Below are 223,716 nucleotides of genomic sequence, written 5' to 3'. Positions count from 1 at the left end.
TCGAGTGCCAGCACTGCCACAAGCGCTTCCGCGAGGACCACCTCATCGAGGCCTTCGAGCACAAGAAGGGTCGCGCGCCCGAGAACGGCATGGCCGACATCGTGTGCCCGAACTGCGGCACGCGCGGCCAGTGGACCGAGCCGCGCGAGTTCTCCGGCCTGCTGAAGACCTTCCTCGGCCCGGTCGACGACGCCGCGGGCCTGCACTACCTGCGCCCCGAGACCGCGCAGGGCATCTTCGTGAACTTCGGCAACGTGCTGCAGGCCGCGCGCATGAAGCCGCCGTTCGGCATCGGCCAGATCGGCAAGTCGTTCCGCAACGAGATCACGCCCGGCAACTTCATCTTCCGCACGCGCGAGTTCGAGCAGATGGAGATGGAGTACTTCGTCGAGCCCGGCACCGACGAGGACTGGCACCAGTACTGGATCGACGCCCGCTACCAGTGGTACGTCGACCTCGGCATCGACCCCGAGAACCTGCGCCTGTACGAGCACCCGAAGGACAAGCTCAGCCACTACTCCAAGCGCACCGTCGACATCGAGTACCGCTTCGGCTTCGCCGGCGGCGACTGGGGCGAGCTCGAGGGCGTCGCGAACCGCACCGACTTCGACCTCTCGACGCACGCGCAGCACTCCGGCAAGGAGCTGTCGTACTTCGACCAGCAGAAGAACGAGCGCTGGACGCCGTACGTCATCGAGCCCGCGGCGGGCCTCACCCGCTCGCTCATGGCGTTCCTCGTCGACGCGTACCACGTCGAGGAGGTGCCGAACGCGAAGGGCGGCACCGACACCCGCACGGTGCTGAAGCTCGACCCGCGGCTCGCGCCCGTCAAGGTCGCCGTGCTGCCGCTCTCGCGCAACGAGAAGCTCTCGCCGCTCGCGCGCGAGGTGGCTGCGAACCTCCGCCGGCACTGGAACGTCGACTTCGACGACGCTGGCGCCATCGGCCGCCGCTACCGCCGCCAGGACGAGATCGGCACTCCGTTCTGCGTGACCGTCGACTTCGACTCGCTCGACGACGACGCCGTGACGGTGCGCGACCGCGACAGCATGGGCCAGGAGCGCGTGCCACTCGCGGAGCTCGAGGGCTACCTCGCGGGGCGCCTCGTCGGCGCCTGAGCCGCGCGTTCCGCTCTCCCTGCGCCCGCGCTCGCCGCGCCCGTGGCCGCGGGAGCGCAGGCCTGCATGAGATTCCGCCGCACGACCCCCCTCGGGGCGCCGTTCGCCGGAATCTCATGCGTTTGTCCGAGGCCCCCCGCCCGCTACGTCACGCGAGTGTCCGACGGATGTCGCCTGCTGCTCCTCGAGGCCGCCGTTTCCGGACACTCGCGGGCCGACGGGCGACGCGGGAAAGGAGGCGCGGGCGCGGGCCGGGCGTCAGCATTCCGTAACCCGGGGGACCGGCGCCGTCGCCGCGCCCGGATTAGCGTGGAAGGCGAGCGGGCGGCCGTCGCCCGCGCACGAGACGAGGACGCCACGATGCCCGCACGACCCGCACGTTCCACCGGCGCCGCCGCGCTGCTCGTCGCCGCGCTCGCCCTGACCGGGTGCGCCGCGACCGGCACCGCGGAGGTCGACGAGACGTCGCCGGCGGCCGGCGCCGCGAGCCAGGACCCCGCGCCGACGGCCTCGACCGACGACGACGCCACGACCGATGACGCCGATGCGGATGCCGCGGCCGCGCCCGCCGAGGGGGCCTACGTCGACTACCAGGACGGCATCATCGAGGCCACGCCCGGCGACAAGGTGCTCTTCTTCCACGCCACCTGGTGCCCCAACTGCCGCGCGCTCGACGAGCAGCTGCGCGCCGAGGGTGCGCCCGACGGGCTCACGGTCTTCAAGGTCGACTACGACTCCCGCACCGACCTGCGCCAGAAGTACGGCGTGACGATGCAGACGACCGTCGTGTTCGTCGACGACGCCGGCGAGAAGCTCGCGAGCTCCGTGCTGTACCAGGATCCCTCGATCGAGGCGCTGCTCGCGGCCCAGCCGTGACCGCCTCGCTGACCCTCGCGCTCGCCGCCGGCGTGCTGACCGTCGCGGCGCCGTGCGTGCTGCCGCTGCTGCCCGTCGTCGTCGGCGGGTCGATCGTGCAGGCCGGCGACGAGCGCCGCGCGCGGTGGCGCCCGTACGTGATCGCGGCGTCGCTCGCGGCATCCGTCGTCGTCTTCACGCTGCTGCTGAAGGCGACGACCGCACTGCTCGGCATCCCGCCGCAGGTGTGGCAGGTCATCGCGGGCGGCATCGTCATCCTGCTCGGCATCGACCTGCTCTTCCCCCGGCTGTGGGACCGGCTGTCGACCGCGCTCGGCTGGCAGGCCCGCAGCGGCGAGCTGCTCGACCGGTCGGTGCGTCGCCAGAGCGTGGCCGGCGACGTCCTCACGGGCGCCGCGCTCGGGCCCGTGTTCTCCAGCTGCAGCCCGACGTACGCGCTCATCGTCGCCGCGGTCCTGCCCGTCTCGTTCGGCGAGGGCGTGCTCTACGTCGTCGCGTACGCGGTCGGCCTGGCCGCGATGCTGCTGCTCATCGCACTGCTCGGCCGAGGGCTCGTGCGCCGCCTCGGGTGGCTCGCCGACCCCGACGGCTGGTTCCGGCGCGTGATCGGCGCGATCTTCGTGCTCGTCGGGCTCGCGGTCGTGACGGGCTTCGACAAGACGCTGCAGACGTGGATCCTCGACGCGGGGCTGTACGATCCGATCGCACGCCTCGAGGAGGTGATCGGTGGCTGACCAGGCCGACCTGCTGCTCGACGGGCGACTCGTGCTGCTCGTCGACGACGACCCGACCGTGCTCGAGGTGTGCCGTGCGTACCTCGAGTCGGCGGGCTTCCGCGTGCGGGAGGCCGCCGATGCGTTCGTCGCACTCGACCGCATCGCCGCCGACCGGCCCGACCTCGTCGTGCTCGACCGCATGCTGCCCGGCATCGACGGCATCGAGGTGTGCCGCCGCATCCGCGCGAGCTCGCAGGTGCCCGTCATCATGCTCACCGCCCTCGGCAGCGAGGACGACCGCATCGCCGGGCTCGAGGCCGGCGTCGACGACTACCTCGCCAAGCCGTTCTCGCCGCGCGAGCTGACGCTGCGCGTGCAGACCGTGCTGCGCAGGGCGCTCGCCGTCGAGGCCGCCGGGCTCGCCCCCGCCGGCTCCGAGGCGGCGGTCGTGGTGCGCGGTCCGCTGCGCATCGACACGGCGGCCCACACGGTCGACCTCGACGGGCGGCGGCTGGCGCTCACGCAGCGCGAGTTCGAGCTCCTCGCGTTCCTCGCGCGCCGGCCCGGCACCGTGTTCTCCCGGGAGGACCTCCTCTCGGGCGTCTGGGGCTGGTCGCACGGCGACCTCTCCACGGTGACGGTCCACGTGCGCCGCCTGCGGGAGAAGATCGAGGCGGATGCCGCGCACCCGCGCATGCTCGTCACCGTCTGGGGCTACGGCTACCGGTTCGACGACCCCGCGAGCACCGCGTCGGCCCCGGCCGGCGCCGACGGATCGGACGCGGGCACGTGAGCGGCACCGACCTGCTCCTCGTCGTCGCGGTGTCGGCGGCGATCGCCGCCGCGGTCGGGTTCGTCGCCTGGCTGCTGCTGCGCCGGTTCGCGTGGGCGCCGATCGTGGTGCACCTCGTGACCGTGGTGGTCGCGGCCGTGGCATCCGTCGTGGGCGGCGTGCTGGTGGCGACGCAGGCGATGTACCTCTCCGACCACGACGCGCAGATCGCGCTCGTGATCGCCGTGACGAGCGGGGTCGTCGCGATCCTGACCGCGTCGATCCTCGGCGCCGAGATCGCCAGGGCGGCGCGCGTGCTGCGGGCCGCGGCCGAGGACCTCGGCCGCGGCGTGCCCGTCGAGTCCCGACCGCTGCCGATCGGGGAGTTCCGCGCGGTGCTCGACGAGCTCGCGGCATCCGACGCCCGCATCCGCGCTGCGCGCGAGGAGGTCGAGCGCCAGGAGCAGGCGCGCCGCGAGCTCGTGACGCGCGTCGCGCACGACCTGCGCGTGCCGCTGGCCGGCATCCGCGCACAGGCCGAGGCCCTGCAGGACGGGCTGGCGCCCGATCCCGACCGCTACCTCGCGCGCATCGGGTCGCAGGTCGACCGCCTCGACGCGCTCGTCGCCGACCTCTTCGCGGTGTCGCAGATCGACGCCGGGTCGCTGCGGCTGCGGACCGACCGGCTGTCGCTGGCGGATGTCGCGAGCGACGCCGTCGCCGAGCTGCGCGGGCTCGCCGACGGGGCCGGCGTGGCCCTCGAGTTCGCCGCCTCGGGTGCGGCGACGGTCGACGGCGACGCCGTCCAGCTCGGCCGGGCGGTGACGAACCTGCTCGCGAACGCCCTGCAGCACACCCCGAGCGGCGGCCGGATCGCGGTCGCCGTGGACGAGCTCGACGGCCACGTGCGGCTGACGGTCGCCGACGGCGGCCCGGGCTTCGCGCGCGACGACCTCGAGCACGCGTTCGAGGCCGGCTGGCGCGGCTCCGACGCCCGCTCGCCGCACCGCCTCGACGTGAGCGGCGGCGCCGGCCTCGGGCTCGCGATCGTGCGCGGGATCGCCCGCGCGCACGGCGGCGACGCGGCCGCCGCGAATGCGCCCGACGGCGGTGCCGTGCTCACCGTCACCCTGCCGCGCGCCGCCTGACGGCCCGCCGAACGGGGTCGTTGCCGCGCGCCGGGGCGGGTGCCATCATGGCGCGGGAGTGACGTCCGCGCGATCCCATGGGGGGAAGCATGTCGAACGCAGCCGGAACGAACCCGCCCGACGACCGCACCGAGGTGCTCGATCCGAACGGGCCCGAACCCGGTCCCGGCGGTCGCAACGGGCTCGGCATCGCCGCGCTCGTCGTGGGCATCGTGGCGGCGATCCTCGCGGTCATCCCGGTGGCCTGGATCGCCGGCGCGGTGCTCGCCGTCATCGGGCTGGTGCTCGGCATCATCGGGCTGACGAGGGCGGACCGGTCCAAGGGCGTCGCGACCGCGGGCACGGTCGTGTCGGCGGCGGCGCTGGTGCTCGCCGTCATCTTCGGCGTCCTGTACGGCACCGGGGTGCTCGGCGGCGGCACGACGCCGACCGCGTCGCCCAGCCCGTCGGCGTCGCCGACCGCCTCGCCGACCGAGACGCCCACGCCGACCCCGACGCCCACCCCGACCCCGACGGTCCAGGAGTGGGCCGACGAGACCTGGGGAACGTTCTCCGCGGTCGACCAGAGCGGGTCGGGCGACGCCGTCGTCGCGATCCCCGACGGAGCGACGGGCGGCGTCGTGACCGCCACGTTCGAGGGCGGCGACAGCTTCACGCTCACCCTGCTCGACTCGTCGCAGTCCCCCTCCGGGCAGCCGCTCGTCGAGGCGACCGGGGACTACGACGGCACCACCGCCTGGGGCGTCGCCGACGCATCGACCGCCGCGAGCCTGCAGGTCACCGCGAACGGCTCGTGGACGGTCACGATCGCGCCCATGTCGTCGGCGCCCGAGCTCCCGGGCTCGGTCGGCCGGGACTCGGACGCCGTGTTCCTCTACGGGGGCGACGCCGCGACGCTCGCCGCGACGCATTCGGGCGACGACGCCGAGGACCCGTTCGTGGTGGCCGAGCAGACGTCGGAGGCCTTCGGAGGGGCGCCGCTCATCGACGTGACCGGCGCCTACGACGACAGCGTGCCGCTCGGCGCCGGGCCGTCGGTGCTGACCGTGCGGTCGACCGAGGACTGGACCCTCTCGGTCGGCTAGGGCCGGGCTAGGCGGGGCGCCCCGACCGCAGCGTCCGCCACTCGCGGCGGAGCATGCCGTACGACGCCGTGTCCTGCCACTCGCCGTCGTTGAACTCGTCGTCGAGCAGCAGCGCCTCGCGGCGCATGCCGAGGCGCTCGCAGAGGTTCGCGGAGGCGGTGTTGCGGGCGTCGAGGTGCGCCACCACGCGGTGCGCGGCGAGCCGGCCGAAGGCGACGTCGAGCGCGGCGTCGGCGGCCTCGGTCGCGAGCCCTCGGCCGTGGAAGGCGGGGTTCGCGACCCAGCCGATCTCGAGGCACGCGTGCATGACGTTCGAGACCCGCAGCATGACGTCGCCGATCACGCGCCCCTCGAACACCATCGCGAGGAAGATCGCGTCGCCGTCCGCGACGAGCCGGCGCATGCCGGCCCGGGTCGTCGTGTGCTCGATCGCCTCGTCGTGCTCGCGCTCGGGCCATGGGATGAAGCGCAGCACCTCGGGCAGGCGCTGGTACTCCCAGACGTCGTCGGCGTCGGAGGAGGCGAGCGGGCGGAGCGTCATGCGCGCCGTGGAGAGGGGGCGGTGGTCGATCTCGGCGACGTCGAACGGCAGTCGGAGGGCGGGCGGGCCGGCGTCGGCGGCCTCGTCGGGCAGCGCGTGGAGGATGGTGGACATCGAACGGCAGCGTACTCCGACCGGCGGCGATCATCGCACGAAGGTGATCGCGAGGGGAGCCGGGACGGGCGTCGCAGGCTCGGCGCCCGCGCTGGGCACGGGCGGATGCGCCGGTCAGCCCGCTTCGGGAGTGACCCTCGCATCCTGGGCGGGAACCACGACGCGACGCAGGATGATCAGGACCGACGCCGTCACCGGGATCGCGACGAGCGCCCCGAGCAGGCCGAACAGGGTCGCGCCCACCATGGCCCCGATGATCACGAGCACGGCGGGGACCGCCACCGCCCGCCCCATGATCCGAGGCGTGAGCCAGTAGGACTCGAACTGGATGTAGAGCAGGTAGCCGACGCCGAAGACGATGGCAGCGGCCGGGCCGATGAACAGGGACGCGATCGTGCCGATGACGAGGAAGAGCACGGACCCGATCAGCGGGACGAGCGTGATGAAGAACGCGGCGATCGCCAGCAGCGCCGCCACGGGCGAGCCGACGACGAGCTGGAGGAGGAACACCACGGCCGCGTTGACGGCGGCGAGGGTGATCCCGCCGGAGACCACCCCTCCGACGGAGGCGGTGATCTCATCCGTCAGCGTCAGGAACCCCGGACGGCGATAGGCGGGCAGGAGTTCGGCGGCAGCCGTCTTCATCGCCGGCAGCGCGGCCACGAAGTAGAGCGTGAGGACCACGACGATGATGCCGTTGGAGATCGCGCCGACGACCCCGGCCCCGGCCTCCGCCACGCCCCCCGCGATGACGACGAACGACGAGAAGCTCGTGAGCGACGCCCAGGCGGCGTCCACCGAACGGGTGAGGTCGACCACCGTGCGGTCGTCCAGCGATCGGAACCACTCGCTCTGCTGGATGGCGGCGATGGTCGCCGGAGCGGATTCGACGAGCTCGACGACCTGCTCGACGACCGCGGGGATGACGATCGCGGCGGTGGCGGCGACGAGCACGAGGAAGCCGAGCGCGACGATCGCGATCCCCCAGGCCCGGGCCACGCCACGGCGAGCCAGTGCGCGGACGGCCGGGTCCATTCCGAGCGCCAGGAACAGCGCCAGCGTGATCGACATCAGGACCGTGGACATCGATGCGAAGGCCATCGTGAGGCCGGCCGCGAACACGACGCCGATCGTCACCGCGAAGCCCGTGCGGACCGGAGTGCTCGGAACGGTGCCCACGGCGATGGACCGGCGTCGGCGCCGATCGGCTCGCAGAGGGGCACCGGGCTCGCTCGCGTCGTGGGGGACCTGCTCGGGTGAATCGGTCATCGTCGCGCGTCTCCAGTGCCCGTGTGCCACCAATGGTGGCGAGGCCCGGCGACGAGCGCAACCGGACGCGCGAGATCAGCCCGCGTCGGCGTCGCGGCGCTCCACGGCCGGCACGGCTTCCTCCGCGGCGGCGTCGGGCTCGGCGCGGATGCCGAACATGGCCTCGAGCCCGTCGAGCCACGCCTGCTGCTCGCCCGAGCGCGCGTACTCGCGCGAGCGCACCATCGGGGTGTGCAGCAGCACGCCCGCCATGTGCCGCAGCGCGGCCTCGGTGCTGCCGTCCTCGTCGCCGCGCGCGCGGGCGCGCTCGATCTCGGCGTCGAGCACGTCGAACACGTGTCGGCGCAGCGCGACGACGGCCGGGGCGAGGTCGAGCTCCTCGCCGACGCTGCCGAAGTTGCGGGCGGCGCGGTCCACGATCTCGCGGGCGGCGTCGGTGGCGCCGAACTCCTCGAGCGGCGCGTGGATCTTGATCGTCTCGAGGTCGAGCAGCTCGACGCCGGCCACCTCGACGACGTCGGGGTCGACGTTGCGCGGCAGGCCGAGGTCGATCACGAGCTGTCGCGGCGCGTCGGGCGCGGCATCCGTCGCTTCCGCACGGTCGGCGGCGATCGCACCGGGAAGCAGGGCCAGGGGCGCGGCGGCGTCGGTCACGGCGAGCTCGGTGCGGCCGAGGTCCAGCAGGGCGCGGTCGACGACGTGGCGCTCCGAGGTCGTGCACGTGACGATCACGTCGGCCGCCGCGGCGGCGGCCGCGTACTCCGCTGCACCGACCGCGGTGATGCCGTGGTTCGCCGCGAAGCGGGTCGCGCGGCCCGACGGCGAGTGCACGGCGACGTCGACGGCGCCGCGATCGCGCAGCGCCGCGAGCGAGGCGCCGGCGTAGCGGCCCGTGCCGACGAGCAGCACGCGGGCGGCCGCCCAGTCGGTGACGCGGCTCTCGGCGAGGTCGAGGGCCAGGCGCACGAGCGAGCGACCCTCGGCGCCGATGCCGGTGCGGTTCTTCACCCGGCGGGAGGTCTGGGAGGCGCGCTGGAACAGGCGCTCGAGCTCGGGCGTCGTGGTGCCCTCCGATCGCGCGCGCTCGAGCGAGCGGCGCACCTGGCCCGCGATCTCGCCCTCGCCGACGACGACCGACTCGAGGCCCGCGGCGACCGAGAAGAGGTGTCCGGCCACCGCGTTGCCGTGCACGAAGCCGAAGGTGCTGCGCAGCTCGTCCGGCGCGAGCCCGGCGACGTCGCCGACGGCGCGGATCGCCTCGTGCACCGGTCCGACGGGCGAGTCGCCCTCGGGGGTGTCGAGGTCGAGGTAGGCCTCGAAGCGGTTGCAGGTCGCGACGACGACCGCGCCGCGCACCCCGTCGTGCCCGTCCGCGAGCCGCGGACCGGCATGCTCAGCCGACGCCGAGAGACGTTCGAGCATGTCGAAGCCGGCGTTCTTGTGGCTCGCGGTGAGACAGATGAGCACCGGTCGATTCTACCCGCGGTCGAAACCGGCTCCGACCGGCGGCGTCATGCGCCGCTCAGGCGGCGGAGCGATCGGCCCGGATGATCGGGATCGCACCGGTCAGCGGCGGCAGCTCGAGCCCCTCCGCCGCGAGGGCGGCACGGTGGCGCGCCTTCCACGCGCGCACCGTCGCGAAGAACGGCGCGTCGGTCAGCGCGTACCGGCCGGGTCGCGGATCGCTCAGCATCATGGGGAGCTCGATGCTCGACCCGTCGCGGCGGATGCGCACGACGGCGACGGGAACGCTGGCGCTGCCGGCGACCGTCGAGTCGGCCCGGATGTTGCGGACCTCACGCCACGGGAACACGGCGGCGCGCCGGGGCCGGCGCCCGCCGCCCCAGAACGAGATCCCGGTGTCGTCGGCCACGATCGAGAACCGGGCGGGCAGCCGCGGCGTGCGCCCGCCGGGCCGCGTGAGCTCGTCGAGGCGGCGGACGAGCTCGCCGTTGCGGATGCCGCTGGCGACGCCGCCCGCGTGCACCGCCTCGAGCGATCGGCGGCGCGCCCGGGCGCGGGCGGCGGCGATCGCGCGCGCCAGGGCCGACCAGAGCAGCACGAGGCCGGCGACGGCCGCGAGGGCGAGCGCGACGGGGGCGCCCTGCACGTCGGGCAGGGTCGCGACGAAGACGTCGATCCGGCGGCCGGCGACGACGAGGGAGGCGATGAGCAGGACGGCGGCGAGCGCGACCAGGGTGATCAGTCCGGTGCGATGCCGCGTTGCGATGCTGGACACAGTGTTGGGTCTCCGTGGGTGGCGGAGGCGCGCGTCGCGGGGGTCGCGCGAGGCGCGTCTGTCGCGTCGGGGGGCACGACGCGACCGACCTTAGCGTCGGGTGGCGGATGCCGCCAGCCCCAGTTCTCCGCATGGCCAATCGCCCGCGGGCGGCGGGACCGCGCCCGTGCGCGCCGCCGGATCAGGCCGGATCCAGCCCGATGGGGGAGGATGTCACGGTGATCCTCTCCCCGCAGCATCCGCTCGCCGCCGGCCTCACGCACGACTCGCGACTCGTCCGCGCGTACCGCGGTCTTCGCAGCGACACGCTGCCGGTGTGGTTCATGCGGCAGGCCGGCCGCTCGCTCCCCGAGTACCGCGAGCTGCGGGTCGGCACCCGGATGCTCGACGCGTGCCTCGACCCCGAGATGGCGTCCGAGATCACGCTGCAGCCGGTGCGCCGCCACGGCGTCGACGCGGGCATCTTCTTCAGCGACATCGTCGTGCCTCTGAAGCTCGTCGGCGTCGACGTCGAGATCCAGCCCGGCCGCGGGCCGGTGTTCGGTCGCGCGTTCGCCGACGCGGCCGCCGTCGCAGAGCTCACCGCGATCGACCCGGCGCGGCTCGACGAGTCCGCCGGCCCGATCACCGAGGCGGTCACCCGCACGGTCGCCGAACTGTCGACGATCACCGCGCCCGGCGCGTCCACGACGACGCCGCTGATCGGCTTCGCCGGCGCGCCGTTCACGCTCGCGGCGTACCTGACCGAGGGCGGGCCGTCGAAGGACCACCTCGCCGCTCGGACGCTGATGCACGCCGATCCCGGCGCCTGGCGCGCGCTCATGGACTGGACGGCCGAGCTCACGGGTCGCTTCCTCCGGGTCCAGGTGCTCGCCGGCGCGTCGGCGGCGCAGCTGTTCGACTCCTGGGCGGGCGCCCTCTCGCTGGCCGACTACGAGGCGCACGTCGCCCCGGCCTCGGCGGCCGCGCTCGCGCACGTGCACGACCTCACCTACCAGGCGGCGGATGCCTCCGGCACGGCCGGCGACCATGCGGTGCCCGTCGTGCACTTCGGCGTCGGCACGGGCGAGCTGCTCGGCGCCATGAAGGCCGTCGGCGTCGACGTCGTGGGCGTCGACTACCGGATCCCGCTCGACGTGGCGGCGGAGCGCGTGGGCGCGGGCGTGCCGCTGCAGGGCAACCTCGATCCCGCCCTGCTCTCGGCCCCGTGGCCCGTGCTGGAGCGCGCGGTGCGCGACGTGGTCGCCCGCGGCCGCACGGCGCCGTCGCACGTGTTCAACCTCGGCCACGGCGTGCCGCCGGAGACGGACCCGGCCGTGCTGACCAGGGTCGTCGAGCTCGTCCACGAGGCCGGGCGATGAGCGCCGAGCCGGCCGGCGCCCCCGAGTCCGCCGGCCCGGACGGGCCGGAGCCCGAGCACCACGCGACCGACGTCGTGGTGGTCGGCGGCGGCGTCGCCGGACTCGTGGCCGCGCTGGAGTGCGCACGTCTCGGTCTCGGGGTGGTCGTGCTCGAGCAGGCCGGGCGACCCGGCGGGTGCGTGGGCCGGCTCGAGGTCGACGGGCTCGCGCTCGACGCCGGAGCCGAGTCGTTCGCCACGCGCAACGACTCGGTCCCGGCGCTCGTCGAGCGGCTCGGGCTCGCCGACGAGGTCGTGTCGCCGAACCCCGCAGGGGCCTGGCTCGCGTGGGGCGATCGCAGCGGCGTGCGCGCGGCGCCGTTGCCGCGCACGGGCGTGCTCGGCATCCCGGCGAACCCGCTCGGCGAGGACGTGCGGGCGATCATCGGCTGGGGCGGGGCCTGGCGCGCCTGGCGCGACCGGATCACCCCGATCCTCAAGATCGGGCGTGCGGAACGCCTCGGCCCGCTCGTGCGCCAGCGCATGGGCGACGCCGTGCTCGACCGGCTCGTGACCCCGATCTCCGCGGGCGTGTACTCCACCGACCCGGACGACCTCGACGTCGACGTCGTCGCCCCCGGGCTCAACGAGGCCATGACCCGCGCCGGCTCGCTCTCGGGCGGCGTCGCCCAGCTCGTGCAGGCGCGCCGTGCGGGCAGCGCCGTGCTCGGCCTGCGCGGCGGCATGCACACGCTCGTCGACGCGCTCGTCGCCGAGCTCGCCCGCTTCGGCGCCGTCGTGCGCACCGGCGCGCGGGCCACCGGCCTCGAGCGGGTGCCGGCCGGCGAGGTCGACGGCCCGCCCGTGCCGTCGTCGTGGCGGGTCACCGCGGCCGACGTCGGCGGCGACGCCTCCGCCGCGGCGGCGTCCTCGGGCGACGCGGGCGATCCCCGGCCCCCGGTGGTCGTGGACGCCCGGTTCGCGATCGTCGCCACGCCGGCCCACGCGTCGCGCGCGCTGCTCGCCGGAGTCGTCCCGACCGAGGCGCTCGCCGATGCGTGGCCCGACGCCGCGTCGGTCGAACTCGTGACGCTCGTGCTCGACGCGCCCGAGCTCGATGCCGCGCCGAGGGGCACGGGCGTGCTCGTCGCGGCCGGCACGCCCGGCGTCGCCGCGAAGGCGCTCACCCACTCGAGCGCGAAGTGGCCCTGGCTGGCCGAGGCGGCGCCCGGCCGCCATGTCGTGCGGCTCTCGTACGGGCGCGCCGGAGCGTCGAGCCCGCTCGAGGGCCTCGACGACGAGGCGGTGGCCGAGCGCGCGCTCGCCGACGCGTCCACGCTGCTGGGGGTCGACCTCGACCGCGCGCGGTTGCGCGCCTCCGGACGCTCCGCCTGGCGCGACGCGCTGTCGCAGGCGGCCGTCGGCCAGCGCGACCGCGTGCGCGCGCTCGAGGCCGCGGTCGAGGCCGACGCCGGCCTCGCGCTGACCGGGTCCTGGGTGGCCGGCACCGGCCTCGCCTCGGTCGTGCCGCACGCCGTCGAGGCCGCGGAGCGCATCCGCCGCCTGGCCCTGCGGATCGCCGGGGAAGCATAGCCGGATCGGAATACGATCGGCCGGATCGCCCGACAACCCCCTTGCGCGGCGAAGTGCTGGGTCTACGCTGGAGTGACGCTGTCTGCAGAACCGCAGCGGGGGATGGGGTGCACATGAAGGGCAAGTTCCTCTTCGTCGTCGGTCTCGGCGTGGGCTATGTGCTCGGCACGAGAGCGGGACGGGAACGCTACGAACAGATCCGCACGGCCGCCGAACGCGTGTGGAACCAGCCGACCGTCCAGGAGGGCGTCCAGACCGCGAAGGACTTCGCGATGGCGCGCGCCGGCGACGTCGGCGAGACCGTGCTCGACGGCGCGAAGAAGCTCGTCCGGCAGGTCACCGGCGGCGAGGGCGGTTCGGGTTCGACGTCCTCCGGGTCGACGGCGTCGAAGTCCTCGGCGTCGAAGTCCTCGGCGTCGAAGTCCTCGGCGTCGAAGTCGTCGGCGTCGAAGGGATCGTCGTCGGGCGCGAAGTCATCGTCGACCGCGAAGTCCGGCTCCTCCCGCTCGTCCGGCTCGAAGTCCGGCTCGTCCGGCTCCTCGGGTTCGTCCTCGTCCTCGTCCTGATCGATCCGCGGAGGTGACCTCCCGATGGCTGCACCACTGAACGACGACCGGTCCCTGTTCACGCTGGTCGGCGAGCTGCCCGACCAGATCTCCACGCTCGTCCGCGCCGAGATCGACCAGGTCAAGGCCGAGCTGAGCTACAAGGCCAAGCACTTCGGCATCGGCGCGGGGCTGGTGATCGCCGCGGCGTTCGTCGGCATCTTCCTGCTCGGCACGCTCATCGCGACCGGCATCCTGGCGCTCTCGCTGGTCATGCCCGGATGGGCGGCGGCGCTGATCGTCTCCGGCATCCTCCTGCTCATCATCGCGATCCTCGTCGGCGTCGCGCTCGCCAGCTTCCGACGGGGCAGCGAGCCGCTGGAGTCGATCGAGAGCGTCCGCAAGGACATCGACGCGATCACCGGAAGGGGCGAGTATGGCGGCCGCAACTGACGCCCGGCTCGACAAGAAGCAGCAGCGCAACCTGACGCGGATCCAGGCGCACGACAACGCCAGGTTCGCGCGCGACCAGCTCGCCGGCACGCTGAGCGCCCTCGAGGAGAAGCTCAACGTGCCCAAGCGCGTGGCGCGCGCCACCGGCCGGGCCAAGCGGCGGGTGCAGCGCTTCGCCGACGAGCAGCCGGGCGCCGCGATCGTCGTCGCGGTCGGCGTCGTCGCCGCCGTGGGCGTCGGGGTCTGGCTCGTGGTGCGTGCGACCCTCGACGACTGAACGGGTCCGGCCGGGCGCCGCGTCGGCGTCGACCGCGGTCGAGCGCGTCACGGGCCTCGTGCGCGACGAGATCCTGAACGGCGAGCTCGAACCGGGCACGCCCCTGCGCGAGGAATCCGCCGCCGCACGCTACGGCGTCTCGCGCCACACCGTGCGTGCCGCGTTCCAGCGGCTCGTCGCGGAGCGACTCGCGACCGCCGAGCCCTACCGGGGCGTGCGCGTCACGAGCTTCGACGCCCCGCAGATCATCGCCCTCCAGCAGCTGCGCGCGGCGCTCGAGATCGAGGCGCTCCGCATCGCGTTCGCACGGTTCGGCGGCACCCTGCCCGAGTCGGTGCTCGGCCCGGCCCGTGCGGCGGCCGACGCGATGGAGGGGGCCGCCGACGGCGGTCCCGGTGGGGCGACGGATGCCGCGTGGCGCGAGGTCGAACGCCACCACGCCGAGTTCCATGCCGCGCTCGTCGCGGCATCCGACAGCCCCCGCATCATCGAGGCCCACGCGGCCATCGGCGGCGAACTCCTGCTGTTCGTCGCCCACATCCGGCGGCACGCCACGGTCGCCGATCTCGTCGAGGAGCACCGACGCCTGCTCAGCGAGCTCCTCGAGCGCGGGCCGGAGGCCATGCGCGACCACCTCGAGCACTCCACCCGGCTGCTCATCGACTGAGCGGCACCCGCGAGGGAGGCGACATGTCCACCGACGACCTTCGACCCGACTCCGATTCCGCACCGGGCGATCCGGTCGACGCCTTCGCCGATCGCGTCTTCGCCGCGGGACTGGGCGCCCTCGAGACGCTCGCCCTGCACGTCGGCGACCGGCTCGGCTGGTACCGCATCCTCGCCGGGCGCGGTCCCACGAGCCCGGCGGAGCTCGCCGAGGCGGCCGGCACCGGCGAGCGGTACACGCGCGAATGGCTCGAGCACCAGGCGGTGAGCGGCATCGTCGCGGTCGACGACGCCGACGCCGAACCGGGCGAGCGCAGGTACACCCTCCCGGCCGCGCAGGCGGAGGTGCTCACCGACGAGTCCTCCCTCGCGTACCTGGCGCCGCTGGCCCGCATGATCGCCGGCTCGGCCGTGCAGATGCCGGCCCTCCTGGAGGCCGCCCGCACCGGCGGCGGAGTCCCGTGGGAGCGATTCGGCGAGGACGCGCGCGACGCGCAGGGCGACATCAACCGGCCGTGGTTCGACCGCCGCCTCGCCGGGGCGCTGGCCGCGGTGCCGGAGCTCGACGCCGTGCTCCGCCGGCCGGGCGCGCGGATCGTCGACGTCGGGTGCGGGCACGGGTGGTCGACGATCGCGCTCGCCCGCGCGTACCCGGACGCGCACGTCGAGGGGGTCGACGTCGACGCCGCGTCGGTGGAGGCCGCGCGGGCCCACGCCCGCGACGCCGGGCTCGCCGACCGCGTCGCGTTCCGGCTCGCGGGCGGAGAGGCGCTCGCCGAGGACGACGCCTACGACGCGGGCTTCATCTTCGAGGCGCTGCACGACATGCCCCGCCCCGTCGAGGTGCTCGCCGCGCTGCGGCGGGCGGTCCGCGACGACGGGGCCGTCGTGATCATGGACGAGGCGGTGGCCGAGCGCTTCGCGCCCGACGGCGACGAGGTCGAGCGCATCATGTACGGGTACAGCCTGTTCGTGTGCCTGCCCGACAGCCTCTCGACCCCGGGCTCCGTCGCGACCGGCACGGTCATGCGGCCCGCCGTGCTCGACGGCTACGCCCGCGGGGCGGGCTTCAGCTCCACCGAGGTGCTGCCCATCGAGGACTTCGCCTTCTTCCGGTTCACCCGCCTGCACCACTGAGATGATGGCGCCATGGAACAGGCCGAGCTCCGTGCGCTGCAGGCGCCGCTGAAGGACCGCTACCGGAACGACCCGGATGCCGCGATCGCGACGGTCCGGGCGCAGGCCACGTTCGCCGACCCCGGGATCACGGCCACCGTCGAGGGGTGGGGCGGTCGTCCGGTGCGCACCGGACTGCACCCGAGCACCGGCGGCGACGGCTCGGACGCCTGCTCGGCCGACCTGCTCCTCCAGGCGCTGGTCGGGTGCGCCGGGGTGACGCTGCGGTCCGTGGCCACGGCGATGGGGCTCGAGATCCGCTCGGCGGAGATCCGCGCCGAGGGCGTGTTCGACGCCCGCGGCACGCTCGGCATCAGCCGCGACGTCCCCGTCGGCGTGCTCGACGTCGTGGTGACGGCCGTCGTCGACACCGACGCCGACGACGCCGCGCTCGCGCGCCTGGCCTCGGGCACGGAGCGGTTCTGCGTGGTCGCGCAGTCCCTCGCCGAGACGCCGGAGTTCGTGGTCGTGCGCGCGGCGCGCTGAGCGCGGCATCCGGCGACGCCCTTTTTGTCCTTTCAGGTTGCGGGGGGAGGATAGTGCCATGTCATCCCCAGCTGCCGAAGGGGCAGCCGACGCGCGTCCGACCGACTCCGACTCCGCACCCTCGCCCGAGGGCTACACGCTGTTCGCCGTGCTCCGCAAGGACCCGGCACGCCCCGACGACCTCGACGGCCACGATGTGCCCCGCTTCGTCGACGAGCTCGACGGCGTGATCCGCCTGGTCGAGGACGAGGGCGTCGTGGTGCGCGGCATCTACGACGTCTCGGGCCTCCGCGCCGACGCCGACGTCATGCTGTGGCTGCACGGCCCGACCGCCGACGGCCTGCAGTGGGCGCTGCGCGAGCTGCGCCGCGCGCGCCTCTTCCGCGCCCTGCTGCCGACGTGGAACGCGATGGGGGTGCACCGCGACGCCGAGTTCAACAAGGCGCACGTCCCCGGCTTCCTGCGCGGAGTCGAGCCGAAGGGCTGGCTCACGGTCTACCCGTTCGTGCGCAGCTACGAGTGGTACCTGCTGCCGCCCGAGGAGCGCGGCCGCATGCTCGCCGAGCACGGCCGCAAGGGCGCCGCGTTCCGCGGGGTCGTCGCGAACACGGTGTCGGCCTTCGCGCTCGGCGACTACGAGTGGCTCCTGCCCATGGAGTCCGATGAGCTCAACGACCTCGTCGACATGATGCGCGACCTGCGCGCGACCGACGCGCGACGCCACGTGCGCGACGAGCTGCCGTTCTACACCGGACGCCGCATCACGACCGCCGAGCTCGTGGAGGTGCTGCAGTAATGGCCGCGACGAACCTCGGCGGTGCCGGCGCCGACGCGCCCGAGCGCGTGCAGGCCGCGGCTGCGGGCCATCCGCTGCGCGGCGTGAAGCCGCCCGCCGCGACGTCCGCGCCCCTCGCGCCCGGTGCGGTGGTGCCCGGTGCGACCGAGCCGGCGCAGTCCGGCCCCGAGCACGTCGAGGCGCCCGTCGCCTACGACGCGATCCTGCTCGCCGGCTTCGGCGGGCCCGAGGGCCAGGACGACGTGATCCCGTTCCTCCGGAACGTCACGCGCGGCCGCGGCATCCCCGACGAGCGCCTCGAGGAGGTCGCGCACCACTACCGCCACTTCGGCGGGGTGAGCCCGATCAACGAGCACAACCGCGAGCTGAAGGCCGCGCTCGAGGCGGAGCTCGCCGGGCGCGGGATCGACCTGCCGGTCATCTGGGGCAACCGCAACTGGGACCCGTACATGAACGACGCACTCCGCGAGGCGAACGAGCGCGGCTTCACGAAGCTCATCGCGGTCGCGACGAGCGCGTACTCGTCGTACTCGAGCTGCCGCCAGTACCGCGAGGACTTCGCCGACGCGCTGGAGGACACCGGCCTGGGCGGTGTCGTGCAGATCGACAAGGTGCGCCAGTTCTTCGACCACCCCGGCTTCGTCGCGCCGTTCGTCGAGGGCGTGCGCGAGGCGATCGCGAAGCTCGAGGCCGACCACGAGTCGTTCGACCCCACGACCGACGTCGAGGTGCTGTTCGCCACGCACTCGATCCCGACGACGGATGCCGCGAAGTCGGGCCCCGCGGATCGCGGCTTCGGCGAGGGCGGCGCGTACGCCGCGCAGCACCTGGCCGTGGCCGAGGTCGTCATGCGCGAGGCGGGCGCCGGCGACGTGCCCTGGAAGCTCGTCTACCAGTCGCGCTCGGGCCCCCCGACGCAGCCGTGGCTCGAGCCCGACGTCAACGACGCCATCGCCGAGCTGCCCGCCGCGGGTCGCAAGGCGGTCGTGATCGTGCCGCTCGGGTTCGTCAGCGACCACATGGAGGTCATGTGGGACCTCGACGAGGAGGCCATGGAGACGGCCGAGGAGCACGGCCTGGCCGCGGTGCGGGTGCCGACGCCCGGCGTGCACCCCGCCTACGTCGCGGGCCTCGTCGACCTCGTGCTGGAGCGCGTGCACGGCACGCCGGCGGCCGAGCGTCCGCACGCGACCGACCTCGGCCCGTGGTACGACGTCTGCCGTCCCGGCTGCTGCGAGAACGTGCGCCTCGGGTTCAAGCCGGCCCTCTCCGGGATCGCACCGTGAGCCCCGCCCGCGAGGTGATCCGCGTCGGCACGCGCGGCAGCGCCCTCGCGCTGGCGCAGACCCGCCAGATCGCCGAGCGCCTCGGGAAGGCGGCGGACGCCGACATCGAGATCGTCACCGTCACCACGCAGGGCGACACCTCTCGGGCATCGCTGCAGTCGATCGGCGGCACCGGCGTCTTCGCGGCGGCGCTGCGCGAGTCCCTCGTCGCGGGCGACTGCGACGTCATCGTGCACTCGCTGAAGGACCTCCCCACCGCCCAGCACCCCGAGCTCCGGCTCGCCGCGGTGCCCAGGCGCGCCGACGCGCGCGACGCCCTCTGCGCGCGCGACGGGCTCGCGCTCGCGGACCTGCCGGAGGGGGCGCGGATCGGCACCGGCTCCCCGCGGCGCATCGCGCAGCTCGCCGCCGCGCGGCCCGACGTGGTCGCCGTCGACGTGCGCGGCAACATCGACACCCGGCTCGGGTTCGTCGAGCAGGGCGAGCTCGATGCGGTCCTGCTCGCCGCCGCCGGGCTCGGCCGGCTCGACCGGGCGGATTCCGCGACGGAGCGCTTCGCGCTGTCGGACTGGCCGACCGCCCCCGGGCAGGGCGCGCTCGCGCTCGAGGTCCGGGACGAGCGCGGATCGCGGGCGCTGGAGCGCGGCCTCGCGGCCGTCGACCACGTCACGACGCGCGGCACGGTGCTCGCCGAGCGACTCGTGCTGGCCGGCCTCGAGGCGGGCTGCGCGGCCCCGGTCGGGGCGACCGCGTTCGTGGAGGACGAACTTCTGTTCCTCACGGCGACGGTGTACAGTGCCGACGGGACGCGGCAGGTGACCAGCTCGCACGCCGCCACCCCCGACAGCCGCTCGGCCGCCGACCTGGCGGACGCGGCACGCGACGTCGCCTCACGTGTCGTCGCGGAACTCCTCGGCAACGGCGCCGCCGACCTCGCACCTGCCTTGGAGTCGCCGTGACCGAATTCGAACCGATGACCGGCCCGATCAACCTGTCCGGAGCCGACGGGTCCAAGCCGCTCGCCGGCTGGCGCGTCCTCGTGCCGAGGGGCGGGCCGTGGGGCGACTCGGTCGCGGCGTCGCTGCGGGCGCGGGGGGCGTCGCCGGTCATCGCGCCGATGATCAACTTCGCACCGACCGACGACCAGCCGGCGCTCGAGTCGGCGCTCGCGAAGCTCGCCGCGGGCGGCTTCGACTGGGTCACCGTCACGAGCGCCACCACCGTCGACGTGCTCTCCTCGTACGGCGTGGTCGTCCCGGATTCGACGAAGGTCGCCGCGGTGGGGGAGACCACCGCGGCCGCCCTCGTCGCGGCCGGGTACCGCGCCGACATCGTGCCGAGCGAGGACAACTCCGCACGAGGGCTCCTCGAGGAGTGGGAGGCCGCCACCGACGGCGTCGTGCCGCTGCGCGTGCTGGCGCTGCGCTCGGCGATCGCCAAGCAGGTGCTGTCGGTCGGCCTCGAGCGCATCGGCCACCACGTCGAGGCGGTCGTCGCGTACCGCACGGTCGGCGTGCCCGTCGCGCAGAAGGTCGTCGACGACGTGCGCGCCGGCAAGGTCGACGCGATCCTCGTCACCTCGGGCAGCGTCGCCGAGCAGGTGCAGGCGCAGCTCGGTCCCGTGCCCGAGACCACGCTCGTCGCGGCCATCGGCCCGCAGACCCAGCAGGATGCCGCGGCCATCGGGCTGCGCGTCGACGTCGTCGCCGTGGAGCGCAGCGCCGAGTCGCTCATCGACGCGGTTGTGAACTCGGCGCTCGCGCGCGCCTGAGCCGCCTGCGGCATCCGCCCGCTCGCCCGCCGCGCTCCCGCATTCGAGTGCCGTTTCTGCGGTCGAGTGCGGATCCATTCCGGCCTCCACCGCAGAAATCGCACTCCTCCGCGCGGCGCGCCCGCGGTGCGCCCGCGATCACCGGGCGCCCAGCCGGGCGCGCGTAGGCTTGGCTGGTGACTTCCGCGCCCCGCGTGCGGCCCCGGCGACTCCGTGAGACGCCGGCACTGCGCCGCCTCGTGTCCGAGACCCGCCTCGACCCCGCCGAGCTCGTCCTCCCGGTCTTCGTCCGCGAGGGCGTGACCGAGCCGATGCCCATCGCGTCGATGCCGGGCGTCGTGCAGCACTCGCTCGACTCCGTCAAGCAGGCGGTGACGGATGCCGCGGCCGCCGGCGTCGGCGGCGTGATGCTCTTCGGCGTGCCCGAGACGCGCGACGCGACCGGATCGTGCGGTGTCGACCCGGACGGCATCCTCAACGTCGCGACGCGCGTCGTCGCCGACGAGGTGGGCGACGCGCTCGTCGTGCAGACCGACCTGTGCCTCGACGAGTTCACCGACCACGGCCACTGCGGCGTGCTCGACGCGCAGGGCCGGGTCGACAACGACGCCACGCTCGAGCGGTACCGCGAGATGGCGCTCGTTCAGGCGGCATCCGGCTCGCAGCTGCTCGGGCTGTCGGGCATGATGGACGGCCAGGTCGCCGCCGTGCGCGAGGCGCTCGACGACGCCGGGTTCACGCACACCGCGATCCTCGCCTACTCGGCGAAGTACGCCTCGGCCTACTACGGCCCGTTCCGCGACGCGGTGGAGTCGACGCTCGAGGGCGACCGCCGCACGTACCAGCTCGACCCCGGCAACCGTCGCGAGGGCCTCCGGGAGGCGATGATCGACATCGACGAGGGCGCCGACGTCGTGATGGTCAAGCCCGCGGGCTCCTACCTCGACGTGCTGGCCGACGTGGCCGCGGCGAGCGAGGTGCCGGTCTGGGCTTACCAGGTGTCGGGCGAGTACTCGATGATCGAGGCCGCGGCGATGCACGGCTGGATCGACCGCCGCCGCGCCGTGGTCGAGTCGGTCCGGGGCATCCGCCGTGCCGGCGCCGACGCCGTGCTGACGTACTGGGCGACCGAGCTCGCCGGATGGCTCCGGGAGGGGACCGAATGACCACCGCAACCACGGCGACGAACGCCGACCTCTTCGCCCGCGCGCAGGCCGCCATCCCGGGCGGGGTGAACTCGCCCGTCCGGGCGTTCCGCTCGGTCGGCGGCACGCCGCGCTTCCTCGTCTCAGCGCGCGGCCCGTACGTGACCGACGCCGAGGGCCGTGAGTACGTCGACCTCGTCGCCGGCTGGGGTCCCGCCATCCTCGGCCACGCCCACCCCGGAGTCATCGCCGCCGTGCAGGACGCCGCGGCCCGCGGCCTCTCGTTCGGCGCCTCCACGCCGGTCGAGACCGAGCTCGCGGAGCTCATCGAGCAGCGCGTCGCCCCGGTCGAGAAGCTCCGGCTCGTGTCGACGGGCACCGAGGCGACCATGAGCGCCATCCGCCTCGCCCGCGGGTTCACCGGCCGCGACCTGCTCGTGAAGTTCGCCGGGCACTACCACGGCCACTCCGACGGCCTGCTCGCGGAGGCCGGTTCCGGGCTCGCGACGTTCGCCCTGCCGGGCTCGGCGGGCGTCCCGGCCGACGTCGCCGCGCTCACCCTCGTGGTGCCCTACAACGACCTCGACGCGCTGCGCGCGGTGTTCGCCGAGCACGGCGACCGCATCGCGGCCGTGATCACCGAGGCGGCCGCCGCCAACATGGGCGTCGTGCCGCCGCTGCCCGGCTTCAACCGCGCAATCGTCGAGCTCGCGCACGCGCACGGCGCGCTCGTCATCAGCGACGAGGTGCTCACCGGCTTCCGCGTCTCGAAGGCCGGCTGGTGGGGCGTCGAGGCCGACACGGATGCCGCGTACACGCCCGACCTCGTCACCTTCGGCAAGGTCGTGGGCGGCGGCATGCCGGTCGCTGCCCTCGGCGGTCGCGCCGACGTGATGGAGCGGCTCGCGCCGCTCGGCCCGGTGTACCAGGCGGGCACGCTCTCCGGGAACCCGGTCGCCGTGACCGCGGGCGTCACGACGCTGCGCCTCGCCGACGATGCCGTCTACGCGACGCTCGACGAGGTGAGCGCGCTGCTGCAGCGCGAGGTCTCAGCTGCCCTGTCGGCAGAGGGCGTCGCCCACGGCGTACAGGTCGCAGGCAACCTCTTCAGCTTCCTGTTCGGCGAGTCCGTCGCGGGCGGCGCGCACGACTACGCGGGCGTGCTCGCGCAGGAGTCGTGGCGCTACGCGCCGTTCTTCCACGCGATGCTCGACGCCGGCGTCTCGCTGCCGCCGAGCGTGTTCGAGGCGTGGTTCGTGACGGCCGCGCACGACGAGTCCGCGATCACGCGCATCCTCGACGCCCTCCCGGCGGCGGCCCGCGCCGCGGCATCCGCCCGCCCGCCCGCCTGACCCGTCACTCACCTTTCTCAGGAGTTATCCGGCGGGTCGCGGGCCGGCGCGGCGTGTCCTCCTGAGAAACGTTCGGATGGGGCGCCTCGCTCCTGAGAAAAGCGCGGGGGGTGTGAGGGTTCGTGCATCGGCGGCTTCATCCCTTGTGGAGCGTCGACGACCTGACGACGACCGGTCTCGTGCAGGATGGGACGTATGGCGAACCTGCGCGTGCACAACGACCGGCTCGAGGTCCACCTCACGCCGGCCGAGAAGTCGCTCGCGTTCCGCGGCGCCGACGTGATCGTGCAGCGCGACGACATCCGCTCCGCCACGATCACGGACGACCCGTGGATCTGGGTGCGCGGCATCCGCCGTCGCGGCACCGAGGTGCCCCTCGTGATCGCCGTGGGCGCGTGGAAGACGCACAGCGGCAGCGACTTCGTGCTGGTCAAGGGCAAGCGGCAGGCCGTCGTGCTCGAGCTCTCGGGCGGCGAGTTCGACCGCCTGGTGCTCAGCACCTCGCGCGCGGCCGAGCTCATCGACCGGCTCAAGGTCGGCGGCGCCGAGGACGACGCCGCGACCGACGCGGCCGTCGAGGAGGCCACCGGCGACTGAGCGGGATCGCCGCCCGGTCAGGCGAACAGCAGCAGCACGAAGCCGATCAGCGGAAGGGTCCCCTGCACGATCGCCGCACGCAGGTATCCCGACCCCGTCGTGAGCAGCACCGCGGCCGCGGCCGCCATGCACGCCGAGGCGAAGAGCGCCAGCGTCCGACCGCCGGGCGCATCGGACCAGAGCAGCACGAGCCCGGCGATCGCGCCGAGGGCGAGGAACAGGTTGTAGAACCCCTGGTTGTACGCCATCGGCCGCAGGGTCTCGGCCTGCTCGTGGTCGCGGATGCCGAACACGCGCCACGTCGAGGGCTGCATCCAGCGCACGCTCTCGAGGACGAAGATGTAGACGTGCACGAGCGCCGCGAGGGCGACGGCGACGGAACCGAGGATCAGGGCGACGGTCATGGTCGGATGCTACGCCGGGACGCGGTCCCGCGCGGGGCGACGCGGCGCCGGGCGCCGGGTCAGGACACGTCGCGGCGCCACGTCGTGAGCCCGCCGATGATGGTCGTCACGAGCGCGATGCCGAACAGCACGAGGCCGCCCTGCCACCACTCGAGCGCCTCCGACGCGCCCGGCGACGCGATGCCGTAGAACGACGCGCCGACCAGGGCGTCGCTCGCCGCACCCGGGAGGAAGCGCCCGATGCTCGCCGTGACGTCGTTCAGCGAGGCCGCGATCCGCAGGATCGGCTCGACGAACTGGGTGAACGCGATGACGATGACGATGGCCGCGACCTGGTTCGGCACGAGGGCGCCGAGTCCGACGCCGATCGCGCCCCAGAGCGCCATGGCGAGGATGCCGCGGCCCACCAGCGCCCACGTGTCGGTCGCCCCGAGCCCGGTCTCGAGGTCGAACGCGGCGAGGGCCGCGGCGCCCGTGCCGACCGAGGTGGCGAAGCCGATGACGCCGAAGGCGGCGCCGACGACGAGCTGCGAGGCGAACTTGCCCGAGAGCACGGTGCCGCGGTGCGGCTGGGCGAGGAAGGTCGTCGTGAGCGTGCGGTGCCGGAACTCGCTCGTGACGGCGAGGGCCCCGAGCAGCACCGGGAAGACGTACCCGATCGAGCTGGCGAAGCTGTAGAGGAGCGGTGCGAGGTCGATTCCGGGCGGCAGGGTCGTGTTGCCGCCGGCTGCGGCCGCGGCGTCCGGGTTCTCGACGGTCCAGCCGAGGAACGCGCCGAACCCGCCCGACAGCAGGGCGACGTACCCGACGAGCACGATCGCGAGCAGCCACCACATGCGCGTGGTGAGCACCTTCTGGAACTCCGCTCCGATGGACCGCACCATCGACCTCACTCCCCACCCTCGCCGACGAGCGCGAGGAAGGAATCCTCGAGCCCCGATTTCAACGGATGCAGCGAACTCAGCTCGACGCCGCCGAGGAACGCCGCATGGCCGACGACGCCCGTGTCAGGCTCGGCCACGATGAACCCGCCCCGGCCGTCGGTGTACTCCAGGCCCGCCTGGTCGAGCGCGGCCGCGAGACGTGGCCGGTCGGGCCCGTCGACGACCGTGCGCGGCGACGCGTCGAGCTCGAGGCTCGACAGGCTGCCGCTGCGGACCAGTCGCCCGCGCGAGATGATGACGACCTCGTCGACGGACTGCTGCACCTCGCTCAGCAGGTGCGAGCTGACCAGCACCGTGCGGCCCTCCCGGGCGAGCGACTGCAGGAACCCGCGGATCCAGCGGATGCCCTCGGGGTCCAGCCCGTTGATGGGCTCGTCGAGGACGAGCACGCGGGGGTCGCCGAGGAGGGTCGTCGCGAGCGCGAGCCGCTGGCGCATGCCCAGCGAGAACCCGCCCACGCGCCGGGAGGCGAACTCGGACATGCCGACCTGCTCCAGCACCTCGCCGACCCGCGACGCCCGGATGCCCGCGGCGGTCGCGACCACGCGGAGGTGGTTGCGCGCCGTGCGCCCGGGGTGGAACGCCGCGTCCAGCGCGGCGCCGACGGTCTCGAGCGGGCGCGGCAGGTCCCGGTAGACCGCGCCGCCGAACGTCGCCGTGCCCGCGGTCGGCCGCTCGAGTCCGAGGAGCACGCGCAGGGTCGTGGTCTTGCCCGCACCGTTCGGTCCGAGGAAGCCGGTCACGCGTCCGGGCTCGACCGTGAAGCTGAGGTCCTCCACCGCGGTCACGGCGCCGAAGCGCTTGGTCAGGCCGGTGATCTCGATGGGGATGCCGTCGCTCATGCGCTCCTCGGTCCGGGTCGGGGTCGTCGGGTGCCGCTCAGTTCAGCCTACGGATGCCGGGCGGCAGGACACCGCCGCCGTACAGCATGGCGGCGAGATCCTGCAGCGAGGCGAGCGCGATGCGCTGCGTGTAGGGGCCGTAGGAGACCCGCGCCACGCCGAGCGCGGCGAGCCGGTCGGGCGGCGGCACGGAGGGCAGGCCGATGACGCTCACGCGGCGCCATCCGATGCCCGCGACGAGTTCGGCGATCTCGTCGTCGCGCAGGTCGCCCGGCACGAAGACGCAGGTGGCCCCGGCGTCCAGGTACGCCCGCCCGCGCTCGATCGCGTCGGCCATCCAGACCTCGCGCGGCCGATCGTGTCCGCGGAGCCAGGCGTCGGTACGGGCGTTGAGGGCGAACGGCACGCCCTCCGCGTCGGCGGCGGCGACCGCGGCCTCGACGGCGGCGACCGACTCGGGCAGCGGCCGCAGCCGGTCCTCGAGGTTCGCGCCGACGACGCCGAGTCCGATCGCGCGGCGGATGGTTGCGCCCGGGTCGCCGTAGCCGGCTTCGAGGTCGGCGGTGACCGGGAGCTCGACGGCCCCCGCGATGCGTCCGACCATGTCGAACATCAGGTCGGCCGGGATGTGCTCGCCGTCCGGGTAGCCGTAGGCGGCCGCGATGGAGTGGGATGCCGTGGCGATCGCGGTCGTCTCCGGCAGCGCGGCGATGGTGGTCGCGCTCACCACGTCCCACACGTTGACGACCTGCAGGAGGTCGTCGTCGAGGTGCAGGCGCCGGAGTTCGGCGCCCGCGTCTGCGGGGGTCATGCGCTCAGGATATGGCCGTGGGCGCCCGAGGTGGGGGAATGCCCTCCGGATCCACCCCTTCCGGCGCCCGGACGCCCCCCGGACTGGGGGCGCGGTGCGCTCGTCAGGCCGCGGCGGCCCCGACGGCGCGGCGCAGGCCCGCCAGCAGCCGCTCCACGTCCTGGTCGTCGGTGTACGGCGCGAGTCCGACGCGCAGCCCGCCGGCGTCGCCGAGCCCGAGGTGCCGCGACGCCTCCAGCGCGTAGAAGTTCCCGCTCGGCGCGAGCACGCGATCCTCCGCGAGCACGGAGGAGACCGCGGCCGCGTCGTGGCCGGCGAACGTCGCGAGGAGGGTCGGCGTCCGCCGTGCGGCGCGCGAGTGGACGCGCACGCCGGGGAGCTCGCCGAGTCCTGCCTCGAGCCGGGCGAGCAGCCGCGACTCGTGGTCGTGCAGGGCGGCGTACGACGCGGCGAGGCGCTCGCGGCGCGTGGCCGGCGCGGGTTCGCCCGCACGGCCGTCCGCCACGCCGTCGTACAGCGACGCGAGCACCTCCACCGCCGCCGTGACGCCCGCGAGCAGCTCGTAGGGGAGCGTGCCGTACTCGAAGCGCTCGGGCACGACCTCGGTCGCGGGGAGCAGCTTGTCGGAGTCGACGGACTCGAGCCACGTCGGATCGGCGACGAGCACCCCGCAGTGCGGGCCGAGGAACTTGTAGGGCGAGCAGAGCAGCAGGTCGGCGCCGAGCGCGTCGAGGTCGGGGAGCGCGTGCGCGGCGAGGTGCACGGCGTCGACGGCAACCAGGGCGCCCGCGGCGTGCGCCGCCGCGGCGATCGCGGGCACGTCGGGCATGGTGCCGATGAGGTTGGACGCGGCGGTCACCGCGACGAGGCGCGTGCGCTCGCCCAGCACGGATGCCACGGACTCGACGGGCAGCTCGCCCGTGGCCGCGTCGAACGAGGCCCAGCGCACCTTCGCCCCAGCACGCTCGGCCGCCTGCACCCAGGGCCGCACGTTGGCGTCGTGGTCGAGCCGGGTCACGACGACCTCGTCGCCGGGCCCCCAGGTGCGCGCGAGGGTCCGCGACACGTCGTACGCGAGCTGCGTCGCGCTGCGCCCGTGGACGACCCCGCGCGGATCCGCGCCCGTGAGGTCCGCGATCGCGGCGCGGTAGGCGGCCACCGCGTCATCCGCCCGCTGAGCCGACTCGCCGAGCCCGCCCCGGTTCGACAGGGGCCCGGTCAGCGTCGACGCGACGGCCTCGCCGACCCGACGCGGCGTCTGCGTGCCGCCCGGGCCGTCGAACAGCGCCCAGCCGTGCTCGAGCGCGGGGAACCAGGAGCGGATGCGGGCGACGTCGTAGGCCATGGTCGGGAGCCTAACCGGCGGTCGCGCCAGGTCGCCGGGCAGCGTGTTCGGCGCGCGTCCAGCGGGCGCGCGTAGCATCCGCCGCATGGCCGCGCCGCGCGTGGCGCGCCCGCCGCGCATCGCGTCCGTCGCCGTCGCGCTCGCCGTGTCGATGGCGATGGGCGGATGCGTCTCCGGGCCGCCGTACGACCAGCTCCTCACCGGCGACGAGGAGCTGCTGGCCATCGCGCGCGAGGGCGCCACCGACGCGCGCGACCGGGTCGCCCTGGCCCTGATCGACGGCGACGAGGTGCGCACGGCGTTCGTGACGGCGGATGCCCGCACGCCCTTCGGGCTCGGCGGGGCGACCCGAGGGCTCACCGGCCTGCTGCTGGCCGACGCGATCGACCGCGGGGAGGTCGCCGTCGACGATCGGGTGGGCGCGTACCTCGACCTCGGCGACGCTCCAGCGGCCGAGCTGACCCTCGGCGAGCTCGCGACGAACCGGTCGGGGCTCCCGCAGGACCCGCTCGGAGTCCCCGCGGATGCGCCCGCCGCCGAGGGCGGCGTGGTCGCCGATCGCGGCGGGCTCGACGAGCTGCTCGCGCAGGCCGGAGCGGTCGACCTCGTGCCGGAGCTCGAGTACAACCCGAGCGACCTCGCGGCGGCGCTCGTCGGGCAGGCGGTCGCTGCGGCGACCGGCGAGCGGTTCGCCGACCTGCTCGCCGAGCGCGTGCTCGCGCCGGCGGGGATGACCGGTGCCGTCGTGCTGGAATCCGGGGAGCTGGTCCCCGACGGCCTCGCGCAGGGGCACGACCGACGCGGTGCGCGGGTCGCGGCCCGCGGGAGCGGCGCCTACGCCCCCGCGGTCGGGGTCGTCGCCACGCTCGACGACGCGGTCGCCCTCGGACGGGCCATCGTCGACGGGCCGTTCGCCGGCAGTGCCGCGTTGCGGGCGATCGACGGCACGCGGTGGCCGCAGATCTCGGTGGGCCTCTTCTGGGAGCGGATCGCGACCGACGGCGACGACGCCGTCTACATCGTGGGATCCGCGGAGGGCTTCACGGCGGCCATCCTCGCCGACCGGGCCGCCGGACGTGCGGTCGTCCTGCTCTCGAACGCGGAGGTGGCCTGGCCGTGGTCGCGGCTGCGACCGCTCGTGGACCTGCTGGCCGGCTGATCGGTCCGTCAGCGAGGGGTCGCGGCGAGCCGCCGGTCGGCGACGAGCTCGCCCACGAGCGAGTCCGTGAGCGCCGCGACCGAGGCGTCGTCGTCGCCCGGGTAGCGCAGTGCGAGCTCGGCGCCGTCGAGCGGGCCGCCGACCGCGGCGAAGCGGGAACCGCGCCCGTGCATCCAGTCGAGCGCCGGCGCGTCCCACGCCGAGCCCGCGTAGACGAGTGCGCGATAGTCCTGGGTCTTCGTGAGGTAGACGTCGACGTGGGACCAGTCGCCGGTCTCCGATGCGAACGCGCCGAGCCGGGGCACCTCTCGCAGCATGAGCGCGGACTGCTGCGCGCTCGAGAGCCGCTCGGCGGGCGCGAGGAACCAGGTGCCGTCGGGGCCGGTGAGCAGGTCGGCCAGCGGGTCGAGCCAGTCGGCGGCGGACTCGAGCAGCGCCGTGTTCGCCTCGGCGCCGCGGCGGAGGGCGGCGGCGTCGAACCGCGCGGCCGGGGCGGTCCCGAGCAGTTCCGCGAGCACCTCGTCGAGCACGGCGAACGTCGCGCGGAACGTGCGGCACGCCACGCCGGAGGCCTCGACGCCGGCGTGCAGCGGCACGACCACGTCCGCCGCCTCGGCGAGCGGCGACGCGGCGCGGTTCGTGATCGCGACCAGCCGCCCGGTGCCGCGATAGCGTTCGACGGCGCGGAGCACCTCGACGCTCCCGCCGGTGGCGGACACCGCGACGACCACGAGATCCGGGGCCGCCGGGGGCAGCAGCTCGACGCTGGCGAGCTCGACGAGCACGCTCGCGCCGACGGCGCGGAAGCGGCGGGCGACGACCTCGGCCGCGTAGCGGCTCGAGCCCATGCCCACGACGAGCACCCGCGAGGCGCCGAGCAGCGCGAGGCGGTCGAGGCCCGCCAGTCCCGCGTCGACGGCGTCGGCGAGCCGGCCGAGGGTCTCGGGGATCAGGTCGAGGTCGGTTCGAAAGGCGGCGGTGTCCACGGGTCCTCCGGAAGCTCGTCGGTCGAGGGGTAGCGGTGGGTGATCGCCGCGTCGGGAGCGTACCGCCAGCGCGGCAGGTAGCGGTCGGCGTAGGTGAGCTCGGCGGCCAGCTGCTCCGCCTCGAGCCCCGGCACGAGCGCGGGGTCGAACAGGTCGCCCCGCACGAGCGTCGCGCGGTACGACGCGAGCAGTGCGACGCGCGCGCGATCGGCCCACGCGAACGCCGCCGGCTCGGCGCGGCCGAGCCGCTTCTGCGCGACGGCCGCGACGAGGTCGAGCGACACGAGCAGGTGCGCGACGTCGCGCGCCGCGGCATCCGGCCGGTTCCGCTCGGACGCACCCTGCTGCGGATCGCCGTCGAAGTCGATGACGGTGTACCGCGGCGTGACCCCGGGGGAGCGCAGCACCTGCCCGACGTGCAGGTCGCCGTGCAGGTCGAACGCGAGGCCGGCCCCGGTCGCCCCGAGCGAACGCACGTCGCGCCGCAACGCCTCGGCGCGGTTCGCGAGTCGCGCGGCCGTCGGGCCGCCCGAGCGGTCGACGGCCTCGAACGCCGCGTCGAGCGCCGCGAGCGCGCGGCGCCCACGAGCCGCGGGCGCGTCGTCGGGGGCGGCCCGGGCGCCGGCGCCGAGCACGTCGTGCAGTCGCGCGACGGTCGCGCCGAGCACCGCGGGGAAGCCGGGCTCCGATCCGTCGCCGGCGAGGAGCGCCACGACGTCGTCGACCGCCCAGTCCCAGCCGTCCTGCGCGCCCGGCAGGTACTCGGTGACGATCGCGAGGGTCGACGTTCCGAGCGACGGATGCCGCCAGTCGACCCGGCCGGCGTAGCCGGCGACCTGCGTCGACCCCGCGTGGGCGAGGCGCTCGAGGAGGTGCGCCGCGCGGTCGGCCGCCGCCCAGGCGCCCACGACCTTCACGACGAGCCGCCCGTCGACGATGACCGACGTATTCGTCTGGTCGACGGCGATCGCCCGCTCCGCGGCATCCGTCGGCACGCCGGGATCGACCAGCCGGGCGAGTTCGCGGGCGATGCCGTCACCCGCGGCGGGCCGGGCGCCGTCGAAGCCGACCTCGCCGGAGGGCGCGACCGAGAGCGCGCGGCCGGCGATCTCGGGCCGCTCGCCCATCAGCACGGAGTTCATTGAATCCGGATTGTAACAACTGTGCAAAACAGGCTCCAGAGCGTCCGGAAAACCATTGCGGTTTCTTGATGCTCGGTGCAACAATTCCTCAACCTTTCCGACGTCCCCAGGAGGTACCTCATGCCCACCATGCGTCGCATCTCCATCGCAGCGGCCGGCACCGCTGCATTCGCACTCGCCCTCACGTCCTGTGCCGGCGGCGACGGCGGCGACGGGTCCGACATCGACCGCACCGCCGACATCTCGGAGCAGACGCTCACCGTCTCGATCTGGGCCGACTACTACCCCGAGGACCTCGCCGAGCAGTTCGAGGCGGCGACCGGGGTGAAGACCACCATCGTGAACCACACCACGAACGAGGACGTCGTCGCGAAGCTCACGGCGAGCTCCGACCCGGGCATCGACGTGGCCTTCGTCTCCGGTCAGTACGCGCAGGCGCTCGCCGAGCAGGGGCTGCTCCAGGAGCTCGACAAGGAGCTCGTGCCCAACGAGTCCAACCTCTACCCCGAGGCGCTCGAGCTCGACTACGACCCGGGCAACGTCTACTCCGAGCCGTACGCGTGGGGCACGACCGGCCTCTGCTACCGGCCCGACCTCACCGGCTACGACCCGACGTCGTGGAACGACCTGCTGAACCCGAAGCCCGAGCTCGAGGGCAAGACCACGATGCTCTCGACCGACCGGTGGCTGTCGATGCCCGCACTGAAGGCCGAGGGCCACTCGCTCAACACGACCGACGACGCCGAGCTCGACGAGGCCAAGGCGCAACTGCTCGAGACCAAGCCCACGCTGCTCGCCTACGACGACACGACCTTCTACTCGAAGCTCGTCTCGGGCGAGGCCGCACTCGTCGAGGCGTGGGACGGCTGGTGCAACTACGGCATCGCCGAGAACCCCGACATCACCTTCGTCGTCCCGGAGGAGGGCGCCGACCTCTGGGTCGACACGATGACCGTGCTGAAGGGCTCGGAGAACAAGGAGGCCGCCATGGCCTTCATCAACTACATCCTCGACCCCGAGGTGCAGACCTGGGTCGCCGAGAACATCCTCTACAAGGTGCCGAACCAGGTCGCGATGGAGGCGCTCGACCCGTCGCTCATCGAGGCCTACCCGACGCTCGGCATCACGGTCGACGAGCTCTTCGAGCAGGAGGTGATCGTCGACCTCGGCGAGGACTCGCTCAAGTACGTCGACCTCAACGCGGAAGTCCTCGCGACCAACTGACCCGGAGCGCCGTGACCACGACGACCCAGCAGGCGACCCCCGCCGCGCGCGCCCCGCGCGCGCGGCGGGGGCTCGCCGCCGCCCCGTTCCTCGCGCCGGGCATGCTCTTCCTCATCGTCTTCATGGCGATCCCGGTCGGGCTGCTCGCGTTCTACACCTTCTTCAAGCGCGGCCGCTTCGGCGGCCTCGTGTTCGAGTTCACCCTCGACAACTGGGCGAAGCTCGCCGAGCCCCTCTACGTCGGCGTCATCCTGCAGTCGATCGGGCTCGCGCTCGCGGTCACGCTGCTGGCGCTGCTCATCGGCTACCCGATGGCGTACGCGATCGCCGGGCTCTCCCCGAAGTGGCGGACCGTCGCCCTCGTCGCCGTCGTGCTGCCGTTCTGGACGAACTTCCTGATCCGCACGTATGCGTGGATCCTGCTCCTGAACAACGCCGGGTTCGTGAACCAGTGGCTGCAGGCGGTAGGGCTCACGGACGAGCCGATCTCGATGCTCTACACGCCCCAGGCGATCGTCGTCGGGCTCCTGTACATGTACCTGCCGCTCATGGTGCTCCCGCTCTACGCGTCGCTGCAGCAGCTCGACCCGTCGCTGCGGGAGGCCGCCACCAACCTCGGCGCCTCGCCGTGGCGCGCCTTCCGGACCGTCACGCTCCCGCTCTCGCTGCCCGGTGCACTGACCGGCTGCATCTTCGTGTTCGTGCCCGCGATGTCGAACTTCGTGATCCCCGAGCTCATCGGCGGCGGCAAGACGATCATGGTCGGCAACCTCGTGCGCGACCAGTTCTTCGAGGCGCGCGACTGGCCGTTCGGCGCGACGCTCGCGCTCGTGCTCACCCTGCTGCTGGTCGTCGTCATCGTCATCCAGGCCGCGGTCTCGCGCCGCCTCACGGAAGGACCGCGCCGTGGCTGAGGCGACCGCGACCGTCACCGCCGCGACGACGACGGATGCCGCGCCGGCGCCGGCCCCCGCCCGCCGGCGCCGGCGCCGCGGCATCCTCGTGCCCCTCTGGCTCGGGTACGTGTTCCTGTACCTGCCGATCGTCATCGTCGTCGTGATGAGCTTCAACGACTCGCGGAACCTGTTCGTCTGGAACGGGTTCTCGCTGCGCTGGTACCCGGAGCTCTTCCGCGACGGCGCGATGATGCAGGGCCTCGCGAACACGCTCGTCGTCGCCTCGGGCGCCACGCTCATCGCGACCGTGCTCGGCACCCTCCTCGCCTACGGCATCCACCACTACACGCGGGGCGGCCTGATCCGGGCATTCGCGATCGCGCCGGCGATCCTCCCCGACCTGCTGCTCGGCATCGGGCTGCTCACGTTCTTCTCCCTGCTGAGCGTGACCCTCGGCCTGCACTCGGTGATCCTCGCGCACGCGGTGTTCGCCACCGCCTTCGTCACCGCGATCGTGCTCGCCCGCATGGCGAACCTCGACCCGAGCCTCGAGGAGGCCTCGCGCGACCTCGGCATGGGCCCGGCCCGCACGTTCCTGCGGATCACGCTGCCGCAGCTCGCCCCGGGCATCGTCGCGGGGGCCCTGCTCGCGTTCACGCTCTCGCTCGACGAGTTCGTGATCGCGTTCTTCACGACCGCGCCGACGCAGCCCACGCTGCCGATCGTCATCTACTCGATGGTGCGCTTCGGCGTCACGCCCGAGGTGAACGCCCTCGCCACCCTCCTGCTGCTCGTGAGCATCGTCGCGGTGATCTCGGCGCAGCGCCTCACCCGACTGACAGGACCAGAACGATGACCGCCGAACCCCTGCTCCGCGTCGACGGCGTCCGCGCCGTGTACGGCGACACCGTCGCCCTGCACGACGTCTCGCTCGACATCGCGCACAACGAGTTCTTCGCGCTGCTCGGACCGTCGGGCTGCGGCAAGACCACCCTGCTCCGCTCGATCGCCGGCTTCGAGACGCCCGCCGCGGGCCGCATCACGGTCGACGGGATCGACCTGCTCTCGCTGCCCGCGCACCGCCGCCCGGTGAACATGATGTTCCAGAGCTACGCGCTGTTCCCGCACCTCTCCGTCGAGCGCAACATCGGCTACGGGCTCGAGGCGGAGGGGCTCGGCCGCGCCGAGATCCGCACGCGCGTCGGCGAGGTCATGGAGGTCGTGCGCCTCGGGCACCTCGCGAAGCGCCGGCCGGCGCAGCTCTCGGGCGGCCAGCGGCAGCGGGTCGCGCTCGCCCGTGCGATCGTGAAGCGGCCCAAGCTGCTCCTCCTCGACGAGCCGCTCTCCGCGCTCGACCGGCAGGTCCGCGCGTCGATGCAGCTCGAGCTCAAGCGGCTGCAGCACGAGGTCGGCCTCACGTTCGTGGTGGTCACCCACGACCAGGAGGAGGCGATGTCGATGGCCGACCGCATCGCCGTGCTGAACGAGGGCCGCCTCGAGCAGCTCGCCTCGCCGCAGGAGCTGTACGCCGACCCCGGGTCGCGGTTCGTCGCCGCCTTCATCGGCACGGCGAACCTGCTCGACGGCGAGGCCACGGCCGACGGCGTCGCCGTGCCGGGCCTGGGCGAGGTCCGGGCCGGGCACGCGCTCGCGGCCGGCTCGCCGGCGACCGCGGTGATCCGCCCGGAGGACGTGGTCGCGGGCGACGACGTCTCCGGCGGGCTGCGCGGCACCGTCGTCGACACCTACTTCCTCGGCGGGGCGTCGACGATCTCGATCGACGTGCCCGGCCTGCCCGCGCCGGTGCTCGCGAGCGTGCACGGGGCGACCCGACTCGTCCGCGGCGCCGAGGTGGGGGTCGCGTTCGGTCGCGCGACCGCGGTGCCGCGCGACCCGTCCGAGCCCCCGTCGTTCGGCACCACGGTCCCGACGACGGCGATCCCGGTGGACGAGGTTCAGGACGTGAGCGCGTGACCTGTCGCCAGGCGCGCGTACTGGCGCAGCAGCTCGGCCGCGGCGTCGTGGCCGAGCGTGGGGTGCTTGGCGACGATGCGGTAGCCGTACGCGTCCTCGAGCGCGACGAGGTTGCGGGCGATCACGAGCGAGGGCTGCGCGAGCGCGAAGAGCCCGCGCGCGGCGCCCTGCTCGAGCACGACCTGGTACATGCCGACCTGGCGGTCGTAGAGCGTGGTGAGCAGCGAGGCCATGAGCGGGTTGCGGCCGGCCGAGCCGCCGAGCTCGCAGAGCAGCCGGACCTCGGTGTCGTCGGGACCGCTCGGCAGGCCGGAGTCGATGAGCGCGAGGAGCCGTGCGACGGGGTCGTCGGGGAGGTCCTCGAGCATCCGCACGCGGCCCTCGTAGAAGCGCTCCATGCCGGCGCGGTTGGCCTCGAACATCAGCTCGTCGATGTCGGGGTAGTAGTACAGCACGGCGCCGGAGGTGAGGCCGGCCTCCTCGGCCACGCGGTTCAGGCGGGCGCCGTCGGGGCCGTGCGTCGCGATCGCGCGCTGCGCGGCGGCGACGAGCTGGCTGCGGCGTTCCTCCTGGCGCTTCGGCCGTGCCATGGTGCTCCCTCCAGCGCGGACAGATTGTCTGCACCGCTCCGCAATGTTAGCCCGAAACGTCCGATGAGGACAGGGTTCCCTCGGTACTGAATTCTCTATAACCTGCTGCAAAGAATCGATGAACGGAGTCGCCATGTCCGACGCTCGCCGCACCTTCCTCTTCATGCCCGAGAGCGCCTACGGCCCGACGAACAACTGCATCGGCATCGCCAACGAACTCGTCAAGCAGGGCCACCGCGTCGTGTTCGCCGCGGAGCGCTCGTGGCAGGGCAAGCTCACCGCGCTCGGCTTCGAGGAGGACCTCGTCGACCTCGCGCCGGTCGAGGAGCCCGCCGACGGGGAGGAGGTCGAACAGGACGCCGGCCAGTTCTGGAAGGACTACATCAAGGAGGTCGCGCCCGAGTTCCGCAAGACGACCGCCGAGCAGCTCGAGACGGTGACGCTTCCCATCTGGGAGGAGCTCGTCACGGGCGCGAAGTTCTGCGAACCGCAGCTGCAGGACATCATCGCGCGCGTCCGCCCCGACGTGATCATCGAGGACAACGTGCTCACCTTCCCGGCGCTCGTCACCGCCGGCGTCCCCTTCGTCCGGATCGTCAGCTGCAACCCGCTCGAGATCCCCGGCGAGGAGATCGCGCCCGTGTTCTCCGGCCTCGGGAAGGACGACCGTGCGGGGTGGGCGGCCTTCCGCGCCGAGTACGAGCGCACGCACCGCCCGCTCTGGGAGTCGTTCGACGCCTGGGTGCAGGAGCAGGGCGCCCCGCCGCTGCCCGACCTCGAGTTCATCCACCGCGGCGACGCGAACCTCTACGTGTTCCCCGAGGAACTCGACTACACCGACCGGCGCCCGCTCGACGAGACCTGGCACCGGCTCGACTCCTCGGTCCGCGAGACCGAGGCGGCGCCCGAGGACCTCCCCGCGGCCTTCACCGACGGCAGCCGTCCGCTCGTGTACTTCAGCCTCGGTTCGCTCGGATCGGCCGACGTCGACCTGATGAAGCGCGTCATCGCGGCGCTCGCGGAGCTGCCCGTCAACGTCATCGTCTCGAAGGGTCCGCTCCACGACGAGTTCGAGCTCGCCGACAACATGTGGGGCGCCGAGTTCCTCCCGCAGACCAGGCTCCTGCCGCTCGCCGACCTCGTGATCACGCACGGCGGGAACAACACGACGACCGAGGCCATGCACTTCGGCAAGCCGATGATCCTGCTCCCGCTGTTCTGGGACCAGTACGACAACGCCCAGCGCGTAGACGAGCAGGGCTACGGGCGCCGGCTCGACACGTACGGCTTCACCGCCGGGGAGCTCGGCGCCGCGGTGCAGGGCATCCTGGCCGACGACGGGCTGCGGTCGCGGTGCGCGGCCGCGGGCGAGGCGATCCGCGCCCGCCACGGCGTCGCGACGGCCGCCCGGATCATCGCCGAGGTCGGCGTGCCCGTCGGCGTGGGCGCCGGCGCGGCGGCCGCGGAGGGCGAGTGAGCGACACCCTCGCGGATGCCGCGGGCGCGGCGCTCGCGGACGCCGCACCGCGGCCCTACTGGACCGACCGTCCGGAGGCGCCGGCCACGCGCCCGGCCCTGGACGGGCGGCACGAGGCCGACCTCGTCGTGGTCGGGGCGGGGTTCACCGGGCTGTGGACGGCGTGGCGGGCGCTCGAGCGCGGCGACGCGGCATCCGTCGTCGTCCTCGAGGCCGAGCGCGTCGGGTACGGCGCGAGCGGCCGCAACGGCGGGTTCGTCGCGTCGTCGCTGACGCACGGGCTCGCGCACGGCACCATGGTCTGGCCGGACCAGGTCGCCGCGCTCCACGAGGAGGGCGAGCGCAACCTGGCCGACCTCGTGACGACGATCGGGTCGGCCGGGATCGAGGCCGACCTCCTCCGGGTCGGGAAGACCACGCTGGCCGTCGAGCCGTGGCAGGTCGAGGGGCTGCGCGAGGCGGCCGAACTCGGTGCACGCCACGGCGTCGACCTCGAGCTGCAGGCGCGCGACGAGGTGCAGGCCGACGTGCACTCGCCGACGTACCTGGCCGGGCTGCGCGACCGCACCGGAACCGTGCTCGTCGACCCGGCGCGGCTCGCGTGGGGCATGGCGGCCGAGCTCGAACGGCGCGGCGCGCGGATCCACGACGCCTCGCGCGTGACCGGCATCGACCGCGAGGGCGCGGGGGTGCGCGTCCGCGCCGACGGCGGCGAGGTGCTCGCGCGGGCGGCCGTCGTCGCGACCGCGGCGTACCCCGCACCGCTGCGCCGCCTGGCGTCGTACCTCATGCCGCTCTACGACCACGTGCTCATGACCGAGCCGCTCACGCCCGCGCAGCGCGCGTCCATCGGCTGGGCCGAGGGCCAGGGCCTGACCGATGCGGGCAACCAGTTCCACTACTACCGGCCCACGGCCGACGGGCGGATCCTGTTCGGCGGGTGGGACGCGGTCTACCACCGCGGCGGTCGGGTCGACCCGGCCTACGAGCAGCAGGGCGGCTCGCATGCGCTGCTGGCGCGGCACTTCGCCGAGACGTTCCCGCAGCTCGAGGGCCTGCGCTTCACCCACCGGTGGGCCGGCCCGATCGACTCGACGACGCGCTTCACCGCGGCGTACGGCACCGCACGCGGCGGCCGGGTCGCGTATGCGGTCGGGCACACGGGCCTCGGCGTCGGCGCCTCGCGGTTCAGCGCCGACGTCGCGCTCGACCTGCTCTCGGGCGAGCCCACCTCGCGGCTGCGCTTCGACATCGTGCGCCGCCGCCCGTTCCCCATCCCGCCGGAGCCGTTCCGGAACCCGATCATCCAGTACACGCGGCGCAGCATCCTCGCCGCCGACGCGAACGAGGGGCGGCGCAACCTCTGGCTGCGCACGCTCGACCGCCTCGGCCTCGGCTTCAACTCCTGACGCACCGGGCGCCGACGACCGGCGCCGGCCGCCCGATCCACCCCGAAAGGCACCCCATGACCACCACCGGCACGTTCATCGGCGAGTACCGCCCCGGCACGGGCGACGACGCCGTCATCACGAACCCGGCCACCGAGACGGAGGTCGCGACGTACCGCGAGTCGGGCCTCGCCGACGTCGACGAGGCCGCCGAGGCGGCCCGCGCCGCGCAGCCGGACTGGGCGGCGAAGACACCGGGCGAGCGGTCGCTCGCGCTGCTCCGGCTCGCCGACGCGATCGAGGCCGACGCGGAGGGGCTCGCGCGGCTCGAGGTCGAGGACTCCGGCAAGCCGTGGACGACGGCGTTCGACGGCGAGCTGCCGTTCGCGATCGACAACCTGCGCTTCTTCGCCGGAGCGGCGCGCTCGCTCGACGGCACGGGTGCCGGGTCGCTGTCGAACGGGTACACGTCGATCCTCACGCGACGCCCCGTCGGCGTCGTCGCCGGCATCACGCCGTGGAACTTCCCGCTCATCATGGCGATCTGGAAGGCAGGTCCGGCGCTCGCCGCGGGCAACGCGGTCATCGTGAAGCCCGCGCCCGCCACCCCGCGGACGACCCTCCGCCTCGCGGAGCTCGCGGTCGGCTCCGGGCTGCCCGCCGGGCTCCTGAACGTCGTGACCGGCGACGCGGAGGTCGGGCAGGCGCTCGTCGCCCACCGCGAGGTCGACATGGTGAGCGTGACCGGGTCGACCCGGACCGGCAAGGCGGTCATGCGCGGCGCCGTCGAGGGCGTCAAGCGCGTGCACCTCGAGCTCGGCGGCAAGGCGCCCGTGATCGTGTTCGGCGACGCCGACCTCGGTGCCATGGCGCAGGCCGTCGCACTCGGCGCCACGTACAACACCGGCCAGGACTGCACGGCCGCCACGCGCGTGTACCTCGAGCGGTCGGTGTTCGACGACGGCGTCGCCGCGCTGCGGCAGGCGCTCGCGGAGATCGTCACCGGCGACCCCATGAGCGCCGACACCCACATCGGGCCGCTCATCTCCCGAGCCCACCGCGACCGGGTCGACGGCTTCGTGACGCGGGCCGTCGCCGAGGGCGCGGAGGCGCTCGTCGGCGGGCACGCGCTGGACGGCACCGGCGCGTACTACGCTCCGACCCTGCTCGTCGGCGCGCCGCAGTCGTCGGAGATCGTGCAGGGCGAGGTGTTCGGGCCCGTGCTCGTCGCGCTTCCGTTCGACGGCGAGGCCGACGGCATCCGCCTCGCCAACGACAGCGCCTACGGCCTCGCCTCCTCGGTGTGGACCTCGGACGTCGCGCGCGCGATGCGCGTCAGCCAGTCGCTCGACGTGGGCGTGACGTGGGTGAACGACCACCTGCCGATCGCCTCCGAGGCGCCGCACGGCGGGGTCAAGGGCTCGGGGTTCGGCAAGGACATGTCGATCGAGCCGCTCCTGGACTACTCGGTCACGCGCCACCTGATGATCCGCCACGCGCCCCCGCCCGAGACGTCGGGGTTCCGCCCGGCCTGACCGGCCGCACCTCCTGCGCGGGCCGCCCGGCCCGACCGGCCGCACCTCCTGCGCGGCGCAGCGAGGCACGCGCGTGCCCGGTGAGGGTCCGGGTTAGCATGCAGGCATGCGGGAGCGCGGCTCGGCCGACGACCGGCGCGCGACGCGTCGGACGGACGGCGACCCCGCCGCGGCGCCGCATCCGGGCGACGTCGCTGCGACGACGGCGACGCCCGTCGACGACCGCCCGCCGCCCCCGCTGCCGCCGCGGCTGTCGTTCACGCGCATGCTCGACGGCTTCTTCTTCGTCTACGCGGGCGTCGCGGCGGTCTGGCTCGCGTGGCTGTTGCTGAACCAGTCCTTCGGCTTCGGCTGGGCGGGCATCGGCTTCTTCCTCGTCTTCTGGCTCGTGCTCGCCTACCTCGTGCTGCCGCGCCTGCACCGCATCCTCACGACCATCTACGTGCCCGACTACTTCATCGGGCGCACCCGTACGAGCGACGGCCTGCTCGGCGACCCGGTGAACCTCGCGTTCGACGGCCCCGAGCAGGCGCTGCACGAGGCCATGCAGGCGGCCGGCTGGACCCGGGCGGACGACGTCACGCTCGCGTCGAGCTGGCGCATCATCGCCTCGACGATCACGCGCCGCAGCTACGACGAGGCGCCGGTGAGCCCGCTCTTCCTCTTCGGCCGCATGCAGGACTTCGCCTACCAGCAGGAGGTCGCGGGCAACCCGGCGAAGCGCCACCACGTCCGGTTCTGGCGGACGCCCGAGGGCTGGCTGCTGCCGGGCGGCCGCCGCGTCGACTGGCTCGCCGCCGGCACCTTCGACCGGGCGGTCGGCTTCTCGCTGTTCACGCTGCAGGTCACGCACAAGATCGACGCCGACATCGACATCGAGCGCGACCACATCGTGGCGACGGTCCGCGAGGCGGTGCCCGACGCGCGGCTCGAGGTGCTCCGGGACTTCTCGACCGGGTACCACTCCCGCAACGGCGGGGGCGACACCATCCGGACCGACGGCGACCTGCCCGTGGTCGTCGTCGGCGTGCCGGCCGACCGGCCGGGTGACGGGCGATCGACGGAGGCCGTTCCGGCGGCCGTTCCGGCGACTGCGGCGCCGTCCGCCGCCCGCAGCGTCGAGAAGCGCATCGCCTTCGAGCCGCCGCTGCGGCTGGCCGAGGCGCAACCCGTGCCGACCCGGATGCCGCGGCCCGGCGCGACGGCGTTCGGCGCGGGCGTCGTGGTGCTCAGGGTCCTCGCCGGCATCGTGTGGCTCGCGGCCCTCGCGATCCAGTGGGACCAGGTGCTCCAGGCGGACTTCGACGTCGACGCCGACGCGAGCCTGCAGTCCGAGCAGGTGTCGCAGCTCGCGCTCGTGGTCGTGCTGGTCGTGATGGGCGTGATCCTCGCCGTGCAGGCCGTGCTCGCGGTGCGCATCTGGTTCGGCGGCAACCTCTCGCGCATCGTCGTCATGCTGCTCTCGACGATCAACATCACGTTCGCCGCCACCGAGTCGTTCACGGGCGACGTCGAGGTGACGGTGCGCACGACGCTCGTCACCGTCGCGCTCGACATCATCGTGCTGCTCGCGCTCTCGAGTCGCGCCGCGCGCGCGTACGCCCGTCAGCCGAGATCGGGACGTCCGGTCCGGTGACGCGGGCCCCGAGCGGGCGTAGCCTGCGAGCATGGGCGTGCAGCTCGCCGTTCGGCTGCGGCGCACCGCCCTCGTCGCGGTGCTCGCCATGGGCACCCTCGCGCTCACGGGCTGCATCGAGTTCTACGAGGACGAGCTCGATCCCGGCCTGATCCGCCAGCTCGAGAGCCACTTCGACGACGATCGCGACCGTGCGGCCGCGGCGATCGTGGAGGGGGACCGCCTGCACACCGGATACGTCGGCGCCGACGAGGACACGGTCTTCGAGGTGGGCTCGATCACCAAGCTCCTCACCGGCCTGCTGCTGCCGATCGCGGTCGATCGCGGCGAGGTCGCGCTCGACGACCCGGTCGGCCGGTACCTCCCGCTCGGCGATGCCCCCGTGGCGGCGCGCACGCTGGAGGAGCTCGCGACCCACCGCGCCGGCCTTCCGCCGATCACGAGCGACGAGGCGCTGCTGATCTCGATCCGCGACGCCGTGTCGAGAGGGCGGGCACTCCCGCTGCTCTCCGTCGACGACCTGCTCGCGCTCGCCGCCCGGGAACCGGCCGAGCCGACCGGGCGCGCCGTGTACAGCTCGCTCGGCGCGGCGCTGCTGGGCCACGCGCTCGCCGCGGCCGCGGGTACCGACTACGCGACGCTCGTGCGCGAGCGCGTGCTCGACCCGCTCGGCATGGACGGGGCCGAGGTGCCCGCCGACCCGGCCGCCGTCTCGACGGCGTATGCGGGCGGCTTCACCCCGCTGGGGGAGCCGGCGCAGGCGTGGACCGGTGCCGGCTGGGGCCCGACGTTCGGGCTCCACGCCACCCTGCCCGACCTCATCGCCCTCGCCCGGGCGGTCCTGGACGGGCCGTTCACGGACAGCCCGGCGCTCGAGTCGATGGCCGACGGCCCGAACTCGCAGCAGCACATGGGCTACCTCTGGTTCCTCGCCCGCGACGGCGATCGGACCCTGACCGGGACCCGGGCGATCACGAGCGGCTTCGCCGCCGCCTTCTTCGTCGACCGGGATGCCGGGCAGGCCGTGATCGCCCTCTCCAACGAGGCGCGCCACGTGGACCGCTTCGCGGTGTCGCTGCTCGACGGCGTCTCGGGCGCGGGCGGATGGCGCGCAGGCGACCCCTGACCCGCGTCGCCCGCACGCGGCTCAGCCGAGCCCGACCGCACGGCCCGCCACCTCGAGCCCGAGCCAGGCGGCCAGCGAGTCGAGTTCGCCGAAGACGGCCTCGACGACCTCCCGGGTGAAGGGCTCGTCCTCGTGGATGGCGTCGACCCGCAGCGCGCCCGCCTCGCGGTCGGCGGTCGCGTCCACCTTGCCGACGAGGCGATCGCCGTGGAGGATCGGCATCGCCCAGTACCCCCACCGACGCTGGTCGCGCGGCTTGTACATCTCGAGCACGTACTCGACGCCCCACAGCTCGCCGAGGCGCCGCCGGTCGAAGACGAGCCGGTCGAGCGGCGACAGCAGGGCGGTGCGGGGTGCGAGCGGCTCGTCGACGCGTGCGAGCGCCTCGGGATCGACCCGCCAGGTGCCGCGCAGGCCCTCGACCTGCACCGGCTCGCCGATGCCGCGGGTGTCGATCGGCTCCCCGGGCGAGCTCGAGCCGCGACCCTCGCGGAGGATGCCGAGCGACGCGAGGCGCCGTTCGTTGCGGCGCCGGTACGCGGCGTCGTCGTCGAGGTCGTCGTCCGTGAGGGCCGCCGGGGCCGCGGGGTAGACGCGCTCCGCGAGGTCCCACAGCCGCGCCCCGTCGCGCCGGCCGGCGACCGCGAGCTCGCCGCGATCGCCGAGGAGTTCGAGCATGCGCTGCACGTTCCGGTCGTTCGTCCACCCCGTCGACGACCACGGCACGGCGGAGGTGTCCGGGATCTCCGTCGCGGGCAGCGGCCCCTCGGCACTGAGCCGGACCAGGACGTCGCCGCGGAACGTCGCGTTCGCCGCCAGCCAGTCCCGCGTCCGCTCGTATGCGGGCGCGGCCCGCATGATGGGCCGGAACAGGGGGAGGTCCTCCATCGGCCGGATCATGAGGTCGAGCTCGAAGAGCGTGCGGTCGACCTCGAGGGCCCGGGTCAGGTCCGCTGGGTCGTACGCCTCGCCGAGCCGGCTCCACAGCACGACGTCGGCGCTCGGTGCCACGGCCGACACCGGGTCGACCTTGATGAACGTGAGCCGCCGCACGACGTCGAGCACGTCGGCCGGCCGCTCCGCCTCCAGGGCCTGGGCGCGCACCGCGATCCGGCGCGCCTGCGACCTCGAGAGCGTCGGGACCATGCGCACACGCTACGCCCGATCGCCGACGCGTCGTCGGCCGGCCCGGTCAGGCGGCGGACGCCGCGTGCTCGGCGCACTGCGCAGGCGTGCACGACTCGCAGCGCACGAGCTGCGTCCGGCAGGCGGCATCCGTGCAGTTCACGGTCCGCTTCGTCGCGGTGCCGCACGCGCCGCACGCGCCGACGACGGCCGCGTGGTCGCTGAAGTCGACCGACCCGCGGCCGTCGAAGACGTAGAGCGAGCCCTCCCACAGTCCGTCGTCGCCGAAGCGCTCGCCGTAGCGGACGATGCCGCCCTCGAGCTGGTAGACCTCGCCGAAGCCGCGGCTCGCCATGAGGCTCGAGAGCACCTCGCAGCGGATGCCGCCGGTGCAGTAGGTCACGACGGGCCGACCCTTGAGGTGGTCGTAGGCGCCGGCGTCGAGCAGCCCGACGAAGTCGCGCGTGGTCTCGGTCGGCGGCACGATCGCGTCGCGGAACCGCCCGATCGCGGCTTCGACGGCGTTGCGGCCGTCGAAGAAGACGACCTCGTCGCCGCGGTCCTCGACGAGCTCGTGCAGCGCGTCCGGGGAGAGCCGCGTGCCGCCCCCGACGACGCCGTCGGCGTCGACGCGCAGCTCGCCGGGCGCGCCGAACGACACGATCTCGTCGCGCACCTTGACGCTGAGCCGTGGAAAGTCGACGCTCCGGCCGCCCTCGTCGAACCCGGTGCCCTCGCTCCACTTCACGTCGAGGCCATGGAAGCCCGGGTAGTCCCGGGTCTTGCGGACGTAGCGCTTGAGCGCGCCCATCTCGCCGCCGAGCGTGCCGTTGAGGCCGTCCTTCGAGACCAGCACGCGACCGCGCAGCCCGAGGGACTCGGCGAGGTCGCGCTGCCAGAGCCGGATCGCCTCGGGGTCGGCGAGCGGGGTGAACACGTAGAACAGCAGGATCTTGGGCAGCGGCACCCCGAGATCCTAGGGGCGCAGGCTGGGCGGATGCCGCGACGCGGCGTGTGCGCGGAGGGCGGCATCCGGTCGGACGTACCCTGACCCCGACCGCCGACCGGGCCGTCCGCCCGGACGTCGCCGACCAGGAGGTTCGAGATGCTCGACGTGGATCCCTACGACGCGTTGCAGGAGCTCCGCCCGGTGGAGTCGTTCACGGTCGCGAGCACCGACTTCGCCGACGGCGGGCCGCTCGCGCGTCCGCAGTGGGCGCACGCGGCCGGCGGCGTGGACCGTTCGCCGCAGCTGTCGTGGAACGGCTTCCCGGAGCGCACGCGCGGGTTCGCCGTGACCTGCCTCGATCCCGACGCGCCGAGCGGATCGGGATGGTGGCACTGGGCGGTCCTCAACCTCCCCCTCGAGACCACGAGCCTCGACGCGGGCGTCGGCGCACCGGGCGGTCCTCCGCTGCCCGAGGGCGCGATGGTCCTGCGCAACGAGGACGGGGTCCGCGGCTTCGGCGGCGCCGCGCCGCCGCGCGGCACCGGCGTCCACCGCTACGTGTTCGTCGTGCACGCGCTCGACGTGCCCAGCCTCGACCTGGACCCGGACGCGACGCCCGCGGTGCTCGGCATCCGCTGCTTCGGCCACGCGCTCGCGCGGGGCATCCTGGTCGGCACCGTGAACCGCGACTGAGCGGCTCCGGCGCGACCGGCGGGCCTGCCGCGGCGTCAGTCGACCCGGCGCCCGAACACGAAGTACGCGATCGGGCCGACGTAGTTGACGGCGATCGCGATCGCCCAGACCCACTTCCTGCCGTTCACGTCCTCCGCCGGACGGCGCGCGAGGTCGCTCCACGCCGCCGAGGCGAGCGCGAGCTGGATGACGGCGCCGACGATGCCCCTGACCTGCTGACCCCGGCTGAGGTCGCTCCACTGCCGTGCCTTCGCCATGGTTCCTCCGATCCTCGGTGCGGACCCTCTCAGTGCTTGCTCCCCGACAGCGCGAGCACGCCGCCGAGTCCGATCATCATGACGCCGCCCGTGGCCGCGAGGTGCGATGCGCGCTTCGGCGACCGCCCGAACCAGTCGCGGGCCCAGCCGGCCGCGAGCGCCCACACCGAGTCGCACGCGAGCGCGAGGACGACGAACGCCGTGCCGAGCATCGCCATCTGCGTCGGGATGGCGCCGGCGCGGAAGTCGACGAACTGCGGCAGGACGGCGACGAAGAAGGCGATGGTCTTCGGGTTGGTCACCCCGACGACGAATCCCTCGCCGAGCAGCCGCCACGGTGATCGTGCGGCGACCTGGCGGGTGACGGCGTCGGCCGCGTCGCCGCGGTGCCGGATCGCCTGGACGCCGAGGTACACGAGGTAGAGCGCCCCGGCGAACTTGATCGCGGTGAAGAGCACGATCGACTGCGCGACGACCGTGCCGACGCCGAGTGCGACGGCGGCGACGAGCGGCAGCATGCCGGCCGCGTTGCCGACGACGCTGAGCAGTCCGCCCGTCCGGCCGAGGGCGAGCGAACGGCCGATGACGAACAGCACGCTCGGCCCCGGGATGAGGATGAGCACCACCGAGGCCAGCACGAATGCCCAGAGGTTCGACGCGGGGACCACGGGGCGATCCTACGCTCGCGCGGTTGCGATTCCATATGCCGATATATAACCTGTTATCGAACTGAGGAGGACGGCATGGTCGACGACCTCGTCGCAGAACTCGGGCATCTCACGCTCGGATCGCGACTGAAGCGGCTCGGCGAGCGGATGCAGGCCGAGACGTCGCAGTTCATCCGCGCCCAGGGCGCCGGGTTCCCGGCGAGCCGGTTCCCCGTGCTGGCGGCGCTCGAGCAGGGCGCGGCGACCGTCGGCGAGCTGGCCGAGGCGCTCGGGGTCGCCCAGCCCGGGGTCACCCGCACCGTGACGAGCCTCGCCGACCTCGGCCTCGTCGAGGTGACGACCGAGCCGGGCGACCGGCGCCGCCGCGCGGTCGCCCTCACCCCCGCCGGCACGGAGCTCGTCGAGCGCGCCCGACGCGACCTGTGGCCACGCATCGACGCCGCCGTCGCCGAGGCCTGCGCCGGACTCGAGGGGTCGTTCCTCGAGCAGGTCGGCGGGCTCGAGCGCCGGCTGGACGACCGCCCGCTCGACCGGCGCGCCGCTGAAGCGCGGCCCGGCGCCGAAGGGTCGGCGCCGTGACGCGGCATCCGCTCGACCGGCCCGCCTGGGGCGCCCTCGCCGGGCGGCAGCGGGGATTCGCGATCGGCGACGGGCTCGCGCGGCGCTACGACCCTGAGGTCGGGCCCTTCGCCGCCGTCGGGAGCGACGAACCCGACCACCTCGCCGCGCTCGGCCGCCTGGTGCGGGCACACGGTCGCGCGGTGCTGCTGCAGGCGCCGCCCGCGCCCGTGCCGCCCGGCACCGCGGAGCGCCTGCGGGCGCCGGGCGTGCAGCTCGTGCTCGACCGACTCGTCGCGCCGCGGGATCCGTCCCCGCCCGACGTGCTCGAGCTGGGCGCGGCCGACGCCGCCGAGATGCTCGCGCTCGCGCGGCTGACCGAGCCCGGTCCGTTCGAGCCGCGCACGCACGAGCTCGGCGGCTTCCTGGGCGTCCGCGACCCCGGGACGGGAGCGCTGGTCGCGATGGCGGGCGAGCGTATGCGACCCGACGGGCACACCGAGCTCAGCGGCGTCTGCACGCACCCCGACCATCGCGGCCGAGGCCTCGCCGCGGCGCTCAGCGTCGCCGTCGCGCGGCGCATCCTCGCCCGCGACGAGACGCCGTTCCTCCACGCGTTCGCCCGCAACCGGTCCGCCATCGCGCTGTACGAGCGGCTCGGCTTCGTGCACCGCGCCGATGTGGAGGTCGTCGTCCTGGAGGCGGACCCGCGCGACTGAGTCGGCGGCAGCGCCGCGGGGCGCCCGCGCGCTACTCCTCGTCGGGCTGCGGCGCGATCGGCTGGCCGAGCCGCACCCGCGTGCCGAACGGGTCGGAGACCAGCGCCACGCGCTCGCCCCACTCGCTGTCCGAGGGCTCCTCCAGGACGAGGTACCCGGCGTCGGACAACGCCCGCGTCGTCGCGTCGACGTCGTCGACGTAGAACCACAGCAGCATGCCGGCGCCCTCGCCGGCCGTCGCCCCCTCGGCGAGGCCGAGCCCGAGCTGCGCCGACCCGGCCTGCAGGGTCGCGAACAGCGGCTCGCCGTCGGGCGGGAAGCGGTACACCACCGTCGCGCCGAGCGCGTCACGGTAGAACCGCAGGGCGGCCTCCATGTCGGGCACCTCGACGATGGGGAATGCGGACTCGATCATGACCCCTCCTGCGCCCGACGCTACGCCGGGGGAGGGGATGCCGCTAGCGTGTCACCGTGAGCGACCACATCTCCGCGAGCGTCGCCGACGGGGTCGGCCACCTGACGCTCGAGCGCCCGCAGGCGCTCAACGCCCTGAGCTACGAGATGATCCGCGAGCTCACCGCCGTCTTCGACGCATGGCGCCACGACCCCGAGGTCTCCCTGGTCGTGCTCGACGGCGCGGGCGAGCGGGGCTTCTGCGCCGGCGGCGACATCCGCGAGCTCTACTCGTACGCGACCGGCGGCCACGTGGCCGAGGCGCTCCGCTTCTTCCGGACCGAGTACCGGCTGAACGCCGCGATCGCGCGCTACCCGAAGCCGGTCGTCGCGATCATGGACGGCATCACGATGGGCGGCGGCATCGGCCTGGCCGGCCACGCCTCGATCCGCATCGTCACCGAGCGCTCGCGCGTCGCGATGCCGGAGACGCGCATCGGCTTCACGCCCGACGTCGGCGGCACGTGGCTGCTCGGCCGAGCTCCGGGCGAGCTCGGCGTCCACCTCGCGCTGAACTCGCGGACCATGGACGCCGCCGACGCCATGCACGCCGACTTCGCCGACGCCTTCGTGCCGAGCGATCGCATCCCGCACCTGCTCCAGGCCCTCGCCGAGCGCGCGGACCCCGGCACGCCGTCCGAGATCGTCATGCTCTTCGACGAGACCCCGGGGCCCTCCGCGCTCGCGGCCGCTCGACCATGGGTCGACGAGTGCTACTCGGCGCCGACCGTGCAGGGCGTGATCGATCGGCTCCGCGCGTTCGCGGATGGCCGAGCCGACGACGACCGGACCGCGGGTGGGGCGGATGCCGCGGGGCGCGGTCCCGGCGACGGCGCCGGCTCGGGCCATCCGTCGGACCAGCCCGCGCACGCCTACGCCGCGGCGGCCGCCGACGAGCTCGAGACGCTCTCGCCGACCGCGCTGACGATCACGCTCGAAGCCGTGCGCCGGGCGCGCACCCTGCCCCGTCTCGAGGACGCGCTCGAGCAGGAGTTCCGCGCCGTGTCGTGGTTCATCGGGCAGCACGACCTGCACGAGGGCATCCGGGCGCAGGTCATCGACAAGGACCGCTCACCGCAGTGGGACCCGCCGGCGCTCGCCGACGTGCCCGCCGGCCTCGCGGCGCGCGTGCTCGAGGAGCAGCTGCACGACCCGGTCTGGCCCGACGCCGGCTGACGAGCCCGCGTTCCTCCTCGACCGCCGTCCGCGTCACCCGGTCGGGGGTTGCCGCGCACGCCGCGACCTCGGATAATAAACCACATGGTTTACTCGGGATCGGATGCCGCGACACGGGCCGACGCCGCCGACGCCGACCGGCTCGACGCGGTCTTCGCAGCGCTCGCGCACCGGTCGCGCCGCGACCTCGTGCTCTACCTCGCCGCGCGCTCGGACGCCCCGCGGATGTCGCAGGTGGCGGCCGACCGCGGCGTCTCGCCGCAGCTGCTCAACAAGCACACGGCCGCACTCGAGAAGGCCGGGCTCGTGCGGCGCGAGGGCGGCGGTCGCGAACGCCGGCTCGTGCTCGACGCCGTCGCGCTCACCGAGGCGCAGCAGTGGATCGCCCGCGCCCGCGAGTACTGGACCGCCCGACTCGATGCGCTCGACGCGTACGTCGCGACCCTCGGTGGCGACCGCGATGCCTGAGACCGTCTTCGACATCGAGCGCACCTTCGCGATCGATCGCGTCACGATGTGGTCGCTGTGGACCGACGCGGCCCACGCCGCACGCTGGATGCGGCCCTCGGTGACCGACTACGGCCCGACCGATGCGACCATCGACGCACGGCCCGGCGGCGCGTACCGCTTCGAGATGCACGGACCGGACGCGACCTACGCCACGTCCGGCACCTACGTCGACGTCGACCCGATGGACCGGCTCAGCTTCACCTGGCGCTGGGACGGCTCCGACGAGGAGACCCTCGTCGAGGTCCGCTTCGCGGACGACGCCGATGGCACGCGCGTCCGCATCACGCACACGCGCTTCGCATCCGCGGAGTCCGCCGAACGCCACGGCGACGGCTGGCGCGGATGCCTCGACTCGATCGCCGCCGTCTTCGAGCCCTCACCCGGCTGACCACCATCGCGTGCCGGCGACGGTGCCGGCATCCGGACTCCCGCCGGGGTCCGCAGATCCGAGAGGAACACTCCCATGGCACGGTTCGTCTTCATCTACCACGCCCCCATGCCGCCCGCTGACGCCACCCCGCCCACCGACGACGAGACCGCCGCCGTCATGGGGCAGTGGATGGACTGGGCGGCGAAGGTCGGCGACGACATGGTCGACTTCGGGACGCCGCTCGCCGACGGCGTGCGCGTCACGCCGGGCGGCGCGACCGCACCCAGCACCCGCGAGGTCACCGGCTACACCATCATCGAGGCGGACGACATGGACGCGGCGCTCGAACTCGCGAGGGCGCACCCGCATCTCAACATGGCCGGCGGGTGCGAGATCGAGGTCCACGCCGCGCAGCCCGTGCCCGGGATGTAGTCGGAGCGCCCGACGGGAGCGGCGCGGTCAGCGCGCCGTGCCGACCGCCGCCTCCAGTGCGACCCAGGAGAGCATCGCGCACTTGATGCGCATGACGTACTTCGAGACGCCGTGGAAGGCGATCGCGTCGCCCAGCACGTCCTCGTCCGGCTCGCCCGCGCCCTTCGAGCGCAGCATCGAGCGGAACTCCTCGGCGAGGCCGAGCGCCTCGTCGACCGGACGGCCCGCAACGAGATCGGTCAGGACCGACGCCGACGCCATCGAGATGCTGCACCCGTCGCCCTGCCAGGCCACCGCCTCGATGCGCTCGTGCGCGTCGTCGAGCTTCACGCGCAGCGTGATCTCGTCGCCGCACGTCGGGTTGTACTCGTGGTGCTCGCCGTCGGCGCCCTCCAGCGGGCCGTCGCCGTGCCGCGCCTTCGCGTGCTCGAGGATGATCTGCTGGTAGAGGCCGTCGAGTGCGCTCATCAGGCGGCTCCCGTTCCGAGTCCGAAGAACCCGCGGACCTCGCCGAGCGCGGTGACGAACCGGTCGGCCTCCTCCACGGTCGTGTACACGTGCGCGCTCGCGCGCGTCGTCGCCGTCAGGCCCAGCGCGCGGTGCAGCGGTTGCGCGCAGTGGTGGCCGACTCGGACGACGAGGCCGGCGTCGTCGAGGAACTGCCCGACGTCGTGCGCGTGCACGCCGTCGACGGCCACGCTCACGAGGCCGCCGCGCGGCTCGCCGCGCTGCGGGCCGACGATCCGGACGCCGGGGATCGCCGCCACGCCCTCCACGACGCGCGCCGCGAAGGCGGCCTCGTGCGCCGCGACGGCGTCCATGCCGAGGTCCTCGAGGTACCGGACGGCGGCGGCCAGGCCGATCGCCTGCGACACCGCCTGCGTGCCCGCCTCGAATCGCTGCGGCGCCGGCAGGAACTCCGCGGAGTCGAACGTCACGCGCGTGATCGTCGAGCCCCCCGTGCGAGCCGGCGGCAGCACGTCGAGCAGTTCCGCGCGCCCGTACAGCACGCCGATGCCGTTGGGGCCGAGCATCTTGTGGCCCGAGAACGCCGCGAAGTCGACGCCGTACCCGGCGAGGTCGACCGGGCGATGCGGCACCGACTGGCACGCGTCGAGCACGACCAGCGCCTGCGGCGCCCGCTCGCGCACGACCGCGACGACGTCGGAGACCGGCACGATGAGGCCGGTCACGTTGGAGATCTCGGCGAACGCCACCACCCGGGTGCGGGGCGTGAGCACCGCCGCGAGGTCGTCGATGCCCCAGCAGCCGTGCTCGTCGACCCGCACGGGCACCAGGCGCGCCCCGGTGCGCTGGGCGACGCGCTGCCACGGCAGCAGGTTCGCGTGGTGCTCGGCCTCGGGCAGCACGATCTCGTCGCCGGGCTGCAGCGCGAACCGATCCGCACGTGCCCCGCCGATGCCGGCGCTCGCGTCGGCGATGCCGAGCGCGACCATGTTCAGCGCGTCGGTGGCGTTCTGCGCCCACACGACCTCGCGCTCGTCCGCCGCGCCCACGAAGCGGGCGACGTCGGCGCGCGCCTCCTCGAACCGCGTCGTCGACCGCCCGGTCGCGGCGCTCGCGCCGCGGTGCACGGCGGCGACGTCGTGCTCGAGGTAGTCGCGTTCGGCGTCGAGCACGACGGCCGGGCGTTGCGCGGTGGCCGCCGAGTCGAGGTAGGCGGTCGGTCGGGCGTCGCCGGGGTCCGCGAGTGCGGGGAAGTCGCGTCGGATGTCGCGAACCGCCCGGGCGCCCACGCTCTCGGTGTCGGTGTGGATCATCCCCTCCATCGTCCCATGCCCCAGCCGGGCGGTCGCCGTCAAGATCGGGCGGCGCACGCCGCCGTTCGGTAGCGTGAACGGCGTGAAGATCCACCACCTGCGCACCCACCGGAGCGACGAGGGCCTCGCACGCGAGGGCCAGCTCGCCTGGCAGCTCGCCGGCGTCGCCGTCGACCCCGTCGAGGTCGACGACGAGGTCGTCGAGATGGTCGTGAACCGCGTCATCGACAACGCGGCCGTCGCCGCGGCATCCCTCGCACGCGGCCCCGTGGTCGCGGCCCGCAGCCAAGCGCTCGCGCACCCCGTCTCGATCGGCGGCGACGGCGCGACCGTGTTCGGCGCCGACGCCGGCCGTCGCACCTCGCCGGAGTGGGCCGCGTGGGCCAATGGCGTCGCCGTGCGCGAGCTCGACTTCCACGACACGTTCCTCGCCGCGGACTACTCGCACCCGGGCGACAACATCCCGCCGATCGTCGCCGTCGCGCAGCACTGCGCCGCGTCGCGCGGACTGACCGGGCGCGACGTCGTCCGCGGCATCGCCACCGGGTACGAGCTGCAGGTCGACCTCGTGAAGGCGATCACCCTGCACGCCCACAAGATCGACCACGTCGCCCACCTGGGACCGTCGGCCGCGGCCGGCATCGGCACGCTCCTCGGCCTCGACCAGGAGACGATCTTCCAGGCCATCGGGCAGGCGCTGCACACCACGACCGCGACGCGGCAGTCGCGCAAGGGCGAGATCTCGACCTGGAAGGCGTACGCGCCGGCGTTCGCGGGCAAGATGGCCGTCGAGTCCGTCGACCGCGCCATGCGCGGCCAGACCAGCCCTGTGCCGATCTACGAGGGCGAGGACGGCGTCATCGCGTGGCTCCTCGGCGGACCCGAGGCCACCTACGAGGTGCCCCTGCCCGAGACGGGCGAGGCCAAGCGCGCCATCCTCGACTCCTATACGAAGGAGCACTCGGCGGAGTACCAGGCGCAGGCGTGGATCGACCTCGCCCGCAAGCTGCACGACGAGTACCCGTTGATCCTCGACGACCCCGACCGCATCGAGTCGATCACCATCCACACGTCGCACCACACGCACTACGTGATCGGCTCGGGCGCCAACGACCCGCAGAAGTACGATCCGGATGCCTCGCGCGAGACGCTCGACCACTCGATCCCGTACATCTTCACGGTCGCCCTGCAGGACGGCGCGTGGCACCACGCGGACTCGTACAGCCCGGAGCGCGCACACCGCGCCGACACCGTGGCGCTGTGGCGAAAGGTGTCGACGGTCGAGGACCCGGACTGGACGCGCCGGTACCACTCGCTCGACATGGACGAGAAGGCGTTCGGCGGCCGCGTCGTCATCCGCCTGGCCGACGGGGGCGAGATCGTCGACGAGATCGCCGTCGCCGACGCCCACCCGCTCGGCGCCCGGCCGTTCGGCCGTGAGCAGTACGTGCAGAAGTTCCGCACGCTCGCCGAGTGGGTGCTCGAGCCCGCTGAGGTCGACCGCTTCCTCGACGTCGCGCAGCGCCTGCCCGAGCTCGGGCCCGACGAGCTCGGCCAGCTGACGATCACCGCCGCGCCCGGCGCCCTGAACGGCGTCGACATCCCCACCGGCCTCTTCTGACGCCCACACCCCGCCGTTTGGACGAAATCCGGCGCCTCAGCGCCGTCTCCGGCGCCGAATTCCGTCCAACGAGCGAGGGGACCCGGTCCAGCCGGCACCGCCGAGCCGTCGTGCGAGGCGTGCGACCATCGCGACGGGATCGGCGAGGTCGTCATCGGTGACCTCGGTCACGTGGTACCCGAGGGACTCCAGCTCGGCCTCACGGGTGCGATCCCGTCGCCACTGCGCCCGATCGGTCCGATGGTGGTCGCCCTGGTACTCGAGAACCTCCCGGTACGCGGCGAACAGGAGGTCGACGCGGGCGACGAACCGCCCGTGCGGGTCGACGACGTCGACGTTCACGTCGGGGGCGGGCAGACCGGCGAGGTGCAGGATCGCCCGGAGTTCCGACTCCTTCGGCGATTCGGCGCGACCGTCGAGGAGGGGCAATGCGGTGCGGATGCCGACCACGCCGCGCCGGTCGAGACGCCGGTCGGCCGCACGCTCGAGCTCCGACGCCGTCGCGAGTCCTCGACGCAGGAGCCAGTCGCCGGCGGCGACGAGCTCGGGCACGTGGAGGAGGACGCCCAGGTCGCACCAGGTGCGGATGGGCGTGGTCACCGACATCCGCCGGACCCGTTCGAGGTCGGGCGCCTCGATGCGGAGCACCCGGCCGATCACGCCCGCCCGTCGGATGGCGCGCCCCGGCGCCGGGACGGCGAGCTCCACGTCCTGCCGGAACGCGAGTCGCGGCGGGAGCGGGATGCCGTGGACGGACGCCGCGGTCGCGCCGCAGACGAACGCCGAGGGCGGCGCGAGCGCGAGCGCGAGGCGGCACCGCCCGTCGAGCCCGAGTCGGACGGCAGCGGGTGCGCGGCCGCCGTGGAAGGGAGCGACGAGGTCGCCGCGCCGCAGCCGATCGGGTCCGACCCCCGCGTCGAGCGCCTCCCGCACCGTGAAGGGCCGAGTCGAGAGCTCGGAGGGGAGCGGGTTCGCGCGCGGCATCCGCCGATCCTGCCGCCGCGGAGCCGCACTCCGGCCGCCCGCGCCCCCTCGCCTCGCCACCCGGCGCCACCTCGCACCTGTGCAGGACAGCACGTTCGGACGCGAATCGGCGGATGCGCGAGCAGCAGACCGCCCGTTCGCGTCCATTCGCGCCCGCGCGGCGCGGGCGGCGGGTCGTAGGCTGGGGGAGCGGTCGCGACGAGGCGACCCGCCCGTCCCAGGAGCCCCACGAGGAGCACGATGAGCGAGCAGACCCCGCAGACCGAGACGCCGAAGATCTACAAGGGCCTCGCCGGCGTCCCCGTGGACTTCACCGCGATCTCGAAGGTGAACCCCGAGACCAACTCGCTGCTCTACCGGGGCTATCCCGTGCAGGAGCTCGCGGCATCCGTGACCTTCGAGGAGGTCGCCTACCTGCTCTGGAACGGCGAGCTGCCGAACGACGAGCAGCTCGCGGCGTTCGAGGAGCTCGAGCGCAGCCATCGCGGCCTCGATCACGAGACCAAGCGCATCGTCGACGAGCTGCCGCTCACCGCGCACCCGATGGACGTCGTCCGCACCGCGGTCAGCGTGATCGGCGGGATCGACCCGAAGACGCCCGACGACTCGCCCGAGGCGAACCTCGAGAAGTCGATCCGACTCTTCGCGAAGCTGCCGTCGATCATCACGTACGACCAGCGGCGCCGCCACGAGCTCGAGTTCGTCGAGCCGAACAACGACCTCGGCTACTCGGCGAACTTCCTGTGGCAGGCGTTCGGCGAGACGCCCGAGCTCGCCGTCGTGAACGCGTTCGACACGTCGATGATCCTCTACGCCGAGCACTCCTTCAACGCGTCGACCTTCACGGCGCGCGTCATCGCCTCGACCCTCTCCGACCTGTACTCGGCGATCACGGGTGCGATCGGCGCGCTCAAGGGCCCGCTGCACGGCGGCGCCAACGAGGCCGTCATGCACGCGTTCGACGAGATCGGCCCCGGCGACGGCGGCGCCGAGCGCGCCGTGGAGTGGCTGGATGCCGCGCTCGCCGAGAAGCGCAAGATCATGGGCTTCGGCCACCGCGTCTACAAGCACGGGGACTCCCGGGTGCCGACGATGCGCGACGCGCTCGAGCGGATGGTCGAGCACTACGACCGCCCGGACCTGCTGGAGCTGTACGTCGCCCTCGAGGAGGCGATGGACGAGCGCAAGGGCATCAAGCCGAACCTCGACTACCCCGCGGGCCCGACCTACCACCTGATGGGCTTCGACACCGAGATCTTCACGCCGCTGTTCGTCGCCAGCCGGGTCACCGGCTGGACCGCGCACGTGATGGAACAGCTCGCCTCCAACGCCCTGATCCGCCCGCTGTCGGTCTACGACGGCCCGGATGAGCGTCACGTGCCCGCGAAGGGGAACGCCGCCGGCGACGGCAGCTGAGCCGCCACGGTTCGCGGCGACCGACAACGCCGCGCCGCAGCATCCGTCGTCGCACTGTGCGCGCCCACCAAGGTGGAGATGTCCACCACGGATCCGCAATATCCTCGTGGACCATGCACATGTTGTTCCGCACCCTGCTGCACGTCCTCTTCCTGTCGCGGCGCAAGCCCGACCTCGGGCACTGGGATGTCGCGCGGACCCGGTTCATCACGCTGCCGACGGATCTCGACGTGAACCGGCACATGAACAACGGCGTCTACTTCTCGATCATGGATGTCGCGCGGTTCGACATGCTGGTGCGCAACGGCGTCTTCGGCATGATGCGCGACCGCGGCTGGTACCCGGTGGTGGCGAGCGAGACGATCACGTTCCGCAGGTCGCTCGAGCTCTGGCAGCGGTTCACGATCGAATCCCGCCTGCTCGGCTACGACGAGCGGGCGGTGTACGTCGAGCACCGATTGGTGCGCCCCGGCGCGGACGGCGAGCCGGAGATCTACGCGCAGGCGTTCATCCGGGCCCGGTTCCTGCGCAAGGAGGGCGGCACGGTGCCGGTGGCGGAACTCATGGAGGCGTTCGGCGCCCCGGCGGCCGACGACGAGCTGCCCGAGTGGATCGTGCGCTGGGGCGGCGACGTCGCACTGCCGTCGACCCGCGCGGCGGCGCCGTCGGTCTGGGGCTGACGCCGGTCGCGACGGCTCGCGGCGGCGGGACCACCGGCCCACCGGCCCGCCGACGGACGCCGTAGCGTGGCCGATCATGCACCTGGTGTTCCGGACGCTGCTCCGCGTGCTCGTCGTGGCACGGCGCGGGCGGACGCTCGGCCTCGCCGACCTGGGTCGCGCTCGATTCGTGACGTTGCCGACCGACCTCGACGTCAACCGGCACATGAACAACGGGGTCTACTTCTCGATCATGGACCTCGCCCGGATGGACCTGTTCGTGCGGACCGGCCTCTTCGACCTGATGCGTGCGAAGCACTGGCTGCCGGTGGCGGTCAGCGAGACCATCGCCTTCCGCAAGCCGCTGAGCCTCTGGCAGCGGTTCACGGTCGAGACGAGGCTGCTGGGGCACGACGGCAGGCTGATGCTCTTCGAGCAGCGCTTCACGCGCCCCGGCCCCGGCGGCGGGCCGGAGATCTACGCGCGCGCGTTCGTCCGCAAGCTCTTCGTGCGGAACAGCGGGGGCTCGGTGCCCGTCGCGGAGGTCCTCGACGAGCTCGGCGCGCCGCCGGTGCCCGACGTCGCACCGGAGTGGCTCGCGGCGTGGGCCGACGACGTGGCGCTGCCGCCGAGTCGTGCCGAGGCGCCGTCCGTCTGGCACTGACCGGTCGCTACGACCTGGCCTTCCAGGGAACGACGACCTCCTTGACGATGAGGAGGATGCCGGCGGCGATCGGGATGGCGACGAGCGCGCCGCCGAGGCCGGCGAGCGTGCCGCCCGCGAGGGCGGCGATCAGCACGATCGAGCCGGGGACCTGCACCGCTCGGCTCATCACGCGCGGCGTGAGGATGTACGCCTCGACCTGCATGTAGACGAGCATCGCGACGAGCACGATGATCGCGGCGGTCGGCGAGACGAACAGTGCGATGACCGTCATGAACGCCGTGGTCAGCACGGTTCCGATGAGCGGGATCAGCGTGATGAAGAACGCCGCGACCGCGATCACGAGCGCGAACGGCACGCCGACGAGGGCCAGCAGGATCAGGCTGTACGTCGCGTTGAAGAAGGCGAGCACGACCATCCCGCTGAGGTAGCGGCCCACGTTCTGCATGATGCGCTCGGCGTAGTCGACGACGCGCTCGCGGTGCGAGGCGGAGATGAGCGTGTAGATCGCGGCCTTCGAGGAGTCGAGCGTCGCCATGAAGTAGATCGTCAGGATGAAGACGAAGAACGCCGTCGAGATGCCGCCGATGATCGCGAAGCCCACATCGAGGGCACCGCCGCCGACGGTCGCCCAGGTGTTCGGGTCGGTGAGCGTGTCGACGAACCACTGGTAGACGTTCGCGAGCAGGCCGTCGGAGTCGCCGGAGAGCTGCTTGAACCAGTCCTGCTGCTGGAGGTTCGAATACAGCTCGGGGAGCGAGCGGATGAATTCCGCCGCCTGCGTGATGACGAGCGGCAGCACGAGCCAGAGCATGCCGCCGATCACGAGCACGAAGATGATGATGACGGTGACGATCGCCCAGCCGCGCTTCATCCCGCGCCGCTGGAACCAGCGCACCAGCGGGTCGAGCCCGAGCGTGACGAACACCGCGGCGAACACCGAGAAGACGACGCCGGCGAGGCTGATGAGCATGCTGGCCAGCGCGAGGGTGACCAGGACCCCGGCGGTGACGACGATGCCCCAGGTGAAGGGGTGGTTCGCCATCATGCCGCCGGGTTCGCGGACGCGCGTGGGGGACTCGGGCTGCCGCGGGGTCTCGGTCGTGCGAGCCCGCCGTTGGATGGCCTTCACGCGCGCCAGCCTAGCCCTGCGGTGCAGGGAGCCGCGAGACTCTCGGCCCGCGCGTCCTCATCGCCGGGACGGGTCGGCCGCCCCCTCCGGTACGTGCAGCGAGCGGTAGGTGGCGACGAGGCCGGGGTCGTAGTCCGACCACTCGGGCATCGCGCTGCCGCCGCGCGCGGCGGCGAACCGGTCGAGGAAGAAGTCCCACCCCGGGCCGACCGAGGTCGCGTCGGCGGGCGTGCGCAGGCGCTGCCCCAGCGTGAGCGTGGTCATGCCGCCGGCCTCGCGCAGGTGGCAGAAGACGCGTACCGAGGTCTCGCCCTCGCCGATGTCGGCGCGGAACCCGTACGGCGCGTCGCACTCGAGGATCGAGGTGTTCTGCCACTCGGCGTCCTCGCCCGACATCCGGAACCGCACCGCGCCCGTGGAGGGCGTCCCCGTGTACGTGCCGATCCACGCCTGCATCGCCGTCGGATTGGTCAGGGTGTACCAGACCTCCTCGATCGGGGAGTGGAACAGCCGGTCGAACTGGAGGTAGAGCCCGTCGTCCTTGCGAACGTAGTGGCCGGTCGCCCGAGTGATGGTCATCGTCGCCCCCTGCGTGTCGTCCTGTCCTCAGGCTAATCCGGCCGCCCGCGGACGGCTAGAGTGGCGCGCATGAGCAGCAGGTCTTCCTCGCGACAGCCGCACGACGAACAGGCGCTCGACATCGGAGCGCGCCACAGTGGGCTCTGGGGGTGGTTCAGCGGCATCATCGTGCTCGCGCTCATCGCCGTGCCGCTCAGCGCCGCGTTCGCGTTCGCGACGAACCCGCGTTCGCAGCAGCTCTTCGGTGGGCGCCTCTCCGAGGCGACGACCGGCGGGTACCAGGCGTTCTGGTGGATCGTGACCCTGCTCCTGCTGGCCCTGCCGGTGCTCGTCGGCTACGGCGTCGCGAAGATGTCGGGCCGCGCGCTCATCATCGTCGGCGCGATCGTCGCGCTGTTCGTGATCGCGATCATGGTGCTCGGCCAGCTGTTCGTCTTCTAGCCGCCGGCGCGGCCGACTCGCCTACTCCGCCTCGAGCACGGCCATGGCCGCGTTGTGCCCGCCGATGCCGCTCACTGCGCCGCCGCGCACCGCGCCGGACCCGCAGAGCAGGACGCGCGGATGGCGCGTCGCGACGCCCCAGCGCTGCGCCGGCGTCGCGAGCTCGTCGCCGGGTTCGGCCCACGGCCACGACAGGGGACCGTGGAAGATGTTGCCGCCGGGCATCTGCAGCGCCTCCTCGAGGTCGCGTGTGGTCTTCACCTCGATGCACGGGCTGCCGTCGGCGTCCGTCGCGATGACGTCGGCGACGGGTTCGGCGAGCACCGAGTCGAGCGAGGCGAGGACGGCGTCGCGGAGCCGCTCGCGGAGCGCGTCGTTGCCGATGACGTCGACGAGCCGGTCGGGCACGTGCAGTCCGAAGACCGTGAGGGTCTGCGCGCCGGAGTCGGCGAGCTCCGGGCCGAGGATGCTGCGGTCGCTCAGCGTGTGGCAGTAGATCTCGCAGGGGAGCGGGTCGGGCAGCTCGCCGGACGCCGCGCGCAAGTGGGCGTCGGCGAGCTGGGTGCCGAGCTCGTTGATGTGGAACGTGCCGGCGAAGGCCTGCTCCGGCGCCACCTCGGCGTCCGCGAGTCGGGGGAGCCGGGTGAGCAGCAGGTTGACCTTGACCTGGGCGCCCTCGGGGAGCCCGGCGCGTGCGAGTCTCCGCGCCTCCGACGGGTCGAGCGCGACCCGGTCGTCGCCGGTCGGCCGCTCGTCGCGCGGGGCCACCGCGGCGGACCCCCCGCCGTGGGCGGCGGACCGCACGCCCGCGAGCGCGGGTTCCCTGGCGTCGACGGATGCCGCGACGAGCCGCTCCAGCACGGCGGGCGCGACGCCGGCGAGCACGGTGCGGGCGCGTGCCGTCCATTCGACGCCGCCCTCGCGCCAGCGCACCTCGCCGGTCTCGCCGTCGATCGCCACGACCTCGGCCTCGGTGCGGAGCACGGCGCCCGCCTCGCGGGCGGCGCGAGCGAGCTCGCCCGATACGGCGCCCATCCCGCCCACCGGCACGTCCCAGTCGCCCGTGCCGCCGCCGATCACGTGGTACAGGAAGCAGCGGTTCGCGTCGAGCGACGGGTCGTCGAGGTCGGTGAACGTGCCGATGAGGCCGTCGGTCGCGACGACGCCGCGAACGAGGTCGTCGCCGAACCGGGCGTCGATCGACTCGCCGAGGGGGCGCTCGACGAGGTCGACCCACACCCGGTCGTCGCCCACGAGGGCCCGGGCCTCGTCGCGGGTCGGCAGCGGTTCCGTGAGCGTCGGGAAGAGCGCCCGGGCGACGCGCTCGGTGTCGGCGTACAGTTCGCGCCACGCGTCGGCGTCGTCGGCCGCGCCGACCCGCGCGAACGCGTCGCGCGCGGCCGCGGCATCCGCCTCGACGTCGACGAGCAGGCCGCGCGACGGGTCGCGCGGGTCGGGCGTGTACGACGAGAAGCGTCGACGGACGAGTCGGATGTCGAGGCCGAGGTCGTCGATGATGCGGCGCGGGAGCAGGCTCACGAGGTACGAGTAGCGGCTGAGGCGCGCGTCGACCCCGGGGAACGCCTCGGCCGAGACGGCGGCCCCGCCGAGGTGGTCGTCGCGCTCGAGGAGGAGCACGCGGCGGCCGGTCCGGGCGAGGTAGGCGGCGGCGGTCAGGCCGTTGTGGCCGCCGCCGACGATGATGAGGTCCTGTTCGGGTGCGCCGGCGGGCAGGGGCGAGCCGGAGGGATGCGCGTCGGTGGGCATCCACCGAGCGTAGACGAGCGGATGTCGCGTGGGCGCCGGGTCGGCTCGATCCGGGACATCCGGACGACTTCCGGCCGGAATCAGGACGAGAATCGAGCCATGGCCGCCACCACCGCCCGCACGCTCGACCTGTTGTCGCTCCTGCAGAGCCACCGGCACTGGACGGCACGCGAGCTCGTCGACCGCCTCGGCGTCAGCGAGCGGACCCTCCGGCGCGACGTCGAACGGCTGCGCGAGCTCGGATACGCGATCGAGTCGACCCGGGGCGTCGCCGGCGGCTACCGGCTCGCGGCCGGCACGGGCCTGCCACCGCTCCTGCTCACCGACGACGAGGGCGTCGCGATCGCGGTCGGCCTGCGGTCGCAGGCCGCTGCCGGGCTGCGGGGCGCCGAGCACACGACGTTGAGCGCGCTCGCGAAGATCGAGCAGGTGCTCCCCTCGCCGCTGCGGCGGCGGATCGCCGCGCTCCAGGCGATCGCCGCACCGATGCGGTCGGCGGCGCCCGGCGGCGAGGGGAACGCACCGGTCGTCGACAGCGACCTGCTCGGGCAGCTCGCCCTGTGCTGCCGGGACGCCGAGCGCGTCCGCATGCGGTACACGGATGCCGCGGGCACGGCGAGCACGCGGTCGATCGAGCCGCACCGCCTGGTCCCGCTGGGCCGGCGCTGGTACCTGCTCGCCTGGGACCGGGATCGCGACGACTGGCGCACGTTCCGCCTCGATCGGATCGGCGACGTGCTCCCCACCCGGGTGCGCTTCGAACCCCGGCCGCTCAGCGACGAGGACGCCCTCGAGCGGGTCCGGCGGTCGGTGCGCCGACTCGACCGTCCGGTCCGGGCGACCGTGCACGTCGACATGCCGTCCGCGGCGTTCCGCGAACGGCTCGGGTGGTGGGCGCGCGACGCCGTCGCCTCGCCGGACGGCGTCGGCACCGTGTGGCCGGTCGAGGACGAGACCGTCGCGGGCGTCGCGGCTGCGCTGCTGTTCGTGCCCGAGGGCGTCGACTGCCGGGTCGACGGGCCGCCCGAGCTCGCCGTGTTCCTCGCCGCGCAGGCGGAGCGGTTCGCCGCCGCAGCGGGGTCGGCCGCGGCGGCGCGGTGAGCCGACGTCGCACGGCCGCGCCGACGGCGCGACGTGTCGGCGGTGCGGTGTCGAATGGGCGCATGGACATCGCCTTCATCGCCGGCTTCGGCCCGATCGGCACGGTCGACTCGGCGTCGCACGACTTCTGGGCGGGAGCCCTCGGCATCCCGTTCCACGAGAACGCGCCGCGGTACTTCCACACCGAGGAGGTCGACGGCGCCCGGGCCTTCGCGATCTGGCCGCTCGACCAGGCCGCCGAGGCGACGTTCGGCACGGCGACGTGGCCCGCCGACCGCCCGGTGCCGCAGGCGTGGATCGAGTTCGACGTCGCCTCGCCCGAGGCCGTGGCGCCCGCCGTCGCGGAGCTGCGCGCGCGAGGGCTCGAGATCCTCGTCGACGCCCACGAGGAGCCGTGGGGGCAGACCACGTCGCGGCTGATGAGCCCCGAGGGACTGCTCGTCGGAGTGAGCTACACGCCGTGGATGCACGACGGCGGCTCCGACGCGGGCGGCGACGCCGACTGAGGCGAAGGCACCGGCGACCCCGTCACGGCACGCCACCGGGGTGCGGGCCGCCCGGGGACCGCACCACTGGTCGGCCGCGTCAGCCGCTGCGCTCGAGGGTTCCGATGGGCGAGCCGTCCGAGCCGAGCACCGTCATGGTGTCGTTCGCGACGTCGGCCGCCGTCATGCCCGAGAGCCAGTCGTCGACGCCCTCGCACGCCATCTGCGTGCTCGCGACGTTCTCGAACTCGACCTGGTCGGCCTCGTTCACCGACCACGTCCCGTTCAACTGGTTGCACCCGTCGCTGCCCGAGAAGTCGCCGCCCTCGGCGAGCGAGAGGTACGGCGACCCCTCGCCGCTCGAGTCGCCCCACGTGCCGACGGCATCCACGGTTCCCCCGGTGTCCTCGCCCTCGGCCCCGCTGCACCCCGTGAACGCGAGCGCGACCGCCAGTACCCCCATACCGATGACGAGCCTGTGCCTGCTGGTCATGCTCGCAGCGTAGCGGGGAGCACCGTCCGCGTCACGCGACGCGCGTCAGCGGTCGTGGGTCGGGGGCGGCTCGCTCCGCGCCGCCGCGCGGGCGAGTGCGTCACGTGCGGCCACCACGGCGGGCCGACGCGAGGCGGCGCGACGCGTCGACGAGAACACCTCGCGCGTGGGCTCGTCGGGCAGCGAGGCGAGCTGCACGCTCGGCGGCTCGCCCGCCCAGACCAGGTCGGGCAGCAGCCCGACGGCGTTGCCCGATCGGATCAGGCGGATGTGCGCCATGAGGTCGGCGGTCTCGAACCGCACGTCGGGCTCGAAGCCGGCGTGGCGGCACAGCTGCTCGGCCCATTCGCGGGAGGCCGTGCCGCGAGGTTCCATGACCCACGGCCGGTCGGCCGCCGCCGCCAGTCCGTCGTCCGCCACGAGCCGCAGCAGCTCGGTCGGCGCCTCGGGCGGCAGCGCCGCCGCGACCGGGTCGGAGCGCCGGAGGCCCCGACGACGGGCCGACGGGTGCGGCGGCAGCGCGAGCCGGATGGCGTCGCGGGCGAGTGGGACCCGATCGAGCTCGGGGTGGAGCGGTCGCGTGTGCCCGGGGTACTGCTCGGCGATGACGAGGTCGAAGTCGCGGGCGGCGACGTCGAAGAGCGCGATCTCGGGCTCCCGCTCGGTCACCTCGACGCGCAGTGAGGGGTGCTCGGCGGCGAGCAGCGTCAGGGCCTGCGGCACGACGGCGTGCGCCGCGGACTGGAAGACGGCGATGCGCACGGTGCCGCTCACCGTGGTCAGGGAGCGCGCGACATCCGCCTCGGCCTCCTCGAGCCGTTCGAGGACGGCCTGCGCGTGGCCGACGAGGAGCTCGGCCTGCGGCGTGAGCTGGACCCGCCGGCCGACCTGCACGAGGAGCGGCACCCCGGCCTCCTTCTCGAGCTGGCTGAGCTGCTGCGAGACCGACGACGGGCTGTACGAGAGCGCCTCGGCGACGGCCGTCAGCGTGCCGCGCTGGCTGAGCTCGACGAGCAGGCGGAGGCGTCGGACGTCGAGCATGCGTGCGGCCTCCTCTCGCGGCATCCGGTGATCGGTCGGCGCGGCGACGGGCGCCGCGAAGAACGTTCGGGAAACATGAACAGTATGCATCGGATTCATTCGCTGTACTGAACAGATGCGGAGGCGCACACTGGAGGTGCCGGGCGCGCACGCGCCGCGCGCGCCCTCCGAGACGCAAAGGACATCGCAGTCGTGACCACTTCGAAGCTGATCGCGGACGTCGTCCCCGACACCGACCACGTCATCGCGCTCGTCGAGCGCTGGCTCGCCGAGAGCGACCGGCACCCGGTGGACCCCGCCGCCGAGCGACTCGCCGGCGTGCTCAAGGACCCGAACGGGCTCGCCTTCACCGTCGGCTTCGTCGACGGCGTCATGCGCCCCGAGGACCTCGGGGTCGCGGCGCGCAATCTCGCCGAGGTCGCGAAGCTGACGCCGAAGTTCCTGCCCGGCTTCCTCAAGGCCGCGATCCGCCTCGGCGGGACCATGGCGCAGGCCTTCCCGTGGCTCGTCATCCCGATCGCCCGCCGCGTGCTGCGCGCCATGGTCGGCCACCTCGTCCTCGACGCGACCCCTGCGAAGCTCGGCCCCGCGATCGCGAAGCTGCGCGAGTCCGGCAACCGGCTGAACCTCAACCTCCTCGGCGAGGCCGTGCTCGGCGAGCACGAGGCCGACCGGCGCCTGAAGGGCACCTACGACTTCCTCGCGCGCGACGACGTCGACTACGTCTCGATCAAGGTCTCGAGCGTCGTGAGCCAGCTCTCGATGTGGTCGTTCGACGAGGCCGTCGAGAAGGTCACCGCCAAGCTCACGCCGCTCTACGAGCTCGCCGCGAAGGGCGCCGCGAAGGGCGAGGCCAAGTTCATCAACCTCGACATGGAGGAGTACCGCGACCTCGACCTCACCATCGCGGTGTTCAAGCGCCTCCTCGACCAGCCGCAGCTGCAGGGGCTCGAGGCGGGCATCGTGCTGCAGACCTACCTGCCCGATGCGCTCGGCGCGATGCAGGACCTCACCGAGTGGGCGCAGGCCCGCCGCGCCGCGGGCGGCGCACCCATCAAGGTCCGCGTCGTCAAGGGCGCGAACCTCGCCATGGAGACCGTCGACGCGCACATCCACGACTGGCCCCTCGCGACGTACTCCACCAAGCAGGACTCCGACACGAACTACAAGCGCGTCCTGCACTGGTCGATGACTCCCGAGCGCATCGACGCCGTGAAGCTCGGCATCGCCGGCCACAACCTCTTCGACGTCGCCCACGCCTTCCTCACCGCGAAGGAGCGCGGCGTCGAGCAGGGCGTCGAGTTCGAGATGCTCCTCGGCATGGCGACCGGCCAGGCCGAGGCCGTGCGCGGCGACGTCGGGCGCCTGCTGCTGTACACGCCGGTCGTGAACCCGTCGGAGTTCGACGTCGCGATCGCGTACCTCATCCGACGCCTCGAGGAGAACGCGAGCCAGGACAACTTCATGTCCGCCGTCTTCGAGCTCTCCACCCACCGCGGCCTGTTCGACCGCGAGCGCGACCGCTACCTCCGCTCGCTCGCCGCGCTCGAGGCCGAGGACGCCGACGCCCCGGCGCCCGCGCCGAACCGCACCCAGAACCGTCGCACCGAGTGGGACGAGAAGGACGCCGCCGAACTCAGCGGCGCCGTGACCGGTGCGCCCGCGCCGGGCGACGAGCACGAGGGCTCGCTCACGAGCGTCGTGCTCGGCATCACCCGCGGCTCGGCCGCGGACGGCGTGCTGACCGATGACGCGGCCGCCGCAGCCGCCGAGCTCACCGGCCCCGGCGTGACTCCCGGCTTCCGCAACGAGCCCGACACCGACCCCGCGCTCGCCGCGAACCGCGACTGGGGCCGCCGCATCCTCGAGCGCGTGCCCGACTCGACGCTCGGCATCGACACGCTCCGCGACCACCGCATCGAGACGGCCGAGGAGCTCGAGCGGCTCATGACCGCCGTGACCGAGCGGGCCGCCGCCTGGGGCGCCCTCCCGGGCGACGAGCGCGCCGCCGTCCTGCACCGCGCCGGCCTCGCGCTCGCCGCGAACCGCGACCGCCTGATCGAGGTCATGGCCGCCGAGACCGGCAAGACCATCGCCGAGGCCGATCCCGAGATCAGCGAGGCCATCGACTTCGCGCACTACTACGCCGAGCGCGCCCGCGAGCTCGACCACGTGCAGGGCGCGCGGTTCGTGCCGTCGACGCTGACCGTCGTCACCCCGCCGTGGAACTTCCCGGTCGCGATCCCCGCGGGCGGCGTGCTCGCCGCACTCGCCGCGGGCTCGGGCGTGATCATCAAGCCCGCCAAGCTCTCGCAGCGCTCGGGCGCGGTCATGGTCGAGGCGCTCTGGGAGGCCGGCATCCCGAAGGACCTGCTGGCGCTCGTCGACCTCGGCTCGCGCGAGCTCGGTACCAAGCTCGTCTCCGACGAGAAGGTCGACCGGGTCATCCTGACCGGCGCATACGAGACGGCCGAGCTGTTCCGGTCGTTCCGCAAGGACCTCCCGCTCCTCGCCGAGACGAGCGGCAAGAACGCGATCATCGTCACGCCGTCGGCCGACCTCGACCTCGCGGCCTCCGACGTCGTCAAGAGCGCGTTCGGCCACGCCGGCCAGAAGTGCTCGGCCGCGTCGCTCGTGATCCTCGTCGGTTCCGTGGCGAAGTCCGAGCGCTTCCGCCGCCAGCTCGTGGATGCCGCGACGAGCCTCCGCGTCGGCTGGCCCGAGCACCCGGCGAGCCAGATGGGGCCGATCGTCGAGCCCGCGAACGGCAAGCTGCTGCACGCCCTCACGACGCTCGGCGCCGACGAGGAGTGGCTGGTGGAGCCGCGGCAGCTCGACGGCACCGGACGGCTGTGGTCGCCCGGCATCCGCGCGAACGTGAAGCCCGGGTCGTACTTCCACCTCACCGAGTTCTTCGGCCCCGTGCTCGGCATCATGCACGCCAAGGACCTCGACGAGGCCATCCGCTTCCAGAACGCGGTCGACTTCGGCCTCACGGCCGGCCTGCACTCGCTCGACTCCGAGGAGCTCGCGACGTGGTTCGACCGGGTCGAGGCGGGCAACCTCTACGTCAACCGCGGCATCACGGGAGCGATCGTGCAGCGCCAGCCGTTCGGCGGCTGGAAGCGCTCCTCGGTCGGCGCGGGCGCCAAGGCCGGCGGACCGAACTACCTGTTCGGCCTCGGCGACTGGGAGCCCGACCACTCCGAGCCGAGCCGGTCGCTGCACCTGCGCGGCCTCGAGCGCCGCGTGAGCCGCCTCATCGAGGCCTCGCAGTCCTCGCTCGACTACGAGGCGTACGAGGTCCTGCGCCGCTCGGCCCTGTCCGACGAGGTCGCGTGGGCCGAGGAGTACGGCACCGTCAAGGACGTCTCGGGCCTCGGCGTCGAGCGCAACGTCTTCCGCTACCTGCCGCTGCCCGTCACGATCCGCGTGAGCGAGGACGCCGCCCTCGCCGACGGCCTGCGTGTCATCGCCGCCGGCCTGCTCGCGAAGTCGCCGCTGTCCGTCTCGACGGCGCACGAGCTGCCGAAGGGCGTGCGCGACCTGCTCGCGGCGCAGGACGTCCGCGTCGTCCGCGAGGGCGACGCCGGCTGGATCGAGCGCGCCGGCCGCGGCGAGGTCACCGGTCGCGTCCGCCTCGTCGGCGGATCGGCGTCGGCGCTCGCCGAGGCCACGGGCGGCACCCCGGACCTCGCGGTCTGGTCGCACCCCGTCACCCCGTCGGGCCGCGTCGAGCTGCTGCCGTTCCTGCACGAGCAGGCGGTGTCGATCACGAACCACCGCTTCGGCAACCCGACGACGATCTCGGACGACGTCATCTAGGCGCCGGCACCGGATGCCGCGAGGGGGCGGTCGCACGTGCGACCGTCCCCTCGTCGTGCGCCCTTGTGCGCCTCAGGGGGCCTGCGCTAGACACGGTGCAGGCGGCGCTGCGGCGCCCCGAACGATCCGCACGGGGGTGGATCGGACCGGCGAGGGGACTCTCATGGCGTCGACCGCGGAGACCAGGGCGAGCTCGAAGCTCAGCCTTCCGGCGCTCACCGCCATGGTCGTCGGCTCGATGGTCGGCGCGGGGGTCTTCCAGCTGCCGGCGCGGTTCGCGAGCCAGACGGGCGTGTACGGCGCGGCGATCGCGTGGGGGATCGCGGGGCTCGGGATGTTCACGCTCGCGCTGGTCTTCCAGACGCTCGCGATGCGCAAGCCCGAGCTCGACAACGGCGTCTACGTCTACGCGCGCGCGGGCTTCGGGGTGTACCCCGGCTTCCTCTCCGCGGTCGGCTACTGGGCGTCGGCGTGCGCGGGCAACGCGTTCTACTGGGTGCTCATCATGACGACGCTCTCGCAGCTCTTCCCCGAGCTGCGGCCGGTGCTCGGGGAGGGCGACACCTGGCCGGCGTTCTTCATCTCGGTCGCCGCGGTCTGGGGCGTCTACCTGCTGATCCGGCGGGGCGTCCGCGAGGCGGCCGCCGTGAACTTCATCGTCACGATCGCGAAGCTGGTCCCGCTCGCCCTGTTCCTGGTGCTCGTCGTCTTCTTCTTCGACTGGGACGTCTTCGTCGGCAACCTCTCGGGCGACGCCGGCCTTGCGGGCGGCGAACCGCTGTTCCTGCAGGTCCAGGGCACGATGCTCATCACGGTGTTCGTGTTCCTCGGCATCGAGGGCGCGAGCGTGTACTCCCGGTACGCGAGGAAGCGGTCCGACGTCGGGCGGGCGACCGTGCTGGGCTTCCTGTCGGTGCTCGCCCTCTTCGCGTCGGTCTCGATCCTGTCGTACGGGATCCTGCCGCAGGCCGAGATCGCGGCGCTGCCGCAGCCGTCGGCGGGCGGCGTGCTCGAGGCGGCCGTCGGCCCGTGGGGCGGGGCGTTCATCCGCGTCGGGCTCATCATCTCGGTGCTCGGCGCGTACCTGGCCTGGCAGCTCCTCGCGGCCGACGTCGTGTTCGCGGCGGCGAAGGACCGTGACCTGCCGCGCTACTTCGCGCGCCTGAACTCGCGCGAGGTGCCCGAGCACGCGGTGCTGTGGACGTCGATCCTCGTCACCGCCATCCTCTTCGCCGTCCAGTTCGTGAACGACGCGCTCGACTTCACGCTCGACCTCACCGCGGCGCTCTCGCTCGCCCCGTACGCGCTCGCGAGCGCGTACGCCGTGAAGATCGCGATCCGGCGCGACGGCTACGCGGATGCCGCCTCGGCGCGCCGCACGCGCGAGCTCGTCATCGCGGCGATCTCGACGGTGTACACGCTGTTCCTCATCTGGGCGGCCGGCTACGTGTTCCTGTTCCTCGCGTGCATCCTGCTCGCCCCCGCCACCGCCCTCTACGTCGTCGCCCGCCGGCAGCAGCAGGCCCGTGTCTTCACGCCGGCCGGGCTCGCCGTCTTCATCGTCATCCTGGCGTTCGCCGTCGTCGGCGTCGTCCTGCTCGCCACCGGCGTCGTCCGGATCTGATCGAACCCGCGCCGCGGCGCAGAAGGGAGCACGCCATGTCGGACCAGTCGTACGGGGTCCACTCCGAGGTCGGGCGACTGCACAAGGTGCTCGTGTGCCGCCCCGGGCTCGGCCACGAGCGGCTGACGCCGAGCAACAGCGACGCCCTGCTGTTCGACGACGTGCTCTGGGTGCAGAACGCCCAGCGCGACCACGCCGACTTCGTGCGCGAGCTCCGCGACCGCGACGTCGACGTCGTCGAGCTGCACGACCTGCTCGCCGAGACGCTCGCGGTGCCCGGCGCGCGCGACTGGCTCCTCGACCGCAAGATCGTGCCGACCGAGGTCGGCACGGGCCTCGTCGCCGACACCCGGGCGTTCCTCGACTCGCTCGACGACGCGACGCTCACCGAGTACCTCATCGGCGGGCTGTCGACCCGCGACCTGCCGTCGGAGTTCCGCTCGCCCGAGCTCGCGCTCGTGCGCGAGTCGGCCGGCGTGACGGAGTACCTCATGCCGCCGCTGCCGAACACGATCTACACCCGCGACACCACGTGCTGGATCTACGGCGGCCTCACGCTCAACCCGCTGTACTGGCCCGCCCGCCACGCCGAGACCATGCTCATGAAGGCGATCTACGACTTCCACCCGGACTACACGGGGAGCACGGTGTGGTGGGGCGACCCCGAGCAGGACTGGGGCCAGGCGACCCTCGAGGGCGGCGACGTCATGCCCGTCGGCAACGGCGTCGTCCTCATCGGGATGAGCGAGCGCACGTCGCGCCAGGCCATCACGGCCGTGTCGTCACGGCTCTTCGAACAGGGCGCCGCGACCCGGGTCGTCGTGGCGGGCATGCCGAAGCTGCGGGCCGCGATGCACCTCGACACCGTCTTCACGTTCGCCGACCGCGACGTCGTGACGTACTACCCCGACATCGTCGACGGCATCCACACGTTCTCGCTGCGGCCAGACGGCGGCGGCGGCATCGACGTCACCGAGGAGCGCGGGTCGTTCATCGACGTCGTGGCCGAGTCGCTCGGCCTTGCGAAGCTGCGGGCGGTCGAGCCGGGCGGCGGATGGTACGCCGGGGAGCGGCAGCAGTGGGACAGCGGCAACAACGCCGTCGCCGTCGAGCCCGGGGTGGTGTTCACCTACGACCGGAACACCTACACGAATGCGCTGCTGCGCGACGCGGGGGTGGAGGTCATCGAGATCGTGGGCGCGGAGCTCGGGCGAGGGCGCGGCGGCGGGCACTGCATGACCTGTCCGATCTCACGCGACGCCGTCGAGTACTGAGGCCGGGCGCAGGACGTGGCCGTGCACGCGCCCATCGTGACGTTGACCATGAATCCCGCGCTCGACGTGTCGAGCACGGCGGACCGCGTCGTGCCCGAGCACAAGCTGCGCTGCGGACCGAGCCGGTTCGACCCGGGCGGCGGCGGCGTGAACGTGAGCCGTGCCATCCGCAACCTCGGCGGCAGCTCGATCGCGGTGTACCCGCTCGGCGGGCCGACCGGGCAGGCGTACCGCGGATTCATCGAGTCGGCCGGCCTCGTCGCCCGCGTGATCACGATCGCGGGCAACACCCGTGAGAGCTTCACGGTCGACGAGCTGTCCACCGGCGACCAGTTCCGGTTCGTGCTGCAGGGCCCCACGATGCGCGAGCCGGAGTGGCGGGCGTGCCTGTCCGTCGTCGCCGACGAACTGCCGGTGGGCGGGTACCTCGTCGCGAGCGGGAGCCTGCCGCCGGGCGTGCCCGACGACTTCTACGCGATGCTCGCCGAGGTCTCGGCCGACCACGACGTCCGCCTGGTGGTGGATGCCTCGGGGCCGGCGCTGCGCCGCGCGCTGGAGGCCGGGGTGTTCCTCATCAAGCCGAGCCGCGACGAGCTCGCGGAACTCGTCGGCGCCGAGGGCGAACTCGACGAGCCCGAGCTGGTCGAGGCCGCCCGCGTGCTCGTCGCGTCGGGTCGCGCCGAGGTCGTCGCGCTCACGCTGGGCGGGCGGGGCGCCGTGCTGGTGACGCCGGAGGAGGTGCTCCGGCTGCCGACGCCGCGGGTCCCGGTGGCCAGCGCCGTCGGGGCGGGCGATGCGTTCCTCGGGGCGCTCGTGCTGCGGCTCGCGCAGGGCCGGCCGCTCGGCGAGGCCTTCCGCAGCGCCGTGGCGGCCGGCAGCGCCACCGCGATGCTGCCGGCGACCGAGCTCTGCCGACCCGAGGACGTCGCCCGGCTGGAGGCCGCACTCGTCGCGGAGCCGTCGACCGGCTGACGCATCGCGAATCGCGCGCGGAGCCGGCCCCGATCCGCCGGAACCGGTCCCGACCGCCCCGCTCCACTAGCATTCGGGGATGACGAACCGGGCTCCGATCGAAGACGTCCCGATCGGCGGCGACGGCATCCGCCTCGGGCAGTTCCTGAAGTTCGCCGGCCTCCTCGACTCCGGCGGAGACGTGAAGGAGGCCGTCGCCGACGGCTCCGTGACCGTGAACGGCGAGGTCGACCGTCGACGCGGACGGCAGCTGGTGGTCGGGGACGTCGTCGGCTTCGAGGGACGTCGGGTGCGCGTCTCGCCGTGATGCCGGAGCCTCGGTGCCCGTACGTCGAGCCCCAGAACGTAACACCAGGACGAGAGGCTGATCGATGACGCTGCATGCGCACCCCACCAGAACGGAGAGGCCGACCGCCAGCGGGCTGCGACGATTCTCCGCCTACGTCCTGCACACGCTGGGAGCCGTCATCGGAGCCTGCGCGGCCATCTTCACGCTTGCGTTCGTACCGGCGTGGATCGCCGGCGCAGCATCCCAAACCGAATACGGCCAAGCCGTCAGTCTGGGTTGGGACGCGTTCTGGCAGGTCATGGTCGTCGTCCCGGCCGCAGCAGTCGGGGTATTGATCGCAATGCTTGCGCTGCTGATCCTCCGCGGCTACCGTCGCAACCCGGTCGCCTATGTCCTGATCGGCGTTGCCGGATTGGGGCTGGTGGTTTCGGTTGCCGGGTTCAACATCATTCAGGCCGAACGCGGCCTTCTCTGATCACGGCGGGTCGGGCGGCTGCCGAGGTCGGCGAACGTCGAGCTATCGGGTCGGTCGATGGCTCGCCGACTCTCCCTCAGCGAGACGTGGGAACGTTTCGCTGAGGGCCGGACAGTTCATAGTGTGAGGGCTGTGGACGAGGAGGACTGGCGGCGTGCGGTGGCTGGCGATGGTGAAGCGTTCGGGCTGATCTTCGACCGACACCGCGTTCGGATCCGTCGTCACGCGCATGCGCTGGTCCCTGTGCCCGCGGACGGCGATGATGTCGTCGCTGCGACGTTTCTCGAGGCGTGGCGGAAGCGGGACCGGGTCCGGTTCGTCGACGGTTCGATCCTGCCGTGGCTGCTGCGCACAGCGACGAACCTGTCGCACAACGTGAGCCGCTCCACGCGGCGTTACCGGGTCCTGCTGGCCCGTCTCCCGGCCGACGTGACCGTGCCGGATCATGCCGAGAACGACTTCGGCGACGGGCCCGCGACCAGGTCGCTGCGAACGTTGTCCATCGAGCACCAGCATGTCGTGGTGCTCTGCGTGCTCGAAGGGCTGCCGGCAGACGAGGCGGCACGTGTGCTCGGCGTTCGGGCCGGCACGGTCCGTTCGCGGCTTTCTCGAGCGAAGTCTCTTATGCGGCAACGCCTGTCGCCGCCGCGGTTCCGCTTGGAAGGAGTGAGTGATGAGCTCTGAGCCCCAGTCGCCCAGCGAACGCGACATCCACCTGCGCCAGGTGTTGGTCGCAACCGCCACCGCCTCAACCACCGACACCCCGCGGCGCGGCCGGACGGTGGTCGGTTCGATCGTGGCGTTCGCCCTGGCCGGAGCGGTCACCGGTGGAGCCATCTCGGCCGCCGCACTGACCCGCACAGCAGAACCCGAGCCCACGAGCATCAGCGTGGTCGAGATGACCGAAGGGATCGTGCGGGACGACACCGAGCTGTTCGGCACCCCGTTCGTCATCAGCAGCTTCGGGGAGACCGAGATCGATCTGGGCCCAGCACCCGCGGGCGCCAGCTCCCTGATACTCGCCCTGCACTGCCTCGACCCCGGGACGTACCAGGAAGTGGTCGACGGCACTCAAATCGGAGCAGTCACCTGCACCGAGCGCGACGCCGACTTCACCAATGGCGGCGGCGTCATCCCCATCACCGTTGAGGACGACTCAGAAGACCACACGCTGCAGATCGTCGCCGACGCGTCCCAGCGATACGTGATCTGGGCGTCTTGGGCCACACCGGCGCTCAAGGCTGAAGCGTCCGAAGCCCAACAGGCGGCACTCGCGGACGGAGTCGTCACCGAGGCGGAATACCGGGACGGATTCGCCCGATACGCCGCATGCATGACCGACGCCGGTCACCCCCTCCTCCGGATCGATGAAAGTGGCACGATCATCGACTACTCAAACACAGCCGAAGCGGTGAACTCCGGCAAGGATCAACGCTGCTACGACAGCGAGTTCGCGAACCTCGACGTCGCCTGGCAACTGGACCAAGAAGCCAACGCCGAATAGAACCGAGACCCGCGCGCCCGCCCGCGACGCATTCGCGATCCCTCAGCGGTGCGGGTGGCGAGTGCGCCCGTCGGGGCCATAGAGAGATCCGCTCACGGGTAGCGCTCTCAATTCGGGCCAGCACCAATTCGCGCATGTGGCCTCATGCACATGGGCCCGATCGTCCGTGATGCTCACCGTCACGACGAACGACCAGGTTGGACGATCGAGTTCTTCGCGTGGGTTCGTCCATTCCTCTCGCGTCCAGTTGGGTGCCCGCGGTGCGTATTGGACGCGCAGTTGCGCGCTCGTCATCATCGTGGCCGAAAGACCAACACGAGCGGTGATCGATCGAAGGAGGTTCCCGTATCTCTCACCCACGTTGGCCGCAACGGCGTTATCGTCGCACCCCATGATCAGGTCCACGACGATGTCGGCGGTGTCAGGAGAGGTCTGGGCGCGCAGTAGCACCCCCGGCAGCCAAGCGCCTTGAAAGTCGTTGTTGCGGCTGCAGAACGACGCTGCAACACCGCTCGCCACGTCCACGAACTGCCGTCGCGTTGCGATAGGTACTCCTCGAAGGTCACATGTGACACGCAGCTTACGATGTTGCATCCCGAGACTACCGACGCTCGGAAGCGGGGTCGCGGGTCACTGCGACTGCCGCCCGTTTGACGGTCCGTCGACGCTCCGACGGTCGGCTACCGGACGCCGCGCCTCCGATCGAGGGGGAAAGGTATCCGCGGAATACCTTTCCCCCTCGATCGAGCGTGGGGATGTCGTCTCCCAGACGGTCGCAATGTGCACACGAGTGCAGACGACTTCGGAAGAATCGTGCAGTCGACTTCGGAAACCGACAGGCCGCGTTTCTCCGGAGGCCGTCGCGTGTCTCGTTCGACCCGCCCGCTGAACTGCCCGGTGAGGGGGCCTCGCACGCGACGCCGGGGCGGCGGACTGCGGGTCAGGCGCGACCGCGGTTGCGGCGGCGGACGGCGCGGGGTGCGCGGCCGCCGACGAACGACCGCCCGGCGTCCACGAGGAAGCCGTTCCGCAGCGCTTCGCGCCCGATCAGCATGCGGAAGCCCATCTCGTCGCGGTTGGTCAGCGTCACCTCGGCGGTGACCTCGCGATCGAGCAGCACGACGTCCATGAGCACGACCAGGCGCTCCTGCGTGTGGCCCGTGGAGCTGCGCACGACGCGACGGTCGTGCACGGGGAGCTCGACGGCGGCGGCGTCCGTGTCGGTGTCCTGCCAGGGGTGGATGCCGAAGCGCACCCAGTCGGCGCCGTCGCGCTCGAACTCCTCGACGTCGAACGCGTGCAGCGCCGACGATCGGGCCCCGGTGTCGAGCTTGGCCTTCAGCCACTCGACGTCGGCCTGCGGCAGGCGCACCCATTCGCGCCATCCTGCGATGGTGTTTGAATGGGTCGACACATTCGTCACCCGATCAATCTTGGCAGGTAGTCCTCCATGAAACTCGCGATCCTGTCGCGCGCCCCCCAGGCCTACTCGACCCAGCGTCTCCGTGCTGCAGCGCAGCAGCGCGGCCACGACGTCAAGGTCCTGAACACCCTCCGCTTCGGCATCGACCTCTCCGGCGCCGAGCCCGACCTGCAGTACCGCGGCCGTCCGCTCTCGGACTACGACGCGATCCTGCCGCGCATCGGCAACTCGATCACCTACTTCGGCACCGCGGTCGTGCGCCAGTTCGAGCAGATGGACGTCTACACCCCGAACACGGCGAACGGCATCACGAACGCCCGCGACAAGCTGCGTGCGAACCAGATCCTCTCGCGCCACAACATCGCGCTGCCCGCCACGACGTTCGTGCGCAACCGCGCCGACCTGCGCCCGGCGATCGAGTCGGTCGGCGGCGCCCCGGTCGTGATCAAGCTGCTCGAGGGCACGCAGGGCATCGGCGTGATCCTCGCCCCGACCGTCAAGGTGGCCGAGGCCATCATCGAGACACTTCATTCGACCAAGCAGAACGTGCTGATCCAGAAGTTCATCGCCGAGAGCCGCGGTCGCGACATCCGCGCCCTCGTCGTCGGCGACCGGGTCGTCGCGGCGATGCGCCGGGTCGCGAGCGGCGACGAGTTCCGTTCCAACGTGCACCGGGGCGGCAGCGTCGAGCCCGTCGAGCTGACGCCCGAGTACGAGCAGGCCGCCGTGCGGTCGGCGCAGATCATGGGCCTGAAGGTGGCGGGCGTCGACATGCTCGAGGGCAACGAGGGCCCTCTCGTCATGGAGGTCAACTCGTCGCCCGGCTTGCAGGGCATCGAGACGGCGACGAAGCTCGACGTCGCGGGCGCGATCATCGACTACATCGGCAACCAGGTCGCGTTCCCCGAGATCGACGTGCGCCAGCGGCTCACGGTCTCGACGGGGTACGGCGTCGCCGAGCTCGTCGTGCACGGCGCGGCCGACCTCGTCGGCAAGACGCTCGGCGAGTCGGGGCTGTGGGAGCGCGACATCACGGTGCTCACGCTCCACCGCGGGGCGAATGTGATCCCGAATCCGCGCAAGGGCGTCGTGCTGGAGGCCGAGGATCGCCTGCTCTGCTTCGGCAAGCTCGAGGAGATGCGCTCGATGATCCCGGAGCGCCGTCGCCGGCGCGCGAAGGTCCGGCGCCTGCCGAAGGAGCCGATCCCCGCGCCGGAGGCCGCCGCGAGCTGAGGCGGCGCCCCGTCGGCCGTGTCAGACGCGGGTGCGCAGCGCGCGTGCGACGGCGGCTTCGGCGGCGTCGCTGGTCACGCCCAGGCGCTGGGCGATGTCGGCGAAGTCGGATGCCGCGGCCTGCAGCGCGCGCTCGACGGGATCGCCGGCCGTGCTGACGAACGTGCCGGCGCGGCCGCGGCCCTCGACGACGCCGTCGGCCTCGAGCTCCTTGTAGGCACGCGCGACGGTGTTCACCGCGAGCCCGAGCTCGTCGGCGAGCGCCCGGACGGTGGGCAGCTTGGCGCCGGCGGCGAGCCGGCCGTCGCGGACCGCGTCGACGACCTGCATCCGCAGCTGCTCGTACGGCGGGGTGCTCGAGCCGGCATCGACGCTGAAGCGCATGACAGCCCCGTCTCAGTCGCGGTTGCGGTTGACCAGTCGCGACAGCACGATCGCGCTGCGCGTGTGGTCGACGTTCGGGGCGATCCGCACGCGCTCGAGCGCCTCCTCGAGCGAGGTGATGTCGCGGGCGCGCATGTGGACGATCGCGTCGGCGCTCCCGGTGACGGTGCCGGCGTAGACGACCTCGGGCACGTTCTGCAGGATGCGCTGGAGCTCGTCGGGTGCCACGGTGCCGCGGCAGAACAGCTCGACGTAGGCCTCGGTGCTCATCCCGTCGACGGCGGGGTCGACCTGGATCGTGAACGACTTGATCACGCCGTCGGCCACGAGCTTGTCGACCCGCCGCTTCACCGCCGAGGCGGACAGTCCGACCGACGAGCCGATGTCGCCGTACCCCGCGCGGGAGTTCTGCCGCAGGAGGTCCAGGATGGCGCGATCGAGGTTGTCCATGCGGCCGAGTGTACGGTGGTCCGTTGCGTGGGAACAGGTGCAGACGCCGCTTTCGTGCGCGGTGTTGCACGTTCGTGATCGAGCGGGGCGCCGGCGCGCCGGCCCGCGCGGCCGCTGCCCCGCGCGACGCGGATCAGTGCGGCAGTGCCGCGTGCTGGGCGCGCAGCCCGTGCATGAGCGCCGCGAGCCCGAGCCGGAAGGCGCGCTCGGCGCCCGACGCATCGGCGTGCTCGGGGTCGAGCGCGGAGCGCAGCGCGACGAGCTCGACCGGGACGCCGGCCTGGGCGAGCAGGTCGCCGGGGGCGACGATGTCGAGCGCCGAGCCGAGCACGTGCGCCTCGACGGTGCGCATCACCGCGACGGCGTCGCGCTCGGGCCACCCGCCGTCGATGATCGAGCCGATGACGGTCTCGTACATCTCGAGCGTGGAGATGTCGCGGATCGGCGTGGTCGCGAGCAGCGGGATGAGGTTCGGGTGCGCGGCGAACGCCGTGAGGTACGAGCGCGCCCAGGCCTCGAGGGCGACGTCCCACGGGTGCACCCCGAAGGCCGACACGTCGATGTCGGCGACGATGCGCGCGCGGACGAGCTCGATCAGCTCGCCGCGGCTCGCGACGTGGTTGTAGAGCGACGAGACCTGCCGGTCGACGCGGGCCGCGAGGGCGCGCATCGTGAGCGCCTCGCCGCCCTCCTCGTCCACGAGGTCCAGGGCGGCGCGCACGAGCTGCTCGCGTCTGAGACGGGCCACGAATTCTCCTCCGGGTCTTCCCTCGCCGTGTTCGGGAGTGTAACGTGCACCGCACGCAAACACGAACATTGTTCGTATACGGATGCCACGGCTGCATCCGGCTCGGATCGAGAGAGGGCACGGTGCGGTGACCACCACGTACTTCCACGGCGGCACGGTGTGGACCGGCGGCGGCACGGACGCGCGCGCGCTGCTCGTCCGCGACGGGCGCATCGCGGCCGTCGGCGCCCCCGCCGAGGCGGCCGCCTCCGACGCCGACCTCGTGATCGACCTCGAGGACGGCTTCCTGATGCCCTCGTTCGGCGACGGCCACGCCCATCCGCTGTTCGGCGGGCTCGAGGCCGAGGGGCCGGACGTGCGCCCATGCCGTTCGGTCGCCGAGATCGTCGACGAGGTGCGCCGGTACGCCGAGGCGCACCCCGAGCTCGACTGGATCACCGGCGCCTCCTACGACGGCAGCCTCGCCGAGGCCGGGCTCTTCGACGCCCGCTGGCTCGACGACGCCGTGCCCGACCGCCCCGTCGTCCTGCGGGCATGGGACTACCACACGGTCTGGGTGAACTCGCGGGCCCTCGAGCTCGCCGGCATCGACGCCGGCACGCCCGCGCCCGAGCTCGGCGAGATCCCCCGCCGCGACGACGGCACGCCGCTCGGCACCCTGCGCGAGTGGGGCGCCGTCGACCTCGTCGCCGCGGTGATGCCGCCCCGCACGACCGACGTGGCGCTGCGCGCCCTGCAGCGCGCCGGCCGGTACTACCTCGAGCGCGGCGTGACCTGGGTGCAGGACGCCTGGGTGGAGCCGGCCGAACTCGAGGCCTACCTCGCCGCCGCCGCGGCCGACGCGCTGCCGATCCGGTTCAACCTCGCCCTCTACGCCGACCCCCGTCGCTTCGCCGCGCAGCTGCCCGACATGGTCGCCGCCCGCGACCGGGTCCGCGCCGCCGCGTCGCCGCGGCTCACCGCCGACACCGTGAAGTTCTTCGCCGACGGCGTCGTCGAGAACGAGACCGGGGCGCTGCTGGAGCCCTACTGCTCGGGCCTCCACGACCACGGCATGTCGGTGTGGGGCGCCGAGCGGCTCGCCGACGCCGTCCGGGCGGTGGATGCCGCGGGCTTCCAGGTCCACATCCACGCCATCGGCGACGCCGCCGTGCGCCAGGCGCTCGACGCGATCGAGGGCGCCATCGCGGCGAACGGCCCCCGCGATCGCCGCCCCGTGATCGCCCACGCCCAGCTCGTCGACGACGCCGACCTCGCCCGGTTCACCGAGCTCGGCGTCATCCCGAACATGCAGCCGCTCTGGGCGCAGCTCGATGCGCTCATGACCGTGCTCACCGTGCCGCGCCTCGGCGCGGAGCGCGCCGACCGGCAGTACCGGATGCACTCGCTCGCCGCGTCCGGCGCCGCCCTCGCGTTCGGCTCCGACTGGCCGGTGTCCTCCGGCGACCCGCGCGACGGGCTCGCGATCGCGGCGACCCGCCGCACCGTCGACGGCGACCCCGCAGGCGGGTGGACCCCGCACGAGATCGTGCCCGTCGAGGCCGCGCTCGGCGCGTACACCGCGGCCGTCGCGCACCAGGCGTTCGCCGACCGCGCCGACGCGGCCTGGGGGCGCATCGAACCCGGCGCGAGCGCCGACCTCGTGCTGCTCGCGCGCGACCCCCGCGCGGCCGACCCGCACGACCTGCCCGGCATCGAGGTGCGCCAGACCTGGCTCGCCGGCACGCCGACCCTCGGCGCCCCGACCTCCGGCGACGGCGACCACGCCGCCGCCGGCCTCGAGCACCCGAACACCCGCCCCGTCAGCGAGCGCACCGCCGCGCTCCCGTCCTGAAAGGCCCCCGATGTCCCACACCACCGTCGACGGATCCGGCGCCGCCGCGGCATCCGCCACCGAAGCGCCACATCTCCGGCGCGTCCTCGGCGTGCCCTCGCTCGTGCTGTTCGGCCTCGTGTACATGGTGCCGCTCACCGTGTTCACGACGTACGGCATCGTCACCCAGCTCACCGGCGGCCGCGTGCCGCTCGCCTACGTCATCACGCTCGTCGCGATGGCGTTCACGGCCCGGTCGTACGCGCGGATGGCGAGCGCCTACCCCTTCGCGGGCTCGGCCTACGTCTACGCGCAGCGGAGCTTCGGGCCGGGTGTCGGGTTCCTCTCGGGCTGGTCGCTCATGCTCGACTACCTGTTCCTGCCGATGATCAACTACCTCGTGATCGGCATATACCTCAACGCCGCCTTCCCGGCGGTGCCGCAGTGGGTCTTCATCGTCGCCGCGATCGCGCTCGTCACGGTCCTGAACGTCGTCGGCATCGTGTCGGTCGCGCGCGCGAACTTCGTGATCATCGCGGTGCAGGCGCTCTTCATCGTCGCGTTCGTCGTGCTGAGCCTGGTCGCGCTCGGCGGCATCGGCAGCGTCGACCTGCTCGCGCCGTTCACGGGCGACGGCACGGTCGAGGGTCCGGGCGTGCTGTTCGCGGGTGCCGCGGTGCTGTGCCTGTCGTTCCTCGGCTTCGACGCCGTCTCGACCCTCTCCGAGGAGGCGAAGGAGCCCACGCGATCGGTGCCGCGCGCGATCATCATCACCACGGTCGCGGCCGGCATCATCTTCATCGGCCTCTCGTACCTCTCGCAGGTCGTGTTCCCGTCGAACGCGTTCGCCGACGTCGACTCGGCCGCCCTCGACGTCATGACCGCGGCCGGTGGGCAGTTCCTGGCGGTGTTCTTCACGGCGGCCTACATCGCCGGCGCCACCGGGTCGGCCCTCACGTCGCAGGCCTCGGTCGCCCGCATCCTCTACGCGATGGGCCGCGACCGCGTGCTGCCGCCGTCGGTGTTCGGGCGGCTCTCGGCGCGGTTCCGCACACCCGTGATCGCGATCCTCATCGTCTCGGCCGTGTCGCTGCTCGCGGTCGTGATCGACCTGGGCCTGCTCGTCGAGATGATCAGCTTCGGCGCGCTCATCGCCTTCTCGGTCGTCAACCTCACGGTGATCAAGCACTACTTCGTCGATCGCCGCGAGCGCACCGGGGCGGCCGTGCTGAACAACCTGGTCCTGCCGCTCGTCGGCTTCGGGCTGACCGTGTGGCTCTGGACGAGCCTCTCGCCCCGCACGTTCGTCGTCGGCCTCACCTGGCTGGCGCTCGGCGTCGTGCTGCTGGCCGTGGTGACGCGCGGCTTCCGCCGGCCGACGCCGATGCTCGACCTCCGCGAGGAGGTTCCGGCCGAGGAGCGCGCGCAGGGGTAGCCGCCCTCCTCGGGCACGGCGCCCGTCCCGGCCGCGGGGAACCGCCCGGGGCGGGCGCCACCACGTTCCCGCGTTCCGCGCCCCCGCGTCCTCGTTCGTGTGGGCGGTTGCTGCGGGTGTGCGGGCCGGTCCACCCGCACGGACGATCGGGACGGCAGGCGTGACGGCCGCGTGCGACGCGCCGAGGCGGCATCCGTTCGCTGCTGGCGCAGGGCGCGGAAACCGCTCGCCCGCGGTCGTATCGTGTCGCCATGACCCTGAACGCTCCCGCGCGCCTCGGCGTGCAGCTGCAGCCGCAGCACGCGACCTACACGCAGATCCGCGACGCCGTGCTCCGCATGGAGGACCTCGGCGTCGACGTCGTCATGAACTGGGACCACTTCTTCCCGCTCTCCGGCGACCCCGACGGCCTCCACTTCGAGTCGTGGACGATGCTCGGCGCCTGGGCGGAGCAGACCGAGCGCGTGGAGTTCGGCTCGCTCGTGAACTGCAACTCGTACCGCAACGCCGACCTGCAGGCCGACATGGCCCGCACGCTCGACCACATCAGCGCCAAGGGCGGCGACACGGGCCGGTTCATCTTCGGCACGGGCTCGGGCTGGTTCCAGCGCGACTACGACGAGTACGGCTACGAGTTCGGGACCGTCGGGTCCCGCCTCGACGACCTGGCCGAGGCGCTGCCGCGGATCACGGCGCGCTGGGCGAAGCTCAACCCGGCGCCGACCCGCGACATCCCGATCATGATCGGCGGCAAGGGCGAGCAGAAGACGCTGCGCCTCGTCGCCGAGTACGCCGACATCTGGCACTCGTTCGTGCGGCCCGACGAGCTCGGCCACAAGCTCGACGTGCTGAAGCGCTGGGGCGACAAGGTCGGTCGGGACGTCTCCGAGATCACCGTCTCGAACGAGCTCTCGCGCCGCGGACTCGACGACGACCACGCCGACGCGCTCTACGACGCCGGGGTGCGCCTCTTCACGCTCGGGATCTCCGGCCCCGACTACGACGACCGCGCGGTGCGGCACTGGCTCGCGTGGCGGGACCGTCGCAACGACGAGGCCGGGGTGCGCGCGGCCTGACCGGTGCGCCGCCGGCGCGGTTCGCCGGGTGCTCGCGCAGGCGCAGGCATGCCGACCTCGGACGGGCTCAGGTCGCGACCGACACCTGGCCCGACGCATCCCACGTCACCGTGATGAAGTCGCCCTCGAGGTCGAAGCCCAGCTGGAGCCCGCCGCCGGGGAAGGCGTCCTCGTTCGTGCATCCGGCCGACGCCGCGACGTCCGCCCGCTCCGCGAGGAGGCAGATCCCGTCGCCGCCGGCGGCACGACCCGCGAACACGCTCGTGCCCTCGGGGAGGGTCGCGAGGAGCCGTGTCGACCCGGCATCGACGCCCATGCTCTCCGGGGACACCTCGAGCGAGAGGACGTCGGAGGGCTCCTGTTCGCGATCGAAGACCGCGGCGGCGCGGGCGTCCTCCAGCGCCACGTCGGGCGGCGGCTCCGAGAGCGGGAACACGAGCGACGAGTCCGGGACCTCGGGCTCGTTCGCGGCGCCGGCGATGCCGAGGCCGGTCGCCCAGCCCGCGGCGAATCCGATCGCGAGGGCCACCGCGGCGGCCAGCGCGGCGACGCGCACGACCATCGAGGTCGGCGTGGTGGCCCCGTCGCGCGTGCCCTCGGCGTCCGCGTCGGCACCTGCGTCGGCGTCGGCGTCGAGGAGCAGGTCGTCGAACACGTCGTCCGTCGTCGGCGAGCCCCCGTCGCCCGAGGGCGTGGCCGCCCGGGCGCTCGGTTCGTCCGCGTGGGCGTCGTGACCGCCGCCCGAGCGGATCCTCGCCAGTTCGGCGGCCGCCGCGGCGCGCCCCTCGTCGTCGGTGCCGGCGCCGTAGGCCTGGCGCTGCAGTTCGGCGATGCGGTTGGCGTCGGGCACGCGGGCCTCCTCGGTCGGCCGGCGTAGGGGCGGCCGGACTCCGGCTCAGGATGCCGCACCCGCGCCATCCTCGGCAACCGCCCTCATCCTCGCCGCCGCCCCTCACCCCGTACCCTCGCGGCGCGTGGGGGCGTGGGCGCGCCGACGCGACGGGCGGGGCCGAGGAGGGGAGGGGCGGTGGAATCGTGCGCCCGGGCGCCGCGCGAGCGCGCGGGAAACCCGCGGCTGGCGCAAACGGTACCGTCGGATCGTTGCGCGATTCGCGAGAACGCGCAGGAATCGTGTGCGAGAAGCCGAGAACCGGCGAGTCGCGAGGATCACACTGGAGGTGGCGTCCTGGCGGCGGTGCCATCCGAACACCGCCGCCGGGGCTCGAGAGAGCGACCTGGTCCGCCGACACCCACCGGCCCGAGCCGGCGGCGCGCCGCCGTGCCCGGGTGACGAGACCCACCGAGGAGTGAGATGTCGACCGTGATCGAGACCCAGACGACGCCCGTCGCCGACCCGACGCCCGTCGCCGAGACGACCCCCGCCGCGCCGGAGCGGACCGCCACCCGCAAGTCCGTGCTGATGTGCCGTCCCGAGCACTTCACCGTCGTCTACCAGATCAACCCGTGGATGGACCCCGCCAAGCCGACCGACACCGCGCTCGCGGTGTCGCAGTGGCAGGCGCTGCACGACACCTACGTCGGGCTGGGCTTCGACGTGCACCTGATCGACCCGGTCGAGGGCCTCCCCGACATGGTCTACGCCGCCAACGGCGGCACCGTGATCGACGGCATCGCGTACGGCGCCAGGTTCACGCACGAGCAGCGGCAGCCGGAGGGGCCGGCCTACATGGACTGGTTCCGCGCGAACGGGTACGACGTGCGCGAGCCCGTCGAGGTGAACGAGGGGGAGGGCGACTTCCTGCTCGTCGGCGACGTGATCCTGGCCGGCACGGGCTTCCGCAGCGACGCCGCCAGCCACTCCGAGCTCGCGCGGATCATGGGGCGCGAGGTCGTCACGCTCACCCTCGTGAACCCGTCGTTCTACCACCTCGACACCGCGATCGCCGTGCTCGACGCCCGACCGGGGCAGGAGCACCTGGCGTACCTGCCGAGCGCGTTCGACGAGGCGTCGCTCGACGTGCTGCGCGAGCGCTTCCCCGACGCGATCCTCGTGTCGGAGGAGGACGCCGCGGTGCTCGGCCTCAACTCCTTCAGCGACGGCCGCAACGTCGTGATCGCCGCCCGGGCGGCCGGCTTCGAGCGCCAGCTCCGCGAGGCGGGCTACCACCCGATCGGGCTCGACCTGTCGGAGCTCCTCCTCGGCGGCGGCGGCGTGAAGTGCTGCACGCTCGAGCTGCGTCGCTGAGCACCCGACGCGCCCGACCTGCGAGGGGCGGATGCCGCGGCCGACGCCCACGGCATCCGCCCCTCGTCGTCGGCCGGAACCTGCCGTGCGCTGCCGCGGTCGGCTACGATTCCGGGGACCACCGCACGCGCACGACCCACCCCCGAGGGATCGACGATGGCACCCGAGAACACCGAACCCACCCCTGCCGACGCACCCGAGCGCGGCTCCACGAAGGCGATCGGCGCCGTCAGGGCCGCCGTCGCGGGCGCGACCCGGCTCGCGAAGCGCGCCGGCGAGGCGACCAACTCGCAACTGCGCCGCCTGCGCCGGAAGGACGAGACGACGGATGCCGCGGCGCCCGCGCCCGCCGCGAGCGCACCCGTCGAGGCGTCGGCCGCGGCGCCCCAGGCCGCGCCGGTCGCGCCGCCCGCGCCCCCCGCACCGGCCGAGCCGGCCGAGCCCTCCGAGCCCGCCGCAGCGAAGCCGGCCGCCGCGAAGTCCGGCGCGACCCGCAAGCCGGCCAGCAGGCCCGGCGCGAAGCCGGCGACCAAGCCGGGCGCGAAGCCCGCGGCCGCGGCCAGGCCCGCCGCGGCGAAGGCGGCGGCACCCGCCGCCGACCTCGCCGCCCGCACCGTGCCCGAGCTGCGCGCCCTGGCGAAGGAGCGCGGCATCACGGGCTACTCCCGCATGACCAAGCCGCAGCTGCTCGAGGCGCTCGCGGGCTGACGGGCCGACCCGGTCGGCGGGGGCGCGCTCGCTCCCTCCGCCGACCGGTCGCCGCGCGCGTCGGCGCCGTTCCTACGACGCCAGGAACGTCAGCAGCACCGCGTTCACCTCGTCGGCGTGCGTCCAGAGCATGCCGTGCGGGGCGCCCTCGATCTCGACGTACTCGGCCGAGGGCAGCAGCGTGCGGAAGCGCCGCGCCGTCGCGTCGATCGGCAGGATCCGGTCGGCCGTGCCGTGCAGGATCAGCGCCGGCACGTCGATCCGCTCGATGTCGCCGCGGAAGTCGGTGAGCCACGAGTCCACGCTCGCCGAGGCGGCGTACCAGCCCGCCTGCGTCGCCGTCGCCCAGCTGCCGCGCACCGCCGCCTCCGAGATGCGCGAACCCAGGTTCTCGTCGAGGTTGTAGAAGTTCTCGAAGAACCCGTCGAACCAGGCGAACCGGTCGCCCTCGGCCTGCGTCCGGAGGCCGTCGAAGTCGGGCGCGGCGCCGTCCGGGTTGTCCTCCGTCTGCCGCAGGTACGGCTCGAGCGACCCGATGAACGCGGCCTTCGAGACCCGGTCGCTGCCGTACGCGCCCAGGTAGCGGCCGACCTCGCCGGTGCCCATCGAGAAGCCCACGAGGGCGACCTCCGTGAGGTCGAGCGCGTCGAGCAGCGCCTTCAGGTCGGCGGCGAACGTGTCGTAGTCGTATCCGGTCGCCGGCTTCGAGGAGCGCCCGAAGCCGCGGCGGTCGTAGGCGATGACGCGGCGGCCGGCGCCGAGGAGCGCTCGCTGCTGCTTCTCCCAGGAGGCGCCGTCGAGCGGATAGCCGTGGATGAGCACCACCGGCCGCCCCTCGCCGTGGTCCTCGTAGTAGAGCTCGATCGGTCCCGAGTTCTCGGTCCCGACGGTGATGTACGGCATGTGCGATTCCCCCTCGCTCGATGTCCCATGGGGAGTCTCGTCCCGGCCGGTGCGCGCGACAAGGCCTTGACCGGTCGCCGCGCACCCCTGACCGCGCGCGCGGAACGGGTGTATCGTGCAGGGCCATGCAGCACGGCGACCGTCCTGCGGGGGAACGCGACGAGTCGGCGGCCGATGTCGGGGCCACGGCGGGCATCACGGCGCCGCCGGACGAGCACGGCCACCGGGACGCCCGGACGGATCGGGGCTTCTTCGGGCAGCCCCGCGCGCTGGCCCACATCTTCGGCGTCGAGATGTGGGAGCGCTTCAGCTTCTACGGCATGCAGTCGATCCTGCTGCTCTACCTGTACTTCTCGGTCTCCGAGGGCGGCCTCGGCATGGAGCAGAGCGCCGCGGCCGGCATCGTCGGCGCCTACGGCGGCGCCGTCTACCTCTCGACGATCCTGGGGGCGTGGATCGCCGACCGCCTGCTCGGCAGCGAGCGGGTGCTCTTCACGTCGGCGATCGTCATCATGTGCGGCCACATCGCGCTCGCACTGCTGCCCGGATTCCTGGGCGTCGGGGTCGGACTCGTGCTCGTCGCCTTCGGCTCCGGCGGCCTGAAGGCGAACGCGACGAGCGTCGTCGGCACGCTCTACACGCGCGAGGACCCGCGGCGCGACGCCGGATTCGCGCTCTTCTACCTCGGCATCAACCTGGGCGCGTTCCTCGGTCCGCTCGTGACCGGCATCCTGCAGTCGACCGTGGGGTTCCACTGGGGCTTCGGTGCGGCGGCGGTCGGGATGGCGATCGGGCTCATCCAGTACTCGTTCGGGCGCAAGGGCCTGCCGCCCGAGGCATCCGTCGTGCCCAACCCGCTGCCGCGGGAGCGGCGCGGGCTCGTCGTCGGCATCGCGATCGCCGCGGTGCTCCTGATCGCGGCGCTCGTGCTGACCCGACTGGTGACGGCCGAGAACCTCGTCACGTGGGTCATCGGCGGCACGGTGGTCGCGGCGGTGGCGTACTTCATCGTGATCCTGTCGAGCCACGCGGTGAGCGCCGTCGAACGCAGCCGCGTGCTGGGCTTCATCCCGCTGTTCATCGCGAGCGTGGCGTTCTGGTCGCTGTACCAGCAGCAGTTCACGGTGCTCACGATCTACTCGGACGAGAAGCTGAACCGCGACCTCTTCGGCTGGGAGATGCCGATCTCGTGGGTGCAGTCGATCAACCCGGTGTTCATCATCCTGCTGTCGGGCGTCTTCGCGGCGCTGTGGACGAAGCTCGGCGACCGCCAGCCGTCGACGCCGGTGAAGTTCGCGCTCGGCACCACCATCATGGGCGTGGCGTTCCTGCTGTTCCTCCCGTTCGCCGGCGGCGGGGCGAACTCGACCCCGCTCCTGGCGATCGTCGGCATCCTGTTCGTGTTCACGGTCGCGGAGCTGCTGCTCTCGCCGGTGGGCCTGTCGGTCGCGACGAAGCTCGCGCCGGAGAAGTTCCACACGCAGATGGTGGCGCTGTTCTTCCTGTCGGTGGCGCTCGGCACCGCGATCGCCGGACAGCTCGCGGAGTTCTACACGTCGGTGCCCGAGGCGGTGTACTTCGGCGTGCTCGGTGCCATCGCGATCGTGCTCGGCGGTGCGCTGGCGCTCGCGACGAAGCCGGTGCTCCGGCTCATGCACGGCGTGCGCTGACCGGCTCGCACGGCGTCTGCGCGGGCCGCGCCCGGTACGATGCCCTCACATGTCCGCGCACGTCGAACCGCCGTCTCCGCAGGGGGCGCTCGTCGTGATCCCCACGTTCGACGAGCGCGAGAACCTCGCGCCGATCGTGGCGCGCGTGCGGGCCGCGGCCCCGGCCGCCTCGGTGCTGGTCGTCGACGACGACTCGCCCGACGGCACGGGCGTGCTCGCCGACGAGCTCGCCGCGGCGGACGCCGCCGTGCACGTGCTGCACCGCACCGGCAAGGAGGGCCTGGGCGCCGCCTACCTCGCGGCGTTCGACTGGGCGCTCGAGCGCGGCTTCGACCCGATCGTGCAGCTCGACGCCGACGGGTCGCACCGGCCGGAGCAGCTGCCCGACCTGTTGGGGGCGCTCGAGCTCGCGGATGCCTCGGGGCGCCGGCCCGACGTCGTGATCGGTTCGCGCTGGGTGCCGGGCGGGTCGATCGTGAACTGGCCGCGCCGCCGCGTCTGGCTCTCGAAGGCGGGCAGCAGCTACGCGCGCTGGATGCTCGGGCTGCCCGTGCGCGACGCGACCGCGGGGTACCGGGCGTTCCGTGCCGACGCGCTCCGGGCCCTCCACCTCGAGGACGTGCACACGCGCGGCTACGGGTTCCAGGTCGACATGACCTGGCACGCCGTGATGGCCGGGCTGTCCGTGGTGGAGGTGCCGATCACGTTCGTCGAGCGGGAGCGCGGCCGGTCGAAGATGAGCGCGGGCATCGTGCTCGAGGCGATGGGCCGGGTCACCGGCTGGGGGATCGCGCGTCGCTTCCGTCGGCCGGGTCAGGCGGCGACGGCGGCCAGCACCGAGCGGAGGCGCTCCCGGGCCTGACGGCGGGCGCCGATGAGCCCGTCGTCGTCCCCGGAGCGTGCGGGGACGAGCCGGGGCAGTCCGTCGAGGGCGCCGGCTCCGATGGCCGGTCGGTTGTCGCGGAACGACGCCTCGATGTCGGCGGCGTGCGGAGCCCACCAGCCGCCGATCACGACGACGTCGGGGTCGATCGTGGGCACGGCCACCTGGAGTGCCCGTCCGATCCAGAGCGCCGCGTCGAGCCACGCCCATCGCGCCCGGTCCTCGGACTCGGCGAGTCGCGTGGCGAGTTCGGTGAGCGCCGCACGGCGGCCGTACGTGCGCTCGACGTCGTCGAGCTCGGCCCGCGCGAGCACGACCTCGGGTGCGGCGACGGTCGCGAGGCAGCCGCGCTGGCCGCAGTCGCAGCGGACGCCGTTCGGCACGATCGGGAGGTGCCCGAACGTCGCGGCGAGCCCGTGGGCGCCCGAGTACGGCACGCCGCGGACGACGATCGCCGCGGAGACCTGCGCGTCCCCCGAGACGTGCAGGAGCACGTCGTCCGGGTAGCCCGTCGACTCGGTCGCGGCCCGCGCCGAGGCCGCCGCGCGGAGGCTCGGCGGGGCGACGAGGTCGGCCTCGATCGCCGCGAGCCGTTCGGAGCGCGCTCGCAGCGCGGCGACGACGTCGAGCGGCTCGAGCCCGAGGGTGGTGTCGCCGAGGGCGAGCTCCGGCGCGCCGACGACCGCGCCCTGCACCAGCAGCGAGACGTCGGCGATCGGGCGCTCGTCGCGGGCCGCCTGGGCGACGGCGCGATCGACCACGACCGCCAGCGCGTCGAGCGGTGCGGCGGAGCGGGGGCGCGGATCGTCGTCGTCGACGGCGACGGGTTCCTCGTACCGCGCCAGCTCGGTGCCGTCGAGCTCGGCGATCGTCGCGACCGCGTCGTCGCCGGCGACGCCGGCCGTCAGGAGCAGTCGGTCGGCGATCGCGAGGTGGAGCCGCCCGTGGCGGCCGTCCGAGCCGGACTCGCCGTCCACGAGCACGCCGGCGTCGAGCAGGCGCGACACGAGTCCGGTGGCGGCCGTCCGGCCGAGGCCCGTGGCGCCCGCGAGCTCCGCGCGAGTGGCGCTGCCGTGCGCGAGCAGGTGGTCGATGAGGGCGGCGGCGTGGTCGAGGCGTCCGGCCGGGCTCGCGACGGCCTCGGCGGAGTCGTGGGCGGCGGTGGCGCCGGGCTGCGTCATGTCGCCCAGCATTCCCGCTCAGGCCCGCGTGCGAGAAGTGCCCCGTTCGGGGGACACCGGCTCGGGGGCCCGGGACGGGGCTCCGTCCCACCGGTCGCCGTCGGGGCTCGATCGCGGCGTACGCTGGGCGTGGCCGGCGGCGGCGAACGGAGGAGGCGCGCGATGGCGGGGCACCGGATCTACGGGATGAGCTTCGGCAGCATCCACCCCCTGTACGTGCAGAAGGTCGAGCGGAAGGACCGCACGCGGGCCGAGGTCGACGAGGTCATCCGCTGGCTCACCGGGTACGACGAGGCCGGGCTCGAGCGCGCGATCGCCGACGGGCGGACCCTCGAGGCCTTCTTCGCGGAGGCGCCGGAGCTGAACCCCAACGCCGCGCTCATCACCGGGGTGATCTGCGGGGTCCGCGTCGAGGAGATCGAGGATCCGCTCATGCAGCGGATCCGCTACATGGACAAGCTGGTCGACGAGGTCGCGCGCGGCAAGCGGATGTCGTCGATCCTCCGCGGATCCTGATTCCGGCGGCGGTCGCCGGCGGACGGATGCCTCGCGGCCGACCTCACACGCCCGCGAGCGGCCGCGCCGAGGCGTACGCGTCGGGCACCGTGGCGACGGCGGTGTCGTAGGCGCGCGCCGGGAACGCCTCGCCGCTCGCGGTCGGCCAGTCCGGCTCGTCGCCGTGCGCGAAGCGGACCAGGTCGCCGTGCAGCCGCTCCGCGAGGGCCTGCGGCGGCCGCGGGCCGGCGACGCCGGTCACCCGGCCGTCGGCCAGCACGTCGAACAGGAACGGCACGTCGGTGCAGTGCACCGCGGCCCGGAACACCGGGGACCGCCAGGCGAACCGGTACGCCCAGGTGCCCGCCGGGGCGGCACCCGCCGTCGCCGCGACCGTGGCGCCGAGCTCGCGCGCGGCGACGGTGCGCACGAGCGGCGCGCGGAAGATCCGGTCGCTGACGTAGCGCCCGAGCACGGCGGCCGTGCCGCGCCGTCCGACCTCGCGGTTCTCGGCCAGCCAGACCGACCTGAGCGGTTCGCCGAGCCCCATGCGCTTCAGCGCCCGCTTCTTCGGAACCCACCGCAGGCCGCCCTCGGCGCGTCGGAACGCCATCGCGAACTCGTCGTCGGTCGCGCCGAGCACGAGCGGCACGTCCGCGCCGACACCGGAGGCGATCGAGTGCGGCGTGGCATCCGGGACGAGGTCGCCGTCGACCACCGGGCCCAGCGGGAGCCCGTGCTCGATGAGCTCGGCGCCGCCGCCGGGCGCCCCGCGCGGCGGGCGCATCGCCTCGCGCTGCAGCTCGAGCAGGTGCTCCTCGGTCAGGGAGCGTAGGCCGTCGAGGTCGGGTCGCACGTACCCGAGCTCGGCCACGCGGCGCGTGAACGCCTGGGCGCGGCGGCGCGGCACGTCGGCGAGTGCCGGCGAGGACGCCCAGACGCGACCGAACAGGCCCTGCGCGCGCGGCATCCCGAGCAGCGTCAGCACCGCCCCGCCACCCGCCGACTGCCCGGCGATCGTGACCCGGGCGGGGTCGCCGCCGAAGGACGAGGCGTTGTCGCGCACCCATTCGAGTGCGAGCAGCCAGTCGAGCACGCCGCGGTTCGGCGGCGCCCCGTCGATCCACGCGAACCCGTCCACGCCGAGCCGGTACGACACGTTGACGGTCACCACGCCGTCGCGGTTGAACGCGCGGCCGTCGTACCACGCGCTCGCCGGGGAGCCCGCCACGTATCCGCCGCCGTGGAACCAGACGAGCACCGGCCGGCCGGTGCCCGGCGCGACCGGCATCGGCGAGGGCGTGAACACGTCGACGTTGAGCGTCGCGTCGCCCGGCACCGACGGCTCGGGGATGAGGGTCGCGCCGGGGTCCCCGCGTTGCGGGGTCGGGCCGTGCGACGTCGCATCGCGCACCCCGTCCCAGGCGGCCACGGGCACGGGCGCCGCGAAGCGGAGCTCGCCGACCGGCGCCTCCGCGAAGGGGATGCCGAGGAAGGCGGCGGAGCCGTCGGGCGTGCCCGGCTCGCCTCGCCACGTTCCGCGCACCGTCCCGGCTCGCGTGTCGACGTCGACGGTGCGTGCGGGCTCGGCCACGGGTCCTCCTCGGGTCAGTCGTCGCTGGGGGATGCGGCCGCGTCGTCCGCGCCGTCCGGTGCCATGAGCTGCAGCAGCAGGCCGATGTGCTCCGCCATGTCGACGGTGGGGTCCATGAGCCACTGGGTCTGGAGCCCGTCCGCGGCGGCGAGCAGGAGCATCGCGGCGCGGTCCGGATCGAGGTCGGCACGTGCACCGCCGTCGGCCTGGGAGCGGCGGATCTCGCCGGCGACGAGTCCGCGGAAGGTGCGGGTGCGCTCCGCGAAGAACGCATGCGCGGGATGGGCCGGGTCCGTCGCCTCCGCGGACAACCGCGTGTAGAGCTGGACGAGTCCGGGCACGTCGGCGTTGCGCTCGATGGTGCGCCGGAACCCCTCGACCATGGAGACCTCGTCGGCGTCGCGCTCGAACCTTGCGCGGTCGACGTCGTCGCGCTTGCGGAGCACCTCGGCGAAGAGCTCCTCCTTCGAGCTGAAGTAGTGCAGCAGCCCGGCCTGACTGAGCCCCACGGCCTCGGCCAGTTCGCGCACCGAGGCACGTCCGTAGCCGTGGCGGGCGATCACCTCGAGCGCGGCGGTGAGGATCTCCTCGCGCTTCGCGACGCCCTTCGCGTACGAGCCCCGACGTGCCATGTCCATGATCCTAGGCGCCGCGATCGGCCGACCCGCGCCCCTCGCCGCGCCGGTCCGTGCGTTGCGTGCCGGCCGCGGAAGGTCAAGGGGTTGGGGCGGGGTTCCGCCCGGCGTACGCTCGCGGAAGGCGGTCGGGCCCGCGACCGCCGGGTCGACACGCGAGGGGGACGCATGCCGAAGTCCGGGACGGACCGCGAGGCCCGACGCGCCGCATCGAAGGCGGTGAAGCAGGCCGAGCGGGCGCAGAAGCAGGCGCGCAAGCTCGCCTCGTCGCTGCCGGAGCCGGCCAGGTCCAAGCTCGGGCGGGCGGCGACCGCGGAGCGGCGCCGCATCGTCATCCTCAAGCGCGACGCCGACCGGATGCCGTTCGCCGTCCGCCGCGCGGCCAAGCGCTCGTCGTCGCGCCTCGAGCGCGTCGCCGTCCGCTACGGCAGCGCCGGCGGCCGGGCGTCGTCGGCCGGCTCGTCGCGCCGGGGAAGCTCCGCGAAGGCGATCGAGCGGCAGCGCACCCAGGTCGAGCAGCCCTCGAAGATGGCGATCCTGAGCGGTGTCCGCACGATCTTCACGACGATCACGACGCCGACCGACCAGGAGCGCGCGCGGAAGACCGCGAAGGAGCGGCTGCGCCGCATGGAGCGGAGGAACTGACATGGCGATCCGGCTCAACGACCCGGCCCTGCGACAGGCCAGGGCGCTGGTGCGGGACGGGAAGGTCGTGCGCGACGAGCGCGACGACTGGAGCGAGCACGCGCCGAGCGCCGACGACGAGAACGCGTTCATCGACCGCGCGGGCTGGACCGAGTACCGGCACTGGCACCTCGGCATCGACGATGACGCCGACCCGGAGACGAAGGCGGCCTACTCGTTCCCCTACGGCGACTTCTCGACGGTGCACCGCGGCGCGGTGATCGCCCTCGAGAGCCGCGCCGGCCAGTACGACCACGACGAGATCCGGGACGCGGCGAAGCGGCTCCTGGAGCTCATCGACGACGGCGGCTGACGGCCGCCCGATCGCGTCACCGGGACGTCGCCCCCGCGTCACCGGATCGTAAGGAACCTCCTCGCCGACGGCGACGGGCAGACGGGCAGGGTTGAGCCATGGAGATGGTGGGGGTCATCGGCGGCACCGGGCTGGCGACGCTGGTCGACGGCGAGTCGCAGGAGCGGTCGACGCCGTACGGGCCGGCGGCCGTGACGACGGGGGAGCTCGGCGGGCGGGCGGTCGCGTTCCTGGCCCGGCACGGCGCCGGCCACACGATCCCGCCGCACCGCATCAACGCGCGCGCGAACCTGTGGGCGCTCGCCGACCTGGGGGTGCGCGCCGTCGTCTCGACGGCCGCGGTCGGCTCGCTGCGGGCCGAGCTGCCGACGCAGTCGTGGGCGATCCCCGACCAGCTGCTCGACCGGACGTGGGCCCGCGCCGACACGTACTACGACGCGGACCTCGTGCGGCACCTGCCGTTCGCCGAGCCGTTCTGCCCGGAGCTGCGGCGCCTCGCGACCGAGGCGATCCCGGATGCCGCACCGCGGGCGACCGTCGCCGTGATCCAGGGGCCGAGGTTCTCCACGCGCGCCGAGGCGGCCGTGCTCCGCGGATCGGGCGCCGACCTCGTGAACATGACGCTCTGCCCCGAGGTCGCCCTCGCCGCCGAGCTCGGCATGGGCACCGTCACGCTGTGCTTGGTGACGGACACCGACACCGGGCACGTCGAGGACGACCCGGACGCGGTGACGGCCGAGCTGGTCTTCCGCCGGCTCGCGGAGGCGCGCCCGCGCGTGCTCGCGTCGCTCGAGCGCATCGTCTCGGCGATCCCCGACGACTACGAACCGCGTCCGCTCATCGACGGCGACGCGATCGCGCACGTCCTGGCCCTCCCGGTGGTGCGATGACGCTGCTCGTGACCGGCGGTGCCGGCTTCATCGGCGGCGAGGTGGTTCGGATCGCGCTCGACCGCGGCGGGGCGGTGCGCGTGCTCGACTCGCTTCGGCCCGACGTGCACGGGGCGCCCGCGCCGCTTCCGGATGGAGTGGAACTCGTGCACGGCGACGTGCGCGATCCCGCGGTCCTCGACCGCGCGCTCGACGGCGTGTCGGTCGTCTCGCACCAGGCGGCGAAGGTCGGCCTCGGGGTCGACCTGCAGGACGCGCCGGACTACGCCGCGTCGAACGTGCTCGGCACGGCCGAGCTCGTTGCGGCGATGTCGCGTGCGGGCGTCGGCCGGCTGGTGCTCGCGTCCTCGATGGTCGTCTACGGCGAGGGCGCCTACCGGGACCGAGCCGGACGCCGTCGCCGGCCTGCCGCGCGCACGTCCGCCGACCTCGACGCGGGGCGCTTCGAGCCGCGCGATCCGGAGACGGGCGAGCCGCTCGCCCCCGACCTCGTCGACGAGGACGACGCCGTCGACCCGCGCAACGTCTACGCGCTCACCAAGCTCGCGCAGGAGCACCTCGCGACGTCGTGGGCGCGGGCGACGGGCGGGCGCGCGGCGCTGCTGCGCTACCACAACGTCTACGGACCCCGGATGCCACGCGACACCCCGTACGCCGGTGTCGCGGCGATCTTCCGGTCGGCCCTCGCCCGCGGCGAGCCGCCGCGGGTCTTCGAGGACGGCGCGCAGCGCCGCGACTTCGTGCACGTGTCGGACGTCGCGTCCGCGAACCTCGCGGCCGGCGACCACCTCACCGACCTGCCGCCCGGCGCGGCCCGCGCGTACAACGTGGGCTCCGGCGTCGTGACGACGGTCGGAGGGCTGGCCGACGGCCTCGCCCGCGCCATGGGCGGGCCGTCGCCGCTGGTCACGGGGGAGTACCGGCTCGGCGACGTGCGGCACATCACCGCGTCGTCCGCCAGGGCCCGCCGCGAGCTCGGCTGGGCTCCGAACGTCGCGCTCGCGGACGGGCTCGCCGAGTTCGCCTCGGCCGAGCCCGCGGAGGCGGAACGATGAGCGCCGCGGGCGGACGCCGCGCCGCCGACGAGCCCGAGGTCGACCTCGTGCTGCCGTGCCTCGACGAGGAGCTCGCCCTGCCGTGGGTGCTGGGGCGCCTGCCCGCGGGCGTGCGGGCGATCGTCGTCGACAACGGGTCCACCGACCGCTCCGCGGAGGTCGCCCGGGCGCACGGCGCGACCGTCGTCGCCGAGCCGCGACGCGGGTTCGGCGCGGCCGCGAACGCCGGCCTCGAGGCGGCGACCGCGCCGTACGTGGCCTTCTGCGACGCCGACGCCTCGCTCGACCCGGCCGAGCTGCCGCGACTGCTCCGCCTCGTCGAACGCGGCGAGGCCGACCTCGTGCTCGGCCGGCGCCGGCCGACGAGCGGCTCCGCATGGCCGGTGCACGCGCGACTCGCCAACCGCGTGCTCGCGGCGCGCATGTCGCGCCGGACCGGAACGAGGCTGCACGACCTCGGGCCGCTTCGCGTCGCCGAGACCCGCCGGCTGCAGGCCCTCGGCATCCGCGACCGGCGCAGCGGCTTCCCGCTCGAGATGGTGCTCCGCGCGGCGGCCGACGGATGGCGCATCCGCGAGCTCGACGTCGCCTACATGCCGCGCGAGGGCCGGTCCAAGGTCACCGGGACCGTGCGCGGCACGCTCACGGCGATCGCGGACATGTCGCGCATCTTCACGGAGGTGCATCCGTGACCGCCCGCGCCGCCGGCGCCGACCCGGCCGACCTCGAGACGGTCGTCGCGGTCGTCGCCAAGGAGTGCCGGCCCGGGCGCGTGAAGACCCGGCTCACGCCCCCGTTCACGCCCGAGCAGGCCGCCGCGCTCGCCGAGGCCGCCCTCCTCGACACGCTCGACGCCGTCGCCGCGCTGCCGGTGCGCCGTCGGGTGCTCTACTTCGACGGCGACGTCGTGCCCGACGCGGCGGCCGGGTTCGAGGTGCTCCCGCAGTCGGCGGGCGAGCTCGACGACCGGCTGGGGCACCTGTTCGACGTGCTCGATGCGCCGACGCTGCTCGTGGGCATGGACACGCCGCAGCTCGCAGCCGGGCACGTCGCCGCGGCGCTCGATCCGGACGCCGAGGTCGACGCATGGCTGGGTCCGGCCACCGACGGAGGGTTCTGGGCGCTCGCCATGCGCGAGCCCGACGGCGACGTGATCCGGGGCGTGCCGATGTCGCGCGACGACACCGGACGGCGGCAGCTCGAGCGACTCCGGGAGTCCGGCCGCACGGTGGGCCTGCTCGGCGAACTCACCGACGTCGACACGGCGGACTCGGCGGCATCCGTCGCCCGCAGCGCGCCCGGCGGACGCTTCGCGCGGCTGCACCGCGAGCTCACCGGGGGAGGCGCACCGTGAGCGCGCCCCCGTTCCGGCCGGCGCCTCCGGCCGGCCCGTCGACCAGGGTTCCGCCGCACCCGGCGTTCGGCGCCGGCAACGGGGAGCCGTACCTGCGGCTGCTCGCCGGCCAGGACCTCATGCCCGGGCTCACGCTCCGCGGCGCCGACGGCGTCGCCCACCGGCTCGACGCGGGCAGCTGGGTGCGCCCGGCCGGCGACGCCGACCTCGACGTGCTCGACCGCGTCGCCGGACCCGTGCTGGACGTGGGCTGCGGGCCGGGACGGATGCTGCACGCCGCCGCCTCCCGGTCGCTGCCCGCGCTCGGGATCGACGTCGCGCCGCACGCCGTCGCCAGGGCGCGCCTCGCCGGCGGCCTCGCGCTGCACCGCTCGGTGTTCGACCGGCTGCCGCTCGAGGGCCGGTGGCAGACCGTGCTGCTCATGGACGGGAACATCGGCATCGGCGGCGACCCGTCGGCGCTGCTGCGCCGGTGCGCCGAGCTCGCCCACGAGCGGGGCTCGGTCGTCATCGAGGCCGACCCCGATCCGGAGCTCGCGATCGTGGGCGAGTGCATCGTCGTCGACGACGAGGGCTGCGAGAGCTCGCCGTTCCCGTGGGCCCGCGTCGGGTGGTCGGCGATCCGCACCGTCGCGGCGGACGCGGGCCTCGCCGTCGCCGAGCACTGGGACGCCTCGGGCCGTCACTTCGTCCGCGTGGCGCGCTCCGCGCGGCGCACGAGGGTGCGCGACGTACGCAGCGCGAGCGCGGCCACCCAGAGCACGACGGTCCACACGATCGCGAGCGCGAGGCCGTAGGAGCCGACGAGGATCGTCGGGTTCGGGTTGCCGAGGGTCGAGGCCACGAGCGCCGGCACCGTGATCGCGGTGAGGATCGCGCCGACGAGGAGCGCGCCCTGGGCGACGGCGACGCCGCGTCGGCCGAAGCGGTCGCGCACGCGCTCGGCTCCGAGCCCGACGGCCACCACGATCGGTGCGAGGACGCCGTCGTGCAGCAGGATGGCCGCGCCCACCCAGACGACGATGCCGAGCCAGCGCGACGGCGCGATCTCGGTGAGCACGAGGAACGCGCCGTAGCCGAGCAGCCCGAGCCCGGCGGCGATGAGCAGCCCGCGTGCGACCCTCACGCCGTCACCTCGATCCGTCGCAGCCACTTCGTCTGCATGACCCCTGGACGCCCCGGGGCGATCACGCGCGCGGGGTACCCGTGGTCGACGTGCAGCGTGCCGCCGTTCAGCTCCAGCGCGACCAGCGTGAGCGGGTCGGTCGCGTACTGCGGCGGCATCTCGGTGCGCGCGAAGGCGCCGCGCTCCTGCAGGCTCTCGATGCGCAGCGGCGCGGTGGGCCCGGCGGCGCCCGCCGCGGCGAGCAGGTCGACCATGCGCACGCCCCGCCAGGTCGCCGACTGGCTCCATCCCTCGACGCACGCGATCGGCAGCACTGCCTCGGCCTGCGGCAGCGCGTGCAGGTCGTCGAGCGTGAAGTCGCGCGACCCGGACGGGGTCGCGACCGTGAGCACCCAGTCGGGTGCGACCGCGGTGTCGGTGACGCCCGCCTGCGCGGCGGTCCGGTTGATCGGCAGGCCCTGCGGCCCGACGCCCATGCGGCGCGGTGCGAGCGCGTTGAACGGCGCGAGCGCCGGCACCGTCTGGCCGGCCGTGAGCAGCACCGCCGAGGCCGCCGCGGCGCCGACCGCGCCGACGAAGCCGCGCCGCGTGAGCGTGCGGCCCGCGGCATCCGGCGGATCGTCCGGCCGTCGCCGCCACACGCGGACGATGACCGGCAGCTTCACCCCGAGGTGGACGGCGAGGGCGCCGATGAGCACCCAGGCGAGGGCGAAGTGCGTCGTCCGGAACGAGAACGGGAAGACGTACCACTGCACGAGGTTGAGCAGCCCGATCGTCACCTCGACGAGCGAGACGCCGACGAGGACCGCGATCGACGCGCGCTCGAGCGCGTGCGCGACCGAGCGGACCGGCGGCCACTCGAACAGCCGCGGGTAGACGGTCCACAGCTTCGCGAGCAGCAGCGGCACCGCGGCCGTCCCCGAGATGACGTGCAGCCCCTGCGTGACCCGGTAGAGCTCGACGGGCCGTGCCGGCATCGGCAGCCACGGCAGCGGATCCTGCAGCAGGTGGCTGTAGAGGCCCGTGGCGAAGCAGGTGAGGAAGGCGATGCCGAGCAGCCGTCCGATGACGACGGTCGTGCGGGCGGACTTCACCGGCGGATCGGATGCCGCGTCGCGGGCGCCGCCCATGAGGGGCTCGAGCCGTTCGGCGATCCGGGCCGAGGCGCGTTCGGTGAAGCCGGCCATGACTCCAGTCGAGCACCGACGGGCTCCGCGCGCGAGGGACGGAGCTTACGGTTCGCGGACATGGCCCGCAGGCCGCACCCACCCCGACGCCCTCCACGCGGGCGCACCGTCGCCGTTCCGTAAGAAGTCCACCCCTGCCGGGGTCGGGGCCGGGTTCGTAGTCTCGGAGGGTGCAGGTGGAAGCGGAGGGCGCGCGGGCGTGGCGCGGGCGCCGTGTGCTCGTCGTCGCGGCGCCCTGGATCGGTCTCGGCATCGCGCTCGCGCTCATCGCGCTCGCGATGATCGTCCCGCCGCTGCTGGGCCAGAGCGTGCACATCCGCTCGTTCCCGCCGCTGCACGCCGAGTGGATGCCGCGGCTCGGGCCGGGCACCGTGCCGGCCGTGCTGCTCGCCGTGCTCGCCGGGGTCTGGGGCGTCGGGCTCGCCCGTCGGCTCCGCTGGGGGCTGCTCCTCGTCGTCGCCTACGCGGCGGGCGTCGCGTGGATGGTGAGCCTCGCGACCGTCGACGGCTGGGACGGCATCGGACAGGTGCTCGAGCACAGGTACGAGTACCTCGGCACGGCACGCGAGGTGACCGACTTCGGGGCGACGCTGCGCGACTACGTCGCGCACATCCCGCTCGACTCCGTCGACAACTGGCCCGTCCACATCGCCGGCCACCCGGCGGGCGCGCTGGCCTTCTTCGTGGTGCTCGTGCGCCTGGGCCTCGGCGGTGGGCTGGCGGCGGGCGTCGTCGTGCTGCTCATCGGGGCCACCGCGCCGATCGCGGTGCTCGTGCTGCTGCGCCGCCTCGGTGCGGAGGATGCGGCGCGGCGCGCGGCGCCCTTCCTCGCGATGGGGCCGGCCGCGATCTGGATCGCGGTGTCGGCGGACGGCATGTTCGCGGCCGTCGCCGCGTGGGGACTGTGCGCGCTCGGTGTCGCGGCGACCGCCCGTCCCGCGTGGCCGAAGGTCGCCTGGAGCGTGCTCGCCGGGCTCCTGCTGGGGTACTGCGTGATGCTCTCGTACGGCCTGCCGATCCTCGGCATCCTCGCCCTCGCCGTCCTCGTGCTGGGGCGCGACTGGCGGCCGCTGCCGATCGCGGCGGTCGCCGCCCTCGCGGTGGTGCTCGCCTTCGCCGCGTTCGGGTTCGCGTGGTGGGAGGCGTTCCCGGTGCTCGTCGAGCGCTACTGGGACGGCGTCGCGAGCCGCCGGCAGTTCACCTACTGGGTGTGGGGCAACCTCGCTGCGCTGTCGATCAGCGCCGGCCCGATGGCGGGCGCCGCAGTCGCGACGGCGGGTGCCCGCGCGACCGCGTGGCGCTCCGAGCCACGGCCCGAGCGCGTCGTCATCGTGCTCGCGCTCGCCGCGGCGGCGACGATCGTCGCCGCCGACCTCTCCCAGATGAGCAAGGCCGAGGTCGAGCGGATCTGGCTGCCGTTCGTGCCCTGGCTGCTGGTCGGCACGGCGCTGCTGACCGATCGGTGGCGGCGCTGGGGCTTCGCCGGCCAGCTCGCGTTCGCGCTCGTGGTGCAGCACCTGCTCGTCACGAGCTGGTGACCGCGCCGGTCAGCGTCGGGTCAGAGCGGGAGGACGCAGGTGGGGGCGCGCAGCTCCAGCACCCGCGTCGCCGCGCCCGTGACCAGGTCGACCTCGACGAGCGCGTCGCCGAGCTGGGCCGCGACGACCACGGTCCGGTCGTCGAGGTGCGCGTGGTGGCGGGGCCAGGCGGCGCCGACGGCGTGCTCGGACGCGAGCCGCGGGCGCGCGGCATCCGTCGCGTCGAAGACGCTCACCGTGTCGCGGCCGCGCACGAGCGCGGTGAGCAGCCGGCCGGACGGCGCGTGGTCGAGGTGGGAGGGCTGCACGACGTCGTCGGGCCCCGCCGCCGCGCGGGCCACGGTGGGCGTCGCGCTCGCCGGCCGGAACGACGTCGCGTCGACCTCGAACGTGTGCAGGTCGCCGTCGAGCTCCCCGACCACGTGCAGCAGGCCGCCGCGCACGACCATGTGGCGGGGGCCGGTCCCCGCGGGGACGTCGAGGGTCCGCACGATGCGGAGGACCGGTGCGCCGTCGGTCCCGTGCTCGACGGCGAACTCGTGGATCGCGTCGCCGCCGAGGTTGCTCACCACGTGGGTGCCCCACGGGGTCGCCACGATCTCGTGCGCGTGCGGCCCGGCCTGGCGGTCGGCGACCGGTCCGCCTCCGGCGGGCAGGGGGAGGGTGGCCGGCGCGCCGAGTCGGCCGGCGTCGTCGACCGGCACGGCGGTGATGGACCCCGACGTGTAGTTCGCGACGAGCACGACGCCGAGGTGCGTCGCCGCGACGACGTGGCACGGGTCGGCCTCGCCGTGCTCGACCACGTCGATCGGGGCGAGGTCGTCGCCGTCGAGGCGGAAGCTCGCCACCGATCCGGACGCGTTCTCGAGGACCGCGAACACCAGGTCGCCCGATCGCGCGACGAACGACGGGTTCGACGCCGTCGCCGATGTCACGATCCGCCACGCGCCGTCGGCCGAGCGCTCCGCGAGGAGCACCGACGGCGCCGGTCCGTCCGGCGTGTACGACCCGAGGAGGACGCGGCGACTGCGGGGCTCCAGGTGCGAGGACATGGCTCAGACCCTAGTCGGCATCCGATCCGCCGCCTGCTCGCCGGCCGCCGCCGCCGGGGCGGCGACCGGGACGAGGCGCGTGAGCTGCGTGACGTGCTTCGGGGTCAGCTCGTCGAGCGTGGCGACCTCGAGCAGCTTCATCGTGCGGACGATCTCGCTGCGCAGGATCTCGATGGTCCGGTCGACGCCGCGTCGGCCGCCGGCCATGAGGCCGTAGAGGTAGGCGCGGCCGACGAGCGTGAACCGGGCGCCGAGCGCGATCGAGGCGACGATGTCGGCGCCCGACATGATGCCGGTGTCGACGTGCACCTCGAGGTCGTTCCCGACCTCGCGGACCACGTGGGGCAGCAGGAGGAACGGCACCGGTGCGCGGTCGAGCTGCCGCCCGCCGTGGTTGGAGAGCACGACGCCGTCGACGCCGGCGTCGGCGAGCAGCTTCGCGTCCTCGACCGTCTGGACGCCCTTCACGACGATCTTCCCGGGCCAGATCCGGCGGATCTCCTCGAGGTCGGCGAACGAGATCGTGGGGTCCATCGCCGAGTCGAGCAGTTCGCCGACGGTGCCGCCAGTGGACGAGAGCGAGGCGAACTCGAGCTTCGGCGTGGTGAGGAAGTTGATCCACCACGCGGGGCGGGGGATGGCGTTGACGATCGTGCCCAGCGTGAGCTGCGGCGGGATCGAGAAGCCGTTGCGCTTGTCGCGGAGGCGGGCTCCTGCGACGGGCGTGTCGACGGTGAAGAACAGCGTGTCGAAGCCGGCGGCCGCCGCGCGCTCGGCGAGACCGTACGAGATCTCGCGCTGCTTCATGACGTAGAGCTGGAACCAGTTGCGGCCGTTCGGGTTGGCCGCCTTCACGCCCTCGATGGACGTCGTGCCGAGCGTCGAGAGCGTGAACGGGATGCCGGCGGCGCCGGCCGCACCGGCGCCGGCCTCCTCGCCCTCGGTCTGCATCATGCGCGTGAAGCCCGTCGGCGCGATGCCGAACGGCAGGGCGCTCGGCCCGCCGAGCACCTCGCGGCTGGTGTCGACCTCGGGCACGTTGCGCAGGATCGACGGGTGGAACTCGATGTCGAGGAACGCCTGGCGGGCGCGGGCGAGCGAGATCTCGGCCTCCGCCGAGCCCTCGGTGTAGTCGAACGGCGCCTTGGGTGTGCGGCGCTTCGCGATGGCGCGCAGGTCGCCGATCGTGAGCGCCTGCTCGAGGCGCCGGTCGGTCGGGTTCAGCGTCGGCGTCTTGAACTTCATGAGCTCGGCGAGCTCGCGGGGCTTGGGGAACTGGCGCTGGACCATGCTCGTCCTCTCTTTCCTACGGGTGGGCGGGCGCCTCCGGGGCGCCGGCGTCGGGGGAGATCTCGGCGTAGTAGCCGGAGATGTGGTCGTGGAGGCGGGTGCGCGCGGCGTCGGCGTCGCCGGCGCGGATCGCGTCGAGCACGCCGCGGTGCTCGGCGCGCAGCCGCGCGGCCGTCGTCGTCCAGTCGGCGATGCGCGCCTGCCCGGCGAGGGCGTAGCCCTCGATGCCGCTGCGGAGGCCGGCCATCGTCGCGGTGACCACCTGGTTGCCGGATGCCTCGGCGAGGGCGAGGTGGAAGGTGGCGTCGAGCGCGAGGAACTCGGCGGGGTCGAGGCCGGGCGCGTCCATCGCGTCGAGCAGTCGTGCCGCCGGGGCGAGGTCGGGGTCGGGTGCCGCGGCGAGGTCGGCCGCGACGTGGGTCTCGAGCAGGAGTCGTGTCGCGACGATGTCGGCGACCGGGAACCCGCTCGCGGCGACCTGCAACCGCATGAGGGCGCTCATGCCGCCGCCGGGCGTGGCGATGATGATGGCGCCCGCCGTCGGCCCGGACCCGGTGTGCGTCCGGATGAGGCCGAGCACCTCGAGCACGCGGAGGGCCTCGCGGACGCTCGATCGGCCGACACCGAGGTCGGCGGCGAGCTGCCGCTCGCCGGGCAGCCGATCGCCCGGGGCGAGCTCGCCGTCGAGGAGCCGGCCTTCGACGTGCTCGAGCACGGCCTGCCAGGCGCGCGGCTCGATGGAGCGCGCGGATGCCGTGTCGCCGCCCATGTCGTCTCCCTCACCGCCGATGTGTGGTCTGACCACAGGGTAGCAGATGTGGTCAGACCACACATCGGGGTCTTTCGTCACTAGCGACGCGCGCCGATGCCGGGGCATCATGCCCGCATGAGCGGATACGCCGACCCCGATCGCCCCCAGGAGCGCCTGAGCGACGCCGAACGCGAGGAGGCCGTGTCGCGACTCGCGGCCGCGCAGGCCGAGGGTCGCATGAGCCCGACCGAACTCGACGAGCGATCGGCGGCGGCGCGGGCTGCGAGCACGCGAGGCGACCTCGCGCCCCTGTTCGCCGACCTGCCGGCGATGGAGCCGGTCCGCGCACGGCCGGAGCCCTCGAGGCTGCCCGAGCCGACGCCCACGTGGGCGCCGCTGCCGCAGGATGCGGAGCCGGGCCCGCGGCGTTCGCGCGCGCTCGGCGGGCGCGCCGGCGAGATCATCATGGGGCTCTCGCCGTTCGTGGCGCTCCTGCTCTTCTTCGGGTTCGGCTTCCTCGTGCCGGGCGGCTTCACCTGGTCGTGGCTGTTCTTCTTCCTGATCCCGATCACCGGCATCATCATCTACGCCGGCGCGGGCGACCGGTCGGGCGCCCCGCGCTGAGCGCGGACCCGGTCAGGCGCCGCCGCCCGGGCCGGGCTGCCGCCACCGCATCGTCACGCGGAAGTTCGCCGACGAGTCGGCGCTCGCGATGAACGCGCCCACCTCGAGGCTGACCTGGATGCCGAACTCGACCTCGAGCTCGTCGGGCGCGTCGTCGTGCTCGCGGAGCTGCCGCAGGAGCGAGCGGACCGCCGGCCGGGCGTGCGCGAGCACGTCGTCGAGGTTCTGCTGCGTGCGCTCGACGAGCCCGCCGGCGCCCCCGCCACGCGTCGTGACGCCGGGCGCGATCGCGTCGTCGGCCACCTCCACGGCCACCTCGTCGCCGTCGGCCGTCGTGTAGATCGCCAGTCGTCGCATCCGTCGTCTCCTCCGTCTCCGGTGTTCGTCGTCACGTCACTGCGCGGGCACGACCGTGACCGTGACCTCGAACGCACCGGTGTTGTCCGCGATCGTCGTGTCGTTCAGGCCGAGCACCAGCGTTCCGCTCACCGGGCACACGTAGTGCGCGTTCGATCCGATCGGGAAGAGCGGGTCGTCCGTGTCCTCGAGCGAGCCGATGAGCGCACCGGTGGGGACGTCGGCGATGATCCGGTCCTCCGGCTGAACGCCCTCCGCCATCCCATCCGGACCGAACGGGGCGCCGCCTGCGCCCGGCTGCGCCTCGCCGGTCGCGGTGATGTCGAGCCGGCTCCCCTCCTCGCACCACGCCTCGGTCCACGTGGAGGTCGCGTCCGCGTCCACCTGCACCACCATCCGCGACGTCCCGCCGATGCCCTCCACGGCGTCCGAGCCGCCCGATCCGTCGGAGCCGCCGTCCGCCGTCTCCCACGGTCGGACGGCGACGAGCACGGCGACGACGATCGCGACGGCCGCGGCGGCGACGCCCGCCCACGGCAGCCAACGGGGCACGGCACGGGTCCGCCCGGACGCGGGCGGGGACCCGCTGACAGAAGAACCCGGCGGGGCGGCCGGGGGCGCGCCGCCGCCCGCCGCACCGGCGGCCGGACTCGCGAAGAGCCGCGTCTCGTCGCCCCGCACGTACAGGATCGGGGTCACCCACTCCAGCGTGCCGCGACCGGTCCCCAGGATGCCGATGCGCCCGCTCCGGACCGCGTCGTCGACCGGCCGGCCCTGTGCGAGCGCCGTGTAGAACCCGCGCGCGAAGGCGAGCGCCGCTCCGTCGCTGATCGAGTACTGCATCGCGACGACCGAGCGGATGCCGCTGTGCGCCAGCGCCGCGGCCGTGCCCGAGAACAGGTCGGACGGGCTCGCGGCACCGGAGTCGCACGAGTTCAGCACGACGAGCGGCGGCGTCGGTTCCGCCTCGTCGAGGAGGTCGGCCAGGGCGTGCGCGGGCACGAGGTCGGCGCGTCCGTCCGGGTCGACGAACGCGAGCACGCCCTCGTCGGCGGCCTCGTCGTAGTCGCCGTGGCCGATGAAGTGGAGCACGTGCCATCCGCCCTCGAGCAGCCGGGCGTGCACGTTCGCCCACGACGCCTCCTCCAGCCAGGCCAGCTCGACGAGACCCGCATCGACCTGGGGCCGCAGCGCGTCCTCCAGCCGCTCGCGCTCGGCCTCGACGTCGAGCTGCGGCAGGCCTCTCGGCGACGCGACCAGGGCGAGGATGCGGAGCGGGCGCTCGATCGCGAGCGGCGCGGTCGAGTGCGGCGACGGGACGTGGCGCACCAGCGGCTCGCGCCGGCACAGGTACGTGCCGTCCGTCGGGTCGAACAGCGTCTCCCACGGCAGCGCGGCCAGCTCGGCGGAGGTCAGTCGGAGCACGAGCTGCAGACGCCCCTCCCGCTCGGCCGCGACGGCGGCGCTGGCCCGGTACGCGGCGCCGACCTCGCCCTGGAACGTCGCCTCGAACAGGGTGCGTCCCACGTCGCGCAGTGCGGCCTCGGTCGCGGGCAGCACCCGCCGCGACGGGACCGCCGACGACAGCACGCTGGCCTCGAGCAGCGGACGCCGGGCGGTCAGCGCGTCGACGTCGAGCCGCACCGAGGCGGACGGCTCCCCGCCACCCTCGGAGCGGAGCACGCGGACCAGGTAGGTGCCGGCCTCGGGGGTCGGCCCGATCTCCAGTTCCAGCACCGCGTCCATCCGGGCTCCCGAACGGCCTCGGACCGGCACGCACCGCGAACGGGCCGTTCCCCGAATCATCCCAGAACGGCCGCGGGAAGGGGAGGGTCAGCCCTTCTTCGGGCGGATCCGGACTCGGTTCTGGCCGGAGTCCTCGTCGAGCTCGACGACGCCGCCCCGCGACTTCAGGAAGTCGGTGAACGACGCGAAGCCGAGCTTGCGCTCCTGGAAGCTCGGATCCATCCGCAGCATCTGGTTCTTCACCGACCCGGACATCTGCCATTCCTCGTCGCTCTTCGCGCGCATGAGCTCGAGCGCCTTGAGCAGCAGCCGGCCGGGGTTGCGGGGTCCGGGCTGCGCCTCGTCGGCCGGCTTGGCGTCGGACGGGGCGGACTCGGTCGCCTTGCCGCCCGACTTGGCGGGCTTCTTCGGCTCGGACTTCGGCTCGGACTTCGCGGAGCCGGAGCCCGCGCCCCCGCCTGCCCGCGCGGACCTCGCCGGGGTCTCGGCGCCCGCCGCCTCGCCGTTCGACGCGCCCTCGGCCTCGTCGTCGCGCACCGCGGCATCCGTCGCCAGCAGCGCGTCGTAGTCCGCGTACTCGTCGCACGCCGCCGTGAGCGCGCGGCTCGTGCCGCCCGCGACGCCGATGCCGACGACGTAGCGGCCGAGCTTCTTGGCCTTCTGCGCGAGTGCGACGTAGTCGGAGTCGCCTGCGACGATCACGAGGTGCGAGAGGTTCTCGATGAGGAAGAGGTCCTCGATGGCGTCGACCGAGAGGCGGATGTCGGCGCCGTTCTTCGTCGCCGAGAGGGGGAACAGCTGCACGAGGTCGACCGCGCGGTCGATGAGCTGCGTGCGGTAGCTCGCGTTCACGGGGGTGGACCAGTCGGCGTAGGCGCGGGCGATCGCGATCGTGCCGTACGTCGCGGCGAAGTCGAGCACGGCGTCGACGTCGACCGTCGCCTCCTGGAGGCGCCGGCCGGCCTGCGTGCCGGGGGAGACGCTCTTCGTCCGGCTGGTGTCCTTGCGGTATGCGCCGTCGCCGTGGAGCTGGTCGTACCGCGAGATGACGATGTTGTCGAAGTCGAAGTACAGGGCGACACGGGGTTCTGCCGATGCGGGCATGGGGACCTTCCGTCGGGATACCCCTCGATCGTAGGCCCGCCGCCCCTCGGCCGCGGCTCACGTCGCCGGGTGGAACCAGACGTCGGCGGTGAATGCGCCGCGGTTGTCGGCGGGGGCGTCGTCGTTGACGCGGAGCCAGAGCGTCCCGGCGTTGGGGCAGCGGTAGGCGGCGGTCTCGGTCACCGCGAACCGCTCATCGGCGGTGTCGAGCCCGCCGATGACGGCCGCGAACGGAAGGCCGGACACGACGCGGGGCCCGCCGGTCGCGGCCCCCTCCGGGCCGACGCCGGACGCGTCGGTGCCGTCCCAGCGCATGCGTCCCGCGGCCTCGACGTGGAACGTGTCGCCCGCCGTGCACGCGAGGCCGGTCGTGACCCACCCGGCGCCGTCCTCGAGCGTCACCTCGGCGTCCGCCGGACCCGCCGCGAGCGCGCCCTCGTCGGGCGCCGCGGCGGAGGCGGCCCCGTCCGCAGGACCACCTCCGGTGCCCTCGTCGGTGTTCGCCGCGGAGCCGGTCGTGCTGCCGGAGCCGGTGGCGCCGCCGTCGATCGCCGAGAACACGATCGGCGCTGCGATGGCGATGGCGGCGGCGACGAGGATCGCGACGACGACCCAGGGGATCCAGGGCGGCGTGCGACGCTTCGGCCGGGGTCCGGGCGACGGGCGTGCCGCCGTCGTCCGGGGCGGTCCGGGCGGGCGGGTCCCGGCGGTGCGTCCGGTCGTCGTGGGCGTGGGGGCGGTCCACCAGGGCGGCCCGTCCGTCAGCGGCGGCGATGGTCGCGGCGGCGGCGTCGTCGGCGGCTGCCGCAGCGGAGGCGGCGGTGGCGGCGGTGGCGGGGGCATCGGGGTCTCGCGGACCGTCGGCGGCCGGGCGGGCACGACGGGCGTCTCGAGCGCCGCACCGGGTGTCGTCGGTTCCGGCTCGGCCGGCGGTGCCGGCTCCGCTTCGGCCGCCGGTTCCGACTCCGGCTGGGGCTCGGGCTCCGGCTCGGGCTCCGGCTCGGGCTCCGGCCGGGCTGCAGGCGGCGCCGCGATCGGCTGCGTCCGCTCCGGTGGGTGGATGTCGAAGAGCCGCGTGTCGTCGCCGCGCAGGTAGAGCACGGGCGTCACCCACTCCAGCGTGCCCCGGCCGGTTCCGAGGATGCCGATGCGGCCGCTGCGCACGGCCTCGTCGACGCCGCGACCGTGGGCGAGCGCCGAGTAGAAGCCGCGCGAGAACTGGATCGCCGCGCTGTCGCTGATCGAGAACTGCATCGCGGCGACCGCGTGGATGCCGCTGTGCGCGAGGGCGGCCGCGGTGCCGGAGAACAGGTCGGCGGTGCCGCCCGCACCGGAGCGGCAGGAGTTCAGGAGCACGAGCCTCGGAGTCGGCTCGGCCTCCTCGAGCAGGTCGGCGAGGCTCGAGGCGGGCACGTAGTCGGCGCGTCCGTGGTCGTCGACGAAGGCGAGCACCCCCTCGTCGGTCTCGGTGTCGTAGGTGCCGTGCCCGATGAAGTGCAGCACGTGCCACTCGCGGTCGAGGAGCCGGTCGTGGACCTCGGGCCAGGTGACCTCGGTGAGCCACTCGATCTCGACGCGTCCCTCGGCGATGTGCGAGCGAAGCGCGGCGTTGAGCAGGTCGCGCTCGCGTTCGGCGTCGAGCGGTGGCAGGCCGCGCGGCGACGACACCATGGCCAGTACGCGCAGCGGTGGCTCGATGCGGAGGGCGGGCGGCGAGAACGAGGCCGGCACGTGCCGCACGAGCGGGTCCTTCCGGCAGAGGTACGCCCCCTCCGCCGGATCGAAGAGCGCCTCCCACGGCAGCGCGGCGAGGCCGGGGGCCCGCAGCCGCAGCGCGATCTGCACCCCCGTGCCGCGCTCGGCCGCGACCGCGACGCTCGTGCGGTACGCCGTCCGGACCTCGCCCGTGAACGCCGCCTCGAAGAGCTTGCGGCCGACCTGCTGCACGGCCGCCTCCGAGTCGGTCATCACCCGTCGCGTGGCGACCGCCGACGCGAGCACGCTCGACTCGATGTCGTCGCGCCGGTCGACCAGGGCGTCGAGGTCGAGCGAGAACGTCTCGCTGGGCTCGCCGCCGCCGATCGAGCGGAGCACGTGGACGACGTAGGAGTCCGGATCGGGCCCCGGCCCGATCTCCAGCTCCAGTACGGCCTCCATGTGCGAATCATCCCGCGGTCGGGCCGGGTGCACCAGCGTGGAGGCCCTGAACCGCGGTTGCGGGCGTGCCCCGACCCCGGGGTCCGCACCGGTCCGGAATACGGTCCGGCGCGATGCGTTGTCGGTCGGAGAGCGTCCGAAGCCGAACCGAGGAGCCGCATGACCGAGACCGCCGCCGCACCCCGCACCCGCATCGCCGACACCGAGCTCGAGGTGTTCCCCCTCAATCTGGGCGGGAACGTCTTCGGCTGGACCGCCGACGAGCCGACGTCCTTCGCGGTGCTCGACGCGTTCGCCGAGGCGGGCGGGAACCTCGTCGACACCGCCGACGGCTACTCGCACTGGGTGTCCGGGCACACGGGCGGCGAGAGCGAGGCGATCATCGGCCGCTGGACGGCGGCGCGCGGCAACCGCGACGACGTCGTCATCGCCACGAAGGTGAGCACGCACCCGTCGTTCCCAGGCCTCTCGGCCGCGAACATCCGTGCCGCGGCGGATGCCTCGCTGCAGCGCCTCGGCACCGACCGCATCGACCTCTACTACGCGCACTTCGACGACCCGTCGGTTCCGCTCGAGGAGACCGTCGGCGCACTGTCGGGCCTCGTCGACGCGGGGAAGGTCCGGGCGATCGCCATCTCGAACTACACGCCGGAGCGCATCGACGAGTGGTTCGCCGTCACCGCGGCGAACGGCTTCCACCGCGCGGTCGCCCTGCAGCCGCACTACAACCTCGTGGAGCGCGGATACGAGCACGGACTGCGCGAGCGCGCGGAGCGCGAGGGCCTGGCGGTGCTGCCGTACTTCTCGCTCGCGAAGGGCTTCCTCGCCGGCACGTACCGCGACGACGCCGACGCGACCCGCGCCGGAGCGAGCCCGCGCGCCGGGGCGGCATCCGCCTACCTCGACGACCGCGGTCGCCGCGTGCTCGCCGCGCTCGACGAGGTCGCGGCCGCGCACGGGGTCGACGTGGCATCGGTGTCGCTCGGCTGGCTGCGGCGGCAGCCGACCGTGCTCGCGCCGATCGCGAGCGCGCGCACGCCCGAGCAGCTGCCGGCGCTCCTGGCCTCGGCGACGCTCGAGCTCGGCGACGACGAGCTCGCCCGGCTCGACGCGGCCTCGGCCTGACCGTGCGCGCGGGCCGTCGCGGCGACGACGGCCCGGGCGCGCCGCGGTTCAGGCCGCCGCGGCCACCGCGTTGTGCAACTCGTCGCCGTCGGCGCCGAGCCGCCCGAACCCACCGCCGATGTTCGTCAGGAGCACGAAGCAGACGCCGAGCGACGGGGTGATCCAGAACTCGGTGCCCGCCCAGCCGCCGTGGCCGAACGTGTCCGACGTGAGCAGGCCGGGCGACGAGTGCCGGAGGTTCCAGGTGAACCCCCAGTCCTGGCCGCGCGAGGCGGGATACGGCTCGAGCTTCTGCAGGCCCGCCGTGAGCGGACGTCGCATGGCCGCCGCCGTCACCGGTGCGACGACCGCGCCGTCGTCGCGCAGCAGCGCGCCGCCGAGCGCGAGCAGGTCGGCCGCACGCCCGAGGAGCCCGGCGCCCGGGTGCCGCAGCGTGGCGAACCGGGCGTAGTCCAGGCCCTGCGCGGCGGCGTCGACCGGCTCGTGCCGGGACGCGTCGGCGTCGAAGGTGAACCCCGGCGCGTCCGCCCGGTCTCCGACGTCCGCGACGGCCCGCTCCCACGGCGAGCCGGACGCGTCCTCGATGAGGGCCGCGATGCCCTCGAAGGCGATGGTCGAGTACCGCGAGACGGTGCCCGCGGCGAAGTCCCTGCCGGGCGCCAGCAGCGACGCCCGGAGGTCGGGCGCGTCGAGGGGAGGCTCGACGATGCCCGACGTGTGGCTCGCGAGGTGGCGGAGCCGGACCAGGTCGTCGCGCCCGGCGCCGAAGCCGGGCAGCGCGCGCTCGAGCGGCGTGTCGGGCGTCAGCCGGCCCTGCTCGACGAGCCGCAGTGCGGCGAGCCCGACGATGGGCTTCGTGATCGAGAACAGCGGGTAGTGGTCGTCGACGGATGCCGCGCCGAACGCGTCGAGCGCGACGACGCCGTCGGCCGTCCCGACGCCGAGCACCGCCGTGGGCAGCACGCCGTCCGCGACGCGCCGGCGGACCCAGTCGAAGGCGTGGTCGAACTGCGGCATGGGGGAGTCCTCTCGGGTCGCGGGTCCTGGATCGGCCCGGGCGGTCAGCTGCGGAGCACGACGTTGCGCGGCTCGTCGCCGCGCAGCATCCGCTCGACCTGGTCGCGGAGCAGCCGCGCCATGCGCGGCATCATCGCCGTCGTCGCGCCGCCGACGTGCGGCGACACCAGCACGTTCGGCAGCGAGAACAGCGGATGCCCGTCGGGCAGCGGCTCGGGGTCGGTGACGTCCAGCGCGAAGCGGAGCCGGCCGCTCGTCGCCTCCGCGAGGATCGCGCGCGTGTCGGCGACGGCCCCGCGCGCGACGTTCACGACGAGCGCGCCGTCCGGCAGTGCGGCGAGGAAGCCGGCGTCGACCATCCCGGCCGTCTCGTCCGAGAGCGGCACGACGACGATGACGACCTCCGCCGCGGGCAGCAGGTCGGGCAGTTCGTCGGCGCCGTGGATGCGTCCGCGCTCGTCGTCACGCGCGTGGCCGGCGACGCGGGTCAGCTCGACCTCGAAGCCCGCCAGGCGCGCCTCGATCGCCCTCCCCACGCCGCCGTAGCCGACGAGCAGCACGCGACGGTCGGCGAGGCTCGCGTGGCGTGCGGGCGCCCACCGGCCCTCGGTCGCGGCGCGCACGAAGTCGGGGATGCCGCGCTGCGCCGCGATCGCGAGGCCGACCGCGAGCTCCGCCGTGGACGTCTCGTGCACGGAGGCCGCGTTGGCGAACAGGTGGCCCGGGGGCAGCGCATCGGCCACGTCGTCGTACCCGATCGACTGCGACTGCACGAGGCCGACGTCGACGCCGCGCAGGGCGCCGAGGCGTGCGGCGGCGCCCATGTAGGGCGGGACGACGATGCCGATGCGACGCCCGTGCGCCTCGGCGGGCGGGGGGCCGGCGAGGTCCCAGAGGACCACGTCGACCCCGTCGGGCACGCCGCCGGGGGTCGCGGCGAGGGCCCGGCGCAGGGTCTCGCCGGGCACGGTCACGAGGAGGCGCTGGTCGGTCATGCCTCGATCCTCGCAGAGGGTGCCGTGCGCATCGCGGCCCGCGGCGAGCGACTGGTACGGTGACGCGCATGGAGGAGCCGGAGCCCGCACCCGCGTCGACGCATCGCACCTCGCGCCGACGCCGTCGTCGCGACGACCTGCCGGTCGAGGAGCGGGCCGAAGCGCTCAAGGAACGCGTGTACGCGACCTTCACCGGGCTCGCGATCGTGCTCGTGCAGCACGAGAACGCCGACCACATCAGCGCCGAACGCGCGACGCTCACCCTGCTCGTGGGCATCGTCGCCATCACGGCGGCGGGCTTCGTGGCCGACGTCATCTCCCACCTCGTCGTCCACGGCGACTTCCCGCGCGGGCCCGAACTCGGCCGGATGGTCCGCGTGGCCGGCTCCGCGCTCGGCTCGGCCAGCGTGCCGCTGATCCTGCTCGTGCTCGCGATCCTCGACGTGTTCGAGCTGCAGGGGGCGCTCACGGCCGCGTCGATCGTCTACATCGTCACGCTCGCGCTGATCGGCTACGTCGCGGTCCGCCGCAGCCGCCTCTCGTGGTGGGAGCAGGTCGTGGGGCTCGGCATGCTCGTGCTGCTCGGCCTCGCCGTCGTCGGCCTGCAGCAGCTCGCGCACGGTCACTGAGGCGCCTCCGGCCGGGCGCAGCGCGCCGACGGCTCGTGGCGGACGGGCTCGAACGCCCGCGCGACCAGCGCGCGCAGCGCCTCGAGGTCGCCGTCGGCGAAGCCCTGCGCCCGCGCCTGCACGAGCACATTGCCGATCGCGGTCGCCTCGACGGGTCCGGCGAGCACGGGGATGCCGGCCCGGTCGGCCGTGCGTCGGCACAGCAGCTCGTTGAGCGCACCGCCGCCGACGACGTGGATGGTCTCGACGTCGACGCCCGAGAGCACGGACGCGGTCCGCACCGCGCCGGCGAACGCCTCGGCGAGGCTCTCGATGATCGAGCGCGCGACCTCGGCGCGGCTCCGCGGTGCGGGCACCTGGTGCTCGGCGCACCACTCGGCGATGCGGCCCGGCAGGTCGCCCGGCGCCAGGAACCGCGGGTCGTTCGCGTCGAACACGGCCACCTCGCCGGTGACGGATGCCGCCGCCGCGAGCAGCTCGGGAAGGTCGATCGCCTCGCCGTCGCGCTCCCACCAGCGCACCGACTCGCTGAGCAGCCACAGGCCCATGACGTTGTGCAGGAACCGGACCCGGCCGTCGACGCCGCCCTCGTTCGTGAAGTTCGCCTCGCGCGCGGCATCCGTCGTCACCGGCCGTTCGAGCTCGACGCCGACGAGGCCCCACGTTCCGCACGAGATGTACGCGGCCGACTCGGCGCGCATCGGCACCGCGACGACCGCGGACGCCGTGTCGTGCGAGCCGACCGCGACCACCTCGAGGCCCTCGGGCGCGCCGAGGTCCGCGGCGACGTCGGCACGCAGTGCGCCGATCGCGGTGCCCGGGTCGACGAGGGGCGCGAAGACGGACGCCGGCAGGCCGAGCCGCGCGATGAGCTCGTCGTCCCACTCGCCCGTCGACACGTCGACGAGGCCGGTCGTGGACGCGTTCGTGCGCTCGGCGACGGCCGCGCCGGTGAGCTGGTACGCGATGAGGTCGGGCACCAGCAGGAGCGAGCCGGCGAGGTCGAGCCATCCGCCCGCCCGCTCGGCGGCGAGCTGGTACAGGGTGTTGAAGGGCAGGAACTGGAGCCCGTTGCGGCGGTACAGCTCGGCGAACGGGACCTGCGCGTGGACGCGTTCGACCGCGGCCTCATTCCGGGCGTCCCGGTAGTGGAACGGCTCGCCGAGGACCCGGTCGCCGCGGAGCAGGCCGTAGTCGACCGCCCACGAGTCCACGCCGATCGAGCGGACGCCGGGCTCGCGTCGGAACGCGTCGGCCAGGCCGTTCGAGAGGTCGCGGTAGAGGCCCGTGAGGTCCCAGTGCAGCCCGGAGGCCATGCGCACCGGGCCGTTCGGGAACCGGGCGACGTGGTCGAGGTCGAGTCGGCCGGCCGCCTGGTCGACGTGGCCGACGATCACCCGCCCGCTCGTCGCCCCGAGGTCGACCGCGGCGACCGCGCCCGCGCGTCCGGTCATCGGAGGAACGCCGCGGCCACGCCGGAGTCGACCGGGACGTGCAGGCCAGTGGTGCGGCTGAGCTCGGGACCCGTGAGCACGTACACCGCGTCGGCCACGTTCTCGGGGACGACCTCGCGCTTGAGGATCGTGCGCTGCGCGTAGAACTTGCCCAGGTCCTTCTCCTCGACGCCGTACGTGGCGGCGCGGTTCGCGCCCCAGCCCGACGAGAAGATGCCCGAGCCGCGCACGACGCCGTCGGGGTTGATGCCGTTCACGCGCACCCCGTGCTCGCCGAGCTCGACCGCGAGCAGGCGCACCTGGTGCGCCTGGTCGGCCTTCGTCGCCGAGTACGCGATGTTGTTCGGTCCCGCGAACACCGAGTTCTTCGAGGAGATGTAGATCACGTCGCCGCCGAGCCCCTGGTCGATGAGGGCCTTCGCGGCGGCCTTCGAGACGAGGAAGGAACCCTTCGCCATGACGTCGTGCTGCAGGTCCCAGTCCTTCTCGGTGGTCTCGAGCAACGGCTTCGACAGCGACAGGCCGGCGTTGTTGACGACGAGGTCGATGCCGCCGAACGCGAGCACCGTGGCGTCGATCGCGGCCTGCACGCCCTCGGCGTCGGCGACGTTCGCGGCGACGCCGATCGCGACATCCGTGCCGCCGAGCTCGGCGGCGACGGCCTGCGCCTTCTCGAGGTCGAGGTCGGCGACGACGACGCACGCGCCCTCGGCCGCGAGGCGCGTCGCGATCGCCTTGCCGATGCCGGAGGCGGCGCCCGTGACGAACGCGATGCGGCCCTGGTGGGTCTTGGGCTTCGGCATCCGCTGCAGCTTCGCCTCTTCCAGCGCCCAGTACTCGATGCGGAACTTCTCGGCGTCGGAGATCGGGGTGTAGGTCGAGAGCGCCTCGGCGCCGCGCATCACGTTGATCGCGTTGACGTAGAACTCGCCGGCCACGCGCGCGGTCTGCTTGTTCGCCCCGTAGCTGAACATGCCGACGCCCGGCACGAGGACGATGAGCGGGTCGGCGCCGCGGATCGCGGGGGACTCGGCCGTCGCGTGCGCGTCGTAGTACGCCCGGTAGTCGGCGCGGTACGCCTCGTGCAGCTCGCGCAGGCGGGCGAGCTGCTCGTCGACGCTCGCCGTGGCCGGAAGGTCGAGGATCATCGGCTTGACCTTGGTGCGGAGGAAGTGGTCGGGGCAGCTCGTGCCGAGCGCGGCCAGCTCGGGCGCGCGCTCGGACGCGAGGAACTCGAGCACGACGTCGGAGTCGGTGTAGTGGCCGACCATCGGCTTGTCGGTCGAGGCGAGCCCGCGGATGGTCGGGGCGAGCGCGGCGGCGCGGGTGTGGCGCTCGGCCTCCGGGAGCGCCTCGAAGCCGGCGCGGACGCCGCCGAACGGGGCCTCGTCGCCGTGCTCGGCGATGTAGGCGGCGGCGGTGTCGATGATCCAGAGCGAGTTGGCCTCGGCCTCCTCGGAGGTGTCGCCCCACGCGGTGATGCCGTGGCCGCCGAGGATCGTGCCGATCGCCTGCGGGTTCGCCGCCTTGATCTCCGCGATGTCGAGGCCGAGCTGGAAGCCGGGGCGGCGCCACGGCACCCAGACCACCCGGTCGCCGAAGACCTTCGCCGTGAGCTCCTCGCCGTCTGCCGCGGTCGCGATCGCGATCCCCGAGTCGGGGTGCAGGTGGTCGACGTGGGCGGCGTCGACGAGGCCGTGCATGGCGGTGTCGATCGACGGCGCCGCACCGCCCTTGCCGTGGAGGCAGTAGTCGAACGCGGCGACCATCTCGTCCTCGCGGTCGACGCCGGGATAGACGTCGACCAGGGCGCGCATCCGGTCGAGGCGGAGCACCGCGAGCCCCTGCTCCGTCAGGGTCCCGAGGTCGCCGCCCGATCCCTTCACCCAGAGCAGCTCGACGGGCTCGCCCGTGACGGGGTCGGTGTCGGTGCCCTTGGCGGACGTGTTGCCGCCGGCGTAGTTGGTGTTCTTCGGGTCGGCGCCGAGGCGGTTCGACCGCGCGATGAGGTCGGCAGCAGCCTGGTTCGTCATGAGGTGATTCCTTCGATGGTGGAGGTGGTCAGGTGCGGTCGTGGGCGCCGGCGTCGGCGCCGGCCGCGGCCGGGACGCTCGTCGGGCGCGGCGGCAGGTCGGCGATCCAGTCGAGGGCGCGCTCCACGGTCGCGGAGGCGGCGGGCTCCTCGGGCCGGTTCAGGTGGCCGTGCTCGGTGCCGGGTTCGGTCACGACGATGACGGGCACGCCGGCGGCCGCCAGCGTCGCCGCGAACGCCTCGCCGGAGACGCGGAGCTCGTCGGCCTCGCCGTTGACCATGAGCACGGGCGGGAAGCCGGCCACGTCGGCGGGCGTCGCACGGCCGGGCACGGCGGGAAGCGGCGCGTCGTCGACGGGGCCGCCGAGGTAGTCCTCGTACATGGCGCGCACGCGCGCCGGCCCGAACCGGTCGGCGGCGGGATTCGCGTCGAGCATCGCGCGGAGCGCGGGGTCCGGCGCCGGCTGCACGGCGAGGAGGGTCGGGTAGGCCAGCAGCACCCCGGCCGGGATCGGCGCGGCGCCGCCGAGCGCGCGGAGCACGGCGCCCGCCGTGAGGTTGCCGCCCGCGCTCGCCCCGCCGGCGATGATGCGCGCCGGGTCGACGCCGAGGTGCCGGGCATGCGCCGACGTCCAGCGCCACGCGGCGAGCACGTCGTCGGACGGCTCGGGGTAGCGGCATCCGCCGCCGGCGAGCCGGTAGTCGATCGAGACGACCGTGACGCCCCGCGCGGCGAACGCACGCGAGACCCAGTCGGCCTCGGGCATGTCGAGGTCGCCTGCGACGAAGCCGCCGCCGTGCGCCCATACCAGGGCGGGCGTCGGGCGCTCGGTCGCGGCATCCGCGGGGTAGACGCGCACGAGTCCGTCGGCGTCGTCGTACGGGGCGGTCATGGGCGCATCGTCCTCTCTCGTCGTGCGGGTGATGCGTCGCGGATGCCGGGGCAGGGGGCGGACACCCGGCACCCGCGACGGGTCTGGATGGTCAGGCGCCCCAGCCGGCCTGCACGCCGCCGACGCGTTCCTCGGCGATGCGCGCGAGGTATCCGGACTCGGCGAACGCGGTCATCGGGTCGGCCGCCAGGCCCCGCGACTCGCGCCACTCGGCCAGGGTGGGGCGCACGTCGGTGTAGAACGCGTCCATGAAGATGCGGTTGGCCTCGAGCACGTCGCCCGACACCTGCGCGGCGCGCAGCGCGTCGGTGTCGACGAGCAGGGCGCGCGCGGTCATCTCCTGCACGTTCAGCACGGAGCGGATCTGGCCGGGGATCTTGTCCTCGACGTTGTGGCACTGGTCGAGCATGAACGCGACGTCGGGGTGGTTGAGCCCGCCGCCGCGCGCGACCTCGTAGATGATGCGGAACAGCTGGTACGGGTCGGCGGCGCCCACGATGAGGTCGTCGTCGGCGTAGAAGCGGCTGTTGAAGTCGAACGAGCCGAGCTTGCCGAGGCGCAGCAGCTGCATGACGATGAACTCGATGTTGGTGCCGGGCGCGTGGTGGCCCGTGTCGAGGCAGACCATCGCCTTCTCGCCGAGCGCGGCGACCTGGGCGTAGCTCGTGCCCCAGTCCGGAACGTCGGTGTGGTAGAACGCGGGCTCGAAGAACTTGTACTCGAGCACGAGGCGCTGCTCGTCGCCGAGGCGGTCGTAGATAGTCTGCAGCGACTCGTGCAGGCGGTCCTGACGGCCGCGCAGGTCGGCCTGGCCCGGATAGTTGGACCCCTCGGCGAGCCAGATCTTGAGGTCGCGCGAACCGGTCGCGTGCATGATGTCGATGCACTCGAAGTGGTGGTCGATCGCCTTCCGCCGGACGGCGGCGTCCTCGTGGGTCAGGGCGCCGAACTTGTAGTCGTCGTCCTGGAAGGTATTCGAGTTGATGGTGCCGAGCGCGACGCCGAGGCCCTCGGCGTGCGCGCGGAGATCGTCGTAGTCGTCGACCTTGTCCCACGGGATGTGCAGCGCCACGGTCGGCGCGAGCCTGGTGTAGGCGTTGACCTGCGCGGCATCCGCGATCTTCTCGTACGGGTCGCGGGGCGTGCCGGGGGTGCCGAACACCTTGAAGCGGGTGCCCGAGTTGCCGAACGCCCAGCTCGGCAGTTCGATCGCCTGGAGCTCCAGCTGGTCGAGGACGGTCTGCGGAATCGTGCTCACTGTTCGCTGCTTTCTGTGCGGAGGGTGACGGATGCCGCGTCGGCGTCGATCGCGGCGAGCTGGTCCTCGAGGTGGAAGACCTCGGGAAGTCGTGGGGCGCCCTGGTCGGGGCGGGCGCCGTCGAGCGCGACGAAGAACCCGGCCATCTCGGCCTCCCACGGCGCGGTGCGCGGGTCGTTCGCGAGGGCCGCCTGGGCGTCGTCGTCGTCGTCGACCTCGTAGTAGCCGATGAGCAGCCCGTCCGGGCGGAGGAACAGCGAGTAGTTGCGCCGGCCGGATGCCTCGATCGCCCGGAGCATGTCGGGCCGGACGGCCGCGTGCCGTTCGCGGTACTCGTCGAGGCGAGCGGGGTCGACCTGCAGCTGGAAGCAGACCCGCTGCGTGGTGCCTGTGCTCATCGTCGAGCTCTCCTTCGTCGTGAATCGTTTCAAACTGTAGACGACGTTGGCGCGAGGCGCAAGGGGAATACGTTTTCCGCCATGATTCCAGCGTACGCCTCGTAGACTCCGACGCGGGAGGGAGTTGGATGGCAGTCAGCGTGCGCGAGGTCGCGGCCGCGGCATCCGTGTCGGTCGGCACCGTCTCGAACGTGCTCAACCGTCCGGAGAAGGTCGCACCCGACACGGTCGCGCGCGTGCTCGCGGCGATCGAGGAGCTCGGCTTCGTCCGCAACGACGCCGCGCGGCAGCTGCGCGCGGGTCGCAGCCGGTCGATCGGCCTCGTGGTGCTCGACGTCCGCAACCCCTTCTTCACCGACGTCGCCCGCGGGGCCGAGGATCGCGCGGCCGAGGACGGCATGACGATCCTGCTCGGCAACAGCGACGACAACCCGGACCGCGAGCGCGCCTACCTCGACCTCTTCGAGGAGCAGCGCGTGCACGGCGTGCTCATCTCGCCGCGGGGGGAGGACCTGCCGCGCCTCGAGCGCGCGCGGTCGCGCGGCGTGCCCGTCGTGCTCGTCGACCGCGAGTCCGAGGACCGGAGCTTCTCGTCGGTCGCCGTCGACGACGTCGTCGGGGGCGAGACGGCCGTGCGCCACCTCATCGACGTCGGTCGGCGCCGCATCGCCTTCGTGGGTGGTCCGGCATCGATGCGCCAGGTCGCCGACCGCCTGGAAGGCGCGCGGCGGGCGGCCTCGGAGGTCCCCGGCGTCACCCTCGAGGTCGTCGAGACGGAGGGCACCACCGTGCTCGAGGGGCGCGCCGCCGGCGAGGCGATCCGCGACCGCGCGCCCGAGCATCGCCCCGACGCCATCTTCTGCGCCAACGACCTGCTCGCGGTCGGCGTGCTGCAGGCCCTCATCATGCTCGGCGACCTCCGCGTCCCGGACGACATCGCCCTGATCGGCTACGACGACATCGACTTCGCGCAGGCCGCCGTCGTGCCGCTGTCGTCGATCCGCCAGCCCGCCTGGCTCATCGGCTACACCGCCGTCGACCTGCTGCTGCGCGAGGCCGGCGACGGGGCCGACGCGACGCACGAGCAGGTGCAGTTCCAGCCCGAGCTCGTCGTCCGCGAGTCGACCGGCCGCTGACCGCGCGCGCCCGCACCCGCCGAGGTCGCGCGAATCGACCGACCCACGGTCCCGGCGGGTCGATATGCGCGACATCACGAAACAGGGCGGGCGCGCGGGCCGCGCGCCCGCCCGCCGAGGTCGCGTGAATCGACCGATCGGCGGCATCCGGTGGTCGATTCGCGCGACATGGACGGAACGGGTGCGGAGCCCGTCGCGGGCGCGGAACGGGACCGGCCCCCCGCGTGGACGCGGAGGGCCGGCCGTGCGATCCGAGGATCAGCGGAACAGGTGGGCGCCCAGGTGGTCGCCGGCCTTCTCCGCCGCCTTGGCCGAGGCCTTCGCCGTGCCGTTCACGGACGACGTCGACATCGCGTACGTGAGGACCGCGTGCGCGATGGCGTCGGCCATGTCGCCGAGGCCCTGCTGGTTGACGTTGCTGATGGTGCCGTCGTACTCCAGCGCACCGCCGTACGCGGCGTTCAGCGCCTCGTAGAGGTCGGCGTCGGCCCCGTCCCCGACCGGGTCGAGGCTGTCGCAGGCCTGGTGGTAGCACGGGTCGTACGACACCGGCTCGCCGTCGAACTCGGCGAGACCGCCGTACAGCGGCACCTGGTCGGCCGTCTTCGCGCCCTCGGCGCCCGTGAACAGGCCGCCCGCCGGGATGCCGGCGGTGATGAACGCGTCGTAGTCGGAACGTCCGTCGAACGCCGTGGGCTCGGACGCGACGCCGATCGACTCGAAGAAGTCCGAGAAGAGGTGCTCGATGTTGTCGCTGCCGCTCGGGCCCTTGATGCCGAACGCGTCGCCGTCGCCGTCGTACACGAAGTTCGCGTAGTTGGGCGAGCCGACCATGTCGAAGTTGAGGTAGAGCTCGATCTTCTTCGACTCCTGCTTCGAGAGCGAGTCGACGTAGAACTGCGAACCGAGCAGGCCCGCCTCCTCGGCGCCCCACCACGCGAAGCGCACGGCGTTGCGCGGCTGGATGCCGAGCTCCGCCATCTGGAGCGCGGTCTCGAGGATCGAGGCCGAGCCGGAGCCGTTGTCGTTGATGCCTGCGCCGCTGGACACCGAGTCGAGGTGGGCGCCGGCCATGATCACGCGGTCGGTGCGCCCGGTGGGCGTCTGCGCGATGAGGTTCTGCGTCGGCACGTCGAGCTCGATGAGCGTGTCGGTCTTCAGGTGCATGACGACCTCGCCGGAGGCGAGGAGCGACGCGAGCTCGTCGCCGATCTCGAACGAGGTGCCCACGACCGGGATCGGGTCGCTGAACGCGTCGCCGAGCGTCGCGTTCAGGGTCTCCTGGCGGCCGTCCTGGCCCTCGTTGAAGATGATGACGCCGCTCGCTCCGGCGTCGTACGCGTTCTCGGCCTTGAGCGAGAAGTTGCACGACCCGCGCTGGACGAGCGCGATGTTGCCCGAGGTGAAGCCGTCGAAGTCGGACGCCTCGCACCCGCTGGTCGAGGTGTTCGCCGAGCTCCCCGGCGGGAGCACGAGGTCGACCGCCTCGAGCGGCGCGGTGACGTCGCCGCTGCCCGAGTACTCCGCGGTGACGAAGTCCTCGAAGAGCACGTACGACGTCGGGTCGGGGGAGACGCGATCCATCTCCGCGTCGCTCAGCTCGGTGAAGGAGTTGAACGTGAAGTCCTGCCTGGTCGTGACGTAGCCGGCCGCGTCGAGCACGCTCTCGATGTAGTCGATGGACGCGCCGTACCCCGGCGTGCCGCTCGCTCGCGTGCCGCCGTTGGCGTCGGCGATGGCCTGCAGCTCCTCGAGGTGCGCCATGATGCCGTCGGAGGTGACGGCGTCCTGCAGCGCGGTCGTGTTCGTCGGTACCGCGGCCTGGGCTCCGGTCGCGGTCAGGGCGATCGCCGCGGTCGCGGCGACCGTGGCGAACGTGGCGTTCCGAGTTCTTCTTCTCACGGTCTCTCCCATGGGGTGGTCAGAACCGGGGGCACGGTGCCGTCCGGGTCATCCGGACACGCCGGCGAGGCGGTGCCGGATCCGACCAACCATCACCCGGGGGGTGAACGAGGTCAAGGGGTGGACACCGAAGTCGCGCGGATGCGACCGGCGTCGGCGCCGACCACGCCTCGAATCGGGCGTCAGCCGCCGGATCGTTGCGTCGCGGCGCGGCCGCGGCGCACGGTCGGGATCGGTGCGCCCGGGGGCGCCGACGCGGTCGAGGCCGCCGCCGGCGTCGGCGCGGACGACGGACGTCGCGCGGTGTGGCGGCCGGGCACGCCGGCCGGCGCCGGCTCGACCACCTCGATCGGCGCCGTCGCCGCGACGAGGTCGATCGGCGCGGTGCTCGTCGTCGGCAGGTCGACGGGCCGCGTGATCGGCACGGCGATCGCGGCGGTCGGCGCCTCGGCGTACGACAGCGCGAAGCGCGGCATCCGCCCGCCCGCGGGGTGCCGGACCACGCGCAGGCCGCGGGAGACCACGAGCCACCCCAGGCCGATCAGGGCGGCCAGGCCGGCGGCGACGGCGGCGACGCCGAGCGCCCATCGCGGCCCCCAGGCGTTGGCGACGGCGCCGACCAGCGGCGCGCCGATGGGGGTGCCGCCGGAGAGGATCGCCATGTAGAGCGCCATCACCCGGCCGCGCAGCAGCGGGTCGGTCGTGGTCTGCACGTACCCGTTCGCCGTCGTGAGCATCGTGACCGCGCCGAACCCGATGAAGATCGTCGATGCGGCGAACAGCCAGTAGCTCGGCATCACGGCGGAGACCGCGGCCGCGGCGCCGAAGAGGGCGGCCGCGACGATGATCACGCGCATGCGCGCCCGGTCGCGTCGGGCGGCAAGCAATGCGCCCGTCAGCGAGCCGATCGCGAGGATCGAGTTGAGCACGCCGTACTCGCCGGCACCGCGGCCGAACTCCACGGCCATGGTGGAGGAGAAGATGGGGAAGTTCATGCCGAACGCGCCGACGAGGAACACGATCGCGAACACCACGACGAGGTCGGGGCGCCCCGCGACGTAGCGGAATCCCGCGACGAACGCGCCGCGTTCGCGCGAGGCGCGCGGCGTGCGGCGCAGCGTCGAGCCACGGAGCTTCGCCAGGGCGACGAGCACCGCCACGAAGGTCACGGCATTGATGACGAACACCCATCCCGTGCCCACCAGCACGATCAGCACGCCCGCGAGCGCGGGCCCGATCATGCGCGCGGCGTTGAACGACGCCGAGTTCAGGGCGACGGCGTTCGACATGTTCGACGACGAGACGAGGTCGGCGACGAAGGTCTGCCGTGCGGGGATGTCGACGGCGTTGACGATGCCGAGGAGGCCGGCGAAGACGAAGAGGTGCCACAGTTCCGCGTGCCCGAAGATCAGCAGGAGCCCGAGCGAGAGCCCGAGCAGCATGAGCGCCGACTGGGTGAACATGAGCACCTTGCGCCGCTCGAAGCGGTCGGCGATGAGGCCGGTCACGGGCACGAGCAGCAGCTGCGGAGCAAACTGCAGGGCCATCGTGATGCCGACCGCGAGCGCGTCGTTGTCGGTGAGTTCGGTGAGCACGACCCAGCTCTGGGCCGTGGCCTGCATCCAGGCGCCGATGTTCGAGACGAGCGCGCCGACGAACCAGATGCGGTAGTCGACGGAGGCGAGGGAACGGAACATGGATCTCACTGGTCGGTGAGCCTCCTGAGGATCTCGGTGGCGGATGCGAGCGTCTCGCGCTCGTCGGGGGAGAGGGCGGCGAACCGCTTGGCCAGCCAGGCGTCGCGGCGGCGGCGGGTCTCGCGGACGATGTCCTCGCCGGCCTCGGTCGCGTGCAGCAGCACCTTGCGGCCGTCGTCGGGCGACCCCTCGCGCACGAGGAGTCCCGACTCGACGAGGCAGTTCACCGTGCGGTTCATCGACGGCGGCGTGACCCGCTCGAGCTCGGCGAGCCGGCCGGGCGTGAGCGGGCCCTCGCTCGCCGTCCATGCGAGCGCCGCGTACTGCGTCGCACTGAGCTCGGTGTCGGCGCGCTCCTGCCGGATGCGACGGGCCAGCCGCATGACTGCGAGGCGGAACTCGGTGCTCTGCTCGCCGAGGGTGGGGCGGCGCCCGCGCACGGGTGCCTGGGCGGTGGTGTCGGTCACGTCGTTAGCATAACAAATTAGCGTGCCTAATGATTCCGGGGCCGACGGATGCCGATTCCGCCCGATTCCGGCCCGACGCGTGTCGGTAACCGGCATGAAACACCGGGCTGGAAGCCTCGGGGGATGGGAAGCCTCTTCGACGGGTACGCGGCGACGCGGTCGCGCAGGAGGAGTCGCGCGAGGCCATGGGACGAGATGTTCCCGGCCGACGCGGTCACCGTGCGCGAGCCCTATCGCGAGCTGTACCCCGCCCTCGCCCGGATGACGCAGGACGAGCTGCGCGGACGCACCGACGCCCTCGCGAGCAGTTACCTGGCCCAGGGCGTCACCTTCGACTTCGCCGGCGAGGAGCGACCGTTCCCGCTCGACGCCGTTCCCCGAGTCATCTCCGCAGCCGAGTGGGCCGGGGTGGAGGCGGGCGTCGCGCAGCGCGTCCGGGCCCTCGAGCGGTTCCTCGGCGACGTCTACGGCCCGCAGGACGCGGTGCGCGACGGGATCATCCCGGCCGCGCTGATCAGCTCCTCCAACCACTTCCACCGGCAGGCCGCGGGCATCGTGAGCGCGAACGGCGTGCGCATCCACGTCGCCGGCATCGACGTGATCCGCGACGAGCGCGGCGATTGGCGCGTGCTCGAGGACAACGTCCGCGTGCCGAGCGGGGTCAGCTACGTCATCTCCAACCGCCGCGTGATGGCGCAGACCCTGCCCGAGCTGTTCACGTCGATGCGGGTGCGCCCCGTCGGCGACTACCCGAACAAGCTCCTGCAGGCCCTGCGGGCGAGCGCGCCCGAAGGCGTCGACGACCCGACCGTCGTGGTCCTGACCCCGGGCGTCTACAACTCCGCGTACTTCGAGCACACGCTGCTCGCGCGCCTCATGGGCGTCGAGCTCGTCGAGGGACGCGACCTCTTCTGCTCGGGCGGTCGCGTCTGGATGCGCACGACGGCCGGGCCCACGCGCGTCGACGTCATCTACCGTCGCGTCGACGACGAGTTCCTCGACCCGCAGCAGTTCCGGCCCGACTCCGTGCTCGGAGCGCCCGGCCTCATGCTCGCCGCGCGGCTCGGCCACGTGACGATCGCCAACGCGGTCGGCAACGGCGTCGCCGACGACAAGCTCGTCTACACGTACGTGCCCGACCTCATCCGCTACTACCTCGGCGAGGAGCCGATCCTGCCGAACGTCGACACGTGGCGGCTCGAGGAGCCGGACGCGCTCGCCGAGGTGCTCGACCGCCTCGACGAGCTCGTGGTCAAGCCGGTGGACGGCTCCGGCGGCAAGGGCCTCGTGGTCGGGCCGGATGCCTCGCGGTCGGAGCTCGCGGACCTGCGCGCCCGGCTGCTCGCCGACCCGCGCGGCTGGATCGCGCAGCCGGTCGTGCAGCTCTCGACCCTCCCGACGCTCGTCGAGGACGGCATGCGGCCGCGCCACGCGGACCTCCGCCCGTTCGCGGTGAACGACGGCGAGGACGTGTGGGTGCTGCCCGGCGGGCTCACCCGGGTGGCGCTGCCCGAGGGGCAGCTCGTCGTGAACTCCAGCCAGGGCGGCGGCTCGAAGGACACCTGGGTGCTCGACGACGCCGTCACGACCGGCCCGATCGCGGGCCTCGTGCCGAGCCCGAAGCCGGGCGGGTCGAGCGTCGGCTCGATCGTCGCGGACCAGGCCACGGCGCCGCCGACGGCGTCGATCCCGGTGATCGGCGAGGCCGTGTCGCCCGGCCCGTCGAGCCCCCACCACCGGCACCGTCCCGAGTCCTCGCCGCAGGACGAGGACGCCCCGGTGCGCCAGCAGCAACAGCAACAGCAACAGCAGCGGGCGGGAGGGTCGCCATGCTGAGCCGCATCGCCGAGAGCCTGTTCTGGATCGGGCGCTACATCGAGCGCAGCGACGGCACCGCGCGCATCCTCGAGGTGCACCTGCAGCTGCTCCTCGAGGACCCGTGGATCGACGAGGACAGCGCGTGCCGCGGCCTCATGGCGGTGATGGGCAGCGAGCCCGAGCCCGACGCGACGCTCGGGCCGCAGGACGTCATCGCCCTGCTCGCCGTCGACCCGCGCAACCCGGCGTCGATCGCCCACTCGGTCACGGCCGCGCGCGAGAACGCACGGCGGGCGCGCGAGATCGTCTCGACCGAGCTCTGGGAGGCGCTGAACTACACGAACTCGCGGATGCCGCGGTACGTCGCCTCCGACAAGACGCACGAGTTCTTCCGGTGGGTCCGCGACCGCGCCGCGCTCGCCGTGGGCGTCGTCGACTCCGCGTCGAGCCGCGACGAGGCCTGGCACTTCTTCAACCTGGGCCGATCCATCGAGCGGGCCGACATGACGGCGCGACTGCTCGCCACGCGATCGCTCACCGAGGCGAGCGGGCCGAGCTGGACGACCATCCTGCGCAGCTGCGGCGGCTACGAGGCGTACCTGCGCAGCTACCGCGGCGTGCCGTCGTCGCTCTCGGCGGCGGAGTTCCTGCTGCTCGACCGGCTCTTCCCGCGCTCGATCATCTCCAGCGTCATCCGCGCCGAGGAGTCGCTCCGCGAGATCGACCCGCGCGCCGGGCGCGTGGGCGTCACCGACCAGGCCCAGCGCCTGCTCGGGCAGATCCGCTCGGAGCTGGAGTACCGGCCGATCGGCGACATCCTGCAGGACCTCGCCGGGAACATGGAACGCGTGCAGGAGGTCGTGTCGGCCGGCAGCGACGCGATCCGTCGCCGGTACTTCCCGACGAGCGTCGTTCCGGTCTGGATCGGGGAGGTCACGTGAGCCGTCTGCGCATCGTCCACCGCACCGGGTTCTCCTACGAGGAGCCGGCGACGGCGTCGTACAACGAGGCGCGCATGCTGCCGCACTCGGTCGGCGAGCAGTTCGTGCTGCACGCCTCGCTCGACATCCGGCCCGGCGCGACCCAGCACGCCTACCTCGACTACTGGGGCACCCGGGTCTCCACCTTCGAGGTGCTCACGCCGCACCGCGAGCTCTCGGTCACGGCGACGAGCGTCGTCGAGGTGCGTCCGCTGCCGGGGCGCGGCGCCGAGCCGTCATGGGACGAGCTCGCCGCGATCCGCACCTCGAGCGTGCCGTTCATCGAGTTCACGACCCAGACGGATGCCACCGAGCCGCCGCCCGAGGTCGCCGCCCTCGCCGCCGAGATCGCGGCCGAGGGCATGCCGGTCGGCGAGACCGCGCTGGAGATCTCCCGCGCCGTCGGCGACGCCGTCGAGTACGTGACCGGCGTGACCGGGGTGAACTCGACGGCGCGCGAGGCGTGGGCGGAGCGGAAGGGCGTGTGCCAGGACATCGCGCACCTCGCCGTCGGCGCGCTGCGCTCGGTCGGCATCCCGGCCCGGTACGCGTCCGGGTACCTGCATCCCGACAGCGACGCACCCGTCGGCGCGACCGTGACGGGGGAGTCGCACGCGTGGGTGGAGTGGTTCGCGGGGTCGTGGCGCGGCTACGACCCGACGAACCTGGCGGAGGTGGGCGAGCTGCACGTGCTGGTGGGCCGCGGGCGCGACTACGGCGACGTGGCGCCGCTGCGCGGGGTGTACGCCGGGCCGAGCTCGTCCGAGCTGTTCGTGTCGGTGGAGATCACGCGGGAGGCCTGAGCGCCCGCGGCCGCGGCCTGCGAGGATGAGCGCATGCCGACGTTCACCGACCCGCAGGGCGTGCACATCCACTACCGGTCGTGGCGGGTCCCGGACCCGGCCGCCGTCGTCCAGCTCGTGCACGGCGTCGGCGAGCACATCGGTCGCTACGGCGCGCTCGTCGAGGCGTTGAACTCCGCGGGCTACTCGGTGTGGGCCGACGACCACCGCGGCCACGGGCAGACCGGGTTCGAGCAGCACGGCGGCGACCTCGACCGGATGGGCCGGCTCGGCCCGGGAGGCCTGCGCGCCGCGATCCACGACGTGCACCTCTTCACGGGCGTCATCCGCGAGACCGAGGGCGACGAGGTCCCGCTCGTGCTGCTCGGGCACTCGTGGGGGTCGCTCATGGCGCAGATCCTGCTCGAGCGGCACCCCGACGAGTGGGACGCCGTGGTGCTCACCGGCACGGCGTACCGCACGCCGATCCACATGAACGCCGGCGACCTGAACCGCCGCCACCGGCACCTCGGCACCACGGGCCTCGAGTGGCTCTCGCGCGACCCGGCGGTGGCCGAGGCGTTCGTCGCCGACCCGTACACGACGGCCGTGCCCCTCCAGGAGCTCTTCGGGCTCGTCGAGGCCGCGCGCCTCCTCGGCCGCCCGAGGCGGAACCTGCCCCCGGAGCTGCCGCTGCTCATCATGATCGGCTCGGAGGATCCGCTCGGCGGCGAGAAGAGCGCGCTGAAGCTCGCGAACGCCTACGCGTCGCGCTCCGGGCTCGCCGACGTCACGCTCGTCGTGTACGACGGCGCCCGCCACGAGATCTTCAACGAGACCAACCAGGACGAGGTCCGCGGCGACCTCGTCCGCTGGCTCGACGACCGCTTCGCCGTCGACTGACCGACCCGCGGTCGTCGGTGTCCGCGTTTCTCAGGAGTTATCCGGCGGGTCGCGGGACAGCGCGGCATGTTCTCCTGAGCAACGTGCGGTTTCGACCGCCGCGTCCTGAGAAACGCGATCGCTGGCCGGGGCCGGAACCCGACGGATGCCGCGTCAGCGGGCCGTGCGCAGGTTGAACCCGATGAGCCGCGGCTGCATCCGCCCCTCGAGCAGTTCGAACCGCACCGGCGTCAGGCCGCAGTTCTCCACCTCGGGGAACAGGTCGCGGTAGCGGTCGGGGTCGATGCCGAGCCAGTCGCAGATCAGCAGCCGCATCAGCGTGCCGTGCATCACCACGAGCACCCGGTCGCCCTGCTGGGAGGCCGCCGAACCGCCGACCGTGCCGGGCCCGATGCCGAACTCGTCGACGAGCTCCTGCAGGGCGGGCCTGGCCCGCGCGATCCCCTCGACCCCCGCCTCGCCGCCGGGCAGCGGCTGGCGGGCCGGGTGCCGTTCGAACGCCGCCCACTCCGCCGGCATCCGCTCGGCGAGCTCGCTCGGTCCGAGGCCCTCGCCCGCGCCGAAGTCGATCTCGACGAGGCGCGGGTCGGTGCGCAGCTCCACCCCCGCAGCGGAGGCCGCCGGCTCGGCGGTGAGGCGCGCGCGGCTGAGCGTCGACGACACCACGGCCGAGAGCCGGGCGCGCGAGGCCCATTCGGCGAGCTCGTCCGCCTGGCTGAGGCCGTGGCCGGTGAGCTCGATGTCGGACGAGCCCGCGTAGCGGTGCTCGCCGTGCCACACGGTCTCGCCGTGGCGGGCCAGGTACAGCGTGGTCATGGCGGCTTCCCCCTCGCCGTCGGGACGGATGCGTCGTGGCCGAGCCTACGCCCCGGGCGCGGCGGCCCGCGGCATCCGTAGGCTGGAGCCATGCACGGTGAGTACAAGGTGCCCGGCGGCAAGCTCGTCGTCGTCGACTTCGACGTCGCCGACGGGGCGATCCGGAACGCGCGCGTCGCTGGCGACTTCTTCCTCGAACCCGATGAGGCCCTCGACGACCTGAACCGGTCGCTCGACGGGCTGCCCGCGGCATCCGATGCGAAGCAGATCGCGGCCGCGATCACGAAGGGGCTGCGTCCGGACGCGGTGATGCTCGGGTTCTCGGCCGAGGCGATCGCGGTCGCCGTACGCCGCGCGATCACGGATGCCACGACCTGGTCGGACTACGAGTGGGAGATCGTGCACGACCCGGCGGTGCCGCCGCGGGTGCACCTCGCGCTCGACGAGGTGCTCGCGACGCGCGTCGGCGAGGGGCGGCGCAAGCCGACCCTGCGGTTCTGGGAGTGGGAGGAGTCGGCCGTCGTGATCGGCTCGTTCCAGTCGGTGCGGAACGAGGTCGACCCGGACGGCGCGGCCAGGTACGGCTTCGACGTCGTGCGCCGCATCTCGGGCGGCGGCGCGATGATGATGGAGAAGGGCAACGTCGTCACGTACTCGCTGTACGTGCCCGCCGAGCTCGTGCAGGGCATGAGCTTCGCCGACTCGTACGCGTTCCTCGACGACTGGGTGCTGCAGGGACTGCGGTCGCTCGGCATCGACGCGACCTACCAGCCGCTCAACGACATCGCGAGCCCCGCGGGCAAGATCGGCGGTGCCGCGCAGAAGCGGCTCGGCTCGGGCGGCGTGCTGCACCACGTGACGATGGCGTACGACCTCGACAACGCGAAGATGCTCGAGGTGCTGCGCATCGGCCGCGAGAAGATCAGCGACAAGGGCATCGCGTCGGCGGCCAAGCGCGTCGACCCGCTGCGGTCGCAGACCGGACTGCCGCGGGCGGAGGTCATCGAGCGGCTGAAGGAGACGTTCGCCGGGCTCTACGGCGCGACGACCGGCACGGTCGCGGCCGACGAGCTCGCCGAGGCGGAGGCCCTGGTCGCCTCGAAGTTCGCCACGGAGGACTGGCTGCAGCGCGTGCCCTGACCCCCACGCGGCCGGCGCGCCGCCCAGCACGTTTCTCAGGAGGTCGCGGCGAAACCGGACGCTTCTCAGGAGGACACGCCGCTCGGCGCAGCGACCCGCCGGATAACTCCTGAGAACGGTGGGCGGGGTGGGCCGAGGGAGGGTGCCTGTGGAAGCCCTGAACGTGAGGACTCGTCGGGCGTCTAGAATCGCCGGGTGGACTTGTGGATGATCCTGCTCATCGCGGGCGCGGCGATCGCGCTCGTGATCGTGGCCGTGCGCTTCGGCTGGATCGACCTGTCCGACAAGACCAAGAAGGGCAAGCCGAGCGGCGCCGCGGTGCTGATGATCGGTGACGAGGTGTTCGCCCCGCGCAAGTACGAGGCGCAGGTCGAGGCCGATCGCCAGTCGCGACTCCCCGCGCCGGCCCCGCTCCCCGGCGACGGCGACAAGGGCATCGCCTTCGCGGCGCCCGCGGCCGACGAGGGCGATCCCGACCGGTTCCGCGGCAGCATCCGCCTCGACGTCGAGCGCTGATCCGGACCGCCCGCACGGGCGACGAGCGGATGCCGCGCCTCGCCCCTACATGTCCGTGAGGGTCGCGCCCCACTCGTGCGCCCGCTCGAGCTCGCCGTCGGCGAGCGGCCCCGTGTAGCCGTGCACCCCGAACGTGTGCGGTGCCTCGACGGGCCGGAACCCCTTCGCGACGAGCGCCCGCATCGCCTTCCTGGCGGCCGAGCCGGGCAGTCGCGGTCGCACGGTGCGCGTGTCGAAGGTCGCGACCGCGACCGCCGACGAGGGCACGGCGAGCCCGTCGATCCACTCCCGGATGCCGCGCGACGGGATGGCGGTGGCGCCCTGCGTGCGCGCGGACTCGCGCGTCGACGCGGTCGACATCGAGAACGCGTGCGTCGGCCCGGCGACCACGAGCAGGTCGACCTCCGGATCGATGGCGGAGGGCGCGTCGGACGCGGCGACGACGTCGACGCGATCGACGCCGGCGCTCCCGCGCAGGCCCTCGGCGACGGCCTGCGCGAGGGCGCCCGTGTTGCCCCAGATGGTCTCGTACACGACCAGTGCGCGCATCGCGGTCGCCCTCCCTCCGCGCGACGGCACGCCCCGCGCCGTCGGCCGTCAGGCTAGCGGCCGGGGGAGCGGCCCGACCGGGACCTTGGGCCGACGGATGCGCGCCGGAACGCGCGGCTGCGCGCGTGGCGTGGCGCCGCGCTCGCAATGGGCCCGCGGTCGGTTCGCGCTGGGCCGGCCGTCAGCCCGACGCGGCCCCGATGTCGGCGGTCGTGGTCGGGCAGCCGAGGTCGCCCGCGACCGCCAGCATCGCGGCCGACGCCGTGCCCACGGTCATGAGCGCGTTGCCGCCGACGATGTGCAGGCCGTACGCGTCCTCGAGCGCGACGAAGGTCATCGCGAGCTGGTCGTCGTCGAGGCGGGGGGTGAACGCCCCGCTCTCGCGGCCGGCCCGGAAGATGCGCCGGTACGTGTCGAGCTGGCGGAGGTAGAGCTTCTGCACGAGTTCGTCGTGCAGCGCCGACTTCCCCGCGAGCACGTCGAACTCGTAGAGCAGGCTCATGAGCGCGTCGTCGGGCCCGCTCGGCAGCCCGCCCTCGATGGCGGCGGAGAGCTGTTCGCGCGGGTCGTCGAGCTCGGCGATGCGCGCGTCGCGCGCGTCGCAGAAGCGCTCGATGCCAGCGGCGTGCGCCTCGACGAGCAGGGCGTCGAGGTCCTCGTAGTAGTAGAGGATCGCGCCTCGGGTGAGCCCCGCCTGAGCGGCGACGTCGGTGAGCGAGAGGGACCGGAGCCCGTGCCGGTGGCCGGCGTCGTACGTCGCCTGGATGAGCGCGTCGCGGCGGGCCCGCTGGTTGCGCGGTCGAGCCATTCCTTGACACTAGCCGATCGCCCTGCCACACTCGTCGAGTTCATTGACGCTAGTGTCAAATAATTGGTCGACCAGCGTCATCGCCCCCGGAACACGACGTGCTCCCGACGAAGAGAGACCGACATGACCACACCGCCCACCCTCGACACCGCCGCCACGACGACGCACGGCGCGAAGCTCTCGCGCTCGCTCGGCGTCGGCGGCAACGTGCTCATCACGCTGTCCGGCATCTCGCCCGCGTCCAGCGTCTTCATCCTCGGCGGCGCCGCCCTGGCCACCTACGGCACGGGCGTGTTCTGGGGCTTCGCGCTCGCCGGCGTGATCAGCCTGCTCATCGCGTACTGCTACGCCGAGCTCGGCTCGCGGCATCCGATCGCGGGCGGCGACTACTCGCTCGTGAGCCGCGTGCTCGGGCCGGCGTCCGGCTCCGCGGTGTTCCTCATCAGCCTCGTGACGCTGCCGCTCATCGTCGCGATCTTCGCGCTCGGCGTCGCCGACTACCTCGGCGTCGCGATCGCCGGCCTCGAGCCGCTGTGGACGGCGATCGTGGTCATCGCGCTCGCCACCGTCACCGCGTGCTTCAACATCCGCGCGAACGCGTGGGTCACCGGCGCCTTCCTCGTCGTCGAGATGGCCGCCCTCGCGCTGCTGGCCGTGCTCGGCCTCGTGCACGTGGAGCGCCCGATCACCGACCTGCTCGACCCGCAGGCGCTGGACGCCGCCACCGGCGGGCTCGCCCCGCTCGGCATCGCCGGCCTCGTGCTGGCGATCACGCAGGGCATCTTCTCGTACAACGGCTACGGCGGGGCCATCTACTTCGCCGAGGAGACGCGCAACGCCCGCCGCTCGATCGCCCGCGCGGTCATCTGGAGCGCCGTCATCACGGTCGTCGCCGAACTCGTGCCGCTCACCGCCATCCTGCTCGGCGCCGACTCGCTCGAGGACCTCTTCGGCGCGGCGCTGCCGGTCGAGACCTTCCTCTCCGCGCGCTCGGGCGACGCGATCACGATCATCGTGCTCGTCGCCGTCGCGCTCGCCATCGTCAACGCCATCATCGCGATCGCGCTGCAGTCGGGCCGGCTGCTCTTCGCCGCCGCCCGCGACCGCGCGCTCCCCGAGCCCGTCGCCCGGCCGCTCGCGACGATCTCGCCGGCCACGCGGATGCCGGTCGCGGCCACCGTCGTCATGGGCGTGCTCGCCCTCGCCGCCTGCTTCATCCCGTTCGACGTGCTCCTGAACGCCACCGGGTCGACGCTCGCCTTCAGCTACGGCTTCATCGCGCTCGCCGCACTGGTCGTGCGTCGCCAGACGGATGCCGCGGCGCGCGCCGGCGAGGACGTGACGGGCACGTTCCGCATGCCGCTGTACCCGCTCGCCCCGGTCGTCTCGCTCATCGCGATCGCCGCGATCTTCATCATCGGCGTGCTCGACCCCGCGCAGTGGGTCAGCCTCGGCATCGCGATCGGCATCGTCGTGGCGGGCTTCGCCTACTACGGGCTGTACCTGCGCCGGAACCCGGGCACCGCGCACCTGCTCGCGGCCGAGGACGACGAGTGGGAGCCCGCGAAGTGAACCTCGACCTCCTGATCACCGGGGCGCGCGTGCGCACGTTCGACGCGCGCGCCCCGTGGGCGGGGGCCGTCGGGGTCGTCGACGGCCGCATCGCCTGGGTGGGCGACGCCGCCGACGCACCCCGCGCGTCCCGCATGATCGATGCGGCCGGTCGGCTCGTCACGCCCGGCGTGATCGACAGCCACAACCACCTGCTGCTCGGGTTCGACGAGGACGCCGTCTCACTCGAGGGTGCGACCACGCTCGCCGAGGTCCGGCGGCGCATCTCGGCGTTCGCCGCCCGACGGCCCGACCTCGGCTGGATCTGCGCCGAGAACGCCGTGTACTCGATCGTCGAGGGCCGCAGGCCGAACGCCGACGACCTCGCGGGGCTCGACCCGCTCGGCCGTCCGATCTTCGTCACGACCTACGACCAGCACTCGGTCTGGCTCGACGCGAACGCGCTCCGCGCCCTCGGCATCGCCGGCGGCGGCGACCTCGCCTGGGGCCGGCCCGAGCGCGACGCCGACGCCACGGCGACCGGCTGGGTGACCGACTTCTACACGAGCGCGATGACGGTCGCCGGCCTCGCCGCGCTGCAGCGCGACATCCCGATGTACTCGCCCGAGCGGCGGTACCGGAAGCTTCGGGGCAGCATGCGGATGGCGACGTCGCTCGGCATCACGACCGTCGTCGAGCCCCAGGTCCCGCTCGCCGAGCTGCCGCTCTTCGAGCGCGCGCTCGCCGAGGGCGTGCTCACCTCGCGCGTGATCGCGGCGCTGTTCCACCCGGTCGGGGCGGATGCCGCGTTCCGCGCCGAGCTCCGGGGCGCCGTCGACCGCGCGCAGGCCGCGCCCGATGCCGACGGCCTCCTGCGGCTCGGACCGCTGAAGCTGTACGCCGACGACGTCATCGAGCCGCACACGGCGCTCATGCTCGAGGACTACGCGAACCGGCCGGGCGTGCGCGGGCGACCGTCCTACCCCGGCGACGCCGGGCGCGAGCTCGTCAGCGTCGTCACCGAGCTCGAACGCCTCGGATTCCAGACCCACACGCACGCCACCGGTGACGGCGGCATCCGCCTCGCGCTCGACGCGATCGAGCAGGCGGCGCGCACGAACGGCACGGTCGACCGCAGGCACGGGATCGTGCACGTCGAGTGCCTGCACCCCGACGACCTGCCGCGGTTCGCCGCGCTCGGCGTCACCGCGGCGATGCAGCCCCGGCACTGCTCGCCCGACCTCGTCGCCGGCACCTGGATGGAGAACGTCGGCGAGGAGCGCTGGAGCCGTGCCTGGCGCTTCCGGAGCCTGATGGACTCCGGCGCGACGGTCGCGTTCTCGAGCGACTGGCAGGTGGGCGAGATGGATCCGCTCGTCGGGCTGTACTCCGCCGCGACGCGCGCGGGGCTCGATGGCGCTGCGGCGTGGACGGCGCCCGAGCGCGTCGGCGTCGACCGGGCCCTCGCGGCGTACACGGTCGACGGCGCCCGCGCCTGGCACCTGGAGTCGTCGCGCGGCCGGCTGGCGCCGGGCATGGACGCCGACCTCGTCGTCTGGTCGGGCGACCTGTACGACCACGCGCACGACCCGGCCGGGCTGCTCGGCGAGCACGCCGAGCTCACGGTGGTCGGCGGGCGCGTCGTGCACTCGGCCGGCGGCGTGGCGGACGCGGCCGGCGGTGTCGCCGGCCACGACCCGGTCGCCGCCGGGGCGCGGGGGACGGACGAGCACGTGCACGTCCACTGAACGGCTCGCCGGGGAGCATCGGCGGACTCGAGCGCTGGCAGACTCGAGCGCTGGCAGACTTGAGCGGTGTCCGACGACGAGCCCGACCGCGTCATCCACGCCGACAACCTCGACGTGCTGCCGACGCTCCCCGACGGCCGGTTCACCCTCGTCTACCTCGACCCGCCCTTCAACACCGGCCGGGCCCAGACGCGCCAGGCGCTCCGCCACGTGCGGCAGGGCGCGACGGATGCCGCGGCGGACGCGGCATCCGTCGACCCCGCACCGATGCGCTCGACCGTCACGGGCTTCGCCGGCCGCCGGTACGAGCGGATCCGCGGCGACCTCATGCGCTACGACGACCGGTTCGACGACTACTGGGCGTTCCTCGAGCCGCGGCTCGCCGAGGCGTGGCGGCTGCTCGCCGACGACGGCACGCTCTACCTGCACCTGGACTACCGTGAGGCGCACTACGCCAAGGTGCTGCTCGACGCGCTGTTCGGCCGCGAGTGCTTCCTCAACGAGCTCATCTGGGCCTACGACTACGGCGCGAAGTCGAAGCGGCGCTGGCCGACCAAGCACGACACGATCCTCGTCTACGTGAAGGACCCCGACGCGTACTGGTTCGACTCGACCTCGGTCGACCGCGAGCCGTACATGGCGCCGGGCCTCGTCACGCCCGAGAAGGCCGCGCGCGGCAAGCTGCCCACCGATGTCTGGTGGCACACCATCGTCTCGCCGACGGGTCGCGAGAAGACCGGCTACCCGACGCAGAAGCCCGAGGGCGTGCTGCGCCGCATCGTGCAGGCGTCCAGCCGACCCGGCGACTGGGTGCTCGACGCGTTCGCGGGGTCGGGCACGACCGGGGCGGTCGCGCGCGAGCTCGGGCGGCGGTTCGTGCTCGTCGACGAGCACGCCGAGGCCGTCGAGGTCATGCGTCGCCGGTTCGGGGACGCCGCAGGCATCCGCTTCGAGCCCTGACGCGCGGCCGCTCCCGGCGCTCGTCTACGCCGATGCGCGGCGCACGAGCCTCGTCGGCATGATGTTGCGGTGCGGCACGTCCTCGCCCGCGAGCAGCCGCAGGAGCAGGTCGGCCATCAGGTAGCCCATCTCCTCCGACGGCTGGTGCACCGTCGTGAGCGGGATCGCCGACGAGGTCGCGGCGGGGCTGTCGTCGTAGCCGACCACGGCGACGTCCTCGGGCACGTGCCGGCCGCGCTCGCGCAGCACCGCGAGCGCGCCCGTCGCCATGAGGTCGCTCGCCACGAAGATCGCGTCGACGTCGGGCTCGCGGTCGAGCAGGCGGCGGGTCGCGGCGACCGCGCCCGCGACCGTGAAGTCGGCGCTCTCGACGGCGTCGGAGGGCAGGCCGGCGGTGGCCATCGAGCGGCGGAAGCCCTCGAGGCGGTCGACCGCGGCGGGCATGTCGAGCGGGCCGGTGATCGTGCCGATGCGCTTGCGCCCGACCGCGATCAGCCGTTCCGTCGCCGTCATGCCGCCCTCGAGGTTGTCGACGTCGACGAAGATGTCGGTCTCGGTGATGTTCGGCGGACGGCCGCCGAACACGATGGGCATCTCGTGCGCCGCCTCGTGGAGCTGGTGGTCGCCCTCGTGGTGCGACACGACGAGGGCGCCGTCGACCACGCCGGAACGCAGGTAGCGCACGGTCTTGCGGTTGGGGTCGCTCGTGGACAGCAGCAGGTTCAGCAGGTACTCGCTGTCGTCGAGACGACGGGTGATGCCCTGCACGATCGCCGCGAAGTACGGGTCGCCGAAGAACATGCGGGTGTCCTCGGGCACGACGAGCGCGATGGCCCCGGACGTCCGGCTCGCGAGGGACCGCGCCGCCCGGTTGGGCACGTAGTTGAGCTTCGCGATCGCCGCGTTGACGACCCGGACGACCTCGGGCGACACCTTGGGCGAGCCGTTGACGACGCGACTGACCGTCGCGCGAGACACGTTGGCCTCGCGCGCCACCATCTCCAGGGTCGGTGCCGACGACCGCGCCCCGGATCCGATCGTGCCCGTCATGCTCGTCAGTCTATTTCCGTGCGGCTCGTGGCGTCGGTTCCGTGGCGGTCCGTCCGACGCTCAGCGGGCGGATGCCGCCGGCAGCCCCCGGTCGCGGATGACCCGCTGGTAGGCGAGCCCGCTGTCCTTGATCGTGCGCTCCTGGGTCTCGTAGTCGACGCGGACGATGCCGAACCGCTTGTCGTAGCCCCAGGCCCACTCGAAGTTGTCGAGGATAGACCAGTAGAAGTAGCCGTGCACCGGCGTGCCCTCCTCGATCGCGTCGAGGATCGCGTCGAGGTGCGCGAGCAGGAAGTCGGTGCGCTCGACGTCGTGCACGGCGCCGTCCTCGGCGACCTCGTCGTCGTACGCGGCGCCGTTCTCGGTGACGAACAGGCGCACGCCGGCGGGGCCGGTGTACTCGCGGTGCACGCGGCCGAGCAGCTCGCGCAGCCCGTCGGGCTGGACCTCCCAGCCCATGCCGGTCTGCGGAAGGTCCTGCGGGTGGAAGTGCACGCCGTCGGCCGCGGGGAACGGCGAGCGCGTCGGGCGATCGGTCGGGGCCTGGCCCTCGAGCGGGTGGTCCGCCGGGCGGTCGCTCACGAACTCGCCGTGGTAGTAGTTCACGCCGAGCGCGTCGATGGGCGCGGAGATGATCTCGAGGTCGCCCGGCTGGATCGCGTCGCGCAGGCCGAGGTGACCGACATCGGCCAGCAGGTCGCCGGCGTAGTGGCCGCGGAAGATCGGGTCGAGGAAGACGCGGTTGAACTGGCCGTCGATGCGGCGCGCGGCGTCGAGGTCGCCCGGGCTCGCCGGATCGACGGGCTTCGCGACCGTCAGGTTCAGCGTGATGCCGAGGTCGAGCGACGCGTCGCGCTCGCGCAGGGCCTGGACCGCGAGGCCGTGGCCGAGCATGAGGTGGTGCGCGGCCTGCAGTCCGGCGGCGACGTCCTGGCGGCCGGGGGCGTGCGCGCCGGCGGTGTAGCTCAGGAACGACGAGCACCACGGCTCGTTGAGCGTGGTCCAGATCTTCACGCGGTCGCCGAGCACGTCGTGCATCGTGAGCGCGTAGTCGCGGAACCGGTAGGCGGTGTCCCGGTTCGCCCAGCCGCCCTGCTCCTCGAGCGCCTGCGGCAGGTCCCAGTGGTAGAGCGTCAGCCACGGCGTGACGCCCTGCTCGAGCAGCTCGTCGACGAGGCGCGAGTAGAAGTCCGCGCCCTTCGGGTTCACGGCGCCGCCGTCGGGGCGCACGCGCGACCACGACGTCGAGAAGCGGTAGGCGTTGAGGCCGAGCTCGCGCATCAGGGCGACGTCGTCGCGGTAGCGGTGGTAGTGGTCGCAGGCCACGTCCCCGTTGTCCGCGGCGACGACGGCACCCGGCACACGGCTGAACGCGTCCCAGATCGAGTCGGTCCGGCCGTCCTCGTGGGCGGCGCCCTCGATCTGGTAGGCGGCCGCGGCCGCGCCCAGGAGGAAGTCGTCGGGGAACCGACGGAGCTCCGTCCGGGCACGGGTGGCGGCGGCATCCGTCGATGCGCCGGTGGTGGGCTGGATGACGGTCATCCCTTGACAGCTCCTTGCATGATTCCGGAGACGAGCTGCTTGCCGGCGACGACGAACAGCACGAGGAGGGGAATGGTCGACAGCAGCACGCCCGCGAGCACGATCGAGTAGTCCACGAAGTGGTTGGACTGCAGGAGCGAGAGCGCCACGGGCAGCGTCGGGTCGCTGCGGTCGAGCACGATGAACGGCCAGAAGAAGTTGTTCCAGGCCGTGACGAAGGTGAAGAGGCCGAGCATCGCTGCGGCCGGGCGGGCGGCGACGACGCCGATCGTCCAGAACGTGCGGATCATGGAGGCGCCGTCGACGCGCGCGGCCTCGATGAGCTCGTCGGGCACGGCCTGCCGCAGGTACTGCGTCATCCAGAAGACGCCGAAGGCGCTCGTGACCGCGGGGATGATGATCGCGCCGATCTGGCCGGTCCAGCCGAGGTCGGCGAAGAGGATGTAGAGCGGGACGACGCCGAGCTGCATCGGAACGGCCATCGTGGCGACGACGAACACGAGGAGCGCCTTGGACCCCGGGAAGCGGAGCTTGGCGAAGGCCCAGCCCGCGAGCGTCGAGGTGAGGACGACGGCGGCCGCGATGAGGGCCGAGCTGTAGATCGAGTTCCACAGTGCGGGCCAGAAGTTCACGGCGGGGTCGCTCACGACCGTCTGCGCGTTGGCGAGGAAGTTCCCGCCCGGCCACCACGAGAAGTCCGGGTCGTTGATGGTCGAGGAGTCGCCCGAACCGATCAGGAACGACCAGTAGAAGGGGAACAGCGAGGCGATCAGCACGACCCCGAGGCCCGCGTAGACCCAGACGCCGGCCCGCTGGCCCTTGATGCGGGTCGTGCGGTTGCGCTTGCGCTGCGGGGTCTCGGGGATGCTGGACTCGACGATGGACAGTGCGGCGGGGGAGTTCAGTGAGCTCATGCGCGCACTCCCTTCTGCTTCTTGCCGGCCTTCGGGGCGCGGGTGCCCTCGTCGCGGACGAGTGCACGGGTCACGGCGAGGTTGATCAGGCCGATGACGAGGATGATGAGGAAGAGGATCCAGGCGAGCGCGGCCGCGCGACCGAAGTTCCACTCGCCCCAGCCGATGTTGTAGAGGAACAGGGTGATCGTGAGCCACTGCTGGGCCGGTCCGCCCTCGCCGGTGTTGTCGAACATCCGGGGCTCGTCGAAGATCTGCAGGCCGCCGATCGTCGAGGTGATGATCACGAAGATGAGGGTCGCCTTGAGCGAGGGCAGCGTGATGTGGAGGAACTGGCGGAAGGCCCCGGCGCCGTCGACCCTGGCCGCCTCGTAGTAGTCGCGCGGGATCGCCTGCATCGCCGCGAGGAGGATCAGGGTGTTGTAGCCCGTCCACCGGAAGTTGACCATCGTGGCGATCGCGACGTGGCTCCAGAACGGGTCCTTGTGCCACGGCACGGCGGGCAGCCCCAGGTCGGTCAGGACGCCGTTCACGAGGCCGTGGTTGTCGCCGAACATGTTGGCGAAGATGAGGGCGACCGCGACGGGGGCCATGACGAACGGCACGAGCACGCTCATGCGCCAGAAGGTCTTGGCCCGGATGTTGCGGTCGAGCATCGCGGCGATGGCGATCGCGGCGATCAGCTGCGGCACGCTCGAGAGCAGGAAGATGCTGAAGGTGTTGCGCAGGGCGGTCCAGAACTGCGGGTTCTGCAGGATCCAGACGTACTGGTCGAAGCCGATGAACTCGCCGCGGTTCCGGACGAGGTCCCAGTCCATGAGCGAGATGACCGCGGTGTAGGCGATGGGGAAGAGTCCCACGATCGCGAACATGATGAAGAACGGCGAGATGTAGAGGTACGGCGAGAGCTTGAGGTCCCACCGGCTGAGGTTCTGGCGGAATCCGAGCACGCGTACCGGGCGGGCTGCGGGCTCGGAAGCGGCCGGCTGCGTCGCCGGCGCCGGCGGGCGCGTTTGCGTCGAGGTCACGATGGCTCCGAATCGGGTGGATGGATGCGTCGGGGTGGCGGGTGGTGCGGGCCGGCCGGGGGGACCGGCCCGCATCACCCTCGGCCGTCAGAAGGCCTCGACCTCGGCGACCCAGGTGTTCCAGGACGACTGCTCGTCCTCCGAGCCGTCGAAGACCCGGTTGACCGCGTTCTGGAGCGCGTCGTGGTACTTGAAGTAGTCGGCGTCCTTGTAGGGGGCGACCGTCACCGACGCGGCGCGGTGCGAGAGGATCTCACCGGTGGGCGCGTCGTTGAAGTACTCGTTGGTGGCACCGGCGAGCTCGTCGCCCTCGAGGGCGTCGACCTGGCTGGGGAAGGTGCCGGCGTTGGCGAACGCCTTCATCTGCGTCTCGGGGCTGGTCAGCCAGTCCGCGAGCTCGAGCGCGGCCTCGACGTTCTCGCCGTCGGCCGGGACGGTCAGGTACGAGCCGCCCCAGTTGCCGCCGCCGTTCGGGAAGACGTCCGCGATGTCCCAGCCGTCGACGTCGGCGGCGCTGCCGGAGATGACGCCGAGCATCCAGCCCGGGCAGAGCATCGTGGCGAACTCGCCGTTGGCCATCGAGGCGAACCAGTCGTCCGACCACTGGCCGGAGTACGCCGAGTTGGGGATGGCGCGCTCGGTGACGAGCTTGTAGGCGTTCTCGACCTCGGGGTTGGTCGTCGCGATGACCGTCCCGTCCGGCTCGGTGTAGGTGTACTCGATCTGGTTCACGATGCCCTGGAGCACCGAGTTGGCCGAGTCGATCATGGGCTTGCCGGTGGCCTCGCGGTACTGGTCCGCGACGTCGAGGAAGTTCTCCCAGTCGCCGTCGAACAGGTCGGCGACGCCCTCGCGGTCGCTGGGGAGGCCCGCGGCCTCGAACAGGTCGGAGCGGTAGCAGATGCCCTGCGGCCCGATGTCGGTTCCGAAGCCGATCAGGCGTCCGTCGGCGTCGGTCGCGGCGGCTTCCTTCCAGTCGAGCCAGCGGCCCTTGACGCTGTCGGGGGCCTCGGCGAGGAGGTCGGAGTACTGCATGGCCTCGGCGAACCAGTCGATCTCGACCGCCTCGACGTCGGCCAGGCCGCCCTTGCCGAGCTTCTGGAAGTAGTTGGCGCGGGCGTCGCCGGACTCGGCGGCGATGTTGTGGACGATGGTCACGTTCGGGTGCTCGTCCATGTACTCCTGGAGGAGCTCGTCGGTGTAGCCGAAGTTGTTGAACGTGGCCACGGTCAGCTCGATGGGGCCGTCGGCCGCCTCCGAGCCCGAGTCGTCGCCCGCGGCGCAGCCGGTGGCGATGAGTGCGAACGATGCGGCGCCTGCGATGGCGGCGATCGCCTTGGTGCGTCGTGAAAGCTTCACGGTCACTCCCTTGTGTGCGTGGAAACGGGTTGCAGGGGCGTCGCGAGCAACGCGCCGACCTGACGGTGAGAGCGCTCTCACGATGCGGTTGTCGATGCTAGGCACTCGCCCGTCGTACTGTCAAGAGAGCGCTCTCACATTCCGACTGGACGGCGCGATCGTGACCGATCCGTGACCATCTCCGTGACCGTCTCCGGGTTCCGTTTCCGGTTCCGTCTCCGCTCCCGGGTCCGCCCGAGCCCGCCGCCGCGGGCCCGTCGCACCGCTCCCGTGCAGCCCGCTCCCGGCTTCCTCGGAGGCGTCGCGTCTAGCGTTGCCGCGTGCCCCGTTCCCTCCCGTTCCGTCGCGGCGCCGTCGTCCTCTTCGCCGGCGCCGCCGCCATGGGTGCGCTGTGCCTGACGGGGTGCGCCGGCATCCCGCCGCTGCCTCCGCAGGTCGCCGTCGCCGACGCCTCGGTGCCGGGCGGTCGTGACGGCGGCGGGGGCGCCGCCGACGACGGCGGGGCGGATGCCGCGGCCGCCGACCTGGTCGCCGACCGCACCGACGATCCCGCGGTGCTGGCGCAACTGGACTACGTGCTCGCATACTGGTCGGATTACAACGTCGAGGAGTGGGGTGTGCTCGAAGGCAACGACTGCGTGAACTTCGCCAGCCAGTCCCTCGTCGCGCGGGGATGGACCGAGACCGACGACTGGTACCACGGGGACGACCCGTACGACTCCAGCGCGTCGTGGCGCAGTTCGAGCGCATTCCACGACTGGCTCGCCGCGCACCCCGAGCTCGCGACACCGCTCGACGACGAGGACCGCGACGAGGTCCGACTCGGCGACATCGTGCAGTTCGACTGGGACGACTCGGGCGACCGCGATCACACGGGCATCGTCACCCGCATCGAGCGCAGCGACGACGGCGACGTCCGCATCCAGTTCGCCGGGCACACGAGGGACAGCGACTACCGCGACGTCGACGCGGCGATCACCGAGGACCACCCCGGCGCCGAGGTCTACTACTGGCGGCTGGCGGACTGATGTCGTACGGGTCCGGCAGCTCGGCGCGGGTCCGCCGCAACCGGCTCATCGCCGGCATCGTCGGCATGGCCGTGATCGCGGGCGCGGCGGTCTGGGCGATCCTCGCGTTCGCGCCGTCGGGCGAGACCGCCGAGCCGGTCGCCTCCGCCGAGCCCACCGAGGAGGCCCCGCGGCCGGCACCGGGGTCGGAGCCGCCGCCCGTCGACGTCGACGTGTTCAACCCCGAGGCCCACTCGATCGACGATCCCGCCAGCATCTGGGTCGTCGTCGACAAGCTGCGGCCGCTGGACCCGATCGACTACGAGCCCGACGACCTCGTGACGGTGCCGGTCGCGCACACCTGGGAGCCGCTCATGCGTGCCGAGGCGTCCGACGCGATCGTCGCCATGTTCCAGGCCGCCGCGGACGAGGCCGACCTGTACCTGGCCTCCAACAGCGCCTACCGGTCGTACTGGACGCAGGACGAGGTCTACGACGGCGACGACACGCTCACGGCGCGGCCGGGATACAGCGAGCACCAGACCGGCCTCACGATGGACATCGGCGCGGAGTCCGGCAACTGCTCGCTCGACGCCTGCTTCGCCGACACGGCCGAGGGGCAGTGGCTCCGCGACAACGCCTACCGGTTCGGCTTCCTGCTGCGCTACCCGGCCGACAAGGTCGAGGTGACGGGCTACCAGTTCGAGCCTTGGCACTTCCGCTACATCGGCACCGACCTCTCGAACGAGATGCACGACCGCGGCATCACGACCCTCGAGGAGTTCTTCGACCTGCCGCCGGCGCCGGACTATGAGTGACGCGGCGGGCGGGCGCGCCGAGGCGCCCGCCGACGACGAGTCGGATTCCACGGGCGTCCGGGGCCGCGCGGGCCTGCAGCTCGCCCTGCTGATCGTCAACCAGCTGCTGGCGGGGATCGGCGTCGCGACGGGCATGGCGCTCGCCGCCATCCTCGTCTCCGACCTCACGGGCGTCACCGCGCTCGGCGGCCTGTCGCAGTCCGCGAGCGTGCTCGGTGCGGCGCTCGCCGCGATCCCGCTCGCACGGATCGCGGTGCGCCGCGGCCGGCACGTCGCACTCGCGGCGGGCTACGCGGCCTCGGCGATCGGCGCGATCCTCATCGTCGTGGCCGCGACGACCGGCATCGTGCCCGTCGTGTTCCTCGGGCTCGCCGCGTTCGGCGCCGGCACGGCCGCAGGCCTCCAGGCGCGGTTCGCCGCGACCGAGGTCGCCTCGCCCGGCTTCGAGGCGCGCTCGATGTCCCTCGTGCTGTGGGCCACGACGATCGGCTCGGTCGCGGGCCCCCTCATGTCGTCGACCGGCGACGAACTCGGTCGCGCCGCCGGCCTGCCCGCGCTGGTCGGGCCGTTCGTGCTGTCCGGCGTCGTGTTCGCCGTGGCGACCCTGATCGCCGCAGCCGTGCTCCGGCTCCCGCGCGCCGGACGCCTCGCCTCCGACCGGTCGGCGGGCGGCTCGAGCGGGCAGGTGGGGTCGTGGACCGCGTTCCGGTCGGCGTTCGCCGACCTGCGCGGCCGGCTCGCGATCCTGTCCATCGTCTGCGCCCACACGGTCATGGTGGGGGTGATGGTCATGACGCCCGTGCACATGGTCGGGCATGGCGTGCCGATCGCCCTGGTCGGCGTCGTGCTCTCGATCCACATCCTCGGCATGTACGGGGCGAGCCCGGTCATGGGCTGGCTCGCCGACCGCATCGGGGCTCCGCGGGTGATCGCCCTGGGCGGCGCGATCCTGCTCACCTCCACCCTCATCGGCGTCTTCGCTCCGGGCGACTCGGTCGTGCTGCTCCCGATCGCCCTCGGGCTGCTGGGCCTCGGCTGGTCCGCCGCGCTCATCGGCGGATCGACGCTCCTCACGACGTCGGTCGACCCCGCGTCCCGCGTCGCGCTCCAAGGCGCCACGGATGCCGCGATGAACGTCGCCGCGGCCGCTTCCGCCGCGCTCTCCGGCGTCGTGCTCGGCCTCGCGGGCTTCCCCGGCGTCAACGTGGTCGCGATCCTCGTGCTCGTGCCGCTCCTGCTGACGGGCATCGCGGTCGCCCGCGACGCGCGCCGGCAGCGCCTCGCGTGAGCGCGCTCTCACGGTCCTCCCAGTGCCCGCGAGGCATCCTCACAAGATGACGTGGTGTGCTGTCGTGTCCCCCCAAATGCCGACACGAAACACCCCCGCCTCGTGCCCAAGAACTTCCTCCCGCCTGCCCTGCGCCGGTCCACGTACCGCGCCCCCGACCCGGCGACCGCCCGCGACTTCGACCTGACGCAGCCCCCCGGCGCCGACCGGTCCGGCGACCCCGCCGAGCGTCGCGCCGCCGCGCTCGCCGCCGTGCGCGCCGACCTCGACCTGCCCGAGCCGGAGGCGACCCGACCCGCCGCGAGCCGGTCGACGTTCACCCCCGCGGCATCCGCCGACGACTCGACCGTGCCCGATCCGGCCGAGCCGTCCGCCGCGAGCGACCCCGCGCCCGTCTCCGACGCGACCCCCCGCGCGGCGGAGGCGTCGGCCGGCCCCGAGGAGGTCGACGTCGTCGACGCCCCGGTGGTCGCCACGGCCGAGGCCGCACCCGGTCCCGACTCGGCCGTGCCCGATCCGGCCGAGCCGGAGGCGCCCCGGGCGACCGACGAGGCGCCGTCGGAGGCCGGTACCGCCGGCCTCCGCACCCTCGGCGGCGGCGGTCGGCTGCCGCGGCACCGGGCCGACCGGCTCGGCAACCGCCGTCCGTCGAGCGGGTCGCACCGTCCGCTGCTCGCCGCGTGCGCCGCGTTCCTGCTCGGCGGTGCCGTCGTCGCGGGCGCCCTCGTCTCGGGCGTGGACGACGCGGCGGTGGCCGACGCCGCAGCGCGCGATGCCGCACTGGCGGACGCCGCGGACTCCGCCGCCGCGGACGACGTCGTGATCCCGCCGATCGTGCAGGACACGCGCCCGGTCGTGACGACCGGGCTCTCGACCGTCGAGGCGCCGTTCACGGGCGGCACCCTCGTGACCGTCCTCGGCCGCAACCTCGACCGGGTCTCGCAGGTCACCGTCGCCGGAAGCCCGGCCGAGCTCGTCGAGAGCGGCCCGACCGAGGTCACCTTCGAGGTGCCGGCGGTCGACGACGCCGTCCGCGGCGACGCCGAGGTGGTCCTGGCCGATGCCGCAGGGTCGCCGGTCGACGTCGAGGTGCCCGTGGCATCCGCCCCGGCCTCGGTGACGACGTCGATCGACGGCATCGTCTCGGCGTCCGAGCCGCTCCCGGCCGACGAGGTCGACACCGCGCCCCTCACGCTCACCTACACCGACGACCCCGGCATCCAGGCGCAGGTCGCCTACGTGCTGGCGCACTGGTCGAACTACAACACGGCCGAGTACGGCGTGCTGAGCGGCGTCGACTGCGCGAACTTCGCCAGCCAGTCGCTCATCGCGCGCGGCTGGTCGATGGACGGCGCGTGGTACTACGACCGCGGCACCGGTCAGATGTCGTCGGCGTGGTCGAGCTCGACCGCGCTGCGCGACTACCTGCGCACGCGCACCGACCGTGCGACCGAGCTGTCGGACGACCAGCGCGAGCAGGTCAAGGTCGGCGACATCGCCCAGTTCGACTGGGACCGCTCGGGCGACCGCGACCACACGGCGGTCGTCACCCGCGTCGAGCACACCGATCAGGGCACGAAGGTCTGGGTCGGCGGCCACACCAAGGACGCGGACTACTGGGACGTCGACGTCGCGCTCGCGAACGGCGGCGGCACGGTCTCGTACTTCTCGCTGCGCTGAGCGCGCTCACGGCGGTCGCCGGGCCGCCCCGTCAGCCCTCGAGCGCGCCGGCGACGCGATCGAACCACGCCTCGGATCCCGCCCGCGCCTGCTCGTGACGCTCCTCCGCCGCGCGTCGTGCGTCGGCGCGCCGATCCCACGCGCGCCCGAGCGCATCGCCGTCCGCACCGCGCGCGACCGCCCCGAGCGGCACGACGCCGTCCTGGCCCCACCAGCCGGTCGCGCCGTGGAGCTTGACCTCGGTGTAGTCGTCGGCCGCGAGTCCGGCGACGGGCACCCCGGCGGGTGCCGCGAAGACCGCCGGGTGGTACCGGCTGGTCACGAGCATCGCGGCACCGCGGGCGAGCCGGGCGGCCGACCACGGATCGCCGGGCTGCAGCAGGTCGGCCGGCGTGCGCATGGCGGCACGCACGGCCGCATGCAGCACCTCGTCGCCCGCCTCGACCGAGGCGTCGAGCGAGCCGAAGTGCGGGTGGAAGCGCACCGGTGCCCCCGTACGCTCCGCAAGCCGGTCGAGCGCCGCGGCGAGACCCGTGATCGTGTCGTCGCGAGGGAGGCCGGCGAGGTGGATCGAGAGGCTCACGAGGAGGTACGGTTCACGGGCATCGTCGCCGGGGCGTGGACCGTCGACGCCGAGGAAGCTCGCGTCGTCGCGATTCGCGGCGAGCCGGTCCGGGGCGACGCCGAGCCGGTCCGCGAGCCGCAGGGAGGCGTGCTCGCGCACCCCGACCACCCGGCCGGACCGCAGCAACCCGGCCACGAGCGCGCGATCCCCTCCCTCCAGCCACGGGCCGATCGTCTGGCCCGAGATGACGACCGCGCGGCCCAGCCGTTCCGCGATCGCACCGAGGGCCGCCCGCTCGAACACGTGCGCGGGCCAGTTCGATGCGAGGTTCCCGCCACCCGCGATCACGACCGCGTCGGCCGCCGCGACCGCCTCGATGACGGCCGTCGCCGGATCGTCGGCGGCCAGCGTCCGTGCACCGCCCGCGGCGGAACGCACCGCGTCGAGTCGCTGCTGCATCGCGCTCCGCGGACCCGACCAGCCGATGCGTCCGATCGCACCGACGCCGTACCTCGCCGCGGTGTCCGCCGGCGCAGCGGAGATCGCGGTGACCTCGTCGACGCCGCGACGACGCAGCGCGTCGACGAGGGCCGCGAACATCGCCTCGTCCCCGATGTGCATCATGCCGTCGACCACGCCGACATCGCCGATCGCCACGACGCGCATGCCGGAACCCCTCTCAGCGCACTGTCAAGCAGGTGACAGGAACCTTCATCCTGTCGAAGTATCATCCGGATCGCATGCGCCGTCGACGTCGGCATCGGAAACGTCGGGCGCCGCGGGCAGGGGGGGCACCATGGGGGTCAGGACCGCAGTCGACGCCGTGCTGGCGGCGCCGTCGGTCGTCGATGCGATGCGCGCGGCGGACGACCTCGCGTTCGAGGCCGCACGCGAACCCGGTGCACGCACGATCCGCATCCTCGAACGGCTCACGGCCGGCGACGACGAGGTGGCAGCCATCGCCGCCACGCACGCGCTCGCCGGGATGCTCGACGAGGAGGCCTCCCGCGTCCTGGTCCGCCTGGTCGGCGACCGACGGGAGTTCCTGCGGGAGCACGCCGCCTGGGCGCTGGGGTCTGGGCTGCCGCGGCACGAAGCCGTGGGGCGCCTGCTCGGCATGGTCGTCCGCGGCGGGTTCGCGGGCATGCTCGCCCAGCGAACGCTCGAGCAGTGGTCCGGCTTCGCGCCGGCGCCGCTGGTGGCGGGGGTCGAGGGCGGACTGCTCGGCATCGGGGAGGCGGCCGCGAGGTCGCGGCTCGTCGAGACCCTCGGCCTCGTCCGCGACCCGCTCGCGACCGCCCCGCTCGTGCGACTCGCCTCGGACGCGAGCGAGGAGGAGTCCGTCCGCGTCGCCGCGATCGCGGCGCTCGGCCAGCGCCACGACGCGGCCGCGGTCGCCTCGACACTCGAGTCGATCGCGGGTGACGACGGGTACCTCGGGGCCGTCGCCCGACTCGGGCTCGTCGACCTGGCCGCGACGGGTCCGATCCGCCGTCGCGACCGCGCGGGCCTGACCGTGGCCCAGCTGTTCCTGCACGCCGACATCGACCCGGGTCTGCGATCGGCGGGCGCCGGCGACAACGGCGGCATCGCGACCCTGCTGGTCCGCCTCGGCGACGCGCTCGTCCGGGACCCCGAGTCGGCGGTGGACCGCGTCGTCACGCTCTCCCGCGGTTCGATCGAGGGCGCCCTCGACGACCTCGTCGAACTCGAGGCCACCGACCGCGGCCACGAGTACGGGCGCATCCCGCTCCTGAGCGACCCCGTGCCGTCCGCGGACGCCTGGCCGTTGCGCGTGACCGCGCGCCGCGGCATCCGTCGCATCCTCCGCGCCGCCGGCGGCGTCGACGTGCTGCACCTCCGGATGGCGGATGTCGGCAGCCTCGCCGCGGCGGATGTCGCACGCGAGCTCGGCACCCCGGCGGTCTTCACGCTCGCCCCCGATCCGCATGCCGTGATCGACTCGCTCGACCGCTCGCATCGGATCTCGCGCGGCGATTTCGGTCGCAACGACGTCGTCGAGCACTTCTGGTTCCGCACGCGGCTCGTCCATCGACTGGCGGCCGGCGCCGCGCACACGGTCCTCTTCCCGAGGCCGCGGCTCGAGGACGACCTGCGACGCCTCGTCGGGATCGATCCGGCCGTGGATCCCGAGCACCGCACGGTCGTGCCGGAGGGCATCGACACGGAGTCGATCGATCGTGCGATCGCCCGGGTGGAGGCCCATCGCCGGGGAGCGGACGCCGGGCCCGCCCTCGACGAGCTGCGCGAGCTCGTGTCGGGGCTCGACCCCGATCGCCGGGGCCGACCGCTCATCCTCAGCGTCGGGCGCCTCCATCGCGTGAAGGGCGTCGCCACGCTCGTCGAGGCGTGGGCGTCGTCGCCGGTCGCATCCGGCACGAACCTCCTCATCGTCGGCGGCGACCTCGCCTCACCGTCGGACGACGAGCGCGAGCAGCTGGATCGAATCGACGCACTCGTCCCCGCAGCGGAGCGGGCCGCCCGCGGGCTCCTCCTGCCGGGCCATCGCCCGAACGGCGTCGTCGCGGAGTGGCTGGCCGCCACCCGACTCGGGATCCCGGGATCGGTGGCGTCGGGCGGCGTGTACGCCTGCGCCAGCCTCAAGGAGGAGTTCGGCATCGCGCTGCTCGAGGCCATGGCGGCAGGGCTCCTCGTCGTCGCTCCGGACGGCGGCGGACCGGCCACCTACATCGACGACGGCCGGACCGGCCTCCTGACCGCGACGTGGGACGTCGGGCGGCTGTCGTCCGCACTGGGCGAGGCGGTGACGGCGGCCCGGGCCGAGCGCGACGACGTCCGTGCCGAGCAGTCCCGCGCGATGGTGCGGGAACGCTTCACCGTGCAGCGGATGGCGCGCGTCCTCGGCGGCGTGTACGGCGCGGTCGCGAAGGACGAGGCGGGCCTGCTCGACCGTGCGGGCGGGCTGCGATGACCCTCCTCGTGATCAGCCCGGACTACGCGTCCCACCTCCTCCCGCTCGCGACGCTGGCGACGGCGTGGCGGGATCGCGGCGAGCGCGTCGTGGTGGCGAGCGGGCCGGCGACCGCCGGCATCGTGGATGTGTTCGGGTTCGAGCGCCGCGACCTCCGGTTGGGCCGCGGGTCCAACCCCGGGGTCATCGCGGCGGGGGAGCAGCCGCCCGACGAGGGCGACTCGCTGCGCGGCTTCTTCCGAGCCACTGCGGAGGGCGCGCTCGCGACGCTCCGCTACCAGGCGCAGGAGCGCCTGACCGACCTCATGTGGGACCCGGTGGGGCGTGCCTCGGCGACCGCGCGCATCGTGGAGGAGCTGGCACCCGACCAGGTCCTCGTCGACCACCTCGCGTTCAGCGCGCGGCTCGGGCTCCTCAGCGCAGGCACCGCCCACGGCGATGTGGTCCTGGGCCACCCGAGCGCGCTGCCCGTCGGGTCGGAGGTGTACGGGGTGCCGCCGGCGTGGCCGTCCGCGTTCGCTCCCGACCCGAGCGGTCTCGAGGCGCTGCAGGAGCTCTGCCGGACGGTCTCGGACCGGTTCACCGACGAGTGGAACCGCGCCGCGGGCGAACTCGACCCGGGCCACCGACCCGTGGCCGACGCGTTCGCCGAGCACGGCCCGCTCGTGCTGTACAACTACCCGTCGGAACTGGTGGGCGACGACCGGCGCCGCCTGCTCCCGCCGCACCGGTTCCTCGGATCGGCGCGTCGGTCCGAGGAGGAGGACCCCGAGGTCGAGGCCTGGCTCTCCCGGGGCCGCCCGTTCGTCTACGTGAGCTTCGGGAGCTTCCTCTCGGTCCGCGGCGACGTCCTCGCGCGGGTGGCCGCCGCCCTGCGGGCGATCGGGGCCACGGCGGCCGTGGCGGTCGGCTCGACGGATGCCGCGGAACTCGGCGACCTGCCCTCCGACTGGCTCGTGCGCGGGTACCTGCCGCAGGTCCGCCTGCTCGCCGCCGCCGCGGGGGCCGTGACCCACGGGGGCAACAACTCGGTGACCGAGGCGATCGGGTCGGGCGTGCCGCTGGTCGTGCTGCCCTTCTCGACCGATCAGTTCGCGGGCGCCGCCGCGGTGGAGGCGGCGGGGTTCGGGACGGTGCTCGACCCGAACGCCGCGAGCGTCGCCGACCTCGCGTCGGCGCTCCGAAGCGTGCTGGATCCGTCGGCCGACGTGCGGGGGCGACTCGACGCGATCGCGGCGGCTCAGGCCGCGAGGCCCGGGCCCGAGGTCGCGTTCGACGCCCTGGCGGACTGAGCCTCCGCCACGAGCGCGGCCATCGCGTCGAGGTCGCCCGCGGCGGCCCGATAGCGCTCCATGAGCGCGGCGTTCCGGTCGTACTGCTCGCCGGCGCGCACCTCGGGCTCGTGGGAGAGCGCGTAGACCGTGCCGTCGTGCCGCTGCGGTCCGGCGCCGAGGAGGGTCTCGTGCGCGAGGCGCCACGCGGAATCCTCGAACCCCCACCCGCGGAACCGCTCATCCTGTCCGCCGTGGGCCGCCCACGTCCGCCCGGTCGTGACGTAGACGCCGGAGCAGGCTCCGTGGACGAGCACGGACGAGCAGTCCGCGGGCGCCACGCCGTCCTCGAGTTCGGCGGTGCCCTCCGGTCCGAGCCAGCGGTAGGTCGCGTACGGCAGGTGCACGCGCCCGCTCGTGCGGGCCGCGGCGACGGCCGCCCGGAGCGGGCCGGGATCGGGGAGCGTGTCCGCGTCGTTGATGACGACGACGTCGTCCGGTTCCGCGAGCCGGGCGACGGCGAGGTTGCGGGTGCGCGCCAGCACGAACACGTCGTCGTCGCTGTCGATCGTCTCGACGCGGAACTCCGGCAGTTCGGCCCGGTACCAGGCGAGGACGCGATCGAACGCGGGGATCCGGGAGGGCGCTGGTCGCCACGGGATCACGACGAGGTTGGTCACGACCACATGCTAGGCACGCGGCACACCTCGCGCCGCCGCTTGACAGCGGCTCCGCAGTCTGGGCTCCTGCGACGCCGCGGCCCGCGCCTACGCCGAGCCGAGCGCCGCGTCCACGATGCGCTTCGCCTCGGCCTGCACCTCGGCGAGGTGCTCCGGGCCCTTGAACGACTCGGCGTAGATCTTGTACACGTCCTCGGTGCCGCTCGGGCGTGCGGCGAACCACGCATCGTCGCTCGCGACCTTCACGCCGCCGATGGCCGCGCCGTTGCCGGGCGCCGACGACAGCTTCGCGACGATCGCGTCGCCCGCGAGCTCCGTCGCGGTGATCGCGTCGCCGTCGAGCTTCGAGAGGGCCGACTTCTGCGCGGGGGAGGCCGCGGCATCCGTGCGCTGGTACGCCGGGTCGCCGAACCGCTCGACGAGCTCCCCGTAGAGCTCGCTCGGCGACCTGCCGGTGACCGCGCGGATCTCCGAGGCGAGCAGGCACAGCAGGATGCCGTCCTTGTCGGTGGTCCAGACCGTGCCGTCCTTGCGCAGGAACGACGCCCCTGCGCTCTCCTCGCCGCCGAACGCGACCGAGCCGTCGATGAGCCCGGGCACGAACCACTTGAAGCCGACGGGGACCTCCCAGAGGCGCCGCCCCATCGACTCGGCGACGCGGTCGATCATCGAGCTCGACACGAGCGTCTTGCCGATCGCGGCATCCTCCCGCCACTCGGGCCGGTGCGTGTACAGGTACTCGATCGCGACCGCGAGGTAGTGGTTGGGGTTCATGAGTCCGCCGTCGGGCGTGACGATGCCGTGCCGGTCGGCGTCGGCGTCGTTGCCGGTGAGGATGTCGTAGCCCTCGCGGTTCGCGAGCACCGACGCCATCGCGTTCGGGCTCGACGGGTCCATCCGGATCTTGCCGTCCCAGTCGAGCGTCATGAACGCCCAGCGCGTGTCGACCTTCTCGTTCACGACGGTGAGGTCGATGCCGTAGCGGTCGCGGATGGCGCCCCAGTAGCCGACCGACGCGCCGCCGAGCGGGTCGGCGCCGATCCTGATGCCGCTCGCCCTGATGGCGTCGAAGTCGATGATCTCCGCGAGGTCCTCGACGTAGCGGCCGCGGAAGTCGTAGGTCTCGACCGCGCTCGGCTCGGCCTGGTTGACGTCGCGGCATCCGTCGGCGATGAGCTCGTTCGCGCGGTTCGCGATCCAGTTCGTGGCGTCCGAGTCGGCCGGGCCGCCGTGCGGCGGGTTGTACTTGAAGCCGCCGTCCTGCGGCGGGTTGTGGCTCGGGGTGATCACGATGCCGTCGGCCTCGCCCTCGGCGCGGCGCTCGGGGTCGTTGTTCCAGCTGAGGATCGCGTGGCTGAGCGCCGGCGTCGGCACGTAGTCGTCGTACTCGTCCGCGAGCACGCGGACGCCGTTCGCGACGAGCACGTCGAGCGCGGTGGTCTGCGCGGGCCCGCTCAGCGCGTGGGTGTCGGCGCCGATGAAGAGTGGGCCGGTGATGCCCTGGCCCGCTCGATACTCGACGATGGCCTGCGTGATGGCGAGGATGTGGTCCTCGTTGAACGCGGTGTTCAGGCTCGAGCCGCGGTGGCCGGAGGTGCCGAAGACGACGCGCTGCTCGGGGATCGAGGCATCCGGATGCAGGTCGTAGTAGGCCCTGAGCAGGGCCTCCACGTCGATCAGGTCGGATTCGGTCGCCGGGGTTCCCGCTCGCTCGTGCATGTGCCAAGTCTGCCGCGCACGCCTGCCGCGCGACACCCCCGCCCCCACCGCCTGATGCTTTTCTCAGGAGGGTTCGCGCCGATCAGGGCGCTTCTCAGGAGGACACGCCGACGGATGCCGCGACCCGCCGGATAACTCCTGAGAAACGCGTGCGGTGCCGGGTCAGGCGAGGGCGCCGATCGCGGTCGCGATCGAGTGGATGGCGAGACCCGCCAGGGCGCCCACGACCGTGCCGTTGATCCGGATGTACTGCAGGTCGCGCCCGACCTGCAGCTCGATCTTCTCGGTCGTCTCGGTCGGGTCCCAGCGCTCGACGGTCTCGGTGATCACGCCCGCGATCTCGTGGCGGTACCTGCCGACGACGTACGCCGCGGCATCCGTCACCCACACGTCGACCTTCGCGGCCAGCTCGGCATCCGTCGCCAGGCGCGAGCCGACCTCGACGAGCGCCGAGCGCACCCCGGCGCGCAGCTCGCTCCCGGGATCCTCGAGCGCCGCGGCGAGCGAGACCTTGACCGAGTCCCACACCTCGCCGGCGAACTCGCGCAGGCGCGGGCTCTCGACGAGGTCGAGCTTCAGCCGCTCGACGCGCTCGATCATCGCGGGGTCGTGCTGGAGGTCGTCGGCGACGTCGGCGAGCCAGCCGTCGATCGCGACGCGAAGCGGATGCCGCGGCTCGTCGCGCACGGCGCGCGCGAAGGCGAGCACCTCGCGGTAGGCCCGGTCGTCGACGAGCCCGCCCACGAACCCGGGGACCCACTTCGGCAGCCGGCTCGAGACCATCGTGCCGAACGCCTCGGGGTGCGCCACGAGCCACGTCTCGACGCGCTCGAGGACGGCGTCGACCGCGGCGCGCTGCTGGTCGGCGGCCACGAGCCGGGCGCCGACCCGCCCGATCGCGGGCCCCCACTCGGGCTCGAGCAGGTGGCGTCGCGCGAGCTGCTCGATGACCTCGGCCACGTCGTCGTCGCCGAGCAGGCCGAGCACGCCCCGGCCGGCGACGGACGCCTCGGCGGTCACGCGCTCGGCGTTCCCGGGCTCGCGCAGCCACTCGCCGAGCCGCCGGGCGACGCCCATCGACCGCAGCTTGCCGCGCACGACGGCGTCGGAGAGGAACTCGTCCTCGACGAAGGCGCCGAGGGTGGCGCCGATCTCGTCCTTGCGCCGCGGGATGATCGCGGTGTGCGGGATCGGCAGCCCGAGCGGATGCCGGAACAGCGCCGTCACCGCGAACCAGTCGGCGATCGCGCCCACCATGGCGCCCTCGGCGGCGGCGCGCACGAAGCCCATCCACGGCACGGTGTCCTGCAGGGGGAACGCGACCGCGAACACGGCCGCGGCGACGAGCAGCAGGCCGAGGGCGAGCCGCTTCATGCGCCGCAGCGCGACGCGCCGCTCGGCGTCGGTCGGCACCGTGCGGCGCTCGGCTGCGGCATCCGTCGTCTGCGTCATCGCCCCACCTCCGCCTTTCTCAGGAGTCTTCGGCGGATCCCGCCCTTTCTCAGGAGAACACGCCGAGCGCGGTCGCGCCACGCCGCCCCCGCTCCTGAGAAACGCAGATCCGCACGGCCGCCGACCCGGCCTTCCCACGTGGTGTCATGCGCGGCGGTCCGTCGACCGTGCGCCGTAGGCTTGCGGCATGACGGATGCCGCCCACGCCCGCGCCGACGAGACGTACTCGTACCTGGGGCCCGCCGGCACGTTCACCGAGGCGGCCCTGAAGCAGGTGCCCGAGGCGGCCGGCAAGCACTGGCACAGCGTCAACAACGTGGGGGAGGCGCTGGCCGACGTCGTCGAGGGCCGCTCGACCGCCGCGATGATCGCCATCGAGAACTCCGTCGACGGCGGCGTCTCGGCGACGCAGGACGCCCTCGCGACCGTCCCCGGGCTGCGCATCGCGGGCGAGTACCTCGTGCCGGTGAACTTCGTGCTCGTCGCCCGCCCGGGGACGCGGCTCGACGAGGTCCGCGTCGTCAACGCGCATCCCGTGGCGTACGCGCAGTCGCGCGGCTGGCTCGAGCGGAACCTGCCCGACCACGCGCACCTCCCGGCGACGAGCAACGTGCAGGCGGCGGCCTCGCTCTTCGAGAACGGGCTGGCGGATGCCGCGGTCGCGCCGCCCGGGATCGTCGACCACCTCGACGTCGACGTGCTCGCCGAGGCCATCGGGGACAACCCCAACGCCATGACCCGGTTCGTGCTCGTGAGCCGCTCGCGGGTCATCCCCGCACGCACGGGCGCCGACAAGACCAGCGTGATCGTCGAACTCCCCGACGACGAGCCCGGCTCCCTGCTGGCGATGCTCGAGCAGTTCTCCACGCGCGGCGTGAACATGTCGCTGCTGCAGTCCCGCCCGATCGGCGACGAGATGGGCCGGTACCGGTTCGTCATCGACCTCGACGGGCACATCGAGGACGAGCGCGTCTACGACGCGATGCTCGGCCTGCGCCGCTTCAGCCCCAAGGTGATCTTCCTGGGCTCCTACCCCCGCGCCGATCGCCGCGAGGTCGAGTACCACTCGAAGTACGACGACGAGATCTTCATCGAGGCGCGCGACTGGCTGCGCGGCATCCTGTCCGGAGAACCGGAGGAGGACTGAGCGGATGACGGAGCCGGCCTCGCACCCGGAGTTCGACCCGCGCTATGACGCCCGGTTCCAGCGCGGGTGGAAGGCCGCATCCGTGGAGTCCACGTCCCCGGCGGCGGACGCCGACCCCGAGACGACGGATGCCGTGGTCGACCCGGAACCGTCGGATGCCCCTCCGGCCGCCCCGGCACCGGTGACGGCCCGCATCGGGGCGACGGCCGATCGGGCCGGGGCCGCCTCCGACCCGGCAGGCGGTCCCGAGCCGGCCGTCGCGCCGCGGGCCGGGTCCGCGTCGGCGGGCGGCGTCCCCGCGGACCCGACGCCGATCCGGGAGACCGACGATCCCGGGGCGCCGCCCGCCGGGCCCGAGCCGGACGCGGTCCTGCGGGTCGCCCTCGGGATCGCCTGGGGCGTCGTGGCCGTCGCGCTCGGCGTCGGGGCGTGGTCGGTGTGGATGATCGTCTCCATCGATCCCTTCGCCGGTCCGACGGGCATCCGCGGCGAGGAGTCCGCGCGGATGTTCGCGTACCTCGTCGGACCGGCGGTGCTCACCGCCGGGGTCCTCGGGGCGATCGTGCTGCTCGTCGTCGAGGGCGTGCGTCGTGCCGCCCGCATCGGCATCGGCGACCGCGGGGTGCTCGATCGCGACGCGGCGGGCGCCGGGAGCCGGCGATGAGGTGGGTCCGGGCGGTGCTCGCCCCCAGCGTGCTGCTGCTCCTCGCCGTCGGCATCGTGGGCGTCGTCGGCGTGCAGATGCTGCTCTCGTGGTCGGTCGAGGCGCAGTTCGGCATCCCGGTCGACGACCCCGAGACCCAGCGCCGCTCCTACCTGATGTCGATCCTGCCGAACGTCCTGGCGCCGACCGCGGCGGTCGCGGTCGTGGGCGCAGCCCTCGGGCTCCCGCTCGTCATCGGTGCGCGACTCGCGGCCCTCGCTCGGCTCGACGCGCGGATGCGCGGCGGCCCGCGGCCGGAAGGTCCGTCGCCGACTGCGCCCTGACGTGCCCGGCCGGCCGGCGGCTACCGGTCGTCGGTGCCCGACCCTGGGGCGGTGCCGGCGTCCTCGGCATCGGCGGTCGCCGGCTCGTCCTCGTCGGGTTCCGAGGGCGTCGCCTCCCTCGCCGCCGCCTCGGCCACCTCCAGCTCGGCCGTGGCGAGCTCGGGGCGCGGCTCCCGGCCCGCGGGTCGCCCGTCGGTCGTCGGCGCGGCGCCCGCACGCTGCTTCGCCCCCGCCGATGCACGCGCGGCGGCCTGCGCAGACACGCGGATCACGAGCGCCTTCGGGTCGATGACGAAGCGGGCCGCGGTGATCAGTCCCATGTCCTCGCCGTCGATCTCGAACTCCTGCGGGGCGCCGTCGATCACGAGGTCGATCGTCGCGCCGCTCGCGTACACGACCTCGCGGCGCTTGTTGCCGCCCGTGAGGTCGATCAGCTGGCGACCCAGGGCGGTCTTGCGCAGCACGCGGTTCTCCCACGCGACCTGACGCCACACCATGAGCCAGCCCCACGCGTTCCGCGGCTGCAGCCGCACGACGTCGAGTCGGCCGTCGTCGATCTCGGCATCGGGGATCAGCTCGATGTTGCCGGGGAGGTACCCGAGGTTCGCGACGAGGATGCTGGAGACGCGCGACCGGTGCGAACGTCCGTCGTCCATGCGGTGCGCCACGCGGAAGGGCTCGGAGTTGGGGAGGGCGCGCAGGCCCGCGTCGACGTACGCGAGCCAGCCGACGCGCTTCTTCAGGTCCGGGTCGGTGTTCGAGATCATCGCCGCGTCGATGCCGATGCCGCTCATCACCAGCGAGACCTCGGTCTCGGTCGTGCCGTCCTCGCGGCGGACCTTGGCGCGGAGCACGTCGACGGCGCGGTCGCGGCCGGTGAGGGCGAGCTTCGCCGCGCCCGGGATGTCGTTGACGGGGATGCCGATGTTCCGGGCGAAGAGGTTGCCGGTGCCGAGCGGCACGATGCCGACCGGGATCTGCTCGCCCTCGAGGCCCTCCGCGATGGCTCGCACCGTGCCGTCGCCGCCCGCGGCGATGATCAGGTCGACGCCCGACTCGCGCGCCCGGCGCGCCTGCCCGGTGCCCGGGTCGTCCTCGGTCGTCTCGATCCACTCGATGTCGGCGACGCCGTGCTCGCCCCGGAGGCGTTCGAGCGCCTTCCCGAGCTGGTCGGCGCCCTCCTTCACCGGGTTGAAGATGACCGCGATGCGCGTGCCCGCGGCATCCGACTGCTGTTCGCCCCCACTCATGCGTCGAATCTAGGGCATCGGGCCCGCGACGAGGCCCGACGGCCCGTGCCGGGTCGCCGCGTCGACGGGCGCCCGAGCGGCGACGGACGCCGCGACTACACTTGCTCGGGTGATCGACCCCGTGCTGCTCCGCGAGAACCCCGACCTGGTCAAGCGCTCGCAGGAGGCGCGTGGCGAGTCTCCCGCCTTCGTCGACGACGCCGTCGCCGCCGACAGCGAACGCCGCTCCGCGATCGCGGCGTTCGAGTCGCTCCGCGCCGAGCAGAACGCGTTCGGCAAGCAGGTGGCGAAGGCGCCGAAGGAGGAGAAGGCCGCGCTGGTCGCGCAGGCGCAGGAGCTCGCGGCGGAGGTCAAGCAGGCGAACGCCGACGCGACGGCCGCGGAGGAGGCGTTCTCGGCCGCCGTCCAGCGCATCGGCAACGTCGTGATCGACGGCGTGCCGGCGGGCGGCGAAGAGGACTTCGAGGTCCTCCGCGAGGTCGGCGAGATCCCGGCGTTCGGCTTCGAGCCGCGCGACCACCTCGAGCTCGGCGAGCTGCTCGACGCGATCGACATGCCGCGCGGCGCGAAGGTGTCGGGCGCCCGCTTCCACTTCCTCAAGGGCGTCGGCGCACGCCTGCAGCTCGCGATCATGAACATGGGCCTCGACCGGGCGATCTCCAACGGCTTCACCCCGCTCATCACGCCGACCCTGGTGCGCCCCGAGATCATGCAGGGAACGGGCTTCCTCGGCGCGCACGCCGAGGAGGTCTACCACCTTCCCGCCGACGACCTCTACCTCACGGGCACGAGCGAGGTCGCGCTCGCCGGGTACCACTCCGACGAGATCATCGACCTCTCCGACGGCCCGATCCGCTACGCGGGCTGGTCGACCTGCTACCGCCGCGAGGCCGGCAGCCACGGCAAGGACACGCGCGGGATCATCCGGGTGCACCAGTTCGACAAGCTCGAGATGTTCAGCTACGTCGACCCGGCCGACGCCGAGGACGAGCACGAGCGGCTCCTCGCGTGGCAGGAGGAGATGCTGCAGGCCCTCGGCCTCGCGTACCGCGTGATCGACGTCGCCGCCGGCGACCTCGGCTCGAGTGCCGCCCGCAAGTACGACGTCGAGGCCTGGATCCCGACGCAGCAGGCGTACCGCGAACTCACGTCCACGTCGAACTGCACGACCTTCCAGGCCCGCCGCCTCGACATCCGCCACCGCACCGAGAGCGGCAAGACGGCGCCGGTCGCGACGCTCAACGGCACGCTCGCGACGACGCGCTGGCTCGTCGCGCTGCTCGAGACGCACCAGCAGGCGGACGGTTCGGTGGTGGTCCCAGACGGATTGCGCGGCTTCGTCGGCGGCCTCGAGGTGCTCCGCCCCGTCGAGCGATGACCCCGCCGTACGACGAGCGCTGGTTCGTCGCCCTCGATGTCGACGGCACCGTCATGCACGAGGACGAGTCGATCGATCCGGCCGTCGTCGAGGCCGTCGACTCGGCCGTGGCGCGCGGCCACGTCGTGACGCTCGCGACGGGTCGCTCCTGGTCGACCACGAGGCCCGTGCTCGAGACCCTCGGGCTCGAGCCTGAGTACGTCGTCACGGCCAACGGGGCGATCACGATGCGGCGAGACCCGTCATCGGTCGACGGATGGGCGCAGGTGCACGTCGAGACGTTCGATCCCACCGACGTCCTCGAGCGCATCCGCGACGTGCTGCCGAGCGGTCGGTTCCTCGTCGAGCTGGCCGACGGGTACCGGCTCTTCACGCGCGGCATGACGGACTGGAACCTGGAGCGCGCGCGCGAGGTCGAGTTCCACGAGCTGCTCGGGCAGCGGGCCACCCGCGTGGTCGCGACGAGCGTCGATCACGACCTCGACGAGTTCTTCCACATCGTCGAACGCATGGGCCTGCACCACGTGAGCTACGCGATCGGCTGGACGGCGTGGCTCGACATCGCACCGGACGGCGTGAACAAGGCCACCGCGCTGGAGCGCGTGCGCGGCTGGCTGGGCGTGCCGCTCAGCCGCGTACTGGCCGTCGGCGACGGGCGCAACGACATCGAGATGTTCCACTGGGCTGGTGCCGCAGGGCGGTCCGTCGCGATGGGGCAGGCGCCCGCCGAGGTCGCGGCGGTCGCCCACGAGCGCGCCGGACGGATCGAGGAGGCGGGGCTCGCCCCCGTGCTCGACTCCCTTCCCTGAGCCGACCTGCCGGCCGGAACGTATCGAAACGGTGTCGTGACCGGCCCTTCCGTCGGGCCCGTGGGTAGTATCGCCCACGGGGGAACGCGTGAGCGAACGGGTCGAGGCACCGCGGGACGACGCGCCGTCGTCTGACGACGGCGCGACCGGGCGCGTGCCGCTGCCGCCGCCGCCCGCCCCGCCGACGTCCCGGCTGCCACCGGTGCTGACCGAGGCGCCCGTGCCGCCGGCCCGCCACGGACGTCTCCACCCCCGCAGTGCGACCCGCGCCGTGCTGCGCGGCGTGGCGAGCGTGGTCGGCATCGCGCTCCTCGCGGTGACCGCGATCAGCGCCTACGCCGTCGCGGACCTCGTCGCGCCCGTGGCGGCGAAGCCGAGCGTGCGCTTCGAGAGCGAGGACGTGCTCGCCGCCGTGCCCGACATCGGGGCGATGGAGGGCGGGCTCAATTTCCTGCTGGTCGGCAGCGACAAGCGGCCGGCCGACGGGTCGTTCGGCGACCCGTACCTCGACTCCGCCACCCTCAACGACGTCACGATGCTCCTGCACATCGCCGAGGACCACTCCCACGTCGAGGTCGTCAGCTTCCCGCGCGACATGCTCGTCGACGTTCCCGCGTGCCAGGACCCGAACGATGCGGCCGGCACGCTCTACGAGCAGTACTCGGTCAAGCTCAACACCGTGCTCGCGTACGGCGGCCTCTCGTGCGTCGGCCGGACCATCGAGCAGCTCGTCGGCATCACGATCCCCGTCGGCGGCATCGTCGAGTTCAAGGGCGTCGCCGCCCTGGCGGAGGCGGTGGGCGGCGTCGAGGTGTGTCTCGTCGACCCGATCGACGACGTGTACTCCGGCCTGAAGCTCGACGCCGGCGTGCACGAGATCACGGGCGCGACCGCCCTCGCATTCCTCCGCACCCGGCACGCCGTCGGAGACGGCAGCGACCTCGGCCGCATCTCGGCCCAGCAGACCTTCCTCGCGTCCCTGGCGCGCACGCTCCAGGCCGACGGCACGCTCGGCGACCCCCTGAAGCTGTACTCCATCGCCCAGGCGGTGCTGAAGAACATGACGCTGTCGTCGGCGCTGCAGGATCCGTTCCGGCTCGTCTCGATCGCGCGCACCCTGCAGGACGTCGACCTGTCGAAGATCGCCTTCATCCAGTACCCGACCGCGTACACGGCCGACTTCTCGGCCGTCGTCCCGAGCACGTCGGCCGGGATCGTCGAGCAGGCGCTGCAGTCGGACCGTCCGGTGAGCTTCGATCCGGATGCCACGGGCAACGCGTCGTTCGGCACGGTCGAGGCCGAGGGCGGCGGCGAGGCCGAGCCCACGACCCCGCCGCCGACGGATGCGACCGCGCCCGCGACGACGCCGCCGGCGACCACGGAGCCCCCGGACCCGGGGGAGGTGCTGCCCTCCGACGTGACCGGCCAGACCGCTGAGGACGTGCGCTGCACGACCGCGAACGCAGGCTGAGGCCTCCGCGCGTCCCACGGCGCGACCACGGGCCGAACCGCGGCCGAGCGGCGCGTCCAGCTTCGGTTCAGGACTCGCACAGGCTCGCCTGAGAGGCTCGCTGAAACATGCGTCGGCTAGAATCGGCGCGTTCGTGCGAGCGGTGTCGCCCCCCAGGCGCCGCCCGGCGGCATGGAGGGCTGTCCGAGCGGCCGATGGAGCTGGTCTTGAAAACCAGTGGGCAGCAATGCCTCGTGGGTTCGAATCCCACGCCCTCCGCCGGCACCACACGACCGACTGAGAGGAGATCACCGGAGTGAGCAGCAACGAGCCGCGCACGACCCGTGCGCGACGCGATGACGCGTCTCCGGCGATCGCCCGTCACGGCCGCCTCCGCCACAACGGCGTCCTCGCGACGATCACGAAGGCCGCGGCATCCGTGCTCGCCATCGTCCTCGCGTCCGGCACCGCCGTGGCCGCGTACGCGGCGTTCGACCTCGCCTCCACCGCGAAGCCGACGGTGTCGCTCGGCAACGAGTCCGTGCTCGAGGGCGTCCCCGACGTCGGCGCGATCGAGGGCGGCGTCAACCTGCTCGTCATCGGCAGCGACAGCCGCGCAGGCCAGGGCGACGGCTTCGGCGACCCCGACGTCGAGACCAGCGTGCTCAACGACGTCAACCTGCTGCTGCACATCTCCGAGGACCACTCCCACGTCGAGGTGGTGAGCTTCCCGCGCGACATGCTCGTCGACATCCCCGCCGGCTGCACCGACCCCGATACGGACGAGGAGCTCTGGGAGCAGTACGACGTCAAGATCAACACGGTGCTCGACTACGGCGGCATGCCGTGCGTCGTGAAGACGGTCGAGGACCTCACCGGAATCTCCATCCCGTTCGCGGGCATCGTGCAGTTCATGGGCGCCGCCGCCATCTCGGAGGCCGTCGGCGGCGTCGAGGTCTGCGTCGCGGAGCCCATCGAGGACCAGCACACCGACCTGTACCTCGACGCGGGCACGCACGAGCTCAAGGGCCTCGAGGCGCTGCAGTTCCTGCGGACCCGCTACGGCGTGGGCGACGGGTCCGACCTCGGCCGCATCTCCAACCAGCAGGTCTTCATGTCGGCCCTGGCCCGCAAGCTGCAGTCCGGCGGCACGCTCGGCGACCCGCTCAAGCTCTACTCGATCGCCAAGGCGGCCCTCGAGAACATGCAGCTCTCGAACACGCTCGTCGAGCCGGCGAAGATGGTCTCCATCGCGATGGCGGCCAAGGACGTCGACCTGTCGAAGATCGCGTTCGTGCAGTACCCGACGGCGTACCTCGACGGCTTCGGCGCGGTGGTTCCGACGGACTCGGCCGAGGCGATCAACCTCGCGCTCCAGCAGGACCTGCCGATGGCGCTCGACCCGACGGCGCTCGAGGACAACTCGTTCGCGTCGGCGGCCGACCCCGATGCCGCGACGCCCGACGAGTCGACCGACGGCTCCACCGACGAGTCGACGGATGCCGGCACCGATGGCTCCACGGACGCGCCCGCCGAGACCGAGGCGCCCCAACCCACCGAGCAGGCGCTGCCGAGCGACGTCACCGGCCAGACCGCCGCGGAGACCCGCTGCTCGGCCGGGCGCACCCTCGCCGACCAGTAGCGCGCCGCTCCGCCTCGGTCGCATCGGCGGCGCCGACCGGCGGCGCGGCCGGTCGAATCGTCTTTCTGCGGGATGCCGGTTATGATGGCAGTCGCGTTCGCCTTCGGGTGTGCGCGAGGAGACGTCGCATAGTCCGGTCGAGTGCACCACCCTGCTAAGGTGGAGTCCCCGTAAGGGGACCGCGGGTTCAAATCCCGCCGTCTCCGCTCGATGAATGCCTGATCAGAGGCTGCTTCGCGTGCCCTGCAGTCCGTTCGATGGACGCACCGGCGATCTCTCGGCAGCTCAGGTGACAAGTGCGCCCGTCTGGGCCATGGCGTGATCCGCGAACGTGCACCCGATCGCGGAAGACCGTGCGCAGCAGCCGCAGTCAGCCGTGTCCGGAAACCGCCGGATTCCCGACGCGCGCGCCGCGATGCTGGAGTCCCCTCCAGGAAGGCGGCCCATGGGAACCCTCACCTCGCTCGACGCGCACGCACGCGGCCCCCGGCACACGGCGATCTCGCCGGCGATCCTCTACTTCGGCAGCCAGGTGTCGCTGCTCTCGACCGTCGATGAGACGGGGCATCCGAACCTCGCGCCGAACTCGTCGGTGTGGTGGCTCGGGCAGACCGCCATGCTCGGGGTCGCGGCGCGCAGCCAGACCGGCCGCAACCTGCTGGCGAACGGCGAGGCGGTCGTCAACCTGCCCTCGGTCGAAGGGGTCGATGCGGTCGACCGGCTCGCCCTCACGACCGGTCGCGACCCGGTCTCCGAGCGCAAGGCCGCCGCGGGCTACCGGCACGTGCGCGACAAGTTCGCCACCGCGGGCGTGCGACCGATCGCGTCGGAGACGGTCGCCCCGCCGCGAGTGGCCGAGTTCCCGGTGCACCTCGAGGGCCGGGTCGTCGCGTTCCATCCGATGGGCGGCGCCGCGACGGCGGCGGACGCGAGCCTCCTCGCGGTCGAGCTCGGCATCACCCGGGTGCACGTCGTCGAGTCGCTCCGCATGGCGGGCCACGCGAACCGCATCGACCCCGACCGCTGGCGGCCGCTCATCATGAACTTCCAGCGCTTCTACGGGCTCGGCGACGAGACGATGCCGTCGCGCCTCGCGAGCATCGACGAGGAGTGGTACCGCGGCTGACGCCGACCTCGCCGGTGCCGGAGCCCTGAGCGGGCACCCGTGCGCCGGCGAGATGCCGTGGGCGCCCTCAGCGAAGAGTGGCGCCGGCAAGCGCGCCGGACACGAGCGCCTGCACGAGCCGCCCTGCGTCGTAGTCGGAATCCGCGGCCGCTCCGATGCAGAGGTTCCCGATGCCCTTCAGCAGGCTGTACCCATTCAGCGGCCGTGGTGCATTCCGGGTTCGTCAGAGGGCGCGGTCGTCGCCAGGCTGGACTCATCCCGGCCACGCGCAGAGGCCGGGCAACGCGTGCGCACCGGCCCGGTGGCCGGTCCTCCTGTGGCTCGTGCAGGATGGGAGTGTGGCGAAGCTCGCCCGCCACCCGCGTCACCTGACCGTGTTCGGGTCATGGGAGGCGGAGGCGATCAAGCCGACGCGCGGCCGCTTCCTCCGCGTGCCGGGAATCCTCCAAGTGGCGGGAACGTGGGCGAATGGCCTTCCACGCGCACGAGATCGGCGAGCACATTCAGATGGCGTGCCTCCATCAGGATCGTCGGAGTCGCCGTCGCCCTCACGGGCAGACGCGAAGCCTGCGTCCGTCGAAGCTGACGATATCGCCGAGCACGAGCTGCCGCCCGCGTCGCCGATCCACTTCACCGTTCACTGCCACGTCGCCGGCGGTGATGGCGTCCTTCACGTCTCCACCGGAGTCGAGGAGCCCGGCGAACTTCAGGAACTGCCCGAGGCGAATGCCGTCGCCGCCTATCGGCGCGTCCTCGATCGGAGCCTCGTTCGTCATCCCCTCACGCTAGTCGACCACATGCCGGCCAGGACGGTCGGCCAGCAGCGCGCGCACGACCCGGCTGGCCCCGGCGAGCCCGCGGCTGCCAGTGGATCATCCCTCAGTGAATGCGTCGCGGGTGCGAGTTTGAGACGGTTCCCCCTGGCCGGACATCCTTCAGTAGGTGATCCGACGGGAGTGGCATAGCTGACGATGCGGAGCTGTTGAGGCGGGCGCGTGAGGGCGACGCCCGCGCGCTGGCGGCGCTGTACGAGCAGTACTGCCGGGTGGTGTTCGCGCGCGCCTTCCTCGAGACGGGTTCGCGTGCCGACGCGGAAGAGCTCATGCAGGACGTGTTCCTGCTGCTGTGGAAGAAGCGCCGGACGATCCAGTTCGCCGGCACCTCGGCGCTGCCCTGGCTGCTGGTGTGCACCCGGCATCTGTCCGCCAATCGCCGCCGACACAATCACCGGCGCACGACCCACCGCCTGCCTACCGACCTGGAGAGCGGGACGGACTCCGAGCCCGAGGCCAAGGCGGTTCGCGCTCAGCTCATGGCGCGCATCGATGCGTCGGTCGCCCGCCTCGAGCCGATCGACCAAGCGATCCTGCGCCTGTGCGCGGTTGACGGCCTCACGTATCGAGAAGCGGCCGATGCGCTCGGCATCAGCCACGGCTCCGTCCGCAATCGGCTCGGCCGGGCCCGGGCACTGCTCCGAGCGGATGCCGCGGCCTACACGGAAGGGGGAAGCTGATGCGATCCATCGAACCGACCGGACAGGAATACGCTGCGCTCGAGCGAATGCTGCTCGCCCGCGCAGCGGCCGAGGATCGGCGACGCACACTGCAGCGGCGGGTGACCATCGTCGGCGCGATCGGGCTGGTGGGTGTCGCCGGCATGGGAGCCGCCTGGGCTGCGCTGGCGAACCCCGTGCTCAGAGACGACGCCGCCTACTGCTACGGCGAACCCGATCCGAACTCCGCGTTCGTCACTGCCGGGGCACCCGCCGCCGAAGCACCCGATGGCACCACCCGACTGCAGGAAGCGGACGCGCTCGACATGTGCGCGGCGGTGTGGCGGATCGGCGCCGTCGGCCCGCACGCCACCCAACCGCCCGTAGACGGGGTCGAGTACGAGATTCCACCGCTCGAGGCTTGCCTGCGCCTGGACGGCGTGACCGCGGTGTTCCCGAACGAGCAGCGCGAAGCTCACGAGCCGTTCTGCCGGCGACTCGGCCTCGCCCCGACCGACTGAACAGGAGCCATGCATCTGCACCGGGAGGCGGCGCGAGTCGCCGATCCGGGACGCGGTGGCCGAACGGACGCGGCGACGCCCGGATCCCCCGATCAGGACGCCGCCGTGGGCGGCTCGCCCGGGGATCGTCGCAACCCCCGCGATGCGGTCCCGCGGACGGCCTCGCGGAACCAGACGCCCTTGTCCAGCCCAGCGATTCCACCCTCTCACCCGCGCCCGATCGCGCAGGAGGGTTGACACGGCTGCGGCGCGAGTCGCGGCAGGACCGTGCGCGCGCGGGTCGTGGATACTCGGAGGGCCGAACCCGCCCTCGACCGAACGGACGTCCGTGCTGCGCACCCTCCTCAAGTCCAAGATCCACCGAGCCACCGTGACCCATGCGGACCTGCACTACGTCGGATCGCTCACGATCGATGCCGACCTGCTCGACGCCGCCGACCTCGTCCCCGGCGAGCAGGTGGCGGTCGTCGACGTGACCAACGGCGCCCGCCTCGAGACGTACGTGATCGAGGGCGAGCGCGGGTCGGGCGTGATCGGGATCAACGGCGCCGCCGCACACCTGGTCGGCGTCGGGGACCTCGTGATCGTGATCTCGTACGCGCTCGTCGGCGCCGATGAGCTCGACGGGTGGTCTCCGCGGATCGTGCACGTCGACGGGGGCAACCGGCCGACGCTCCTCGGCACGGATGCCGCGGCGCCGACCGACGGCACCGTCCGCCCGCCGCTCGCCGTGGAGCCGGGAGGAGGCGCGCGAGCCTAGGAGTCGAGCGCACGCGGGACGCTCGTCGGCCGGGCCTCATCGACCGAGCGTGACCCAGTAGACCATCGCCGCAGGGTCGAGCCCGTCGCTGTTCGCCAGCACGACGACGGTGTCGCCGCTGACCGGATCGATCGCCATCGTCGAGCGGTAGCCGTCGATCCATCCGGTGTTCCCCACGACGGATGTCTCCTGCCCGCCGGCGTGCCCCCATCCGCCGAGGTCGGCGACGAACAGGCCGAGCCCGACGCCCGCGTCCGGGTCGGGGAGCATCTCCGCGAACGCGCCCGGCGAGACCAGCTCGCCGGAGACCAGGGCGTCGAGGAAGGTCGCGAGGTCCTCCGGTGTGCTGATCATGCCGCCCGCGGCCCATGCGACGGAGGCGATCGAGTCGTAGGGCTCCGCCGGGTCGCCGCGGAGCCCCAGGGAACCCGCGCCCGGTGACGTCCACGCGCCGGCGAGGGCGGGGTCGGGGGGATCGTCGGGGGCCGCGAGTCGGGTCGACGCGAGGCCGAGCGGGTCGATGATGCGGTTCGCCAGTGCGGTGGCGAGGTCGGTGCCGTCGATCCCTTCGACGAGCAGTCCGAGCAGGACGTAGTTCGTGTTCGAGTACGCGTAGTTCCCGGGCGGCCTGGACGCCATGCCTGCGGCGAGCGCGAGGATCTCGGCCGGCGTGATCCACCTGGCCCGGTCGCCCCGGGTCAGTGCGACGTAGTCCGGGGACTCGGTGTAGTCGGGGATGCCGCTCCGATGGCCGAGGAGCGTCCGGATGGCGGCATCACCGCCGATGGGAGTACCGGGCAGGTAGCGGGAGAGCGGTGCGTCGAGTTCGAGCCGTCCCTCGTCGACGAGTTGCAGGACGGCCGTCGCGACGAACGTCTTGGTGAGGCTGGCGATCCGGAACCGCGTTTCGGGATCGATCGGATCACCGTCGGAGTTCGCATCACCGGCCGTCCAGATCGACCGCACCCCGTCCCGTCGGGTGACGATCGAGACGCCCCCAGATTGCGTCGAGACCAATTCGTCGATCGCCGAACCGAGGTCCGAGCGGGCGGTGGTCGCGAACCGCTCGTACCCGTCGAGCGACACCGCGAGCAGGTCGACCGCGTCGGGCTCGAGCTGCATGATCCATTCCTGGCCGTACGTGTCGAAGATCGCCTCGAACCGTCCGTTCGGATCGGGCCAGGGCGTCGCGGACGGGAACGCGAGCCAGTGCATGAAGCCCTCGAACTCGCTCGGGGAGATGCTGCCGGGCTCGAACCAGATGTCCGCGTAGGGCAGGCCAACCGCGTCGATCACTCCGCCGTGCGCCTCGACGAGGAGCGAGGTGCGGCGCGGTGCGAGCCCGTCGATCCGGCGGAGCCGCGAGTCGAGCTCGACCGAGCAGGAGACGCGTCCGCCGCCATCGATGGGAGCGCACGCGGTCGACGCGAATCGCAGGTCCAGCAGGTCCTCGGCCGTCAGGGCGAGGAGCACCTCGTCGCGGTCGAGGGTCGGGGCCCAGGCCCCGACGGTCTCGGCGACGGGTTCGTCGTCCCCATGGGGAGCACACGGACGCGGTCCGCGAGGAAGGCTCGCGCAGCATCGATGTCGTGGTCGGTCCGCACGTCGAGGAATCGCTCGGCGAGCTCGGCCGCCGAGGTCGAGGTCATGCCGGGAGGGAACACCCGCGGGTCCGGACCGGATGTCGGCACGCGAGCCCAGAGCGCGATCAGGAGCACCAGCCCGATCGCACCGAGTACGAGCGGGGCTGCGGCGATCCTGCCCTCACGACGTCCGAACATCTCGCGCACCGAATACGCACGACGGCGACGTTCCATCGTCCCACCCTGCGGCGTGCGCGGCAACGACCTCGGTGGGCGCCGCAGCCCGGGCTCCGACGGCCGTCGGCGGGCGGGACTATGCTCCACCTGTTGCACACGAAACAGGGGGAGTTTGCATCATGCGACGTTTCATCATGCCCGCAGCAGTGGTCTTCGCCGGCGCGCTGGCGCTGTCGGGGTGCGCCTCGGGGGGCGGCGACGCGAGCGACAGCGCGGCGCCGGCCGACTGCGCGTCGATCGCGGCACAGGTCCGCGACATCTCGAACGGCGTCCAGAACAACCTCGCGGCGCCGCCGTCGCTCGACGAACTGCAGAGCTACCTCGGCGACGCATCGAGCCGCACCGACGCGCTCATCGAGGACGCCGGTGACGACAGCGCGCTCATCGACTCGCTCGGCGAGTTCCAGACGGCGCTGAACGAGGTGTCGACGTACGCCGACGGGCTCGAGGAGGTTCCGTCCGAGGAGGACCCGTCCGCGATGACCATCGAGCAGGACCCGGATCAGCTCGCCGAGCAGCAGGCCGCGGTCCAGGAGGCCTCGGCGGCGGTCGGCGCCTCCTGCGACGAGTAGGGATCGTCCGGCGAACGGCCGGGACGCGATGAGGTCGCGCCCCGGCCGTTCGCGTTCCGTCGGCGCGCCGGGGAGGGTCGGCGCGGACCCTCCGCCGTCCGGGCGTCAACCGGTCGCGACCCTGAAACATCCGCCCCCTACGATGGCCGGAGGCAGACCATCGGGGGACGAATGCACACCTGGCCCGGCTCCACCTACCCGCTCGGCGCGACGTTCGACGGGAACGGCACGAACTTCGCGCTGTTCAGCGAGGTCGCCGAGAAGGTCGAGCTCTGCCTGTTCGACAACCGGCGCCGCGAGAAGCGCGTCGAGCTCATCGACGTCGACGCGTTCATCTGGCACGCCTACCTCCCGCAGGTGCAGCCCGGGCAGCGGTACGGATACCGCGTGTACGGGCCGAACGACCCGGCCAAGGGGCTGCGGTGCAACCCGAACAAGCTGCTCCTCGACCCGTACGCGAAGGCCGTCGAGGGCGAGCTGAACTGGAACCAGTCGCTGTTCGGCTACCCGTTCGGCCAGCCCGACGGGCGGAACGACCAGAACTCGGCGAAGAGCATGATGCTCGGCGTGGTCACGAACCCGTTCTTCGACTGGACGGGAGACCGGCACCCCCGCACCCCGTACGCCGCGTCCTTCATCTACGAGGCGCACGTGAAGGGCCTCACCGAGAGCCTGCCGGGCGTGCCGGAGGAGATCCGGGGCACCTACGCCGCGGTGGGGCATCCGGTCGTCATCGAGCACCTGCGCAAGCTCGGCGTCACGGCGATCGAGCTCATGCCGGTGCACCAGTTCGTCAACGACGGCACCCTGCAGGAGAAGGGCCTGTCGAACTACTGGGGCTACAACACCATCGCGTTCCTCGCACCGCACAACGCCTACGCCTCGACCGGCCAGCGCGGCGAGCAGGTGCAGGAGTTCAAGGCGATGGTGAAGGCGCTGCACGCCGCGGGCATCGAGGTCATCCTCGACGTCGTCTACAACCACACCGCCGAGGGCAATCACCTCGGCCCGACGCTCTCGATGCGCGGCATCGACAACGCCGCGTACTACCGCCTCGTCGACGACGACCCGCGCTACTACATGGACTACACGGGCACCGGCAACTCGCTCAACGTCGGCCACCCGCACGCGCTGCAGCTCATCATGGACTCGCTGCGCTACTGGGTGCTCGAGATGCACGTCGACGGATTCCGGTTCGACCTCGCCTCGACGCTCGCCCGCGAGTTCTACGAGGTCGACAAGCTGTCGACCTTCTTCGAGCTCGTGCAGCAGGACCCGGTCGTCTCGCAGGTCAAGCTCATCGCCGAGCCGTGGGACGTCGGTCCCGGCGGCTACCAGGTCGGCAACTTCCCGCCCCAGTGGACGGAGTGGAACGGCAAGTACCGCGACACGGTCCGCGACTTCTGGCGCGGCGAGCCGGCGACGCTGGGCGAGTTCGCGTCGCGGTTCACGGGTTCGGCCGACCTGTACGAGCACTCGGGTCGCCGCCCCGTGGCATCCATCAACTTCATCACCGCGCACGACGGGTTCACGCTGCGCGACCTCGTGTCGTACGACGAGAAGCACAACGAGGCGAACGGGGAGGACAACCGCGACGGCGAATCGCACAACCGCTCGTCGAACCTCGGCGTCGAGGGGCCGACGGACGACCCCGACATCCTCACCCTGAGGGCGCGGCAGCAGCGCAACTTCATCGCGACCCTGCTGCTCTCGCAGGGCGTGCCCATGCTCTCGCACGGCGACGAGCTCGGACGGAGCCAGCAGGGCAACAACAACGTGTACGCGCAGGACAGCGAGCTGAGCTGGATCGACTGGGACCATGCCGACCAGCCCCTCGTGGAGTTCACCGCCGCGGTGGCCCGGCTCCGTGCCGAGCACCCGACGTTCCGGCGCAGCCGGTTCTTCGACGGTCGGCCGGTGCGCCAGCCCGAGGGCGGTCCCGTCCCGGACATCGTCTGGCTCCGACCCGACGGCTCGGTGATGGCGCCCGAGGACTGGGATGCCGGCTTCGGCAAGGCGATCGGCGTGTTCCTGAACGGCGAGGGCATCCGGGAGCGCGATCGTCGCGGCGAGCGGATCGTCGACCGGCACTTCATCGTGCTGTTCAACGCGCACGACGACACGGTCGAGTTCACGATCCCCAAGCACGAGTTCTCCCCGGAGTGGGAGGTCCTGATCGACACGGCGGGGCACCGCGCCGACAGCGATCCGATCCAGCCGGGCGGCACGATCCCGCTGGAGCAGCGTTCGCTCGTCGTGCTCCGCCAGCACGATCCGACGCCCGACGAGGTCGACCACTCGGTCGCCGCCTCGCTGTCGGCCATGGTGGCCGCGACCAGCGACGAGAGCATCGCCCCGAACGCGGAGGCGGGCGCATGAGCGGGCCGGCCGCGCGGGAGCCGCGGTCGACGTACCGCCTCCAGGTGCGCGCCGGATTCGACCTGCACGAGGCGGCCGCCGTGGTCGACTACCTCGACGCGCTCGGCGCCGACTGGCTCTACCTGTCGCCCCTGCTGCCGTCGCGCGCGGGCTCCGACCATGGCTACGACGTCGTCGCGCACGACCGGGTCGACGCGGCGCGCGGTGGCTCGGTGGGGCTCGCGGCCGTGGCGGATGCCGCGCACGCGGCCGGTCGCGGCATCCTCGTCGACCTCGTGCCGAACCACGTGGGCGTGGCGGATGCCGCGCAGAACCCGTGGTGGTGGAGCCTGCTCGAGTTCGGCCCCGACTCCCCGCACGCCGAGGCCTTCGACGTCGACTGGGCGCTGGCGGACGGCCGGGTGCGCCTGCCGGTGCTCGGCGGCACGGTCGAGGAGGCCGCGGCCGCCGGCGACCTGCGCGTCGAGCACGGCGAGCTGCGCTACTTCGAGCACCGCTTCCCGCTCGCTCCGGGGTCGGCCGACGACGGGGCGGGCGCGCTCGCGGTGCACGGCCGCCAGCACTACGAGCTCGTGAACTGGCAGCGCGCCGACGACGAGCTCAACTACCGGCGGTTCTTCGCCGTCAACGAGCTCGCGGGCGTGCGCGTCGAAGTGCCGCGGGTCTTCGACGCGACGCACGCCGAGATCGTCCGGTGGGTGCGGGAGGGCCTCGCCGACGGCCTCCGCGTCGATCACCCCGACGGGCTCGCGCGTCCCGGCGCCTACCTCGACCGGCTCGCCGAGGCGACCGGGGGCGCCTACGTCCTGGTCGAGAAGATCCTCGAGGGCGACGAGCCCCTGCCGCCGCACTGGCGCACGGACGGCACGACCGGCTACGACGCGCTCGCCGACGTCGACCGGGTGCTCGTCGACCCGGCGGGCGAGGCGCTGCTCGACGCGCTCGACGTGCGCCTGCGCACCGAGACCGCCCTCGGCGGGCAGGTGGACTGGCACGAGCTGATCCACGGCACCAAGCGCAGCATCGCCGACGGCATCCTGCGCAGCGAGGTGCTGAGGCTGGAACGGATGCTGCCGGAGCCGAGGCCCGCGGACGCCGCCGACGCGCTCGCGGAGCTGCTGGCGTGCTTCCCGGTCTACCGCTCGTACCTTCCCGCGGGGCGGGAGCACCTCGAGGCCGCCGCGCGGCTCGCCGCCGAGCACCGCCCCGACCTGCTCGGGGCGATCGACGCGCTGCTGCCGATGCTCGCCGACCCGGCGTCGCCGGTCGCGGTGCGCTTCCAGCAGACGAGCGGCATGGTGATGGCCAAGGGCGTCGAGGACACGGCGTTCTACCGGTACACGCGGCTCACCTCGCTCACCGAGGTCGGCGGCGACCCGTCGGAGTTCGCGATCGACGTCGCACGGTTCCACGAACGGCAGCTGCGGCGCCAGGCGGCGTGGCCGCACTCGATGACGACGCTCTCGACGCACGACACCAAGCGCGGCGAGGACGTGCGGGCGCGCATCGACGTGCTGAGCGAGGTCCCGCAGCTCTGGGTCGACGAGCTCGAGTGGCTGCGTTCCGACGCGGGCGCGGGCACCACGGGCGACGGGCCGTTCGACGCACTGCTCTGGCAGGCCCTCGTCGGCGCATGGCCCATCGAACGGGAGCGCATGCACGCCTACGTCGAGAAGGCCGCGCGGGAGGCGGGGAACTCGACCCGGTGGACGGCACCGGACGCGACCTTCGAGTCCCGCATGCACGCGGTCGTCGACCGGGCGTACGACGCGCCGGCCGTGCGCGACCGGATCGACCGACTCGTCGCGCGACTCGCCCCGGCGGGCTGGTCGAACGGGCTCTCGGCGAAGGTGCTGCAGCTGACGATGCCCGGCGTGCCCGACGTGTACCAGGGCAGCGAGCTGTGGGAGACGAGCCTCGTCGATCCGGACAACCGGCGGCCCGTCGACTTCGAGCTGCGCCGCCGGCTGCTCGCCGAGGCGGAGGCCGCGACCGCGGCGGGCGAACCGCCTCGCGTCGACGACACCGCCGCCGCGAAGCTGCTCGTGACCGCACGCGCCCTCCGGGCCCGCCGAGACCACCCCGAGTGGTTCACGGCGTACCGCCCCCTCGACGTCGTCGGCGAGGCGGCCGAGCACGCGATCGCCTTCGACCGCGGCGGTGCGGTGACCGTCGCGACCCGGCTGCCCGTCGGGTTGGGCCGTCGCGGTGCGACGGCCGAGGACGCCGCGACGCCGGCCGCGGCATCCGCTCCGCCCGGCGCGTGGGGCGACACCGCCGTGCTCGTGCGCAGCGGACCGGTGGCCGACCTCCTGACCGGCCGGCGATTCGAGCCCGACGCCGCGCTCGGCGGGGCGATCCCGCTCGGCGACCTGCTCGCGACCTACCCGGTCGCGCTGCTCGCGCCGACGGCATCCATCGACGACGCCCCGGACGAGGAGGCGCACCGATGACCGTGGAGCTCTGGGCGCCGATCCCGCAGCGGGTCGCGCTGCGGCGGCCCGGCCACGCCGACCTGCCCATGGAACGCGACGACCGCGACCGCTGGCACGCCGACGTGACGCTCGCGCCGGGCGACGAGTACGGCTTCGTGCTCGACGACGACGACCGGGCGCTGCCCGATCCCCGGTCGCGGCGCCAGCCCCGCGGGGTGCACGACCTCAGCGCGGCCGTCGACCTCGGGGCGCACGACTGGGCCGACTCCGGCTGGACGGGGCGGCAGCTCGCGGGCGGCGTCGTCTACGAGCTCCACGTCGGCACCTGGACGGCCGACGGCACGCTCGACTCGGCGATCGAGCGACTCGACCACCTCGTCGACCTCGGCGTGGACCTCGTCGAGCTGCTGCCCGTGAACGCGTTCAACGGCGTCCACAACTGGGGGTACGACGGCGTGCTCTGGTACGCCGTGCACGAGGCCTACGGCGGCCCGGCCGCCTACCAGCGGTTCGTCGACGCGTGCCACGCCCGCGGGCTCGCGGTGATCCAGGACGTCGTCTACAACCACCTCGGGCCGAGCGGCAACTACCTGCCCCGGTTCGCGCCGTACCTGCGCAGCGGTGAACGCAACACGTGGGGCGACTCGGTGAACCTCGACGAGCCCGAGGTGCGTCGCTACGTCGTCGAGAACGCGATGATGTGGCTGCGCGACCTCCACGTCGACGGGCTGCGGCTCGATGCGGTCCACGCGTTGCGCGACCGGTCGAGCCGGCACATCCTGCGCGAACTCGCCGAGCACGCCGACGCGCTCTCGGCGCACGTCGGCCGGCCGCTCACGCTCATCGCCGAGTCCGACCTCAACGACCCCACGCTCATCCTGCCCCGCGAGGCGGGCGGGTACGGCCTCACGGCGCAGTGGAGCGACGACCACCACCACGCCATGCACGTCGCCCTCACGGGTGAGACGGCGGGCTACTACGCCGACTTCGCGCCGCTCGACGCGCTCGTGAAGACGACGACGCGGGGGTTCTTCCACGACGGCACCTTCTCGTCGTTCCGGGGACGCGACCACGGACGCCCGATCGACCCGGACGTGCCGACGTGGCGGCTCGTGACGTTCACGCAGGACCACGACCAGGTCGGCAACCGCGCCGCGGGCGACCGGCTCTCGCCGGCGCTCGGCGAACGCCGACTCGCGATCGCGGCCGTGCTCAACCTCACGAGCCCGTTCACGCCGATGCTGTTCATGGGGGAGGAGTGGGGCGCGTCGACGCCGTGGGCCTTCTTCACCTCGCATCCGGAGCCCGAGCTCGGGCGCGCGACGGCCGAGGGCCGCATCGCCGAGTTCGCCCGGATGGGCTGGGACGAGTCGGCCGTGCCCGACCCCCAGGACCCGGACACGTTCCGGCGCTCGAAGCTCGACTGGTCGGAACCCGAGGGCGCCGACGGCGCGCACGCGCGCCTGCTCGACCTGCACCGGCGGCTGCTCGCGCTGCGCCGGCAGCGCCCCGAGCTCACCGATCCGGCGTTCGGGCACACGACCGCGTGGGCGGATGACGCGGCGCACCGGTTCCGCATGGACCGCGGTGCCCCCGACGCCGCCGAGCGCGTCGTGGTGCTGGCCAACCTCGGCGAGGCGCCGTGGGCGGTCGAGCTCGACGGGCCGGTGACCGTCCTGCTCGCGACGGACGCCGCGCTCGCCGCGGCCGGGGCGCCGGACCGGACGGTCGAGGTCCCCGCGGCGTCCGCGGCCATCGTCGCCGTGACGCGGGGCTCGTAGGCCGGCCCCGTGACGATCCCCGACGACCGTGCCACCCTCGTCGCTCGCGCCGAGGAGCGCTTCGCCGAACTCGAGCGCGCCCTCGACGGGGTCGGCGACGCCCCGCTCTCGTCGCCCGCCGCGATGCCCGGTGCGGCCGCCCCGGAGCCGCGGGACCGCGACGCGGTGGACGTGGTGAACCACCTGCATGCCTGGCACGGGCTGCTGCTCGGCTGGCTCGCGACCGACGCCGCCGGCGGCACGCCCGACTACCCGGCGGAGGGCTACGGGTGGCGCGACCTCGACCGGCTGAACCGGGACCTGCGCGACACCTACCGCGGCGACGGCGACCTCGCGGCGGCCCGCGAGCGGCTCCGGGCGAGCCATCGCTCGGCGCTCGCGCGGCTCGACACGATGACGGATGCCGCGGTGTTCCGCGACCGGCGTGCCTGGCTGGGCGACGCGACCCTCGCCGAGCCCGTCCACGAGTGCCTCGGCGGGCACTACGCCTGGGCGCTCGGCGCGCTCGGGTTCCCCGTCGAGCCGCACGGCGGCTGACGCGGGTCAGCTCCCGGGGGTCTCGTCCGCGTCGCCGGTGTCGTGCGCCTCGTCCGCGTCGGCGACCTCGTCCGCCGGTTCGCCGCCCGCGGTCTCCCCGTCGACGATGCGCGGCGCGGGCGGAGGGCCGGCCTCGCCGGCCGCGAAGCGGCCCAGGATGTCGTCCTTGTCCGTCATGCCGCCACGCTACGTGGTCGCGACCGCGGCCGCACCGGGTCGCGCCCGCGCGCCGCGGCGTGGTGCCGACCCCGACCCGGGCCCGCGGGTCGCCTCACGAGCCGGGCACCGCGGCGACCGCGTCGATCTCGACCAGGGCGCCCGGCTTCGCCGGCGCGATCGCGAGCACGGTCACCGCCGTGCGGTGCGCGCCCCACGTGGACTGCGTCGCCGCGTAGGCCTCCGTGGGATCGACCGATGGGTCGAGGTGGATCGTCAGCCTGGCGACCTGCTCCGGACCGCTGCCCGCGGCGGCGAGCACGGCGAGCAGGTTGCGCAGCGCCTGCTCGGTCTGCGCGCCGAGGCCGTCGAGCAGCTCGCCCGACGCGTCGACGCCGTTCTGGCCGCCGACGAACAGCAGCGGGCCCGCGGGCACGAGCATGCCCTGGGCGAAGGCCGGACTGCGCGGCAGCTCGGGCGGGTCGATCGGGGTGGGTGCACTGGACACGAGGGCTCCTTCCGGATCGGTCCGAGTCTCGCCCGGACCCCCGACACCGGCCGCCGCACGGCGGCCGCTCACTGCACCGAGGACCCCATCCCCATGCGTGCGAGCACGACGGTCTCCGCGAGCCGGACGAGGTTGTAGAGCAGCAGCGTCACGATCGTGATGAGCGCGACCGACGCCCACAGGTCGTCGAAGCGCGCCGACGCGGTGAACTTCACGATCGAGCCGCCGATGCCCGTCCCGGTCGACAACCACTCGGCGAGCAGCGCGCCCGTGACGGCGCCGGGCACCGAGACCCGGGCCGCCGCGAACAGCGACGGGAGCGCGCCGGGCACGACGACGGTGCGCAGCTGCATCGCGCGGCCCCCGCCGTAGACGTGGACCAGGTCGAGGCTCTCCCGTGACGCGCGGTTCAGGCCGAACAGCACGGACGCCAGGGCGGGGAAGAGCACGACGATGCTTCCGATGACGGCGACGGATGCCACGGTCCCGCGCCCGGTGATGAGGATGATCACGGGCGCGATCGCCACGAGCGGCACCGAGCGCAGCAGCAGTGCGAACGGGAGCACCCCCGCTTCGACGGTGCGCGAGAGCGAGAACACGATCGCGAGCACGACGGCGGTGAGCATGCCGACGACGAAGCCGAGCGCGGCGTCGGCGAGGCTCTGCCCGAGCAGCGGCATGAGTTCGGCGCGGTTCGCCGCGGCATCCGCCGACGACACCAGGAAGTCCCAGACCTCCGCCGGTCCCTTCGCGACGTACGGCGAGATCCCGGTCAGGTTCACCACCGCCCACCACAGGGCCAGCACGATCACGAGGGTGAGCCCGGCGTTCAGGAGCGCCCGGCCCACGGCGCGGGCCGTCGCCGCCCTCATGCGGCCGCCCGTCCGGAGACCCACGGCGTCACGACGCGCGCGAGTGCCCCGACCGCGGCGTAGCCGATGAGGGCGACGACGGCCGTCAGCAGGAAGACCGCCCAGACGCGCGCCGGATCGAGGTCGCCCTGCAGCTTGATCAGGGTGATGCCCACGCCGCGGTCCGTGCCCCCGAGGTACTCGCCGAGGACCGCGCCGAGGAACGCCGAGGGCACCGCGATCTGGAGGGCGTTGAGGATCGCGGGCAGTGCCGCGACCAGGCGGACCTTGCGCAGCGCGGTGAACCGGGATCCGCCGTAGACGTGGACGACGTCGAGGCTCGCGCGGTCGGCGGCCTTGAACCCGAGGAGCGCGCCGACGACGGTCGTGAAGAAGACCGCGAGGGCGGCGAGGAAGACCGCCGTCGCACTCGGGTCGCCGGCACGCTTCGCGCCGCCGAGCACGACGATCGCGATCCCCCCGACCGCGACCACGGGCAGGCAGTAGCTGACCACGGCGACCTGCACGACGACCGGTTCGATGCGGGGCAGGAGAAGGACGGTCGCGGCGAGCAGCAGGGCGACGCCGTTGCCCCACGCGTAGCCGATCGCGGCCTCGGCGATCGTGACCTGGAACACGTTCCAGTACGGCGTCAGCCCGTCCTGCCAGATGGTCTGCAGCACGGTGAACGGCGAGGGCACCGGTGTGAAGGTCGTGCCCGGCGGCGGCTGGAACACCGTCGCGGAGAACGCCCACCAGGCCGCCAGCAGCGCGAGGGCGCCGATCAGGCCGGCAGCCCATCCGGGGATGCGTGCGCGGGCCATCACGCCTCCACGGCGGCGCCGTCGCGCCCGAACAGCAGCTCGGAGGCGCGGTCGTGCAGCGCGTGGAACTCCGGCGTCCGCATGAGGTCCGGCGTCCGCGGCCGGGGCAGGTCGACCTCGATGACCTCCTTGATGCGACCCGGCCTCGGCGACATCACCGCGACGCGGTCCGACAGGAAGATCGCCTCGGAGATGCCGTGGGTGACGAGCAGCGTCGTCGCGGGCTTCTCCGTCCAGATGCGCAGCAGCTCGAGGTTGAGGTTCTGTCGCGTCATGTCGTCGAGCGCGCCGAACGGCTCGTCGAGCAGCAGCACCGACGGCTTCAGCGCCAGAGCCCGGGCGATCGACACGCGCTGGCGCATGCCGCCCGAGAGCTGGGCGGGCTTGGCCTTCTCGAACCCGGTCAGTCCGACGAGCCGGATCAGCTCGGCGATGTAGTCGGCGTCCGGCCGGCGTCCGGCGACCTCGTAGACCAGGCGGATGTTCGACCGGACGCTCCGCCACGGCAGCAGCGCGTGGTCCTGGAAGGCGATGCCGAGCTCGCTGTCGCGGCGGAGTTCGGCAGGGGTGCGGCCGTCGACCGTCACCTCGCCCGTCGTCGGCCGCTCGAGGTCGGCGAGGATGCGCAGGATCGTCGACTTCCCGCACCCCGACGGCCCGAGCAGGGCGAGGAACGAGCCGCGGTCGGTGTGCAGGTGCGTGTCCGCCAGGGCGGTCACGGTCCGGCCGCGGCCGGTGTGGAAGGTCTTGCCCAGGCCGTCGATCCGGATGCCGGAGCCCGTCGCGCGGGCCCCGGCATCCGTCGTGGTGTGCTCGCTCATCGGCCTCAGGGGAGGTAGTCGACCAGCTCGGGCATCTCCGAGTAGATCTCCTCGATGAGCGTCGTGTCGAACAGGTCGTCGACCGAGACGTCCCACCCGGCCGCGGCCAGCGAGTCGACCGTCTGCTGCTTGAGCTCGTCGGAGATCGTGAAGAGGCCGTTCGCCTCGGTCTCGGGGGTGCTGATGAGCAGCTTCTCGGCCTCGAGGCCCTTGCCGGTCTTCACCGGGTCGAGCGCGCCGAAGACGGCTTCGAGGCCGTCCTCCGACTCCTCGGCCGCCTGGTTGTAGTAGCCCTGGATCAGCTCGACCGTGTCATCGGTCGACTCCTGGAACACATCGGTCCAGCCCTTGATCTCGGCGATGAGGAACGCCTTCAGCAGGTCCGGGTTCTCGGCGAGGTACTGCTCGGTCACCGAGTACGTCTCGGCGACGTACGGCACCCCGTTCTCGGCGTAGGCGAGGTTCGTGACCTCGTAGCCGGCCTCCTCGACCGTGATGGCCTCGTTGGTCAGGTAGGCCATGAAGCCGTCGACCTCGCCGTTCATCAGCGGCGTCGGGTCGAAGTCGACCGGCACGACCGTGACGTCGTCCGGCGAGATCCCGTTCGCGTTCAGCAGCGCGGCGAAGACCGAGGCGTTGGAGTCCTGGACGCCGATGCGCTTGCCGACGAGGTCGTCGGGCGTCGCGATGTCGGCGCCGTCGGCGAGCGAGAGGATCGTGAACGGGTTCTTCTGGAACGTGGCGCCGATGATCTTCAGCGGGGCGTCCTGCTCGGCGACCGCGGCGCCGATCGACGCGGCGTCGCTGAGCGCGACCTGCGCCGAGCCCGACAGGAGCTTCGCGACGCCCGTGTCGGGGCCCGAGATGCCGATCACCTCGTCGAAGCCGGCGTCGTCGTAGTAGCCGTTCTCGTAGGCGTAGAACTCGCCGGCGAACTCCTCGTTCTTGATCCACGAGTACTGCACGCTGATCTCGCCGTACGACGCGCCGTCGCCGGGGGAGTCCCCGGAGCCGGACGCGGCGCAGCCGGACAGGACGAGCACGGCCGCGGCGATCGCCGCGGCCGTGGCGCCCGATCGGGCGCGTCGATGAGGGGTGCGGTGGACTGCCATCTGGCGGCTCCTTGGTCGAAGGTCGGACGGTGCGGGACGGGCGTGACGAATGGACGCTAGTGCGCGCACGTTTCGTCGCCGCCGACGCCGTGTTTCCGCGGTGTGACGACCGCTCCGCCGGGGCCGCCGGCCTCGGCCTCAGCCGGCCTTCTCGGCCGCCTTGCGCTTCGCGGGAGCCTTCTTGGACGCGGACGAGGACTTCGCCTTCCCCTTCGTCGAGGCGTCGGATGCCGCGGACGCGGACGCCGCGTCCGACTCGCCCCCGCGCTTGGCCGCGATCGACTGCCGCAGCGCCTCCATCAGGTCGATGACCTCGCCGCCGCCCTCCTCGGGCTGCTCGCCGAACGTCGCCGCGGTGTCGATCGCGTCGCCCTGCTCGAGCTTCGCCTCGATGAGCGTGCGAAGGTCGCGCTGGTACTCGTCGACGTACTGGTCGGGCTCGAAGTCGTTCGCCAGGCTCTCGATCAGCTGCTTCGACAGGTCGAGCTCGGTCTTCGTGATCTTCACCGGCTCGTCGAGCGACGGGAACTCCGCGGCGCGGACCTCGTCGCTCCACAGCAGGGTCTGCACCATGAGCACGTCACCGTGCACGCGCAGCGCGGCGAGGCGCGTCTTCTGCCGCAGCGACATCCGCACGATCGCCGTCCGGTCCGTCGACTCCAGCGCCTCGCGCAGCAGCACGTACGCCTTGTTCGAGGCGGAGTCGGGCTCGAGGTAGTAGCTCCGGTCGAACATGATCGGGTCGACCTGCTCGGTCGGCACGAACTCGACGACCTCGATCTCGCGGCTGCGCTCGGCCGGCAGCGACTTCAGGTCCTGGTCGGTGATGATGACGGTGCGTTCCCCATCGTCGTAGGCCTTGTCGATGTTCTGGTACGGCACCACCTCGCCGTCGATCTCGCACACGCGCTGGTAGCGGATGCGTCCGCCGTCCTTGTCGTGCACCTGGTGCAACGACACGTCGTGGTCCTCGGTGGCGCTGTAGAGCTTGACGGGCACGTTGACGAGGCCGAACGTGACCGCCCCCTTCCACACGGCTCGCATGCCCCCAGTACACACCCGCTCGCGCGGGAGCGATACCCCCGCCGGCATCCGTCACCGCCTGTGCCGGTCACTGCGCGGCGTACGGCACCCGCCCGACCGGTTCCCGGCGCGCGACCGACACCGGATGATCCGGGAGGGGCAGGATGGGGGCATGGCGCAGGGACCCGCGCAGGTGGTCGACGTCGACGGGCGTCGGCTGCGCCTCACGAACCTCGACAAGGTCATGTATCCGGAGACCGGCATGACCAAGGGCGAGATGATCGCCTACTACGCGGAGATCGCGCCCGTCATGCTGCCGCACGTGGCGGGCCGGCCGATCACCCGCAAGCGGTGGGTGAATGGCGTCGGCACCCCGGCGCACCCGGAGCAGGCGTTCTTCGAGAAGCACCTCGAGGAGCATGCGCCCGACTGGATCCGGCGCGGGGTCCAGCACCACTCCGACGGCGACAAGTCCTACCCGGTCGCCGACACCCGGGCGACGCTCGTCTGGCTCGCCCAGATGGGCGCCATCGAGCTGCACGTGCCGCAGTGGCGGTTCGATCCGTCCGGGGCGCCCGCGAACCCCGACCGCATGGTCTTCGACCTCGACCCCGGCGAGGGGGTCGGCCTGCCCGAGTGCGCCGAGGTCGCCCGGCTGGTCCGCGACCTGCTGCGGCCGATCGGCCTCGAACCCGTGCCGGTCACGAGCGGCAGCAAGGGCATCCATCTCTACGCGCCGCTCGACGGCGCCCAGGGGGCCGAGCAGGTCTCGGCCGTGGCGCACGAGCTGGCGCGCGCGCTCGAGGCCGACCATCCCGACCTCGTCGTGTCGAGCATGCGCAAGACGCTGCGCGGCGGCCGCGTGCTCATCGACTGGAGCCAGAACAACGCCAAGAAGACGACGATCGCGCCGTACTCCCTCCGGGGCCGGTTCCGCCCGACGGTCGCCGCGCCGCGGACCTGGGAGGAGCTCGACGATCCGCAGCTCCGCCACCTGGAGGCCGGCGAGGTGCTCGCCATCGTCGCCGAGCGGGGCGACCCGATGCTCGCGGTGACGCAGGCGTCGGCCGACGGCCCGCTGCAGGCCTACCTCTCGATGCGCACCACCGGGGCCACGCCGGAACCCATGCCCGACTCGGCATGGGGCGTGGCGAACGACGGCGACCCGCGGTTCGTGATCCAGGAGCACCATGCCCGCCGACTCCACTTCGACCTGCGACTCGAGCGCGACGGCGTGCTGAAGAGCTGGGCCGTGCCGAAGGGGGTGCCCGACGGGTCCGGCACGAACCACCTCGCGGTGCAGACCGAGGACCACCCGATGGAGTACCTCGACTTCGCGGGCACCATCCCGGAGGGACAGTACGGCGCCGGCTCGATGAGCGTCTGGGACACGGGCACGTACGAGACCGAGAAGTGGCGCGACGACGAGGTCATCTTCACGCTGCACGGCCGCGTCGGCGGGCCGATCGGGCGGGTCCGGCTCGCGCTCATCCGCACCCAGGGCGAGGGCGAGAAGAGCCAGTGGCTCCTGCACCGCATGAAGGAGCAGCGCGCGACGCCCGCCGTCCCGACGACGGATGCCGCGCGAGGGGCGGCGACGGCGGATGCCGCGCCCGGGGCCGCGACGGCGGATGCCGCGCCGGCGCGACCGCGCGACCCCGTGCCGCGCCCGATGCTCGCGGTCGCCGGCGCGCCGGGGCTGGTGACCGGCGACGACTGGGCGATCGAGTGGAAGTGGGACGGCATCCGCGTCGTCGCGCGCGTGGAGGACGGCGGCGTGCGGCTCGTGAGCCGGAACGGGGTCGACCAGACGGCGACCTACCCCGAGCTCGGTGCGCTCGCGTCGGCCCTGCGCGCCGACGCCGTCGTCGACGGCGAGATCGTGGCCCTCGACGAGGCGGGGCGCCCGGACTTCGGCCTGCTCCAGCAGCGGATGAACCTCGGACGGCCGCGCGAGGTCGCGGCGGCCGCGACATCCGTCCCGGTCCGGCTCCACCTGTTCGACGTGCTCGAGGTGGCCGGCGTGCCGACGGTCGACGAGCCGTACGACCTGCGGCGGCGGCGCCTCGAGCGACTCCTCCGACCGGGCGTCGATGCCCCGGTCGACGTGCCGCCCGTGGTCGACCTCGACGCGATCGCGGCGCTCGAGGAGGCCCGGCGCGCCGGCCTCGAGGGCATCGTCGCGAAGCGCCGCGCGTCGACCTACCGGCCCGGCGTCCGCAGCGACGACTGGGTCAAGGTCAAGCTGTCGCGCACGCAGGCGGTCGTCGTCGGGGGCTACCGGGTGGGCACCGGCAGCCGCGCCGGACGCATCCGCTCGCTGCTCGTCGGCATCCCCGGCCCCGGCGGGCTCCGCTATGCCGGTCGGGTCGGGTCGGGACTCCGCGAGCGCGAGACGCAACGACTGCAGGCACGGCTCGACGGGCTCGTCGTCGAGGCGTCGCCGTTCGCGGACGTCCCCGCGGCGGACGCGTCCGACGCCGTGTGGGTGCGGCCCGAGGTCGTCGGCGAGATCGAGTTCGGCGAGTGGACCCGGACGGGCGTCGCTCGGCATCCGAGGTGGCGCGGGCTCCGGCCGGACACGCGCCCCGAGGACGTCCGCGAGGAGTGAACTCGCCGACGGCGGACGCCGTGGGGACAACGCACTATCCGGTATCGGAACTCCTCGGTCACGGCCCCCCTATCGGGGGTACTGTGCTCGCGTGGGTACCCTCTATTACGGCGACTCCGCGACGCCCGTCGACATCGACGACCGGGCGCTCGCGCACCTGAAGATCGCCATCACGACCAAGCTCCGCCGCAACGAGAGCTTCCTGTTGTCCTGGCGCCACGGCATCGGCCAGCCGCGCGGTCGCAGTTCGCTCTGGCTGCACCCCGCCATCCCGCTCCGATTCGTGTTCGAGGCCGTCGAGGCCGGCGAGCTCGACCGCGAGTGGATCGAGGACCTCATGCGCGGCGCGAACTCGGGCGGCGGCATCGTCCTCGACCTCGAGCGCCTCGCGCCGGAGGTCCCGAGGGGGCCGAAGCCGGTCGAAGCCGCCTGACCCTTCGTGGCCGGCCCGGACACCCCCGTTCCGGGTCGGCCCGGCCATGCCCCGGGACGTCAGGCGTCGGCCGCGTCGTCGACGAGCAGCTCGAGCAGGGCCCGCTCGCGTCCGCCCCGGAGACCCACGAGTCGACCGTGCTCGTACGCCTCGACCACGCGCGGGTCCACGTAGCTCGCCCTCGCGATCGCCGGGGTGTTCCCCAGCACGTCGCTCGCCCGCGCGATCGCCTCGCGCACCGCGGCCGTCCGCGCCCGTTGCGTGCCGGCGGTGCCGAGCTCCGCGAGCCGGTCCGCGGCGGCGATCGTGCCGCGCAGCGTGCGGAAGTCCTTGGCCGTGAAGTCGCCGCCGGTCCGCTCCCGGATGTCGTCGTTGACGTCCGCCGGTCCGAGCGGGCGCATCCGACGACCCTCCGGGAACGCGTAGAGGCGCGATGCGGGCGAGCGGTCGGCCATCCCGTCGACGAACGTCGCGAGCGCGGCGTCCTCGAGCAGGAGGTCCTGCGACACCCCGCCCTTGGCTCGGAACCGGAGTCGCACCGCGTCCACGCCCTCGAGCCGGGCGTTGCGCACGAGCAGGGTCGTGAGGCCACGGCTGCGGGCCTGCGCGAGCGACTCCTCGGATCCGATGCGGATGGCACCGAGGTCGAGCGTCCGGAACGCCGCGGCGAGCACGCGCTCGCGCAGCAGCTCGGCGAGCGCGAGGTCGCGTCGCACGCCGCGCCTCGCCGCCGGCAGCGCCGCGGCGAGGTCGGTCATTCGCTCGAACTTCTCCTCGTCCTGCCGCTCGCGCCAGACCGGGTGGTAGAGGTACTGCCGCCGGCCCGCGGCGTCCAGCCCGACCGCGAGGATGTGGGCGTTCGGCGCGTCCGCGATCCAGACGTCGGTCCAGGCCGGCGGGATCGCCAGGTCGGCGATCCGGTTGCGCTCGGCGCGGTCGGCGCGGCTCCCGTCCGGGTGCCGGTACGTGAAGCCGCGCCCGCTGCGATGGCGGGTGAGTCCGGGCGACGCGTACGGCTCGACGCGGCGCAGCCGCGGCATCCGTCGCCCCTCAGCGGTCCCGGAGCCGCTGGATGAGCTGGGCCTTCCGGAGGTCGCTGTAGCCCGTCAGCCCGAGCTCCTTCGCGCGCCGCTTGAGCTCGGGCACGGTCCAGTCCTCGTAGCTGCCGGACTCGCCGCCCTTCCGGCCGACCTCGGTCCGGCCGCGTGCCGCGGCCGCGTTGGAGATGCGCGCGGCCTTCTCCTTCGACGCCCCTTCGTCGCGGAGCTCCTCGTAGAGTTCCGGGTCCTTCAGTGACGACTGCCCTCGTCGGTTGCCGGGCATGTCGGTCCTCCTCTCCTCGTGCTCCGGCGGCGGGCGGGCGGATGCCGCGCCGAGCCGTGTCAGAGCGGCTTCCCCCCGGTGACGGGCAGGATCGCGCCCGTCGTGTACGACGCCGCCTCGGACGCCAGGTAGACGTAGGCGCCGGCGACCTCGGCGGGCTGGCCCGCCCGCCCCAGCGGCGTGTCGCGTCCGAACCCGGGCAGCGTGTCCGGCCACCCGGTCGCCGGGATCAGCGGGGTCCAGATCGGGCCGGGCGCCACGGAGTTGACCCGGATGCCCCTCGGCCCGAGCTCCTCGGCGAGCGCCTTGGTGAACGCCACGAGCGCCGCCTTGGTCATCGCGTAGTCGACGATCCGAGGGGACGGGTCGAAGCCCTGGATCGACGTCGTCGTGATGATCGACGAGCCCGCGTCCATGCGGGGCACGGCGGCGCGGGCGAGGAACACGCTCGCGTACAGGTTCACGCGCATGACGTCGTCGAAGCCGTCGGTGGGCAGGCGGTCGATGCCGTCGCGGTCGCGCTGGTGCGCCGCGTTCAGCACGAGCAGGTCGAGGCCGCCGAGCGCGGCGCACGTGCGATCGACCAGTTCCTCGCAGTGCGCCTCCTCGCGCAGGTCTCCCGCGAGCAGCTCGACCCGGCGGTCGGCGTCGCGGATCCAGTACGCGGTCTCCTCGGCGTCCTCGCGCTCGTCGGGGAGGTGCGCGATCGCGATGTCGGCGCCCTCCCTGGCGAAGGCGATCGCGACGGCGCGGCCGATGCCGGAGTCGCCGCCCGTGATGAGCGCACGACGCCCCTCGAGCCGGCCGGAGCCCCGGTAGCTGTACTCGCCGTGGTCGGGCTGCGGGACCATCCGCGGCGTCAGGCCCGGCGGCGCCTGTTCCTGCCGGGGGAACGGGATGGTGGTGTGCTTCGTCGTCGGATCGACCAGTCGATCGTGCATGGCGACCTCCTCGCCTCGCGTCCGGAACGTCCGCCGACCACGCTACGTTCGACCCCCATGCGCCCGGAGGGGGTTGACGACTCGACGGCGAGGTGCGTGCCGAACGTCCTGCGGCCGACGGCCGTGCCGGAGTAGCCTCGCCGGATGGGCACGCTGTACTACGGGAACGACGGCACGCCGATCGGCATCGACGACCGGGCGCTCGCGCACCTGCAGGTGGCGATCATCACCAAGCTGCGACGGGGCGAGTCGTTCACCGTGTCATGGCGGCATCCGGATGAGGACGAGGTGCCGGGGCGGACGACGCTCTGGTTGCACCCCAACATCCCCCTCCGGTTCACGTTCGAGGACCCGGAGCCGCCGGATCTCAGCCGCACCTACCTCGAGGAGCTCATGCGCAGCGCGAACTCCACGGGCGGCATCCAGCTCGTGCCCGAGCAGCTCGACCCCGAGGCGGACGACGCCATCGAGCCGGCCGACGCGCTCGGCTGAGCACGCCCGACCCGCCGCACGGGCGAGGGCCCGCACGACGCATGCCGTGCGGGCCCTCGCGCTCGTCCGCGGCGCCGGTGCGGGCGCTACGCCCGCAGGTCGGCGTCGGTGCCGCGGATGCCGTCGTCCAGCCCGCCCGAGGCGGCGGCCCCGGGCCCGTGGACCTCGCCGCGCCATCCGCCCTCGACGTCTCCCCGCGCCTCGACGTAGTCCTTGAACCGCGTCAGGTCGCGCTCGACCTGCCGGTCGTCGACGCCGAGCGCCGCGCCGGCCCGCTCGACGAAGCCCTCGGGCTGCCACTCCAGGGTGAGGTCGACGCGGGTCCTCCCGCCCGGAGCGGGGCTGAACGCCACGCGACCACGGTGGTCGGTGTCGGCGGTCGTGCTGTGCCAGGCGACGTGGTCGTCGGGCACCTGGTCCGAGATGTCGGCGTCGAACTCGCGGGTCACGCCGCCCACGGACGTCACCCAGTGCGTGGTGGTGTCGTCGAGCTGGCGCACCGAGTCGACGCCCGACATGAACTCGGGGAAGGACTCGAAGCGCGTCCACTGGTCGTAGGCCACGCGGATCGGGACGTCCACCTCGATGTCGGCGGTCACGGTCGTGCTCATGGGCGATGCCTCCGTTCCCGTGCGCTCTGATGCGCACCGGGGCACCGTAGGCACGTGCCGTCGGGTCGGTCGAGGGGCTTGTCGTCCCGGACCGGGCTTGCTACCCGCGAGCGCGCGTCAGCGGTCGCGTCGGTGCCTGCCCCCGGCGCCTCCGGCTGGGCTCACTCGACCTCGAAGGGCTCGTTCTCGTCGGGCTCGGGCACGTTCTGCAGGCCGCCGGTGCTGTTCGCCGAGAGCAGCATCTGCTCGATCCAGAGCCGGTTCAGCTTGGGCGGGCGGTTGCCGCTGAACACGAACTGCAGCGGGATCGACTCGTGCAGCCAGAGCGTCGTGCGGCCGCTGCCGTGCTCGATGCCGTGCTCCCAGGTCATGGCGAAGCTCTCCGACCTGCGGAGCTTGTTGATGATGGCCACCCGCAGGTGCGCGAGCGTCCGGTCCTCGATCTCGATCTCGCGATTGGAGGAGTTGTAGATGAGCTTGCCCATGTCGGAACTCTAGTGCGCCCGGGGCCCGATGATCGTCCCGGATTCCCGTCCCCGCCGGGGGATCCGGCGCCCCCGACGGGCGCCCGGGCGGCATCCGTCCGGTCGACGCGCCCGGCCGGCCCGCTCGATTGGCGTACGGCCGCGGCGTGGGATAAAGTAACGGGGTTGCCTGATGAGCCGAGAGGTCGCGGGCGACGAGCCATGCGCCCGTAGCTCAATGGATAGAGCATCTGACTACGGATCAGAAGGTTGGGGGTTCGAGTCCCTCCGGGCGCGCAGGCAGGAAGCGGTTCGCACGAGGTGCGGACCGCTTCCGTCGTTCCGGGGCGCGCCCCGCTCGCGCTTGCCCCGTCCCGGTGGGCGTGCCACCCTTCCGAATGGGGAAGGGGTGGCCCATGGCGAAGCGGTACCCGAACATCAGCGACCACGGCGTGATCGGCGACCTCCAGACGGCGGCGCTGGTCTCCACCGACGGGACGATCGACTGGTTCTGCTCTCCGAGGTTCGACGCCCCCAGCATCTTCGGATCGCTGCTCGACGCCGACAAGGGCGGGTACTTCCGCGTGCGGCCGGTCGGCGCCGAGTACGTCACGCGGCAGCTGTACCTGCCGGACACGGCGATCCTCATCACGCGCTTCCTCACCGACGGCGGCGTGGGCGAGGTGATCGACTTCATGCCCGTCGCCGAGGGACCGGCCACCGACCGCCACGCGATCGTGCGCATGGTCCGGGTGGTCCGAGGCGAGATGACGTTCGAGGGCGAGATCCAGCCGCGATTCGACTACGGGCGCGCTCCGCACAAGCTCGAGCCGTCCGGCCCCGGTGCGAAGTTCGTCTCCGGCGACCTGACCCTGACCCTGCACCGCGTCGGAGACCCCATCATCCACGGCGACCAGCGGGCCGGCCGGGTCGAGGTCGTCGACGGCGGCGTCAGGGTCACCATCACGCTGCAGGCCGGCGAGCTGACCGGCGTGATGCTCGAGTCCGGCGACGTCGAGGCGCGGCAGATCTCCGAGGACGAGCTCATCGAGACGTTCCTCGCCACCCGGCGCTACTGGCGGGCGTGGGTGGATCGCTCGACCTACACGGGCCGCTGGCGCGAGATGGTCGCGCGTTCCGCGATCACGTTGAAGCTCATGACCTACGCGCCGACGGGCGCGCTCGTGGCGGCGCCGACGACGGGACTGCCCGAACAGGTGGGCGGCGAGCGCAACTGGGACTACCGCTACACGTGGATCCGGGACGCGTCGTTCTCGGTCTACGCGCTGCTCAGCCTCGGCTACAGCGAGGAGGCCGAGGCGTTCGTCTCCTGGCTCCTCGACCGCATCCACGAGCAGGTCGGCGCGGACGCCGCGCCGTTGCGGATCATGTACCGCGTCGACGGCTCCGCCGACCTCGACGAGACCATCCTCGACGAGCTCTCCGGCTACCGGAAGTCCAAGCCCGTCCGTGTCGGCAACGGGGCGTCCGACCAGCTGCAGCTCGACATCTTCGGCGAGGCGATGGACTCCATCCACCTCGCCGACACGCACGGCGTCGAGCTCTCGCACGCGGGCTGGATGAAGGTCCGCTCGATGCTCGACTGGCTGTGCGACCACTGGGACACCCCGGAGGAGGGCATCTGGGAGACGCGGGGCGGCCCCCAGAAGTTCACCTACGGCCGATTCATGTCGTGGGTCGCGCTCGACCGCGGCATCCGCCTCGCCGAGGCCCACGGCCGGCCCGCGTCGTTCACGCGCTGGATGCACGAGCGGGACCGGATCTACGAGCGCATCATGGAGACGGGGTTCAACCACGTGCGCCAGGCGTTCGTGCAGCACGAGGGCAGCGACGTGCTCGACGCCTCCCTGCTGCGGATGCCCCTGCTCGGGTACGTCACGTCGCGCGACCCGATGTGGATGTCGACGCTCGAGGCGATCGACGAGCAACTCGTCTCGGACAGCCTCGTGTACCGGTACGACCCCTCCGCCGCACCAGACGGCCTGGCCGGATCGGAGGGGACGTTCACGCTCTGCTCGTTCTGGTACGTGGACGCGCTCGCCCGATCTGGCCGCCTCGACGAGGCGCGGCTCGTGTTCGAGAAGATGCTGACCTACGCCAACCACCTCGGGCTCTACGCCGAGGAGATCGGTCTCACCGGCGAGCAGCTCGGCAACTTCCCGCAGGCGTTCAGCCACCTCGCGCTCATCAACGCGGCCGTGAACCTCGACTACCAGCTCGACCACGGCTCGGGCTACGTCGAGCCCGTGCTGCGCCGGGGTCGCCGCATCGACTGAGCGGTCCCGCCCTAGAACCGCGGCGGCGACTCCGCCGCGCGCACGCGGAGCCAGGCGACGTGGCAGGGATCCAGGACCAGCCCGCGCTCGAGCGAGACGCGACGGTCGGAGATGAGCTCGTGCGCCTCGGGCGCGAACCCCGACAGCGTGAGCGCGTCGATCGTCGCGGGCGCGTCGCCGACGTTCGCGAGGCAGAGCACGGTCGTGGTGGCGGATGCCGCGCCGTCGACGCCCGGGACCCCGACGCCGGCCGCTGACTCCGGCCCCGGCCGCTGGTAGCCGAGCACGGTCGGATGCCGCGCGTCGAACGCGACCAGCCGTCCGCCCGCGAACTCGGGCGCCGCCCGCCGGACCGCGATGAGCCGCATGAGCCCTGCGTGCACGGCGCCGGCCGCGGTGGAGCGGTCGTGCCGGGACGCGTACGCCTCGGCGGGGTACGGAGGACGGTTCACCCATCGGGCGTCTCCGGCGAGCGCCGGGTCGTCCCGGTACGACCGGTCGTTGAACTGCGCGACCTCGTCGCCGAGGTATACGAGCGGGATGCCGCCGGTCGACAGCGCGATCGCGTGCGCCAGCAGCACGCGGTCCACGCCGTGCTCGTCGCCCGCCTCGACGCCCGCGAGCGAGGCCGTCGTGCCGGCCACCCTGGCGTCGCCCGTGCGCGGGTTCTCCTGGAACGGCTCCCCTCGCGCGAAGCTGCCCGGGAAGCGCCCCACGTAGAACGCGTTGAGGAACCGGCGGTGGTCGTACCCGTCGATGCCGAGCTCGGCGGCGTCCTCGTCGGCGAAGGTCCAGCCGATGTCGTCGTGCCCGCGCACGTAGTTGACCCACGTGCACCCCTCGGGCAGCGCGTGCCGGCGTTCGAGCGCCTGCTGCAGCATCCGCGGGTCGCGGGTCGCGAGCGCCTCCCAGGTGAGGGCCATCTGGAGCGGGTTGTACGAGAGCTGGCACTCCTCGAGCGAGAGGTACTCGACCACCTCGTCCGGGTGCACGATCGCCTCGGACTTGAACAGCAGGCTGGGCGCGGCGATGCGCAGGACCGCGTTGAACGCGCGCAGCAGCAGGTGCGCCTCGGGCAGGGACTCGCACGGGGTGCCGAGCCGCTTCCAGATGAAGGCGACCGCGTCCATCCGCAGCACCTCGACGCCGAGGTTCGCGAGGAACAGCATCTCGCCCGCCATGGCGCGGAACACGGCCGGGTTCGCGTAGTTGAGGTCCCACTGGAACGAGTGGAACGTCGCCCAGATCCACCGCCCGTCCGGGAGTTGCACGAACGAGCCCGGGTGGTCGTCGGGGAAGATCTCGCGCACCGTCCGCTCGTACGCGTCGGGCATCGTGCGGTCGGGGAAGATCAGGTAGAAGTCCTCGTAGCCGGGCTCGCCCGCGACCGCGCGCCGGGCCCACTCGTGGTCCGACGCGGTGTGGTTGAAGATGAAGTCGAGCACGAGCGAGATGCCGTCCGCGCGGAGCTCGGCGGCGACGGAGCGCAGGTCGTCGATCGTGCCGAGGCGCGGCTGGACCGCCCGGTAGCTCGACACCGCGTAGCCGCCGTCGGAGTTGCCCTCGGGCACTGCGAACAGCGGCATGAGGTGCAGGTACGTGAGGCCGAGTTCCACGAATCCGGGGATGCGGCCACGGAGCCCGTCGAGGTCGCCGGCGTACCGGTCGACGTAGCAGACGCCTCCGAGCATGCGGTTCGACCGGTACCAGTCGGTGTCGGACTCGCGTCGCGCGTCGAGCGCGCGCAGGTCTGCCGGGCGCTCCGACCACGAGGCGGCGGCATCCGCCACGATGCCCGCGAGCGACTCGAACGCGTCGTCGCGATCGCCGTACAGTCGGCGGAACAGTCCGTGGAGGGTCGGGAAGTGCGTCGCGAGGCGGCGGTCGAACTCGGGGTCCGCCGGATCGGGCGCCGCAGTGCCGGCGGCGCGGATCCGGCCGAGGTCGACGTCGGCGTCGAGTCCCAGTCGTGCCATGCGCCCAGCCTGCCCTACGGGCGCCCGAATGTGGAGGGCTCTCGGCCGCGGTGATGGCTTCTCTGTGAATCCGCCATGCATCGCGCGACGGGGCCGCGACCGGGGTTCAGGGGCGCGGGCCGATGCGGCTAGGCTCTGATCCCGCCTGTTCCCGCGATCGAGAGTTCGGCATGAGGGGTGAGCGAGCCGCTGCGACCGGCCCGGCACCGGTCGTCCGTCATGCTGCCCTGATGACGGCGATGCTCGTCATCGCGGTGGCCGTGGCGGTCGCCGTCGCGAACCTGCTGGTCCACACCGTGCACGAGGCGCACCATACGGTCGGGGACGCCGCGCATCCGCTCGTCGACGTGCTGTGCGTCGTGGTCGCCGTGGCGTCCGCCCTGCTCTCGCTCACCGCCCTGACGCTCGCCTCCATCGGCGGCGGACGAGGCGCGGGCGGGCGCTGCCGCGTGTCGTGGGCCTCCCCGGAGCTGGGCGCGCTCGCGAACGCCGCGGTCTGGGCGTCGATCGCCGCGCTCGCCGTCGCCAGCTCGGCCGACGCGTTCGCGCCCCTGCCCGGGGGGCACGTGACCGCGTGCGCCGTCTTCGCGGGTGGCCTCGGCGCCCTGACGGGGTCGGTGCACCGGCGCGCGCACGGGCAGCCGGTGTACCGGTCGTTCAACCTGGTCGCGATGCTCCTGGCAGCGGGGTCGCTCGCCAGCATGAGCCTGACCGACACCGGCGAATGGTGGGCGAGCAACTTCTCGACCCTCGGCACCTCGGATGACGTGGCCGCCGTGTGGTTCAATGCGGCGCTGGTCCTCTCGGGCGGCGCGATGGCGGCGATGTCCCGCCCGCTCGCCCGGGGGCTCGCCCGCCCCGAGTACCGGCCGCGTCGCGGCGCGACGGTCGTCGTCCGCATCCTGATCGCCACCATCGGCCTCGCGCTCGCCGGCGTCGGGCTCGTGCCGATCGACGCGGACGAGGTCATCCACAACGTCTTCGCGAGCACCGCCGGTGCCTCGTTCTTCGCGCTCGCGGCGGGCACGCCCCGGCTCGTTCGACGGATGCCCCGGGCCCTCGTCGCGACCTCGATCGCGTCGCTCTCGGCGGAGGTGCTGACCTGGGTGGTCTACGACCGGCTCGGGTGGGCGTCGCTGACGGTGTTCGAGATGGTGGCGTTCGCGCTGGTGTTCGTCTGGCTGATCACCCTGGTGCTCACGACGCATCCCGAGCGCGGCGACCCCGCCGCGGTGGCGAGCCCCGCCGGGGCGGGCCGGACGGCGAGCCCCGGAGCGGCTGCCGCGCGCGTGATCCCGGCGCCCGTCGGGCCGCGACCGGGAGTCCCGCTCGCCGAGCGCATGCGCACCGGGGCGATCGCTGCGATCGCGCTCGGCGATCCTGCCCGGGGAATGCCGACGCGGCTCGCGCGTTCCACCTGATGAGCGTTCGGGCCGGGAACGGCCCGGGGAAGGGAGAGATCCGTGACCGACGACGACATCGAGGTCGTCCGCGACGACGAGGACCGACGCTACCGACTGCTGCTCGGGGGCGGTGAGGCCGGCTTCGCGGAGTTCCGGTTGAAGCCCGGGCAGATCGTGTTCTTCCACACGGTCATCGATCCGGCCTTCGAGGGTCGCGGGCTCGGGTCGCGACTGGCGCGCTCCGTGGTCGAGGACGCGATCGCGCGCGGGGAGCGGATCGTGCCGCGGTGCCCGTTCATCGCCGCATGGCTGCGGAAGCATCCCGGGTACGAGGATGCGATCGACTGGCCGGCGTCGCAGGCCGCCGTGCGCTGACGGCCCGGCATCCGGAAGCCCGCCTCCGATACGTGGCCCCCGCTCTGGGGCACTGCGGGAGGGCGGGACGGAACGATACGATTCCTCAAAACCCGAGTCGGGGCCCGACCCGACGTTTCGCCGCGCGGCGGATGCGACCCGATGTCCCAGCATGGTCGCTCGGGAGGTGGCTCGCCGAGCTCAGTTCGGGTCGCTCGGCGGGGAGGGCCTCCCTGTGAGGCCGCGGTGGGGCGGGAGGTAGGGTTCCCGCCCCACCGTCATGCCCGGGAGCGATCCGCTGCAGGTGTCCGCGGCGCCACGGTCGGCGCCCGGGTCAGGAGGCGTCGGCCGGAGCAGCATCCGCCTCGGCGTCGCCGCGTCGCCGCGCCGTGACCGGCGCCTGCGCCTCGCGCAGCCGGTCGCACAGCTCGATCAGCTGGTGGAGCTCGTCGTCGTCGAGCGTGCTGCCGACGCGGTCGGTGATCGCCTCCATGTGGTGGAGGGCTGCGCGCCGGAACTCCTGGAAGCCCTTGGCGGTCAGCTCGACGATCGTGCCGCGGCCGTCGAGCGGGTCGTCGAGCTTCTCGACCCACCCGCGCGCGGCCAGGCGGTCGACGAGCCGGCTCACGCTGGGCTGCGAGATGAGCACGTTGCGGTTGAGGTCCTTCAGCCGCAGCCGTCGACCGGGCGCGCGCGTGATGTTGAAGAGCACGTCGTACTCGTTGAGCGACATGACCTCGGTCGGGAACTCCGACGAGAGACCCCGCATGATCGACACCTGCGCGCGGAAGAGCGCCTCCCATGCGGCCACCGCCATCGCGCGATCCGCCACCCGTGCTCCCTCCGTCGGTGCGGCGATCCGGTCGCCGACGTCACCACAATAGGCAACCGCGACGCGCGATCGCACCGGGCGAGGGCGAGGCGGACGAGGGTGCCCCCGCATTGGGGGTGGGAACGGTTGAGGGCCGGTCGTAGAGGCTGACGACCGGCCCTCTCCCTTGCACCAAGAGTGTCCTGCAATCACATTCCGCACCGGCCGCCACAGCAAACAGCCGGTGCGCTACGAATATATAACGGATCGATAACGGGCGCTAGTGGGATGTGCCCCGAATGTGGGACGAGATCCACGCGAGCCGCGTTCCTGAGGCGGTCCGCGTGCGAGGCCGGCGGACGGCGCTCCGGGGCCCGCGTGGTCCCACCCTACGCGGAGAGGCGGACGTGGTCACGCGCCCACGCGGGCACCATCCGTCCGCGGGCCCCGTCCGCGTGGCCCGGGCCGGAGTACCCTCGGCCCCGACCCGCGACGAGGGGGGGCATCATGCTGGTCGAGGTCACGGGAATCGTCGAGCACCCGGTGGCCGAGGTCTGGGACTTCGCCGCCGTGCACCACGAGCAGAACCACCCGAGGTGGGACCACGACATCTCGCTCGAGCGGACCACTCCGGGCCCGGTCGGCGTGGGCACGACCTGGACGCGGCGCAACACCCGGTTCGGCATCGACTCGACGGGCACCACCGAGGTCGTCGAATTCGAGCCCGAGCAGCGGATGACCGTGGAGACGGCCGAACGCGGCATCCGGTTCCGGGGCATCATGAAGGTCGCCCCGCACGGACCGGATCGGACCGATCTCACGCTCGGAGCGGACATCCCCGGGCTCGACGAGGACGGTGCCGAGCGCTTCCGGCCGATGCTGGCCCGGTCGATAGAGACGATCGCCCGGCTGATGTCCGGCACGGACTGATCGCCGGCCGCCGGCCGCCGGCCCCGGCCGCCAGGTCGCCCGGCCCCGGGGCCGCCCGGGGCCGGGATGCGCCGTGCGTCAGAAGACGTCGGGGCTCGGCGTCGAGGCCTGGCGGATCGACACGTCGGCGTGGCGGTCGAAGCGGTAGCCGATGCCGCGCACGGTCCGGACGATGTCCTGGTAGTGGGCGAGCTTCGAGCGGAGCCGGCGCACGTGGACGTCGATGGTGCGCTCGTTCGGCACCTCGTCCTCGCCGGCCCACAGGCCCTCGATGAGCTCGTGGCGCTCGATGGTGCGGCCCTCGCGGAGCACCAGGAACTGCAGGAGCTCGAATTCCTTGTAGGTCAGGCCGGCGGGCTCGCCGTCGAGCAGGACGCGCTTGCGGGAGATGTCGATGATGACGCCGTCCGGGTGGCGGTCGGCGTCGTCGCTGAGGCCCTGCGCCTCCCGCTGCCTCGCGAGCGCGGACGGGTCCTGCAGCGCCAGCCGGACGACGTCGACGTCGCGGCCGCCGGCGCCCTCGGGGGCCAGCGCGACGGCGGCATAGGTCTCGGCCGACGGCGAGAGCTCGGCCGTCAGGGTGCGCAGCGCCTCGACGATGCGGTGCAGGCTTGTGCCGTCGGCGGCGGCCTTCGCCTCGTCGATGCCGACGTAGAGGACGAAGCCCCGGGCCTCGGTGCCCTCGGGCACGCTGCGGATGCGGGCGGCGGCGACGTCGGCGGCGGGCTGCGCGGCGGCCGGCTGCGCGGCCGCCGGCTGCGGCGCGACGGTCGGGACCGCGGCGGCGGGCCGGGGTCCGGCGAAGCGCTGCGCAGCGGGGTGCGTCGGACGGGTCGCGGGGTGGGACGGACGGACGTGGGCGAGTGCGATGGACATGGCGGATCCTTGTGCTGAAGATGCGTCGACGACCCCGAGCGGGGTCGGAAGCGAAGGCCCGAGTGGGCCGGTGAGAACCCGGCAATCGGCATCGGGTTCGACGGGAGCCCTGCCGGTCGGGGTCGGACCGGTCGCGGTGCTCGGCGGGGGTTCGCTGGTCAGCGGCACATTCGACAACACATGGCGGCACGCGTCGGCATCATCGTGCCGGTGTTCCACTGAGCCTCGAGGGCGGTCAGGGAGCGTGCGGTGTCAGTCATGGGCGAAAGTCAAACCGAGCGCCCCGGATGTGTCAAACCGTGACCGCCCGATGACCCTCCATGACGTCGCACGCGGTGCGCCGCGCGCCCGTCGGAGGTGGGTGGTCCCGCCGGTCGTCCATCGACCTCGAAAGATCCTTCGATCTCGCGTCAATTCCTCGAATCTTGCCGGAGCGGGCCCCGCTCGGCGTGTCTCACAGCGAAGATCCTGCGGAGAGAGGTGTCCGTATCATGCCGCGCGGGGGAAGGCGAGCGGATGACGGCGTGCCGCCCGGCCGGCACGAACCGGGCCGGATCGGCGCGGCGGAGGGTCAGACGGTGCCGTACAGGCGGTCGCCCGCGTCGCCGAGCCCGGGCACGATGTAGCCGTGCTCGTTGAGGTGGTCGTCGACGGCGCCGAGCACCACCGACACGTTGCGGCCCGTCATGGCCTGCTCGACCGCCTGGAGGCCCTCCGGCGCGGCGAGGATGCAGATCGCCGTCACGTCGGTCGCCCCGCGCTGCAGCAGGAACTCGATCGCCGCGATCAGCGATCCGCCCGTGGCCAGCATCGGATCGAGCACGAAGCACTGGCGGCCGGAGAGGTCGTCCGGCAGTCGCTCGGCGTACGTCGTCGGCTCGAGCGTCTCCTCGTTGCGGGCCATGCCGAGGAAGCCCACCTCGGCCGACGGGATCATCGTCGTCATGCCCTCGAGCATCCCGAGGCCGGCGCGCAGGATCGGCACGATCAACGGCTTCGGGTCGGCGATCCGCACGCCCGTCGTCGGGGCCACCGGCGTGACGATGTCGACCGGCTCGACGCGCACGTCGCGCGTGCCCTCGTAGGCCAGGAGCGTCATGAGCTCGCCCACGAGCGCGCGGAACACGGGCGACGGCGTCGTCTCGTCGCGGAGCACGGTCAGCTTGTGGGTGATGAGCGGGTGGTCGGCGACGTGGACTCGCATAGGCTCGAGTCTAGTTGCGGGGGTTCCGCCGATGAGAAGGGGCGAACGGATGCCGGTGCCGCGCCCGGAGCACGTCGAGTGGATGCGACTCGCGCTCGCCGAGGCGACCGCCGCCCTCGAGACGGGCGACGTGCCGGTCGGCGCCGTCGTCGTCCGCGGCGGCGAGGTCATCGCGACCGGCCGCAACGAGCGCGAGCTCCACGACGACCCGACGGCGCACGCCGAGCTCCTCGCCATCCGCGAGGCCGCACGGGTCACGGGGGACCGGCACCTCACCGACTGCACCCTCGTCGTCACCCTCGAGCCGTGCGTGATGTGCGCCGGCGCCATCGTGGCCGCCCGCGTGCCGACCGTCGTGTTCGGCGCCTGGGACGAGAAGGCCGGCGCGGCCGGCTCGCTCTACGACGTGCTCCGGGACCGCCGCCTCAACCACCGCGCCGAGGTGTACGCCGGCATCGAGGAGGATGCTGCCTCGCGGCTGCTGCGCGACTTCTTCGAGGACCCGCGACGCCGACCGCGGGTGGACTGACCTCAGCTCGCGCGCGGCAGTTCGCGGTGCGTCGCCAGACCCTCCACGAACTCGCCGAGGATCGCCGCCGACGCGGCCGCCGCCGACGGCCCGCACGTCGCCTGCAGCTCCCGCATGCCGTCGACGGTGAGCCCGTACTCGGGCAGCTCGTCGCCCCAGGCGGCGAGCCAGTCCTCGTGGATCTCGTGCGTGACCTCGGGATGGAACTGGACCGCGAGCAGCCAGTCGCCCCGGCGGAACGCCTGGTTCGCGTACTGGCGCGATCCCGCCAGGAGCTCGACCCCGTCGGGAAGGTCGAACGTGTCGCCGTGCCACTGCACGAAGCGCACGTCGCGCGTATGTCGCACCGGCGACGCCTCGCCCGCGTCGGTCAGCTCGACGCCGAGCCAGCCGACCTCCTTCCGCGGTCCCCGGTACACGTCGGCCCCGAGCGCGGCGGCCAGCAGCTGCGCGCCGAGGCACACGCCGAAGATCGGCGCCTCCGCGGCGATGCGGGCGCGGAGCAGCTCGATCTCGTGTGCGAGGTACGGATACTCCTCGGCCTCGTACACGCCCTCGTCGCCGCCGAGCACGACGACCACGTCGGGCCCGAGCGGATCGATCGCCGTGACGTCCTCGTTCGGCGCGTCGAGGAACCGCACCTCGTAGCCGTGCGCCTCGAGCGTCGGCCCGAGGTTGCCGAGGCCGATCGCCGAGTCGTGGCGGAGCACGAGGGCGACGGGCGTGCCGGCCGTGCCGGCGGCATCCGTCGTCATTCGAGGCCCTTGATGACGATCGCGTCGGTGGGCGGCGCGGTCAGGTTCGGATCGACGTACACGTCGGGCTCGATGTAGATCACGCGCGCCATGGGGACGGCGGCGCGGATGCGGCGCTCGATCACGTTCGTCGCGGTCGCGACCTCTTGGAGGCGCTGGTCGGCGGCGAAGCCGAGCTTCGCGGCGACGAGCAGCTCGTCGGGCCCGAGGTAGAGGGTCTTCATGTGGATGATGCGCTCGGCCTCGGGGCCGCCGAGGATCGCGGCCTCGATCTTCGCGAGCACCGGCTCGGTCGCGCCCTCGCCGACGAGCAGGCTCTTCGTCTCGATGCCGAGGATGATCGCCACGACGATCAGCAGCGTGCCGATCATGAGCGTGCCGATGGCATCGAACACGGAATCGCCCGTGATGACCGTGAGGCCGACGCCGAGCAGCGCGAACGCGAGGCCGGTGAGTGCCGCGACGTCCTCGAGCAGCACCACCGGCAGCTCGGGCGCCTTCGCCCGGCGGATGAACTGCGGCCACGAGAGCGTCCCGCGAACCCGGTTGGACTCCTTGACCGCCGTGCGGAGCGAGAACGACTCGAGCGCGATCGCGATCACGAGCACGAGGATCGGCAGCCAGGCGTTCTCGAGCTCGTGCGGGTGCGTGAGCTTGTCGACGCCCTCGTAGATCGAGAACACGCCGCCGACCGAGAACAGGATGATCGAGACGACGAACGCGTACACGTACCGCTCGCGCCCGTAACCGAACGGGTGCTCGCGGTCCGCCGCCTTCTTGGCCTGGCGCCCGCCGAGCATGAGCAGCAGCTGGTTGCCCGAGTCGGCCACGGAGTGCACGCCCTCCGCCAGCATCGAGGCCGACCCGGAGACGGCCCAGGCGATGAACTTCGTGATGGCGATCCCCAGGTTCGCGAGGAATGCCGCCAGGATCGCCTTACTGCCGCCGGATGCGCTCATGGGCCAATCCTAGGATGGCTCCCATGACCTCTCGCCAGCCGGTTGACCTGCCCGCGATCGCCTTCCTCGGTGCCGGATCGATGGCCCGAGCGATCCTCGCGGGGCTGCTCGCGCCGCACGTGAGCGTGGCCGGCGGCATCCGCACCACCAACCGCAGCGCGGAACGGCTCGCGGAGCTCGCGGACGAGCCGCGGGTCACCGGCTACGCCACCGAGGCGGATGCCGACGCGAACCGTCGGGCGGTCGCCGGCGCGAAGCTCGTGGTCGTCGCGGTGAAGCCCGGCATGGTGCCCGACCTGCTCGACGAGATCGCCGACGCGCTCGAGCCGGGCACCGTCGTCGTCAGCGTCGCGGCGGGCGTCACGGTCGCGACGTTCGAGGCGCACCTGCCGGAGCACGTGTCGGTCGTGCGCACGATGCCGAACACGCCCGCGGTCGTCGGCCGGGCCGTCACGGGCGTCTCGCCGGGCACCCGGTCGAGCGAGGACGACCTGGCGCTCGTGGTGGCGCTGTTCGAGACGGTCGGCGAGGTGCTCGTCGTGCCCGAGCCGCAGCTCGACGCGCTCTCGACGATCTCGGGGTCGGGGCCGGCGTACGTGTTCCTCCTCATCGAGGAGCTTCAGCGCGCCGCCGTCGCGAAAGGCTTCACGACCGAGCAGGCCGCGACGATGGTGCAGGGCACGTTCCGGGGCGCGAGCGAGCTGCTCGCGGCATCCGACGACGACCCGGCCGAGCTGCGTCGCCGCGTGACGAGCCCCAAGGGGACGACCGAGCGGGCCGTCGCCGTGCTGCAGGAGGCCGGTCTCGCCGACCTCTTCACGCGCGCGACCGACGCGGCCCTCGCCCGCGCCCGCGAGCTCGCCGCCGGCTCCTGACCCGCCCCGCCGCCCCGCAGCGCTGCCGATTCGCGTTTCTCAGGAGTTATCCGGCGTGTCGCGTCCGCGCCCGGCGTGTCCACCTGAGAGCGGACGGGATCGGCCGCGTCGCTCCTGAGAAACGCGATGATGGGTGGACCGCGTCAGCGGCGCTCGAGCAGCAGCATGACCTCGAAGTGCGTCGTCTGCGGGAACATGTCGAAGACGCGCGCCCTCACGGGCCGCAGCGACGGCATCGCGGCGAGGTCCTTCGCGAGCGACGCGACATTGCAGCTCGAGTAGAGCACGTGGGCGGCATCCGAACGCTCCAGCCAGTCGGCGAGCTCGGCGCCGATGCCCCGCCGCGGCGGGTTCACGACGACGAGGTCGGGGGCGGATGCCGCGCCGAGCGCGAACTCGGTGGCGTCGCCCGCCGCGAAGCGCACGCGCGAGAGCGCGGCATCCGTCCGGCTGAGCTCGGCGCTCGCGACCGCCTCGACGCTCGTCTCGATGCCCGTGACGGCCGTCTCGCCGCCGGCGAGGTGCAGCGCGAAGCCGCCGACGCCCGAGTACAGGTCCCACGCGTCCTCGGGTGCGAGGTCCCGGATCCACTCCCGCGCCTCCGCGTACAGCGCCCCGGCGATCGCGGTGTTCGTCTGGAAGAAGCTCTGCGGGCGCAGGTGCATCGTCACGTCGTTGAGCCGCATCGGCAGCGTGTCGTGCTCGGTGAGCACGACCTCCTCCGAGCCCTCGAGCACGGCCTTGTGCTCCGGCAGCAGGTTCGCGGACACCACCCGCGCCCGCGGGAGCTCGGCGAGCAGGGTGGGCAGGTGCTTGCGCAGGCGCTGCAGCGGCTCGGTCGAGCGCAGCACGAAGCGGATCATGAGCTCGCCGTCGGGCGACTCGGTCACGATCAGGTGCTTGAGCTCGCCGCGGCGGGCGCCGACGTCGTACGGCGCGATCCGCGCCCGCGTGATGAAGCGTGCGAGCACGGGGAACGCCGCGCGATGGCCGGGGGAGCAGATGCCGCACGCCTGCAGGTCGACGCCGTGGCCGTCGGCGTCGAGGATCCCGATCGTCGGCGCGTCGACCGTGCCGCCGACGACCATCTTCGCCTTGTTGCGGTAGTCGCGCTCGCCGCTCGCGACGGCGGGCAGCCACTCGGGCACGTCGAACGGATCGAGCAGCTCCTCGGCGTGCCGCTGCTTGTCGGCGAGCTGCGCCGGGTACGGCCGGCCCATGAGCGCGCACGACCGGCAGCGCCCCGCGTCGAAGTACGCGCAATCCACCCGTCAAGGCTACGCGGATGCCGCGGGGCGGCAGCCCCGGCTCAGCCGTCGGTCGCGAGCTCCCGGCGCCCCATCGCCGCGACGGCCAGCGCGATCGCCGCCCCGGCGATGCCGAGCATCCAGAACCCGCCCGTCCAGTCGACCTCCCCGGCGACGGGCAGGGGCGCGTGCGAGAACGGGGACAGGTCGTGCACCCAGTCCGGCAGGCCGAGGAGTTCGCCGAAGACGCCGAAGAACGCGCCGGCGGCCAGCAGCGCCCACGCGACCGCGATCGTCAGGCGGGGCAGCAGCACGAACACGAGCAGTGCGAGGCCGAGGTACACGAGCGCCGCAGGAGCCTGGGCCAGGGCCGACTTCAGCGCGTTCTCGGCCGAGGCCGCCGGGTCGTCGGACGCCAGTGCGCCGAGCAGCGCGCCGACGGCCGCGAACCCGAGCACGACGAGGATCGCGAAACCGCCGACGAGGCCGTAGCCGCCGAGCCACCACCGACGCGGCACGGGCGTGGCCAGAACCGGCTCGGCGGTGCCGTGCGTCTCCTCCTGACGCGCCTTGATGACGGCCTGCAGGGCCGCGGCTGCGGCGAGGATGCCGACCATCGAGAAGAAGGTGACCGTGAACGCCTCCTCGAGCGACGCATCGGGCCCGCCGATCTGCCGCAGCGTCTCGGCGATGGCGGGGGCGTCGGCGCCGATCCGGCCGACGAGCGGCGTCAGCGTCGTCGCGAGCGCCCCGGCGACGGCGGCGCCGATGGCCCAGGAGATGATCGCCCCGAGGCTCAGCCGCCAGGCGAGGCCCGTCGGGCCCGACAGCAGCACGCCCGCGCTCGGGCGGCCCGCACGGCCTGGGAGCAGGCTCGCGCCGCTGTCGCGGGCCGATTGGAACACGAAGACGAGTCCGATGCACGCCGCGGCGAGCCCGAGCGAGAGCACGAGCGGGACGAGGTCGTTCGCGGCGAACGGCTCGGTGCGCTGGGCCCAGCCGATCGGAGAGAGCCAGCTCGGCCAGGCGGCGGTCCGCGAGAGCCCGTCGTCGGAGGCCTCGCCGAGCGCGTCGCCGATGCCGCGGACCACGTAGGCGCCGATCACGAGCGCCACCGACAGCGCGTTCGCGCTCCGGGAGGTGCGGAACAGCTGCGCCGCGACGAGCCCGAGGCCGAGGAACGCGACGCCCGTGGCGCCGACCGCGAACCCCGTCACCGCCGAGCCGGCGAGTTCGAGCCCGCTCGCCGCGAAGGCGGCGGCGACGGCCACGGCGAGCACGACGTTCGCCAGCACGCCGTGCACGACGGTCGCGGCGGTCGGCAGCACACGGCCCGCCGGCGTCGCCGCCACCAGTTCGGCGCGACCCTGCTCCTCGTCGGCTCGCGTGTGCCGGACGGCCAGGAAGGTGTTCATGAGCCCGGCCATCAGGCACAGGAACGCGAGGATCAGGAACACCGCGAACTCGCCCTCGCCCGCCCCGTTGGGCGTGCCGCGGAAGAGCAGGATCGCCGGCGCGAGCAGCGTGAGCCGCAGGATCGACTCGCGCTCGGCCTCGTCCCCGAACGTGCTCCCGACCGCCGCCGTCGCCATGAGCGCCAGCGCCGCGGTGCCGACGATCCACAGCACGAGCTGGATCCGGTCGCGGCGGATGCGCTGCGCGACGAGCGGCACGAGCAGCGCCGTCGGGCTCACGCCGTCGCCTCCGCGCCCGCCAGCATCGCGGGATCGTCGCCGTAGTGCCGGAGGAAGAGCTCCTCGAGCGACGGCGGCGCGACGGTGAGGCCCTGCACGCCGAGCCGCCCGAGCTCCGGCAGCAGTGCGGCGACCCGGTCGCTGTCGACCGTGAACTGCACGCGGCCCGAGCCCACCACGACGTCGTGGGCGCCCTCCAGCCCCTCGATCGCCGTCTCCTGCCCCGGCACGTGCACGAAGGCGACCGACGACCGGGTCAGGTGCCGGAGCTCCGCGAGGGTGCCCGACTCCACGCGCCGCCCGGCGCGGATGATGCTGACGCGGTCGCAGAGCGCCTCGACCTCCGAGAGGATGTGGCTCGAGAGGAGCACCGTCGCGCCGTCGGCGGCGGCCCGCGCGATCTCGCGGTTGAAGACCTGCTCCATGAGCGGGTCGAGGCCGCTCGTCGGCTCGTCGAGGATGTACAGCTCGGCGGGCGCGGCGAACGCGGCCACGAGGGCGACCTTCTGCCGGTTGCCCTTCGAGTAGGCGCGACCCTTCTTGCGCGGATCGAGCTGGAACGCCTCGACCAGCCGTTGCTTGCGCGCGTCGTAGGCGGCGCGATCGGCGGTCCCGCCACGGAGCCGGGCGAGCAGGTCGATCGCCTCGCCGCCCGAGAGGTTCGGCCACAGGCTCACGTCGCCGGGCACGTAGGCGACCCGTCGATGCAGGTCCGCCGCGTCGCGCCACGGGTCCCGGTCGAACAGCCGGGCCTCGCCGCCCGACGGTCTCGCGAGCCCGAGCAGGATCCGGATCGTCGTCGACTTGCCGGCGCCGTTCGGGCCGAGGAACCCGTGGATCTCGCCCGACGCGACCTCGAGGTCGAGCCCGTCGAGGGCGACCGTGCTCCCGAACCGCTTCTCGAGCCCGTGGATGCTGATGACGGTGGTCATGGCCGCGATGCTACGCGCGTCGCCGCGGGCGGCACCAGCGTCGTCGCGGCGGTGCGCGGGCGTGCCTCGATCGGCAGGTACGCTCGCGCCATGGAGCCGCTCGACGTGATCGCCATCGCCGGCGAGGTGATCGCGTGGATCGCGCTCGCCGCAGGCCTCGTGCTCCTGCTCGCGTTCACGTTCGCGCGCATCTCGGACGGCGTCTGGGATCCGACCGAGGTCGCCATCGTCGAGCGGTCGGAGGGCCCGGTCGTGCGCTGGTTCGCCGGGGGCGAGTTCCACGAGCGGCCGATCGACGAGGACGAGCACGTGCGGCACGGCGAGGAGGGAGAGCTCGTCGGCTGGGTGCGCCGCAAGTCGCCCGGCCGGCTGCGGTTCGAGGCGTCCTCGCACCTGCCCCGCGTGCTCGGCACGCTCGCGATCATCCTGATCGTGATCGGCATCGCGGCGACGGTGGCGTCGACGGTCGCCGAGGTCGTCGCCTGAGGCCGGTCCGGCCGACGGATGCCGCGGGGCGGCGGTCGCCGGCATCCGTCACTCGAGCGCGGCGAACTTCTCGATGTCGGTCTCGGTGCCCGAGACGATGATCAGGTCGTGCGTGGTGACCACGGTCTGCTCGGTCGCGTAGGTGAAGGGCTTGCCGGGGCTCTTCACGCCGACCACGGTGACGTTGTGGCGCGAGCGCACGCCCGACTCGGTGAGCGTCTTGCCGCGGATCGGCTTCGGCGGGTACATCTTCACGAGCGCGAAGTCGTCGTCGAACTCGATGAAGTCGAGCATGCGGCCCGAGACGAGGTGCGCGGTGCGCTCGCCCGCCTCCCGCTCGGGATAGATGACGTGGTTCGCGCCGATGCGCTCGAGGATCTTGCCGTGGCTCGACGAGATCGCCTTCGCCCAGATCTGCGGGATCTTCAGGTCGACGAGGTTCGCGGTGATCAGCACGGACGCCTCGACCGACGAGCCGACCGCGCACACCGCGATGGAGAACTCCTGCGCGCCGATCTGCTTCAGCGCGTCGAGCGACTTGGCGTCGGCGACGACGGCGTGCGTGACGCGCTCCGCCCACTTCTGCACGAGGCCCTCGTCCTCGTCGACCGCCAGGACCTCGCGGCCGAGACGGTCGAGCTGGCCGGCGGTGGCCGCCCCGAACCGTCCGAGTCCGATGACGAGCACCGGCGCGTCGTGCTTGATGCGATCAACCAACGATGGGCCTCTCTTCCGGTCGTCTGAACAGCTGCCGCTTCTGCGCGGCGGCGAGTGCGGCCGCGAGGGTGACCGTGCCCACGCGTCCCATGAACATCGTCGCAGCCATGACGTACTTGCCCTCGGGCGGCAGCGACTCGGTGAGTCCCGTGGACAGCCCGCAGGTGGCGAAGGCCGAGATCACGTCGAAGAGCACGAAGTCGAGCGCGGACTTCGTGATCTGGGCGATGATCACCGTCGAGACCGCCACGATCGTCGCGCCCCACAGCACGACGCTGACGGCGAGCCGGAGGATGTCGCGGGGGATCCGGCGTCCGAACGCCTCCATCGCGGGTGCGCCCCTGGCCTCCGCGTAGGCGGCGAGGAACAGCACGGCGAGCGTGGTGACCTTGATGCCGCCGGCGGTCGACGCGGAGCCGCCGCCGACGAACATGAGCATGTCGGTGACGAGCAGGCTGGAGCCGTACAGGTCGGCCATGTCGATCGTCGAGAACCCGCCCGACCTCGTCATCGTCGACATGAAGAACGCCTCGTAGAAGGTCTTCACGAATCCGAACGAGCCGTACGTCTTCGGGTTGTTGTACTCGAGCACCAGGAAGGTCATGGCGCCCGCGATCCAGAGCACGATGGTCGTGGTGAGCGTGAGCTTCACGTGCACGCTCCAGCGCCGCGGCGAGCGCCACGTGCGCAGGAGCGCGAAGATGACCGGGAAGCCCAGGCTGCCGAGGAACACGGCGAGCATCATGAGCGACTGGAACCAGTAGTCGTCGAAGAACTCCGCCGGCCCCAGCGGGTTGGGGTTGAATCCGGTGTTCGTGAACGCGCTCACCGCGTAGTACGCGGAGTACCAGAGGCTCAGGCCGAAGTCGTGGCCCTTCGCCATCACGCTCGGGACCATGCCGAGCATGATCACCGCCTCGATCGACAGCGTGCTCACCGCGACCGTGACGAGCAGGCCGCCGACCTCGCCGAGCCGCACGGCCTGCCGTTCGGAGACCGGGCCCGCGTGCACGCGCGACGGGTTCGTGTCGCTCGCCGCCATGAGCTTCGCGCGGAGGCCGAGGCGCCGGGAGATGACGAGGCCGAGGATCGACGCGAGCGTGAGCACGCCCATGCCGCCGACGTTCATGCCGATGAAGATGATCGTGTTGCCGAAGGGCGACCAGTGCGTCGCCATGTCGACCGTCGTGAGGCCGGTGACGCAGATCGTCGAGACGGCGGTGAAGAACGCGTCGTACAGCGGCGTGCCGCCGGTTCCGGCACCCGCCCGGGCGAGCGGGAGCGAGAGCAGCGCGGTCGTGATCAGCACGAGGGTGGCGAAGACGAGGATCGCGAACCGGGCGGGCGAGCTCCGCACGAGCCCGTCGATCGCGTCGCGCACGCCGCCGAGCCAGGAACGCCGGACCTGACCGCGGGCCTGACCCCCGGCGGCGCCCTTGGACGGACCCCGAGCGGGACCTCGGCGACCCCCGGGCTGCGCGGCCATCCGCCCTCCTCCGCTCGACGCGAGAGTCATGGTACTCCCAGCCTTCCGCGCGACTGACTACCCTTGCACCATGGCGGACATCTTCGACGTGGTGGCGGATCCGACCCGGCGCGACATCCTCGGGGTGCTCCTCGAGCGCGAGACCTCGCAGCCGGACTCCGGTGGCGAGATCAGCGTCGGCGAGATCGTCGCGGCGCTCGGCGTCAGCCAGCCGACCGTGTCGAAGCACCTGAAGGTGCTCCGGGAGTCCGGCCTCGTGGGGGTCCGCGAGGAGGGGCAGCACCGGTACTACCACCTCGACCGGGCGCCGCTGGAGCGCCTCGAGGACTGGCTGATCCCGTTCGTGACGACGGATGCCGCGGCCGACGCGGTGACGCTGGCCGGCGCCGACGCGGAGACCGACCTGAACGACGACCAGCGCGCCTTCGCGTCCGCCCTCGGCAAGGCGTTCGCCGAGACGGCGCACCAGGTCTCGGCGGTGGTCACGCCGAAGCGCCGCCGGCCCGAGCGCGAGTGAGATGCCGCGCGGCAGGGCCCGCGGGTCAGCCCCCGACGACGAGCCCGATCACGAGCAGCGCGCACGAGGTGGCCGCGCCGATCGTGCGCACGTGGTTCCAGCGCACCCAGCCCGGGCGGAACGCCCGCCACGCCTCGGAGAGCGCGCCGTGCTCGTCGCGGGCCGCGGCGAGGGCGTTGTTGCGGGGCACGTTGCCTCCGCCGGTGACGAGCACGACGGACACGACGTAGAGGGCGGCGGCGGCGACGACCCACCAGGTGAGCCCGTCCGGCGGCAGCAGCAGGTCGGCGACCGCGATCGCCGCGAGCAGCAGGGCCGTGCCGAACAGCTCGAGCATGAGCGGCCAGCGCACCGCCGTCACGTTGAGGGCGCGCATGGCGCGCGCGGCATCCGCTTCGGGCAGGGCGTCGAGTCCCTGCATGACGAAGGCCGAGAACGCGAAGAACACGCCCGCGGCCACCCCGGCGCCGACGGCCGAGAGGATCACGCCCACCACGATGAGGTCCACGCCCCCAGTCTGTCGGACCCGTCCGACTCAGCGCAGGCGCTTCACCATCTCGAGCTCGAGTCCGCCCGGCTCGAGCTCGTAGGCGCGCCGATGGCCGGTGTAGGTGAAGCCCATGCGCTCGTAGTACCGGCGGGCGCGCGGGTTGTCCTCGTGCACCTCGAGCCGGAGCGTGTCGGCGCGCTCGGCGGCCCATCCCTCGATGGCCTCGAGGAGGGCGCGGGTGATGCCCGCCTCCTCGCCGCGGCGGTCGGGGCTGACGTAGACGCCGACGAGCAGCGGCCCGGTCGCGGCGTCCGGCACGTAGCAGCCCATCGTGCCCACCCAGCGGTCGCCCTCGATCGCGACGAGCGCGGTCTGCTCGCTCGACTCCCCGCGCTTCGCGCGCGTGCGCCACTCGGCCTCGTCGAACTCCCGCGCGCGCTCGAGCGTGTCGCCGAAGGCGATCGGGGTGTCCTGCAGCATCTCGAGGCGGAGGGCGCGGACGTCGCGCCAATCGTCCTCGCGGGTCGGGCGGATGACGAGGTCGGGTCGGGGCATGACCCGACGCTAGCGGATGCCTCGGGGCCGGCCGCACGAGTGCCCGTGGGTTCCTCGCGGTCGAATGGGCTAGACTACCGCGGGGCGTTTCCGCCCACGGCTGCGGCACGCGCGGCCGACCCGGATCTTTGTGAGGTTTTCGTGGGTTCCGTCATCAAGAAGCGTCGCAAGCGCATGGCGAAGAAGAAGCACCGCAAGCTGCTTCGCAAGACGCGCCACCAGCGCCGCAACAAGAAGTAGTCGCTCCGCGACCACGGCATGAGCGCCAGGCCGCCGGCCTGGCGCTTTTCGCTGCCCGCGCGCCGCGCGCGCCCGCGCCGCGGCCGTGATGTCGCGCGAATCGACGGGCGATGACGGCCTTCGGGTCGATTCGCGCGACATCGCCGACGCGCGCTGCGCGGGTGGGGCGTCCTCCACAGGGGGCCGAGCGGCGCGGGAGCGCGCGTGCGTTGCGTGAAGCGGGTCACAGGGCCGGGCGCGACCGCGAGGATGCCGGCATGCCCTCGCCGCGACCGCTGCCGATGCCGCTCTCGATCCGCCCGTTCACCGTCGCCGAGGCCCGCGCCGCCGGCGTGGGTGAGGGCCGACTCCGCGGACGCGACCTCGCCCGGCCGTTCCACGGCGTCCGGGTGACGGCGGCGCAGCCGCTCGAGCTCGAGGCGCGATGCCGTGCCCGCCTGCCGCTGATGCGAGGCGGGCAGGTGTTCAGCCACGCCACCGCGATCGCGCTGCACCGCATCGACCTCCCGCGTCGGCTCGCACCCGTCGACGTGGATGTCGCGGCGTTCGTTCCGGCGGCGATCCCACGCGGACGGGGCGTCCGAGGGCATCGACTGGCCGCAGGGGCGACCCCGGTGACGATTGTGCGGGGCTGGCCGGTGATTCGGCTGGAGGATGCCTGGTGCCAGCTCGCCGCCCAGGCGACCCGACGCGAGCTCGTGATCATCGGCGACGCGATGCTGCGCCGGCACTACCCCGCCTCGGACCTCGACCGGATGCACGCGGCCGTCGCCCGGCACCGCGGCCGACGCGGACATCGACGCCTGGTCGCCGCACTCGGCGACGTCAGGCCCGGAACGGACTCCGTCGCGGAGACCGAGCTCCGGCTCGACGCGCCGGACTGCCGGAACCCGAGGTGAATGCGCCGATCCGGGACGCCGCAGGACGCCTGGTCGCGATCGGCGATCTCGGGTACCCCGACCACCGGGTGCTCATGGAGTACGACGGCGAGCAGCATCGGACCGATGACCGCCAGTTCGGGCGCGACGTGGACCGCCTCGACGACCTCGCGCACCTGGGGTGGCGGGTCGTCCGCTTCACCAAGGCGCACCGGGGTGCCGCTCTTCGCGCCCGGTTCGATCGCGTCCGCGACGAGCTCGTGGCCCGAGGCTGGACGCCGGGTGCGTCGTGATGTCGCGCAGATCGACCTCGGACCCGCCGGGGTCGAGCGGTTCGCGCGACATCGGCGCCGGCGGGCGGGGAGCGGCGTGGGACGTATCCTGTCGGGGTGACCCCTGCACCCGACATCCACCTCACGCTCATCGGCAAGCCGGGGTGCCACCTGTGCGACGACGCGCGGGATGTGGTGGCGTGCGTCCGCGAGGAGCTCGCCGCGACGCCCGGGTCGCCGCAGACGACGCTCGAGGAGCGCTCGATCCTCGACGACGCCGGGCTGCGCGCCCGCTACGCCGAGGAGATCCCGGTGCTGCTCATCGACGACGAGGTGCACGGGTACTGGCGGATCGACCCCGTCCGCCTGAAGACGGCGCTGCTCGCGCGCGCCTGACCGTCTCGGCCGGGCCATCTCCGCCGGAGCGCCACGGGCCGGCGCGGGTTGCGATCGACCGCGGACTCGCCGTGCGGCGCGCGAGTGTCGCCCCGGCACGGCGCCCCGGCATGCCCCTCCGGCACGCCCCTCCGCCACGGCGCCTCGGCACGCCCCTCCGCCCCGGCGCCCCGCTCAGTCCTCCGACGCGGGCGGTGCGGCCGGCCGTTCGGGCGCGGCGGCCGCCGCGGCATCCGTTTCGCCTCGCTCGCCGCCTTCGCCCGCCGTGCCGCCCTCGACGTCGGTCGCCCCGGTCGCCCCGGTCGCCCGACGGTCGGGCTTGCGGATGCCGCCGCGCAGGCCGACCTCCGGCGTGTCGCGCCAGGTCGCATGGGCCTCCCGGTCGGCGGCCTCTCGACGCGCGAACCAGCCGGCGATCGGGACGTCCGTCGAGGAGTGCGCCACGATCGAGAGCACGATCGCCACCACGATCACGTGGAACATGAACGCCGCCTCCGGCGCCCCGCTTTGCAGCACGAGCAACCCGTAGAGCACCGACGCGAAGCCCTTCGGCCCGAACCACGCCGCCGTCGCGCGTTCCTCCCACGGGAGCCCGCTGCCGACGAGCGACAGCTCGACCGCCGCCGGCCGGGCGAACACGAGGAGCAGGATGCCGAAGAGGTAGCCGGTCCACGGCACCGACGCGAGCAGCTCGGGCGAGATCAGCGCGCCGAACATGAGGATCGCGAGGAGCTTCATGAGCTCGGAGACCTGGCCGCCGAACTCGCGGAACGCGTCGCGCATCTCGGGTGACGCGGTCGCGATGGTGATGCCGGCCGCGTACGCGGCGAGGTAGAGGTTCGCGTGCGTGACCGTGCAGACGCCGAGCACGATGAGCGCCACCGCGACGGGCGTGAGCGAGGCGTAGATCGGCGTGCGCGTGAAGATGCGCCGCCGCACGAGCCAGGCCACGATGAGCGGCACCACGATGCCGACCAGGATGCCGAGGCCGAGCTCCTCGGCGAGCACCAGCGGCTCGACGTCGGGACCGCCGACGGTCGCGATGAGGATGAGCACGACGGGCAGCGCGAGGCCGTCGTTCAGGCCCGACTCCACGCCGAGGAGGTGCCGCACGCGGTGCGGGATCTCGCCGCGACCGACGATCGCCGACGCGAACACCGGGTCCGTCGGGGCGAGCACCGCCGCGACGAGCGCGGCCTCCAGCCAGTCGAAGCCGAGCAGCCACACCCCGAGCAGCGTCGTGATGGCGAACGTGATCGGCATGCCCAGCAGCAACGCCCGTCCGGGCAGGCGCCAGGCGGCGCGCAGCTGCTGGAGGCCGACCTCCTGCCCATCGGTGAAGAGCACGATGAACAGCGCGAGCGACGAGACCGTCGTGACGGTCGGATCCGTGGGCTCGAGGTCGATGACGCCGAGCATGCCCTCGCCGAGCACGAAGCCGGCGAAGAGGAACAGCACGGTCGTCGAGAGCACCGTCCGGTGCGCGATCCCGGAGATCAGGATCGCGGCCAGCAGGACCAGTGCGAACGACAGCAGTAGGGCATCCACACCCCGAGTCTGCCGAACGTCGGCGCCCGACGGCTACGCGCGCCGCCGGGCGATGACGGTTCCGGCTACGGCTGCAGGCGCGTCGGCCCGCGGAACAGGTAGGTCGTCTCGCGGATGGAGTGCTCGTCGAGCATGAGCATCAGCAGGCGCGCGAGGCCCATGCCGAACCCGCCGTGCGGCGGCACGCCGTAGCGGAAGAAGTCGAGGTAGAACTCGAGCTCCTCGGGCTCGAGGCCCTTGTCCTTCGCCTGCGCGACGAGCACGTCGATGCGGTGCTCGCGCTGCGCGCCCGTCGAGATCTCGACGCCGTTGTAGATGAGGTCGTACGAGTTCGTGAGGCCCGCGTCGTCGGCGTGGCGCATGTGGTAGAACGGCCGGATGCTCGACGCGTAGTCGGTGAGGAACACGAAGTCGTGGCCGTACTCCTCCTTCACGTACGCCGAGATCTGGCGCTCCCCCTCGGGGTCCATGTCGGCGTCCTGGCGGGGCACGACGTAGCCGCGCGAGGCGACGATCTCCTTCGCCTCCGCGAGCGGGATGCGCGGGAACGGCGTCGTCGGCACCGTCACCTCGAGGCCGAACAGCTCGCGGATCTCGTCGGCGTGCTTCTCCTTCACGGCGGTGAACGCGGCGACGAGGACCTCCTCGTGCATCCGCATGACGTCCTCGTGGGACTCGATCCAGCTCATCTCGGCGTCGATCGAGGTGAACTCGGTCGCGTGGCGCGAGGTGAACGACGGGTCGGCGCGGAACGCCGGGCCGACCTCGAAGACGCGGCCGAGGCCGGCCGGCTGCGCCATCTGCTTGTAGAACTGGGGGCTCTGCGCGAGGTACGCGGTGCCCTCGAAGTAGCCGAGCTCGAACAGCTCGGCACGCGACTCGGAGGCCGAGGCCATCAGCTTCGGGGTCTGGATCTCGACCCAGTCGCGCTCGACCCAGTAGCTGCGCATCGCGTGCAGCAGCGTGGTCTGGATGCGGAAGATGAGGTTCTGCCTGGGGTGGCGCAGGTCGAGGAAGCGCCAGTCCATGCGCTTGTCGAGGCTCGAGTCGGCCGCGATGGGCGTCTCCTCGGCCTCGGTGACGATCTCGAGCGTCTCGATCTTCACCTCGAGCCCGCCGAGCTTGACGCGCTCGTCGTGCTTGAGCTGCCCGGTGACCCGGATGAACGTGCCGTGGCCGAGCGCCGAGATCTGCTCGGTGAGCGCGAATGCCTCGGCCGCGCCGACGCTGACGCCCTCGGGGTCGAGCTCCCGCACGGCCGGATTCACGAGCTGCACCGCGCCCGACTCGTCGCGCAGGATGATGAACTGCACCTTCTTCTGATCGCGGACCGTCTCGACCCAGCCGGAGACGGTGACCGGTCCGTCGGGGAGGGCGGCGAGCTGCTTGACGAGGGTGCGCGTGTTCACGACAGGCCATCCTACCGGCCGCCGATTCCGGCTCCGACCGGGCGGTCGGGTCGCCGTGCGGGCCCCGGAGCGCACGCTCCACGGCGAATTCAAAGCGAACGGCTTCGTAGACTGGTGGGCGTGCCGGCCGAGCAGATCCATCTCGTGCGCCACGGCGAGGTCTTCAACCCGCAGGGCGTGCTCTACGGCCGACTCCCCGGGTACGGCCTGAGCGACCTCGGCCGGGCGATGGCGGAGTCCGCCGCGCACGACCTCGTCGACCGCAAGCGCCATGTCGCCCGCCTCATCGCGTCGCCCCTGCAGCGCACCCAGCAGTCCGCCGAGCCGATCGCCCGCGCGTTCGACCTCGAGCCCGACCTCGACGAGCGCATCATCGAGCCGACCAACCGGTTCGAGGGCAAGCGGATGTCGGGCCCCGACTCCGCACTCCGCGACGTCCGCAACTGGGCGTTCCTCGTCAACCCGTGGGAGCCGAGCTGGGGCGAGCCGTTCCGGTCCGTCGCCGACCGCATGATCGAGGCGATGACGGATGCCGCGGCCTCGGTCGAGTCGGGCGACCTCGTGATGGTGAGCCACCAGCTGCCGATCTGGATGGTGCACCGCCGCGTCGCGGGCCGCTCGCTCGCGCACGACCCGCGCCGCCGCCGCTGCTCCCTGTCGAGCATCACGACCTTCGAGCCGCGCGGTGCGCGCTTCGTCGAGGTCGGCTACCGCGAGCCCGCCGCGGGCCTGCAGGGCCTGGCCACCGACGTGGGAGCGGTGTGATGCGCGCACGCACCGGCCCCGCTCGTGCGAGGCTCGCCGGGATCGCCGCGCTCGCCGTGGCATCCGTCGTCGCCCTCGCCGGCTGCAGCACCGACCCGCTCGCCGAGCAGTACCGCGAGGGGAGCGGCAAGGGCTACATCGCCGGCGACGGCACGATCGCCGAGTACCCGGCCGACCAGCGCGGCGAGCCGATCGCCTTCTCGGGAACGACCATCGACGGCGGCGCCCTCGACTCCGCCGACCTCGCCGGCGAGGTCACCGTCGTCAACTTCTGGTACGCCGGCTGCGCCCCGTGCCGGGCCGAGGCGCCGATCCTGCAGCAGGTCTTCGAGGACTTCGACGGCGAGGGGGCGACCTTCGTCGGCGTGAACGTGCGCGACCAGGCCCCGACCGCGGCATCCTTCGAGGAGAACTTCGGCATCACCTACCCGTCGATCGTCGACGCGAACGACGGCGCCGTGCAGTACGCGTTCGCGGGCGACGTGCCGCCGGCCGCCGTGCCGACCACGCTCGTCCTCGATGCCGAGGGGCGCGTCGCAGCGCGGATCCTCGGCCAACTGGAGGACGCCTCGATCCTCTCCACGATCGTCGGCGACCTCGTCGACGAGGCCGCGGCGGCCTAGGCGGCGACGGATGGAGCTCGGGGAGATCGTCTTCAACGGACAGCTGCTCGCCGCACTGCCGATCGCGCTCGCGGCCGGGCTCGTCTCGTTCCTCTCGCCGTGCGTGCTGCCACTGGTGCCCGGCTACCTGGGCTACCTCGGCGGGTTCGCCGACGCGTCCGCCGAGGCCGCCGAGGCCCGTCGCGCGCGGCGACGGCTGCTCCTCGGGGTGCTCCTCTTCATCGCGGGCTTCACGCTCGTCTTCCTCGTCTTCACGACGACCTTCGGCGTGCTCGGGGCATGGCTCGCGCGCTGGTCGGACCTCATCATCCGGGTGCTCGGCGTGGTGCTCATCGTGATGGGCCTCGTCTTCGTCGGGCAGTTCACGTTCCTGCAGCGCACCATCAAGCCCTCGTGGCGGCCGGCGACCGGGCTGGCGGGCGCGCCGCTGCTCGGCATCGTGTTCGGCCTCGGCTGGACGCCCTGCATCGGGCCGACGCTCGCGGTCGTGCTCGCGCTCAGCGCCGACTCTGCGTCCGCCGGCCGGGGCGCGCTGCTGGGTCTCGCGTACTGCATCGGCCTCGGCATCCCGTTCGTGCTCGTCGCGCTCGGCTTCGGCTGGGCGGCGAGCGCCCTCGCGTTCGTCCGGCGTCACATCCGCGCCGTGAACCTCATCGGCGGTGCACTGCTCATCGTCATCGGCCTGCTCATGGTGTCGGGCCTCTGGACCATCTGGATGTACGAGTTGCAGGCGGTGATCAGTGGTTTCGTCCCAGCGATCTGAGACCGGGCGGTCGGATGCCGCGCGGTCGCGGGACACGGGCGTCGACCCGCTCCGGCCGTCGGACTACGACGACGGCACGGCCGCGACGGCGGCCGAGCCCGACGGCGGTGGCGCGTCGGCGGGCGGCGCGGACGCGGCATCCGTCACCGCACCCCGGCTCGGACCGGTCGGCTGGCTGCGCTTCGCGTGGCGCCAGCTCACGAGCATGCGCACCGCGCTGCTGCTGCTCCTGCTGCTCGCGATCGCCGCGGTGCCGGGCTCGCTGGTGCCGCAGCGCTCGAGCGACCCGAACGGCGTGGTGCAGTACTTCGCCGACAACCCCGACCTCGCCCCGGTCCTCGACTCGTTCCAGATGTTCGACGTCTACACGTCGGTCTGGTTCTCGGCCATCTACCTGCTGCTGTTCGTCTCGCTCGTCGGGTGCATCGTGCCGCGCACCAAGCACCACTTCGAGGCGCTCCGGGCGCGCCCGCCGAAGACCCCTGCCCGGCTGTCGCGCCTGTCGGCGTTCACCGAGCGCGACCTCGACGTCGCCGAGGGCGAGGACGCGGCCGACGCGGCGCAGGTCGCCATCGCCGATGCGGCCGCCGAGCTGAAGCGCGCCGGGTACCGCGTCGAGCGCTACGACGCGCGCGGCACGCCGTCGGTCTCGGCCGAACGCGGCTACCTCCGCGAGACCGGCAACCTGGTGTTCCACACGGCCCTGCTCGGGGTGCTCGTGACCGTCGCGATCGGCGGCGGGTTCGGCTTCAACGGCCAGCGGGTCATCGTCGAGGGGCAGTCGTTCGTGAACACGCTCGCGGCGTACGACTCCTTCAACCCGGGCCGCTTCTTCGACGACGGCCGGCTGACGCCGTACCGACTCACACTCGAGGAGCTCGACGCGGTCTACGAGACCGAGAACGCGGACGCGCTGGGGCAGCCGATCGACTTCACCGCCCACGTCACGATCGACGGTCCGGACGGGTCGGCCGATCGCGACGTGAAGGTCAACGAGCCGCTCTACGAGTACGGCACCGACGTGTACCTGCTCGGCAACGGGTACGCGCCGACGATCACGGTGCGCGACCCCGACGGGAACGTGGTCTTCACCGACTCGGTGCCCTTCCTCCCGCAGGACGCGAACCTCACCTCGATCGGCGTCGTCAAGGTGCCGGACGGGCTCGACGAGCAGGTCGGCATGGTCGGCTTCTTCTACCCGACGCAGTCGACGCTCTCGACGGGGGCGTTCACGTCGACGTACCCGGACCTCATCTACCCGGTGCTCACGCTGAACGTGTACTCGGGCGACCTCGGCATCGACGACGGCACGCCGCGCTCGGTGTACCAGCTCGACACGAGCGGCATGGAGCAGCTCACGGGCGGGCAGACGGGCGTCGACTCGATCGAGCTCATGCCCGGAGCGTCGACGGAGCTGCCGGACGGCCTGGGCACGGTGGAGTTCGCGTCGGCGACCCCGGATGCCGCGGACGGCGACTTCTCGCAGAGCGTGCCGCGATTCGCCTCGTTCGACGTCCACCACGACCCGTCGCAGGGCTGGGTGCTCGTCTTCGCGCTCCTGATCCTCGGCGGCCTCCTGCTGTCGCTGTTCGTCCCGCGCCGGCGCATGTGGGTCAAGGCCGTGACCCGGTCGGACGGCCGGGTGGTGCTCGAGTACGCGGGCCTCGCGCGCGGCGACGATCCGACGCTCGGGCGCGCGGTGGACGAGTTCGCGGACCGGCATGCCGGGCCGGCCGAGGCGCCGGCGGCGGGGCCCGCGGATGCCGCGGCTCCGCCCGCCGCGGACGCCGGAACCCCCGACGATCCCGAGAATCCTTCGACGTAAGGTAGGACAGTGACGCTCGACGAGATCTCCATCATCGCGGTGTACTCGGCCATGGCCGTGTACGCGATCGCGTTCATCGCGTACGCGATCGACCTGGCGCGCCGGTCGGCCGCGTCGGCGAGGGCGGCGGATGCCGCGGCCGGCGGGCCCACGGAGTCCGCGGGTGTCGGGTCGGTCGCCGCCGATCGCGAGCCCGCGCTCCAGGGCGCCGCCGCCTCGGGAGGCCGCACGACCACCGCGCCGCCTCGCGCCGCACGGACCCCGGTCGGCCGGGGACGCGGCGGCTCGGGATCGGCGCCGTCCGTCGACTACGGCCGTTCGCCGTCGCTTCGCGTCGCGGTCGCCATGACCGTCCTCGCCTGGGTGCTGCACCTGTCCGCCGACGTGCTCCGCGGGATCGCCGCGGGTCGGGTGCCGTGGGCCAACATGTACGAGTTCGCCCTGACGGGCACGCTCGTGATCACGACGGTGTTCCTGCTGGTGCTGCTGATCGCCAGGACGGACCTGCGATTCCTCGGCACGTTCGTGACCGGGCTCGTCCTGGTGCTGCTGGGCGTGGCCACCGTGAACTTCTACGTCAGCGTCGTGCCGTTGCCTCCGGCTCTCCAGTCGGTGTGGCTCGTGATCCACGTGTTCGTCGCGACCTCGGCGGTCGGCTTCTTCGCCCTCGGGTTCGCGCTCTCGGTGGTGCAGCTCATGCAGTCGCGCCGGGAGTCGATCGCCGCGACGGCGGATGCGGTCAAGAAGTCGTTCCTCGCGACCCTGCCCGACTCGACCGCCCTCGAGAACCTGGCGTACCGCGTCAACATCGTGGGATTCATCCTCTGGACGTTCACGCTCATGGCCGGCGCGATCTGGGCCGAGAAGGCCTGGGGTCGCTACTGGGGCTGGGACACCAAGGAGGTGTGGACCTTCATCATCTGGGTGGTCTTCGCCGGCTACATCCACGCCCGCGCGACGCGCGGATGGCGCGGCTCGCGCTCCGCGTGGCTCGCGATCATCGGCTTCTCCGCGGTGCTGTTCAACTTCACCGTGGTGAACCTGTTCTTCAAGGGGCTGCACGCGTACTCGGGCCTGTGACCAGGATCGGTCGGATGCCGCCGGCCGACCATCCACGAGACCCGCCTCCCGAGGGCTCCCGCGACCCGGTCGCGGGAGCCCTTCGTCGTCGTGCGGACGCCTGCACCCGTGGAGCCGAGATCCGCGGAATCATGCGGATCTCGGCCCCAGCCGAGGCGCGACACGCCCGGGCGCGGGGCACGATTTGGCAGTGGGCCCCGGGTCGCGTAGATTCTTCTCTTGTCGCCGCGGCGGCGGGAGCGGGAGAAACGCTTCCGAGCCGGGCAGACACCCCAGCCAAACAGCCTCGTAGGCGCTTCGTGCGACTCGGTTGCTTCAAGCCTGGGTGGACCACTCCATGATGATCCGGATCCCTCTCGGGGGTCGGTTCCGGTCGATGTGCCGGCGCGGGTCGGGGTGGTATATTGGGAAAGTTGCCCCGGTGGGAGCGGCTCGGGTTTCCGGGTCGGTCTGTCGGGTGCGTCCGTTCCTTGAGAACTCAACAGCGTGCACTATGTTCAATGCCATTTTTTGAACCCCGTCCCGCTCCGTTTTGGGGTGGGCGGTGATTTCTTTGATTGATGGACAATTTGATTTTCGAGTCAGTTGTTTCTCTGTCAGTGATTGAACTTGGCCTTCCTTCTTTTTGGGGGTTGGTTGAACCATTTTTTTTGGAGAGTTTGATCCTGGCTCAGGACGAACGCTGGCGGCGTGCTTAACACATGCAAGTCGAACGATGAAGCCTAGC

220 protein-coding genes, 3 tRNA genes and 1 rRNA gene (1 of these 224 only partly in view) are annotated in these 223,716 nt (G+C 73.1%); 128 read left to right on the top strand and 96 right to left on the bottom strand.

Features of this window, described 5'->3' with window-relative positions:
- The 6 genes from ABD230_RS06815 to ABD230_RS06790 all read left to right on the top strand — a co-directional run.
- Positions 1–1,118 carry the 3' portion of a glycine--tRNA ligase gene (locus tag ABD230_RS06815; protein WP_344370795.1) on the top strand. 268 nt of this gene lie to the left of the window's left edge, so the window shows 1,118 of its 1,386 coding nt (coding positions 269–1,386); its start codon lies beyond the left edge, outside the window; the stop codon is at positions 1,116–1,118.
- 360 nt (positions 1,119–1,478) lie between these two features.
- Complete coding sequence (locus ABD230_RS06810; protein ID WP_344370793.1) at positions 1,479–1,994, top strand: thioredoxin family protein; 516 nt, start codon at positions 1,479–1,481, stop codon at positions 1,992–1,994.
- On the top strand, positions 1,991–2,728 hold the full coding sequence (locus tag ABD230_RS06805) for a cytochrome c biogenesis CcdA family protein (RefSeq protein ID WP_344370790.1): 738 nt from the start codon (positions 1,991–1,993) through the stop codon (positions 2,726–2,728). The genes ABD230_RS06810 and ABD230_RS06805 overlap by 4 nt, the downstream gene beginning before the upstream one ends.
- The gene (locus tag ABD230_RS06800; RefSeq protein WP_344370786.1) at positions 2,721–3,503 is read left to right on the top strand and encodes a response regulator; all 783 of its coding nucleotides are present in this window, start codon (positions 2,721–2,723) and stop codon (positions 3,501–3,503) included. Before ABD230_RS06805 ends, ABD230_RS06800 begins: the two co-directional genes overlap by 8 nt.
- Complete coding sequence (locus ABD230_RS06795; RefSeq protein ID WP_344370783.1) at positions 3,500–4,630, top strand: sensor histidine kinase; 1,131 nt, start codon at positions 3,500–3,502, stop codon at positions 4,628–4,630. Before ABD230_RS06800 ends, ABD230_RS06795 begins: the two co-directional genes overlap by 4 nt.
- Before the next feature lie 89 nt (positions 4,631–4,719).
- Positions 4,720–5,715 carry a DUF4190 domain-containing protein gene (locus ABD230_RS06790; RefSeq protein WP_344370781.1) on the top strand — a complete coding sequence of 332 codons (996 nt, stop codon included), beginning with the start codon at positions 4,720–4,722 and terminating at the stop codon, positions 5,713–5,715.
- Between the two features lie 7 nt (positions 5,716–5,722).
- Here ABD230_RS06790 and ABD230_RS06785 read toward each other — a convergent pair whose 3' ends face one another.
- The 4 genes from ABD230_RS06785 to ABD230_RS06770 form a co-directional block, all read right to left on the bottom strand.
- Positions 5,723–6,370, bottom strand: a complete 648-nt coding sequence (locus tag ABD230_RS06785) for a GNAT family N-acetyltransferase (RefSeq protein WP_344370779.1) — start codon at positions 6,368–6,370, stop codon at positions 5,723–5,725.
- Positions 6,371–6,484: 114 nt separating this feature from the next.
- Positions 6,485–7,639, bottom strand: a complete 1,155-nt coding sequence (locus ABD230_RS06780) for an AI-2E family transporter (protein ID WP_344370776.1) — start codon at positions 7,637–7,639, stop codon at positions 6,485–6,487.
- 75 nt (positions 7,640–7,714) lie between these two features.
- Entirely contained in the window at positions 7,715–9,106 is a 1,392-nt protein-coding gene (locus ABD230_RS06775; protein WP_344370773.1) for a glutamyl-tRNA reductase, read from the bottom strand.
- A gap of 55 nt (positions 9,107–9,161) precedes the next feature.
- On the bottom strand, positions 9,162–9,878 hold the full coding sequence (locus ABD230_RS06770; protein ID WP_344370771.1) for a hypothetical protein: 717 nt from the start codon (positions 9,876–9,878) through the stop codon (positions 9,162–9,164).
- 200 nt (positions 9,879–10,078) lie between these two features.
- Between ABD230_RS06770 and hemE the strand changes: the two genes are divergently transcribed.
- Both hemE and hemG read left to right on the top strand, forming a co-directional pair.
- Complete coding sequence (gene hemE, locus ABD230_RS06765) at positions 10,079–11,239, top strand: uroporphyrinogen decarboxylase (protein WP_425546195.1); 1,161 nt, start codon at positions 10,079–10,081, stop codon at positions 11,237–11,239.
- Positions 11,236–12,810, top strand: a complete 1,575-nt coding sequence (gene hemG, locus ABD230_RS06760; RefSeq protein ID WP_344370763.1) for a protoporphyrinogen oxidase — start codon at positions 11,236–11,238, stop codon at positions 12,808–12,810. The genes hemE and hemG overlap by 4 nt, the downstream gene beginning before the upstream one ends.
- A 187-nt stretch (positions 12,811–12,997) precedes the next feature.
- Here hemG and ABD230_RS06755 read toward each other — a convergent pair whose 3' ends face one another.
- On the bottom strand, positions 12,998–13,438 hold the full coding sequence (locus tag ABD230_RS06755) for a hypothetical protein (RefSeq protein WP_344370761.1): 441 nt from the start codon (positions 13,436–13,438) through the stop codon (positions 12,998–13,000).
- On the opposite strand from ABD230_RS06755, the gene ABD230_RS06750 reads away from it, so the two are divergent.
- The 12 genes from ABD230_RS06750 to ABD230_RS06695 all read left to right on the top strand — a co-directional run bounded on the left by ABD230_RS06750 (position 13,401) and on the right by ABD230_RS06695 (position 23,360).
- Positions 13,401–13,808 (top strand): phage holin family protein, encoded by a 408-nt coding sequence (locus tag ABD230_RS06750; protein ID WP_344370759.1) that lies wholly within the window; start codon positions 13,401–13,403, stop codon positions 13,806–13,808. The genes ABD230_RS06755 and ABD230_RS06750 overlap by 38 nt on opposite strands.
- Positions 13,792–14,085, top strand: a complete 294-nt coding sequence (locus ABD230_RS06745) for a DUF3618 domain-containing protein (protein WP_344370756.1) — start codon at positions 13,792–13,794, stop codon at positions 14,083–14,085. The genes ABD230_RS06750 and ABD230_RS06745 overlap by 17 nt, the downstream gene beginning before the upstream one ends.
- The gene (locus ABD230_RS06740; RefSeq protein WP_344370753.1) at positions 14,066–14,752 is read left to right on the top strand and encodes a GntR family transcriptional regulator; all 687 of its coding nucleotides are present in this window, start codon (positions 14,066–14,068) and stop codon (positions 14,750–14,752) included. Before ABD230_RS06745 ends, ABD230_RS06740 begins: the two co-directional genes overlap by 20 nt.
- 23 nt (positions 14,753–14,775) lie before the next feature.
- Positions 14,776–15,888 (top strand): methyltransferase domain-containing protein, encoded by a 1,113-nt coding sequence (locus tag ABD230_RS06735; protein ID WP_344370750.1) that lies wholly within the window; start codon positions 14,776–14,778, stop codon positions 15,886–15,888.
- Between the two features lie 12 nt (positions 15,889–15,900).
- Positions 15,901–16,413 carry an OsmC family protein gene (locus tag ABD230_RS06730; RefSeq protein WP_344370748.1) on the top strand — a complete coding sequence of 171 codons (513 nt, stop codon included), beginning with the start codon at positions 15,901–15,903 and terminating at the stop codon, positions 16,411–16,413.
- Between the two features lie 58 nt (positions 16,414–16,471).
- Positions 16,472–17,209 carry a hydrogen peroxide-dependent heme synthase gene (hemQ, locus tag ABD230_RS06725; RefSeq protein WP_344370745.1) on the top strand — a complete coding sequence of 246 codons (738 nt, stop codon included), beginning with the start codon at positions 16,472–16,474 and terminating at the stop codon, positions 17,207–17,209.
- A complete protein-coding gene (locus tag ABD230_RS06720) occupies positions 17,209–18,495 on the top strand; it encodes a ferrochelatase (RefSeq protein WP_344370741.1) in 1,287 nt (428 codons plus the stop codon). The genes hemQ and ABD230_RS06720 overlap by 1 nt, the downstream gene beginning before the upstream one ends.
- Positions 18,492–19,454: a hydroxymethylbilane synthase gene (gene hemC, locus ABD230_RS06715; protein ID WP_344370738.1), complete on the top strand. Its 963-nt coding sequence runs from the start codon at positions 18,492–18,494 to the stop codon at positions 19,452–19,454. Before ABD230_RS06720 ends, hemC begins: the two co-directional genes overlap by 4 nt.
- Before the next feature lie 14 nt (positions 19,455–19,468).
- Positions 19,469–20,266 (top strand): uroporphyrinogen-III synthase, encoded by a 798-nt coding sequence (locus ABD230_RS06710; RefSeq protein WP_344373239.1) that lies wholly within the window; start codon positions 19,469–19,471, stop codon positions 20,264–20,266.
- Positions 20,267–20,442: 176 nt separating this feature from the next.
- Entirely contained in the window at positions 20,443–21,432 is a 990-nt protein-coding gene (gene hemB, locus ABD230_RS06705; RefSeq protein WP_425546194.1) for a porphobilinogen synthase, read from the top strand.
- Positions 21,429–22,763 (top strand): glutamate-1-semialdehyde 2,1-aminomutase, encoded by a 1,335-nt coding sequence (gene hemL / locus ABD230_RS06700; RefSeq protein ID WP_344370734.1) that lies wholly within the window; start codon positions 21,429–21,431, stop codon positions 22,761–22,763. The genes hemB and hemL overlap by 4 nt, the downstream gene beginning before the upstream one ends.
- A 195-nt stretch (positions 22,764–22,958) precedes the next feature.
- On the top strand, positions 22,959–23,360 hold the full coding sequence (locus ABD230_RS06695) for a hypothetical protein (protein WP_344370733.1): 402 nt from the start codon (positions 22,959–22,961) through the stop codon (positions 23,358–23,360).
- A 17-nt stretch (positions 23,361–23,377) separates the two neighbouring features.
- On the opposite strand, the gene ABD230_RS06690 is transcribed toward ABD230_RS06695, so the two are convergent.
- From ABD230_RS06690 to ABD230_RS06670, 5 genes are all read right to left on the bottom strand, one after another.
- On the bottom strand, positions 23,378–23,764 hold the full coding sequence (locus ABD230_RS06690) for a DUF1304 domain-containing protein (protein WP_344370729.1): 387 nt from the start codon (positions 23,762–23,764) through the stop codon (positions 23,378–23,380).
- 59 nt (positions 23,765–23,823) lie between these two features.
- The gene (locus tag ABD230_RS06685) at positions 23,824–24,648 is read right to left on the bottom strand and encodes an ABC transporter permease (protein WP_344370728.1); all 825 of its coding nucleotides are present in this window, start codon (positions 24,646–24,648) and stop codon (positions 23,824–23,826) included.
- 5 nt (positions 24,649–24,653) lie between these two features.
- Positions 24,654–25,550 carry an ABC transporter ATP-binding protein gene (locus tag ABD230_RS06680; protein WP_344370725.1) on the bottom strand — a complete coding sequence of 299 codons (897 nt, stop codon included), beginning with the start codon at positions 25,548–25,550 and terminating at the stop codon, positions 24,654–24,656.
- 37 nt (positions 25,551–25,587) lie between these two features.
- Positions 25,588–26,361 (bottom strand): isocitrate lyase/PEP mutase family protein, encoded by a 774-nt coding sequence (locus ABD230_RS06675; protein WP_344370721.1) that lies wholly within the window; start codon positions 26,359–26,361, stop codon positions 25,588–25,590.
- A gap of 103 nt (positions 26,362–26,464) precedes the next feature.
- A complete protein-coding gene (locus tag ABD230_RS06670) occupies positions 26,465–27,706 on the bottom strand; it encodes a cysteine desulfurase-like protein (protein WP_344370719.1) in 1,242 nt (413 codons plus the stop codon).
- Between the two features lie 85 nt (positions 27,707–27,791).
- Between ABD230_RS06670 and ABD230_RS06665 the strand changes: the two genes are divergently transcribed.
- Positions 27,792–28,865: a serine hydrolase domain-containing protein gene (locus ABD230_RS06665; protein ID WP_344370716.1), complete on the top strand. Its 1,074-nt coding sequence runs from the start codon at positions 27,792–27,794 to the stop codon at positions 28,863–28,865.
- Between the two features lie 8 nt (positions 28,866–28,873).
- On the opposite strand, the gene ABD230_RS06660 is transcribed toward ABD230_RS06665, so the two are convergent.
- Both ABD230_RS06660 and ABD230_RS06655 read right to left on the bottom strand, forming a co-directional pair.
- Positions 28,874–29,851, bottom strand: a complete 978-nt coding sequence (locus ABD230_RS06660; protein WP_344370713.1) for an SIS domain-containing protein — start codon at positions 29,849–29,851, stop codon at positions 28,874–28,876.
- Entirely contained in the window at positions 29,815–30,993 is a 1,179-nt protein-coding gene (locus tag ABD230_RS06655) for a hypothetical protein (RefSeq protein WP_344370710.1), read from the bottom strand. The genes ABD230_RS06660 and ABD230_RS06655 overlap by 37 nt, the downstream gene beginning before the upstream one ends.
- Positions 30,994–31,113: 120 nt before the next feature.
- Here ABD230_RS06655 and ABD230_RS06650 point away from each other — a divergent pair, with 120 nt between their 5' ends.
- From ABD230_RS06650 to ABD230_RS06635, 4 genes are read left to right on the top strand one after another with little or no spacing between them, the layout of a single operon-like run.
- Positions 31,114–32,217, top strand: coding sequence for a polyamine ABC transporter substrate-binding protein (locus ABD230_RS06650; RefSeq protein WP_344370708.1), 1,104 nt, complete (start codon positions 31,114–31,116; stop codon positions 32,215–32,217).
- An 11-nt stretch (positions 32,218–32,228) separates the two neighbouring features.
- Positions 32,229–33,131, top strand: a complete 903-nt coding sequence (locus tag ABD230_RS06645; RefSeq protein WP_344370706.1) for an ABC transporter permease — start codon at positions 32,229–32,231, stop codon at positions 33,129–33,131.
- Entirely contained in the window at positions 33,124–33,969 is an 846-nt protein-coding gene (locus ABD230_RS06640) for an ABC transporter permease (RefSeq protein WP_344370702.1), read from the top strand. The genes ABD230_RS06645 and ABD230_RS06640 overlap by 8 nt, the downstream gene beginning before the upstream one ends.
- Positions 33,966–35,087 (top strand): ABC transporter ATP-binding protein, encoded by a 1,122-nt coding sequence (locus ABD230_RS06635; RefSeq protein WP_344370697.1) that lies wholly within the window; start codon positions 33,966–33,968, stop codon positions 35,085–35,087. Before ABD230_RS06640 ends, ABD230_RS06635 begins: the two co-directional genes overlap by 4 nt.
- Here the strand turns inward: ABD230_RS06635 and ABD230_RS06630 are convergent.
- A complete protein-coding gene (locus ABD230_RS06630; protein ID WP_344370695.1) occupies positions 35,069–35,677 on the bottom strand; it encodes a TetR/AcrR family transcriptional regulator in 609 nt (202 codons plus the stop codon). The genes ABD230_RS06635 and ABD230_RS06630 overlap by 19 nt on opposite strands.
- A 133-nt stretch (positions 35,678–35,810) precedes the next feature.
- On the opposite strand from ABD230_RS06630, the gene ABD230_RS06625 reads away from it, so the two are divergent.
- The 5 genes from ABD230_RS06625 (at position 35,811) to ABD230_RS06605 (ending at position 42,839) form a co-directional block, all read left to right on the top strand.
- A complete protein-coding gene (locus ABD230_RS06625; protein ID WP_344370693.1) occupies positions 35,811–37,154 on the top strand; it encodes a glycosyltransferase in 1,344 nt (447 codons plus the stop codon).
- Positions 37,151–38,563: an NAD(P)/FAD-dependent oxidoreductase gene (locus ABD230_RS06620; RefSeq protein ID WP_344370690.1), complete on the top strand. Its 1,413-nt coding sequence runs from the start codon at positions 37,151–37,153 to the stop codon at positions 38,561–38,563. The genes ABD230_RS06625 and ABD230_RS06620 overlap by 4 nt, the downstream gene beginning before the upstream one ends.
- A 56-nt stretch (positions 38,564–38,619) precedes the next feature.
- On the top strand, positions 38,620–40,077 hold the full coding sequence (locus tag ABD230_RS06615) for an aminobutyraldehyde dehydrogenase (protein ID WP_344370687.1): 1,458 nt from the start codon (positions 38,620–38,622) through the stop codon (positions 40,075–40,077).
- A gap of 265 nt (positions 40,078–40,342) precedes the next feature.
- Positions 40,343–41,713, top strand: a complete 1,371-nt coding sequence (locus tag ABD230_RS06610) for an LssY C-terminal domain-containing protein (protein ID WP_425546214.1) — start codon at positions 40,343–40,345, stop codon at positions 41,711–41,713.
- A gap of 31 nt (positions 41,714–41,744) precedes the next feature.
- Positions 41,745–42,839 (top strand): serine hydrolase domain-containing protein, encoded by a 1,095-nt coding sequence (locus ABD230_RS06605; protein WP_344370682.1) that lies wholly within the window; start codon positions 41,745–41,747, stop codon positions 42,837–42,839.
- Positions 42,840–42,860: 21 nt separating this feature from the next.
- Here ABD230_RS06605 and ABD230_RS06600 read toward each other — a convergent pair whose 3' ends face one another.
- A complete protein-coding gene (locus ABD230_RS06600; RefSeq protein WP_344370678.1) occupies positions 42,861–43,985 on the bottom strand; it encodes a DNA glycosylase AlkZ-like family protein in 1,125 nt (374 codons plus the stop codon).
- 46 nt (positions 43,986–44,031) lie between these two features.
- On the bottom strand, positions 44,032–44,931 hold the full coding sequence (trhO, locus tag ABD230_RS06595) for an oxygen-dependent tRNA uridine(34) hydroxylase TrhO (RefSeq protein WP_344370674.1): 900 nt from the start codon (positions 44,929–44,931) through the stop codon (positions 44,032–44,034).
- Between the two features lie 138 nt (positions 44,932–45,069).
- Between trhO and ABD230_RS06590 the strand changes: the two genes are divergently transcribed.
- Positions 45,070–45,606 (top strand): YbhB/YbcL family Raf kinase inhibitor-like protein, encoded by a 537-nt coding sequence (locus tag ABD230_RS06590; RefSeq protein ID WP_344370672.1) that lies wholly within the window; start codon positions 45,070–45,072, stop codon positions 45,604–45,606.
- Positions 45,607–45,641: 35 nt separating this feature from the next.
- Here the strand turns inward: ABD230_RS06590 and ABD230_RS06585 are convergent, their stop codons facing one another.
- Entirely contained in the window at positions 45,642–45,863 is a 222-nt protein-coding gene (locus ABD230_RS06585) for a PLD nuclease N-terminal domain-containing protein (protein ID WP_344370670.1), read from the bottom strand.
- Positions 45,864–45,892: 29 nt separating this feature from the next.
- Positions 45,893–46,531, bottom strand: coding sequence for a LysE family translocator (locus ABD230_RS06580; protein ID WP_344370668.1), 639 nt, complete (start codon positions 46,529–46,531; stop codon positions 45,893–45,895).
- Positions 46,532–46,606: 75 nt separating this feature from the next.
- Here ABD230_RS06580 and ABD230_RS06575 point away from each other — a divergent pair, with 75 nt between their 5' ends.
- Positions 46,607–47,110, top strand: a complete 504-nt coding sequence (locus tag ABD230_RS06575; protein ID WP_344370665.1) for a MarR family winged helix-turn-helix transcriptional regulator — start codon at positions 46,607–46,609, stop codon at positions 47,108–47,110.
- Positions 47,107–47,808 (top strand): GNAT family N-acetyltransferase, encoded by a 702-nt coding sequence (locus tag ABD230_RS06570; RefSeq protein ID WP_344370662.1) that lies wholly within the window; start codon positions 47,107–47,109, stop codon positions 47,806–47,808. The genes ABD230_RS06575 and ABD230_RS06570 overlap by 4 nt, the downstream gene beginning before the upstream one ends.
- A gap of 31 nt (positions 47,809–47,839) precedes the next feature.
- Here the strand turns inward: ABD230_RS06570 and ABD230_RS06565 are convergent, their stop codons facing one another.
- Complete coding sequence (locus ABD230_RS06565) at positions 47,840–48,223, bottom strand: VOC family protein (RefSeq protein ID WP_344370659.1); 384 nt, start codon at positions 48,221–48,223, stop codon at positions 47,840–47,842.
- 56 nt (positions 48,224–48,279) lie between these two features.
- Here ABD230_RS06565 and ABD230_RS06560 point away from each other — a divergent pair, with 56 nt between their 5' ends.
- From ABD230_RS06560 to ABD230_RS06545, 4 genes are all read left to right on the top strand, one after another.
- Positions 48,280–49,437 (top strand): enoyl-CoA hydratase/isomerase family protein, encoded by a 1,158-nt coding sequence (locus tag ABD230_RS06560; RefSeq protein WP_344370656.1) that lies wholly within the window; start codon positions 48,280–48,282, stop codon positions 49,435–49,437.
- A gap of 84 nt (positions 49,438–49,521) precedes the next feature.
- A complete protein-coding gene (locus ABD230_RS06555; protein ID WP_344370654.1) occupies positions 49,522–49,905 on the top strand; it encodes a helix-turn-helix domain-containing protein in 384 nt (127 codons plus the stop codon).
- Positions 49,898–50,335: an SRPBCC family protein gene (locus ABD230_RS06550; protein WP_344370651.1), complete on the top strand. Its 438-nt coding sequence runs from the start codon at positions 49,898–49,900 to the stop codon at positions 50,333–50,335. Before ABD230_RS06555 ends, ABD230_RS06550 begins: the two co-directional genes overlap by 8 nt.
- Positions 50,336–50,410: 75 nt before the next feature.
- Positions 50,411–50,749, top strand: coding sequence for a YciI family protein (locus ABD230_RS06545; RefSeq protein ID WP_344370648.1), 339 nt, complete (start codon positions 50,411–50,413; stop codon positions 50,747–50,749).
- A gap of 27 nt (positions 50,750–50,776) precedes the next feature.
- On the opposite strand, the gene sufU is transcribed toward ABD230_RS06545, so the two are convergent.
- Both sufU and ABD230_RS06535 read right to left on the bottom strand, forming a co-directional pair.
- The gene (sufU, locus tag ABD230_RS06540; RefSeq protein WP_344370643.1) at positions 50,777–51,217 is read right to left on the bottom strand and encodes a Fe-S cluster assembly sulfur transfer protein SufU; all 441 of its coding nucleotides are present in this window, start codon (positions 51,215–51,217) and stop codon (positions 50,777–50,779) included.
- The gene (locus tag ABD230_RS06535) at positions 51,217–52,530 is read right to left on the bottom strand and encodes an aminotransferase class V-fold PLP-dependent enzyme (protein ID WP_344370639.1); all 1,314 of its coding nucleotides are present in this window, start codon (positions 52,528–52,530) and stop codon (positions 51,217–51,219) included. Before ABD230_RS06535 ends, sufU begins: the two co-directional genes overlap by 1 nt.
- An 82-nt stretch (positions 52,531–52,612) precedes the next feature.
- Here ABD230_RS06535 and ABD230_RS06530 point away from each other — a divergent pair, with 82 nt between their 5' ends.
- Positions 52,613–54,151, top strand: a complete 1,539-nt coding sequence (locus tag ABD230_RS06530; RefSeq protein ID WP_344370636.1) for an MmgE/PrpD family protein — start codon at positions 52,613–52,615, stop codon at positions 54,149–54,151.
- A 36-nt stretch (positions 54,152–54,187) separates the two neighbouring features.
- On the opposite strand, the gene ABD230_RS06525 is transcribed toward ABD230_RS06530, so the two are convergent.
- Positions 54,188–55,135, bottom strand: coding sequence for a hypothetical protein (locus ABD230_RS06525; RefSeq protein ID WP_344370633.1), 948 nt, complete (start codon positions 55,133–55,135; stop codon positions 54,188–54,190).
- A 240-nt stretch (positions 55,136–55,375) separates the two neighbouring features.
- Between ABD230_RS06525 and ABD230_RS06520 the strand changes: the two genes are divergently transcribed.
- The 3 genes from ABD230_RS06520 (at position 55,376) to ABD230_RS06510 (ending at position 57,874) form a co-directional block, all read left to right on the top strand.
- Positions 55,376–56,551, top strand: a complete 1,176-nt coding sequence (locus ABD230_RS06520; RefSeq protein ID WP_344370630.1) for a bifunctional 2-methylcitrate synthase/citrate synthase — start codon at positions 55,376–55,378, stop codon at positions 56,549–56,551.
- Between the two features lie 113 nt (positions 56,552–56,664).
- Positions 56,665–57,231: an acyl-CoA thioesterase gene (locus tag ABD230_RS06515; RefSeq protein WP_344370627.1), complete on the top strand. Its 567-nt coding sequence runs from the start codon at positions 56,665–56,667 to the stop codon at positions 57,229–57,231.
- 76 nt (positions 57,232–57,307) lie between these two features.
- Positions 57,308–57,874 (top strand): acyl-CoA thioesterase, encoded by a 567-nt coding sequence (locus ABD230_RS06510; protein ID WP_344370622.1) that lies wholly within the window; start codon positions 57,308–57,310, stop codon positions 57,872–57,874.
- A 7-nt stretch (positions 57,875–57,881) separates the two neighbouring features.
- On the opposite strand, the gene ABD230_RS06505 is transcribed toward ABD230_RS06510, so the two are convergent.
- Entirely contained in the window at positions 57,882–59,006 is a 1,125-nt protein-coding gene (locus ABD230_RS06505) for an AI-2E family transporter (RefSeq protein WP_344370620.1), read from the bottom strand.
- Between the two features lie 57 nt (positions 59,007–59,063).
- Positions 59,064–59,585 (bottom strand): SRPBCC domain-containing protein, encoded by a 522-nt coding sequence (locus tag ABD230_RS06500; protein ID WP_344370618.1) that lies wholly within the window; start codon positions 59,583–59,585, stop codon positions 59,064–59,066.
- Between the two features lie 69 nt (positions 59,586–59,654).
- On the opposite strand from ABD230_RS06500, the gene ABD230_RS06495 reads away from it, so the two are divergent.
- Positions 59,655–60,026 carry a hypothetical protein gene (locus ABD230_RS06495; protein ID WP_344370615.1) on the top strand — a complete coding sequence of 124 codons (372 nt, stop codon included), beginning with the start codon at positions 59,655–59,657 and terminating at the stop codon, positions 60,024–60,026.
- A gap of 21 nt (positions 60,027–60,047) precedes the next feature.
- Here the strand turns inward: ABD230_RS06495 and ABD230_RS06490 are convergent, their stop codons facing one another.
- A complete protein-coding gene (locus ABD230_RS06490; RefSeq protein ID WP_344370613.1) occupies positions 60,048–61,793 on the bottom strand; it encodes a phytoene desaturase family protein in 1,746 nt (581 codons plus the stop codon).
- Positions 61,794–61,892: 99 nt separating this feature from the next.
- Between ABD230_RS06490 and ABD230_RS06485 the strand changes: the two genes are divergently transcribed.
- A complete protein-coding gene (locus ABD230_RS06485) occupies positions 61,893–62,894 on the top strand; it encodes a helix-turn-helix transcriptional regulator (RefSeq protein ID WP_344370611.1) in 1,002 nt (333 codons plus the stop codon).
- A gap of 62 nt (positions 62,895–62,956) precedes the next feature.
- Positions 62,957–63,400, top strand: a complete 444-nt coding sequence (locus tag ABD230_RS06480) for a VOC family protein (protein WP_344370608.1) — start codon at positions 62,957–62,959, stop codon at positions 63,398–63,400.
- Between the two features lie 79 nt (positions 63,401–63,479).
- Here the strand turns inward: ABD230_RS06480 and ABD230_RS06475 are convergent, their stop codons facing one another.
- Both ABD230_RS06475 and ABD230_RS06470 read right to left on the bottom strand, forming a co-directional pair.
- Positions 63,480–63,872 (bottom strand): META domain-containing protein, encoded by a 393-nt coding sequence (locus tag ABD230_RS06475; RefSeq protein ID WP_344370606.1) that lies wholly within the window; start codon positions 63,870–63,872, stop codon positions 63,480–63,482.
- 45 nt (positions 63,873–63,917) lie between these two features.
- On the bottom strand, positions 63,918–64,913 hold the full coding sequence (locus ABD230_RS06470; RefSeq protein ID WP_344370603.1) for a LysR family transcriptional regulator: 996 nt from the start codon (positions 64,911–64,913) through the stop codon (positions 63,918–63,920).
- A 192-nt stretch (positions 64,914–65,105) separates the two neighbouring features.
- Here ABD230_RS06470 and ABD230_RS06465 point away from each other — a divergent pair, with 192 nt between their 5' ends.
- The 8 genes from ABD230_RS06465 (at position 65,106) to ABD230_RS06430 (ending at position 74,876) form a co-directional block, all read left to right on the top strand.
- Positions 65,106–68,738, top strand: a complete 3,633-nt coding sequence (locus tag ABD230_RS06465) for a bifunctional proline dehydrogenase/L-glutamate gamma-semialdehyde dehydrogenase (RefSeq protein WP_344370601.1) — start codon at positions 65,106–65,108, stop codon at positions 68,736–68,738.
- A 163-nt stretch (positions 68,739–68,901) separates the two neighbouring features.
- The gene (locus ABD230_RS06460) at positions 68,902–70,362 is read left to right on the top strand and encodes a basic amino acid/polyamine antiporter (protein WP_344370599.1); all 1,461 of its coding nucleotides are present in this window, start codon (positions 68,902–68,904) and stop codon (positions 70,360–70,362) included.
- Positions 70,363–70,397: 35 nt separating this feature from the next.
- A complete protein-coding gene (locus ABD230_RS06455; protein WP_344370596.1) occupies positions 70,398–71,636 on the top strand; it encodes an arginine deiminase in 1,239 nt (412 codons plus the stop codon).
- Between the two features lie 36 nt (positions 71,637–71,672).
- Positions 71,673–72,608, top strand: coding sequence for a 1-phosphofructokinase family hexose kinase (locus tag ABD230_RS06450; protein ID WP_344370593.1), 936 nt, complete (start codon positions 71,673–71,675; stop codon positions 72,606–72,608).
- A 79-nt stretch (positions 72,609–72,687) separates the two neighbouring features.
- Entirely contained in the window at positions 72,688–72,915 is a 228-nt protein-coding gene (locus ABD230_RS06445; RefSeq protein ID WP_344370590.1) for an RNA-binding S4 domain-containing protein, read from the top strand.
- Between the two features lie 64 nt (positions 72,916–72,979).
- Positions 72,980–73,372: a hypothetical protein gene (locus tag ABD230_RS06440; protein WP_344370588.1), complete on the top strand. Its 393-nt coding sequence runs from the start codon at positions 72,980–72,982 to the stop codon at positions 73,370–73,372.
- A 132-nt stretch (positions 73,373–73,504) separates the two neighbouring features.
- On the top strand, positions 73,505–74,056 hold the full coding sequence (locus ABD230_RS06435; protein WP_344370586.1) for an RNA polymerase sigma factor: 552 nt from the start codon (positions 73,505–73,507) through the stop codon (positions 74,054–74,056).
- The gene (locus ABD230_RS06430; RefSeq protein ID WP_344370583.1) at positions 74,046–74,876 is read left to right on the top strand and encodes a hypothetical protein; all 831 of its coding nucleotides are present in this window, start codon (positions 74,046–74,048) and stop codon (positions 74,874–74,876) included. The genes ABD230_RS06435 and ABD230_RS06430 overlap by 11 nt, the downstream gene beginning before the upstream one ends.
- Before the next feature lie 940 nt (positions 74,877–75,816).
- Here the strand turns inward: ABD230_RS06430 and ABD230_RS06425 are convergent.
- The gene (locus ABD230_RS06425) at positions 75,817–76,308 is read right to left on the bottom strand and encodes an ATP-dependent zinc protease family protein (protein WP_486303384.1); all 492 of its coding nucleotides are present in this window, start codon (positions 76,306–76,308) and stop codon (positions 75,817–75,819) included.
- 18 nt (positions 76,309–76,326) lie between these two features.
- Here ABD230_RS06425 and rimK point away from each other — a divergent pair, with 18 nt between their 5' ends.
- Entirely contained in the window at positions 76,327–77,532 is a 1,206-nt protein-coding gene (gene rimK, locus ABD230_RS06420) for a 30S ribosomal protein S6--L-glutamate ligase (protein ID WP_344370579.1), read from the top strand.
- 21 nt (positions 77,533–77,553) lie between these two features.
- Here rimK and ABD230_RS06415 read toward each other — a convergent pair whose 3' ends face one another.
- From ABD230_RS06415 to ABD230_RS06405, 3 genes are all read right to left on the bottom strand, one after another.
- A complete protein-coding gene (locus tag ABD230_RS06415) occupies positions 77,554–77,916 on the bottom strand; it encodes a GntR family transcriptional regulator (protein ID WP_344370574.1) in 363 nt (120 codons plus the stop codon).
- Between the two features lie 12 nt (positions 77,917–77,928).
- Positions 77,929–78,366, bottom strand: coding sequence for an Lrp/AsnC family transcriptional regulator (locus tag ABD230_RS06410; RefSeq protein WP_344370569.1), 438 nt, complete (start codon positions 78,364–78,366; stop codon positions 77,929–77,931).
- 133 nt (positions 78,367–78,499) lie between these two features.
- Complete coding sequence (locus ABD230_RS06405) at positions 78,500–79,114, bottom strand: TetR/AcrR family transcriptional regulator C-terminal domain-containing protein (RefSeq protein WP_344370566.1); 615 nt, start codon at positions 79,112–79,114, stop codon at positions 78,500–78,502.
- Between the two features lie 127 nt (positions 79,115–79,241).
- Here ABD230_RS06405 and ABD230_RS06400 point away from each other — a divergent pair, with 127 nt between their 5' ends.
- The 3 genes from ABD230_RS06400 (at position 79,242) to ABD230_RS06390 (ending at position 83,438) form a co-directional block, all read left to right on the top strand.
- The gene (locus tag ABD230_RS06400; protein ID WP_344370563.1) at positions 79,242–80,948 is read left to right on the top strand and encodes an amidohydrolase; all 1,707 of its coding nucleotides are present in this window, start codon (positions 79,242–79,244) and stop codon (positions 80,946–80,948) included.
- Between the two features lie 10 nt (positions 80,949–80,958).
- The gene (locus ABD230_RS06395) at positions 80,959–82,362 is read left to right on the top strand and encodes an APC family permease (RefSeq protein ID WP_344370561.1); all 1,404 of its coding nucleotides are present in this window, start codon (positions 80,959–80,961) and stop codon (positions 82,360–82,362) included.
- A gap of 251 nt (positions 82,363–82,613) precedes the next feature.
- A complete protein-coding gene (locus ABD230_RS06390) occupies positions 82,614–83,438 on the top strand; it encodes an LLM class F420-dependent oxidoreductase (RefSeq protein WP_344370557.1) in 825 nt (274 codons plus the stop codon).
- A gap of 67 nt (positions 83,439–83,505) precedes the next feature.
- Here the strand turns inward: ABD230_RS06390 and ABD230_RS06385 are convergent, their stop codons facing one another.
- The gene (locus tag ABD230_RS06385; RefSeq protein ID WP_344370554.1) at positions 83,506–84,288 is read right to left on the bottom strand and encodes a hypothetical protein; all 783 of its coding nucleotides are present in this window, start codon (positions 84,286–84,288) and stop codon (positions 83,506–83,508) included.
- A gap of 462 nt (positions 84,289–84,750) precedes the next feature.
- Here ABD230_RS06385 and ddaH point away from each other — a divergent pair, with 462 nt between their 5' ends.
- Both ddaH and ABD230_RS06375 read left to right on the top strand, forming a co-directional pair.
- A complete protein-coding gene (gene ddaH / locus ABD230_RS06380) occupies positions 84,751–85,644 on the top strand; it encodes a dimethylargininase (protein WP_344370552.1) in 894 nt (297 codons plus the stop codon).
- A 156-nt stretch (positions 85,645–85,800) separates the two neighbouring features.
- Positions 85,801–86,352, top strand: a complete 552-nt coding sequence (locus ABD230_RS06375) for a Rho termination factor N-terminal domain-containing protein (RefSeq protein ID WP_344370549.1) — start codon at positions 85,801–85,803, stop codon at positions 86,350–86,352.
- A gap of 72 nt (positions 86,353–86,424) precedes the next feature.
- Here the strand turns inward: ABD230_RS06375 and ABD230_RS06370 are convergent, their stop codons facing one another.
- Positions 86,425–87,255 carry an alpha/beta fold hydrolase gene (locus ABD230_RS06370; protein WP_344370547.1) on the bottom strand — a complete coding sequence of 277 codons (831 nt, stop codon included), beginning with the start codon at positions 87,253–87,255 and terminating at the stop codon, positions 86,425–86,427.
- A gap of 125 nt (positions 87,256–87,380) precedes the next feature.
- On the opposite strand from ABD230_RS06370, the gene ABD230_RS06365 reads away from it, so the two are divergent.
- Both ABD230_RS06365 and ABD230_RS06360 read left to right on the top strand, forming a co-directional pair.
- Positions 87,381–88,925 (top strand): peptide MFS transporter, encoded by a 1,545-nt coding sequence (locus tag ABD230_RS06365; protein WP_344370543.1) that lies wholly within the window; start codon positions 87,381–87,383, stop codon positions 88,923–88,925.
- Positions 88,926–88,974: 49 nt separating this feature from the next.
- Positions 88,975–89,787, top strand: a complete 813-nt coding sequence (locus ABD230_RS06360; RefSeq protein WP_344370541.1) for a polyprenol monophosphomannose synthase — start codon at positions 88,975–88,977, stop codon at positions 89,785–89,787.
- Here the strand turns inward: ABD230_RS06360 and ABD230_RS06355 are convergent.
- Positions 89,739–90,989 carry an ROK family protein gene (locus ABD230_RS06355; RefSeq protein WP_344370538.1) on the bottom strand — a complete coding sequence of 417 codons (1,251 nt, stop codon included), beginning with the start codon at positions 90,987–90,989 and terminating at the stop codon, positions 89,739–89,741. The two genes, ABD230_RS06360 and ABD230_RS06355, sit on opposite strands and share 49 nt — an antisense overlap.
- A gap of 162 nt (positions 90,990–91,151) precedes the next feature.
- On the opposite strand from ABD230_RS06355, the gene ABD230_RS06350 reads away from it, so the two are divergent.
- The gene (locus ABD230_RS06350) at positions 91,152–91,505 is read left to right on the top strand and encodes a DUF2200 domain-containing protein (protein ID WP_344370536.1); all 354 of its coding nucleotides are present in this window, start codon (positions 91,152–91,154) and stop codon (positions 91,503–91,505) included.
- A gap of 43 nt (positions 91,506–91,548) precedes the next feature.
- Here ABD230_RS06350 and ABD230_RS06345 read toward each other — a convergent pair whose 3' ends face one another.
- Entirely contained in the window at positions 91,549–93,078 is a 1,530-nt protein-coding gene (locus tag ABD230_RS06345; RefSeq protein ID WP_344370533.1) for a carboxylesterase/lipase family protein, read from the bottom strand.
- Positions 93,079–93,092: 14 nt separating this feature from the next.
- Positions 93,093–93,710 carry a TetR/AcrR family transcriptional regulator gene (locus tag ABD230_RS06340; protein ID WP_344370529.1) on the bottom strand — a complete coding sequence of 206 codons (618 nt, stop codon included), beginning with the start codon at positions 93,708–93,710 and terminating at the stop codon, positions 93,093–93,095.
- Positions 93,711–93,881: 171 nt separating this feature from the next.
- Here ABD230_RS06340 and ABD230_RS06335 point away from each other — a divergent pair, with 171 nt between their 5' ends.
- From ABD230_RS06335 to ABD230_RS06305, 7 genes are all read left to right on the top strand, one after another.
- Complete coding sequence (locus ABD230_RS06335) at positions 93,882–94,358, top strand: hypothetical protein (protein WP_344370522.1); 477 nt, start codon at positions 93,882–93,884, stop codon at positions 94,356–94,358.
- Between the two features lies 1 nt (position 94,359).
- Positions 94,360–94,710, top strand: a complete 351-nt coding sequence (locus ABD230_RS06330; RefSeq protein WP_344370520.1) for a hypothetical protein — start codon at positions 94,360–94,362, stop codon at positions 94,708–94,710.
- Between the two features lie 98 nt (positions 94,711–94,808).
- Positions 94,809–95,600, top strand: coding sequence for an MTAP family purine nucleoside phosphorylase (locus ABD230_RS06325; protein ID WP_344370517.1), 792 nt, complete (start codon positions 94,809–94,811; stop codon positions 95,598–95,600).
- Positions 95,597–96,655 carry an NAD-dependent epimerase/dehydratase family protein gene (locus tag ABD230_RS06320; RefSeq protein ID WP_344370514.1) on the top strand — a complete coding sequence of 353 codons (1,059 nt, stop codon included), beginning with the start codon at positions 95,597–95,599 and terminating at the stop codon, positions 96,653–96,655. Before ABD230_RS06325 ends, ABD230_RS06320 begins: the two co-directional genes overlap by 4 nt.
- A complete protein-coding gene (locus tag ABD230_RS06315; protein ID WP_344370512.1) occupies positions 96,652–97,347 on the top strand; it encodes a glycosyltransferase family 2 protein in 696 nt (231 codons plus the stop codon). The genes ABD230_RS06320 and ABD230_RS06315 overlap by 4 nt, the downstream gene beginning before the upstream one ends.
- Positions 97,344–98,009 carry a TIGR04282 family arsenosugar biosynthesis glycosyltransferase gene (locus ABD230_RS06310; protein WP_344370508.1) on the top strand — a complete coding sequence of 222 codons (666 nt, stop codon included), beginning with the start codon at positions 97,344–97,346 and terminating at the stop codon, positions 98,007–98,009. The genes ABD230_RS06315 and ABD230_RS06310 overlap by 4 nt, the downstream gene beginning before the upstream one ends.
- A complete protein-coding gene (locus ABD230_RS06305) occupies positions 98,006–98,806 on the top strand; it encodes a class I SAM-dependent methyltransferase (protein WP_344370505.1) in 801 nt (266 codons plus the stop codon). The genes ABD230_RS06310 and ABD230_RS06305 overlap by 4 nt, the downstream gene beginning before the upstream one ends.
- On the opposite strand, the gene ABD230_RS06300 is transcribed toward ABD230_RS06305, so the two are convergent.
- Positions 98,692–99,135: a hypothetical protein gene (locus ABD230_RS06300; protein WP_344370503.1), complete on the bottom strand. Its 444-nt coding sequence runs from the start codon at positions 99,133–99,135 to the stop codon at positions 98,692–98,694. The genes ABD230_RS06305 and ABD230_RS06300 overlap by 115 nt on opposite strands.
- Positions 99,132–100,322 carry a molybdopterin-dependent oxidoreductase gene (locus ABD230_RS06295; protein ID WP_344370500.1) on the bottom strand — a complete coding sequence of 397 codons (1,191 nt, stop codon included), beginning with the start codon at positions 100,320–100,322 and terminating at the stop codon, positions 99,132–99,134. Before ABD230_RS06295 ends, ABD230_RS06300 begins: the two co-directional genes overlap by 4 nt.
- Positions 100,323–100,492: 170 nt before the next feature.
- Between ABD230_RS06295 and ABD230_RS06290 the strand changes: the two genes are divergently transcribed.
- Positions 100,493–101,860, top strand: a complete 1,368-nt coding sequence (locus ABD230_RS06290; RefSeq protein ID WP_344370498.1) for a hypothetical protein — start codon at positions 100,493–100,495, stop codon at positions 101,858–101,860.
- Between the two features lie 20 nt (positions 101,861–101,880).
- On the opposite strand, the gene ABD230_RS06285 is transcribed toward ABD230_RS06290, so the two are convergent.
- The 3 genes from ABD230_RS06285 to ABD230_RS06275 are packed head-to-tail and all read right to left on the bottom strand — an operon-like array spanning position 101,881 to position 104,971.
- Positions 101,881–102,912 (bottom strand): lactonase family protein, encoded by a 1,032-nt coding sequence (locus ABD230_RS06285; protein WP_344370495.1) that lies wholly within the window; start codon positions 102,910–102,912, stop codon positions 101,881–101,883.
- Between the two features lie 3 nt (positions 102,913–102,915).
- Positions 102,916–104,202 (bottom strand): alpha-hydroxy acid oxidase, encoded by a 1,287-nt coding sequence (locus ABD230_RS06280; protein WP_344370492.1) that lies wholly within the window; start codon positions 104,200–104,202, stop codon positions 102,916–102,918.
- Positions 104,203–104,218: 16 nt separating this feature from the next.
- The gene (locus ABD230_RS06275; protein ID WP_344370489.1) at positions 104,219–104,971 is read right to left on the bottom strand and encodes a FadR/GntR family transcriptional regulator; all 753 of its coding nucleotides are present in this window, start codon (positions 104,969–104,971) and stop codon (positions 104,219–104,221) included.
- A 117-nt stretch (positions 104,972–105,088) separates the two neighbouring features.
- Here ABD230_RS06275 and ABD230_RS06270 point away from each other — a divergent pair, with 117 nt between their 5' ends.
- Entirely contained in the window at positions 105,089–105,577 is a 489-nt protein-coding gene (locus ABD230_RS06270) for a DUF1707 SHOCT-like domain-containing protein (protein WP_344370487.1), read from the top strand.
- Positions 105,578–105,589: 12 nt separating this feature from the next.
- Here the strand turns inward: ABD230_RS06270 and ABD230_RS06265 are convergent, their stop codons facing one another.
- The 4 genes from ABD230_RS06265 to ABD230_RS06250 all read right to left on the bottom strand — a co-directional run bounded on the left by ABD230_RS06265 (position 105,590) and on the right by ABD230_RS06250 (position 110,941).
- Positions 105,590–105,934, bottom strand: coding sequence for a CU044_2847 family protein (locus tag ABD230_RS06265; RefSeq protein WP_344370484.1), 345 nt, complete (start codon positions 105,932–105,934; stop codon positions 105,590–105,592).
- 36 nt (positions 105,935–105,970) lie between these two features.
- On the bottom strand, positions 105,971–107,680 hold the full coding sequence (locus tag ABD230_RS06260) for a CHAT domain-containing protein (protein WP_344370481.1): 1,710 nt from the start codon (positions 107,678–107,680) through the stop codon (positions 105,971–105,973).
- Between the two features lie 87 nt (positions 107,681–107,767).
- Positions 107,768–108,784 carry an NYN domain-containing protein gene (locus ABD230_RS06255; RefSeq protein ID WP_344370478.1) on the bottom strand — a complete coding sequence of 339 codons (1,017 nt, stop codon included), beginning with the start codon at positions 108,782–108,784 and terminating at the stop codon, positions 107,768–107,770.
- Positions 108,785–108,841: 57 nt separating this feature from the next.
- A complete protein-coding gene (locus tag ABD230_RS06250; protein WP_344370477.1) occupies positions 108,842–110,941 on the bottom strand; it encodes a CHAT domain-containing protein in 2,100 nt (699 codons plus the stop codon).
- Between the two features lie 159 nt (positions 110,942–111,100).
- On the opposite strand from ABD230_RS06250, the gene ABD230_RS06245 reads away from it, so the two are divergent.
- Entirely contained in the window at positions 111,101–112,066 is a 966-nt protein-coding gene (locus ABD230_RS06245; RefSeq protein WP_344370476.1) for an aldo/keto reductase, read from the top strand.
- 48 nt (positions 112,067–112,114) lie between these two features.
- Here the strand turns inward: ABD230_RS06245 and ABD230_RS06240 are convergent, their stop codons facing one another.
- Together ABD230_RS06240 and ABD230_RS06235 are read right to left on the bottom strand one after the other, a co-directional pair.
- On the bottom strand, positions 112,115–113,083 hold the full coding sequence (locus ABD230_RS06240; RefSeq protein ID WP_344370473.1) for a serine hydrolase domain-containing protein: 969 nt from the start codon (positions 113,081–113,083) through the stop codon (positions 112,115–112,117).
- Between the two features lie 44 nt (positions 113,084–113,127).
- Positions 113,128–114,078 carry a 2-hydroxyacid dehydrogenase gene (locus tag ABD230_RS06235; protein WP_344370470.1) on the bottom strand — a complete coding sequence of 317 codons (951 nt, stop codon included), beginning with the start codon at positions 114,076–114,078 and terminating at the stop codon, positions 113,128–113,130.
- A 68-nt stretch (positions 114,079–114,146) separates the two neighbouring features.
- On the opposite strand from ABD230_RS06235, the gene ABD230_RS06230 reads away from it, so the two are divergent.
- Positions 114,147–114,707: a hypothetical protein gene (locus ABD230_RS06230; RefSeq protein ID WP_344370467.1), complete on the top strand. Its 561-nt coding sequence runs from the start codon at positions 114,147–114,149 to the stop codon at positions 114,705–114,707.
- On the opposite strand, the gene ABD230_RS06225 is transcribed toward ABD230_RS06230, so the two are convergent.
- The 5 genes from ABD230_RS06225 to ABD230_RS06205 all read right to left on the bottom strand — a co-directional run bounded on the left by ABD230_RS06225 (position 114,701) and on the right by ABD230_RS06205 (position 120,742).
- Positions 114,701–116,161, bottom strand: a complete 1,461-nt coding sequence (locus tag ABD230_RS06225; RefSeq protein ID WP_344370465.1) for a rhamnulokinase — start codon at positions 116,159–116,161, stop codon at positions 114,701–114,703. The genes ABD230_RS06230 and ABD230_RS06225 overlap by 7 nt on opposite strands.
- A complete protein-coding gene (locus tag ABD230_RS06220) occupies positions 116,158–118,194 on the bottom strand; it encodes a bifunctional aldolase/short-chain dehydrogenase (RefSeq protein ID WP_344370462.1) in 2,037 nt (678 codons plus the stop codon). Before ABD230_RS06220 ends, ABD230_RS06225 begins: the two co-directional genes overlap by 4 nt.
- 28 nt (positions 118,195–118,222) lie before the next feature.
- Positions 118,223–119,086: an alpha/beta hydrolase gene (locus tag ABD230_RS06215; protein ID WP_344370460.1), complete on the bottom strand. Its 864-nt coding sequence runs from the start codon at positions 119,084–119,086 to the stop codon at positions 118,223–118,225.
- Between the two features lie 91 nt (positions 119,087–119,177).
- Positions 119,178–120,344 carry an L-rhamnose isomerase gene (gene rhaI, locus ABD230_RS06210; protein ID WP_344370457.1) on the bottom strand — a complete coding sequence of 389 codons (1,167 nt, stop codon included), beginning with the start codon at positions 120,342–120,344 and terminating at the stop codon, positions 119,178–119,180.
- On the bottom strand, positions 120,341–120,742 hold the full coding sequence (locus ABD230_RS06205; RefSeq protein WP_344370455.1) for an L-rhamnose mutarotase: 402 nt from the start codon (positions 120,740–120,742) through the stop codon (positions 120,341–120,343). Before ABD230_RS06205 ends, rhaI begins: the two co-directional genes overlap by 4 nt.
- A 128-nt stretch (positions 120,743–120,870) precedes the next feature.
- On the opposite strand from ABD230_RS06205, the gene ABD230_RS06200 reads away from it, so the two are divergent.
- A complete protein-coding gene (locus tag ABD230_RS06200; RefSeq protein WP_344370449.1) occupies positions 120,871–121,878 on the top strand; it encodes a LacI family DNA-binding transcriptional regulator in 1,008 nt (335 codons plus the stop codon).
- Positions 121,879–122,136: 258 nt separating this feature from the next.
- Here the strand turns inward: ABD230_RS06200 and ABD230_RS06195 are convergent, their stop codons facing one another.
- From ABD230_RS06195 to ABD230_RS06185, 3 genes are all read right to left on the bottom strand, one after another.
- Complete coding sequence (locus ABD230_RS06195) at positions 122,137–123,792, bottom strand: M28 family metallopeptidase (RefSeq protein WP_344370445.1); 1,656 nt, start codon at positions 123,790–123,792, stop codon at positions 122,137–122,139.
- Positions 123,793–123,962: 170 nt separating this feature from the next.
- A complete protein-coding gene (locus ABD230_RS06190; protein WP_344370442.1) occupies positions 123,963–125,477 on the bottom strand; it encodes an MFS transporter in 1,515 nt (504 codons plus the stop codon).
- Positions 125,478–125,482: 5 nt separating this feature from the next.
- Positions 125,483–125,944, bottom strand: a complete 462-nt coding sequence (locus ABD230_RS06185) for a MarR family winged helix-turn-helix transcriptional regulator (RefSeq protein WP_344370439.1) — start codon at positions 125,942–125,944, stop codon at positions 125,483–125,485.
- 123 nt (positions 125,945–126,067) lie between these two features.
- Here ABD230_RS06185 and ABD230_RS06180 point away from each other — a divergent pair, with 123 nt between their 5' ends.
- The 4 genes from ABD230_RS06180 to ABD230_RS06165 are packed head-to-tail and all read left to right on the top strand — an operon-like array spanning position 126,068 to position 130,427.
- Positions 126,068–127,780 carry a circularly permuted type 2 ATP-grasp protein gene (locus ABD230_RS06180; RefSeq protein WP_344370435.1) on the top strand — a complete coding sequence of 571 codons (1,713 nt, stop codon included), beginning with the start codon at positions 126,068–126,070 and terminating at the stop codon, positions 127,778–127,780.
- Positions 127,774–128,703, top strand: coding sequence for an alpha-E domain-containing protein (locus tag ABD230_RS06175; RefSeq protein ID WP_344370432.1), 930 nt, complete (start codon positions 127,774–127,776; stop codon positions 128,701–128,703). The genes ABD230_RS06180 and ABD230_RS06175 overlap by 7 nt, the downstream gene beginning before the upstream one ends.
- Positions 128,700–129,545: a transglutaminase family protein gene (locus ABD230_RS06170; RefSeq protein WP_344370430.1), complete on the top strand. Its 846-nt coding sequence runs from the start codon at positions 128,700–128,702 to the stop codon at positions 129,543–129,545. Before ABD230_RS06175 ends, ABD230_RS06170 begins: the two co-directional genes overlap by 4 nt.
- A gap of 33 nt (positions 129,546–129,578) precedes the next feature.
- On the top strand, positions 129,579–130,427 hold the full coding sequence (locus tag ABD230_RS06165) for an alpha/beta fold hydrolase (protein ID WP_344370426.1): 849 nt from the start codon (positions 129,579–129,581) through the stop codon (positions 130,425–130,427).
- Between the two features lie 153 nt (positions 130,428–130,580).
- Here ABD230_RS06165 and ABD230_RS06160 read toward each other — a convergent pair whose 3' ends face one another.
- On the bottom strand, positions 130,581–131,243 hold the full coding sequence (locus ABD230_RS06160; protein ID WP_344370423.1) for a histidine phosphatase family protein: 663 nt from the start codon (positions 131,241–131,243) through the stop codon (positions 130,581–130,583).
- 90 nt (positions 131,244–131,333) lie between these two features.
- On the opposite strand from ABD230_RS06160, the gene lplAB reads away from it, so the two are divergent.
- Complete coding sequence (gene lplAB, locus ABD230_RS06155) at positions 131,334–132,383, top strand: lipoate-protein ligase LplAB (protein ID WP_344370420.1); 1,050 nt, start codon at positions 131,334–131,336, stop codon at positions 132,381–132,383.
- A 195-nt stretch (positions 132,384–132,578) separates the two neighbouring features.
- Positions 132,579–132,899 carry a hypothetical protein gene (locus ABD230_RS06150; protein ID WP_344370419.1) on the top strand — a complete coding sequence of 107 codons (321 nt, stop codon included), beginning with the start codon at positions 132,579–132,581 and terminating at the stop codon, positions 132,897–132,899.
- Between the two features lie 45 nt (positions 132,900–132,944).
- Here the strand turns inward: ABD230_RS06150 and ABD230_RS06145 are convergent, their stop codons facing one another.
- Together ABD230_RS06145 and ABD230_RS06140 are read right to left on the bottom strand one after the other, a co-directional pair.
- Entirely contained in the window at positions 132,945–133,448 is a 504-nt protein-coding gene (locus tag ABD230_RS06145; protein WP_344370418.1) for a flavodoxin family protein, read from the bottom strand.
- A gap of 181 nt (positions 133,449–133,629) precedes the next feature.
- Positions 133,630–134,256 carry a TetR/AcrR family transcriptional regulator gene (locus ABD230_RS06140; RefSeq protein ID WP_344370415.1) on the bottom strand — a complete coding sequence of 209 codons (627 nt, stop codon included), beginning with the start codon at positions 134,254–134,256 and terminating at the stop codon, positions 133,630–133,632.
- A gap of 123 nt (positions 134,257–134,379) precedes the next feature.
- On the opposite strand from ABD230_RS06140, the gene ABD230_RS06135 reads away from it, so the two are divergent.
- The 3 genes from ABD230_RS06135 (at position 134,380) to ABD230_RS06125 (ending at position 138,515) form a co-directional block, all read left to right on the top strand.
- Positions 134,380–135,828, top strand: coding sequence for an APC family permease (locus ABD230_RS06135; RefSeq protein WP_344370412.1), 1,449 nt, complete (start codon positions 134,380–134,382; stop codon positions 135,826–135,828).
- Positions 135,810–137,555 (top strand): amidohydrolase, encoded by a 1,746-nt coding sequence (locus ABD230_RS06130; protein ID WP_344370408.1) that lies wholly within the window; start codon positions 135,810–135,812, stop codon positions 137,553–137,555. The genes ABD230_RS06135 and ABD230_RS06130 overlap by 19 nt, the downstream gene beginning before the upstream one ends.
- Before the next feature lie 66 nt (positions 137,556–137,621).
- Positions 137,622–138,515 carry a DNA-methyltransferase gene (locus ABD230_RS06125; protein WP_344370406.1) on the top strand — a complete coding sequence of 298 codons (894 nt, stop codon included), beginning with the start codon at positions 137,622–137,624 and terminating at the stop codon, positions 138,513–138,515.
- Positions 138,516–138,539: 24 nt separating this feature from the next.
- Here the strand turns inward: ABD230_RS06125 and ABD230_RS06120 are convergent, their stop codons facing one another.
- The 5 genes from ABD230_RS06120 to ABD230_RS06100 all read right to left on the bottom strand — a co-directional run bounded on the left by ABD230_RS06120 (position 138,540) and on the right by ABD230_RS06100 (position 144,408).
- The gene (locus ABD230_RS06120) at positions 138,540–139,565 is read right to left on the bottom strand and encodes a LacI family DNA-binding transcriptional regulator (RefSeq protein ID WP_344370401.1); all 1,026 of its coding nucleotides are present in this window, start codon (positions 139,563–139,565) and stop codon (positions 138,540–138,542) included.
- A 60-nt stretch (positions 139,566–139,625) separates the two neighbouring features.
- Positions 139,626–141,107: a GH1 family beta-glucosidase gene (locus ABD230_RS06115; RefSeq protein WP_344370397.1), complete on the bottom strand. Its 1,482-nt coding sequence runs from the start codon at positions 141,105–141,107 to the stop codon at positions 139,626–139,628.
- A complete protein-coding gene (locus ABD230_RS06110) occupies positions 141,104–142,021 on the bottom strand; it encodes a carbohydrate ABC transporter permease (protein WP_344370395.1) in 918 nt (305 codons plus the stop codon). Before ABD230_RS06110 ends, ABD230_RS06115 begins: the two co-directional genes overlap by 4 nt.
- A complete protein-coding gene (locus ABD230_RS06105) occupies positions 142,018–143,049 on the bottom strand; it encodes a carbohydrate ABC transporter permease (protein ID WP_344370392.1) in 1,032 nt (343 codons plus the stop codon). The genes ABD230_RS06110 and ABD230_RS06105 overlap by 4 nt, the downstream gene beginning before the upstream one ends.
- 87 nt (positions 143,050–143,136) lie before the next feature.
- Entirely contained in the window at positions 143,137–144,408 is a 1,272-nt protein-coding gene (locus tag ABD230_RS06100) for an ABC transporter substrate-binding protein (RefSeq protein ID WP_344370386.1), read from the bottom strand.
- Between the two features lie 320 nt (positions 144,409–144,728).
- On the opposite strand from ABD230_RS06100, the gene ABD230_RS06095 reads away from it, so the two are divergent.
- The 4 genes from ABD230_RS06095 to ABD230_RS06080 all read left to right on the top strand — a co-directional run bounded on the left by ABD230_RS06095 (position 144,729) and on the right by ABD230_RS06080 (position 149,201).
- Positions 144,729–145,436: an amidase domain-containing protein gene (locus tag ABD230_RS06095; RefSeq protein ID WP_344370382.1), complete on the top strand. Its 708-nt coding sequence runs from the start codon at positions 144,729–144,731 to the stop codon at positions 145,434–145,436.
- A complete protein-coding gene (locus ABD230_RS06090) occupies positions 145,436–146,233 on the top strand; it encodes a M15 family metallopeptidase (protein WP_344370378.1) in 798 nt (265 codons plus the stop codon). Before ABD230_RS06095 ends, ABD230_RS06090 begins: the two co-directional genes overlap by 1 nt.
- Positions 146,226–147,521, top strand: a complete 1,296-nt coding sequence (locus ABD230_RS06085) for an MFS transporter (protein ID WP_344370375.1) — start codon at positions 146,226–146,228, stop codon at positions 147,519–147,521. The genes ABD230_RS06090 and ABD230_RS06085 overlap by 8 nt, the downstream gene beginning before the upstream one ends.
- Positions 147,522–147,623: 102 nt before the next feature.
- Complete coding sequence (locus ABD230_RS06080; RefSeq protein WP_344370373.1) at positions 147,624–149,201, top strand: amidase domain-containing protein; 1,578 nt, start codon at positions 147,624–147,626, stop codon at positions 149,199–149,201.
- Positions 149,202–149,232: 31 nt separating this feature from the next.
- Here ABD230_RS06080 and ABD230_RS06075 read toward each other — a convergent pair whose 3' ends face one another.
- On the bottom strand, positions 149,233–150,432 hold the full coding sequence (locus tag ABD230_RS06075; RefSeq protein ID WP_344370370.1) for a polysaccharide pyruvyl transferase family protein: 1,200 nt from the start codon (positions 150,430–150,432) through the stop codon (positions 149,233–149,235).
- A 130-nt stretch (positions 150,433–150,562) separates the two neighbouring features.
- Here ABD230_RS06075 and ABD230_RS06070 point away from each other — a divergent pair, with 130 nt between their 5' ends.
- On the top strand, positions 150,563–152,719 hold the full coding sequence (locus tag ABD230_RS06070; protein WP_344370368.1) for a glycosyltransferase: 2,157 nt from the start codon (positions 150,563–150,565) through the stop codon (positions 152,717–152,719).
- Positions 152,716–154,011 carry a glycosyltransferase gene (locus tag ABD230_RS06065; protein ID WP_344370365.1) on the top strand — a complete coding sequence of 432 codons (1,296 nt, stop codon included), beginning with the start codon at positions 152,716–152,718 and terminating at the stop codon, positions 154,009–154,011. Before ABD230_RS06070 ends, ABD230_RS06065 begins: the two co-directional genes overlap by 4 nt.
- Here the strand turns inward: ABD230_RS06065 and ABD230_RS06060 are convergent.
- The 3 genes from ABD230_RS06060 to ABD230_RS06050 form a co-directional block, all read right to left on the bottom strand.
- Positions 153,960–154,670 (bottom strand): hypothetical protein, encoded by a 711-nt coding sequence (locus ABD230_RS06060; RefSeq protein ID WP_344370362.1) that lies wholly within the window; start codon positions 154,668–154,670, stop codon positions 153,960–153,962. The genes ABD230_RS06065 and ABD230_RS06060 overlap by 52 nt on opposite strands.
- A gap of 87 nt (positions 154,671–154,757) precedes the next feature.
- On the bottom strand, positions 154,758–156,389 hold the full coding sequence (gene pgm / locus ABD230_RS06055) for a phosphoglucomutase (alpha-D-glucose-1,6-bisphosphate-dependent) (RefSeq protein ID WP_344370358.1): 1,632 nt from the start codon (positions 156,387–156,389) through the stop codon (positions 154,758–154,760).
- Between the two features lie 162 nt (positions 156,390–156,551).
- The gene (locus ABD230_RS06050) at positions 156,552–157,841 is read right to left on the bottom strand and encodes a DUF445 domain-containing protein (RefSeq protein ID WP_344370353.1); all 1,290 of its coding nucleotides are present in this window, start codon (positions 157,839–157,841) and stop codon (positions 156,552–156,554) included.
- Positions 157,842–158,028: 187 nt separating this feature from the next.
- Here ABD230_RS06050 and pheA point away from each other — a divergent pair, with 187 nt between their 5' ends.
- Genes pheA through ABD230_RS06035 form a run of 3 tightly spaced genes read left to right on the top strand, consistent with a single transcriptional unit; the run spans position 158,029 to position 159,975 of the window.
- Entirely contained in the window at positions 158,029–158,988 is a 960-nt protein-coding gene (pheA, locus tag ABD230_RS06045) for a prephenate dehydratase (protein WP_344370349.1), read from the top strand.
- Positions 158,989–158,992: 4 nt separating this feature from the next.
- A complete protein-coding gene (locus tag ABD230_RS06040; protein ID WP_344370347.1) occupies positions 158,993–159,652 on the top strand; it encodes a hypothetical protein in 660 nt (219 codons plus the stop codon).
- Entirely contained in the window at positions 159,649–159,975 is a 327-nt protein-coding gene (locus tag ABD230_RS06035; protein WP_344370344.1) for a hypothetical protein, read from the top strand. Before ABD230_RS06040 ends, ABD230_RS06035 begins: the two co-directional genes overlap by 4 nt.
- A 20-nt stretch (positions 159,976–159,995) precedes the next feature.
- On the opposite strand, the gene ABD230_RS06030 is transcribed toward ABD230_RS06035, so the two are convergent.
- On the bottom strand, positions 159,996–161,225 hold the full coding sequence (locus ABD230_RS06030; RefSeq protein WP_344370340.1) for a diacylglycerol/lipid kinase family protein: 1,230 nt from the start codon (positions 161,223–161,225) through the stop codon (positions 159,996–159,998).
- Between the two features lie 109 nt (positions 161,226–161,334).
- Between ABD230_RS06030 and serS the strand changes: the two genes are divergently transcribed.
- The 7 genes from serS (at position 161,335) to ABD230_RS05995 (ending at position 167,630) form a co-directional block, all read left to right on the top strand.
- Complete coding sequence (gene serS / locus ABD230_RS06025) at positions 161,335–162,603, top strand: serine--tRNA ligase (RefSeq protein ID WP_344370336.1); 1,269 nt, start codon at positions 161,335–161,337, stop codon at positions 162,601–162,603.
- Entirely contained in the window at positions 162,600–163,412 is an 813-nt protein-coding gene (locus ABD230_RS06020) for an HAD family hydrolase (protein WP_344370331.1), read from the top strand. The genes serS and ABD230_RS06020 overlap by 4 nt, the downstream gene beginning before the upstream one ends.
- Positions 163,413–163,500: 88 nt before the next feature.
- Entirely contained in the window at positions 163,501–164,883 is a 1,383-nt protein-coding gene (locus ABD230_RS06015) for an LCP family protein (protein ID WP_344370328.1), read from the top strand.
- Positions 164,884–165,056: 173 nt separating this feature from the next.
- A tRNA-Ser gene (locus tag ABD230_RS06010) sits at positions 165,057–165,141 on the top strand.
- A 37-nt stretch (positions 165,142–165,178) separates the two neighbouring features.
- A complete protein-coding gene (locus ABD230_RS06005; RefSeq protein ID WP_344370325.1) occupies positions 165,179–166,504 on the top strand; it encodes an LCP family protein in 1,326 nt (441 codons plus the stop codon).
- Positions 166,505–166,621: 117 nt separating this feature from the next.
- Positions 166,622–166,710, top strand: a tRNA-Ser gene (locus ABD230_RS06000).
- A gap of 239 nt (positions 166,711–166,949) precedes the next feature.
- Entirely contained in the window at positions 166,950–167,630 is a 681-nt protein-coding gene (locus ABD230_RS05995) for a flavin reductase family protein (protein ID WP_344370322.1), read from the top strand.
- A 548-nt stretch (positions 167,631–168,178) separates the two neighbouring features.
- Here the strand turns inward: ABD230_RS05995 and ABD230_RS05990 are convergent.
- The gene (locus ABD230_RS05990; RefSeq protein WP_344370320.1) at positions 168,179–168,406 is read right to left on the bottom strand and encodes an RNA-binding S4 domain-containing protein; all 228 of its coding nucleotides are present in this window, start codon (positions 168,404–168,406) and stop codon (positions 168,179–168,181) included.
- A 206-nt stretch (positions 168,407–168,612) separates the two neighbouring features.
- Between ABD230_RS05990 and ABD230_RS05985 the strand changes: the two genes are divergently transcribed.
- The 3 genes from ABD230_RS05985 to panD all read left to right on the top strand — a co-directional run bounded on the left by ABD230_RS05985 (position 168,613) and on the right by panD (position 170,403).
- Complete coding sequence (locus ABD230_RS05985; protein ID WP_344370318.1) at positions 168,613–169,143, top strand: RNA polymerase sigma factor; 531 nt, start codon at positions 168,613–168,615, stop codon at positions 169,141–169,143.
- Positions 169,143–169,643 (top strand): hypothetical protein, encoded by a 501-nt coding sequence (locus ABD230_RS05980; protein WP_344370315.1) that lies wholly within the window; start codon positions 169,143–169,145, stop codon positions 169,641–169,643. Before ABD230_RS05985 ends, ABD230_RS05980 begins: the two co-directional genes overlap by 1 nt.
- 328 nt (positions 169,644–169,971) lie before the next feature.
- Positions 169,972–170,403, top strand: coding sequence for an aspartate 1-decarboxylase (panD, locus tag ABD230_RS05975; protein WP_344370312.1), 432 nt, complete (start codon positions 169,972–169,974; stop codon positions 170,401–170,403).
- 36 nt (positions 170,404–170,439) lie between these two features.
- On the opposite strand, the gene ABD230_RS05970 is transcribed toward panD, so the two are convergent.
- The gene (locus tag ABD230_RS05970) at positions 170,440–171,876 is read right to left on the bottom strand and encodes a serine hydrolase domain-containing protein (RefSeq protein ID WP_344370310.1); all 1,437 of its coding nucleotides are present in this window, start codon (positions 171,874–171,876) and stop codon (positions 170,440–170,442) included.
- Between the two features lie 481 nt (positions 171,877–172,357).
- Between ABD230_RS05970 and ABD230_RS05965 the strand changes: the two genes are divergently transcribed.
- The 5 genes from ABD230_RS05965 to ABD230_RS05945 all read left to right on the top strand — a co-directional run bounded on the left by ABD230_RS05965 (position 172,358) and on the right by ABD230_RS05945 (position 179,927).
- Positions 172,358–172,795: a hypothetical protein gene (locus tag ABD230_RS05965; RefSeq protein WP_344370309.1), complete on the top strand. Its 438-nt coding sequence runs from the start codon at positions 172,358–172,360 to the stop codon at positions 172,793–172,795.
- A 171-nt stretch (positions 172,796–172,966) separates the two neighbouring features.
- Positions 172,967–175,174, top strand: a complete 2,208-nt coding sequence (gene glgX / locus ABD230_RS05960) for a glycogen debranching protein GlgX (protein ID WP_344370308.1) — start codon at positions 172,967–172,969, stop codon at positions 175,172–175,174.
- On the top strand, positions 175,171–177,627 hold the full coding sequence (gene treY / locus ABD230_RS05955) for a malto-oligosyltrehalose synthase (RefSeq protein ID WP_344370307.1): 2,457 nt from the start codon (positions 175,171–175,173) through the stop codon (positions 177,625–177,627). The genes glgX and treY overlap by 4 nt, the downstream gene beginning before the upstream one ends.
- The gene (treZ, locus tag ABD230_RS05950) at positions 177,624–179,390 is read left to right on the top strand and encodes a malto-oligosyltrehalose trehalohydrolase (protein ID WP_344370305.1); all 1,767 of its coding nucleotides are present in this window, start codon (positions 177,624–177,626) and stop codon (positions 179,388–179,390) included. Before treY ends, treZ begins: the two co-directional genes overlap by 4 nt.
- A 9-nt stretch (positions 179,391–179,399) precedes the next feature.
- Positions 179,400–179,927: a ClbS/DfsB family four-helix bundle protein gene (locus ABD230_RS05945; protein WP_344370303.1), complete on the top strand. Its 528-nt coding sequence runs from the start codon at positions 179,400–179,402 to the stop codon at positions 179,925–179,927.
- A gap of 6 nt (positions 179,928–179,933) precedes the next feature.
- Here ABD230_RS05945 and ABD230_RS05940 read toward each other — a convergent pair whose 3' ends face one another.
- From ABD230_RS05940 to ku, 7 genes are all read right to left on the bottom strand, one after another.
- Positions 179,934–180,104 (bottom strand): hypothetical protein, encoded by a 171-nt coding sequence (locus ABD230_RS05940; protein WP_344370302.1) that lies wholly within the window; start codon positions 180,102–180,104, stop codon positions 179,934–179,936.
- Between the two features lie 94 nt (positions 180,105–180,198).
- Positions 180,199–180,591, bottom strand: a complete 393-nt coding sequence (locus tag ABD230_RS05935; protein WP_344370301.1) for a RidA family protein — start codon at positions 180,589–180,591, stop codon at positions 180,199–180,201.
- A 68-nt stretch (positions 180,592–180,659) separates the two neighbouring features.
- Positions 180,660–181,463, bottom strand: coding sequence for an ABC transporter permease (locus tag ABD230_RS05930; protein ID WP_344370300.1), 804 nt, complete (start codon positions 181,461–181,463; stop codon positions 180,660–180,662).
- A complete protein-coding gene (locus ABD230_RS05925; protein ID WP_344370299.1) occupies positions 181,460–182,266 on the bottom strand; it encodes an ABC transporter permease in 807 nt (268 codons plus the stop codon). The genes ABD230_RS05930 and ABD230_RS05925 overlap by 4 nt, the downstream gene beginning before the upstream one ends.
- Complete coding sequence (locus ABD230_RS05920; RefSeq protein WP_344370297.1) at positions 182,266–183,087, bottom strand: ABC transporter ATP-binding protein; 822 nt, start codon at positions 183,085–183,087, stop codon at positions 182,266–182,268. Before ABD230_RS05920 ends, ABD230_RS05925 begins: the two co-directional genes overlap by 1 nt.
- A gap of 5 nt (positions 183,088–183,092) precedes the next feature.
- Positions 183,093–184,199: an ABC transporter substrate-binding protein gene (locus tag ABD230_RS05915; protein ID WP_344370295.1), complete on the bottom strand. Its 1,107-nt coding sequence runs from the start codon at positions 184,197–184,199 to the stop codon at positions 183,093–183,095.
- 138 nt (positions 184,200–184,337) lie between these two features.
- Positions 184,338–185,243 carry a non-homologous end joining protein Ku gene (gene ku / locus ABD230_RS05910; RefSeq protein ID WP_344370294.1) on the bottom strand — a complete coding sequence of 302 codons (906 nt, stop codon included), beginning with the start codon at positions 185,241–185,243 and terminating at the stop codon, positions 184,338–184,340.
- 151 nt (positions 185,244–185,394) lie between these two features.
- Between ku and ABD230_RS05905 the strand changes: the two genes are divergently transcribed.
- Together ABD230_RS05905 and ABD230_RS05900 are read left to right on the top strand one after the other, a co-directional pair.
- Positions 185,395–187,833 carry an ATP-dependent DNA ligase gene (locus ABD230_RS05905; RefSeq protein ID WP_344370292.1) on the top strand — a complete coding sequence of 813 codons (2,439 nt, stop codon included), beginning with the start codon at positions 185,395–185,397 and terminating at the stop codon, positions 187,831–187,833.
- A 91-nt stretch (positions 187,834–187,924) separates the two neighbouring features.
- Positions 187,925–188,266 carry a DUF7882 family protein gene (locus ABD230_RS05900; protein ID WP_344370291.1) on the top strand — a complete coding sequence of 114 codons (342 nt, stop codon included), beginning with the start codon at positions 187,925–187,927 and terminating at the stop codon, positions 188,264–188,266.
- Positions 188,267–188,325: 59 nt separating this feature from the next.
- Here the strand turns inward: ABD230_RS05900 and ABD230_RS05895 are convergent, their stop codons facing one another.
- From ABD230_RS05895 to ABD230_RS05885, 3 genes are read right to left on the bottom strand one after another with little or no spacing between them, the layout of a single operon-like run.
- The gene (locus tag ABD230_RS05895; protein ID WP_344370289.1) at positions 188,326–189,306 is read right to left on the bottom strand and encodes a DNA topoisomerase IB; all 981 of its coding nucleotides are present in this window, start codon (positions 189,304–189,306) and stop codon (positions 188,326–188,328) included.
- Positions 189,307–189,316: 10 nt separating this feature from the next.
- Positions 189,317–189,589, bottom strand: a complete 273-nt coding sequence (locus tag ABD230_RS05890) for a DUF7218 family protein (RefSeq protein ID WP_344370288.1) — start codon at positions 189,587–189,589, stop codon at positions 189,317–189,319.
- A 59-nt stretch (positions 189,590–189,648) separates the two neighbouring features.
- Positions 189,649–190,530 carry an SDR family oxidoreductase gene (locus ABD230_RS05885; RefSeq protein ID WP_344370286.1) on the bottom strand — a complete coding sequence of 294 codons (882 nt, stop codon included), beginning with the start codon at positions 190,528–190,530 and terminating at the stop codon, positions 189,649–189,651.
- Between the two features lie 144 nt (positions 190,531–190,674).
- On the opposite strand from ABD230_RS05885, the gene ABD230_RS05880 reads away from it, so the two are divergent.
- Positions 190,675–191,022, top strand: coding sequence for a DUF7882 family protein (locus ABD230_RS05880; protein WP_344370283.1), 348 nt, complete (start codon positions 190,675–190,677; stop codon positions 191,020–191,022).
- 86 nt (positions 191,023–191,108) lie between these two features.
- On the opposite strand, the gene ABD230_RS05875 is transcribed toward ABD230_RS05880, so the two are convergent.
- Together ABD230_RS05875 and ABD230_RS05870 are read right to left on the bottom strand one after the other, a co-directional pair.
- Positions 191,109–191,633 carry an SRPBCC family protein gene (locus ABD230_RS05875; protein ID WP_344370281.1) on the bottom strand — a complete coding sequence of 175 codons (525 nt, stop codon included), beginning with the start codon at positions 191,631–191,633 and terminating at the stop codon, positions 191,109–191,111.
- A 161-nt stretch (positions 191,634–191,794) separates the two neighbouring features.
- Complete coding sequence (locus tag ABD230_RS05870) at positions 191,795–192,118, bottom strand: DUF7882 family protein (protein ID WP_344370280.1); 324 nt, start codon at positions 192,116–192,118, stop codon at positions 191,795–191,797.
- A gap of 203 nt (positions 192,119–192,321) precedes the next feature.
- Here ABD230_RS05870 and ABD230_RS05865 point away from each other — a divergent pair.
- Positions 192,322–192,394, top strand: a tRNA-Arg gene (locus ABD230_RS05865).
- 119 nt (positions 192,395–192,513) lie between these two features.
- Positions 192,514–194,394, top strand: coding sequence for a glycoside hydrolase family 15 protein (locus tag ABD230_RS05860; protein ID WP_344370278.1), 1,881 nt, complete (start codon positions 192,514–192,516; stop codon positions 194,392–194,394).
- A gap of 11 nt (positions 194,395–194,405) precedes the next feature.
- Here ABD230_RS05860 and ABD230_RS05855 read toward each other — a convergent pair whose 3' ends face one another.
- Positions 194,406–196,370: an alpha-amylase family protein gene (locus ABD230_RS05855; protein ID WP_344370275.1), complete on the bottom strand. Its 1,965-nt coding sequence runs from the start codon at positions 196,368–196,370 to the stop codon at positions 194,406–194,408.
- Positions 196,371–196,600: 230 nt separating this feature from the next.
- Between ABD230_RS05855 and ABD230_RS05850 the strand changes: the two genes are divergently transcribed.
- A complete protein-coding gene (locus ABD230_RS05850; protein WP_344370274.1) occupies positions 196,601–197,791 on the top strand; it encodes a DUF998 domain-containing protein in 1,191 nt (396 codons plus the stop codon).
- A gap of 42 nt (positions 197,792–197,833) precedes the next feature.
- On the top strand, positions 197,834–198,148 hold the full coding sequence (locus tag ABD230_RS05845) for a GNAT family N-acetyltransferase (protein ID WP_344370272.1): 315 nt from the start codon (positions 197,834–197,836) through the stop codon (positions 198,146–198,148).
- A 313-nt stretch (positions 198,149–198,461) separates the two neighbouring features.
- Here ABD230_RS05845 and ABD230_RS05840 read toward each other — a convergent pair whose 3' ends face one another.
- Complete coding sequence (locus ABD230_RS05840; protein ID WP_344370270.1) at positions 198,462–198,944, bottom strand: MarR family winged helix-turn-helix transcriptional regulator; 483 nt, start codon at positions 198,942–198,944, stop codon at positions 198,462–198,464.
- Between the two features lie 501 nt (positions 198,945–199,445).
- Between ABD230_RS05840 and ABD230_RS05835 the strand changes: the two genes are divergently transcribed.
- Entirely contained in the window at positions 199,446–199,868 is a 423-nt protein-coding gene (locus ABD230_RS05835) for an SRPBCC family protein (RefSeq protein ID WP_344370267.1), read from the top strand.
- A 78-nt stretch (positions 199,869–199,946) separates the two neighbouring features.
- On the opposite strand, the gene ABD230_RS05830 is transcribed toward ABD230_RS05835, so the two are convergent.
- Positions 199,947–200,744: a winged helix-turn-helix domain-containing protein gene (locus ABD230_RS05830; protein WP_344370266.1), complete on the bottom strand. Its 798-nt coding sequence runs from the start codon at positions 200,742–200,744 to the stop codon at positions 199,947–199,949.
- Positions 200,745–201,315: 571 nt separating this feature from the next.
- Complete coding sequence (gene upp, locus ABD230_RS05825; protein ID WP_344370265.1) at positions 201,316–201,948, bottom strand: uracil phosphoribosyltransferase; 633 nt, start codon at positions 201,946–201,948, stop codon at positions 201,316–201,318.
- Positions 201,949–201,997: 49 nt separating this feature from the next.
- Here upp and tadA point away from each other — a divergent pair, with 49 nt between their 5' ends.
- Complete coding sequence (gene tadA, locus ABD230_RS05820; RefSeq protein ID WP_344370264.1) at positions 201,998–202,477, top strand: tRNA adenosine(34) deaminase TadA; 480 nt, start codon at positions 201,998–202,000, stop codon at positions 202,475–202,477.
- Between the two features lie 2 nt (positions 202,478–202,479).
- Here the strand turns inward: tadA and ABD230_RS05815 are convergent, their stop codons facing one another.
- Positions 202,480–203,232 carry a glutamine amidotransferase-related protein gene (locus ABD230_RS05815; protein WP_344370262.1) on the bottom strand — a complete coding sequence of 251 codons (753 nt, stop codon included), beginning with the start codon at positions 203,230–203,232 and terminating at the stop codon, positions 202,480–202,482.
- Positions 203,229–204,191, bottom strand: coding sequence for a cation diffusion facilitator family transporter (locus ABD230_RS05810; RefSeq protein WP_344370261.1), 963 nt, complete (start codon positions 204,189–204,191; stop codon positions 203,229–203,231). Before ABD230_RS05810 ends, ABD230_RS05815 begins: the two co-directional genes overlap by 4 nt.
- A gap of 23 nt (positions 204,192–204,214) precedes the next feature.
- Between ABD230_RS05810 and proC the strand changes: the two genes are divergently transcribed.
- Positions 204,215–205,066 carry a pyrroline-5-carboxylate reductase gene (proC, locus tag ABD230_RS05805; protein ID WP_344370260.1) on the top strand — a complete coding sequence of 284 codons (852 nt, stop codon included), beginning with the start codon at positions 204,215–204,217 and terminating at the stop codon, positions 205,064–205,066.
- 143 nt (positions 205,067–205,209) lie between these two features.
- On the opposite strand, the gene rlmC is transcribed toward proC, so the two are convergent.
- Genes rlmC through ABD230_RS05790 form a run of 3 tightly spaced genes read right to left on the bottom strand, consistent with a single transcriptional unit; the run spans position 205,210 to position 208,939 of the window.
- A complete protein-coding gene (rlmC, locus tag ABD230_RS05800) occupies positions 205,210–206,334 on the bottom strand; it encodes a 23S rRNA (uracil(747)-C(5))-methyltransferase RlmC (protein ID WP_344370259.1) in 1,125 nt (374 codons plus the stop codon).
- Between the two features lie 41 nt (positions 206,335–206,375).
- Positions 206,376–208,007: an ABC transporter permease gene (locus ABD230_RS05795; RefSeq protein ID WP_344370258.1), complete on the bottom strand. Its 1,632-nt coding sequence runs from the start codon at positions 208,005–208,007 to the stop codon at positions 206,376–206,378.
- Complete coding sequence (locus ABD230_RS05790; RefSeq protein WP_344370257.1) at positions 208,004–208,939, bottom strand: ABC transporter ATP-binding protein; 936 nt, start codon at positions 208,937–208,939, stop codon at positions 208,004–208,006. Before ABD230_RS05790 ends, ABD230_RS05795 begins: the two co-directional genes overlap by 4 nt.
- Positions 208,940–209,029: 90 nt before the next feature.
- Between ABD230_RS05790 and ABD230_RS05785 the strand changes: the two genes are divergently transcribed.
- Positions 209,030–209,425, top strand: coding sequence for a hypothetical protein (locus ABD230_RS05785; protein ID WP_344370256.1), 396 nt, complete (start codon positions 209,030–209,032; stop codon positions 209,423–209,425).
- Positions 209,426–209,473: 48 nt separating this feature from the next.
- Here the strand turns inward: ABD230_RS05785 and ABD230_RS05780 are convergent, their stop codons facing one another.
- Together ABD230_RS05780 and ABD230_RS05775 are read right to left on the bottom strand one after the other, a co-directional pair.
- Positions 209,474–210,142, bottom strand: a complete 669-nt coding sequence (locus tag ABD230_RS05780) for a potassium channel family protein (RefSeq protein WP_344370254.1) — start codon at positions 210,140–210,142, stop codon at positions 209,474–209,476.
- Positions 210,135–211,523, bottom strand: a complete 1,389-nt coding sequence (locus ABD230_RS05775) for a TrkH family potassium uptake protein (RefSeq protein ID WP_344370252.1) — start codon at positions 211,521–211,523, stop codon at positions 210,135–210,137. Before ABD230_RS05775 ends, ABD230_RS05780 begins: the two co-directional genes overlap by 8 nt.
- A gap of 175 nt (positions 211,524–211,698) precedes the next feature.
- Between ABD230_RS05775 and ABD230_RS05770 the strand changes: the two genes are divergently transcribed.
- Positions 211,699–212,145 carry an ArsR/SmtB family transcription factor gene (locus ABD230_RS05770; RefSeq protein WP_344370251.1) on the top strand — a complete coding sequence of 149 codons (447 nt, stop codon included), beginning with the start codon at positions 211,699–211,701 and terminating at the stop codon, positions 212,143–212,145.
- Positions 212,146–212,170: 25 nt separating this feature from the next.
- On the opposite strand, the gene ABD230_RS05765 is transcribed toward ABD230_RS05770, so the two are convergent.
- Positions 212,171–212,653: an anthrone oxygenase family protein gene (locus tag ABD230_RS05765; RefSeq protein ID WP_344370250.1), complete on the bottom strand. Its 483-nt coding sequence runs from the start codon at positions 212,651–212,653 to the stop codon at positions 212,171–212,173.
- A gap of 27 nt (positions 212,654–212,680) precedes the next feature.
- Positions 212,681–213,190, bottom strand: a complete 510-nt coding sequence (locus ABD230_RS05760) for a GNAT family N-acetyltransferase (RefSeq protein ID WP_344370248.1) — start codon at positions 213,188–213,190, stop codon at positions 212,681–212,683.
- 141 nt (positions 213,191–213,331) lie between these two features.
- On the opposite strand from ABD230_RS05760, the gene ABD230_RS05755 reads away from it, so the two are divergent.
- The 4 genes from ABD230_RS05755 to ABD230_RS05740 all read left to right on the top strand — a co-directional run bounded on the left by ABD230_RS05755 (position 213,332) and on the right by ABD230_RS05740 (position 214,976).
- On the top strand, positions 213,332–213,430 hold the full coding sequence (locus ABD230_RS05755; RefSeq protein ID WP_003792170.1) for a 30S ribosomal protein bS22: 99 nt from the start codon (positions 213,332–213,334) through the stop codon (positions 213,428–213,430).
- A 257-nt stretch (positions 213,431–213,687) separates the two neighbouring features.
- Positions 213,688–214,329, top strand: a complete 642-nt coding sequence (locus ABD230_RS05750) for a hypothetical protein (protein ID WP_344370247.1) — start codon at positions 213,688–213,690, stop codon at positions 214,327–214,329.
- The gene (locus ABD230_RS05745; RefSeq protein ID WP_344370246.1) at positions 214,326–214,601 is read left to right on the top strand and encodes a DUF559 domain-containing protein; all 276 of its coding nucleotides are present in this window, start codon (positions 214,326–214,328) and stop codon (positions 214,599–214,601) included. Before ABD230_RS05750 ends, ABD230_RS05745 begins: the two co-directional genes overlap by 4 nt.
- Before the next feature lie 96 nt (positions 214,602–214,697).
- Complete coding sequence (locus ABD230_RS05740) at positions 214,698–214,976, top strand: glutaredoxin family protein (protein WP_344370245.1); 279 nt, start codon at positions 214,698–214,700, stop codon at positions 214,974–214,976.
- Between the two features lie 174 nt (positions 214,977–215,150).
- On the opposite strand, the gene ABD230_RS05735 is transcribed toward ABD230_RS05740, so the two are convergent.
- Together ABD230_RS05735 and aspS are read right to left on the bottom strand one after the other, a co-directional pair.
- Positions 215,151–216,524, bottom strand: a complete 1,374-nt coding sequence (locus ABD230_RS05735) for a cation:proton antiporter (RefSeq protein ID WP_344370244.1) — start codon at positions 216,522–216,524, stop codon at positions 215,151–215,153.
- Between the two features lie 65 nt (positions 216,525–216,589).
- A complete protein-coding gene (gene aspS / locus ABD230_RS05730; RefSeq protein WP_344370243.1) occupies positions 216,590–217,933 on the bottom strand; it encodes an aspartate--tRNA(Asn) ligase in 1,344 nt (447 codons plus the stop codon).
- Positions 217,934–218,053: 120 nt separating this feature from the next.
- On the opposite strand from aspS, the gene ABD230_RS05725 reads away from it, so the two are divergent.
- The 6 genes from ABD230_RS05725 to ABD230_RS05700 form a co-directional block, all read left to right on the top strand.
- Positions 218,054–218,698, top strand: a complete 645-nt coding sequence (locus tag ABD230_RS05725; RefSeq protein ID WP_344370242.1) for a histidine phosphatase family protein — start codon at positions 218,054–218,056, stop codon at positions 218,696–218,698.
- On the top strand, positions 218,698–219,321 hold the full coding sequence (locus ABD230_RS05720; protein ID WP_344370241.1) for a TlpA family protein disulfide reductase: 624 nt from the start codon (positions 218,698–218,700) through the stop codon (positions 219,319–219,321). Before ABD230_RS05725 ends, ABD230_RS05720 begins: the two co-directional genes overlap by 1 nt.
- A gap of 10 nt (positions 219,322–219,331) precedes the next feature.
- Positions 219,332–220,084, top strand: coding sequence for a cytochrome c biogenesis CcdA family protein (locus ABD230_RS05715; RefSeq protein ID WP_344370239.1), 753 nt, complete (start codon positions 219,332–219,334; stop codon positions 220,082–220,084).
- Complete coding sequence (resB, locus tag ABD230_RS05710; protein WP_344370238.1) at positions 220,062–221,909, top strand: cytochrome c biogenesis protein ResB; 1,848 nt, start codon at positions 220,062–220,064, stop codon at positions 221,907–221,909. Before ABD230_RS05715 ends, resB begins: the two co-directional genes overlap by 23 nt.
- 51 nt (positions 221,910–221,960) lie before the next feature.
- Entirely contained in the window at positions 221,961–222,989 is a 1,029-nt protein-coding gene (gene ccsB, locus ABD230_RS05705) for a c-type cytochrome biogenesis protein CcsB (protein WP_344373235.1), read from the top strand.
- A 647-nt stretch (positions 222,990–223,636) separates the two neighbouring features.
- Positions 223,637–223,716: ribosomal RNA gene (locus ABD230_RS05700) — 16S ribosomal RNA — on the top strand; the annotation flags it as partial.

Origin of the sequence: Agromyces tropicus (assembly GCF_039531345.1) — a bacterium.
In the GTDB taxonomy this organism is placed as follows: Bacteria; Actinomycetota; Actinomycetes; order Actinomycetales; family Microbacteriaceae; genus Agromyces; species Agromyces tropicus.
Note: the sequence above shows the minus strand (reverse complement) of the source record. Positions and strands in the feature narration are given on the sequence as shown.

Excerpts from the sequence above, each read along its gene's own strand:
- ABD230_RS06745 (WP_344370756.1), top strand. The coding sequence starts at position 13,792 with ATGGCGGCCGCAACTGACGCCCGGCTCGACAAGAAGCAGCAGCGCAAC.
- ABD230_RS06810 (WP_344370793.1), top strand. The coding sequence starts at position 1,479 with ATGCCCGCACGACCCGCACGTTCCACCGGCGCCGCCGCGCTGCTCGTC.
- ABD230_RS06410 (WP_344370569.1), bottom strand. The coding sequence starts at position 78,366 with ATGGACAACCTCGATCGCGCCATCCTGGACCTCCTGCGGCAGAACTCC.
- ABD230_RS06215 (WP_344370460.1), bottom strand. The coding sequence starts at position 119,086 with ATGACCGCCCCGTACGACGACGCCGACGGACTCGTGCGCGTCTACCCC.
- ABD230_RS06670 (WP_344370719.1), bottom strand. The coding sequence starts at position 27,706 with ATGGCCTACGACGTCGCCCGCATCCGCTCCTGGTTCCCCGCGCTCGAG.
- ABD230_RS05885 (WP_344370286.1), bottom strand. The coding sequence starts at position 190,530 with ATGCACGATCGACTGGTCGATCCGACGACGAAGCACACCACCATCCCG.
- ABD230_RS06145 (WP_344370418.1), bottom strand. The coding sequence starts at position 133,448 with ATGCGCGCACTGGTCGTGTACGAGACCATCTGGGGCAACACGGGCGCC.
- ABD230_RS06355 (WP_344370538.1), bottom strand. The coding sequence starts at position 90,989 with ATGACGCAGCCCGGCGCCACCGCCGCCCACGACTCCGCCGAGGCCGTC.
- ABD230_RS06480 (WP_344370608.1), top strand. The coding sequence starts at position 62,957 with ATGGACATCGCCTTCATCGCCGGCTTCGGCCCGATCGGCACGGTCGAC.
- ABD230_RS06255 (WP_344370478.1), bottom strand. The coding sequence starts at position 108,784 with ATGCCCGCATCGGCAGAACCCCGTGTCGCCCTGTACTTCGACTTCGAC.
- ABD230_RS05980 (WP_344370315.1), top strand. The coding sequence starts at position 169,143 with ATGCGATCCATCGAACCGACCGGACAGGAATACGCTGCGCTCGAGCGA.
- ABD230_RS06460 (WP_344370599.1), top strand. The coding sequence starts at position 68,902 with ATGGCGTCGACCGCGGAGACCAGGGCGAGCTCGAAGCTCAGCCTTCCG.
- ABD230_RS06030 (WP_344370340.1), bottom strand. The coding sequence starts at position 161,225 with ATGAGTGGGGGCGAACAGCAGTCGGATGCCGCGGGCACGCGCATCGCG.
- ABD230_RS06120 (WP_344370401.1), bottom strand. The coding sequence starts at position 139,565 with ATGACGGGCACGATCGGATCCGGGGCGCGGTCGTCGGCACCGACCCTG.
- ABD230_RS06115 (WP_344370397.1), bottom strand. The coding sequence starts at position 141,107 with ATGACCGTCATCCAGCCCACCACCGGCGCATCGACGGATGCCGCCGCC.
- ABD230_RS06235 (WP_344370470.1), bottom strand. The coding sequence starts at position 114,078 with ATGACCGACCAGCGCCTCCTCGTGACCGTGCCCGGCGAGACCCTGCGC.
- hemG (WP_344370763.1), top strand. The coding sequence starts at position 11,236 with ATGAGCGCCGAGCCGGCCGGCGCCCCCGAGTCCGCCGGCCCGGACGGG.
- ABD230_RS06165 (WP_344370426.1), top strand. The coding sequence starts at position 129,579 with ATGCCGACGTTCACCGACCCGCAGGGCGTGCACATCCACTACCGGTCG.
- ABD230_RS06140 (WP_344370415.1), bottom strand. The coding sequence starts at position 134,256 with ATGGCTCGACCGCGCAACCAGCGGGCCCGCCGCGACGCGCTCATCCAG.
- ABD230_RS06510 (WP_344370622.1), top strand. The coding sequence starts at position 57,308 with ATGCACCTGGTGTTCCGGACGCTGCTCCGCGTGCTCGTCGTGGCACGG.
- ABD230_RS06160 (WP_344370423.1), bottom strand. The coding sequence starts at position 131,243 with ATGACCACGCTGTACCTGGCCCGCCACGGCGAGACCGTGTGGCACGGC.
- hemQ (WP_344370745.1), top strand. The coding sequence starts at position 16,472 with ATGTCATCCCCAGCTGCCGAAGGGGCAGCCGACGCGCGTCCGACCGAC.
- ABD230_RS06225 (WP_344370465.1), bottom strand. The coding sequence starts at position 116,161 with ATGACCGGACGCGCGGGCGCGGTCGCCGCGGTCGACCTCGGGGCGACG.
- ABD230_RS06785 (WP_344370779.1), bottom strand. The coding sequence starts at position 6,370 with ATGTCCACCATCCTCCACGCGCTGCCCGACGAGGCCGCCGACGCCGGC.
- ABD230_RS06535 (WP_344370639.1), bottom strand. The coding sequence starts at position 52,530 with ATGATCCACACCGACACCGAGAGCGTGGGCGCCCGGGCGGTTCGCGAC.
- ABD230_RS06205 (WP_344370455.1), bottom strand. The coding sequence starts at position 120,742 with ATGAGCACAGGCACCACGCAGCGGGTCTGCTTCCAGCTGCAGGTCGAC.
- hemE (WP_425546195.1), top strand. The coding sequence starts at position 10,079 with ATGGGGGAGGATGTCACGGTGATCCTCTCCCCGCAGCATCCGCTCGCC.
- ABD230_RS06665 (WP_344370716.1), top strand. The coding sequence starts at position 27,792 with ATGGCCGCGCCGCGCGTGGCGCGCCCGCCGCGCATCGCGTCCGTCGCC.
- ABD230_RS06730 (WP_344370748.1), top strand. The coding sequence starts at position 15,901 with ATGGAACAGGCCGAGCTCCGTGCGCTGCAGGCGCCGCTGAAGGACCGC.
- ABD230_RS06135 (WP_344370412.1), top strand. The coding sequence starts at position 134,380 with ATGACCACACCGCCCACCCTCGACACCGCCGCCACGACGACGCACGGC.
- ABD230_RS06280 (WP_344370492.1), bottom strand. The coding sequence starts at position 104,202 with ATGGTCCAGCGCCAGTTCCCCAAGCCCCGCGAGCTCGCCGAGCTCATG.
- ABD230_RS06590 (WP_344370672.1), top strand. The coding sequence starts at position 45,070 with ATGCTCGACGTGGATCCCTACGACGCGTTGCAGGAGCTCCGCCCGGTG.
- ABD230_RS05895 (WP_344370289.1), bottom strand. The coding sequence starts at position 189,306 with ATGCCGCGGCTGCGCCGCGTCGAGCCGTACGCGTCGCCCGGACTCACC.
- lplAB (WP_344370420.1), top strand. The coding sequence starts at position 131,334 with ATGCACGGTGAGTACAAGGTGCCCGGCGGCAAGCTCGTCGTCGTCGAC.
- ABD230_RS06335 (WP_344370522.1), top strand. The coding sequence starts at position 93,882 with ATGCCGAAGTCCGGGACGGACCGCGAGGCCCGACGCGCCGCATCGAAG.
- ABD230_RS06270 (WP_344370487.1), top strand. The coding sequence starts at position 105,089 with ATGAGCGGATACGCCGACCCCGATCGCCCCCAGGAGCGCCTGAGCGAC.
- ABD230_RS05870 (WP_344370280.1), bottom strand. The coding sequence starts at position 192,118 with ATGGGCAAGCTCATCTACAACTCCTCCAATCGCGAGATCGAGATCGAG.
- ABD230_RS05940 (WP_344370302.1), bottom strand. The coding sequence starts at position 180,104 with ATGACGGACAAGGACGACATCCTGGGCCGCTTCGCGGCCGGCGAGGCC.
- ABD230_RS05995 (WP_344370322.1), top strand. The coding sequence starts at position 166,950 with ATGGGAACCCTCACCTCGCTCGACGCGCACGCACGCGGCCCCCGGCAC.
- ABD230_RS06610 (WP_425546214.1), top strand. The coding sequence starts at position 40,343 with ATGCTCGACGGCTTCTTCTTCGTCTACGCGGGCGTCGCGGCGGTCTGG.
- ABD230_RS06320 (WP_344370514.1), top strand. The coding sequence starts at position 95,597 with ATGACGCTGCTCGTGACCGGCGGTGCCGGCTTCATCGGCGGCGAGGTG.
- ABD230_RS06180 (WP_344370435.1), top strand. The coding sequence starts at position 126,068 with ATGGGAAGCCTCTTCGACGGGTACGCGGCGACGCGGTCGCGCAGGAGG.
- ABD230_RS05830 (WP_344370266.1), bottom strand. The coding sequence starts at position 200,744 with ATGTCCATCGCACTCGCCCACGTCCGTCCGTCCCACCCCGCGACCCGT.
- ABD230_RS06565 (WP_344370659.1), bottom strand. The coding sequence starts at position 48,223 with ATGATCGAGTCCGCATTCCCCATCGTCGAGGTGCCCGACATGGAGGCC.
- ABD230_RS05770 (WP_344370251.1), top strand. The coding sequence starts at position 211,699 with ATGGCGGACATCTTCGACGTGGTGGCGGATCCGACCCGGCGCGACATC.
- ABD230_RS05990 (WP_344370320.1), bottom strand. The coding sequence starts at position 168,406 with ATGACGAACGAGGCTCCGATCGAGGACGCGCCGATAGGCGGCGACGGC.
- ABD230_RS06720 (WP_344370741.1), top strand. The coding sequence starts at position 17,209 with ATGGCCGCGACGAACCTCGGCGGTGCCGGCGCCGACGCGCCCGAGCGC.
- ABD230_RS06175 (WP_344370432.1), top strand. The coding sequence starts at position 127,774 with ATGCTGAGCCGCATCGCCGAGAGCCTGTTCTGGATCGGGCGCTACATC.
- ABD230_RS05720 (WP_344370241.1), top strand. The coding sequence starts at position 218,698 with ATGCGCGCACGCACCGGCCCCGCTCGTGCGAGGCTCGCCGGGATCGCC.
- ABD230_RS05880 (WP_344370283.1), top strand. The coding sequence starts at position 190,675 with ATGGGCACGCTGTACTACGGGAACGACGGCACGCCGATCGGCATCGAC.
- ABD230_RS05930 (WP_344370300.1), bottom strand. The coding sequence starts at position 181,463 with ATGAGGGCGGCGACGGCCCGCGCCGTGGGCCGGGCGCTCCTGAACGCC.
- ABD230_RS06195 (WP_344370445.1), bottom strand. The coding sequence starts at position 123,792 with ATGGGAGAGACCGTGAGAAGAAGAACTCGGAACGCCACGTTCGCCACG.
- ABD230_RS06515 (WP_344370627.1), top strand. The coding sequence starts at position 56,665 with ATGCACATGTTGTTCCGCACCCTGCTGCACGTCCTCTTCCTGTCGCGG.
- ABD230_RS06525 (WP_344370633.1), bottom strand. The coding sequence starts at position 55,135 with ATGCCGCGCGCGAACCCGCTCCCCTCCGAGCTCTCGACTCGGCCCTTC.
- upp (WP_344370265.1), bottom strand. The coding sequence starts at position 201,948 with ATGCGAGTCCACGTCGCCGACCACCCGCTCATCACCCACAAGCTGACC.
- rimK (WP_344370579.1), top strand. The coding sequence starts at position 76,327 with ATGAAACTCGCGATCCTGTCGCGCGCCCCCCAGGCCTACTCGACCCAG.
- glgX (WP_344370308.1), top strand. The coding sequence starts at position 172,967 with ATGCACACCTGGCCCGGCTCCACCTACCCGCTCGGCGCGACGTTCGAC.
- ABD230_RS06520 (WP_344370630.1), top strand. The coding sequence starts at position 55,376 with ATGAGCGAGCAGACCCCGCAGACCGAGACGCCGAAGATCTACAAGGGC.
- ABD230_RS06690 (WP_344370729.1), bottom strand. The coding sequence starts at position 23,764 with ATGACCGTCGCCCTGATCCTCGGTTCCGTCGCCGTCGCCCTCGCGGCG.
- ABD230_RS05925 (WP_344370299.1), bottom strand. The coding sequence starts at position 182,266 with ATGGCCCGCGCACGCATCCCCGGATGGGCTGCCGGCCTGATCGGCGCC.
- ABD230_RS06650 (WP_344370708.1), top strand. The coding sequence starts at position 31,114 with ATGCCCACCATGCGTCGCATCTCCATCGCAGCGGCCGGCACCGCTGCA.
- ABD230_RS06605 (WP_344370682.1), top strand. The coding sequence starts at position 41,745 with ATGGGCGTGCAGCTCGCCGTTCGGCTGCGGCGCACCGCCCTCGTCGCG.
- hemL (WP_344370734.1), top strand. The coding sequence starts at position 21,429 with ATGACCACCGCAACCACGGCGACGAACGCCGACCTCTTCGCCCGCGCG.
- ABD230_RS06085 (WP_344370375.1), top strand. The coding sequence starts at position 146,226 with ATGAGTGACGCGGCGGGCGGGCGCGCCGAGGCGCCCGCCGACGACGAG.
- ABD230_RS06040 (WP_344370347.1), top strand. The coding sequence starts at position 158,993 with ATGACGGAGCCGGCCTCGCACCCGGAGTTCGACCCGCGCTATGACGCC.
- ABD230_RS06365 (WP_344370543.1), top strand. The coding sequence starts at position 87,381 with ATGCAGCACGGCGACCGTCCTGCGGGGGAACGCGACGAGTCGGCGGCC.
- ABD230_RS06250 (WP_344370477.1), bottom strand. The coding sequence starts at position 110,941 with ATGGAGGCCGTACTGGAGCTGGAGATCGGGCCGGGGCCCGATCCGGAC.
- ABD230_RS05855 (WP_344370275.1), bottom strand. The coding sequence starts at position 196,370 with ATGGCACGACTGGGACTCGACGCCGACGTCGACCTCGGCCGGATCCGC.
- ABD230_RS06585 (WP_344370670.1), bottom strand. The coding sequence starts at position 45,863 with ATGGCGAAGGCACGGCAGTGGAGCGACCTCAGCCGGGGTCAGCAGGTC.
- ABD230_RS06490 (WP_344370613.1), bottom strand. The coding sequence starts at position 61,793 with ATGCCCACCGACGCGCATCCCTCCGGCTCGCCCCTGCCCGCCGGCGCA.
- ABD230_RS06485 (WP_344370611.1), top strand. The coding sequence starts at position 61,893 with ATGGCCGCCACCACCGCCCGCACGCTCGACCTGTTGTCGCTCCTGCAG.
- ABD230_RS05750 (WP_344370247.1), top strand. The coding sequence starts at position 213,688 with ATGCCCTCGCCGCGACCGCTGCCGATGCCGCTCTCGATCCGCCCGTTC.
- ABD230_RS06190 (WP_344370442.1), bottom strand. The coding sequence starts at position 125,477 with ATGTTCCGTTCCCTCGCCTCCGTCGACTACCGCATCTGGTTCGTCGGC.
- ABD230_RS06695 (WP_344370733.1), top strand. The coding sequence starts at position 22,959 with ATGGCGAACCTGCGCGTGCACAACGACCGGCTCGAGGTCCACCTCACG.
- tadA (WP_344370264.1), top strand. The coding sequence starts at position 201,998 with ATGCCGGTGCCGCGCCCGGAGCACGTCGAGTGGATGCGACTCGCGCTC.
- ABD230_RS06710 (WP_344373239.1), top strand. The coding sequence starts at position 19,469 with ATGACCGGCCCGATCAACCTGTCCGGAGCCGACGGGTCCAAGCCGCTC.
- ABD230_RS05810 (WP_344370261.1), bottom strand. The coding sequence starts at position 204,191 with ATGAGCGCATCCGGCGGCAGTAAGGCGATCCTGGCGGCATTCCTCGCG.
- ABD230_RS06455 (WP_344370596.1), top strand. The coding sequence starts at position 70,398 with ATGTCGGACCAGTCGTACGGGGTCCACTCCGAGGTCGGGCGACTGCAC.
- ABD230_RS06240 (WP_344370473.1), bottom strand. The coding sequence starts at position 113,083 with ATGCCGCAGTTCGACCACGCCTTCGACTGGGTCCGCCGGCGCGTCGCG.
- ABD230_RS06545 (WP_344370648.1), top strand. The coding sequence starts at position 50,411 with ATGGCACGGTTCGTCTTCATCTACCACGCCCCCATGCCGCCCGCTGAC.
- ABD230_RS06430 (WP_344370583.1), top strand. The coding sequence starts at position 74,046 with ATGAGCTCTGAGCCCCAGTCGCCCAGCGAACGCGACATCCACCTGCGC.
- ABD230_RS06330 (WP_344370520.1), top strand. The coding sequence starts at position 94,360 with ATGGCGATCCGGCTCAACGACCCGGCCCTGCGACAGGCCAGGGCGCTG.
- ABD230_RS06635 (WP_344370697.1), top strand. The coding sequence starts at position 33,966 with ATGACCGCCGAACCCCTGCTCCGCGTCGACGGCGTCCGCGCCGTGTAC.
- ABD230_RS06575 (WP_344370665.1), top strand. The coding sequence starts at position 46,607 with ATGGTCGACGACCTCGTCGCAGAACTCGGGCATCTCACGCTCGGATCG.
- ABD230_RS05920 (WP_344370297.1), bottom strand. The coding sequence starts at position 183,087 with ATGAGCGAGCACACCACGACGGATGCCGGGGCCCGCGCGACGGGCTCC.
- ABD230_RS06500 (WP_344370618.1), bottom strand. The coding sequence starts at position 59,585 with ATGACCATCACTCGGGCGACCGGCCACTACGTTCGCAAGGACGACGGG.
- ABD230_RS06050 (WP_344370353.1), bottom strand. The coding sequence starts at position 157,841 with ATGACGCAGACGACGGATGCCGCAGCCGAGCGCCGCACGGTGCCGACC.
- ABD230_RS06245 (WP_344370476.1), top strand. The coding sequence starts at position 111,101 with ATGACCGAGACCGCCGCCGCACCCCGCACCCGCATCGCCGACACCGAG.
- ABD230_RS06090 (WP_344370378.1), top strand. The coding sequence starts at position 145,436 with ATGTCGTACGGGTCCGGCAGCTCGGCGCGGGTCCGCCGCAACCGGCTC.
- ABD230_RS06375 (WP_344370549.1), top strand. The coding sequence starts at position 85,801 with ATGGCACCCGAGAACACCGAACCCACCCCTGCCGACGCACCCGAGCGC.
- ABD230_RS06415 (WP_344370574.1), bottom strand. The coding sequence starts at position 77,916 with ATGCGCTTCAGCGTCGATGCCGGCTCGAGCACCCCGCCGTACGAGCAG.
- ABD230_RS05760 (WP_344370248.1), bottom strand. The coding sequence starts at position 213,190 with ATGCCCCGACCCGACCTCGTCATCCGCCCGACCCGCGAGGACGATTGG.
- ABD230_RS06285 (WP_344370495.1), bottom strand. The coding sequence starts at position 102,912 with ATGTCCTCGCACCTGGAGCCCCGCAGTCGCCGCGTCCTCCTCGGGTCG.
- ABD230_RS06780 (WP_344370776.1), bottom strand. The coding sequence starts at position 7,639 with ATGACCGATTCACCCGAGCAGGTCCCCCACGACGCGAGCGAGCCCGGT.
- ABD230_RS05840 (WP_344370270.1), bottom strand. The coding sequence starts at position 198,944 with ATGGCGGTGGCCGCATGGGAGGCGCTCTTCCGCGCGCAGGTGTCGATC.
- ABD230_RS06735 (WP_344370750.1), top strand. The coding sequence starts at position 14,776 with ATGTCCACCGACGACCTTCGACCCGACTCCGATTCCGCACCGGGCGAT.
- ABD230_RS05715 (WP_344370239.1), top strand. The coding sequence starts at position 219,332 with ATGGAGCTCGGGGAGATCGTCTTCAACGGACAGCTGCTCGCCGCACTG.
- ABD230_RS06630 (WP_344370695.1), bottom strand. The coding sequence starts at position 35,677 with ATGGCACGGCCGAAGCGCCAGGAGGAACGCCGCAGCCAGCTCGTCGCC.
- ABD230_RS06200 (WP_344370449.1), top strand. The coding sequence starts at position 120,871 with ATGGCAGTCAGCGTGCGCGAGGTCGCGGCCGCGGCATCCGTGTCGGTC.
- ABD230_RS06655 (WP_344370710.1), bottom strand. The coding sequence starts at position 30,993 with ATGAACTCCGTGCTGATGGGCGAGCGGCCCGAGATCGCCGGCCGCGCG.
- ABD230_RS05815 (WP_344370262.1), bottom strand. The coding sequence starts at position 203,232 with ATGACGACGGATGCCGCCGGCACGGCCGGCACGCCCGTCGCCCTCGTG.
- ABD230_RS05850 (WP_344370274.1), top strand. The coding sequence starts at position 196,601 with ATGACGGCGATGCTCGTCATCGCGGTGGCCGTGGCGGTCGCCGTCGCG.
- ABD230_RS06750 (WP_344370759.1), top strand. The coding sequence starts at position 13,401 with ATGGCTGCACCACTGAACGACGACCGGTCCCTGTTCACGCTGGTCGGC.
- ABD230_RS06110 (WP_344370395.1), bottom strand. The coding sequence starts at position 142,021 with ATGAGCTCACTGAACTCCCCCGCCGCACTGTCCATCGTCGAGTCCAGC.
- ABD230_RS05905 (WP_344370292.1), top strand. The coding sequence starts at position 185,395 with ATGGCGCAGGGACCCGCGCAGGTGGTCGACGTCGACGGGCGTCGGCTG.
- ABD230_RS06035 (WP_344370344.1), top strand. The coding sequence starts at position 159,649 with ATGAGGTGGGTCCGGGCGGTGCTCGCCCCCAGCGTGCTGCTGCTCCTC.
- pgm (WP_344370358.1), bottom strand. The coding sequence starts at position 156,389 with ATGCACGAGCGAGCGGGAACCCCGGCGACCGAATCCGACCTGATCGAC.
- ABD230_RS06790 (WP_344370781.1), top strand. The coding sequence starts at position 4,720 with ATGTCGAACGCAGCCGGAACGAACCCGCCCGACGACCGCACCGAGGTG.
- proC (WP_344370260.1), top strand. The coding sequence starts at position 204,215 with ATGACCTCTCGCCAGCCGGTTGACCTGCCCGCGATCGCCTTCCTCGGT.
- ABD230_RS06680 (WP_344370725.1), bottom strand. The coding sequence starts at position 25,550 with ATGAGCGACGGCATCCCCATCGAGATCACCGGCCTGACCAAGCGCTTC.
- treZ (WP_344370305.1), top strand. The coding sequence starts at position 177,624 with ATGACCGTGGAGCTCTGGGCGCCGATCCCGCAGCGGGTCGCGCTGCGG.
- ABD230_RS06265 (WP_344370484.1), bottom strand. The coding sequence starts at position 105,934 with ATGCGACGACTGGCGATCTACACGACGGCCGACGGCGACGAGGTGGCC.
- ABD230_RS06390 (WP_344370557.1), top strand. The coding sequence starts at position 82,614 with ATGACCCTGAACGCTCCCGCGCGCCTCGGCGTGCAGCTGCAGCCGCAG.
- ABD230_RS06615 (WP_344370687.1), top strand. The coding sequence starts at position 38,620 with ATGACCACCACCGGCACGTTCATCGGCGAGTACCGCCCCGGCACGGGC.
- treY (WP_344370307.1), top strand. The coding sequence starts at position 175,171 with ATGAGCGGGCCGGCCGCGCGGGAGCCGCGGTCGACGTACCGCCTCCAG.
- ABD230_RS05915 (WP_344370295.1), bottom strand. The coding sequence starts at position 184,199 with ATGGCAGTCCACCGCACCCCTCATCGACGCGCCCGATCGGGCGCCACG.
- ABD230_RS06445 (WP_344370590.1), top strand. The coding sequence starts at position 72,688 with ATGACGAACCGGGCTCCGATCGAAGACGTCCCGATCGGCGGCGACGGC.
- ABD230_RS05890 (WP_344370288.1), bottom strand. The coding sequence starts at position 189,589 with ATGCCCGGCAACCGACGAGGGCAGTCGTCACTGAAGGACCCGGAACTC.
- ABD230_RS06220 (WP_344370462.1), bottom strand. The coding sequence starts at position 118,194 with ATGACGAACCAGGCTGCTGCCGACCTCATCGCGCGGTCGAACCGCCTC.
- ABD230_RS06395 (WP_344370561.1), top strand. The coding sequence starts at position 80,959 with ATGTCCCACACCACCGTCGACGGATCCGGCGCCGCCGCGGCATCCGCC.
- ABD230_RS05835 (WP_344370267.1), top strand. The coding sequence starts at position 199,446 with ATGCTGGTCGAGGTCACGGGAATCGTCGAGCACCCGGTGGCCGAGGTC.
- ABD230_RS06340 (WP_344370529.1), bottom strand. The coding sequence starts at position 93,710 with ATGGCACGTCGGGGCTCGTACGCGAAGGGCGTCGCGAAGCGCGAGGAG.
- ABD230_RS06315 (WP_344370512.1), top strand. The coding sequence starts at position 96,652 with ATGAGCGCCGCGGGCGGACGCCGCGCCGCCGACGAGCCCGAGGTCGAC.
- ABD230_RS05860 (WP_344370278.1), top strand. The coding sequence starts at position 192,514 with ATGGCGAAGCGGTACCCGAACATCAGCGACCACGGCGTGATCGGCGAC.
- ABD230_RS06475 (WP_344370606.1), bottom strand. The coding sequence starts at position 63,872 with ATGACCAGCAGGCACAGGCTCGTCATCGGTATGGGGGTACTGGCGGTC.
- ABD230_RS06350 (WP_344370536.1), top strand. The coding sequence starts at position 91,152 with ATGGCGGGGCACCGGATCTACGGGATGAGCTTCGGCAGCATCCACCCC.
- ABD230_RS05965 (WP_344370309.1), top strand. The coding sequence starts at position 172,358 with ATGCCCGCAGCAGTGGTCTTCGCCGGCGCGCTGGCGCTGTCGGGGTGC.
- ABD230_RS06550 (WP_344370651.1), top strand. The coding sequence starts at position 49,898 with ATGCCTGAGACCGTCTTCGACATCGAGCGCACCTTCGCGATCGATCGC.
- ABD230_RS06625 (WP_344370693.1), top strand. The coding sequence starts at position 35,811 with ATGTCCGACGCTCGCCGCACCTTCCTCTTCATGCCCGAGAGCGCCTAC.
- ABD230_RS06230 (WP_344370467.1), top strand. The coding sequence starts at position 114,147 with ATGGAGGAGCCGGAGCCCGCACCCGCGTCGACGCATCGCACCTCGCGC.
- ddaH (WP_344370552.1), top strand. The coding sequence starts at position 84,751 with ATGTCGACCGTGATCGAGACCCAGACGACGCCCGTCGCCGACCCGACG.
- ABD230_RS06685 (WP_344370728.1), bottom strand. The coding sequence starts at position 24,648 with ATGGTGCGGTCCATCGGAGCGGAGTTCCAGAAGGTGCTCACCACGCGC.
- ABD230_RS06360 (WP_344370541.1), top strand. The coding sequence starts at position 88,975 with ATGTCCGCGCACGTCGAACCGCCGTCTCCGCAGGGGGCGCTCGTCGTG.
- ABD230_RS06440 (WP_344370588.1), top strand. The coding sequence starts at position 72,980 with ATGACGCTGCATGCGCACCCCACCAGAACGGAGAGGCCGACCGCCAGC.
- ABD230_RS06295 (WP_344370500.1), bottom strand. The coding sequence starts at position 100,322 with ATGGCCGGCTTCACCGAACGCGCCTCGGCCCGGATCGCCGAACGGCTC.
- ABD230_RS06325 (WP_344370517.1), top strand. The coding sequence starts at position 94,809 with ATGGAGATGGTGGGGGTCATCGGCGGCACCGGGCTGGCGACGCTGGTC.
- ABD230_RS06260 (WP_344370481.1), bottom strand. The coding sequence starts at position 107,680 with ATGGACGCGGTGCTGGAACTGGAGATCGGGCCGACCCCCGAGGCCGGC.
- ABD230_RS06020 (WP_344370331.1), top strand. The coding sequence starts at position 162,600 with ATGACCCCGCCGTACGACGAGCGCTGGTTCGTCGCCCTCGATGTCGAC.
- ABD230_RS06470 (WP_344370603.1), bottom strand. The coding sequence starts at position 64,913 with ATGCTCGACGTCCGACGCCTCCGCCTGCTCGTCGAGCTCAGCCAGCGC.
- sufU (WP_344370643.1), bottom strand. The coding sequence starts at position 51,217 with ATGAGCGCACTCGACGGCCTCTACCAGCAGATCATCCTCGAGCACGCG.
- ABD230_RS06070 (WP_344370368.1), top strand. The coding sequence starts at position 150,563 with ATGGGGGTCAGGACCGCAGTCGACGCCGTGCTGGCGGCGCCGTCGGTC.
- ABD230_RS06275 (WP_344370489.1), bottom strand. The coding sequence starts at position 104,971 with ATGGGCGGCGACACGGCATCCGCGCGCTCCATCGAGCCGCGCGCCTGG.
- ABD230_RS06370 (WP_344370547.1), bottom strand. The coding sequence starts at position 87,255 with ATGCCGTACATCACCGTCGGGACCGAGAACTCGGGACCGATCGAGCTC.
- ccsB (WP_344373235.1), top strand. The coding sequence starts at position 221,961 with ATGGCCGTGTACGCGATCGCGTTCATCGCGTACGCGATCGACCTGGCG.
- ABD230_RS06495 (WP_344370615.1), top strand. The coding sequence starts at position 59,655 with ATGAGCAGCAGGTCTTCCTCGCGACAGCCGCACGACGAACAGGCGCTC.
- ku (WP_344370294.1), bottom strand. The coding sequence starts at position 185,243 with ATGCGAGCCGTGTGGAAGGGGGCGGTCACGTTCGGCCTCGTCAACGTG.
- ABD230_RS06065 (WP_344370365.1), top strand. The coding sequence starts at position 152,716 with ATGACCCTCCTCGTGATCAGCCCGGACTACGCGTCCCACCTCCTCCCG.
- ABD230_RS06675 (WP_344370721.1), bottom strand. The coding sequence starts at position 26,361 with ATGACCCCCGCAGACGCGGGCGCCGAACTCCGGCGCCTGCACCTCGAC.
- ABD230_RS05785 (WP_344370256.1), top strand. The coding sequence starts at position 209,030 with ATGGAGCCGCTCGACGTGATCGCCATCGCCGGCGAGGTGATCGCGTGG.
- ABD230_RS06555 (WP_344370654.1), top strand. The coding sequence starts at position 49,522 with ATGGTTTACTCGGGATCGGATGCCGCGACACGGGCCGACGCCGCCGAC.
- ABD230_RS05875 (WP_344370281.1), bottom strand. The coding sequence starts at position 191,633 with ATGAGCACGACCGTGACCGCCGACATCGAGGTGGACGTCCCGATCCGC.
- ABD230_RS06600 (WP_344370678.1), bottom strand. The coding sequence starts at position 43,985 with ATGGTCCCGACGCTCTCGAGGTCGCAGGCGCGCCGGATCGCGGTGCGC.
- pheA (WP_344370349.1), top strand. The coding sequence starts at position 158,029 with ATGACGGATGCCGCCCACGCCCGCGCCGACGAGACGTACTCGTACCTG.
- ABD230_RS05790 (WP_344370257.1), bottom strand. The coding sequence starts at position 208,939 with ATGACCACCGTCATCAGCATCCACGGGCTCGAGAAGCGGTTCGGGAGC.
- ABD230_RS06075 (WP_344370370.1), bottom strand. The coding sequence starts at position 150,432 with ATGCGCGTCGTGGCGATCGGCGATGTCGGCGTGGTCGACGGCATGATG.